The 228,287-nt window shown below is 68.2% G+C and carries 202 protein-coding genes and 1 riboswitch (2 of these 203 cut by a window edge); of the genes, 119 read left to right on the forward strand and 83 right to left on the reverse strand.

Features of this window, described 5'->3' with window-relative positions; genetic code table 11:
- On the reverse strand, positions 1-465 hold the beginning of the coding sequence (locus tag MRBLWO12_RS01125) for a zinc-dependent alcohol dehydrogenase family protein (protein ID WP_363551864.1). The gene continues 561 nt to the left of window position 1, outside the view; only the first 465 of its 1,026 coding nucleotides appear in the window; the start codon lies at positions 463-465; its stop codon lies off the left edge, out of view.
- A gap of 12 nt (positions 466-477) precedes the next feature.
- Entirely contained in the window at positions 478-1,725 is a 1,248-nt protein-coding gene (locus tag MRBLWO12_RS01130) for a multidrug effflux MFS transporter (protein WP_363551866.1), read from the reverse strand.
- A gap of 102 nt (positions 1,726-1,827) precedes the next feature.
- On the opposite strand from MRBLWO12_RS01130, the gene MRBLWO12_RS01135 reads away from it, so the two are divergent.
- From MRBLWO12_RS01135 to MRBLWO12_RS01170, 8 genes are all read left to right on the forward strand, one after another.
- The gene (locus tag MRBLWO12_RS01135) at positions 1,828-2,751 is read left to right on the forward strand and encodes a helix-turn-helix transcriptional regulator (RefSeq protein ID WP_363551868.1); all 924 of its coding nucleotides are present in this window, start codon (positions 1,828-1,830) and stop codon (positions 2,749-2,751) included.
- A 232-nt stretch (positions 2,752-2,983) separates the two neighbouring features.
- Positions 2,984-3,337 (forward strand): hypothetical protein, encoded by a 354-nt coding sequence (locus MRBLWO12_RS01140; RefSeq protein ID WP_363551870.1) that lies wholly within the window; start codon positions 2,984-2,986, stop codon positions 3,335-3,337.
- The gene (locus MRBLWO12_RS01145; protein WP_363551872.1) at positions 3,334-3,651 is read left to right on the forward strand and encodes a MarR family winged helix-turn-helix transcriptional regulator; all 318 of its coding nucleotides are present in this window, start codon (positions 3,334-3,336) and stop codon (positions 3,649-3,651) included. Before MRBLWO12_RS01140 ends, MRBLWO12_RS01145 begins: the two co-directional genes overlap by 4 nt.
- Before the next feature lie 172 nt (positions 3,652-3,823).
- On the forward strand, positions 3,824-4,354 hold the full coding sequence (locus tag MRBLWO12_RS01150; protein ID WP_363551874.1) for an Asp23/Gls24 family envelope stress response protein: 531 nt from the start codon (positions 3,824-3,826) through the stop codon (positions 4,352-4,354).
- Positions 4,351-4,539 (forward strand): DUF2273 domain-containing protein, encoded by a 189-nt coding sequence (locus MRBLWO12_RS01155; protein WP_141872954.1) that lies wholly within the window; start codon positions 4,351-4,353, stop codon positions 4,537-4,539. The genes MRBLWO12_RS01150 and MRBLWO12_RS01155 overlap by 4 nt, the downstream gene beginning before the upstream one ends.
- A complete protein-coding gene (locus tag MRBLWO12_RS01160; RefSeq protein WP_363551876.1) occupies positions 4,539-4,934 on the forward strand; it encodes a hypothetical protein in 396 nt (131 codons plus the stop codon). The genes MRBLWO12_RS01155 and MRBLWO12_RS01160 overlap by 1 nt, the downstream gene beginning before the upstream one ends.
- Positions 4,931-5,515, forward strand: a complete 585-nt coding sequence (locus tag MRBLWO12_RS01165; protein ID WP_363551878.1) for a DUF6286 domain-containing protein — start codon at positions 4,931-4,933, stop codon at positions 5,513-5,515. The genes MRBLWO12_RS01160 and MRBLWO12_RS01165 overlap by 4 nt, the downstream gene beginning before the upstream one ends.
- Positions 5,512-6,126 carry a hypothetical protein gene (locus tag MRBLWO12_RS01170; protein WP_363551880.1) on the forward strand — a complete coding sequence of 205 codons (615 nt, stop codon included), beginning with the start codon at positions 5,512-5,514 and terminating at the stop codon, positions 6,124-6,126. Before MRBLWO12_RS01165 ends, MRBLWO12_RS01170 begins: the two co-directional genes overlap by 4 nt.
- Positions 6,127-6,189: 63 nt before the next feature.
- Here the strand turns inward: MRBLWO12_RS01170 and MRBLWO12_RS01175 are convergent, their stop codons facing one another.
- Both MRBLWO12_RS01175 and MRBLWO12_RS01180 read right to left on the reverse strand, forming a co-directional pair.
- A complete protein-coding gene (locus tag MRBLWO12_RS01175; protein ID WP_363551882.1) occupies positions 6,190-7,866 on the reverse strand; it encodes an MDR family MFS transporter in 1,677 nt (558 codons plus the stop codon).
- Positions 7,867-8,478 (reverse strand): TetR/AcrR family transcriptional regulator, encoded by a 612-nt coding sequence (locus MRBLWO12_RS01180; RefSeq protein ID WP_363551884.1) that lies wholly within the window; start codon positions 8,476-8,478, stop codon positions 7,867-7,869.
- 176 nt (positions 8,479-8,654) lie between these two features.
- On the opposite strand from MRBLWO12_RS01180, the gene MRBLWO12_RS01185 reads away from it, so the two are divergent.
- The 5 genes from MRBLWO12_RS01185 (at position 8,655) to MRBLWO12_RS01205 (ending at position 11,158) form a co-directional block, all read left to right on the forward strand.
- Entirely contained in the window at positions 8,655-9,077 is a 423-nt protein-coding gene (locus MRBLWO12_RS01185) for an Asp23/Gls24 family envelope stress response protein (RefSeq protein WP_363551886.1), read from the forward strand.
- Between the two features lie 103 nt (positions 9,078-9,180).
- A complete protein-coding gene (locus tag MRBLWO12_RS01190) occupies positions 9,181-9,354 on the forward strand; it encodes a CsbD family protein (protein WP_247629287.1) in 174 nt (57 codons plus the stop codon).
- 276 nt (positions 9,355-9,630) lie between these two features.
- The gene (locus MRBLWO12_RS01195; protein WP_363551888.1) at positions 9,631-10,197 is read left to right on the forward strand and encodes an RNA polymerase sigma factor; all 567 of its coding nucleotides are present in this window, start codon (positions 9,631-9,633) and stop codon (positions 10,195-10,197) included.
- Positions 10,194-10,817, forward strand: coding sequence for a hypothetical protein (locus MRBLWO12_RS01200; RefSeq protein WP_363551890.1), 624 nt, complete (start codon positions 10,194-10,196; stop codon positions 10,815-10,817). Before MRBLWO12_RS01195 ends, MRBLWO12_RS01200 begins: the two co-directional genes overlap by 4 nt.
- On the forward strand, positions 10,817-11,158 hold the full coding sequence (locus MRBLWO12_RS01205) for a hypothetical protein (protein WP_363551892.1): 342 nt from the start codon (positions 10,817-10,819) through the stop codon (positions 11,156-11,158). Before MRBLWO12_RS01200 ends, MRBLWO12_RS01205 begins: the two co-directional genes overlap by 1 nt.
- Positions 11,159-11,240: 82 nt before the next feature.
- Here the strand turns inward: MRBLWO12_RS01205 and MRBLWO12_RS01210 are convergent, their stop codons facing one another.
- On the reverse strand, positions 11,241-12,095 hold the full coding sequence (locus MRBLWO12_RS01210) for an SDR family oxidoreductase (RefSeq protein ID WP_363551894.1): 855 nt from the start codon (positions 12,093-12,095) through the stop codon (positions 11,241-11,243).
- A 92-nt stretch (positions 12,096-12,187) separates the two neighbouring features.
- Between MRBLWO12_RS01210 and MRBLWO12_RS01215 the strand changes: the two genes are divergently transcribed.
- The 3 genes from MRBLWO12_RS01215 to truA are packed head-to-tail and all read left to right on the forward strand — an operon-like array spanning position 12,188 to position 15,008.
- On the forward strand, positions 12,188-12,556 hold the full coding sequence (locus MRBLWO12_RS01215; protein ID WP_363551896.1) for a winged helix-turn-helix transcriptional regulator: 369 nt from the start codon (positions 12,188-12,190) through the stop codon (positions 12,554-12,556).
- Between the two features lie 39 nt (positions 12,557-12,595).
- The gene (locus MRBLWO12_RS01220) at positions 12,596-14,134 is read left to right on the forward strand and encodes an APC family permease (RefSeq protein ID WP_363551898.1); all 1,539 of its coding nucleotides are present in this window, start codon (positions 12,596-12,598) and stop codon (positions 14,132-14,134) included.
- Between the two features lie 31 nt (positions 14,135-14,165).
- Positions 14,166-15,008 (forward strand): tRNA pseudouridine(38-40) synthase TruA, encoded by an 843-nt coding sequence (gene truA, locus MRBLWO12_RS01225; protein WP_363551900.1) that lies wholly within the window; start codon positions 14,166-14,168, stop codon positions 15,006-15,008.
- Between the two features lie 141 nt (positions 15,009-15,149).
- Here the strand turns inward: truA and MRBLWO12_RS01230 are convergent, their stop codons facing one another.
- On the reverse strand, positions 15,150-15,437 hold the full coding sequence (locus MRBLWO12_RS01230) for a WXG100 family type VII secretion target (RefSeq protein ID WP_052678951.1): 288 nt from the start codon (positions 15,435-15,437) through the stop codon (positions 15,150-15,152).
- Between the two features lie 323 nt (positions 15,438-15,760).
- Here MRBLWO12_RS01230 and MRBLWO12_RS01235 point away from each other — a divergent pair, with 323 nt between their 5' ends.
- The 5 genes from MRBLWO12_RS01235 to glmM all read left to right on the forward strand — a co-directional run bounded on the left by MRBLWO12_RS01235 (position 15,761) and on the right by glmM (position 19,964).
- The gene (locus tag MRBLWO12_RS01235) at positions 15,761-16,654 is read left to right on the forward strand and encodes a hypothetical protein (protein WP_363551902.1); all 894 of its coding nucleotides are present in this window, start codon (positions 15,761-15,763) and stop codon (positions 16,652-16,654) included.
- 111 nt (positions 16,655-16,765) lie between these two features.
- A complete protein-coding gene (locus tag MRBLWO12_RS01240) occupies positions 16,766-17,434 on the forward strand; it encodes an endonuclease/exonuclease/phosphatase family protein (RefSeq protein WP_363551904.1) in 669 nt (222 codons plus the stop codon).
- 200 nt (positions 17,435-17,634) lie between these two features.
- Complete coding sequence (rplM, locus tag MRBLWO12_RS01245) at positions 17,635-18,081, forward strand: 50S ribosomal protein L13 (RefSeq protein WP_047520838.1); 447 nt, start codon at positions 17,635-17,637, stop codon at positions 18,079-18,081.
- A 27-nt stretch (positions 18,082-18,108) separates the two neighbouring features.
- Positions 18,109-18,591 carry a 30S ribosomal protein S9 gene (rpsI, locus tag MRBLWO12_RS01250; RefSeq protein ID WP_363551907.1) on the forward strand — a complete coding sequence of 161 codons (483 nt, stop codon included), beginning with the start codon at positions 18,109-18,111 and terminating at the stop codon, positions 18,589-18,591.
- A gap of 14 nt (positions 18,592-18,605) precedes the next feature.
- Complete coding sequence (glmM, locus tag MRBLWO12_RS01255) at positions 18,606-19,964, forward strand: phosphoglucosamine mutase (RefSeq protein ID WP_363551909.1); 1,359 nt, start codon at positions 18,606-18,608, stop codon at positions 19,962-19,964.
- Between the two features lie 92 nt (positions 19,965-20,056).
- On the opposite strand, the gene MRBLWO12_RS01260 is transcribed toward glmM, so the two are convergent.
- Entirely contained in the window at positions 20,057-21,502 is a 1,446-nt protein-coding gene (locus MRBLWO12_RS01260) for a hypothetical protein (protein WP_363551911.1), read from the reverse strand.
- Positions 21,499-22,284 carry a glycosyltransferase family 2 protein gene (locus tag MRBLWO12_RS01265; RefSeq protein WP_363551913.1) on the reverse strand — a complete coding sequence of 262 codons (786 nt, stop codon included), beginning with the start codon at positions 22,282-22,284 and terminating at the stop codon, positions 21,499-21,501. Before MRBLWO12_RS01265 ends, MRBLWO12_RS01260 begins: the two co-directional genes overlap by 4 nt.
- 60 nt (positions 22,285-22,344) lie before the next feature.
- Here MRBLWO12_RS01265 and MRBLWO12_RS01270 point away from each other — a divergent pair, with 60 nt between their 5' ends.
- Positions 22,345-22,788 (forward strand): GtrA family protein, encoded by a 444-nt coding sequence (locus MRBLWO12_RS01270; protein WP_363551915.1) that lies wholly within the window; start codon positions 22,345-22,347, stop codon positions 22,786-22,788.
- A 13-nt stretch (positions 22,789-22,801) separates the two neighbouring features.
- On the opposite strand, the gene MRBLWO12_RS01275 is transcribed toward MRBLWO12_RS01270, so the two are convergent.
- Complete coding sequence (locus tag MRBLWO12_RS01275) at positions 22,802-24,235, reverse strand: polysaccharide biosynthesis tyrosine autokinase (RefSeq protein ID WP_363551917.1); 1,434 nt, start codon at positions 24,233-24,235, stop codon at positions 22,802-22,804.
- A 73-nt stretch (positions 24,236-24,308) separates the two neighbouring features.
- The gene (locus MRBLWO12_RS01280) at positions 24,309-25,688 is read right to left on the reverse strand and encodes a polysaccharide biosynthesis tyrosine autokinase (protein WP_363551919.1); all 1,380 of its coding nucleotides are present in this window, start codon (positions 25,686-25,688) and stop codon (positions 24,309-24,311) included.
- Between the two features lie 119 nt (positions 25,689-25,807).
- On the opposite strand from MRBLWO12_RS01280, the gene MRBLWO12_RS01285 reads away from it, so the two are divergent.
- From MRBLWO12_RS01285 to wecB, 8 genes are all read left to right on the forward strand, one after another.
- Complete coding sequence (locus tag MRBLWO12_RS01285; protein WP_363551921.1) at positions 25,808-26,959, forward strand: hypothetical protein; 1,152 nt, start codon at positions 25,808-25,810, stop codon at positions 26,957-26,959.
- 228 nt (positions 26,960-27,187) lie between these two features.
- Positions 27,188-29,044, forward strand: coding sequence for a polysaccharide biosynthesis protein (locus tag MRBLWO12_RS01290; RefSeq protein ID WP_363551923.1), 1,857 nt, complete (start codon positions 27,188-27,190; stop codon positions 29,042-29,044).
- The gene (locus tag MRBLWO12_RS01295; RefSeq protein ID WP_363551925.1) at positions 29,041-31,032 is read left to right on the forward strand and encodes an NAD-dependent epimerase/dehydratase family protein; all 1,992 of its coding nucleotides are present in this window, start codon (positions 29,041-29,043) and stop codon (positions 31,030-31,032) included. The genes MRBLWO12_RS01290 and MRBLWO12_RS01295 overlap by 4 nt, the downstream gene beginning before the upstream one ends.
- Complete coding sequence (locus tag MRBLWO12_RS01300) at positions 31,029-32,285, forward strand: glycosyltransferase family 4 protein (protein WP_363551927.1); 1,257 nt, start codon at positions 31,029-31,031, stop codon at positions 32,283-32,285. The genes MRBLWO12_RS01295 and MRBLWO12_RS01300 overlap by 4 nt, the downstream gene beginning before the upstream one ends.
- A gap of 218 nt (positions 32,286-32,503) precedes the next feature.
- The gene (locus MRBLWO12_RS01305; protein ID WP_363551929.1) at positions 32,504-33,169 is read left to right on the forward strand and encodes an acetyltransferase; all 666 of its coding nucleotides are present in this window, start codon (positions 32,504-32,506) and stop codon (positions 33,167-33,169) included.
- Positions 33,170-33,263: 94 nt separating this feature from the next.
- Complete coding sequence (locus MRBLWO12_RS01310; RefSeq protein WP_363551931.1) at positions 33,264-34,316, forward strand: polysaccharide biosynthesis protein; 1,053 nt, start codon at positions 33,264-33,266, stop codon at positions 34,314-34,316.
- Positions 34,313-35,407 carry an NAD-dependent epimerase/dehydratase family protein gene (locus MRBLWO12_RS01315; RefSeq protein WP_363551933.1) on the forward strand — a complete coding sequence of 365 codons (1,095 nt, stop codon included), beginning with the start codon at positions 34,313-34,315 and terminating at the stop codon, positions 35,405-35,407. Before MRBLWO12_RS01310 ends, MRBLWO12_RS01315 begins: the two co-directional genes overlap by 4 nt.
- Positions 35,408-35,409: 2 nt before the next feature.
- Positions 35,410-36,540: a non-hydrolyzing UDP-N-acetylglucosamine 2-epimerase gene (gene wecB, locus MRBLWO12_RS01320; RefSeq protein WP_363551935.1), complete on the forward strand. Its 1,131-nt coding sequence runs from the start codon at positions 35,410-35,412 to the stop codon at positions 36,538-36,540.
- Positions 36,541-36,575: 35 nt separating this feature from the next.
- Here wecB and MRBLWO12_RS01325 read toward each other — a convergent pair whose 3' ends face one another.
- The 4 genes from MRBLWO12_RS01325 to gmd are packed head-to-tail and all read right to left on the reverse strand — an operon-like array spanning position 36,576 to position 41,147.
- The gene (locus tag MRBLWO12_RS01325; RefSeq protein ID WP_363551937.1) at positions 36,576-37,802 is read right to left on the reverse strand and encodes a hypothetical protein; all 1,227 of its coding nucleotides are present in this window, start codon (positions 37,800-37,802) and stop codon (positions 36,576-36,578) included.
- Between the two features lie 8 nt (positions 37,803-37,810).
- A complete protein-coding gene (locus MRBLWO12_RS01330) occupies positions 37,811-38,926 on the reverse strand; it encodes a DegT/DnrJ/EryC1/StrS family aminotransferase (protein ID WP_363551939.1) in 1,116 nt (371 codons plus the stop codon).
- Positions 38,923-40,134, reverse strand: a complete 1,212-nt coding sequence (locus tag MRBLWO12_RS01335; RefSeq protein WP_363551941.1) for a glycosyltransferase — start codon at positions 40,132-40,134, stop codon at positions 38,923-38,925. Before MRBLWO12_RS01335 ends, MRBLWO12_RS01330 begins: the two co-directional genes overlap by 4 nt.
- Positions 40,135-40,136: 2 nt before the next feature.
- Positions 40,137-41,147, reverse strand: coding sequence for a GDP-mannose 4,6-dehydratase (gmd, locus tag MRBLWO12_RS01340; RefSeq protein ID WP_363551943.1), 1,011 nt, complete (start codon positions 41,145-41,147; stop codon positions 40,137-40,139).
- A gap of 322 nt (positions 41,148-41,469) precedes the next feature.
- Between gmd and MRBLWO12_RS01345 the strand changes: the two genes are divergently transcribed.
- A complete protein-coding gene (locus MRBLWO12_RS01345) occupies positions 41,470-42,660 on the forward strand; it encodes a hypothetical protein (protein WP_363551945.1) in 1,191 nt (396 codons plus the stop codon).
- Entirely contained in the window at positions 42,657-43,826 is a 1,170-nt protein-coding gene (locus MRBLWO12_RS01350) for a glycosyltransferase (RefSeq protein ID WP_363551947.1), read from the forward strand. Before MRBLWO12_RS01345 ends, MRBLWO12_RS01350 begins: the two co-directional genes overlap by 4 nt.
- A 27-nt stretch (positions 43,827-43,853) precedes the next feature.
- Here the strand turns inward: MRBLWO12_RS01350 and MRBLWO12_RS01355 are convergent, their stop codons facing one another.
- The gene (locus MRBLWO12_RS01355; protein ID WP_363551949.1) at positions 43,854-45,137 is read right to left on the reverse strand and encodes a nucleotide sugar dehydrogenase; all 1,284 of its coding nucleotides are present in this window, start codon (positions 45,135-45,137) and stop codon (positions 43,854-43,856) included.
- Between the two features lie 258 nt (positions 45,138-45,395).
- On the opposite strand from MRBLWO12_RS01355, the gene MRBLWO12_RS01360 reads away from it, so the two are divergent.
- A complete protein-coding gene (locus tag MRBLWO12_RS01360; protein ID WP_363551951.1) occupies positions 45,396-46,499 on the forward strand; it encodes a hypothetical protein in 1,104 nt (367 codons plus the stop codon).
- 199 nt (positions 46,500-46,698) lie between these two features.
- Positions 46,699-48,474 (forward strand): DUF4012 domain-containing protein, encoded by a 1,776-nt coding sequence (locus MRBLWO12_RS01365; RefSeq protein WP_363551953.1) that lies wholly within the window; start codon positions 46,699-46,701, stop codon positions 48,472-48,474.
- A 33-nt stretch (positions 48,475-48,507) separates the two neighbouring features.
- On the opposite strand, the gene MRBLWO12_RS01370 is transcribed toward MRBLWO12_RS01365, so the two are convergent.
- From MRBLWO12_RS01370 to MRBLWO12_RS01380, 3 genes are read right to left on the reverse strand one after another with little or no spacing between them, the layout of a single operon-like run.
- Positions 48,508-49,500 (reverse strand): glycosyltransferase, encoded by a 993-nt coding sequence (locus MRBLWO12_RS01370; RefSeq protein ID WP_363551955.1) that lies wholly within the window; start codon positions 49,498-49,500, stop codon positions 48,508-48,510.
- Positions 49,497-50,561, reverse strand: a complete 1,065-nt coding sequence (locus MRBLWO12_RS01375; protein WP_363551957.1) for a DegT/DnrJ/EryC1/StrS family aminotransferase — start codon at positions 50,559-50,561, stop codon at positions 49,497-49,499. Before MRBLWO12_RS01375 ends, MRBLWO12_RS01370 begins: the two co-directional genes overlap by 4 nt.
- Entirely contained in the window at positions 50,558-51,163 is a 606-nt protein-coding gene (locus tag MRBLWO12_RS01380; protein ID WP_363551959.1) for a hypothetical protein, read from the reverse strand. Before MRBLWO12_RS01380 ends, MRBLWO12_RS01375 begins: the two co-directional genes overlap by 4 nt.
- A 159-nt stretch (positions 51,164-51,322) precedes the next feature.
- Here MRBLWO12_RS01380 and MRBLWO12_RS01385 point away from each other — a divergent pair, with 159 nt between their 5' ends.
- Positions 51,323-54,085, forward strand: coding sequence for a rhamnan synthesis F family protein (locus MRBLWO12_RS01385; protein WP_363551961.1), 2,763 nt, complete (start codon positions 51,323-51,325; stop codon positions 54,083-54,085).
- On the opposite strand, the gene lepB is transcribed toward MRBLWO12_RS01385, so the two are convergent.
- Positions 54,082-54,768, reverse strand: coding sequence for a signal peptidase I (gene lepB / locus MRBLWO12_RS01390; protein WP_363551963.1), 687 nt, complete (start codon positions 54,766-54,768; stop codon positions 54,082-54,084). The genes MRBLWO12_RS01385 and lepB overlap by 4 nt on opposite strands.
- Positions 54,769-54,816: 48 nt before the next feature.
- On the opposite strand from lepB, the gene MRBLWO12_RS01395 reads away from it, so the two are divergent.
- Positions 54,817-55,890 (forward strand): acyltransferase family protein, encoded by a 1,074-nt coding sequence (locus MRBLWO12_RS01395; RefSeq protein ID WP_363551965.1) that lies wholly within the window; start codon positions 54,817-54,819, stop codon positions 55,888-55,890.
- Positions 55,891-55,901: 11 nt separating this feature from the next.
- Here the strand turns inward: MRBLWO12_RS01395 and MRBLWO12_RS01400 are convergent, their stop codons facing one another.
- From MRBLWO12_RS01400 to MRBLWO12_RS01410, 3 genes are all read right to left on the reverse strand, one after another.
- Complete coding sequence (locus MRBLWO12_RS01400) at positions 55,902-56,894, reverse strand: MauE/DoxX family redox-associated membrane protein (protein ID WP_363551967.1); 993 nt, start codon at positions 56,892-56,894, stop codon at positions 55,902-55,904.
- Positions 56,895-56,983: 89 nt separating this feature from the next.
- The gene (locus MRBLWO12_RS01405) at positions 56,984-57,493 is read right to left on the reverse strand and encodes a hypothetical protein (RefSeq protein ID WP_363551969.1); all 510 of its coding nucleotides are present in this window, start codon (positions 57,491-57,493) and stop codon (positions 56,984-56,986) included.
- Between the two features lie 194 nt (positions 57,494-57,687).
- Positions 57,688-58,584 carry a helix-turn-helix domain-containing protein gene (locus tag MRBLWO12_RS01410; protein WP_363551971.1) on the reverse strand — a complete coding sequence of 299 codons (897 nt, stop codon included), beginning with the start codon at positions 58,582-58,584 and terminating at the stop codon, positions 57,688-57,690.
- Between the two features lie 591 nt (positions 58,585-59,175).
- Here MRBLWO12_RS01410 and MRBLWO12_RS01415 point away from each other — a divergent pair.
- Entirely contained in the window at positions 59,176-60,273 is a 1,098-nt protein-coding gene (locus tag MRBLWO12_RS01415; protein ID WP_363551973.1) for a hypothetical protein, read from the forward strand.
- Here MRBLWO12_RS01415 and MRBLWO12_RS01420 read toward each other — a convergent pair.
- From MRBLWO12_RS01420 to MRBLWO12_RS01435, 4 genes are all read right to left on the reverse strand, one after another.
- On the reverse strand, positions 60,264-61,724 hold the full coding sequence (locus tag MRBLWO12_RS01420) for a polysaccharide biosynthesis tyrosine autokinase (RefSeq protein ID WP_363551975.1): 1,461 nt from the start codon (positions 61,722-61,724) through the stop codon (positions 60,264-60,266). The genes MRBLWO12_RS01415 and MRBLWO12_RS01420 overlap by 10 nt on opposite strands.
- 104 nt (positions 61,725-61,828) lie before the next feature.
- The gene (locus MRBLWO12_RS01425; protein ID WP_363551977.1) at positions 61,829-62,575 is read right to left on the reverse strand and encodes a low molecular weight phosphatase family protein; all 747 of its coding nucleotides are present in this window, start codon (positions 62,573-62,575) and stop codon (positions 61,829-61,831) included.
- Positions 62,572-63,036 carry a VanZ family protein gene (locus tag MRBLWO12_RS01430; RefSeq protein WP_363551979.1) on the reverse strand — a complete coding sequence of 155 codons (465 nt, stop codon included), beginning with the start codon at positions 63,034-63,036 and terminating at the stop codon, positions 62,572-62,574. The genes MRBLWO12_RS01425 and MRBLWO12_RS01430 overlap by 4 nt, the downstream gene beginning before the upstream one ends.
- 59 nt (positions 63,037-63,095) lie before the next feature.
- Positions 63,096-64,043, reverse strand: coding sequence for a Ppx/GppA phosphatase family protein (locus MRBLWO12_RS01435; RefSeq protein ID WP_363551981.1), 948 nt, complete (start codon positions 64,041-64,043; stop codon positions 63,096-63,098).
- 35 nt (positions 64,044-64,078) lie between these two features.
- Between MRBLWO12_RS01435 and coaA the strand changes: the two genes are divergently transcribed.
- The 11 genes from coaA (at position 64,079) to MRBLWO12_RS01490 (ending at position 74,177) form a co-directional block, all read left to right on the forward strand.
- On the forward strand, positions 64,079-65,023 hold the full coding sequence (coaA, locus tag MRBLWO12_RS01440; RefSeq protein WP_363551983.1) for a type I pantothenate kinase: 945 nt from the start codon (positions 64,079-64,081) through the stop codon (positions 65,021-65,023).
- Positions 65,024-65,086: 63 nt separating this feature from the next.
- A complete protein-coding gene (glmS, locus tag MRBLWO12_RS01445) occupies positions 65,087-66,934 on the forward strand; it encodes a glutamine--fructose-6-phosphate transaminase (isomerizing) (RefSeq protein ID WP_363551985.1) in 1,848 nt (615 codons plus the stop codon).
- Positions 66,935-67,080: 146 nt separating this feature from the next.
- Positions 67,081-67,440 (forward strand): holo-ACP synthase, encoded by a 360-nt coding sequence (locus MRBLWO12_RS01450; protein WP_247629330.1) that lies wholly within the window; start codon positions 67,081-67,083, stop codon positions 67,438-67,440.
- On the forward strand, positions 67,437-68,543 hold the full coding sequence (gene alr / locus MRBLWO12_RS01455; protein WP_363551987.1) for an alanine racemase: 1,107 nt from the start codon (positions 67,437-67,439) through the stop codon (positions 68,541-68,543). Before MRBLWO12_RS01450 ends, alr begins: the two co-directional genes overlap by 4 nt.
- The gene (gene tsaE, locus MRBLWO12_RS01460; protein WP_414685432.1) at positions 68,540-69,025 is read left to right on the forward strand and encodes a tRNA (adenosine(37)-N6)-threonylcarbamoyltransferase complex ATPase subunit type 1 TsaE; all 486 of its coding nucleotides are present in this window, start codon (positions 68,540-68,542) and stop codon (positions 69,023-69,025) included. The genes alr and tsaE overlap by 4 nt, the downstream gene beginning before the upstream one ends.
- 122 nt (positions 69,026-69,147) lie before the next feature.
- Complete coding sequence (gene tsaB, locus MRBLWO12_RS01465) at positions 69,148-69,771, forward strand: tRNA (adenosine(37)-N6)-threonylcarbamoyltransferase complex dimerization subunit type 1 TsaB (protein ID WP_363551989.1); 624 nt, start codon at positions 69,148-69,150, stop codon at positions 69,769-69,771.
- On the forward strand, positions 69,768-70,259 hold the full coding sequence (gene rimI, locus MRBLWO12_RS01470; protein WP_363551991.1) for a ribosomal protein S18-alanine N-acetyltransferase: 492 nt from the start codon (positions 69,768-69,770) through the stop codon (positions 70,257-70,259). Before tsaB ends, rimI begins: the two co-directional genes overlap by 4 nt.
- Complete coding sequence (gene tsaD / locus MRBLWO12_RS01475; protein ID WP_363551993.1) at positions 70,256-71,323, forward strand: tRNA (adenosine(37)-N6)-threonylcarbamoyltransferase complex transferase subunit TsaD; 1,068 nt, start codon at positions 70,256-70,258, stop codon at positions 71,321-71,323. Before rimI ends, tsaD begins: the two co-directional genes overlap by 4 nt.
- A complete protein-coding gene (locus MRBLWO12_RS01480) occupies positions 71,320-71,814 on the forward strand; it encodes a hypothetical protein (protein WP_363551995.1) in 495 nt (164 codons plus the stop codon). The genes tsaD and MRBLWO12_RS01480 overlap by 4 nt, the downstream gene beginning before the upstream one ends.
- Positions 71,815-71,818: 4 nt before the next feature.
- Positions 71,819-72,928 (forward strand): hypothetical protein, encoded by a 1,110-nt coding sequence (locus tag MRBLWO12_RS01485; RefSeq protein WP_363551997.1) that lies wholly within the window; start codon positions 71,819-71,821, stop codon positions 72,926-72,928.
- Positions 72,909-74,177, forward strand: a complete 1,269-nt coding sequence (locus MRBLWO12_RS01490) for a hypothetical protein (protein ID WP_363551999.1) — start codon at positions 72,909-72,911, stop codon at positions 74,175-74,177. The genes MRBLWO12_RS01485 and MRBLWO12_RS01490 overlap by 20 nt, the downstream gene beginning before the upstream one ends.
- Before the next feature lie 8 nt (positions 74,178-74,185).
- On the opposite strand, the gene MRBLWO12_RS01495 is transcribed toward MRBLWO12_RS01490, so the two are convergent.
- Positions 74,186-75,403 carry a class I SAM-dependent methyltransferase gene (locus MRBLWO12_RS01495; protein ID WP_363552001.1) on the reverse strand — a complete coding sequence of 406 codons (1,218 nt, stop codon included), beginning with the start codon at positions 75,401-75,403 and terminating at the stop codon, positions 74,186-74,188.
- A 165-nt stretch (positions 75,404-75,568) separates the two neighbouring features.
- Between MRBLWO12_RS01495 and groES the strand changes: the two genes are divergently transcribed.
- From groES to MRBLWO12_RS01510, 3 genes are all read left to right on the forward strand, one after another.
- Complete coding sequence (gene groES / locus MRBLWO12_RS01500) at positions 75,569-75,865, forward strand: co-chaperone GroES (protein ID WP_017203655.1); 297 nt, start codon at positions 75,569-75,571, stop codon at positions 75,863-75,865.
- Positions 75,866-76,032: 167 nt separating this feature from the next.
- Positions 76,033-76,968, forward strand: a complete 936-nt coding sequence (rarD, locus tag MRBLWO12_RS01505; protein WP_363552003.1) for an EamA family transporter RarD — start codon at positions 76,033-76,035, stop codon at positions 76,966-76,968.
- A gap of 145 nt (positions 76,969-77,113) precedes the next feature.
- Positions 77,114-78,370 carry an ABC transporter substrate-binding protein gene (locus tag MRBLWO12_RS01510; RefSeq protein ID WP_363552005.1) on the forward strand — a complete coding sequence of 419 codons (1,257 nt, stop codon included), beginning with the start codon at positions 77,114-77,116 and terminating at the stop codon, positions 78,368-78,370.
- Positions 78,371-78,591: 221 nt separating this feature from the next.
- Here the strand turns inward: MRBLWO12_RS01510 and MRBLWO12_RS01515 are convergent, their stop codons facing one another.
- From MRBLWO12_RS01515 to MRBLWO12_RS01530, 4 genes are all read right to left on the reverse strand, one after another.
- A complete protein-coding gene (locus tag MRBLWO12_RS01515; RefSeq protein WP_363552007.1) occupies positions 78,592-79,347 on the reverse strand; it encodes an ABC transporter ATP-binding protein in 756 nt (251 codons plus the stop codon).
- The gene (locus MRBLWO12_RS01520; RefSeq protein WP_363558483.1) at positions 79,344-80,309 is read right to left on the reverse strand and encodes an ABC transporter ATP-binding protein; all 966 of its coding nucleotides are present in this window, start codon (positions 80,307-80,309) and stop codon (positions 79,344-79,346) included. Before MRBLWO12_RS01520 ends, MRBLWO12_RS01515 begins: the two co-directional genes overlap by 4 nt.
- A 67-nt stretch (positions 80,310-80,376) precedes the next feature.
- Complete coding sequence (locus MRBLWO12_RS01525) at positions 80,377-81,354, reverse strand: branched-chain amino acid ABC transporter permease (protein ID WP_363552009.1); 978 nt, start codon at positions 81,352-81,354, stop codon at positions 80,377-80,379.
- 5 nt (positions 81,355-81,359) lie between these two features.
- Positions 81,360-82,709, reverse strand: coding sequence for a branched-chain amino acid ABC transporter permease (locus tag MRBLWO12_RS01530; RefSeq protein ID WP_363552011.1), 1,350 nt, complete (start codon positions 82,707-82,709; stop codon positions 81,360-81,362).
- 275 nt (positions 82,710-82,984) lie between these two features.
- Here MRBLWO12_RS01530 and guaB point away from each other — a divergent pair, with 275 nt between their 5' ends.
- From guaB to MRBLWO12_RS01580, 10 genes are all read left to right on the forward strand, one after another.
- Positions 82,985-84,487, forward strand: a complete 1,503-nt coding sequence (guaB, locus tag MRBLWO12_RS01535) for an IMP dehydrogenase (RefSeq protein WP_363552013.1) — start codon at positions 82,985-82,987, stop codon at positions 84,485-84,487.
- A 75-nt stretch (positions 84,488-84,562) separates the two neighbouring features.
- Positions 84,563-84,877 carry a DUF2277 domain-containing protein gene (locus MRBLWO12_RS01540; protein WP_363552015.1) on the forward strand — a complete coding sequence of 105 codons (315 nt, stop codon included), beginning with the start codon at positions 84,563-84,565 and terminating at the stop codon, positions 84,875-84,877.
- 226 nt (positions 84,878-85,103) lie between these two features.
- Positions 85,104-86,147 carry a response regulator gene (locus MRBLWO12_RS01545; RefSeq protein ID WP_363552017.1) on the forward strand — a complete coding sequence of 348 codons (1,044 nt, stop codon included), beginning with the start codon at positions 85,104-85,106 and terminating at the stop codon, positions 86,145-86,147.
- Complete coding sequence (locus MRBLWO12_RS01550) at positions 86,147-87,136, forward strand: ATP-grasp domain-containing protein (protein ID WP_363552019.1); 990 nt, start codon at positions 86,147-86,149, stop codon at positions 87,134-87,136. The genes MRBLWO12_RS01545 and MRBLWO12_RS01550 overlap by 1 nt, the downstream gene beginning before the upstream one ends.
- Positions 87,133-87,846 (forward strand): PHP domain-containing protein, encoded by a 714-nt coding sequence (locus MRBLWO12_RS01555; protein WP_363552021.1) that lies wholly within the window; start codon positions 87,133-87,135, stop codon positions 87,844-87,846. Before MRBLWO12_RS01550 ends, MRBLWO12_RS01555 begins: the two co-directional genes overlap by 4 nt.
- Positions 87,846-89,333: a glycosyltransferase family 2 protein gene (locus tag MRBLWO12_RS01560; RefSeq protein ID WP_363552023.1), complete on the forward strand. Its 1,488-nt coding sequence runs from the start codon at positions 87,846-87,848 to the stop codon at positions 89,331-89,333. The genes MRBLWO12_RS01555 and MRBLWO12_RS01560 overlap by 1 nt, the downstream gene beginning before the upstream one ends.
- Complete coding sequence (locus MRBLWO12_RS01565) at positions 89,330-89,473, forward strand: hypothetical protein (protein WP_363552025.1); 144 nt, start codon at positions 89,330-89,332, stop codon at positions 89,471-89,473. Before MRBLWO12_RS01560 ends, MRBLWO12_RS01565 begins: the two co-directional genes overlap by 4 nt.
- Positions 89,470-89,817 (forward strand): response regulator, encoded by a 348-nt coding sequence (locus MRBLWO12_RS01570; RefSeq protein WP_363552027.1) that lies wholly within the window; start codon positions 89,470-89,472, stop codon positions 89,815-89,817. Before MRBLWO12_RS01565 ends, MRBLWO12_RS01570 begins: the two co-directional genes overlap by 4 nt.
- Positions 89,814-91,607, forward strand: a complete 1,794-nt coding sequence (locus MRBLWO12_RS01575; protein WP_363552029.1) for a PAS domain-containing sensor histidine kinase — start codon at positions 89,814-89,816, stop codon at positions 91,605-91,607. The genes MRBLWO12_RS01570 and MRBLWO12_RS01575 overlap by 4 nt, the downstream gene beginning before the upstream one ends.
- Positions 91,608-91,692: 85 nt before the next feature.
- The gene (locus MRBLWO12_RS01580) at positions 91,693-93,381 is read left to right on the forward strand and encodes an ABC-F family ATP-binding cassette domain-containing protein (RefSeq protein ID WP_363552031.1); all 1,689 of its coding nucleotides are present in this window, start codon (positions 91,693-91,695) and stop codon (positions 93,379-93,381) included.
- An 80-nt stretch (positions 93,382-93,461) separates the two neighbouring features.
- Here MRBLWO12_RS01580 and MRBLWO12_RS01585 read toward each other — a convergent pair whose 3' ends face one another.
- A complete protein-coding gene (locus MRBLWO12_RS01585; protein WP_363552033.1) occupies positions 93,462-94,550 on the reverse strand; it encodes an FAD-dependent oxidoreductase in 1,089 nt (362 codons plus the stop codon).
- A 75-nt stretch (positions 94,551-94,625) separates the two neighbouring features.
- On the opposite strand from MRBLWO12_RS01585, the gene MRBLWO12_RS01590 reads away from it, so the two are divergent.
- The 3 genes from MRBLWO12_RS01590 (at position 94,626) to MRBLWO12_RS01600 (ending at position 101,037) form a co-directional block, all read left to right on the forward strand.
- Positions 94,626-95,741, forward strand: coding sequence for a GuaB3 family IMP dehydrogenase-related protein (locus tag MRBLWO12_RS01590; RefSeq protein WP_363558485.1), 1,116 nt, complete (start codon positions 94,626-94,628; stop codon positions 95,739-95,741).
- 59 nt (positions 95,742-95,800) lie between these two features.
- Positions 95,801-96,556, forward strand: coding sequence for an SURF1 family protein (locus MRBLWO12_RS01595; protein WP_363558487.1), 756 nt, complete (start codon positions 95,801-95,803; stop codon positions 96,554-96,556).
- A 230-nt stretch (positions 96,557-96,786) separates the two neighbouring features.
- Complete coding sequence (locus tag MRBLWO12_RS01600) at positions 96,787-101,037, forward strand: ExeM/NucH family extracellular endonuclease (RefSeq protein ID WP_363552035.1); 4,251 nt, start codon at positions 96,787-96,789, stop codon at positions 101,035-101,037.
- A 147-nt stretch (positions 101,038-101,184) separates the two neighbouring features.
- Here MRBLWO12_RS01600 and MRBLWO12_RS01605 read toward each other — a convergent pair whose 3' ends face one another.
- Positions 101,185-101,991: a DeoR/GlpR family DNA-binding transcription regulator gene (locus MRBLWO12_RS01605; protein ID WP_141872877.1), complete on the reverse strand. Its 807-nt coding sequence runs from the start codon at positions 101,989-101,991 to the stop codon at positions 101,185-101,187.
- A gap of 234 nt (positions 101,992-102,225) precedes the next feature.
- Here MRBLWO12_RS01605 and MRBLWO12_RS01610 point away from each other — a divergent pair, with 234 nt between their 5' ends.
- From MRBLWO12_RS01610 to MRBLWO12_RS01650, 9 genes are all read left to right on the forward strand, one after another.
- On the forward strand, positions 102,226-103,521 hold the full coding sequence (locus MRBLWO12_RS01610) for an ABC transporter substrate-binding protein (RefSeq protein ID WP_363552037.1): 1,296 nt from the start codon (positions 102,226-102,228) through the stop codon (positions 103,519-103,521).
- An 83-nt stretch (positions 103,522-103,604) separates the two neighbouring features.
- Positions 103,605-104,528, forward strand: a complete 924-nt coding sequence (locus MRBLWO12_RS01615; RefSeq protein ID WP_247629356.1) for a carbohydrate ABC transporter permease — start codon at positions 103,605-103,607, stop codon at positions 104,526-104,528.
- Between the two features lie 2 nt (positions 104,529-104,530).
- On the forward strand, positions 104,531-105,376 hold the full coding sequence (locus MRBLWO12_RS01620; RefSeq protein WP_363552039.1) for a carbohydrate ABC transporter permease: 846 nt from the start codon (positions 104,531-104,533) through the stop codon (positions 105,374-105,376).
- 47 nt (positions 105,377-105,423) lie between these two features.
- Positions 105,424-106,287: a ketose-bisphosphate aldolase gene (locus MRBLWO12_RS01625; protein WP_363552041.1), complete on the forward strand. Its 864-nt coding sequence runs from the start codon at positions 105,424-105,426 to the stop codon at positions 106,285-106,287.
- Between the two features lie 37 nt (positions 106,288-106,324).
- Complete coding sequence (locus MRBLWO12_RS01630; RefSeq protein ID WP_363552043.1) at positions 106,325-107,533, forward strand: ADP-dependent glucokinase/phosphofructokinase; 1,209 nt, start codon at positions 106,325-106,327, stop codon at positions 107,531-107,533.
- Positions 107,530-108,507, forward strand: a complete 978-nt coding sequence (locus MRBLWO12_RS01635; protein WP_363552045.1) for a class I mannose-6-phosphate isomerase — start codon at positions 107,530-107,532, stop codon at positions 108,505-108,507. The genes MRBLWO12_RS01630 and MRBLWO12_RS01635 overlap by 4 nt, the downstream gene beginning before the upstream one ends.
- Before the next feature lie 52 nt (positions 108,508-108,559).
- On the forward strand, positions 108,560-109,051 hold the full coding sequence (locus MRBLWO12_RS01640; RefSeq protein WP_363552047.1) for a DUF3817 domain-containing protein: 492 nt from the start codon (positions 108,560-108,562) through the stop codon (positions 109,049-109,051).
- Entirely contained in the window at positions 109,048-110,634 is a 1,587-nt protein-coding gene (gene guaA / locus MRBLWO12_RS01645; RefSeq protein ID WP_363552049.1) for a glutamine-hydrolyzing GMP synthase, read from the forward strand. The genes MRBLWO12_RS01640 and guaA overlap by 4 nt, the downstream gene beginning before the upstream one ends.
- A gap of 8 nt (positions 110,635-110,642) precedes the next feature.
- Complete coding sequence (locus MRBLWO12_RS01650) at positions 110,643-112,031, forward strand: glycosyltransferase (RefSeq protein ID WP_363552051.1); 1,389 nt, start codon at positions 110,643-110,645, stop codon at positions 112,029-112,031.
- 82 nt (positions 112,032-112,113) lie between these two features.
- Here MRBLWO12_RS01650 and MRBLWO12_RS01655 read toward each other — a convergent pair whose 3' ends face one another.
- Complete coding sequence (locus MRBLWO12_RS01655) at positions 112,114-112,779, reverse strand: DNA alkylation repair protein (protein ID WP_363552053.1); 666 nt, start codon at positions 112,777-112,779, stop codon at positions 112,114-112,116.
- A gap of 131 nt (positions 112,780-112,910) precedes the next feature.
- Between MRBLWO12_RS01655 and MRBLWO12_RS01660 the strand changes: the two genes are divergently transcribed.
- Together MRBLWO12_RS01660 and MRBLWO12_RS01665 are read left to right on the forward strand one after the other, a co-directional pair.
- The gene (locus MRBLWO12_RS01660; RefSeq protein WP_363552055.1) at positions 112,911-113,336 is read left to right on the forward strand and encodes a YciI family protein; all 426 of its coding nucleotides are present in this window, start codon (positions 112,911-112,913) and stop codon (positions 113,334-113,336) included.
- Between the two features lies 1 nt (position 113,337).
- Positions 113,338-114,630, forward strand: coding sequence for an RNA polymerase sigma factor (locus MRBLWO12_RS01665; protein WP_363552057.1), 1,293 nt, complete (start codon positions 113,338-113,340; stop codon positions 114,628-114,630).
- Between the two features lie 75 nt (positions 114,631-114,705).
- On the opposite strand, the gene MRBLWO12_RS01670 is transcribed toward MRBLWO12_RS01665, so the two are convergent.
- Entirely contained in the window at positions 114,706-114,978 is a 273-nt protein-coding gene (locus tag MRBLWO12_RS01670) for a GlsB/YeaQ/YmgE family stress response membrane protein (protein WP_363552059.1), read from the reverse strand.
- 157 nt (positions 114,979-115,135) lie between these two features.
- Positions 115,136-116,056: a Bax inhibitor-1/YccA family protein gene (locus MRBLWO12_RS01675; protein WP_363552061.1), complete on the reverse strand. Its 921-nt coding sequence runs from the start codon at positions 116,054-116,056 to the stop codon at positions 115,136-115,138.
- Positions 116,057-116,146: 90 nt separating this feature from the next.
- Between MRBLWO12_RS01675 and MRBLWO12_RS01680 the strand changes: the two genes are divergently transcribed.
- Entirely contained in the window at positions 116,147-117,133 is a 987-nt protein-coding gene (locus tag MRBLWO12_RS01680; protein WP_363552063.1) for a glycerophosphodiester phosphodiesterase family protein, read from the forward strand.
- 46 nt (positions 117,134-117,179) lie between these two features.
- On the opposite strand, the gene MRBLWO12_RS01685 is transcribed toward MRBLWO12_RS01680, so the two are convergent.
- Positions 117,180-117,578, reverse strand: coding sequence for a YccF domain-containing protein (locus MRBLWO12_RS01685; protein ID WP_363552065.1), 399 nt, complete (start codon positions 117,576-117,578; stop codon positions 117,180-117,182).
- An 89-nt stretch (positions 117,579-117,667) separates the two neighbouring features.
- Here MRBLWO12_RS01685 and MRBLWO12_RS01690 point away from each other — a divergent pair, with 89 nt between their 5' ends.
- The 6 genes from MRBLWO12_RS01690 (at position 117,668) to ligD (ending at position 127,773) form a co-directional block, all read left to right on the forward strand.
- Positions 117,668-118,663 carry an ABC transporter ATP-binding protein gene (locus MRBLWO12_RS01690; RefSeq protein WP_363552067.1) on the forward strand — a complete coding sequence of 332 codons (996 nt, stop codon included), beginning with the start codon at positions 117,668-117,670 and terminating at the stop codon, positions 118,661-118,663.
- Complete coding sequence (locus MRBLWO12_RS01695; protein WP_363552069.1) at positions 118,660-119,676, forward strand: ABC transporter permease; 1,017 nt, start codon at positions 118,660-118,662, stop codon at positions 119,674-119,676. Before MRBLWO12_RS01690 ends, MRBLWO12_RS01695 begins: the two co-directional genes overlap by 4 nt.
- 128 nt (positions 119,677-119,804) lie before the next feature.
- Positions 119,805-122,906 (forward strand): lamin tail domain-containing protein, encoded by a 3,102-nt coding sequence (locus MRBLWO12_RS01700; protein ID WP_363552071.1) that lies wholly within the window; start codon positions 119,805-119,807, stop codon positions 122,904-122,906.
- Between the two features lie 94 nt (positions 122,907-123,000).
- On the forward strand, positions 123,001-125,466 hold the full coding sequence (locus MRBLWO12_RS01705; RefSeq protein ID WP_363552073.1) for an ATP-dependent helicase: 2,466 nt from the start codon (positions 123,001-123,003) through the stop codon (positions 125,464-125,466).
- Between the two features lie 41 nt (positions 125,467-125,507).
- Entirely contained in the window at positions 125,508-126,653 is a 1,146-nt protein-coding gene (locus MRBLWO12_RS01710; RefSeq protein WP_363552075.1) for an SseB family protein, read from the forward strand.
- Positions 126,654-126,717: 64 nt separating this feature from the next.
- On the forward strand, positions 126,718-127,773 hold the full coding sequence (ligD, locus tag MRBLWO12_RS01715) for a non-homologous end-joining DNA ligase (RefSeq protein ID WP_363552077.1): 1,056 nt from the start codon (positions 126,718-126,720) through the stop codon (positions 127,771-127,773).
- Between the two features lie 6 nt (positions 127,774-127,779).
- Here ligD and MRBLWO12_RS01720 read toward each other — a convergent pair whose 3' ends face one another.
- Together MRBLWO12_RS01720 and MRBLWO12_RS01725 are read right to left on the reverse strand one after the other, a co-directional pair.
- Positions 127,780-128,823 (reverse strand): ATP-dependent DNA ligase, encoded by a 1,044-nt coding sequence (locus MRBLWO12_RS01720; RefSeq protein ID WP_363552079.1) that lies wholly within the window; start codon positions 128,821-128,823, stop codon positions 127,780-127,782.
- 151 nt (positions 128,824-128,974) lie between these two features.
- Complete coding sequence (locus tag MRBLWO12_RS01725) at positions 128,975-130,426, reverse strand: phytoene desaturase family protein (protein ID WP_363552081.1); 1,452 nt, start codon at positions 130,424-130,426, stop codon at positions 128,975-128,977.
- A 95-nt stretch (positions 130,427-130,521) separates the two neighbouring features.
- On the opposite strand from MRBLWO12_RS01725, the gene MRBLWO12_RS01730 reads away from it, so the two are divergent.
- A complete protein-coding gene (locus MRBLWO12_RS01730) occupies positions 130,522-131,007 on the forward strand; it encodes a hypothetical protein (protein ID WP_363552083.1) in 486 nt (161 codons plus the stop codon).
- Positions 131,008-131,032: 25 nt separating this feature from the next.
- On the opposite strand, the gene MRBLWO12_RS01735 is transcribed toward MRBLWO12_RS01730, so the two are convergent.
- Both MRBLWO12_RS01735 and MRBLWO12_RS01740 read right to left on the reverse strand, forming a co-directional pair.
- Entirely contained in the window at positions 131,033-132,268 is a 1,236-nt protein-coding gene (locus tag MRBLWO12_RS01735) for an acyl-CoA dehydrogenase family protein (protein ID WP_363552085.1), read from the reverse strand.
- 82 nt (positions 132,269-132,350) lie between these two features.
- On the reverse strand, positions 132,351-133,022 hold the full coding sequence (locus tag MRBLWO12_RS01740) for a TetR family transcriptional regulator (protein ID WP_363552087.1): 672 nt from the start codon (positions 133,020-133,022) through the stop codon (positions 132,351-132,353).
- A 147-nt stretch (positions 133,023-133,169) separates the two neighbouring features.
- Here MRBLWO12_RS01740 and sucC point away from each other — a divergent pair, with 147 nt between their 5' ends.
- Both sucC and sucD read left to right on the forward strand, forming a co-directional pair.
- Positions 133,170-134,360, forward strand: a complete 1,191-nt coding sequence (sucC, locus tag MRBLWO12_RS01745; protein ID WP_363552089.1) for an ADP-forming succinate--CoA ligase subunit beta — start codon at positions 133,170-133,172, stop codon at positions 134,358-134,360.
- A 15-nt stretch (positions 134,361-134,375) separates the two neighbouring features.
- On the forward strand, positions 134,376-135,278 hold the full coding sequence (gene sucD / locus MRBLWO12_RS01750; protein WP_363552091.1) for a succinate--CoA ligase subunit alpha: 903 nt from the start codon (positions 134,376-134,378) through the stop codon (positions 135,276-135,278).
- A 249-nt stretch (positions 135,279-135,527) separates the two neighbouring features.
- Here sucD and MRBLWO12_RS01755 read toward each other — a convergent pair whose 3' ends face one another.
- Entirely contained in the window at positions 135,528-137,000 is a 1,473-nt protein-coding gene (locus MRBLWO12_RS01755) for an NCS2 family permease (protein ID WP_247629385.1), read from the reverse strand.
- 93 nt (positions 137,001-137,093) lie between these two features.
- Between MRBLWO12_RS01755 and MRBLWO12_RS01760 the strand changes: the two genes are divergently transcribed.
- The 3 genes from MRBLWO12_RS01760 to purH all read left to right on the forward strand — a co-directional run bounded on the left by MRBLWO12_RS01760 (position 137,094) and on the right by purH (position 140,795).
- Positions 137,094-138,488 (forward strand): DUF6350 family protein, encoded by a 1,395-nt coding sequence (locus MRBLWO12_RS01760; RefSeq protein ID WP_363552093.1) that lies wholly within the window; start codon positions 137,094-137,096, stop codon positions 138,486-138,488.
- A 61-nt stretch (positions 138,489-138,549) separates the two neighbouring features.
- Complete coding sequence (gene purN / locus MRBLWO12_RS01765; protein WP_363552095.1) at positions 138,550-139,137, forward strand: phosphoribosylglycinamide formyltransferase; 588 nt, start codon at positions 138,550-138,552, stop codon at positions 139,135-139,137.
- A gap of 50 nt (positions 139,138-139,187) precedes the next feature.
- Positions 139,188-140,795 (forward strand): bifunctional phosphoribosylaminoimidazolecarboxamide formyltransferase/IMP cyclohydrolase, encoded by a 1,608-nt coding sequence (purH, locus tag MRBLWO12_RS01770; protein WP_363552097.1) that lies wholly within the window; start codon positions 139,188-139,190, stop codon positions 140,793-140,795.
- A gap of 141 nt (positions 140,796-140,936) precedes the next feature.
- Here purH and MRBLWO12_RS01775 read toward each other — a convergent pair whose 3' ends face one another.
- Genes MRBLWO12_RS01775 through MRBLWO12_RS01820 form a run of 10 tightly spaced genes read right to left on the reverse strand, consistent with a single transcriptional unit; the run spans position 140,937 to position 151,536 of the window.
- Positions 140,937-141,485 (reverse strand): hypothetical protein, encoded by a 549-nt coding sequence (locus MRBLWO12_RS01775; protein WP_363552099.1) that lies wholly within the window; start codon positions 141,483-141,485, stop codon positions 140,937-140,939.
- A complete protein-coding gene (locus tag MRBLWO12_RS01780) occupies positions 141,482-142,579 on the reverse strand; it encodes a C45 family peptidase (protein WP_363552101.1) in 1,098 nt (365 codons plus the stop codon). The genes MRBLWO12_RS01775 and MRBLWO12_RS01780 overlap by 4 nt, the downstream gene beginning before the upstream one ends.
- The gene (locus MRBLWO12_RS01785) at positions 142,576-143,253 is read right to left on the reverse strand and encodes an FMN-binding negative transcriptional regulator (RefSeq protein WP_363552103.1); all 678 of its coding nucleotides are present in this window, start codon (positions 143,251-143,253) and stop codon (positions 142,576-142,578) included. Before MRBLWO12_RS01785 ends, MRBLWO12_RS01780 begins: the two co-directional genes overlap by 4 nt.
- Complete coding sequence (locus MRBLWO12_RS01790) at positions 143,223-144,242, reverse strand: P1 family peptidase (RefSeq protein ID WP_363552105.1); 1,020 nt, start codon at positions 144,240-144,242, stop codon at positions 143,223-143,225. Before MRBLWO12_RS01790 ends, MRBLWO12_RS01785 begins: the two co-directional genes overlap by 31 nt.
- Complete coding sequence (locus tag MRBLWO12_RS01795) at positions 144,239-145,024, reverse strand: ATP-binding cassette domain-containing protein (protein WP_363552107.1); 786 nt, start codon at positions 145,022-145,024, stop codon at positions 144,239-144,241. Before MRBLWO12_RS01795 ends, MRBLWO12_RS01790 begins: the two co-directional genes overlap by 4 nt.
- The gene (locus tag MRBLWO12_RS01800; protein ID WP_363552109.1) at positions 145,021-146,016 is read right to left on the reverse strand and encodes an ABC transporter ATP-binding protein; all 996 of its coding nucleotides are present in this window, start codon (positions 146,014-146,016) and stop codon (positions 145,021-145,023) included. Before MRBLWO12_RS01800 ends, MRBLWO12_RS01795 begins: the two co-directional genes overlap by 4 nt.
- Positions 146,013-146,897, reverse strand: a complete 885-nt coding sequence (locus MRBLWO12_RS01805) for an ABC transporter permease (RefSeq protein WP_363552111.1) — start codon at positions 146,895-146,897, stop codon at positions 146,013-146,015. The genes MRBLWO12_RS01800 and MRBLWO12_RS01805 overlap by 4 nt, the downstream gene beginning before the upstream one ends.
- The gene (locus MRBLWO12_RS01810; RefSeq protein ID WP_363552113.1) at positions 146,894-147,859 is read right to left on the reverse strand and encodes an ABC transporter permease; all 966 of its coding nucleotides are present in this window, start codon (positions 147,857-147,859) and stop codon (positions 146,894-146,896) included. The genes MRBLWO12_RS01805 and MRBLWO12_RS01810 overlap by 4 nt, the downstream gene beginning before the upstream one ends.
- Before the next feature lies 1 nt (position 147,860).
- On the reverse strand, positions 147,861-149,471 hold the full coding sequence (locus MRBLWO12_RS01815) for an ABC transporter substrate-binding protein (protein ID WP_363552115.1): 1,611 nt from the start codon (positions 149,469-149,471) through the stop codon (positions 147,861-147,863).
- A 37-nt stretch (positions 149,472-149,508) separates the two neighbouring features.
- A complete protein-coding gene (locus tag MRBLWO12_RS01820; RefSeq protein ID WP_363552117.1) occupies positions 149,509-151,536 on the reverse strand; it encodes a primary-amine oxidase in 2,028 nt (675 codons plus the stop codon).
- Between the two features lie 141 nt (positions 151,537-151,677).
- Between MRBLWO12_RS01820 and MRBLWO12_RS01825 the strand changes: the two genes are divergently transcribed.
- Entirely contained in the window at positions 151,678-152,697 is a 1,020-nt protein-coding gene (locus MRBLWO12_RS01825) for a LacI family DNA-binding transcriptional regulator (protein WP_363552119.1), read from the forward strand.
- Complete coding sequence (locus MRBLWO12_RS01830) at positions 152,694-153,845, forward strand: CaiB/BaiF CoA transferase family protein (RefSeq protein ID WP_363552121.1); 1,152 nt, start codon at positions 152,694-152,696, stop codon at positions 153,843-153,845. The genes MRBLWO12_RS01825 and MRBLWO12_RS01830 overlap by 4 nt, the downstream gene beginning before the upstream one ends.
- Here the strand turns inward: MRBLWO12_RS01830 and MRBLWO12_RS01835 are convergent.
- The gene (locus MRBLWO12_RS01835) at positions 153,842-155,191 is read right to left on the reverse strand and encodes a PucR family transcriptional regulator (RefSeq protein ID WP_363552123.1); all 1,350 of its coding nucleotides are present in this window, start codon (positions 155,189-155,191) and stop codon (positions 153,842-153,844) included. The two genes, MRBLWO12_RS01830 and MRBLWO12_RS01835, sit on opposite strands and share 4 nt — an antisense overlap.
- Before the next feature lie 89 nt (positions 155,192-155,280).
- Here MRBLWO12_RS01835 and gabT point away from each other — a divergent pair, with 89 nt between their 5' ends.
- The 8 genes from gabT (at position 155,281) to MRBLWO12_RS01875 (ending at position 167,293) form a co-directional block, all read left to right on the forward strand.
- On the forward strand, positions 155,281-156,606 hold the full coding sequence (gene gabT / locus MRBLWO12_RS01840) for a 4-aminobutyrate--2-oxoglutarate transaminase (RefSeq protein WP_363552125.1): 1,326 nt from the start codon (positions 155,281-155,283) through the stop codon (positions 156,604-156,606).
- Positions 156,603-157,787 (forward strand): acyl-CoA dehydrogenase family protein, encoded by a 1,185-nt coding sequence (locus MRBLWO12_RS01845; RefSeq protein ID WP_363552127.1) that lies wholly within the window; start codon positions 156,603-156,605, stop codon positions 157,785-157,787. Before gabT ends, MRBLWO12_RS01845 begins: the two co-directional genes overlap by 4 nt.
- Positions 157,784-159,232 carry an aldehyde dehydrogenase family protein gene (locus tag MRBLWO12_RS01850; protein ID WP_363552129.1) on the forward strand — a complete coding sequence of 483 codons (1,449 nt, stop codon included), beginning with the start codon at positions 157,784-157,786 and terminating at the stop codon, positions 159,230-159,232. Before MRBLWO12_RS01845 ends, MRBLWO12_RS01850 begins: the two co-directional genes overlap by 4 nt.
- Before the next feature lie 80 nt (positions 159,233-159,312).
- Positions 159,313-160,833 carry a DNA-3-methyladenine glycosylase 2 family protein gene (locus MRBLWO12_RS01855; RefSeq protein WP_363552131.1) on the forward strand — a complete coding sequence of 507 codons (1,521 nt, stop codon included), beginning with the start codon at positions 159,313-159,315 and terminating at the stop codon, positions 160,831-160,833.
- Positions 160,830-161,327, forward strand: coding sequence for a methylated-DNA--[protein]-cysteine S-methyltransferase (locus MRBLWO12_RS01860; protein WP_363552133.1), 498 nt, complete (start codon positions 160,830-160,832; stop codon positions 161,325-161,327). The genes MRBLWO12_RS01855 and MRBLWO12_RS01860 overlap by 4 nt, the downstream gene beginning before the upstream one ends.
- A 296-nt stretch (positions 161,328-161,623) precedes the next feature.
- A complete protein-coding gene (locus tag MRBLWO12_RS01865) occupies positions 161,624-163,549 on the forward strand; it encodes an ABC transporter ATP-binding protein (RefSeq protein WP_363552135.1) in 1,926 nt (641 codons plus the stop codon).
- A complete protein-coding gene (locus MRBLWO12_RS01870) occupies positions 163,546-165,360 on the forward strand; it encodes an ABC transporter ATP-binding protein (RefSeq protein ID WP_363552137.1) in 1,815 nt (604 codons plus the stop codon). Before MRBLWO12_RS01865 ends, MRBLWO12_RS01870 begins: the two co-directional genes overlap by 4 nt.
- 1,105 nt (positions 165,361-166,465) lie before the next feature.
- Positions 166,466-167,293 (forward strand): hypothetical protein, encoded by an 828-nt coding sequence (locus MRBLWO12_RS01875; protein ID WP_363552139.1) that lies wholly within the window; start codon positions 166,466-166,468, stop codon positions 167,291-167,293.
- A 5-nt stretch (positions 167,294-167,298) separates the two neighbouring features.
- Here the strand turns inward: MRBLWO12_RS01875 and MRBLWO12_RS01880 are convergent, their stop codons facing one another.
- The 7 genes from MRBLWO12_RS01880 to MRBLWO12_RS01910 form a co-directional block, all read right to left on the reverse strand.
- Complete coding sequence (locus tag MRBLWO12_RS01880; RefSeq protein WP_363552141.1) at positions 167,299-168,738, reverse strand: GH1 family beta-glucosidase; 1,440 nt, start codon at positions 168,736-168,738, stop codon at positions 167,299-167,301.
- Positions 168,735-170,975, reverse strand: a complete 2,241-nt coding sequence (yicI, locus tag MRBLWO12_RS01885; RefSeq protein WP_363552143.1) for an alpha-xylosidase — start codon at positions 170,973-170,975, stop codon at positions 168,735-168,737. The genes MRBLWO12_RS01880 and yicI overlap by 4 nt, the downstream gene beginning before the upstream one ends.
- Positions 170,975-171,862, reverse strand: coding sequence for a carbohydrate ABC transporter permease (locus MRBLWO12_RS01890; protein WP_363558489.1), 888 nt, complete (start codon positions 171,860-171,862; stop codon positions 170,975-170,977). Before MRBLWO12_RS01890 ends, yicI begins: the two co-directional genes overlap by 1 nt.
- A complete protein-coding gene (locus MRBLWO12_RS01895; RefSeq protein ID WP_363552145.1) occupies positions 171,862-172,824 on the reverse strand; it encodes a carbohydrate ABC transporter permease in 963 nt (320 codons plus the stop codon). Before MRBLWO12_RS01895 ends, MRBLWO12_RS01890 begins: the two co-directional genes overlap by 1 nt.
- A 60-nt stretch (positions 172,825-172,884) precedes the next feature.
- A complete protein-coding gene (locus MRBLWO12_RS01900) occupies positions 172,885-174,189 on the reverse strand; it encodes an ABC transporter substrate-binding protein (RefSeq protein ID WP_363552147.1) in 1,305 nt (434 codons plus the stop codon).
- A 128-nt stretch (positions 174,190-174,317) separates the two neighbouring features.
- Complete coding sequence (locus tag MRBLWO12_RS01905) at positions 174,318-175,331, reverse strand: LacI family DNA-binding transcriptional regulator (protein WP_363552149.1); 1,014 nt, start codon at positions 175,329-175,331, stop codon at positions 174,318-174,320.
- A 209-nt stretch (positions 175,332-175,540) separates the two neighbouring features.
- Positions 175,541-175,999, reverse strand: a complete 459-nt coding sequence (locus tag MRBLWO12_RS01910) for a GNAT family N-acetyltransferase (RefSeq protein WP_363552151.1) — start codon at positions 175,997-175,999, stop codon at positions 175,541-175,543.
- A gap of 175 nt (positions 176,000-176,174) precedes the next feature.
- Between MRBLWO12_RS01910 and MRBLWO12_RS01915 the strand changes: the two genes are divergently transcribed.
- On the forward strand, positions 176,175-178,394 hold the full coding sequence (locus tag MRBLWO12_RS01915) for an NADP-dependent isocitrate dehydrogenase (protein WP_363552153.1): 2,220 nt from the start codon (positions 176,175-176,177) through the stop codon (positions 178,392-178,394).
- A 197-nt stretch (positions 178,395-178,591) separates the two neighbouring features.
- On the opposite strand, the gene MRBLWO12_RS01920 is transcribed toward MRBLWO12_RS01915, so the two are convergent.
- Positions 178,592-180,082, reverse strand: a complete 1,491-nt coding sequence (locus MRBLWO12_RS01920; RefSeq protein WP_363552155.1) for a L,D-transpeptidase family protein — start codon at positions 180,080-180,082, stop codon at positions 178,592-178,594.
- Positions 180,083-180,201: 119 nt separating this feature from the next.
- A complete protein-coding gene (locus MRBLWO12_RS01925; RefSeq protein ID WP_363552157.1) occupies positions 180,202-180,606 on the reverse strand; it encodes a RidA family protein in 405 nt (134 codons plus the stop codon).
- A 25-nt stretch (positions 180,607-180,631) separates the two neighbouring features.
- Here MRBLWO12_RS01925 and MRBLWO12_RS01930 point away from each other — a divergent pair, with 25 nt between their 5' ends.
- The 5 genes from MRBLWO12_RS01930 to nagB all read left to right on the forward strand — a co-directional run bounded on the left by MRBLWO12_RS01930 (position 180,632) and on the right by nagB (position 188,158).
- Positions 180,632-181,849, forward strand: a complete 1,218-nt coding sequence (locus MRBLWO12_RS01930) for an alanine racemase (RefSeq protein ID WP_363552159.1) — start codon at positions 180,632-180,634, stop codon at positions 181,847-181,849.
- Complete coding sequence (locus MRBLWO12_RS01935) at positions 181,840-185,124, forward strand: family 20 glycosylhydrolase (protein ID WP_363552161.1); 3,285 nt, start codon at positions 181,840-181,842, stop codon at positions 185,122-185,124. The genes MRBLWO12_RS01930 and MRBLWO12_RS01935 overlap by 10 nt, the downstream gene beginning before the upstream one ends.
- 74 nt (positions 185,125-185,198) lie before the next feature.
- Entirely contained in the window at positions 185,199-186,386 is a 1,188-nt protein-coding gene (locus MRBLWO12_RS01940) for an ROK family transcriptional regulator (RefSeq protein ID WP_363552163.1), read from the forward strand.
- A 34-nt stretch (positions 186,387-186,420) separates the two neighbouring features.
- Positions 186,421-187,386 (forward strand): ROK family protein, encoded by a 966-nt coding sequence (locus MRBLWO12_RS01945; RefSeq protein ID WP_363552165.1) that lies wholly within the window; start codon positions 186,421-186,423, stop codon positions 187,384-187,386.
- On the forward strand, positions 187,379-188,158 hold the full coding sequence (gene nagB, locus MRBLWO12_RS01950; protein WP_363552167.1) for a glucosamine-6-phosphate deaminase: 780 nt from the start codon (positions 187,379-187,381) through the stop codon (positions 188,156-188,158). The genes MRBLWO12_RS01945 and nagB overlap by 8 nt, the downstream gene beginning before the upstream one ends.
- Before the next feature lie 6 nt (positions 188,159-188,164).
- On the opposite strand, the gene MRBLWO12_RS01955 is transcribed toward nagB, so the two are convergent.
- The 6 genes from MRBLWO12_RS01955 to MRBLWO12_RS01980 form a co-directional block, all read right to left on the reverse strand.
- Positions 188,165-188,572: an NUDIX hydrolase gene (locus tag MRBLWO12_RS01955; RefSeq protein ID WP_363552169.1), complete on the reverse strand. Its 408-nt coding sequence runs from the start codon at positions 188,570-188,572 to the stop codon at positions 188,165-188,167.
- The gene (locus MRBLWO12_RS01960) at positions 188,565-189,929 is read right to left on the reverse strand and encodes an FAD-binding oxidoreductase (RefSeq protein WP_363552171.1); all 1,365 of its coding nucleotides are present in this window, start codon (positions 189,927-189,929) and stop codon (positions 188,565-188,567) included. The genes MRBLWO12_RS01955 and MRBLWO12_RS01960 overlap by 8 nt, the downstream gene beginning before the upstream one ends.
- A gap of 65 nt (positions 189,930-189,994) precedes the next feature.
- Positions 189,995-190,366, reverse strand: coding sequence for a YrdB family protein (locus MRBLWO12_RS01965; RefSeq protein WP_363552173.1), 372 nt, complete (start codon positions 190,364-190,366; stop codon positions 189,995-189,997).
- Positions 190,367-190,375: 9 nt separating this feature from the next.
- Complete coding sequence (locus MRBLWO12_RS01970; RefSeq protein WP_363552175.1) at positions 190,376-192,475, reverse strand: sigma-70 family RNA polymerase sigma factor; 2,100 nt, start codon at positions 192,473-192,475, stop codon at positions 190,376-190,378.
- Between the two features lie 471 nt (positions 192,476-192,946).
- On the reverse strand, positions 192,947-194,119 hold the full coding sequence (locus MRBLWO12_RS01975) for an N-acetylglucosamine-6-phosphate deacetylase (RefSeq protein ID WP_363552177.1): 1,173 nt from the start codon (positions 194,117-194,119) through the stop codon (positions 192,947-192,949).
- Positions 194,116-195,627: a family 20 glycosylhydrolase gene (locus MRBLWO12_RS01980; RefSeq protein WP_363552179.1), complete on the reverse strand. Its 1,512-nt coding sequence runs from the start codon at positions 195,625-195,627 to the stop codon at positions 194,116-194,118. Before MRBLWO12_RS01980 ends, MRBLWO12_RS01975 begins: the two co-directional genes overlap by 4 nt.
- Positions 195,628-195,738: 111 nt before the next feature.
- A riboswitch (ZMP/ZTP riboswitch) is annotated at positions 195,739-195,823 on the forward strand.
- Positions 195,824-195,861: 38 nt separating this feature from the next.
- Between MRBLWO12_RS01980 and glyA the strand changes: the two genes are divergently transcribed.
- Together glyA and MRBLWO12_RS01990 are read left to right on the forward strand one after the other, a co-directional pair.
- Complete coding sequence (gene glyA / locus MRBLWO12_RS01985) at positions 195,862-197,136, forward strand: serine hydroxymethyltransferase (protein WP_363552181.1); 1,275 nt, start codon at positions 195,862-195,864, stop codon at positions 197,134-197,136.
- A gap of 130 nt (positions 197,137-197,266) precedes the next feature.
- Positions 197,267-198,145: a bifunctional methylenetetrahydrofolate dehydrogenase/methenyltetrahydrofolate cyclohydrolase gene (locus tag MRBLWO12_RS01990; RefSeq protein WP_363552183.1), complete on the forward strand. Its 879-nt coding sequence runs from the start codon at positions 197,267-197,269 to the stop codon at positions 198,143-198,145.
- Positions 198,146-198,218: 73 nt separating this feature from the next.
- Here the strand turns inward: MRBLWO12_RS01990 and MRBLWO12_RS01995 are convergent, their stop codons facing one another.
- A complete protein-coding gene (locus tag MRBLWO12_RS01995; protein ID WP_363552184.1) occupies positions 198,219-198,788 on the reverse strand; it encodes a hypothetical protein in 570 nt (189 codons plus the stop codon).
- A 166-nt stretch (positions 198,789-198,954) separates the two neighbouring features.
- On the opposite strand from MRBLWO12_RS01995, the gene MRBLWO12_RS02000 reads away from it, so the two are divergent.
- The 6 genes from MRBLWO12_RS02000 to MRBLWO12_RS02025 all read left to right on the forward strand — a co-directional run bounded on the left by MRBLWO12_RS02000 (position 198,955) and on the right by MRBLWO12_RS02025 (position 204,462).
- Positions 198,955-199,719, forward strand: a complete 765-nt coding sequence (locus MRBLWO12_RS02000; RefSeq protein ID WP_363552186.1) for a helix-turn-helix domain-containing protein — start codon at positions 198,955-198,957, stop codon at positions 199,717-199,719.
- An 85-nt stretch (positions 199,720-199,804) separates the two neighbouring features.
- Positions 199,805-200,800 carry an ABC transporter substrate-binding protein gene (locus MRBLWO12_RS02005; RefSeq protein ID WP_363552188.1) on the forward strand — a complete coding sequence of 332 codons (996 nt, stop codon included), beginning with the start codon at positions 199,805-199,807 and terminating at the stop codon, positions 200,798-200,800.
- The gene (locus MRBLWO12_RS02010) at positions 200,797-201,837 is read left to right on the forward strand and encodes a FecCD family ABC transporter permease (RefSeq protein WP_363552190.1); all 1,041 of its coding nucleotides are present in this window, start codon (positions 200,797-200,799) and stop codon (positions 201,835-201,837) included. Before MRBLWO12_RS02005 ends, MRBLWO12_RS02010 begins: the two co-directional genes overlap by 4 nt.
- Positions 201,834-202,856, forward strand: a complete 1,023-nt coding sequence (locus tag MRBLWO12_RS02015; RefSeq protein WP_363552192.1) for a FecCD family ABC transporter permease — start codon at positions 201,834-201,836, stop codon at positions 202,854-202,856. The genes MRBLWO12_RS02010 and MRBLWO12_RS02015 overlap by 4 nt, the downstream gene beginning before the upstream one ends.
- Positions 202,856-203,677 carry a siderophore-interacting protein gene (locus MRBLWO12_RS02020; protein ID WP_363552194.1) on the forward strand — a complete coding sequence of 274 codons (822 nt, stop codon included), beginning with the start codon at positions 202,856-202,858 and terminating at the stop codon, positions 203,675-203,677. The genes MRBLWO12_RS02015 and MRBLWO12_RS02020 overlap by 1 nt, the downstream gene beginning before the upstream one ends.
- Positions 203,674-204,462, forward strand: a complete 789-nt coding sequence (locus MRBLWO12_RS02025; protein ID WP_363552196.1) for an ABC transporter ATP-binding protein — start codon at positions 203,674-203,676, stop codon at positions 204,460-204,462. Before MRBLWO12_RS02020 ends, MRBLWO12_RS02025 begins: the two co-directional genes overlap by 4 nt.
- Before the next feature lie 17 nt (positions 204,463-204,479).
- Here the strand turns inward: MRBLWO12_RS02025 and MRBLWO12_RS02030 are convergent, their stop codons facing one another.
- The 8 genes from MRBLWO12_RS02030 to MRBLWO12_RS02065 all read right to left on the reverse strand — a co-directional run bounded on the left by MRBLWO12_RS02030 (position 204,480) and on the right by MRBLWO12_RS02065 (position 213,178).
- The gene (locus MRBLWO12_RS02030) at positions 204,480-205,199 is read right to left on the reverse strand and encodes a DUF6882 domain-containing protein (protein ID WP_363552198.1); all 720 of its coding nucleotides are present in this window, start codon (positions 205,197-205,199) and stop codon (positions 204,480-204,482) included.
- Between the two features lie 39 nt (positions 205,200-205,238).
- Entirely contained in the window at positions 205,239-206,471 is a 1,233-nt protein-coding gene (locus MRBLWO12_RS02035) for an MFS transporter (RefSeq protein WP_363552200.1), read from the reverse strand.
- Positions 206,472-206,549: 78 nt separating this feature from the next.
- The gene (locus MRBLWO12_RS02040; protein WP_363552202.1) at positions 206,550-207,350 is read right to left on the reverse strand and encodes an HpcH/HpaI aldolase family protein; all 801 of its coding nucleotides are present in this window, start codon (positions 207,348-207,350) and stop codon (positions 206,550-206,552) included.
- Positions 207,335-208,120: a 2-keto-4-pentenoate hydratase gene (locus MRBLWO12_RS02045; protein WP_363552203.1), complete on the reverse strand. Its 786-nt coding sequence runs from the start codon at positions 208,118-208,120 to the stop codon at positions 207,335-207,337. Before MRBLWO12_RS02045 ends, MRBLWO12_RS02040 begins: the two co-directional genes overlap by 16 nt.
- An 83-nt stretch (positions 208,121-208,203) precedes the next feature.
- Entirely contained in the window at positions 208,204-209,340 is a 1,137-nt protein-coding gene (gene hpaD, locus MRBLWO12_RS02050) for a 3,4-dihydroxyphenylacetate 2,3-dioxygenase (RefSeq protein WP_363552205.1), read from the reverse strand.
- 33 nt (positions 209,341-209,373) lie between these two features.
- Positions 209,374-210,870, reverse strand: a complete 1,497-nt coding sequence (gene hpaE / locus MRBLWO12_RS02055; protein ID WP_363552207.1) for a 5-carboxymethyl-2-hydroxymuconate semialdehyde dehydrogenase — start codon at positions 210,868-210,870, stop codon at positions 209,374-209,376.
- On the reverse strand, positions 210,867-211,553 hold the full coding sequence (locus MRBLWO12_RS02060; protein ID WP_363552209.1) for a GntR family transcriptional regulator: 687 nt from the start codon (positions 211,551-211,553) through the stop codon (positions 210,867-210,869). Before MRBLWO12_RS02060 ends, hpaE begins: the two co-directional genes overlap by 4 nt.
- Positions 211,550-213,178 (reverse strand): fumarylacetoacetate hydrolase family protein, encoded by a 1,629-nt coding sequence (locus tag MRBLWO12_RS02065; RefSeq protein WP_363552211.1) that lies wholly within the window; start codon positions 213,176-213,178, stop codon positions 211,550-211,552. Before MRBLWO12_RS02065 ends, MRBLWO12_RS02060 begins: the two co-directional genes overlap by 4 nt.
- A gap of 141 nt (positions 213,179-213,319) precedes the next feature.
- Here MRBLWO12_RS02065 and MRBLWO12_RS02070 point away from each other — a divergent pair, with 141 nt between their 5' ends.
- On the forward strand, positions 213,320-214,699 hold the full coding sequence (locus tag MRBLWO12_RS02070; protein ID WP_363552213.1) for an MFS transporter: 1,380 nt from the start codon (positions 213,320-213,322) through the stop codon (positions 214,697-214,699).
- A 109-nt stretch (positions 214,700-214,808) separates the two neighbouring features.
- Here MRBLWO12_RS02070 and MRBLWO12_RS02075 read toward each other — a convergent pair whose 3' ends face one another.
- Positions 214,809-215,516 (reverse strand): IclR family transcriptional regulator, encoded by a 708-nt coding sequence (locus MRBLWO12_RS02075; RefSeq protein WP_363552215.1) that lies wholly within the window; start codon positions 215,514-215,516, stop codon positions 214,809-214,811.
- A 158-nt stretch (positions 215,517-215,674) separates the two neighbouring features.
- On the opposite strand from MRBLWO12_RS02075, the gene MRBLWO12_RS02080 reads away from it, so the two are divergent.
- Positions 215,675-217,546, forward strand: a complete 1,872-nt coding sequence (locus MRBLWO12_RS02080; RefSeq protein WP_363552217.1) for an FAD-dependent monooxygenase — start codon at positions 215,675-215,677, stop codon at positions 217,544-217,546.
- Between the two features lie 91 nt (positions 217,547-217,637).
- Positions 217,638-218,012 carry a VOC family protein gene (locus tag MRBLWO12_RS02085; protein ID WP_141872774.1) on the forward strand — a complete coding sequence of 125 codons (375 nt, stop codon included), beginning with the start codon at positions 217,638-217,640 and terminating at the stop codon, positions 218,010-218,012.
- Between the two features lie 33 nt (positions 218,013-218,045).
- Here the strand turns inward: MRBLWO12_RS02085 and MRBLWO12_RS02090 are convergent, their stop codons facing one another.
- The 4 genes from MRBLWO12_RS02090 to MRBLWO12_RS02105 form a co-directional block, all read right to left on the reverse strand.
- A complete protein-coding gene (locus tag MRBLWO12_RS02090) occupies positions 218,046-218,585 on the reverse strand; it encodes a hypothetical protein (protein ID WP_363552218.1) in 540 nt (179 codons plus the stop codon).
- Complete coding sequence (locus tag MRBLWO12_RS02095; RefSeq protein WP_363552220.1) at positions 218,582-220,186, reverse strand: HNH endonuclease signature motif containing protein; 1,605 nt, start codon at positions 220,184-220,186, stop codon at positions 218,582-218,584. The genes MRBLWO12_RS02090 and MRBLWO12_RS02095 overlap by 4 nt, the downstream gene beginning before the upstream one ends.
- Before the next feature lie 380 nt (positions 220,187-220,566).
- Positions 220,567-221,421 carry a PhzF family phenazine biosynthesis protein gene (locus MRBLWO12_RS02100; protein ID WP_363552222.1) on the reverse strand — a complete coding sequence of 285 codons (855 nt, stop codon included), beginning with the start codon at positions 221,419-221,421 and terminating at the stop codon, positions 220,567-220,569.
- 25 nt (positions 221,422-221,446) lie between these two features.
- Positions 221,447-223,096: a thiamine pyrophosphate-binding protein gene (locus tag MRBLWO12_RS02105; protein WP_363552224.1), complete on the reverse strand. Its 1,650-nt coding sequence runs from the start codon at positions 223,094-223,096 to the stop codon at positions 221,447-221,449.
- 206 nt (positions 223,097-223,302) lie between these two features.
- Between MRBLWO12_RS02105 and MRBLWO12_RS02110 the strand changes: the two genes are divergently transcribed.
- From MRBLWO12_RS02110 to MRBLWO12_RS02125, 4 genes are all read left to right on the forward strand, one after another.
- Positions 223,303-224,994 carry a circularly permuted type 2 ATP-grasp protein gene (locus MRBLWO12_RS02110; protein ID WP_363552226.1) on the forward strand — a complete coding sequence of 564 codons (1,692 nt, stop codon included), beginning with the start codon at positions 223,303-223,305 and terminating at the stop codon, positions 224,992-224,994.
- The gene (locus tag MRBLWO12_RS02115; RefSeq protein WP_363552228.1) at positions 224,988-225,914 is read left to right on the forward strand and encodes an alpha-E domain-containing protein; all 927 of its coding nucleotides are present in this window, start codon (positions 224,988-224,990) and stop codon (positions 225,912-225,914) included. The genes MRBLWO12_RS02110 and MRBLWO12_RS02115 overlap by 7 nt, the downstream gene beginning before the upstream one ends.
- Complete coding sequence (locus MRBLWO12_RS02120; RefSeq protein ID WP_363552230.1) at positions 225,911-226,756, forward strand: transglutaminase family protein; 846 nt, start codon at positions 225,911-225,913, stop codon at positions 226,754-226,756. Before MRBLWO12_RS02115 ends, MRBLWO12_RS02120 begins: the two co-directional genes overlap by 4 nt.
- A gap of 90 nt (positions 226,757-226,846) precedes the next feature.
- Entirely contained in the window at positions 226,847-227,374 is a 528-nt protein-coding gene (locus tag MRBLWO12_RS02125) for a phosphoribosyltransferase (protein WP_363558491.1), read from the forward strand.
- 26 nt (positions 227,375-227,400) lie between these two features.
- Here MRBLWO12_RS02125 and MRBLWO12_RS02130 read toward each other — a convergent pair whose 3' ends face one another.
- A protein-coding gene (locus MRBLWO12_RS02130; protein ID WP_363552232.1) for an ATP-dependent DNA ligase crosses the window boundary here: on the reverse strand, positions 227,401-228,287 show its 3' portion. It continues 637 nt past the right edge of the window; the window shows 887 of its 1,524 coding nt (coding positions 638-1,524); the start codon falls outside the window, past its right edge; it ends in the stop codon at positions 227,401-227,403.

The raw sequence follows: 228,287 nt of genomic DNA on the forward strand, positions 1-228,287 counted from the left end.
GAACCATCCGGTGCCGAGCACATCAGAGGCGGCCAGGAGGCTGCGCCTCTGCGCCTCGGTCGGCTCGCCCTTCACCACGACCAGGGTGCCGTCGGCGAGGGGGATGCGCGCGTAGTCGGACTGGGTGCCCACCGAGCCCATCATGACCTGGTGGATGCAGCGGGACTGGAACCCCGCCTGGCAGATCTCGCAGGTGTTGTCGGACGCGACGAACGACCCGACGACGAGATCGCCGATGCGGATGTCGCGCACGTCGTCGCCGATCTCCTCGACGATGCCGATGTACTCGTGACCCATCGGTGTCGGCGCGTGCACCGGCTCGATGCCGCGATACGGCCACAGATCCGATCCGCAGATGCAGGCGGCGGTGACGCGGATGATCGCGTCGGTGGCGGCGACGATCACGGGCTTGTCGATCTCATCGACACGGACGTCGCCGGGGGCGTGCATGATGACTCCACGCATGGTGGTTCTCCTTCAATGGGTGAGAGTGGCGGATGCCGCCGGATGCGAGCCGTCGGGCAGGCTGCGGCGACGGAAGGGAGAGGTGAGGAGCAGCGCGACGGCGGCGAGCACGGTCGTTGCGACTGTGACGACGCCGAGCGGGAGGATGCTCGTCGCTCCGGCGATGCCGACCAGGGGAGCGGCGATGCCGCCGAACCCGAAGCGCACCATCCCGAGCAGCGATGACGCGGTGCCCGCGATCTGCGGGTAGCCGACGAGCGCGAGGGTCGTCGCGGGAGGGGACGAGATCGCGACGCCGCTGGACAGCAGGAACAGCGATACCAGTACCACGGCCAACGGCATCGTCGTGATGCCGGCGGCCAGCAGTCCTGCGGCGCCGAGCAGCGAGGTCGCGATGCCGACGGCCAGAGTGCCGCGCACGCTCACGCGCTCGGAGACGCGTCCGGCGAGATACCCGCACACCATGAAGCCGGCGGAGTTCGCGCCGAAGGCGAGAGCGTACCCCAGCGGAGAGAGACCGTAGATGTCCTGCAGCACGAAGGTCGCCCCGGCCAGGTATGCGAACAGCGCGGCATACAGGAACCCCTGGTTGAGGATCGCTCCCAGGAACACCCGGTCGGACAACAGCGTGCGGAAGTCCTGCACGGTGCGACCGAAGCCACCTGCGGCCCGATCGCCCGCGGGCAAGGTCTCGCGGAACACGAGGAGCGTCACGGTGAGGATGAGGGCCCCGATCGCGGCGAGGAAGACGAACAGCCCGCGCCAATCCGTGACACTGCTGAGCAGACCCCCGAGGAGCGGTCCGACGATCGCAGCGAAGCCGCCGATCACGGTGAGGCGTCCGTAGAAGCGGATGAGCGCGGTTCCGGTGTAGACGTCACGGCCGGCGGCCTGCGCGATCACGATGCCGACGCCTCCCGCCAGCCCCTGAACGAACCTCGCGAGGATGAGCAGTTCCACCGTGGGGCTGATCGCGCACAGCAGTGATGTCGCGATGTAGGCGACGATGCCGAACAGGAGGACGCCACGGCGCCCGTGGCGGTCCGAGACCGGGCCCGCGACCAGCTGCCCGACGGCGAGGCCGATGAGGCACGCGGTGACCGTGAGCTGCGCGATCGACGTGGATGCCCCGAGCTCGCCCGTCAGCGCGGGGAGTGCAGGGAGGTACAGGTCCATCGAGATCGGTCCGAACACCGTCAGCAGGAGAAGCAGCCCAGGGAGCAGGCTGCTCGCCGCAGCGCGGGTGTGTGTCGTGGTCATGTCATCCAGACTCCTTCCGATCTCCCGCGTGGGGGAGTCCCTGATGAGACGTGTACTGCGAGGGCCTCCCTCCGAACACCGCTGGCGGGTAACGTCCTGCACATGGACAATCGAGCCGAGGTGCGTGAGTTCCTGATGAGCCGCCGCGCGCATGTCACCCCGCACGCGGCAGGGCTCACGGCCGGATCGAACCGGCGGGTCGAGGGTCTGCGTCGCAGCGAGGTCGCCGCGCTCGCCGGAGTCAGCGTGGAGTACTACGCCAAGCTCGAGCGCGGTGCGATCGCCGGCGCATCTTCCTCGGTGCTCGATGCCATCTCAACGGCGCTGCAGCTCGATGATGCCGAGCGCGCTCATCTCCTCGACCTCGCGCGTGCGGCGGACGGCATCCCGTCGAGCGGTCGCTCGCGCCGGCGCACCACGAAGCCGGGGGCTCCGCGGGCGAGCCTGCAGCGGGCGCTGTCGTCGATCACCGACGCCGTCGCGTTCGTGCGGGACCCCCGCCAGAACCTGCTGGCGACGAACGACCTCGGCCGCGCGTTCTACTCGCCCGTGATCGGTGACGGCGGTCGCACGCCGAACCTCGCCCGGTTCCAGTTCCTCGACCCGGCCGCGCACGACTTCTATCCCGACTGGGACCTGTTCGCGGAGATGTGCGTCGCGATCATGCGCGCCGAAGCGGGGCGGGACCCGCATGACAAGGGCCTCCAGGATCTGGTCGGCGAGCTCTCCACGCGCAGTGAGACGTTCCGCCGGTTGTGGGCGGCGCATGACGTGCGCACGCACGGCGCGGGCACGAAGCGCTTCCATCACCCGGTCGTGGGCGAGCTGATTCTCGCCTACGAAGAGCTCGCGATCACGGCGGAACCAGGCAACGTGCTCATGATCTACACCGCAGAACCGGGCTCGCCTTCTGCAGAGCGCCTCGCGCTCCTGGCGTCGTGGGCGGCAGAGCAACCGCCGGCACTCCCTGCCGACGACGGCTCGAGCGGTGCGAAGGCGCCCGACTCGGGCGCCCGGTCTGTGTGAGTGGTGGGTGGGGTCCTGGACGGTTGAGGGCGAACTCTTCGCGATCGCCAGCCTGCACCGCTTCGAGGCTGGACGAGTTCCTTCCCTCATGTAGTTGCCGATGAGGAAACTACATGTTAGTTTCTTGAAAGGAAACTACTGAGGGGGAATGATGGATAGCGACGAAGCAGCGCACCGCCTTGCAGAGGTGCATCGGGTGAAGCGCCTGTCGGTTCGACGGGGAGTGTGGGTCATGTCTCTCGTCATCTCTGCCGCGGCGCTGGCAAACGGAGTGGTTCTCGACTTGGGCATGGTGTATCTCTCCGGGCTCATCGTGCTGGGCGTGGTGGGGCTGTTGTCGATCCGATCGATCCGGCCGCGGTTGACGTGGTCCGACCGGATCGGCGCGTGGCTGGTCGGCGGCGGCGCAGTTCTGGCGCTCGCGGCATACGTCGCCGTGCAGTTTCCCGCGCGTGCGGCCGGATGGATCGCCCCCAACACGATCGGGGCGTTGGCTGCCATCGTCGTGATCCTCATCTTCTGCCGGGCCGGCCTGCAGCGCCTGGCGAACGCCTCAACGGCTGTGGAATCCCGGAAGGCAGCATGAGCGAGACGCCCGGGGAGGAGACAGCGGCTGTGCATCTCGACCCGCTGCTGCATGAGCCGGTGCGGTTGGCCGTCCTAGCGGCGCTTGCTCCGGCCGACTTCATCGAGTTCTCGGCACTACTCGGCCTTGTCGGCGTGAGCAAGTCGGCGTTGTCCAAGCACGTCTCCGCGCTGACCGATGCCGGGGTCGTCGAGGTCTCGAACAGCCCGGCCGACAAGAGGGCGCGTCGCATCGCGCTTACTGACGCCGGGAGGGAGTCCTTCGACGCCTACCTTCGACGGCTCGAAGCGATCGTCCGAGCCGCACGAGGGTGACGGGGCCCAACTCACCGTTGGTGTGCGCCCGGGAAGACGCAGCAATCTCAGCGACAGCGAGAACTGATTTGTGACGAATCACCCGCTCCGCACGTCTTAGTGACGAGCGAGGAGATCGCTCCTGACCGACGCTCACGGGCTCGGTCGGACACTCATCGAGACAGGACTCGTCATGGCAAACCAGGACCAGAACACCCCCACCACTCCCGCAGAGTCGGAGCTCGCTCAGGCCATGCCGAAGACGGCAGCGCCGAAGGCCGCTGCGGCGTCGCGCGTCGACCGCTCGACTGCGTTCTCCACGTCGCGGGTTCCCGCTGACGAGAACGCCGCCGGAAAGACGGTCATCGCTGACGGGGTGGTCGCCAAGATCGCCGGTATCGCCGCCCGTGAGGTTCCGGGCGTCTACGCGCTCGGCGGTGGCGGAGCGCGCGCCTTCGGTGCGATCCGCGATGTCATCAACGCCACCGACCTCGCGCAGGGCGTCAAGGTCGAGGTCGGCGAGACCCAGGCCGCGGCAGACCTGACCATCGTGGTCGAGTACCCGGCCCCCGTGCAGGAAGTCGCCGGCAACGTGCGTGCCGCAGTCGCGGGCGCCATCAGTCGTCTGGTCGGACTCGAGGTCGTCGAGGTCAACGTCGAGGTCAACGATGTGCATGTCCCCGGCGATGACAGCGACACCGAAGAGGAGTCGCGAGTCTCATGAGCCCCACCACCACCGGCGCCCTGATCGGCGCCCTCCTCGCTCTGGCGGCACTGCTGTTCGGGTTCTGGGGATTCCTCCTCATGGCCCTGTTCGCCGGCATCGGAGCGCTCGTCGGTCGCATCGCCTCGGGCAAGATCGACGTGCGCGGTCTCGCTGATGCCTTCACCGGGCGGCGTACCTCCTGATGCGCGCCGACCAGCACCTCATCTCCGGTGGTGGCCCTTCCGCGGCCACCACCGGAGAGGTCCCCGTTCCCGGCCGCATCGACGTGAAAGAGCGCGTGTACCGTACGGTCACCGAACAGGCGTCAGCGACGTTGATCGGTGTGCCTCGTGGTGACGTGAAGGTCGATGTCACCGAGCATCCGGGCGGCATCGCCGTCCGCATCGCCACCCCCCTTCCCATCCCCGATCTGGACGACACCGCCGCGATCGCGCAGACCGTGCCGGTGCTCGATCAGGCCCGCGATCTGCAGGAGCAGTTGCAGCAGCGCCTGACGACTCTCCTCGGCAGAGACGTCAACCGGATCAACCTGACCATCACCGGTGCCACGACACCCGTGAGGAGACGAGTGCTATGAGTACGCCCGTGCTGCGCCGCGTCGTGCGACGCGAGACGCACTCACCTCGGACCGTCGCGGTCTTCGTCGCCGTGATCCTGCTGATCCTCGCACTCGCCTATATCGGGCTTGAGATCGTGCTGTACCTGGCCGCGCAGCCTGCGCTCCTGGCGGGTCCCGTCGCCGGATGGGGATGGCTGGTCGGCCTGCCGACAGCCCAGCCTGCGGGGCTCGTGATCGCCGGCAGCGTGGTTCTGGCCCTGATCGGGCTGGTCTTCATCTGGCTCGCGGTCATGCCCGGAAGGCTCTCCAAGCACACGCTCGAAGTCGGAGGTCGTGCTGTCGTCGTCGACAACGGCGTCATCGCGAGTGCGCTCGCCCAGCACCTCTCCGAGGAGATCGGCATCGCGCGCGAGAACATCACCGTCGGCGTCGGTCACCGCAGCGTCGATGTCACCGTGCGGCCCGGTGCCGGCATCCCGCTGGACAAGAACGAGGTGCAGGCGGCGGCGGAGGCCGAACTCGGTAGCTATCGCCTGACCCGCACGGTTCGCACCCGCGCGCGCATCGAGCGCCCCACCGAGAAGGAAGACGAGCTGTGAACAACACGAACCGTGCGCTGAACCGCACCCTGCTGCTGATCATCGGACTGCTGTTCCTCGGTCTGGGCGCGATCGGAATCGCGATCATGACGTGGCCCACCGTCGCCGACGTGTGGAAGGCCGGCGGCAAGGGTGCCCAATCCTGGCTCGACCAGGCGTTCGCGTCGACCCAGATCGCCGGCACTCAGATCACCTGGATCGCCGTGGGCGGTGTCGCGGCGATCGTCGTGGTCATCATCCTGCTGATCCTCGCGCTCACGAGCGTGGCCGGTCATCGCTCGAAGACCGTCTTCCGCTCCTCGGGCGCGCAGAACCCGCTCGGTCGGGTCACGGTGACGGAGTCGTTCGTGTCGGATGCCGTGAAGAACTCGCTCAGTGCTCGGGACGAGATCCTCTCGACCCAGGTGACGGCGAACGACATCCGCCGAGAGCCGGTGCTGCATGTCTCGGTGACTCCGAGGCAGAACACCGACCCGCGGCTGCTCGTCGACCACGTGGATCGCCTGCTCGCCAACCTCGCCACCCTGACCGGTCGCGAGACTGAGACCTACATCTCGATCCACACGGGTCTGCGGGCACGCCTCGCGCACGATCAGCGACGGCTGTCCTGACCGCGAGCTTCCCCTTCGACGGACGCAGAAAGCCCCGGCCTCATCGGCCGGGGCTTCGTGCGTTCAGCGTGATGTCGGGACGCTCCCTGTGTCGAGCTTCTCGCCGCCCGGATCGGCAGAGCCGACAGCGGCACTCGCGCTGTGGCCGCGCAACTCGGCTTCCAGGCGCTCCGCCTCTTCGCCGCTGATGGCCTCGCCGCGGGCGACGAGCCCTGCCTGATCCGACAGCGGGATCTGCTTGAGGAACAGCGACAGCACGAACGCGAGCACGATGAACGGCACCAGGTACCAGAACACCGGCGCGAGGGCGTCGGCGTAGGCGGTCACGATGCCATCGCGCACCTCGTCGGGAAGCGAGCTGAGCGTCGAGGGGTCGATCGTGGATGCGGCTTGGGAAGCCGCATCCGGAGAAGCTCCGGCATCCGCGAATACGCCGAGCAGATTCTCCGTGAGCCGGGTCGTGAAGATCGTGCCGAACACGGCCGTACCGAGAGAGGCGCCCACCTCGCGGAAGTAGTTGTTCGTGCTGGTGGCGGTGCCGATCTCGTTCGAGGGCACGGCGTTCTGTACGACCAGGACCACGACCTGCATGATCAGGCCGAGACCGGCGCCGAACACGAACAGGAAGACGCAGATCAGCCAGATCGGCGTCGCCGCCGAGAGCGTGGTCATCGAGACCATCGCGATACCCGTGAGGATCGTGCCGACGATCGGGTAGATCTTGTACTTCCCGGTCTTCGAGATCGCGATGCCCGAGAAGATCGAGGTGCCGATCAGACCCACCATCATCGGGATCATCAGCAGGCCGGACTCCGCGGCAGAGGTGCCGGAGGACATCTGCAGGAACGTGGGCACGAAGCCGATCGCTGCGAACATGCCGATGCCGAGCACGAGGCCGATCGCGGTGGCGTTGATGAAGATCGGGTTGCGGAACAGGCTGAGCGGGATGATCGGGTCCTGCACCCGAGACTCGGTGATGACGAAGGCCGTCGCGGCGACGACCAGCCCGGCGCCCCAAGCCCAGGTGGCGAGGGACCCCCACCCGAATTCCTTGTCGCCACCGAAGTCGGTGAAGAAGATCAGGCACGTGGTCGCGATGGAGAGGAAGATCACACCGAAGATGTCGATCGGCTTCTGAGCTTTCTTCGTCGGCAGCTTGAGGGCGACCAGCGCGATGATGAAGGCCGCGATTCCGACCGGGATGTTGATGTAGAACGCCCACTGCCACGTCAGGTGGTCGACGAAGTAGCCGCCCAGGAGCGGACCGGCGACGGCGGAGAGGCCGAACACGGCGCCGAGCGGGCCCATGTACTTGCCGCGCTCGTTGGCGGGGACGATGTCGGCGATGATCGCCTGCGACAGGATCATGAGCCCGCCGCCACCCAGACCCTGCAGTGCGCGGAACACCACGAACATCCAGAAGTCGGTCGCGAAAGCGCAGCCCACGGAGGCCAGCGTGAACAGCGCGATCGCGATCAGGAAGAGGTTGCGCCGTCCCAGCACGTCGCCGAACTTGCCGTAGATGGGCATCACGATCGTGGTGGCGAGCAGATAGGCCGTGGTGATCCACACCTGGTGATCGACGCCGCCGAGCTGGCCGACGATCGTGGGCATGGCCGTCGAGACGATGGTCTGGTCGAGGCTGGAGAGCAGCATGCCCGCGATGAGGGCGCTGAAGATGATCCAGATGCGGCGCTTGGTGAGCAGGAAGGGCGCATCCTTGGTGGCGGTGGCGGACATTCAGTGGTCTTTCTGTGACAGCGCGTAGGCGGAGCGGGCGACGTCGAGTCGTCGGGTGAGGAGATCTGCGAACGGCTCGGTGGACTGGTGGTGCAGGAGCTGATCCATGCACAGGCGCACGAGGGCGCCGACGGTGTGGACGATGACCTCGGCGCGCAGCGCCGCATCGGTCCCGCTTCCCGTCCGTCGGACGATGAGGGCCATGTCGCGTCGCTCGTTCTTGGACAGCTGCTCGAAGACCGCCTTCAGCAGGCGCGGTTCCTGCTCGATCACGGCGAAGAGGGCCGGAGCATCGTCGAGCGGATTGAAGAGGTCGAATCGGCGGATCGTGAGATCGATGAAGTCGTCGAGCAGGTCTCCATCCTGGGACAGGAAGTCCGCTTCGAGCTGCTCCTGGCGGGAATCGATCACGGCGAAGCCGAAGACCGCGTTCTCCTTGCTCTCGAAGTAGTTGAAGAAGGTGCGGCGGGAGACTCCGACCTCGGCGCAGAGCTCCTCGATCGTGAATCCGGCGAAGCCGTGGTCGGCTGTCAGCGCGCGAGCGGCTTCGGTAAGCGCACGGGACGTCTCGCGCTTGCGCTGCTCACGCAATGAATCTGCACTCTCATTCATAGAGTGCAATTGTGCACTCTGAACCTAAGAGTGCACTGTGAGTCGTGGGCAGCGGCGCGCTCAGAAGAAGTTCGAACGAATCTGTGACGAATCCGTCCCTCGATACGTCTTAGGGGTGTCGATCGAAAACGACCCGCACTCGGCACCGGATGCGGAGCACACACGAGGAGATCAGCATGGCGAACGCAGCAGGCGGCATTCAGGTCCAGGCGACGCAGGTTCCCGCGACCGGGAAGACGACGATTGAAGACGGCGTCGTCGCCAAGATCGCCGGCATCGCTGCGCGCGAGGTCCCGGGCGTCTACGCGCTCGGCGGCGGGGCAGCACGGGTCGTGGGAGCCATCCGCGATGCCCTCAACACCACCGATCTCTCGCAGGGGATCACGGTCGAGGTCGGAGAGACGCAGGTCGCGGTCGACGTGACCATCGTCGCCGAATACCCGGTGTCCCTTCAGAAGGTGGCCGACGACGTCAGGGCGGCCATCCACACCGTGATGGTGGACCTCGTCGGCATGGATGTGGTCGAGATCAACGTGACGATCAACGATGTCCACATCCCCGCGGACGACGATGACGTTGCAGCGGATTCGCGCGTCTGACGCACTCCCGACACGCAGGTGCGACAACAGACTTCCCGCGGCACCGTTCGCGGGAGAGTATTCGGAACCGAGATCCGGGACCGAACGGAGGAAGGAAGAAACCATGAGCGCTGAAGACAAGATCAAGGCCGCTGCAGAGAAGATCTCCGGTAAGGCGAAGGAGGTCGTCGGGAACGTCACCAACGACGACAAGCTCGTCGCTGAGGGCAAGGCCGAGCAGACCAAGGGCAACGTCCGCGATGCTGCCGAGAACGTGAAGGATGCGTTCAAGAAGTAAGCGGACCTCAGGGGAGGGGAGCTGTGCGCCCCTCCCCATCCACACTCGAAAGGACATCTCATGGGCTTCTTCGACTTCCCCCTGTGGGCCTGGGCGCTGGCCATCGGCGGCTCGCTCGTGGTACTGCTCATGTGTGGCCCGATCACCGGCCGTCGCTCTCGAGCGTGAGAGAGCACGCGCAATGGAGTGGCAGACACGCGACAAGGGGTCGAGAACCCGATCCGATGTCGCCGCCGCTCCGAATCTCCTCAGGGATCCGAACGAGGGAGTGAGTAGATGGTTGGGGAACGCTTTCACAGCGCAATGGAGGAGGCGGACGACGGGATCGTCGCCGGCCGTGCCATCGACGGTGATGTCGCGGCCTTCGCGGTACTCGTCCGTCGGTACACGCCGATGATGCGGGCCTACACCCAGCGGATGCTCAACGCCTCGTCAGACGTCGATGACATCGTGCAAGAGGCTTTCGTGACCGCCTGGCAGCGCTTCTCCGAGCTCGAGGATCCGGCGAAGGTCAAGACCTGGCTGATGCGGATCGTGAGTCGGAAGGCCGTCGATCGCATTCGCAGTCTGCGTCCCGTCGTCGATGTCGTCGATGTCGACCAGGAGGCACCGTCGCACGCGTCGCCTCCTCGTGTCGCAGAGGCCCGGGCGGGAGTCGCGGCCCTCGGAGCGGCGCTCCGCGAGCTCCCCGATGCGCAACGAGAGTGCTGGATCCTGCGCGAGATCGGCGGGTACTCGTACGACGAGATCTCCGATGAGCTCGGCATCTCCACGAGCACGGCGCGCGGCCTGCTGGCACGCGCCAGGAAATACATGATCGTACGGATGGAGGAGTGGCGATGACTGACGACCACGATATCCCCGAACTGCGTCAGTTCGGCCTGGAGCCGACCGACCTCGACGGCCACACGCTCGAGGAGCTCTCCGATTACCTCGATGCGGGCAGGCAGCCGGCTGACCCCTCGATCGACGGGTCCCCAGGATGCCAGTTGGCGCTGGACGCCCTCGAACGACTGCAGGGACTCGGCGGACAGCTGATCGACGCCGATGCCGCTGAATCGCCGGACGTCGACCCCCGCTGGGTCGACCGTATTCTGAGCGGTATCGCGTTGGACGCGCGTGCCGGTCGCCGGATTCCTTTCGAGGCGCCGGAGCCCTCCGTCGATCTCGGGATCACGGAAGGCGCCGTGCGCGGACTGATCCGCTCAGCGGAGAACGCGGTTCCCGGCGTGCTCGTCGGTCGCTGCCGACTGGACGGTGACGTGACGGTGCCGGGCGCGCCGATCCGTATCGACATCGAGGCCAGCGCGCGATTCGGAGAGTCGATCCCCCGCATGGTCGAGCGGCTGCGGGCGGAGGCGGAGCAACGTCTGCGTGCGCACACCGAACTCAACATCGTCGCGATCGATGTGAGGATCCGCGACGTCTACGACGTGTCGGCCTGGGCGGAGAGGAGCCGATGATGACAGGGCAGATGGAGCTGGCCGCCGCGATCGATGCGGCGGTGCGGGCGACCCCGGGCGTGGACGACATCTACCGCTCCGGATCGCTGATCTCGAATCTGGTGGAGGCCGGCGCGGCCGCGCTCGGTGTGCGCGGCGCGGACGAACCGCTCGTGGCCGTGGTCGAGGGTGACGACGGGGTGCGGGTCGAGGCGTCGGTCGGCGTGGACTTCGCGGTCAGCGCCCCGGCGACTCTCGCGGCGGTCGGGAACGCCATCACGGCTCTGCTGGATGCGCGAGGCCTGCGCACCGCAGCCATCACACTCACGGTCGTCTACGTGCATTCGCGCGAGGCGTCCTGAGCTACGGCCGGCCCCGGCCGTAGGAGAAGCGCCGCTCGCCCCTCCGTGAGCGGCGCTTCTCGAACTTTCCGTACCGGTGGGGTCAGGCGATCGCGCGCAGCCCGTCGACGAGCGGCGTCGTCGGACGACCGATCAGGCGTGCCAGCGTGCCGTCGGTGTCGCCGAGGGCACCACCGCGGATGCCGGCGTCGAGCGCGACGACGAAGCCGACGGTTCCGGCGTCGAGTCCCGCCGCTTCGAGAGCAGCGGACTGCTCCTCCGCGGTGAGCGAGCGATACTCGACCGGGCGACCGGTGACTTCGGCGATGGCGGCGGCAAGATCGTCGTAGTTCCACGCGACGTCTCCACCGAGCTCGTAGGCCTGGCCGATGTGGCCGTCTTCGAGCAGCACGACCGCCACGGCCTCGGCGAAGTCCTTGCGGCTGGCGGAAGCCACTCGGCCTTCTCCGACACCTGCCGCGAGCACACCCGTCTCGGCGGCGCGCGCGAGGTCGGCGGCGTAGTTCTCGGTGTACCAGTTGTTGCGCAGGATCACGGCGGGCAGCCCCGCGGCGGCGATGAGCTCCTCGGTCGCCTTGTGCTCGGGTGCGAGCACCAGGTCACTGGTCGGAGCCTTCGGGGCGCTCGTGTAGACGAACTTCGTCACGCCGGCCGCCTTTGCCGCATCGATGACAGCCTGGTGCTGGGCCACGCGGCGCCCGACCTCGGAACCGGAGACCAGGGCGACGGCATCCACACCGTCGAGAGCGGCGGCGACGGTCGCGGGCTGGTCGTAGTCGACGACGGCGACAGCCACGCCGAGAGCGCTCAGATCAGCGGCCTTGGCGACGTCGCGCACGCCGGCGACGATCGACTGCGGTGCGGCCCCGCGCTCCAGGAGGCTGTCGATGATGAGGCGGCCGAGGTTGCCGGTCGCGCCGGTGACGAGAATGGTCATGGGAGTCCTTTCGTAAGTGACACCACCGACAACCGGGAGACGACGACAAACCTTCCAATCCGCAGGTACCCACTTTGAAGTAAGGTACCTACATGACGGTGAGTTTTGCGCAGATAAAGGAAACAGCACCCATGCTCTTCGAGCAGGGGTGCGGCACGCGCGTCATCCTCGATCACATCATGAGCAAGTGGGGAGTGCTGGTGCTGTCGTCGCTCTCCGAGGGCACCCGTCGCTGGGGAGAGCTGCGCCGCGAGGTCGACGGCATCAGCGAGAAGATGCTGGCCTCGACGCTGCGCACGCTCACCGATGACGGTCTCGTGCACAGGGAGTCGTTCCCCACGGTGCCACCTCACGTGGAGTACAGCCTCACCCCGCTGGGTCGGGACCTGATGGAGCGTATGCTCCCTCTCGTCGAATGGGTCGCCGACAATGCCGACGGGATGCTCCGCCGCACGGCCTGACCCTTGACCGGGCCTCTCCCGCGGCCCTATGTTCACACCATGTCGACAACGCCAATCCGCCTGGAACGACCCGACGGCAAAGGACTGGCCACCGGCACACTGGGGCTCTGGGGATCCACCGTCATCGGACTGGCTTCCACGGCTCCCGTGTACTCGCTGGTCGCCTCGCTCGGGTTCGTGGTCATCGCCGTCGGCGCGCAGGCGCCGATCGCCTTCGTCATCGCCTTCGTGCCGATGCTGCTCATCGCCTTCGCCTACCGAGAGCTCAACAACGCCGTTCCCGATTGCGGGACCACCTTCACCTGGGGGACCAAGGCGTTCGGGCCGTGGGTCGGCTGGATGGGCGGATGGGGTGTCGCAGTCGCCGGAATGGTCGTGCTGGCGAACCTGGCGCAGATCGCCTCTGTCTACTTCTGGTCGCTGATCGGACAGGAGCTGGAGAACAACGACTGGCGCGTGGTCGTCCTCGCCGTCCTCTTCATCGCCGCGATGACCTGGGTCAGCTGGCGAGGGGTGGAGATCGGCGAGCGCATCCAGAACGTCCTCCTCGGCATCCAGTACCTCGCCCTCGCGATCTTCGTGGTGACCGCACTCTGGCAGTTCTTCGCCGGCACGGCTCCGGGCGCGACCGCGTTCGACTGGGAGTGGATGAACCCGTTCGCCTTCACCGACTGGTCCGGTTTCACCGAGGCCATCCTGCTCGCCCTCTTCATCTACTGGGGGTGGGACACCTGCCTGGCGTTGAACGAGGAGACCAAGGACCCCAAGCGCATCCCCGGCCGTGCGGCGCTGCTCACCACCGTCATCCTGCTGTTCACCTATGTCACGGTCACGATCGCGGCGATGATGTACGCGGGTCTCGGCGAGACCGGAACCGGCCTGGGCAATGAAGCCAACGCCGACGACTTCTTCCTCGCGATCAAGGACGGTCTGCTCGGTCCGTTCGGCTGGGTGCTCGTGGTCGCGGTGATCATCTCGGCGATCTCCTCGACGCAGACCACGATCCTGCCGACCGCCCGTGGCACTCTCGCGATGGGCGTGTATCGCGCGCTCCCCGCGAAGTTCAAGGACGTGCACCCGACGTACAAGACCCCGTCGTTCTCGACCATCGTCATGGGCGTCGTCGCTTCGGTCTACTACGTCGGGATGACGCTGATCAGCGACAACATCCTGCAGGACTCGATCCTGTCTCTGGGCCTCGCGATCGCCTTCTACTACGCCATCACCGGTTTCGCCTGCGTCTGGTACTTCCGTGCCGACGTGTTCCGCTCGCCGAGAGAGTTCTTCTTCAAGGGACTGTTCCCGCTGCTGGGCGGGCTCATGCTGACCGCGGCATTCGTGCAGTCCGCGATCGACATGTGGGACGTCGACTACGGCTACACCGTGCTGTTCGGCATCGGTGGAACGTTCGTGATCGGTATCGGCTCTCTGGCCTTCGGGCTCGTGCTGATGTTCGCCTGGTACGCCTTCCCGCGGTCCAAGCGGTTCTTCCGCGGCGAGAGCCTCAACCGCGACACCGAGGTCATGGTGCCCGACGAGCCTGGCGACTTCATCCGGTCGATCGACGGCGGAATCTGACCGAGGGGTGCCGTCGACCTAAGCTTGCTTCGTGCGCATCCGGCTCGACATCGCTTACGACGGCACCCACTTCCGCGGGTGGGCACGGCAGCCGACTCTCCGCACCGTGCAGGGTACTCTCGAGGCGGCATTGGCCCGGATCGTCGGCTCCGACGTGCGGTTCGTCGTTGCCGGCCGCACGGACGCCGGTGTGCACGCGCAGGGTCAGGTCGCGCATGTCGACCTCGACGACACGCAGTGGTCGCGCATCGAGGCGCGCCAAGGTCGTTCTCCCCAGGACCCGGCCGGATCGATCGCCGGACGCATGCGCGGCGTACTCGGCGCGTACTCCGATGTCACGGTCACGCGATCCGCTGAGGCTCCGGAAGGATTCGATGCCCGCTTCTCGGCCGTGTGGCGCCGGTATCGGTACCGTCTGGCCGACCAGCTGGCCGGGTTCGATCCGCTGCGTCGGCACGACACCACGACCGTGCGCGGGCGATTGGACGAGAAGGCCATGGATGCCGCGGCCCAGAGCCTCATCGGACTCCACGACTTCGCGTCGTACTGCAAGCCTCGCGATGAGGCGACCACCATCCGCACGCTGCTCGACTACCGCTGGTCCCGCGACGCCGACGGTGTGCTGATCGCCGAGGTCAAGGCGGACGCCTTCTGCCACAGCATGGTGCGGGCACTGGTCGGCGGCTGTGTGGCTGTGGGGGAGGGGCGCCTCGACGTCACCGACCTGGTCGTGCTCAGAGACGCGGTGACGCGCACGAGCGAGTTCAAGGTGCTGGCGGCGCGCGGTCTCACCCTCATGGAGGTCGGGTATCCGGCCGACGACCTGCTCTCAGCGCGTGCCGAACAGACGCGCGCTCGCCGCGACAGCGAGTAGCGGCCGTCTGGGACCGAGACTCGGCTCCCGAGAGAAGGGCTGTCCTGCGCGGGAGTCAAGAAGATGCCCGAGCCCGAGCCCGGGCAGAGCGGGAGGGTCGGTGCATGTCACCGACCCTCCCGCTCGAAACGCTGTCGTGGTTCAGCTGCCGGCGAGCTGCTGGTCCAGGTCCTGGATCGCGCGCATCATGCCCAGCAGCGACTCGGACATGTCGTTGATACCGTCGACCGCGGTCTTCAGACCCGTGGTCAGCTCCGTGTATCCCTCACCGAACTTGCCCGACGCGTGCTGCGTCTTGAAGTCATCACCCAGAAGAGTGTCGACCTGACCCTTCAGCGTGTCCAACTGCCCCTGAATGTCATCACGAGCCTGCGACAGCGACGACGCCACCTGCTCCATCTCTGCATAAGACGCACCGAAATCGGCCATCGTCCACACCTCCGGAAATCGTTTGGATCGGACCACTCCGGCCCTGATAACTCCACCCTAAGGACAAACCATCAGGGCCGTCGATGGGGACAACTCCCCATGCGGCCTTCCCCTGCCGGCATATCGGCGCGGCGGCATCCGTCTCGGCTGATCGCGGTCCGCTCTGCGGCCGCCTCCCCACAAGGCGACCGCAGCGGCGGGAACGCCACCGCGGGGTCCCAGACGCATCCGCGGTGGCGGCGGTCCTGCGAGCCGAGGGAGAGTCGCACCGGAACCGTATGCTGAACCTACGTGAACGGCCTTCACGGGATGCCGGGGGAACTGTGACGGAAGCGAACGGCGATCCCCGCGGTGCTTTCGCCGCAGGATTGCGCGCCGCGATCTCGGATCGTGGCATCACACTCGCACGGCTGCAGTCGCTCCTCGCGGACGACGGGAACCGGGTATCGATGGCGACGCTGAGCTACTGGCGCTCAGGCGCTCGGCAGCCGGAGGGCGCGCAATCACTGGCGGCGGTCGAAGGCATCGAGGACCGACTCGGCCTGCACCGCGGACACCTCACCAGTCTGTTGGGGCCCTCGACCCGGCTCGGTCCGGTGGTACCGCCTCGGCTGCCGTTCGACGAGGAGCGCGAGCAGCGCGAGACCGCGGAGACGTTCGCCGCGTTGCGATCCGTGCCGCAGGAGACGCTGCGCGATCTCTCGACCCAGGTCACGGTGTACGTCGGTGCACGCGGCGCGGTCGAGAAGATCGTCATGCGGTCGCTCGTGCAGGCGGTCAGAGGCGTGATCACCGAGATACCGCTGATCGACGTGGCGCCGGAGGAGACCGAGATGATGTCCGTGATCTCCGACGTCGTCGGCGGACGCATCGACCGCGAGTATCTGCATCCCGGCCGCCTGCTCTCAGGCGTGGTGATCGCGCTCGACGAGCCGATCACGATGGGTGGCACCACGCTCATCGAGTTCACCGAGACTTTCCCTCCCGGGTATCCGGCGCGCCAATCCGCGTGGCATGCGACCGCGCGACCGGCTCGCGAGTCGCTGATCTGGGTGCACTTCTCACCCGCGGCGCTGCCCAGCTGGTGTGAGGAGTACATCGAGACGGAGGACGAGTACTCCGCGACGATGCGCTCGCTGCAGGGAGGGTCGGTGCACCTCGTGCGGCACGGTTTCGGGCCCGGCGTCCTCGGGCTGCGCTGGGGGTACGACCGCTGAGGTTCGGTCTGATCAGGTGGAGGAGCGTCGGCGGTGAATCGGTGAGCTTTCCACCGATCGGATACGTGTTTGCCACCCGACTCCAAGCCGGACGGGCTAGCGTGAGAAGCGATGAAGGTCATCTCCTACAACCTGCGCAAGCACCGTGCCGCCACCGAGCTCGTGGCGCTGGTCAGCCAGCACGAACCCGACATCCTCTGTCTGCAGGAATGCGATGTGCAGGGGCTGCCTGAGCGCATCGGCGACCTGGTGCTCGCCGACGCGACCCAGGGCAATCGTCTCGGCCTTGCGCTGTACTACCGGACGAACACCTTCCGTCTGCAGCGGATCCGCGCGATCGAGCTGAAGAAGTCCTTGCACGACCGCATGCTCAAGCCTGCCCACGAACGCGTGCTCGGTGCCCGGCTGCTCGACATCGACAACGGGCGCGAGCTGATCGTCGCCTCGTTCCACGCCGCACCGCTCACGGCGCTCAACTCCCTGCGGCGTCATCAGATCCGTGCGGCGCTCTCCGCCCTCGCCGAGCTCGGTGAGGGACTCCCGCAGTTGATGGTCGGGGACTACAACTATCCGGTCTTCAAGGAGAACCTCGGCCAGGCCGTGCGCAACCACGGCTACGCTCTCACCCTCAGCGACGACCACACGTACACGCGATATCGCGTGTTCCGTGGCCACTACGACTTCGCGACATCCGTCGGATTCGAGGTCGACGCGATCACCACGCTCCCGCAGGGATCGAGCGATCACCGCCCGATCCTGGTGACGGTGCATCCGGATTAGTCGCAGCGCCCGGTTTGAGGTAACACGCCCGGGTGGCGTATGCTGTCTCTTTGGTGCCGTTCCCCGTGCTCGGAGGACGGCGACCATCCGAACGTGAGCCCTCCACTGGCGTGTTCCCCTCTCGATGAGATCGCGAGGAAGAACCACCCCGGAGTGGGATTCACGAACTTCTCCGTTCGACACAAGAAAGCAGCACTATCGTGACGCGCACTTACACCCCGAAGGCCGGCGAGGTCCAGCGTGACTGGGTCGTCATCGACGCCACCGACGTCGTTCTCGGCCGCCTGGCTTCGCACGCCGCTACGCTCCTGCGTGGCAAGCACAAGCCCACCTTCGCCAACCACATCGACTCGGGTGACTTCGTCATCATCGTGAACGCCGAAAAGGTGGCGCTCACCGGTCAGAAGCTCCAGAAGAAGCTGGCCTACCGCCACTCCGGTTACCCGGGCGGCCTGAAGTCGGTCACCTACGCCGAGCTCCTCGAGAAGAACCCGGTCCGCGCTGTGGAGAAGGCCATCCGTGGCATGCTCCCCAAGAACAGCATCGGCCGCCAGCAGCTGTCGAAGCTCAAGGTGTACGTCGGTGCTGAGCACCCGCACGCCGCGCAGCAGCCGACGCCGTACACCCTCGACCAGGTCGCCCAGTAAGCGCCGTAAAGACTTAAGGACATACTCGTGGCTGACATCCAGGACACCACCGAAGCTCAGAACTACTCGACGTCGACTCCCGAGACCGAAGCAGTCGAGGCGGCTCCCCGCCCCGTGCTCAGCGTCCCGGGTGCCGCTGTCGGCCGTCGCAAGCAGGCCATCGCCCGCGTGCGCATCGTCCCCGGCTCCGGCACGATCACGGTCAACGGCCGTACGATCGAGGACTACTTCCCGAACAAGCTGCACCAGCAGCTGATCAACGACCCGTTCACCGTGCTGAACCTCACCGGTGCATACGACGTCATCGCTCGCATCTCCGGTGGTGGCCCCTCGGGCCAGGCCGGCGCGCTGCGCCTCGGCATCGCCCGTTCGCTGAACGGTATCGACGAGGAGAACAACCGTCCGACCCTGAAGAAGGCCGGCTTCCTCTCGCGCGACGCTCGCGTCAAGGAGCGCAAGAAGGCTGGACTCAAGAAGGCCCGCAAGGCGCCTCAGTACTCGAAGCGTTAAGGTCCACTGCTCCGATGCCGATCTTTGGCACGGACGGTGTGCGAGGACTTGCCAATGGCATCCTCACCGCCGACCTGGCGCTCACCCTGGCCCAGGCGACAGCTGTCGTCCTGGGCCAGGGCCGTACTGCGGAGGCTCGCAAGGCCGAAGGCAAGCGACTCACCGCAGTGGTCGCCCGGGATCCTCGGGTCTCCGGACACTTCCTGACTGCCGCGGTCTCCGCGGGACTCGCCTCATCGGGCGTCGATGTGCTCGAGGCCGGGGTCATCCCCACGCCCGCACTGGCGTTCCTCGTCGCTGACCGCGATGCCGACTTCGGCGTCATGATCTCGGCGTCGCACAACGCCGCGCCCGACAACGGCATCAAGATCTTCGCTCGCGGTGGCGTGAAGCTCCCGGACGAGGTCGAACTGCGCATCGAAGAAGCGATGTCCGGAGAGATGCTGCGCCCCACCGGCGCCGGCGTCGGACGGATCGACCGCTTCGCCGACGCGGAGGACCGCTACGTCGTGCACCTGCTCGGCTCGCTCCCGAACCGTCTCGACGGCATCCACGTCGTGCTCGACTGCGCGCACGGCGCGGCCTCCGGAGTCTCGCCCGAGACCTTCCGTGATGCCGGTGCCGAGGTGACGGTGATCGGTGCGGATCCCGACGGTCTCAACATCAACGACGGCGTGGGCTCGACCCACCTCGACAACCTCGCAGAGGCCGTCGTGCGCCTGGGCGCCGACATCGGCATCGCCCACGACGGCGACGCGGATCGCTGCCTGGCTGTCGACGCGCAGGGCGCTCACATCGATGGCGACCAGATCATGGCGATCCTCGCGGTCGCGATGAAGCAGCGCGGACATCTCACGGACAACACCCTCGTGGCGACCGTGATGAGCAACCTCGGCCTGCACGTGGCGATGCGCGAGAACGGCATCACGGTGCGCCAGACGGCAGTCGGCGACCGCTACGTGCTCGAAGACATGAACCGCGGAGGCTACGCCCTCGGTGGCGAACAGTCCGGTCACGTGATCATGAGCGAGTTCGCGACGACCGGCGACGGTCTCCTCACCGGCCTGCACCTGGTCGCGGAGATGGCCCGCCAGAAGAAGTCGATCGCCGAGCTTGCCGCAGTTATGACCGTGTACCCGCAGGTGCTCATCAACGTCCGCGATGTCGACAAGGATCGCGTCGTCGACGATGAGGGCGTGCAGCACGCGGTGCGCGCTGTCGAGACGGAACTCGGTGACAGCGGCCGAGTGCTGCTGCGCAAGTCCGGCACAGAGCCGCTGGTGCGGGTCATGGTCGAGGCGGCGGATGCCGAATCGGTGCAGACCTACGCAGAGCGCCTCGCCGACGTCGTCCGCGAGCGCCTCGCGCTCTGACGAGTCTTCGCTTCACGAAGCCGGCCGACCGCTGATCACAGCGGTCGGCCGGCTTTCTTCGTCACGCGACCTGGGCACCCTGCCCACCCTGATCAGGGGGCGGCGCAGATGCGGTACGGGCTGCCATCGATGATCGTCTCCGTGGCGCACGTGAGACCCGTCAGACGGGGAACCTCCGCCATCGCGGTCGCGTCGAACAGGCCCACGTGTGCTCCTGTGAGCACGATCGCAGGGATTGCGGCGCCCCAGGGCTCGGCAGCGAGCCACTCCGTGCCGGTATCGGAGACCCATTCGGTGAGCGGGGCCACAGCAGCCCGTTGATGCGCCAGAGTCTGGTCTCGTGGGGTGAAGCTCGACGCAGTGTGAGCGGTGGCGCCGACGCCGACGACGAGGGCGAATGCGGTCGCGGTCACGGCGGCGAACCGCGCGGCGTTCCCGCGCGGGAGGCGTCGAGCCGACCAGACAGCGGTGGCGGCGAGTACCGGGACGAACGCGAAGATGCCGACGCTCGGATGCCGCACCCAGAGTGGCAGGTGCGAGGCCGTGGCCCACCAGAGGATGAAGGTGAGCGTTCCCAGCGCGGCGGCCGAGCCGTAGGCGAGCACGAGACGATCCGCAGACAGGGGAGCCCGGTGTGCGATGACCACTGCGGTGATGATCGCGGCGACCAGCAGCAGGGCGGCGAGGGCTGCGACCGGAGCAGGCACTGACCAGGAATCGGCGAGCGTCATCAGCTTCTGCAGCACTGTCGTGGACGCGCCCTGGCCTCCGCTGCGGACGAAATGCACCAGATCTCGGAGGTGCTGCACGTATCCCGATCCGCCGAGCGACAGCAGCGCAGACAGCTCGACCAGCAGCGTGGGCGTGCCGACGAGCACCAGCGGCAACCAGGAGCGGCGCAGGAAGTCGCGCAACCGCGCCCACCCTTGCCCGTCGGACAGAATCCACAGCGCGAGGGCGAAGGCAGGCAGGGCCAGCAGCGCGATGAGCTTCGCCTGCACGGCGAGACCGACCAGCAGCCCGGCGAGCCAGGCGCGCCGCGGCAGTGCGACGAGCGCCCAGACCAGGAGGGCGGCCGCGGGTATCTCGCCGAGCAGGTCGGCAGGCCCCTGGATCGGCGAGACACCTGCCGAGGTCGTGAAGGCGAGCGGTACCGCGAGCGCGAGCAGAGCGGCCCAGCGCCCGCCGATCCGGCGGCCGATGATCGCGAGCCCGACGAGCAGCAGCAGCCAATAGGTGAGAGGAATCAGCCGCGCGCCGATCACCATGTCGACGCCGGTCGTGAGCACGGCGGCGACGGGGAGAAGTACAGCGGGCCCGGTGGAGATGCGCGGATCGAAGGGGGTGATGGTCGAACCGGACAGCGCGCCGTCGCTGGAGTATCCCAGCCCGGCGAGCAGATTGCGCGGGACGGTCAGGTTGAACGCCTCGTCTTCCCAGAAGCGCCACACCACCAGGCTGTGCCACGACACGATGGCATGACCGATCACGAGGGCTGCCGCCAGCGCCCAGAAGAGCACGGTGCGACCCCGGATCATCGGAGGACGCGCTCCGGGCGGCGGATGGCGCGGAGCGGCGCCTGGGGTCGCAGCGAAAGTGTCCACGCCTCGAGCAACGCGACCCTGACGAACTGTCGGAGTCGTTTGGGCGGTAGCGTGACGCCGGCCCCGCGGCCCCACATGGTCCCGGTCGTCGATGAACCGCGCCGGGGGATGCTGGCCACGCGCAGGTAGCGCACCGTGAACCCCGCCCGCGCCTCCGCGAGCGAGAAGTGCACGTGCGGTACCGACGCATCGGCGGGGATCGCATCGACCAGAACCTGAAGCGCTTCCGGCCGGTAGGCGCGCAGCGGGGTGTTGACGTCGGGGACGCGACGCCCGGCTGCGCCGGCCACCAGGACCCCGACCGCCGAGGTGAGCACTTTGCGGTACCACGGGTCGGTGCGTCCGTCGCGCACGCCGTGCACGACATCCGCGTTCTCGCGGAGCAGTGCCGAGATCAGTCGGGGGAAGTCGGTTCCGTAGAACTGCCCGTCGCCGTCGACGTGCACCAGCACATCCGGTGCAGCGGCCAGGCCGGCACGGTATGCGGCGAGTGCGGTCGGGCCGTGCCCGCGGTTCGTGGGCTGCACCTCGACGGTCACATCGTCGACGCCGTCGAATACTGTCGCCGTGGCATCCGTCGAGCGGTCGTCGGCGATGTGGAAGCTGACCTGGTCTGCCAGGGGGGAGACGGCGCCTCTGATCTCATCGATGAACTCGCCGATGCCCTCCGACTCGTTGTACGCCGGCATCACGATGGCGAGATGGGCGATGGTCACGGGTTCCTCCGAACTGCCGCGTTCGGAGAGGGCGCGCGCAGCAAGTAGCCTAGTCGAGTCATGAAACCAACCTCCCGATTGCGGCGTCTCGCCGGCCTGGGCAGTCGCTTCCTCATCGTCGGCGGGTTGAGCACGCTGATCGAGATCGGTGTCTTCAACCTTCTCGTCTACGTGTGGGGGTGGGACGTCGTCTCCGCGAAGATCGTCGCCTCGCTGGTCGCGCTCGTCAACGCCTACTTCGGCAACCGCGAGTGGACCTTCCGGCACCGTGACCGACGCGGACGGATCAGTGAGCTCGTGCTCTTCATCCTGACCAACGTCGCCTGCACGGCGATCGGTGCGGGACTGGTCTGGCTCGGCGTCGAGTTGGCGGCGGGAATCCTGGGCCGAACGCCCGGGCCGATCGCTGTGAACGGCGTCAACCTCGTGAGCATCGTGATCGTCGTGGCGCTGAGGTTCGTGCTCTACCACTCGATCGTCTTCCGCTCGCCGACTCCCCGCTGACTCACTGTCGGCATCACTGCGCCGACTCCGCACGCCTCGCTGCCTTTCGCGCGGCCCTCGTTCCGGCGGCACCACCGAGCTCGTGGGTCGACCCGTAGGTGTACGCACCGTAGCCGTAGCTGTCGGGACCCTTCGTGGGCAGCATCGTGATCACGACGCCGAGGAGGTCGACACCCGCGGTCTGCAGGGTGCGGAGCGCGCCCTGCAGCTCGGGCTTGCGGGTCTTTCCCGATGCCGCGGCGAGGATGATTCCGCGGGTCTTCTTGCCGATCACGGCGGCATCCGTCACGAGCAGGAGCGGGGGAGCATCGATCAGGATGTAGTCGAAGTACTCTTCGAGCGTCGAGAGCACGGTGTCCATCGCACTGGAGCCGAGCAGCTCGCTCGGGTTGGGTGGGACCGGTCCGCTGGGCAGGACGTAGAGCTCATGCGTTCCCCACTTGCGCAGTGCCTCGGACAACGGCACCTGGCCGATCAGCACGTTGGTGAGTCCGACCCCGCCCTCCATCGCCATGTAGTCGGCGATGCGGGGCAGGCGCAGATCGCCATCGATCAGGGCGACGCGAGCACCGGTCTCGGCGAGTGCGATGGCGAGGTTCGCCGTCGTCGTCGACTTCCCCTCGCCGGGACCTGAGCTCGAGACGACGAAGGTGCGGGAGTCGGCATCGACGTCGAGGAACTGCAGGTTGGTGCGCAGCGTGCGGAACGACTCGGCCCGGGGGCTTCGCGGATCGGCGTGCACGATCAGCGGTCGCTTGGGTGCGTCAGGGTCGAAGGCGATACCACCGAGAAGCGGTCGGTCGGTGAGCGCTTCGAGGTCGTGGAGAGTGTGGATGCGGGTGTCGAGGACCGTCCGCAGGACTGCGAAGCCGATACCCGCGGCGAGTCCGAGGAATCCGCCGATGATGATCAGCAGCGGGATGTTCGGGCTGGAGGGGGTCGTGGGTACCGCCGCCGGGTTGGTCACCGTCACGTGCACGGGACTCACGCCACCCTCGACGGCCGGTCGCTCGAGGGTGTTCTGCACGGCATCGGTGAAGCTGATCGCCGTCTGGTCGGCGATGGCGGCGGCGCGCTTCGGATCGGTGTCGGTGACCGAAATGTTGATCATCACCGTGTTCAGCGGCGTGCTCGCCGAGATCTTTCCCGCGAGCTGACGCGCGGTCATGTCGAGGCCGAGCTCCTCGATCACCGGGTCGAGCACGAGCGCCGTGCCGATCGTGTCGACGTAGCTGGTGACCATCTGGCGGGCGAAGGTGGTTCCCTGCACGAGGTCGCCGGTTGCGGCGCCTTCCGTGCGCACCGAAACGTAGAGCTGGGTGGACGTGACGTACTTCGGCGCCTGCAGATACGCGTATGCACCGCCGCCTGCGAGGCCGACCACGAGCAGGACGAGGATCGCTATCCAGTTCTTCTGCAGGATGCGGATGTAGTCGCGGAGTTCCACGTGGTCTTTCCTTCGTTCTTCTTCTCGCTCGTGGCGATGGTCAATAGGTTCTCGGGGCGGCAGCGGCTGCTGTTCAGCGTGCGCCGTCGCCGTACCCGTAAGCGCCGACCAGCGTCTTGTCGGGTCCGCGGGCGGGCATCATGGTGACGACGGTCCCGAGGACCTTGGCGCCGACGTTCTCGATATTGGTGACGGCGTCGCGAACCCGGGGGATCACGGACTTGCCGGCGGCTGTGACGAGGATCGCGCCGGACGTGCGCCGGGCGACCACCGCAGCATCCGTCACGAGCACGACAGGCGGGGCGTCGATGAGGATGATGTCGAACGCCTCGCGGAGGTCGGCGAGGAGGCCGGCCATCTCGGATGATCCGAGGAGCTCTGCCGGGTTGGGCGGCACGGTTCCGGAGGGCAGCACGAAGAGCGTGCCGCGTCCCCACCGCTGCAGCGCATCGGTGACGGCGAGACGACCCGCCAGCACCTCGGTCAGGCCGACGCCTCCCTCGATGCCGAAGTAGTCCGCGATGCGGGGCAGGCGCAGATCGGCATCGATGAGGGCGACCGTGGCGCCTGTCTCGGCGAAGGCCAGGGCGAGGTTGGCGACCGTGGTCGATTTGCCCTCGCCGGGGCCTGCGCTCGTGACCACGTACGACGGCGTCTCGCCGGCCGGTGAGAGGAATTGCACACTGGTGCGGAGCGACCGGTAGGACTCGGGGCGCGAACCGGTCGCTCCGCCCGACACGACCAGCGGCTGTGTACCTGCGGATGCGTCGAACGTCGTCGTGCCGAGGACCGGCGCACCCGTCGCCTCCGCCGCATCCTCGATCGTGCGCACGCGCGCATCGAGGACGGTGCGGAGCACGATGATGACGATTCCGGCCGCCAAGCCGAGCAGACCGCCGCCGATCAGGGCGACCGTGCGGTTCGGGGCGGAGGGGGCCGTGGGGACGACAGCCGGCTGGATCATGTCGATCCGCACGATGCTCCTACGGGTGTCGGACGGACGTTCGAGCTGCTCGGCGACAACCGTGGCGAAGCTGTCGGCCACGGCGTTGGCGATGCGCGCGGCGCGGCCCGGCTTGCCATCGGTGACGCTGATCGAGATCGTGGTCGACCCCGGCGCTGCCGACACCGACACGAGGTCGGCGAGGGCGGCGGTCGTCTCTGGCAGCCCGAGCTCGTCGATCACGGGCTGCAGGACGATCGAGCTGGGGATGATCGCCACGTAGCTGCCGACGGCCTGGAGAGCGTAGCTGCGTGCGAGGTTCAGCTCGGCGGTCGTGGCGGCGCCCTCGACGCTCTGAGCCTGGCCGATCACGAGAACTTCAGCGGTCGTCGAGTAGCGCACAGGAGCAGTGAGGCCGTAGAGCACGCCGGCGGACAGCCCGATCAGAGTGAGGGACACGAGCAGCACGATGTACTGTCGCAGTGCGCGCAACGACGACTGGACGTTCATGGCCCCCCACGAGTTCAGATACTCCGGCGATCGCCGTATCCTCGTTAGACAATACCTGTCACTTCTGCGGCGGCCTGTCGCGAAACGTCTCTCGATGCGGCGGGGAGAGGGGCTCACGCATGGCGTTCGACGAGATCTTCGACCTCGACAAGACGCGCGACCGTTCGCTGTTGCGCGAGCCGGATGCGAAGTCGCTCGCCGGAGAGCTCGATGCGGTGGTCGGACGCCGACGGGGCACGCGGATCAGTGCCGGTGCCGGGCACGATGTGCCGCGACTGGTGGCGATGGTCGAGGCCGCAGCGGCCGACCGGGTGCCGGCGACCGTGTCGCCCGAACCGCGGACGACCCGGCGATCGCCTCGGCGTCTCGATTGGATGACGGTGGTCGCCGGGGGACTGGCGGTGGTCGCGGTCGCGATCGCCTCGACGCTCACGGCTGTGCAGATCGCGACAGCGAGTCCGGTCGGCGATGCCCTGGTGCTGCTCGAGTCGGATGAGGATGGGCTGGCCGCGGCGGAGCAGGCGCTCTCCTTCTCGCGCAGCCGCATCGAGCAGCAGATCGAGACCGGGCAGGCACGAGCGGCGGCTCTGCAGACGAACCTGGCGTCGCTCACTCCGGACCCCGATGAGAGGCCGTTCGTCGGGGAGGATGCGCTCATCGCGATGGCGACAGCCGCAGCCGCGTACCAGGCGGCGCTCGACGCCGCGACGTTGCCGGCGGCGCTTCCGGCGTGGACTCCCGCGAAAGTCGACGAAGGCTCGCTCGCGAGTGTCGCCTCAGCGCTCGATGAGGTGCAGGAGCGCTCGGCGCTCGTCGACGCGGCGACGACGGAACTGCGCGGGGTGCGCACGGCCGTCGAGGGCGCCGACGCGGCGTTCGCTGCGGCCCTTGACGTCTTCGCGACAGCGCTCGCCAGCGGGGTCGAGGCGGAGCTCGATGCGTCGCCCGATCCGGATCAGGCTCTGCGCGATGCGGTGCAGGCGGCGAGCGCCCGCGCGGCCGCGACCGATCTCACCACCCCGGAAGGGGCAGTGGCGCTGCGCGCTTACGCCGACAGCGTGAGGGCGTTGCGCGCGGATCAGCTGCGTATCGCCATCGAGCTCGAGGAACGGTCTCGCCAGAACCAGACATGGAACCCGGGGACAGGGAACGAGCCGACCGCGCCGACGAACCCGGGGACGGGCAATCCGGGAACAGGGAACCCGGGCCCGACCGACCCCGGTCCGACGGATCCGGAGCCGACTGATCCGGAGCCCGATCCCGCCGGTTGAACGCTGCGGCACGCGCGTTCTGTTGCGTTTTCTGACGTAAGTTGATGCGTTGTTCAGCCAATATCTCGATCGGGCCGCGTAATCGCGGCGCTTCGGCGTTTTCGTGGCGCGCTCCTGTGTCACGATGGAACCGATACATCGGTCACCATGTAGGAACCAACCCTCTCGTCGGGCCCCAGACCTGGGCGAGAGGATCGGCGCGTTCACGCGCTCGCGGGGGGAATAGCAGTGCCATCGGGTTCTGATCTGAAAGAAGCGGTCTCAGTCGAGCAGAAGCGACGACGTCTCGCCGCGGCGATCGTCGACAGCGCCGCCTGGGCCGTCGGCATCGTGGTCGCCGTGATGGTCCGGTTCGAGTTCGACGCGTCGATCAACGGATGGATATCGATGGTCGTGCTGGCGGTGGTCGCCGCTGCGGGGCAGATCATCATCGGCTATTACCTCGCGTTCTACCGTGGCCGCTTCTCTTACGGGTCGTTCGATGAGGTGCGGGCGCTCGGGCTGGCAGTCACGGCGCAGGCGACCGTGCTGGCGGTGATCGTCATCGTCCTCGGACCGGTGATAGGCCTGCCTCGAGGTACGGTCATCGTCGCGTTCCCGTTCGTGCTGCTCCTGATGTTCGGCGTGCGCTACAGCGCCAGGCTCGTCATAGAACGGAGCCGGAAGCCACGTGACGAGGCGGAGCCTGCGTTGATCATCGGCGCCGGCCATGTCGGCGACATCCTGCTCCACAACATGACGACCGATCCTGCGTCGCCGCTGCGTCCGGTCGGCATCCTCGACGATGACCCGTCGAAGAAGAACCTGCGTCTGCGTGGCGTTCCGGTTATCGGCCGCACCACCGAGATCGTCGCGGCGGCGGAGGACACCGGCGCGACGACCGTCGTCATCGCCATTGGCCAGGCGGACAGCACTCTGCTGCGACGACTCACCGACGATGCGGAACGTGCCGGTCTACGGGTGACGATCACTCCCACGCTGACGAACATGATCACGGGCGAGGAGTCAGCGCAGGATCTGCGCGACATCAGCATCGAGGACCTCATCGGCCGCCATCCGGTCGACACCAATGTCGAGCTGATCGCGGGATACATCACCGGTCGCCGGGTGCTGGTGACCGGCGCCGGAGGGTCGATCGGCTCAGAGCTCTGCAGGCAGCTGGCGAAGTACGGCCCCAGTGAGCTCATCATGCTCGACCGCGACGAGACCGGGCTGCAGATGGCGCAACTGGTCACATCGGGGAACGGCCTTCTCGACTCTCGCGATGTGGTCCTCGCCGACATCCGTGAGGAGACGAATCTGGTCGCGATATTCGAGGACCGTCGCCCGGAGGTCGTGTTCCATGCGGCCGCGCTGAAGCACCTCCCGATGCTGGAGCAGTACCCCGACGAAGCCTGGAAGACGAACGTCCTCGGCACGCTGAACGTGCTCACTGCCGCACGTTCGGTGGGCGTCGACACCTTCGTCAACATCTCGACCGACAAGGCCGCGAACCCCACCAGCGTGCTGGGGCACTCCAAACGTGTGGCGGAGAAGCTCACTGCCTGGGCCGGCGAAGAGACCGGCATGCGCTACCTGTCGGTGCGCTTCGGCAACGTGATCGGCAGCCGCGGGTCGATGCTGCCCACGTTCCAGACGCTGATCGAGGCAGGCGGGCCGATCACGGTCACGCACCCCGATGTCACCCGCTACTTCATGACCATCCCAGAGGCGTGCCAGCTCGTCATCCAGGCCGGTGGGATCGGTCGCACCGGCGAGGTGCTCATCCTCGACATGGGGGAGCCGGTGTCGATCCTCGAAGTCGCTAAGCGGATGATCGCGATGTCAGGCAAGAAGATCGAGATCGTGTTCACCGGGCTCCGCCACGGAGAGAAGCTGCATGAGGTGCTGGTGGGCACGCAGGAGAATCTCGAGCGTCCGTTCCACCCGAAGGTCTCGCATACCCGTGCCGACTCGATCTCGCCTGAGCGTCTCGACAAAGCGGGGTGGGAAGCACGGATGTCGGCCGTTCCTCGGAACAACGACACCGCCATTCTCAACGCGGAGGAGCTCCGCGCCACAACACTCGCTAAGGGCTCGGAGTGACTGCACCCCTGTGGCTGGCCCTTCTGCTCGGTCTGGCGGTCACATCTCTGGCACTGCCTGCGGTGAGACCGATGCTGACTCGATACGGTGTGATCGATGAGCCGAACCAGCGTTCCTCCCATGTGCGCGCCACACTGCGCGGGGGTGGCGTCGCGATTCTGCCGGCGTTCATCTGCGGCGGTCTCGTCCTCACGTTCGTCTTCCCCGCGGCGGCAGTACCGGTAGCCGTCATCATCCTGGCGGCGGTCTCCGCCGGCGTGCTTGGGCTCATCGAGGACGTGCGAGGCGTCTCTGTGCCCGTCCGTGCAGTCCTGCAACTCGTGATCGGGCTCGGCGTAGCGGTGCCGCTCGTGATCGTCACCGGTAACAGTTGGGTGTGGGCCGCAGTCGCCGCTTTCTTCGTCATGGGCTACATCAACGTCGCCAACTTCATGGACGGCGTCAACGGCATCTCCGGCATGCATGGAGTCGTCGCAGGGGGTATGTACGCGGTCGTGGCCATGATCTACGGACTCGACTGGACCGCGGCGATCGGCTTGATGGTGGCGGGTGCCTACCTGGCCTTCCTCCCCTGGAATCTCAGCAGACCCGGTCTCTTCCTCGGCGACGTCGGAAGCTACCTGCTCGGTGCGAGCGTGGCCGCGCTCGGCGTCTGCTTGACACTCTTCGGTGTCTCGCCGTTGCTGACCATCGCCCCGGTAGCGATCTACCTGACCGACACAGGTGCGACCTTGGTGCGGCGGGCAGCCCGCGGCGAACCTGTCTTGCGCCCTCACCGCACTCACGTCTACCAACGGATGCTGGACACCGGGATGGGACATGTCGGTTCCGCCGCCCTGGTATCGCTCTTCACCGTCGGCGTGTTCGCGATCGCGCTTCTTCCGCAGCTCTCCGGGGTGGCCCCGGGGGTATCGCTCGTGGGAATGGTCGCGCTGTGCGCTGTCTACCTGGCGTTGCCGCGCCTACGCGGCCACAAGCTCGCCCCAGTGCCCGCGTTGACGCTCGAGCCTTTCCACGCGCCGGCTCCGACGCGGACTCCGGAGGGTTTCTCTCCAGCGAGGTGGGCCGTGTTCGGCGCCAGCGGGTTCGTCGGCAGCGCTGTCGCTGACCGGCTCTTGGCGGAGGGGTTTGACGTGCTCCGCGTCCCTGGCCCACGGGTGACCCTCGCGCCGGATGTGGCCTCGCCTCAGACGATCGCGGAGCTCGCCCGAGAGGATGTCGCGGTGGCGTCGCTCGCCGATCGATTGGAAGGCATCGATGTCGTGATCAACGCAGCCGGACTGGCGAGTCCGGATGCCGCCGCCGACGACGTCCTCTACGGGGCGAACGCTCTTCTCCCAGCGATCATCCGCAGCGCTTCGTCTCGTGCCGGAGTCCAGAGAGTTGTGCACATCAGCTCGGCCGCTGTGCAAGGTCGTCGTGCAGTGCTCGATGAGACTGCCGACGCAGCGCCGTTCTCTCCGTACTCGCGATCCAAGGCGCTCGGTGAACGGGCGTTTCTCGCGTCAGTGGACGACGTTCAGGCCATCGTCGTCAGGGCGACCAGCGTCCAGGGAACGGGACGGGGGACGACCCGGAGCTTCCGACGGATCGCTGCTTCTTCGCTCGCAAGCGTGGCGGGCGACGGATCGCAGCCGACGGTCGTGAGCAGCATCGACGGTCTGTCTGACTACATCAAGCACGTGGGGTCCGCTTCGACGGGAATCAGGTCCATCATGCTCCAGCCGTGGGAAGGATGCTCGGCTGAGGAGGTCCTTCGTGCGGCGGGGGGGAAGGCACCGTTGCGGCTGCCTCGCTGGCTGTGTCAAACCGCACTGGCTCTTGCACGAGGGGTAGGGCGAGTCGTCCCCGAGATCGCCGGGGCTGGACGCAGGCTGGAGTTGATGTGGCTCGGACAGGCGCAGATCGACGCCCCCGACGGGTACCGCCCGATCCCGAGATCTCATCTCATCGCGATACTCCAGGCAGACGGCGAGGGTCGCGCATGAGAATCGGTATCCTCTCGCAGTGGTACGACCCGGAACCGGGACCCGCAGCGCTTCCCGCCATCTACGGGCGGGAGATGATCCGCCAAGGCCATTCGGTTCGCGCCCTCACGGGATTTCCGAACTACCCCGACGGCAAGGTTCATGACGGCTACCGCATCCGTCGCAAGACCGTCGAGAGACGCGATGGAGTCGACGTGCATCGCGTCGCCCTGTACCCGCAGCACAGCCGCTCCGCAGTGGGACGGGTGCTCAACTATGCCTCGTTCGCGGCATCCGCAGCGCTCTCCGGCGGGGCTGCGTTGAAGAATGCGGATGGGGTGTGGGTGTATAACTCGCCCGTGACGGTGAGCCTGCCGCTGCTCATGCACACCCGGCGTGGCGCAATCCCCTACTTCCTTCATGTGCAGGATCTCTGGCCGGATTCCCTTATCGCAAGCGGCATGGTCCCGGAAGGATGGATCGGCGACCGCGCGGCCGCGATGATCCGCCGCATCGTGAAGGTCACCGAGCGGAAGGCGACGACGGTGGGAGTGATCTCGCCCGGCGTCCGGGAGCTCATTCTCGAGCGGCACACGCAATTGGATCCAGCCAAGATCGTCTATGCTCCGAACCCGACGAACGAGCAGCTCTTTCGACCGGTCGGGGAGATCCGTCAGGAGCTCGGCGTCGAGCCGTCCTCCGATCAGACGATCGACTTCATGTATGCCGGGGCGATCGGAGATGTTCAAGGGCTCGACACCGTTCTGGATGCCGCCGCGCTGCTGCGCGATATCCCGGCCATCAGACTGACCATCTACGGAGACGGGATCAGCCGTGAGCGACTCGAGCGACGCACAGCAGATGAACGTCTGGACAACGTGCGATTCATGGGACGTGTCGACCAAGATGAGATCCCGGAACTGATCGCCAGGTCCCACATCCAGCTGGTGAGTCTCGCTTCGAGCCCATTCCTTCGTTTCACGACTCCCAGCAAGATTCCGAGTCTGCTGGCGTCGGGAGTGCCGATCGTCGGCCAGATCGGCGGAGACGGCGCCGACCTGATCCGAGCTGCGGGCGCGGGCCTGGTCGTGGAACCCGGCGACGCCGCAGCGCTGGCCGGTGCGATCGCGCGGATGGCGGAGAGCGGGCCGGAGCAATGGCATGCTTTTGGGGAAAGCGGTCGACGCTACTACTCCTCACATCTCTCGGTCGCCTCCACCACGAGCATCATCCTGGACTCCCTCGGAGCCCCACAGCCGCACATTCAGGACTGAGGTATTACCTGTGTCAAACAACTACGACGGTGCACGTGTGCTGGTGGCGGACGGGTCCGTTCTGGTTCGTCGCACCGTCACAAGGAGGCAGGTCCGATCGAGCGAGACCGCGCCCGGCAGCGGGAACGCGGTGCGCGCAGCCGAACGCGACGGGGTCAGGCCCGTCGTCGCGCTCAGCGCAGGCAGGCCTGTCACGATGAGAAGGTTCGGTGAGGGCAATGACTGAGCGTGTCGTGGTCGTCGGGGGCGGCGGTTTCGGGCGTGAGACGCTCGATGTGCTCGAGGCGCTCATCGCCGCAGGAGAGCCGTTCGAGGCACTGGGTGTCCTCGATGCCGCTCCCAGGGACGCCGATCTCGATCAGCTGAGGGCGCGAAGGATTCCTTACCTCGGCACCGACGCGGAGTGGCTCTCGGGAGCTGCGAAAGACGAGCTGTACGTCGTCGCAATCGGCGATCCTGCCATTCGTCGAAGTGTCGCTGACAGGTTCGCCGATGCTGGACTACGTGCGGCGACTCTGATCCACCCGAGAGCCACCATCGGATCCCAGGCCCGGATCGGGCAGGGTGTTGTCGTCACTGCTGGGGTGCAGATCTCGACGAACGTCACGATCGGTGATCACGTGCATCTGAACCCCGCGAGTGTCATCGGGCATGATGCCGTGCTGTCGGACTTCGTGTCGGTGAACCCCGGGGCGATTGTGTCAGGCAACGTCACGGTCGAGGTCGGTGTTCTTCTCGGTGCCGGTTCAGTGGTGTTGCAGGGGCTCGCTGTGGGCGCCGGGGCCACGGTGGGGGCGTCGGCTTGTGTCACCAGAGATGTCTCACCTCGCCGAGTCGTGGTGGGAGTCCCCGCTCGCGAGATCACTCGTGGAGAAGCATCATGAGAGCGCACATCGTGACCTTCGCGTCGCACGAATCGGGCATCTCCAGCATCGAAGAGCGGCTGACGGCAGCTGCACAGGAAGCGAGTAGTTCACTATGAGCAAGTCATATGACGGAGCGAGGGTCTTGGTGACAGGGGGGACCGGTTCATTCGGTCATACCGTCGCGAAGAAGCTGCTTGAGCGCGATGTCTCCGAGATCCGGATCTTCAGCCGAGACGAGGCCAAGCAGGATCTGATGCGTCATGAGATCCCCGACGCGCGTCTGCGGTTCTACGTCGGAGACGTGCGCGACTACGACAGCGTGGAACGGGCGACGCGCGACGTCGATTTCGTCTTCCACGCCGCAGCGCTCAAGCAGGTTCCATCGTGCGAGTTCTTCCCGATGGAAGCCGTGCGCACCAACGTGCACGGCAGCGAGAACGTCGTGCGTGCCGCCGACCGCAACGGCGTCAAATCCGTCGTCGCGCTCAGCACCGACAAAGCCGTGTACCCAGTGAACGCGATGGGAATGTCGAAGGCGCTCATGGAGAAGGTCGCGCAATCCCACGGCCTCAACAACCCGAACACCGACACCACCGTCTCGTGCGTCCGCTACGGCAACGTGATGTACTCGCGGGGCTCGGTCATTCCCCTGTTCATCCGCCAGATCAAGGCTGGCAACAACATCACCGTGACCAATCCCGAGATGACGCGCTTCATGATGTCTCTCGCGCACTCGGTCGACCTCGTGGAGTTCGCATTCCGCAACGCGGAGCAGGGCGATCTCTTCGTGCGCAAGGCGAAAGCGACATCGATCGGTACGTTGGCCCAGGCGACGATCAACCTGTTCCACTCCGACGCGAAGGTGGACGTGATTGGCACCCGCCACGCGGAGAAGCTCTCCGAGGCGCTCGCCACTCGTGAGGAGCTGGCTCGCGCGCGCGACATGGGTGAGTACTTCCGGGTCGTTGCCGATAACCGCGATCTGAACTACAGCGTCTACTTCGAGGAGGGCAACGTCGGCCAGAGCCGCTTCGAGGACTACGACTCGCACACCGTGCAGCAGATGTCGGTGGGTGAGGTGGAGGAGTTGCTGCTGACTCTGCCCGAGGTGCGTGCCGAGCTGCGGCAGGCGGGTCTCCCCGAAACGGCGGTCTCGGGATCGTGACCCGCTTCGCTGTCACCGGTGCCCGAGGGTTCCTCGGATGGCACCTGCGCGGTGCCGCACAGGAATCAGGCATCGTCGTCGATCCGATCGCGGTCGGTGCGGGTTTCGACCTTGCACAGGCGACGGCCGATGTGGATGGCGCGGCGCGCGCCATCCACATCGCTGGCATGAATCGCGGGAGCGACGAGGAGGTCACGGCGGGGAACATCGGGTTCGCCGAACAGCTGGCGTCCGCGCTGCGCGCCGCGGTGACGCCGCCACCCGTGGTCGTCTATGCGAACTCGACGCAATCCACAAACGGGTCCGTGTACGGCGAGTCCAAGGCGCGTGGCGCTGAAATCCTCGCTTCCGCCGCTTCGGACATCGGCGCCGATTTCATCGATGTCCAGTTGCCGAATCTCTTCGGGGAGCATGGTCGTCCGTTCTACAACTCGGTCACCGCGACATTCAGCCACCTCGTCGCCGCAGGCGAGACCCCGACCGTCGAGAACGACAAGGAACTCACGCTCCTGCATGCGCAGAACGCCGTCGACCTGCTCACAGGGTTTGCGCCTCAGGACTCCCTCGGCCGTCTGCAGCGGGCCGAGACGGTGTCGGGCGTGCTCTCACGTCTCCAGGGATATGCCGAGCTCTACCGTCGCGGCGAGATACCGAGCGTCGCTGACACGTTCGACCGTGACCTCTTCAACACGTATCGTTCATACACTTTCCCGGCTCAGGCCCCCGTCGATCTGGCTCGTCACGCCGATCCTCGCGGATCATTCTTCGAGATCATCCGCTCGCACGGCGGTCCGGGGCAGTCCTCGTTCTCTACGACGGTTCCCGGCGTCACTCGTGGGGATCACTATCACCGGCGCAAGATCGAGCGATTCACCGTACTCCAAGGCCGAGCCCGTATCGCGTTGCGGCGCCTGTACTCTGAGGACGTCGTGTCCTTCGAGGTCTCCGGTGACGCGCCAGGCGCTGTCGACATGCCGACGATGTGGGCCCACAACATCACGAACATCGGTGACGACGTGCTCTACACCTCGTTCTGGACCAATGACATCTTCGATCCTGTGAACCCCGACACGATTGCCGAGGCAGTGTGACTATGGCCGACAAGCTTAAAGTGATGACGGTCGTCGGAACCAGGCCGGAGATCATCCGCCTCTCCGCGACGATCAAGCTGCTCGATGAGCACACCGAGCAGGTTCTGGTGCACACGGGCCAGAACTATGACTACGAGCTCAATGAGGTGTTCTTCGAAGATCTGGGGCTTCGCCGTCCCGACTACTTCCTCAATGCCGACACGTCATCGCTGGGCACCGCGTTGGGCTCCATCCTCGCGAAGACAGAAGAGGTTCTTCTCGCCGAGCGGCCCGACGCATTCCTCATTCTTGGCGACACCAACAGCTGTATCTCGGCTGTCATTGCCAAGCGCATGAAGATCCCCGTCTTCCATATGGAGGCCGGCAACCGCTCGTTCGATGAGAACGTCCCGGAGGAGACCAATCGGCGCTTGGTCGACCACGTCGCCGACTACAACCTCGTCTATACCGAGCACGCGCGTCGCAACCTCCTTGCGGAGGGGCTTCACCCTTCCAGAATCCTGCTCACGGGCTCGCCGATGCGCGAGGTGCTGGAGCAGAACCGCGAGCAGATCGAGGCGAGCTCGGCCGTCGAGCGCGTCGGTCTCACGCCGGGGGAGTACTTCCTGGTCAGCTTGCACCGCGAGGAGAACGTCGACAACCCGGGGCGGTTGCGGTCGGCCGTGAATGCGCTGCAGGCGCTAGGCGAGGAATACGGTCTTCCCGTTCTGGTCTCGACACACCCGCGCACTCGTAAGCGTCTCGAGGGTCTCGGCATCGCGGAGAGCGAAAACGTCCGGTTCCACCCTCCGTTCGGATTCCATGACTACTGTAAGTTGCAGTTGGAGTCGAAGCTCGTCCTCTCGGACAGCGGCACCATAAGTGAGGAGTCGAGTCTGCTCGGGTTCCCTGCGGTGACCCTACGCGACTTCATCGAGCGCCCCGAATCGGTCGACACCGGCGCGATCATCACCGCCGGGATTGAACCTGCGCGAGTGCTCGCGGCTGTCCGAGTCGTGCTCGAGCAAAAGCGTCCTTCCTACACGCCTGCGGATTACCAGATTGACGACACCGCGCAGCGAGTCGTGAACTTCGTGCACGGCACCGTTCCCTCACACCGCCGGCGGCTGGGGCTGATCGGCCCGGAGAGCTGAGGGGAGTTCCGCAGCCAGGTGGCCTTGCAGACGCCTCACCCTACGTCGGGGGAGGATTCCGTGCGCGCTCGCCGGGACAGATCGTAGTAGCTTCCCCACCAGAGAAGAGCATTCAGCGCTGCGAGGGCTGCCATCGACCACGCGGCGCCTTGAATCCCCCAGACCTGTGCGCAGAGGAGTACCACGAATGGTCTCGGTAGGCCGACTGACAGTCGAAGGGTGAGGCTTCTCGCGCCGGCGAAAGCGACTCGATGTCCAGAGTTTGCAACCGCGCTGATGAGCGCGAGCACCGCTTCGAGGCTGAGCGGCAGCAACGCGAGACTGGCGAGGTCCCAGGTCTCTCCGAGGATCTGCCGCCCCCACGAAGCCGGGAGGAGCTGAAGCCCGACCAAGAAGGGCAGCAGGAACACCACTTGGAGTACGGCAACACGCAGAGCGGCTCGGATCTGTCCGCCCGAGGAGTTGTTCCGTCGGGAGAGGAACGGCAGCAGGAGCGATCGAACGGTTGTCGATACCAGATTGAGGGGACCGAGTAGCGTGCCGGCACCGCGTACGGCACCGAGGATACGCGCATTGTCGAGAAGTCCCAACAGGCCCGTGGTAAGGAGCGAACCGCCCGAACCCACAGCGAAATCGAGCGCGAAGAGTCCCGCGACTCGAGTGTCCTCGCGGTGCCGAGTCCACTTCGGGACCAGCGGAGTCCGTGCAGCCAGCATGAGAGCGTAGCCGCTGAGCGCTCCGGTCGCCGCCCAGACGACAAAGACCATGCGGGCATCGAGGACACCCGCGATCGACATGATCGATGCGCCGACCGTCAGCATCGACCAGATCGTCGTGGATGTCATCGCGCGACCCGCCACTCCAGCAGCTGAATCGAATGTTCTGATGAAATCGAAGCTCAAGAGGCCGTGGAAAGCGATGCCGAGCACGATGAGGAAGGCGTTATCTGCAAGGATTCCCCAGGCGATCAGAACGGCAGCGCCGAACAGGGAAACAAGCGAAGCTCTCTGGAAGCTCCGAACATATGTGTCGCGATCGGTCGGGCGCGAGAGTGCGGAGTCGGTCAACGCAGAACGAATCAGTCCTGACCCGAAGAGGTAGGCGACCATCGCGATCGAGAACGCAGCGAACACGGCGACGGACGATGCGCGCGCGATGGCGACCGAGAGCGCGAGACTTGCCAGGCTCGCGAATCCGTTGCCGACGACAGCGAAGGAAAGCCGCTTGCTTCGAGCGAGCGCGGAAACCAGTCCTTTGCGCACCACGGCCCCTACCCGACGAGCGAGGTTGGCGGTACCGCTCCTCTGAGTGCCACGCACACTGTCGCGATGTCGTCCCCGGAGAGTCGCGGGTAGGTCGGCAGGCTGATTCCCTCCCTTGAGATCTTCTCCGCGATCGGAGTGGAAGCGCGCTGGTTCGCCGGGACGAACGGCATGTCTTGGACCAGGGGGAAGACGGGCCGAGATTCGATCCCTTGAGAGGCCAGAGCATCGATGACCCGGTCGCGTTCCGCGCCGGATGCGCCCGTGATGCGCACGGAATAGATCCAGGGCGTCGGCACAGCGCCCGTCGCGATCTGTTGAGGCTGCAGGCGTGGGTCGGGCCCGAGAAGTCGTTCGTAGTCGTCTACGACTCGTCGGCGCTGAGTGATCAGTTCACCCGCACGCTCGAGCTGAGCGGTGAGGATCGCCGCAGCGATGTTCGTCATTCGGTAATTGAAGCCCACGACCTCGTGGAAGTAGCGCTGAGTCGCGTGATTGCCCTGATTGCGCAACTGCTGAACACGCGTGTGGAAGTCCTCACGGTTGGTGGTGACTGCGCCGCCTTCGCCGCTGGTGATGACTTTGTTCCCGAAGAAGGAGAAAGTGCTGATGTCGGCGAGTGATCCGGCTGCAGCGCTGTGCAATGTGGCGCCGAGAGACTCGGCTGCGTCAGCGATCAGGAGGAGGCCGTGCTCATCCGCGATCCGACGAAGGGCGACGTAGTCCGCCGTCTGGCCATACAGATCGACAGCGAGGATCGCTGTCGTCCGGGAGGTGATCGCCGCTTCGACTGCGGCCGGGTCGATGCACCAGGTGCTGTCCAGAACGTCGACGATCACAGGAACCGCATCGACGTAGTAGACCGCGTTGAGGGTCGCGACGTAGGTCAGGCTCGGAATGATCACTTCGTCTCCGCGGGATACGCCAGCGGCGAGGAGCGCGAGATGCAAAGCGGTTGTCCCGTTGTTGCACACAGCGGCGTACGGTGCGCCGGTCAGCGATCCGAGTTGCCTTTCGGCTCGCTCAACGTATTCTCCGCGTGATGAGATCCACCCGCTGTCAAAGGCATCGAGGAGGTATTCTCGCTCGAGGGGGCCGAGGTCTGGCTCCGATACGGGAATCATGCGTGGTTGCCTCTCATGAGATGCTCTGGCTTGTCGCCCCGTCCGAGGGACCAGGCAAACACGCTGTTGTACTCCTGGGCCATCTGCTTCCAGGTGCGGTCGCGAAGCTCTGCGCTCAGGGGGCGAAGCGAATCCACGAAGGTGTCGAAGCCGTCGACGGCGGCCCGAATCGCGGCGACCAGTTCGTCCGGAGAATCGCAATCGAACGTCGGAGAATCGAGGCCGAGCGTGTCGAGCTGAGCAGTGATCGGAGGGATCCTGCTGGCGACGAAAGGCAGCCCCCGGACAATCGCCTCGAAGACGGGGCCGCTCGCTGCTTCCCACCTTGTCGGCATCACGAGCAAGTCCGCCGCTGCGTACTCGAGCTCCAATCGCGTTGTGTCGACGAAGCCGAGCCACTCGATCCGGTCGCCGACCTTGAGCTCGTCGGCAAGCGACCGGAGGTAGTCGCCGTGCTTCCCATCCTCTGAACCAGTGAAGACCGCGCGGGCAACGGGCAGCTGGGGAAGGGCTCGGATGAGAAGCTCATGGTTCTTGTGTGGGGTGACGAAGCCCGGCAGCAACAGTCGGAGCGCGCGATCGTTCGGCGCAGCCCGATCGGTCCATTCGCCGGTGTTGAGCACGGGGAGCGGGATCAGGAACGTCTTGCTCGCCGCTTCTGGGAAGCGTTGCAGCAGGCTGTCGTGCGGATGCGCCCAGCTGCAGATGACCGCGCCAGCTTTGCGGACGTTCTCGGTGATGATGTCCTGATCCATCGGGGATGCAAGCTCGGGCTCGAAGACACGAAGATCGTGCACGGTCACGACGCTGTTCGCGCCGGTGATCGGCACACGGTGAAAGGGCTGCCAGACGACGCCGTGCCCGACAGCATGAGAGGTCGAGCGCGCTCTGATCGTCCGAACACGTCCGATCAGATGCTGTATTGAACGCGACGATCGGGGAACCAATCGGCGGAGGGCCTGCTGCCAGGCGCTGGTCGCGCTCAGACGCACGCTGATCGGTACAAGCTTGTCTGCCAATTCTGGGAGCTGCAACGACCATGCCGGGTAGGCATCCTCATTGACGAGACAACGCATCGGCACGCCTGAAGCGGCGAGGCCTTCGGCGACGCCAGCCGCGACGACTCCGACACCGCCCGATGTCGGACTGACCGAGGTGAAGTCAAGCGTGACAGCTTCCGTCAGCGGGTCCATCTGCGTGGAGGGCACGCTCAGATGTCCACCCGCACATGCTTGCCGGCCTTCTCATCGCGTACCTGCTGCAGATCGGCATCAACCATCCGATGAACGAGCCCGGAGAAGGTGGTGCTGGGTGTCCATCCGAGCTGACGCTCAGCCTTCGAATAGTCGCCGATCAACGCGTCCACCTCAGAAGGACGTTCGTACCGGGGATCTGTACTGACGTAGTCTTCCCAGTTCAGGTTCACCCGACCGAACGCCGCCTCCACGAACTCGCGAACCGTGTGCGCCTCGCCGGTCGCGATCACATAGTCGTCCGCGGTGTCCTGCTGCAGCATGCGCCACATGGCTTCGACATACTCGGGCGCGAATCCCCAGTCGCGGACCGCGTCGAGGTTGCCGAGCACGAGGCGATCCTGGACTCCCTCGACGATACGCGCCACCGCCCGCGTGATCTTGCGAGTCACGAACGTCTCGCCGCGGCGAGGGCTTTCGTGGTTGAACAGGATGCCGTTCGAGGCATGGATGCCGTAGGCCTCGCGATAGTTCACGGTCGCCCAGTAGCTGAACACCTTTGCGCACCCGTAGGGGCTACGCGGGTGGAACGGAGTGTCTTCGTTCTGCGGAGGGGGTGTCGAGCCGAACATCTCAGACGACGAGGCTTGATAGAAACGCGTGTCGACACCACTTGCCCGAATCGCCTCGAGCAGGCGGATCGTCGATACGCCGGTGACATCGGCCGTGTACTCAGGAATCTCGAAAGAGACGGCGACGTGGCTCTGGGCTCCGAGGTTGTAGATCTCGTCGGGCTGCACATCTCGGATGAGGTTCGTCAGAGAACCGGAATCAGAAAGGTCTGCATAGTGCAGAACGAGATCCGAGGGGCGGTGCCCGTCGGTCCGAGCAACGTCTTCGAGTCGTGAGGTGTTGAAAGAGGACGAGCGACGCTTCGTGCCGTGAACCTCATAGCCCTTCTGGAGAAGGAGCTCAACCAGGTAGCTGCCATCTTGTCCGGTCGTGCCTGTGACGAGCGCCTTCTTCATTCCAGTCCTCGATCAATAGTCGTGGTGGTGTCCGCGGTGGGGAGAGCGCGGATCTTGACTATCCTAGAGCGTGACAGAAAATTCGAGTCGCCAGGGACGCCATCGGTCGGCTGAGCTTCACAGTCGGATGACGATGTATGACACATCCTGTGGCAGATGAAATCTCCTGCACGATAAACGACAGGTTTCGTTGATGAAGACAACTTCTGGGCTGCGCGGATCGGGTCCGCGACGCTCGGACCGTTCGACGCCGTCCTCATCGGACTCGGCTGTTCGGCCCGCGGGTGCCTTCGAGCGACTTTTTCGTCGCTATCCGGTATCCGTGGCTCTCGCAATGCCCTATCTGGTTCTGATCCTCCCGCAGGCGTTGTGGAATGAAAACGAGCACACCGGCTTCATTTTCGGAGTCTTCGCGATCGCCATCTGCGCCAGCCTCTTCGTTGAGATCTTCATCGATCTCATCCGAGCATCGAAGCGCGGACACACACGGGGAGCGGGAGATGTCGCCGCAGAGGGCGCGAGATCACGGCTCAACGAGTACGGGCCCGGCCTTCGGCGGTCGGCCTATTTCGTCTCCACTGTGGGAGCGGTAGTCGGGGTCTTGTCGGCAGCTGTCGGTATCGGATCGATTCAGTCTCAGGTCGGCCTGCTCGTCGTGTCGGCCCCGCTCTCGATGGCGACGGCCCTCGTGGGTGGCTGGCCGGTCATCGGCGTTGCACTCCTGCTGGCAGCACGGCTCGCCGGACAGATCACCGGCCGACGATTTTGGCTGTGGATCGCTGCGATCACTTTCGGCCAGCTCATCGAGTCGTATCTCACTGCGATCACGGCGACTCTGATGGCTTTCGCGACCAGCCTGATGATGGTGTTGTTGCTCTTCGGCATGATCCGGATCCGGTCTGCGATCGTCGCAGTCATCGCGGTGCTTCTCGTGTGGCCGCTCGTATATGACATACGTAACGATGCTCGGCAATCGAGCGGTGTCTCGGTCAGCGCTGACGTGGGTGCCTTCGATCGACTTCGCCTTGACCAACAGGTTGCGCGTGCCGCCGAGATTCAGGAGGTGCCACTCGATCTTGGACAACCGGGACCGGCTGAGATGGTCCGATTCGGTCTGATACCTCGATTCCTGGACCCGGACAGGCCAACGATCTCTACGGGTATCAAGATCAATGTCTATCTCGGAGGAAGCTCCACATCCGGCTATTCCTTCCTGCCCGTGACGACTGCCTATGTTCTTGGGGGACCGCTGTATGTCGTCTTCTGGTACGCATTCTGGGCGTTGTTCCTGTCGATCACGCTACGGGGTGGCAATAGGCTCACGGTGACGCGCATCGTGTTGGTCGCGCTTGTGCTGACTGGGCCGTTGGGATGGTTCTCCACTTTCCCGGACCGGACCATCAGCGTGATCCAGTTCTTCGTCTCCTTCCTCCCGATACTGCTCTTCCTCACCGTGGAACGAGCTTTGCGGCGTCGTCGTCTGCCCGCGACTGAACGAGCAGCGCAACGATGACCTTGGCAGACAAGGCGCGAAGGGCCGTTGCGGTATTCGCCCCGCTGTACCCACCGGCCTTCATGGGTGGCGGGCCGATCCGATCCATTGCCGCGCTCGTCGCGACTGCACCTGCGTCGGCTCGAGCGGTCGTTCTCACGAAGGATACAGACCTCGGCGCGACGGAGCCGATGCCGGTCGTCCGCAACAGCTGGAGCCGTCGAGATGGCGACGACGTCTATTACGCGAGTATGCGATCGCCTCTCGCGTATTGGCGTTCACTCGTCTCGCTGCGGCGGACGAAACCATCACTGCTGCATTTCAACAGCTTCCTGAACCCGCAGCTGACGATCTTCCCGCTCATCTTGTGGCGCCTCGGGTTCTGGGGTGAAGCAAGAATTCTGCTGTCTCCCCGGGGCGAGTTCGGCGAGGGGGCTCTTCAGCGACGCTCAGCGAAGAAGCGCATCTATATGCGGTTCTTTCGGGCGCTCCGGCTGCACAACGCCGTCATCTGGCATTCGACCGCTGCGCACGAGACGAGCGACCTCCGTCAGATCTGGGGGGATACCGCCGTCATCATCGAACGTGAGAACGACACGTTGCTCGCCGAATCGTCATCCCGACCGCGTCGCTTCAACGGACCTCTTCGCGCGGTTTTCCTCGGCAGAATCGTCGAGCACAAAGGTTTGCACGTCGCTCTGGAAGCTCTAGCTGACGTCACCGAACATGTCCGGCTCGATGTATACGGTTCGCGAGAAGATGCCGCATACGGGCTTCGGTGTGATTCGCTCGTCGCGACGCTTCCTCCCCACGTCTCCGTAGAGTTCCACGGTCCTGTTCGACCAGATCTCGTGGTCGATGTATTGAAAGAGCATGAGCTCCTTCTGATGCCGACGGCCGGGGAGAACTTCGGTCATGTCATTGCGGAAGCGTTGTCGGCTTCGTGTGTCGTCGCGGTCACACCGTTCACGCCGTGGACGGAGGATCTGTCCGCGGGGGGCGGTTTCGTGCTGGACAGGGATGCCGAGTCGTGGTCGGGATGCATTGATCAGTTCGCCGCGGCGACAGGCGACGTGCGAATGTCGCACCGTGTGGCGGCCGGTGCGGCATACGACCGGTGGCTCTCTCGTCCGCGCCCACCACACCTCTGGGCCTCGGCTTTCGAGCTCATCGAACCGCCCAGGTGATGCCCGAGGGCTCAGAGGCGGTGGACGTCAGAGGCGGTGGACGCTTGCGTGCGGAATCCGGTTGCGAGTGTCGAACACGATGACGTCGCCGGCGGCTGCCTGCTGCTCGAGCAACGCGTAGTCGAAATCATCGTGGTCGGTGACCACGATGACGAGGTCCGCCTCTGACACTGCTGTCGCTGTGAAATCGCGGCGTTCGACGTTGCGGGGCCATCGGGCATCGACGACGAACGGGTCCGCTGCCTGAACGATTGCACCGTATCCGTTGAGGAGCTCGATGATTCGCAGTGCTGGTGACTCGCGACTATCGCCCGAGTTCTTCTTGTATGCGATTCCCGCGAGGAGAACGGTAGACCCGTTGAGCGACTTGCGCTCGTTGTTCAGCAACTCGATGACTCTCTGAACGACATACGCAGGCATGTTCTCGTTGACGTCGTTTGCGAGTTCGACGAATCGGAAGCTCTTCCCCAGGGTGCGGCGAACTTGCCATGACAGGTAGCTCGGGTCCACCGGAAGACAGTGACCGCCCACTCCAGGCCCCGGGGTGAACTTCATGAACCCGAACGGCTTGGTTGCGGCGGCGTCGATCGACTCCCACACGTTGACATCGAGCTCGTCGGCGAAGACCGCGAGTTCGTTCACAAGGGCGATGTTGACGTGCCGAAACGTGTTCTCGAGCAGCTTCGTGAGTTCCGCCTCTTTCGGGCTGGATACCGGCACCGTTCGCTCGACCAAGGAGGAATAGAACTCGTCGATTCGCTCGAGCGAGTTCGGGTCGATCCCAGACACAACCTTCGGGGTGTTGACGAAGTTCCACCGGGGATTGCCCGGATCGATGCGCTCGGGGCTGTACCCGACAAAGAAATCGCTCCCAGCGCTGAGGCCCGATCCTTCTTCCAGCAGAGGCACGAGCAACTCTTCGGTCGTTCCCGGGTAAGTCGTCGACTCGAGGATCACCGTCGCGCCCGCCGTCAGAAGGGGAGCGAGAGATCGTGCAGCCGATTCGATGAAGGAGAGGTCCGGAAGGGTCTCCTTCAGCGGAGTGGGGACAGTGATGACCGCCACTCCGAAGTTATGGGCGAGCTCATACTCAGTGCTGGCTCGGTACTTGCCTGAGTCCAATGCTGCGTGAACCGTTGACCCCGCGATGTCCTCCACGAAGGAGCGGCCTGCGTTCAGGGCTTCGACTCGAACACCGTCGAGGTCGAGGCCCAAGACCTCGTAGCCCACTTCAACGGCGCGCATCGCGAGTGGAAGGCCTACGTAGCCCTGCCCGACAACGACGACGGTGCGTGAACGGTCAGACGACATCGGGGCTCCATTCGAAGGGCATAGCGACATATGCTTCGCATCGTCACGACATAGTCTTTCACGTGGCGGTCGGTTGGACGCTCAGCGTGGGCGAAGTGAGCTTGTCTCGTGCGTCTTCCAGGCTGGGCCGGCTTGGCCGATTAGGCTGAACTGCCATGGCGCTTGGTGGCCAGGGCGGGGTTTCACTGGGCTCGGCTACGGCGGTTTACACCGACAGGAACAGGTGAGGGAATCGTGCCCGTGCATAGGTGGATCGCGGTGAGCAACGGCGCGGTCGACGTGCGCGGGCTCGGACAGATGGTGGGTGAGTCCGAAAGCGAGATCGCCATCACCCCCACGATTCCCGGACAGCCACTCGCCATCGCGGGTGAGGTTGCGGTTCTCTGGCGCTCACTGTTTGGACCAGGTGTGCACGATGATCGTCTCTCGGACGAGGGACGTGAGCTGGTGCGAGAGTTTGCGAGCGCCGGAATCGCGGTTGCCGCGGAGGCGGATGAGCGGGGCATCGAGGGCATCGAACCCCTTTGGTTCGAGTCGCTTCTCCACGAGCTGGTCAGTGCGTTGGTCTGCCGGATCGCGCAGATCCACGAAATACGTTGCCTGGTCATCAAGGGCCCGACACTTCACGAACAGGGCCTTCGGAGCCGCATCCATTCCGGCGATGTAGATGTCTTGGTGGATCCGGCGCGAGCAGCGGAATTGATCGATGCGATCGAGCAGTGGGGGTGGACCGCACGCCGGAATCCGATGAGCGGCACACCGCTTCCGCACTCGACCACCATGGCACCCGAGTCGTGGGGCTGTGAGATCGATGTGCACTTCCGCTACCCGGGAATCGGTGTCGACCCACAGGCATCTTTCGACAGGCTCTGGAGCTGCGCGGAGCAGCGTTCGTTCGCGGGCGTCGTCGGCTTTACGCTCGCCACTCATGCGCATGCCCTCATCCAGGCGCTGACTCTCGCCCGACCGGCAGCAGGGCACGTGCAGACGGCTCGCTACAGCGAGTCAGCCGCCGTATTGAAGAAGGGCGGGCCCGAGACGCTGCGTCTTGCAGACGAGCTCGGCGCGGTCGGAGCGCTTCGCCAGGAACTTGTCTCTGCCTTTCCCGAGGAGAACGTCTCCTCGGCCCGCCCTCCAGACGAGTGGATCTGGCTGTCGCAGCCGAACCCCGCGCTCACCTACCTGTACATGCTGAAGTCGGTTCCTGTTCGGCGCAAGCCCGCTGTGTTGTGGAAGATTCTCATCAGCCGACGACTGATGAGCGAAGATCGGCAAGAATCGCTGATCCGGCGATGGAATCGGGGGATCAGGCAATTGATCAGCAGGCCGTCCGCTTCCGTGCGGGGGTCCAGGCCGAGATGACGGACGGGATGGCAGCGAGTGCTTTCGCTCCCATCCGAGTCGTCGTCTGGCCCCGATCGGCATCACGCCCGGTGGTGGACGCGCACAGCGCTCAGGGAACTGAGGTTGAATAGGACCGATGCCTACCACACACCACAGCCGCGCCAGTCTGCGCGCAGAAGCCGAACGGAACGGCATGCGGCGACCGAATCGTCGTCGTGTGACGTGGATCATCGTCGGGGCACTTGCGCTGATCGTCGCAGCGCTCGTCGTCCTCTGCGCGGTCGTGGCGTCGAAAGCGCTGACGGTTCGAGATACGCTTGCGCCTGCGGTCCCGGTAGCGAGCGGCTTGCCCGCGAAGGTGGTGGCGGGTGACCTCGATGGCGCTGCAGAGGACGCTGCGCTCCTTCAGGAACTTGCCGCCAGAGCCGCAGATCAGACCGTCGGCCTGGACTGGCGCTTGGCCGAGTGGGTTCCGTTCATCGGACAGAACCTGTCGGCCATCCGTGCCGCAGCGGAGAGCGTGGACGAGGTTGCCGATTTTGCTGTGGTCTCCCTCCCACACCTCAATTTGACGGCGTTCCGTCCGAACGCAGGCGCCATCGATCTGGCCGCGGTGCACAACCTCGAAACCGTCGCCTCGGAGGGCGCAACGCTGTTCGCCGAAGTCAACCGGCGAATCGACGCGACGGATCGTACTTTCCTCCTGCCTCAGGTCGATACCGCGCTCTCGTCGCTCGACGACGCCGTCAACGGAGTGGACGACGCGCTCGGCACGCTCGCCCCGATCCTCAAGGTGCTTCCGGCTGCACTGGGCGAGGGTGCGCCTCGAACGTATCTCTTGATGTTCCAAGGAAACTCTGAGTTGAGGGCATCAGGCGGCAATCCGGCGGCTCTGGCCCTCGTCACGGCCACTGACGGACGAGTTGAACTCACTGCGCAGGCGACGAGTGTCCAATTCGACAATGCGCGCCCCGAGAGCATCGCTCCTTTGGATCCGGAAACGGAGCATCTTTACTCCGACACGATTGGTCGCTGGATTCCGAATATGACGGCGACTCCCGACTTCCCGACCACGGTCGAGATAGTGCGCGCATGGTGGGCGGACGAGGGCCTCCCGCCGTTCGACGATGTGATCTCCACCGATCCGGTGGCTCTCAGCTACATCTTGCGGGCCACCGGGCCCATTCCGCTTGACACCGGAGAGACGCTGACAAGCGACAACGTCGTTTCCCTTCTCCTCAACGAGGTCTACTTCAACTACGGTGAGATCATCCCCGGTCGTCCCGCTGACGGCTCGCAGCAAGATCTCTTCTTCGCGTCGGCCGCGGCGAAGATCTTCTCCACTCTCACAGCAGGTATCGACAGCCCCGGGGAGTTCCTGGAGGCGCTTCGCCAATCATCGATTGAGGGGCGGATGAAGGTCTGGTCGTCTAACCCTGACATTGAGGCACTGGTCGCGGGAACGAAGATAGCGGGAACCCTTCCCGCTACAAACGAGGAACGAACGGTCGCGGGCGTCTTCTTCAACGACACCACCGCAGCCAAGACTGACTATTACGCGGACGCGAGCATAACGTCCAGCACGGACCAGTGCACGGCCTCGGGCCCGCCGACCTTCCGACAGACCATCAAGTTCGCGAACAACATCACTCCTGAGCAGGCGGGAGCGTTGCCCTACTTCATCACGGGGCCGCACTACGCGCCGGGGTACATTGCCACCGATGTCGTGATATACACCCCCGTCGGCGCGACGATCGAGTCTTGGTCGGTAGAGGGCGCTGAGAGCAATTACCTGATGGCTGAGGGAACCCACCTTGGGCGGAACGTGGTGCGGATCAGCGTGATAACCCCGCCGCAGACGACGGCCACCATCACGGTGGAAATGCAAGGCGGTGAAGGTTCCGTTGGGGCTGACTACGGGCCCTATGAGGTGTGGACAACACCCATGGTGCGCGCGACGCCGGTGACGCTTGACGCACCGGGCTGCGGATGATCGAGAGGCCGCGGCGAGAGCAAGTAGTGCCTCTCAGGTCTCTCGGCTCAGTCGATTCCGGCGCAGTCGGCGCGCGGTCTCGATCTTCCTGATCAGATTGAACAACGGCCGTGAGCCGGGGATGCGCCAGAACGCGGATGGCGTGTAGTTCGGGTCGATATCCTCGCGTGGAAGGACCGTGGTCCCGGCCAGGTATAGCCTGCGTGCGTATCGGAACTCGCGAACATAGTGCGGATACATGATCCAGAGTCGAGCGAGATCAAGGATGCTGCGTATCCGTTCTCTGAGATATCTCGTGCCAGAGACCGTGCGGCTGAACGCGAGCTCGAGATCGAAATCTGCTTCGTACCGTTCAGGGCGTACGCGCACCCCCCGGACCGAGTTCGCAATATTGGATCCATGGATGATCTGCATCCATCTGGGCGCTCCCACGACGTTGAGAACGTCAGCGTTAGCGCGGCTCATGACGTGTCGCAGGCTGTAGAAGACGGTACGCGGCAGTCCGTGCTCCACTCGCTTCTCGACATAGGAGATGAACGGGTTCGAGGGCTCGTCGTACCGGTACACCTCGCCTGTGCGCTCCACCTGGATCCCGCAGAGCAGGTTGATGTAGAGCGACTCCTGGTGATCGAAGTGCGACTGCACGTCGGCGACGAACTGACGGGCGATCGCATCGTCACTGTCGATCCGTGTGGTGATGAGATACGGCGCGGAGGCGACCTCCGCGACGGCCTGCTGAGCGATGAGGCTCGACCAGGAAGACACATACACGGGGGTGAAGAGCCCCGGACTCAAGGCATCGATCTCCTCCCTCAGCCAGGCGGGGGTCTCCACGTCGAAGAACACCAGCCACTGGAAAGTGCGCACCGTCTGGCGAGCGACCGACGATGCGAGCGCATCGCAGAAGAACGCCCAGCGGTAGAAGAGCCAGTCGTCGTCGACGACCGGAGGTGATCCCGGGAATCGCACGCTGAACCGAGTCAGGATGACGTGGTCGAAATCCGCTGCTGCGGGCGGATGAGTCATGACGCGAGAACTTCGGTGATCGCATCGACATGCGCGGGCCGGACCCTGCCGTGGAGGGGCAGGGCGATGACGCTGCGTGAGAGTTGATCGGCGTCGTGGGCGGTCGAACCCGCCACCGGCTGATCCGCATACCGTTCACCGTCGCCGCACAGCGCTGGGAATCTCCGTGCGATTACGTCGCGCGCGGCGAGCTCCTCGATGATGCGGGCCTGGTCTCGCGGGTCGCAGCGCACGACCTCCATGACGAGCGCGCGGGCGGTTCCGGGTGAGTGGGGCCGCACCCGAGATCCTCGCTCTGCTGCCGCGGTGTACGCCGCGCGCAGCGCTTCCCGCGCGGCCACCTCTGCGGCGACCTTCGGGAAGGTGGCCAGACCGACCGCTGCCGCCAGCTCGGACATCTTGCCGTTGATGCCGGCGTGCACGTCATGGGCTCGGTCGATGCCGAAGTTCACCGCATACCGCAGGCGCTGGTCGAGTTGTCCGTCGTCCGTCGCGACGAACCCGCCTTCCCCCGTGTGCAGCAGTTTGGTCGCGTGCAACGAGTAGGCCGTCGCCGTGCCGCGACCGACGATGTCGGCGAATCCGTAAGCATGTGCGGCGTCGTACACGACGGGCAGTGCGTGTGCCTCGCCCAGGGCGTCCAACGCCGGGTCGGCGGCTACCCCGAACAGGTGCACCGGAAGGATCGCGACGGTGCGCGCGCGTATCGCCTGCTCGACGGCGGAGGTGTCGAGCGTCAACGTCTCACGGTCTGAGGCGACGAACACCGGCGTCAGACCGGCCGCTTCGATCGCGAGGGGGGTCGCGCGGAATGTGAGGGCGGACGTGATGACCTCTCCTCCCCGGGGCAGCCCGAGCGCGAGCAGCGCGGTCGTCAGCGCGGACGTGCCAGAGGCGGTGGCCAGGACGTGCCCCCATCCCTCGGCCTGCGCGAGTCGTTGCTCCAGCTCTGCGACGAGTGGCCCGCCGTTCGACCACCGAGCGCGTTCCCAGATGCCCTGGGCGAGGGTGCCGAACAGTGCCGCGTCCGGCGCGAGCGGCTGGCCCAGCGTGACCGTCATCGGGCTTCCGTGCCGCGCGGCTTCGCCGCCGCCCGCATCGCCTGCCACTCCGCGATGCTGACCGCTCGCGGACTGACCACGGTTTCCCCTGGGGCGACGTCGCGGTCGACGACGGCACCCACGCCGATGATCGCGCCGTCGCCGATCACGATCGGCCGACGTGACGTACCGTTCTTGATCACCGCTCCGGCACCGACGAAGACATCGCGCCCGATGTTCACATGACCGAGAACCACGCTGCTGACCGCGAGGGTGCAGAACTCGCCGATGTTCACATCGTGCGCAACGATGTCCGACAGGACGATCGTGCCGCGTGCGATGGAGGTTCCGAAGCCGACACGAGCGGTGCACGTGACGATCACTCCCTCACCGAGCTGTGCGCGCGGATCGGAGAGGTGGGGGGAACCAGCCGCTCCCAGGATCGGCACACCAGCGGAGGTCAATCGATCGAAGACCGCTCGGCGTCCGGCAGGGTCGTGGATCGGCACGAAGACGGCCGTGTCGTCGAGCGCAGCGAGCTGATCGAAGTCGAGGATCGGAGTGCCGTCGGGATGCAGGTCGCGCGGATCATCATCCGCGACATATGCCACGAACTCGCTCACACCGCGCGCTTGAAACGCAAGGTCGAGAGCCACCTGCACACACGTGCCGCTCGCGCCGAAACATGCCATCTTCGGCGGGACGGCAGACCTCCCCAGGACATACACTCTTGCAGTGTAGCGAGCAGTCCGTGGGGACATCGCGCAGGGAGAAATCTGGGGATGATCGTTCGTCGTGAACAGCGAGCGCGCGCGCTCGACGCGATACGCCCCGACGCGCTGTTCGATCCGCAGTGGTACCTCTCCGCGTATCCCGATGTCGCGGCGGTCACGCAGAACGGCTGGGGGCATTTCGTCGCTCACGGAGAGCGCGAGGGGCGGGCGCCCGGCCCCTCATTCGATCCGGAGTTCTACCGACGCACGCACCTCCCGTTGGAGGGCGAGCACCCGTTCACGCACTATGTGACACAGGGGCGTCTGCGCGGGCACGCGCCCCGGGCCGTGGCCGTCACTGCTGCACAATCGGCCTTCGCGATGCGGGCGGCGCTGCAGGGCCGCGTGAACCCCGTGCTCCTGGTCGGGAACGATGCACGATCAGCCGGCGGCCCCCTGCTGCTGCTCGAGGTCGCGCGCAGGCTCCGCGCCCGCGGGCGCTCGCCGGTGTTCCTGCTCAAACAGGGCGGCCCGTTGTTCGATCGGTTCGCCGCGCTCGGACCGACCATGATCGCCGACGAAGGGTGGGATCTCGCGGCTCTCGGCGCAGCGCTGCCTGTCGATCTGCCGATCCTCGCCAACACCGCCTGGGGAGCACTCCTGGTCGAGCGGCTCGGAGTCGCCGAGCGGTCGACGGTGCTCGTGCACGAGATGCCCGACTACCTGGTCGCCCAGGATCTGCTTGTGCCCGTGTCGCGGGCCCGGGTCGTGGTCGCCTCGATGCCCGTGATCGAGGCGGAACTGGCGCGGCTGCTCGCGCCGGCGCCACGGCTGGAGACGATCATCCCCGGTGTGCGCGCGCCCACTCCGTCGAAGCGTGGCGAGCGACGGGTACGTCGGCGACTCGCGGCAGAGTTCGGGCCGCCCTCTCGAGTGTTCCTGGGTGCCGGCTACGCCGATGAGCGCAAGGGTTTCGACCTCTTCCTCGACGCGGCGCAGAAGATCGCCGCGGGGGACCGGCACGCGACATTCGTCTGGTTGGGGGAGTTGAGCGGGTGGGCGCGCTCGCTGGCAGATGAGGCCCTCTCCGAGGGGTTGCGTCTCGCTCTTCCTGGTTTTCGCACCGATGCCGACGATTGGTATGCCGCGACCGACGTCTACCTGCTCACGTCGCGCCAGGACCCGGGCCCGACCACCGTCATGAATGCCGCCAGCGTCGGGGTGCCGTTCGTCGGACTTGACGCCGACATCGGACTTCGCGCGCTCGCCGACGTCATCGCGGCGACAGGCGAGTTCGTCGCCGACACCGACGCGCTGGCGGCACGCGCGCAGGACGTGGCGCGCGCGTCGTCGGTCGAATCGCGTGCCCGTCGTGCGTCTTTCGTCCGCTCCTACCAATCGCTCGACCGCTACGTCGATTCCCTGGAGGACGTCGTCGCTGACGGAGGTTCCGCGGACACGCGCATCGGCTTCGCCGGACGATTGCGCGTACACGTGCGACTCGCCTCGCTCCGTGTTCTGCACAGCAACGTGCTTCCACGCCTGGTGCATCGCGCAGGCTCTGCTGCCCTGCAAGCGATCCGGCTCGTCCGCCGACGTGTGCCGGTGGTCGCCGCGCATGCCGCCGCGCTGATCAAGCGCACGCTGGTCTCGGTGGCGGTCGTTCAGGCTCCCGGCCTGCGCGGAACGCTCGTGCAGCCTCCCGAGCTGGTGTGCGGCGATGCGAACACGATCGTGAGGCTGGTTCCTGGCGATCGCATCTGGGTGGAGAACTCCCGGCTCCTCGCGGTGATGCCGGAGCAGGCCGACCTGCACATCGTCCGCCGCGCGGGGGAGCCACCGTGGCCGCTGGTGCGGGAGCTCGAGTCATCGGCTCGCAGGATCGCACGTGTCACGCAGTACGACGCGGACGCTCCTCCGCGCTGGGCCCGCACCGGTGGCCGTCCCCCGCGTCCTCGGCGCGGCAGCGGAGTCGGAGGCGTGCCGCACCCCAGCGTGACACTCGCACCTCACGGGAGCATCCGTCTCTCCCGCAGCATCGGTGTGTTCGTGCATGCGTACTACGTCGAGCTCGCTGTGCAGATCGCCGAGCGGCTCGCCGTCATCGACCACCCGTTCTCGCTGTATGTGTCGACGACGGACGAGAGCAGAGCAGAGCAGATCAGGAGCCTGCTACCTGCTGCGACCGTGCGGGTCTTCCCGAACCAGGGCCGAGACATCGCGCCGAAGGTGTTCGGCTTCGCGCCCGAGCATGCGGCCCATGACGTCGTGCTGCACCTGCATACCAAGAGGTCACCGCACCGCAGCGACCTCAGTGGATGGCTGTCGCACATCCTCGACTGCCTGCTTCCGTCCCCGGAGGGCGTCGCGGCGATCCTCGCGCTGCTCACAGAGACCGATCGGGTCGGCATGGTCAGCCCGGCGCTGCACCCGTCCCTCGGAGAGACGGTGCAGTGGGGGCCCAACCGTGCCATCGCCGAAGTCGTCACCTGGGGAAAGGGGTGGCCGGCGCTGCCGGAGAGCGACCGCCTGGCCTTTGCGGCCGGTTCGATGTTCTGGGCGCGGTCGAGCGCACTCATCCCGGTACAACAGCTCGAGGTCCCGACATCGGCGTTCAGCGATTCGCCGGAGACCGACGGCACGCTGGCGCACGCGGTGGAGCGGCTGATCGGAGTCTCGTGCGGCGTCGCGGGCTACGACCAGGTCTTCGTCAACCCGGTCGCGGCGTCCGCGGGCGAGACCGCCGCGTCACGACCTCTGACGCCCGCCGAGGTCGAGCGCGTCCTGCGGCGGAGTCGCGGGTTCCGTCACGACGGGCGGCGGAACGTCTAGGGACCGCCCCAGCGGCTGACCGGCCACAGGATCGCCCCGGCCTTGCCGAACACATCGTCGCGGGTCATCCAACGGAAGCAGCCGTCGTCGGCGGCCGTATTCCCTCGGCACGGGAAGACGGAGTCCGCCGAGTTCGCCCGATTGTCGCCGAGTACCAGATACGAGTCCTCCGGCACGGTCACTGTCGGGAAGCACCGGGTCGACACCGGAGTCGTGTCGCAGTCCAGCTGACCGGGGACGTAGGGTAGATTCTCGTCGACGTACGGCTCGTCGAGCGGTTCGCCGTCCACCACGACCGCTCCGTCGGCGTCGCAGCACTCGACCGTCTGCCCCGGACCCGCGATCACACGCTTGACGAGTACGTAAGGGCGGATGCCGGTGGTCTCGCCGGCCCAGTGCAGCGCCTCCGAGATCCAGTTGCTGCTCGGTGCCGGTCTCTCGCCCCAGTTCTCGTCAGGGCGGAACACGACGATGTCTCCCGGCTCCGGATCGGCGGCGACGTAGGCGAGGCGGTTCACGATCAACCGGTCTCCCGGCTGCAGCGTCGGTGCCATGGAGCCGGAAGAGGGCTGGCCGATGAAGGCGACGACGAGCAGAGTGAGCGCGAGGGCGAGCGCGACATGGAACCACACGCTGCGGAACGGAGTACGGCGCCGTCGAGGTTCCTCGGTGGTGGTCATCATGACGTTCTCCGGTCGCGCAGTCGGGGGCACACCCAATAGTGTCAAAGAATGGGTCGAGAAGCCGATGTCGACGTGAAGCATGCCGACTCCGACGTGAAGCCGGCGCCGACTGCGGGCAGACTCGTCGTCCCGGACGTGCTCCGCGGGATCGCGATCGTGGCGATGCTCATCGCACACGCGGCGCCGTTCGTGCCCTCGCGTCCGGGTGCGGTGTCGTTCGTCACCTCGATGTTCAGCGAGATGGCATCGCCGCTGTTCGCACTGGTCATGGGCCTGTCGGCACAGCTCGTCTGGAACCGTCGCCCCCGTATCGGAGTGACACTGCTGCAACAGACCCTGCGAGGACTGTTCCTGATCGCTCTCGGCGTGTGGATGGCGACCTGGGGTTCCTGGGTGGCGATCATCCTCGCGTACCTCGGGGTGCTGATCATCATCGGTGCTCCGATCCTGCTCGCGCGGACCCCGGTGGTGATCGCGATCGCCGCGGTGGTGCTCCTCATCAGCCAGCCGCTGCTCGCGGTGGCCCGCACCTGGGTCTGGATCTACACGGCCCCCGAGCCGGTCCGCGAAGTGATGACCTGGATCTTTTTGGGGCCGCAATATCGGGTGGTGAACCTGCTGCCGTTCTTCCTGCTCGGCGCCCTGCTGGTGCGGCACGGCTTCCGTAGGGACGCACTGCTGTGGACGCTGGCGGGGATCGCGCCCGTCGCATACCTGACGTGGGGTATCACCGCCTTCACCGACCTGGTACCAACGCAATCCGGCAACTACACCGACACCGCGCGCGACATCGGCCTGGTGCTCGCGACATACGTGCTCGTCGTCGTCGCCGCGACGACGAAGCCGGGCGGCGCTCGCCGGGTCTGGGATGCCGTATTCATGCCGCTCCGCGCCTGCGGCCAGGTGGCGCTCTCGCTCTATCTGCTGCATGTCGGACTGATCGCGCTCTGGAACAACGCGTACGGACGCCCGGCGGAGAACCTCTACGTGGGATGGCTGGTGATCGTCCCCGGGGTGATGCTCGTGGGATGGCTCTGGTGGCGCTTCGTCGGCACAGGACCGGTCGAGTGGGTCATGGGCTGGATCACCGGGCGTCCGAAGCCGGTGCGTCGCCCCGCGTAGAGGACGGCCCCTCAGGCCGTCGCCTCGTCTGCGACGGCGACGATGCTGCCGACCAGCTGAGCGATCTCCTCGGAGCCCAGCGCGAGAGGACCCGCCTGCGAACCGTCTGTGCCGATCAGCGCGGCGACCGGCCGCGCGGGCCCGATCTCCAGTGCTCCGCCCAGCGAACCTCCGATGTCGAGCGCGAAGCGGGCCCCCGCTGGCAGTTCGTGGGTGGGAAGTGCAGTCGTGGAGCCGCTGGAGGCGCGCTGGAGGACGTAGATCTCGACGAGCGAGCCGAGGGCGCTCTGCGCGTGGATGAGGGTGTCGAGGGCCGTGGCGCACGCGTGACAGCCTGCCGACACGAACAGGAGCAACCGTGCGCGGGAGCCCGGTGCGAGAACGTCGACGACCTCAGAGGTCGCAGGGATGAGCACAGCACCATCGCCGCGCGCGATCGAGGAGGTGGCCGCCGGAGCGGTCGACGACGCGCGTGCGATCGACCAGACGCCGAGCGCGATCAGGATCGACGCCGCGAGCGCGCCGAAGGATCCGCTCGCCGCTGACTCCGAGCCCAGCAGCAGGGGCACACCCGTGGATCGGCCGGTGATGGCGAGGAAGAGCACGGCGGGAGTGAAGAGGAGGAAGGCCACGGACGTCAGAACGGCGTTGCGGACGATCAGGCGGGGGCCGATCGCTGCGGGAAGCCACTCGCCGAAGCATCCGCAATCCGCCGTGGCACCTATGCGGTGGGCGCGGATCACGGCGATCAGGAGACCGCTCGTGAGGAGGAGGGCCGCGCCGGACGCGGCGACGAAGAGCCACCCGGTCGTCACGACGAGCGCGATCGCCACGATCGCCTCGAGAAGGATGAGCGCGGTGGCCGCGGCCTGTGTGCGGGCGATGGGGATCCGCAGCGCGTCGAAGGCGGCAGCCCCTCGGTCGGGAGCGCGGAGCTTGCCGATCGCGCTCGCGGCGAAGACCGCTGCGAGGAACACCGCCGCAGGGAGGAGGAACGCGCTCATGTGATCATCATCCTGGATTGCGAGAGCGGCCGGCCCCCGAGGGGCGCGGCCGCTCCGTTGGCCCGAAGGCTCAGGTCGTGCGGGGTGGGTCAGGATGCGGAGCAGAGGATCAGCGTCGAGCTGACGGAGCCCGTGGTCTTCGCGCCGGTGGCGACGTAGCCGGCCGGCAGGCTGACGACCTCGTTGAGCGTGAACGCGACGGAGATCGACAGCGTGGTGCGGAAGTCGATCGTCGCTCCGGCCGGAAGCTCAGACGTCAGGGTGATCTGACGGCTGGTCGGCGACAGAACGGAGACGTTGGCGGTGCCGCCGGTGACGCTGAACACACCGATGTTGGCGATGCCACTACCGGTGATAATGACGGTGGTGCCGACGGGCAGCGGCGCCGTGGCGCTCGCGGTGAGCGTGAAGCCCGGGCCGATGAGGCCGAGGACGCCACAGGTACCCGCGGTGGTGAACGCGCCGAGCTCCACGTCGCCACCAGAAGCGGCAGCGAGCGGCGTCGCGACGGCGGCGGCGATGACGGGGACGGACCAGGCTGCGCCCTTGACGATGGTGCGGCGCGAGAAGCCCTTGTCCTTCTGGATTTCTTCGGTCATTCGAGTGTTCTCCCTCTAGATGCAGATGCGGTTTCCCGCTGTGTCGTGAAGAGGCGACACGTTCGTCTGCATCCCCCAGGAGCCTCTCCGTGACCTCAAGTTAGGTCGGGGAGAAGGGGCGAGAACATCGTTTTGAGGAACTCAGCGCAGTGTGCGCTCAACCTGCGCGCACTGTGCTTTTCGGCGACGATCCGTCAGGCGCGACGAGCGGCGCGAAGAGCGCGCGGAGTCGTCTCGTAGGCCTCATCGAGGGCTCGGCGCAGACTCATCGGAGAGTTGAATCCGGCACGCTGCGCGATCTGATCGATGCTGAGCACGTCGTAGCGGCTGTCGACGAGAAGGGAATGGGCGAGACGCGCCCGTTGCCGCCGGATCTCACCGGCGACGCTGTTCCCCGACTCTGAGAAGACCAGTTGCAGCTGGCGGAGAGAAGACTGCACCTCGTGTGCCACGCGGGACGGGTTGAGGCGAGGGTCGCCGCACTGCTGGGCGATCACGGCGATGGCGCGCTCCCGCAGCACGGTGCGCGGTGAGCCCTGTCCCGTGACGGCACCGATACGGTCGAGCAGCACGGCGCCACTCATCTCCATCACGAGCTGTTCGATCGCGTACTGCTCGATGGCGGATGCGCGGTTCTCGGTGTCGAGCAGGCTGCCGATGAACCTCTGCATCGACGAGTCGAGAAGTCGTCGATCGGCGTAGGTGCTCGCCTCGGCAGGCAGCGCGGGAACGAACGACGCGATCGCCGCCCGGGGGACGAGTGCGGCGATGAACCGCCACGTGCCCGACCAGCGCAGGCGACGGGTGATGCCCTGCGGGGCGATGACCAGACCGCTCTCGGACTCGACCCAGGGCTCGTCGCCGAGCTTGGACCACAGGGCCTGCGCTTCGACGAACGCGAAGACCGCATGGTCGGGGTACGCCGAGGCGGTGTCGACATGGAGTTCCGCCGTGGAGCCGTTGAGTCCGAGGAGCAGGACTCCGCCCGATGTGCGTTCTCGCGAGCGGAGCCCGGGGCGGTCTCCGATCCGACGGATGCCGTGGCGGGACAGCTCCCGATCGTCGATCAGTCGAGCGTCTGAGTGATCCACGGGACCCCGTTCCTCAAGGTATCGGCGTACGGTAGCGGCGTCCGGTGCCGGCGGCGGATACCTGGTCTCCGATCCCCAGTGCCCATGACCTCGCGTGAGCGCTCCCATGGCAATTCTGCTGGATTGAATGTCGGTTCAGTTCTGATTCTGAGGTGCGAGGCAGGGGCTGTCAACGCCCGGGCCTCCGTGCGTCGCATGAGTGCGTAGTCAACGAAACCCGCCGCCGGAGCCGCTGCGGTACGCGCGGCGGAGGTGTGTCGAGCATTGAGCCTGATCGGGAAGGAAAAGCGCGTATCGGCACTGGTACGGCGCGAGCTGCTCTTCGGCGTCGAGGCCTTTTCATTCATGCCGCGCTTCTCCGGGTCGGTATGCTCGCAGGTTCGAGATGTCGTGGTGAAACGACACGATTCCGTCTGCATCCCCCAGGAGCTTCACCTGCCGCTCACGTTAGAGGCGACGTCGGGGCAATGTGTATCGAACCACGATTTCGCGCGCTGTGTGCGTCAAATCTGCGCGGATTGTGCGGAGCGCCATGCGTGCGACGCGGACGGGTGACGGGGAGTTCGGCGGTTGCTGGCTAGGCTGAGAGCCATGTCTGATCGCTTCCTCGTCAGCGCGGTCGGCGCGGTGGTCGCCGTCGATACCGCCTCACGCGACGGATCCTTCCAGCGTCGCGCGCGTGCGGCCTGGCGCGATGCGCTGATCACCGGGGACGCCACCCCGGATGCGACGGTCGCGGTGCGCGACGCGGTCAGCGACGATGAAGCACTGTCGTTGCTCTCGACCGACGTCACCCTGGCCGCGCTCTCGCACCGACAGGGAGAACAGGTCTGGATGCTGCACGCCGCGGGCCTCGCCGACGACTCCGGTCGGGTCGTCGTGCTGAGCGCGGCTTCCGGTACCGGAAAGACCACCGCGGCTCGCCACCTCTCGCGGCACTATGCGTACGTGAGCGACGAGACGGTCGCGATCGAGAGCTCCGGCGCGGTGGTGCCGTACCGCAAGCCCTTGTCGATAATCGAGCCGGATGCGGTGCACAAGGTGCAGACGGCGCTGTCGAGCATCGACGGCGGACGCGCGCTTCCCGATCGACTCAGAGTGGCGAAGATCGTGGTGCTCGATCGGACCGCCGATGGCCCCCTCGAACCGGTGGTCGATGAACTGGATGTCGCGACAGCGCTCGAATTGCTGGCGCCGCAGAGCAGCTACCTCGGCCTTGTTCCCGCACCGCTGCAGCTCATCGACGCGCTTCTCACCGCGACGGGGGGAGCCGTGCGGCTGCGCTACCGGGAGGTGTCCACCCTGGACACCGTCATCGGCACACTGATCGCGGCCGAACCCGCAGCCGTTCCGCCGATCCCCTCGTCAGGCACCGAGATCGACCAGTCCGCGATCGACGCTCCGGGAGGGACATATGCGCGGGCGGCTGCCGTCGATGCGCTGGATCTGGGCGACGGCCTTCTCGCGGTGCTCCAGCAGTCCAGCGGGGGAGGGCGCGTCAACATCCTCGACGGCATCGGTCCCGCGATCTGGGCTGCGGCGAACGCCTCCGAACTCGACGAGATCGTGCGGGCCGTCATCGACGCGCACGGTGCACCCGAGGGGCTCGATGCGGCGCAGATGGTCGCCTCGGCCGCGCAACAGCTCGTCGACGACGGACTGCTGCGGCAGACGCCGGCTCAGGCCTGAGTGCCGCGGCGGCGCACCCCGGGCTCGGGGGTGGCGGTGGCCGACGCGCCCTTGTCGGGATCCTGGCCGTAGCGCTCGTACGCGCCGTAGTACTCACGGCCGTAGTAGGCGGATTCGGCGCCCTTACGGGGGACCTTGTTGAGCACGACGCCCAAGACGCGGCCGGTGGTGCGGGTGATGCTGTCGATCGCGCGCTGCAGCATGTCGAACGTGGTCTTGCCGGAGGACACGACGATCAACACGCCGTCCGCGCCGGCGGCCAGCACAGCGGCATCCGTCACCGGCAGCACGGGTGGCGAATCCAGGATCACGATCGCCGACTTGCTGATGTCGGCCAGGAAATCGCGCATGCGGTGCGAGCCGAGCAGTTCGCTCGGGTTCGGCGGAATGCGTCCGGCTCCGAGCACGGCCAGCGGCACATCGCCGCTGGGGCGGTGCGCGACATCCTGAAGCTCGGCCCGTCCGGCGAGGATGTCGGTCAGACCGACATCGCGGGAGATGCCGAAGATGTCGGCGATCACGGGGCGCCGGAGGTCGCAGTCGATCAGGATCGCCCACTGGCCGGCAGCGGCGAGGCTCGAGGCGAGGTTGACGGCCACGGTCGACTTTCCGTCACCGGGGACAGAGCTGGTCACGACGATGACGCGCGGCGGGTTGTCGACGTCGATGAACTGCAGGTTCGTGCGCAGTTCGCGCATCGACTCGATCGTGTGATGCGAGACGCCGTGCTGCGTGTCCAGCGAGAAGTCGATCACCTGACGCTCGCCGTCCATCGTCTTCTCCAGAGGGAGGGTTCCGATGACAGAGACACCGGTCTCGCGCTCGATGTCGCGCGGGTGGCGGATGCGTCGATCCACCGTGTGCCGCACGAACGCGTAGATCAGGCCCAGAGCGAGACCGACGAGCGCGCCGATGATGAGGTTCAGTCGTGTGTTGGGGGAGGACGGACTGGTGGGGAGCCTGGCCGAATCGCCCACGATCAGGCTCACGGCCGCCGGTGTCGATGCGGTGCCGCCCTCGAGCTTCTCGATCTCGACGGCCATTCCGCGCATCCACGCTTCGGCGAGATCCTGGGCGGACTGCGGCGTCGCGCCGGTCGCTGTGACTTTCAGTGCCGTCGTGTCAGCGGGGTTGGTCACCGTGACCCGAGCCACCAGGGACTCGGGGGTGGCGTCGAGGTCGAGGTCATCGATCGCGTGCTCGGCGACGGCGCGCCAGGAGCCGAGGTTGAGGTACGACTTCACCCGGCTCTGCGCGAGCTGGTTGCCGACGAGTGCGCTGCCGGACGTGCCGTCACCGCCGACCGCCGTCACGATACCGGTCGTGTCGGCCGCATAGACGCGCGGCTGCAGCGCGCTCCATCCGAACGCGACGCCCGCGCCGAGCACGGTCGCTACCAGGATCACGACCCAGTGCGCACGAAGTATCCGGAAGTAGTCGCTCAGTTCCACCTGTGATTCCCCTCACATCTCCCGAGGACTCACTCACGGGAAGGCATTGAGAAAGAGCATACGGGGCTGGGCTCGCAGCCGAGTGCGCGAAGTGCCGTGCGTCGTCAGGCGAGTGCGGCCCTGACGACGCGTTCCACCTCATCGATAGCCGGGAGCAGCTGTGCCGCTGAGGCTTCGTACGTCGCCTGTGACCGTCGATAGGGGTCGACCACATCGTCGTCCTCGGCCGCCGCGAGAGTGAGGCCGCGCTGGTCGCCGAGCACCCGCAATGCGGCCCCGAGCCGTGCGCGCGGGTCGGAACCGGCGGCGTCGGCCACCGTGCGCACCACGTCGTCGGTCAGAGTCGCAGCCAGGCGTGCGAACTCACGGGCGGTGAAGGTCTGGCGCAGCCGGCTCGGCATCATCTGCACCGCGTGTGAACGGTGCTCTCGTGCCATCGTGAGCACCAGATCCGACTCCGCGAGCATCGGCTCGACCAGGTACCGTGCGGCGTGACCGGCCGCAGTCGACGGGGCTGCCCCGGACCGCACCGCGATCTCCTGCGCCTGCTCCGTCATCCCATGTCCGACCATCGCGTGCGTGCCCGCGCTGTGCACACGCACGCCGAGCGGCTCGAGGCGCGCGCGCAGCAGCACCTCGGCCAGAGGAGAGCGACAGATGTTCCCCGTGCACACCGTGAGGATCGTGGGTGGCGTGTGGGAGACAGGGGCGGGTGCGGCGCTGCCGAGAAGGTCAGCGAGCGACTCCGGGGCGGCGGTGCGCGACGCCGGAGACGACGCGGCGGTGGTCCGAGCCCGCCATTCACGGCGGCTCACGCCGGGAGGTGGTCCGTCGTCGAAGGGGAAGCTCATGCCTCCACCGTAGAGGCTCGGAGTCGTCGGCCTGCGTGACTCATCTGCAGCACGGCATGCAGGGCGAGACAGCCGATGACGGTTCCCAGCGTGTTCGCGACGACATCCGAGATCGTGGGCACACGACTGGGAAGCAGCGTCTGGACGAGTTCGATCGTGGCGCTGGTCGCATAGCCGATGAGGATGATGAGCCACGGGCTCGTGCGGGGCCACGCCGCGGCGAGCAGGAGTCCGAACGGCACGAACAGGGCGATGTTGGCGAGGAACTCGAACACCGTGTAGCTGGTCGACAGTGCGATCCCGAAGTTCTCCGACACGAAGCGGGCGATGCGGAAGGCGAGTCCGGTCACTCGCCCGGCGATGGACGCGGGCAGCCACACGATCAGGGCGACACCGAGCACGTACGGAACGAGGAGCGTGCGAGCGAGCATCGCGACGGTCGGGGTGCGAGGCGCGGGCATGGTCCGAGCCTAGGGCGCGAGCCTGAGCATCCGATCAAGGCCCGACGCCCTCGTCGCGGTCAGCTTCCCTGCGAGCCGCTCCAGTTCAGCTGCTCGATGTAACGCAGCAGCACGCCTTCGCGCAGAGCCCACGGCGACACTTCGAGCTCCTCCACTCGCAGTGCGGTCATCGCCGCGTGCAACGACACGGCCGCAGCGACGATCTGGAACGTGCGGTCGGGCGTGATGCCGGGGAGTTCCTGGCGGGCAGAGGCGGGTAGCCGTGCCAGGCGGGGGATCCATGACCCGAGCGATGCCCGGGGAAGGAGCATCCGCTCGGTGCCTGACCACCCCGGGGCCGGATAGCCCACGAGCCTCGCGAGCGAGCGGATCGCCTTCGACGAACCCACGACATGATCGGGGCGGGGGAGAGCGGTGAACTGCGGCAGCACCTCGGCGAGCGTCGCGGCGGCGTGCGCACGCAGGCGCTCGACGTCGTCCTCTCCCGGCGGGTCATGGGGGAGGAACTGCACGGTCATCCGGCCGGCGCCCAGGGGGACCGAGGCGGCGGCGTCCGGCATCTCCTCGCCACCGGCGGCGATCTCCAGCGAGCCGCCGCCGATGTCGAGAAGCAGCAGGCGACCGGCCGACCAGCCGAACCAGCGCCGCACGGCGAGGAACGTCAACTCCGCCTCGGTCTCGCCGTCGAGCACCTGCAGCGGCTGCCCCAGCGCGGCCTCGATACGGGCGATCACCTCTATGCCGTTTCGGGCGTCACGCACGGCACTCGTGGCGGTCGCGAGGAGAGCATCGACCCGCTCCTCGTCTGCCACGCGACGGGCCTGCGCGACGGCGGCCTCGAGGGCACGCACGCCCTCTTCCGAGATCGCGCCGTCGGGTGTCAGATAGCGCATCAGGCGCAGCACCGTCCGATCACTCGTCGTCGCCAGCGGCCGACCCCCTGGACGGACGTCGGCGGCAAGCATATGGACGGTGTTCGATCCGATGTCGAGGACTCCCAAGCGCACGGGACGACACTACTCGTCCCCGATACGATGGACCCGTGACCACTGTCGACCCCACGCTGCCGCTGTCTCCCTACCGGGAGATCGGCCGAGCGGAGTGGGCGCGCCTCGCGGCGGACCTCGATCAGCCCCTGAGCGAGACCGAGGTCGTCGAGGTCCGAGGCATCGGCGATCGACTGAGCATGACCGAGGTCCGCGAGGTCTACCTGCCGCTGAGCCGGCTGCTGAGCCTCTACGCGACCTCGACCAAGCGGCTGGGTGCGGCCACCAGCGCCTTCCTCCAGGAAGACGACACGACGACCCCGTTCGTCGTCGGCGTCGCCGGCTCCGTCGCCGTGGGCAAGTCCACCATCGCCCGCCTGCTGCGTGAGCTGATGAGCCGGTGGCCCGGCACGCCCCGCGTCGAGCTCGTCACGACCGACGGCTTCCTGTACTCCAACGCCGAGCTCGAGCGCCGAGGGCTCATGGAGCGCAAGGGCTTCCCGGAGTCCTACGATCGCCGTGCGCTGCTCGAGTTCCTGACCGAGGTGAAGAGCGGTGCCGCAGAGGTGCGCGCTCCCTTCTACTCCCACATGCGGTACGACATCGTGCCCGATGCCCACGTCGTCGTCCGCCGCCCCGACGTGGTGATCGTCGAGGGACTGAACGTGCTGCAGCCCCCGCCGGCGCCGAACGATGTCGCCGTGAGCGACCTCTTCGACTTCTCGATCTTCGTCGACGCCGACACCGCGCACATCGAGAAGTGGTACGTCGACCGTTTCCTCGCGCTGCGTCAGGGGGCGTTCAGCAATCCTTCCTCGTATTTCAACGTCTTCGCGCACCTCACGGACGAGGAGGCGATCACGACGGCACTCGGGTACTGGAACGAGATCAACATGCCCAACCTGATCGAGAACGTGATGCCGACCAAGCATCGCGCGCGGTTGGTGCTCCGCAAGGGGATCGATCACAACGTCGAGAGCGTGCTGCTGCGCAAGCTCTGATGCCCCCGGCATCCGCCATATTGTTCGGACGACTCGCAAAAAACGCGCCGTACCCTTGATCTCATGTGTGGAATCGTCGGATACGTGGGCCCGCGCCCCAGCCAGGACATCCTTCTCGCCGGGCTCGCCCGCCTCGAGTACCGCGGGTATGACTCCGCAGGCGTCGCCGTCATCGACGGCGACGGAGCGCTGGGGATGCGCAAGAAGGCAGGCAAGCTCGCCGTGCTGCGCGACTCGCTCGCCGACGCCCCCCTCGCAGACGGCTCGACCGGCATCGGCCACACCCGGTGGGCCACGCATGGCGGTCCCACCGACGTCAACGCCCACCCGCACCTCGCCGATGACGACAAGCTGGCCGTCATCCACAACGGCATCATCGAGAACTTCTCCGCGCTGCGCGCCGAACTCCTCGCCGACGGCGTCGTGTTCCGCAGCGAGACCGACACCGAGGTCGCCGCGGCACTGCTCGGCCGCGCCTACGCCGAGAACGGCGGAGACCTGCAGCTCGCGTTCCGCAGCATCGTGAACCAGCTCGAGGGCGCGTTCACCCTTCTCGCGATGCACCAGGACCACCCGGGCCTCGTGGTCGGCGCTCGCCGCAACTCCCCTCTGGTCATCGGCCTGGGCGAGGGCGAGAACTTCCTCGGCTCCGACGTCGCCGCGTTCGTCGAGCACACGCGCAAGGCGCTCGCCATCGGCCAGGACCAGATCGTCTCGATCACCCCCGACGCCGTCACGGTCACCGATTTCGCCGGCAGCCCGGTCGAGCCGGAGCCCTTCGAGGTCTCGTGGGACGCCGCCGCTGCCGAGAAGGGCGGATGGTCGAGCTTCATGGCCAAGGAGGTCGCCGAGCAGCCCGAGGCCGTCGCGAACACCATCCGCGGCCGCATCCAGGACGGCCAGGTCGTCATCCCGGAGCTCGAAGGCCTCGACGAGCTCTTCGTCGGCATCAACCGTGTCATCATCACCGCGTGCGGCACGGCCTCATACGCCGCTCTCGTCGGCAAGTACGCGATCGAGCAGTGGGCACGCGTCGCGGTCGACGTCGAGCTCGCGCACGAGTTCCGCTACCGCGACCCGGTGATCGGTGCCGACACGCTCGTCGTCTCGATCAGCCAGTCCGGCGAGACCATGGACACGCTCATGGCCGTCAAGTACGCCCGCGAGCGCGGTGCACGCACCCTTTCGGTGTGCAACACGCAGGGCGCCACCATTCCGCGCGAGTCGGATGCCGTCGTCTACACGCACGCCGGTCCCGAGGTCGCCGTGGCATCGACCAAGGCGTTCTCGGCACAGATCACGGCGCTGCTGCTCCTCGGCCTGCACATGGGGCGTGTGCGCGGTGCGATCGCCGACGCATCGGTCGACGTCGCCGAGCTCGCGGCACTCCCGGAGAAGATCGCCAAGGTGCTCGAGAGCGAGCAGGAGCACGTCACGCAGCTCGCCGGCTGGATGGCCGACACCCGCTCCGTGCTGTTCCTCGGTCGCCACGTGGGCTACCCGATCGCGCTCGAGGGTGCGCTCAAGCTCAAGGAGATCTCCTACATCCACGCCGAGGGCTTCGCCGCCGGTGAGCTCAAGCACGGCCCGATCGCGCTCATCGAGCCCGGACAGCCGGTCTTCGTGCTCGTGCCGTCCCCGCGCCACTCCGCGCTGGTCCACTCGAAGGTCGTCTCGAACATCCAGGAGATCCGCGCACGCGGCGCCCGGGTGATCGTGATCGCCGAAGAGGGCGACGCCGCCGTGCTGCCCTTCGCCGACGAGGTCATCCACATCCCGCTCGCCGGCGCGATGTTCGAGCCGCTCCTGGCGGTCGTCCCGCTGCAGATCTTCGCGATGGCGCTCGCCACCGCCAAGGGCCTCGACGTCGACCAGCCGCGCAACCTCGCGAAGTCCGTCACGGTCGAGTAAGGCTCTCCGCTCGGTCGCCGAGTGCACGACAACGTGCCGAGTGCACGGCATCCTCCCGCGAGGATGCCGTGCACTCGTCGGTTTCCGGTGCACTCGGTGCGGGCGTCCGCCGCAGTCGGGTCTCAGCGCGCGGGTAGGCTGAACGGGTGATCATCGGGACCGGCATCGACCTCGTGGACATCCCGCGGTTCGAGCGGACGCTGGAGCGGACCCCGCGCCTCCTGGAGCGGCTCTTCGCACCGTCGGAGCGTGGTCTGCGTCTCCCGTCGCTCGCTGCCCGTTATGCCGCGAAAGAGGCGCTGATCAAGACTCTCGGCGGCTCGGACGGCGTGCACTGGACCGAGATCGAGATCGCCTCCGAACCGTCTGGGCGTCCTCACTTCGTGCTCTCCGGATCGACCGCGCAGGTGATCGAGGAGCGGGGGATCACTCGGCTCCACCTGACCATGTCCCACGATGCGGGGCTCGCCACCGCGTTCGTCGTCGCCGAAGGAGCACCGCTGTGACCGTCCCGTTCCGTGAGGCGACCATCGATCTCGATGCGATCGCCGACAACGTGCGCCATTTCCGCCGACTCACCGGCGTCGAGGTGATCGCTGTCGTCAAGGCCAACGCCTATGGCCACGGAGCGGCGGCATCGGCCGTCGCTGCTCTCTCCGGGGGAGCGACACGGCTCGGTGTGGCGGAGATCCCCGAAGCGCTCGATCTGCGTCGACAGGGGATCACCGCACCGATCATGGCCTGGCTGCACGCGCCGGGGGAGACGTTCGCGCAGGCGGCCGCGGAGAACATCGAGCTCGGTATCTCCTCTTTCGACCAGTTGGAGGCCGCCGCTCGTGTGGCCAGCGTCGATCGTCCGGTCGGAGTGCATCTGAAGTTCGAGACCGGCCTCTCGCGCAACGGCATCGCTCCGGCGGACTGGCGCCGGGTGCTGGCGGAGGCGGCGCGCCTGGAGCGGATCGGAAGACTTCGCGTCATCGGGCTCTTCAGTCACCTCTCCAACACCTCGCTCGATGACGACCGTGCGGCGCTCGAGAAGTTCGAGGAGGGTGTGGCCGTCGCGGCCTCGTTCGATATCCGACCCGAGATCCGCCACATCGCCGCGACCGCTGCCGCGATCGAGCGGCCGGAGATGAGGCTCGACGCGGTCCGCGTCGGCGTCGGGATCTACGGCCTGTCGCCCTTCGATGACCGCAGTTCCGCCGAGCTGGGGCTGCGCCCGGCGATGACACTGCGTGCGGCGGTCGCCGCTGTGCGTCGAGTTCCTGCCGGTACCGGAGTCTCCTACGGCTACGACCACCGCACCGACCGCGACACGACGCTCGTTCTCGTGCCACTGGGATATGCGGACGGCGTTCCCCGTCACGCTTCGGGGAAGCTGCCGGTGAGCATCGCCGGCCGCCGCTTCACCAATGTCGGACGCATCGCGATGGATCAGTTCGTGGTCGACGTCGGCGACACTCCGGTCTCGATCGGTGATGAAGTCGTGCTGTTCGGCGATCCCACGCTCGGAGTGCCGTCGGCCGCCGACTGGGCCGAGGCGGCGAGCACGATCAACTACGAGATCGTCACGCGCATCGGTGCTCGGGTCCCGCGGAGATCGTCGTGAGCCTCGATCCCGCGTTCCTCGGGCGCTCGGAGGTCGCGACCGCCGAGGCGATGGAAGAGCTCGGTCTGCGCATCGGCGAGCAGCTCGAGGCCGGCGACCTGCTGATCCTGACCGGACCACTCGGCGCCGGCAAGACCACGTTCACGCGCGGCCTGGCAGAAGGACTCGGCGTGCGCGGTCCGGTGCAGAGCCCGACCTTCGTGATCGCGCGTACGCATCCGTCGTTGGTCGGCCGGGCGCCGCTGGTTCATGTCGACGCCTATCGGCTGGGCACCGGCGCAGAGCTCGACGACCTCGACCTCGATCTCACGCGATCGGTCGTGGTGATCGAGTGGGGCCGCGGCATGGCCGAGGACCTCGCGGACTCCTGGTGGGACATCGAGTTGGAGCGTCCGGTCGGAGCGACCGGCGACGACATCGACCCCTCCGAGCTGGATTCCGATGCCCCGCGCATCGTGACCATCACGCGCGGCGTGCGCTGAGCAGCGCGTCCACAACTCAGGAGCAGTTCCCTGCACGCCTCGCGTGCGCCACTGATTCCGGCGAGCCGGACAGCCGCGCGACACAGACGTCCTGAGTTGTGAACGCCGACTACCCTGGAGAGGTGATCCTCGCCGTCGACACTTCTCTGGGAACAGCTGTCGCTGTCGTCGATCCCGACGGCTCTTCATGGTCCGAAGCCGCGGCGGTCGACCCGCTCGGCCATGCCGAGGTCATCGGCGACCTGCTCGTGCAGGTGCTCGACGACACGGGCGACGCGGCGATCGGCCAGGTCGTCGCCGGCATGGGGCCAGGCCCTTTCACCGGACTTCGCATCGGCATCGCCGCCGCCCGCGCGTTCGCTCTGGGACGTGGCATCCCGGTCGTCCCTGTCCCCAGCCATTACGCGGCCGCGCTCACCGCGATCGAGACAGACGGCGTCGAGGGCCCGTTCGCGGTCGTGACAGATGCACGCCGCCGCGAGGTCGCGATCACGGTCTTCGACGGGACGGATGCCGACGGCATCCCGAAGGTCGTCGCCGAGACGCAGCTCGTGCCGCAGGCCGAATCCGATGCGCAGCTCGGTGGCATCCGCCGGCTCGACGTCGCGTCGCTCTCGGCGGTCGACCTCGCGAAGGTCGGCGCCAGGGCCGTGGCTGCGGGGCGCGGGCTCGGGGATTCCGAACCGTTGTATCTGCGTCAGCCGGACGTGCGCGTCCCCGGGGTGCCCAAGCGGGTGGGTTCATGACCCTCCGCTCGGCGACGCCGGCCGACCTCGACGCGATCATGCTCATCGAGAACCGCTCGTTCCCGAGCGATGCATGGAGCGCCGAGAGCATGGCGGCCGAGCTTGTCAGCCCGCACGGACGCTATCTCGTCGACGAGCACGACGGAGTCATCATCGGCTACGGCGGGGTGCGAGCCCTGCAGGGGAGCGCGGATGCCGACATCCAGACCATCGCGCTGGATGCGGACCACCGCGGCACCGGCCGGGGGCGTGCCCTCCTGCGCGCACTGCTGGATGCGGCTGCGGAGCGGGGCGCGCGTGAGGTGTTCCTCGAGGTCCGTGCCGACAACCCGTCAGCGGAGGGTCTCTATGTCTCGGAGGGATTCGAGGAGATCGGACGCCGCCCGCACTACTATCAGCCGGACGATGTCGACGCTGTCGTGATGCGCGTCGATCTGCGGCGCCGCGCGATGCGGCCGTCCGAGCCGGCCAAGGAGGCGAACGCATGAGCGAGCCGCTGGTGCTCGGAATCGAGACGAGCTGCGACGAGACCGGTATCGGCATCGTCCGCGGCCGTACGCTGCTGTCCAACACGATCGCCTCGAGCATGGACGAGCACGCCCGTTACGGCGGCGTCGTTCCGGAGGTCGCTGCTCGCGCGCACCTGGAGGCGCTGCAGCCGTCGATCGAGGCCGCGCTCGCCGAGGCGGGTGTCGGGCTCGACGATCTCGACGCCGTGGCCGTGACCAGCGGCCCGGGTCTTGCCGGCGCGCTCATGGTCGGGGTGGGGGCGGCGAAGGGCCTCGCCGTCTCGCTCGGCAAGCCGCTCTACGCCGTCAACCATCTGGTGGGGCACATCGCGGCCGACATCCTGACGGCCGATTCCGATCCTCTCGAGTACCCGACGATCGCGCTGCTCGTGTCGGGCGGACACACGTCGTTGCTGCACGTGCGGGACCTGACCACCGACGTCGAGCTGCTCGGCGAGACGATGGATGACGCGGCAGGCGAGGCGTTCGACAAGGTCGCACGCCTGCTCTCCCTCCCGTACCCCGGGGGGCCCGAGATCGATCGCGCCGCGCTCGACGGAGACCCGAACGCCATCCGGTTCCCCCGTGGGCTCTCGCGCGCGTCCGACCTGGCCGCGCATCGCTACGACTTCTCGTTCTCCGGACTCAAGACGGCCGTCGCGCGGTGGGTCGAGCGATGCGAAGCCGACGGAATCGAGGTCCCTGTCGCCGACGTCGCCGCCAGCTTCCGTGAAGCGGTCGTCGACGTGCTCGTGACGAAGGCTCTCGCCGCCTGCGCCGATCTGGGAGTGCCCCGGTTGCTTCTCGGTGGTGGCGTCATCGCCAACCGTCGCCTGCGCGATGTCGCCCTGGAGCGAGCCGAAGCCGCCGGAGTGACCGTACGCATTCCGCCGCTCTCGCTCTGCACCGACAACGGTGCGATGATCGCGGCGCTCGCCGCGGAGTTGATCTCGGCGGGTCGGCAGCCGTCCACGCTCGCCTTCGGTGCGGATTCGACGCTGCCGGTGACCGAGATCCAGGTCGGAGAAGCGGTGCGGGCATGAGCGATCCGCACGCCGACGCGCGGAGGGATCCCACGGCGGATGCCTCGCCCACTCCCACGAGCATCGATCGACCGAGCGATGAGGTGGAGCGCCCCGTGGGCGATGCACGGCTGCCCGGCGCGCGGCGTGACGGCTACACGAAGCTCCCGACGGGTCCCGTCGGGATCGAGCCTGTCGTGGCCACCGGTCCGGTGATCGACGCCGACTCGGAGACCGGGTGGGAGCCGTCGACGGGGGCGACCGGCGTCGATGACGCCCGGTTGGCGCCCTGGGCGCTGCTCGCCGCGATCGTCGCCCTTGTGGCGTCGTTCTTCGTCGGCTGGGGCGTGCCGCTCGCGATCGTCGCGGTGATCGCGTCGATCATGTCTCTGCGTCGTCCGGTCGAGAGCCGCGCGATCGCGCGATGGGCGCTCGTGCTGAGTCTCTGCGCCACGGTCTACAGCCTGGGCTGGCTGGTCTGGGCCGGCATGCAATTCGAGAGGCTGGGATAGGTGGATGCCGGATGACGACGAGGTCATCGAACTGCGGGCCCTGCAGGCGCGTGCCTATGGGCGCGGCGGTGGACTGACCGCGGCGGATGCCGCGCGATTGGATCAGCTGGCGCGGCGCCGGGCCGAGCGGGCCGCGCAGGAGGTCGTCGCGGACTTCGCGGCTCCGGAGCCGGTGATCTCCGAAGTGCCGGACGACGGCGGGCATCACATCGGCGCTGCGCGACGCGACTCCGAACCGATGGATGTCGTGTCACCGGCTGCCGCGTCGCCCACCGACCCGCCGCACGACGATGACCACTCTCTACGCTCGCCGGGCACCAGGGCTCTCCTGCGCGAGCGCTGGCGTCCGATGCTGATCGGGGTAGCCGCCGTGCTCGCCATGGGCATCGGCCTCGGGTGGTTCCTGTTCGGGCGAGGAGGAGCCGAAGCGGTGGCGCTCACGCCCGCGCAGCAGGAATGGCAGCGCGAGATCATCGGCGAGGCGATCTACGACCAGGGTTCGCTGCGCGCGGTCGCCGTCGAGGCGGGCATCGTGCTGTGGATCGCGACGAAGAACGACGGTGACCTGACGTGCCTCGTGCTGGGGGACGGGGCGCACACGACCTCGGAATGCGACACCACCGACGCCGTGCGGGACAGTGGGCTGTACGGCAACCTGATGGTCGAGCGGGGTGAGAACCAGACGGAGGTCACAGCACAGGTGATCCTCACCGCAGCCGGCGAACCGGCGGTGGTCTCGGACAGCTACGAGCACGGCCCTGACGCGCTGATGAGCTCGTATGCGAACGAGGAGGAGAAGCGCTTCGCCGAGACGCTCGTCGAGCAAGGGTTCGATCCCAGAGCTGTCTGGGTCGTCGGATACGACGACGAGATCCCGATCTGGACGGCTGTGCGCACGGGCGAAGCGGCGCAGTGCCTGATCTACGGCGCGACCGAGGGCACGGCCGACATCCGCTGTGAGGACCCCGTTGCGGGGGAGGGGCTCTGGGTCGAGCACGTCGATCCGGTGTCGGCGCAGAAGACGCGAGTCGAATGGGGATTCACCTCGAACCACGGCACCAACCTGGTGATCACTCGGGAGGGTGGGCTCGATCGTGGCGCCGTCGAAGAGTGAGCGGGTCGAGCTGCGCGAACTGCAGCGGAAGGCCTATGGCCGCGACGGCGGGCTGACGGATGCGGAGGCGCGACGGCTGCGGGAGCTGGAGCACGTAGCAGCACCAGCGGCAGTGGCGGCACCAGCGGCAGTGGCGGCACCGGCGGCACCGGCGGAGACGAGCACTGATGCCCCGCTTGCGGCGAAGCGTTCGCTTGCGGACGGTGCAACGGTCACGGAGGAGCTCGGACTCCCCGACGTGGACACCGCCGCGGGATCTGCAGTGCCGTCCGTGGAGGGTGTCTCGGTGTCGCGCGAGCGCGTCGAGGACGCGCGAGGCGGCGCGGGCCACGTCCGCGCGATCCTGAGGACGCAGTGGCGCCTCCTCACCGCGGCCGCTGTCGTGCTCCTCGCGATCGGTGTCGGCGCCGGGTGGGCGCTGTTCGGAAACCGGAGCGACGACATCCCTTTGAACGAGGCCCAGCAGCAGCGCAAGCTGGAGCTCTACGAGAAAGGCGGGTACGACGAGGGCTCGGTGCGTGCCATCGGCCAGGACGACGACGCACTGGTCTGGTACGGCACCAGGAACGACGGCGAGAACGTGTGTCTCGTGCTCGATGTCGGCGCAGAGACCGGCCAGAACTGTCAGCGCAGTGACGACCTGGGCGCGAACACCTTCGGGCTCTCGGCCATGACGATGATTCCCGGAGAGGGGGATTCCCCCGCGGCCAGCGTCCTGGCCTACCTGATGTATTCGACCGCGGGCGTGCCGCTCGTCAGCATCCAACGCTGGGATCAGTCCAACGGCGTCGTCGAGCAGTTCGCCGGCGAGGATCGCGCGAGGGCCGAGGAACTGATGGATGGTGCCGAAGTCATGAACCTCACGATCGTGGGGTACTTCCGCGACCAGCCGGTCTGGCTCCTGGATCGGTGGAACGGCGACGGCGCGGAGACCTGCCTCATCGTCGACGGCGCGGCGGGGCAGTCGACGTGCCGCCCGAATGATGATGCACTCTCCGATGGCATCGCCGTGTACGTGTCGGATGACGAGGTCGTGCCGGGCGAGGAGATCGATGCGCTCACCATCTGGAGCCTGGAGGTCGGGTACACGCCGAGCCAGACGCCCTATCTGACGATCATCCGCGATCCCGAATCGGTGTCGGTGACAACGGACGGCGACATGTGGATCGACGGCTCGAAGATCGAGCTCGGAGGCGAGTACGGCGACCCGATCGAGGTCGTCCCGCCCACCACCGACTCGACGGGCTGAGTGCGGCTCTACGCGGCGGGCGGCACCCGGTCGGCGAGGATGGCGCGGCGTTGGTCGCCGATCCTGGCGAGGATCAGGGTGGCACTGCGGTCCCCGCGTAGCGTGAGCTTCTTGCGGAACGCCGCCGGGTCGATGTCGACTCCGCGCTTCTTGATCTCCAGAGTGCCGATGCCCTCAGCCTTCAGCACCGCGCTGATCGCCTTGGGGTTCGCGGCCATGGTCTCGCGCACCCGGAACGTCTGCACGAACGGACTGGTGACCGCGGCGTCCGAGGTGAGATAGGCGATCCGCGGGTCGAGCATCCCGGCATCCAGACTCCGTGCCACGTCGCCGATCAGGCGAGCGCGGATCACGGCGCCGTCGGGCTCGTGCAGGAAAGCGCCCAGCTCGCGAGCCGGCTCGTCCTCCGCGTCTGCGCTCGCCGTCAGCTCGTGCGACCGGTCGCCTCGCATCACCAGCGCCGCGCGTCTGACGCCGGTGCGGGCCAGCGCTCCTGTCCAGACCACGAGCTCCACGACGCTCCCGTCGGCACTCACCCACTGTGCTTCTGCGTCGCCGGGGAGGGCATCGCGGTCGTGCGCCGGACCGAGTTTGATGCCGGTCGGGACGCGGGAGGCGAGGTCGAATGCCCAGTCCAGCGAGGGGGAGTAGTCGTCGGCGGAGACGCGCCTGGTCTCGCTGTGTCCGGAGGTGCGGCGTGCGGGGTCCATCCACACTGCGCCGCTGGTCGACAGGTCGGCCTCTTCGGCGGTGCCGTGCCGCACGACGGCTCCCGAGCCTTCGCCCTCGACGGGACCGAAGGGCGCGAGGTTGTACGCGGCGATGGCGGCCGTGACCTCGTCCGCGTCGACCGCGAGCACGTCGAGGCCCGCCCCGGCGAAGGCGAGCGCATCGCCGCCGATGCCGCAGCCGAGATCAGCGACGTTCGTGATACCGGCCCGGCGGATGCGCTGGGCGTGACGCACCGCGACCGGCAGACGGGTGGCCTGTTCGAGCCCGGCGCGGGTGAACAGCATCCGCGCGGCGAACGCGCCGAACTTCGCGGATGCCTTCGCACGCAGATGCGCTTGGCCGACGACCGCGGAGACCAGATCGGGAGAGTGGCCTGCGGCGCGCAGCCGCGACACGGCACGGGTGACCTCGGCGGTGGAGTCGATCGGTCCGAGGCCGTCGAGCAGCTCCAGACCGTCGGGGGTCAACAGGGCCTGCAGTTCGGACATCTCCACGTGCCCAGCCTAGGCTGCCGGCGCCGCGGCGGAGGTGCTCCGCACGACCCGGATTGGCACTCGCATTGCATGAGTGCCAGCGGAACGCATAGACTGGATTAGCACTCTCGGGTTGAGAGTGCGAACAAGTCTTTCGTGTCAGCGTCAAGAAAGAAGAGGTAGACCGTGTCGGTTTCCATCAAGCCGCTCGAGGACCGCATCGTCATCAAGCAGGTCGAGGCCGAGCAGACCACCGCCAGTGGCCTGGTCATCCCCGACACCGCCAAGGAGAAGCCCCAGGAGGGTGAGGTCGTGGCGGTCGGCCCCGGTCGCATCGACGACAACGGCAACCGTGTTCCGCTCGACGTCGCCGTGGGCGACCGCGTGCTCTACAGCAAGTACGGCGGCACCGAGGTGAAGTTCGGCGCAGACGAGTTCCTCGTCCTGTCGGCCCGCGACGTCCTCGCGGTCGTCGTTCGCTGAACCAGCGTTCCTCGAAGGGGCTCGGGTGCTACGGCACTCGGGCCCCTTCTGCGTTCCCGGGGATGCCCGGTAGCGCGCACGGCCAGGCGGCATCCGTTTCCTGCCAAACTCGGCGCCCTCGCTGACACCCGCCCCAGAGAGGCTCAGCGCGGGCATAGGGTTGTGCGGTGACCCCCGATACGACCAACCGCGCGACGCAGACGGCCGGGGTCGGATTCGCCGGTGCCGCCTACCTCCTCTGGGGTGTCCTTCCCCTCTACTTCCTCCTTCTCGCGCCCACCGGGCCGTGGGAGGTCGTCGCCTGGCGCGTGCTGCTCTCCTTCGTGTTCTGCCTGCTGCTGCTCACGGCGATGCGCGGATGGGCGGCCTTCCACGCGATCATCCGTCAGCCGAAGCTGCTCGGATGGACCGCACTGGCCGGGCTCCTGATCTACGTCAACTGGCAGGTCTTCCTCATCGGCACGCTGAACAACAACGTCGTCGAGACCAGCCTCGGCTACTTCATCAACCCGATCACCACGGTGCTGCTCGGAGTCTTCGTGCTGAAGGAGCGCATCCGCCGCCTCCAGTGGGCTGCCATCGCCATCGCGGCGATCGCCGTCATCGTGATCGTGGTCGCCCACCGCTCGTTCCCGTGGATCGCGCTCTCACTGACGGCATCCTTCGGCATCTACGGCCTCATCAAGAAGAAGATCGGCCCCGCGGTCGATGCCGTCAGCGGACTGACGCTCGAGTCCTTCTGGCTGATCCCGATCGCGATCGTGCAGCTGATCATCGTCGCGCAGACCCCCGCCGGCCTGACGATGGGAACCCAGGGTGGATGGCACGCGACCCTGCTCGCCCTGGCCGGCGTCGCCACTGCGGTGCCGCTGCTGCTCTTCGCGGCGGGCACGCGACGTGTGAACCTGACCGTGATCGGGATGATCCAGTTCATCACCCCGGTGATGCAGTTCATCATCGGGGTCGCGGTGCTGAACGAACCGATGCCGCCGGAGCGCTGGGCAGGGTTCATCATCGTCTGGATCGCCATCACGGTCTTCCTCGTCGACCTGGTTCTCGCCACCCGCCGCGGCCGTCTGATCGCGCAGGCCGAGTTCATCTGATTCCGAGGTCCAGAGCGGCAGGAACCCGGTGTCGGATCGTTAACGCACCGAGATACTTGCGACCCCTCAGCGCGCGTCTCACGCCCTAGGGTTAGAGCACCCGACCGTGGTCTCGATCCACGTTCAGTTACGCAAGGGAGCACCAATGAACGCATTGAAGGGTTCGCGTACCGCGAAGGTCTTCGCAGGGATCGCGCTGCTCAGCGCGTCCGCCGTCGTCGTCGCTGGTTGTAGCAGCACACCCTCCGACGAGGGGACGGGTGGCGAGAAGCCGGCCGCCGACCTCACACTCAAGCTCGGCTCGCTGCTGCCCCAGACGGGTTCGCTGGCGTTCCTCGGACCGCCCATGGAGTCCGGCGTCGGCCTGGCCGTGCAGGAGGTCAACGATGCGAAGGCCGGCGTCACGATCGAGCTGACCGCCGAAGACGAGGGCGACACCGACACGAAGGCGTACGAGACGTCGATCACCAAGCTCCAGGGCGCTGGCGTCTCCGCGATCGTCGGCGCTGCCGCATCCGGTGTCTCCAAGCTGATCCTCGACGGCAACGTGAGCGCGGGGATCCTCCAGATCTCGGCGTCGAACACGTCGCCGGACTTCACCACGTGGGACGATGACGGACTCTACTTCCGCACCGCGCCCAGCGACCTGCTGCAGGGCGAGGTGCTCGGCAACCTGATCGCCGAGGACGGCGCCAAGACGCTCGGCATCATCTACCAGAACGACGCCTACGGCACCGGTCTGTTCGACGCCATCAAGACCACGTTCGAAGGTACCGGCGGCGAGGTCGTCGCAGATGCATCGTTCAACGTCGGTGACGCGCAGTTCGACGCACAGGTCGAGACCATCAAGGCGCAGAACCCTGACGCCGTCGCGATCGTCTCGTTCGACCAGTTCAAGACCATCGCGCCGCTGCTGGTGAACGCCGGCATCTCGGCCGACAAGTTCTACATGGTCGACGGCAACCTGTCCGACTACGGTGACGAGATCCCGGTCTCGCTCGAGGGCGCACAGGGAACCAAGGCAGGTCCCGTGCTCGAGGACGACTTCACCGATCGTCTCCAGACGTACTGGACGGGTGAGGGCAACCCCGAGGTCAAGGACTTCACGTACGCGGCTGAGGCGTACGACGCCGTTGTGCTGGTCGCCCTGGCTTCGCTTGCTGCCGGCTCCACGGAGGGCGCGGACATCGCGGCCAAGATGCAGGAGATCTCGGGTGGTTCCGGCGAAGGTGAGAAGTGCACGAGCTTCACCGACTGCGCCAAGATCATCAACGACGGTGGTACGGCCGACTACGACGGCTACTCCGGCGAGGTCACGTTCGACGAGAACGGCGACCCGCAGGGTGCCACGATCGGTATCTACAAGTACGGCGCGGACAACATGATCGCCCGTACCAACTGATCACAAGATCCGATCGCATGATCTGATCCCCACGAAGGCCCCGGATGCTGCATCCGGGGCCTTCGTCATGCCCGTGGGCCCTTCGACAAGCTCAGGGGCTGAGGGTGGTCGGGACCGACAGCCCTGCGGCTCCACCCTGATGGGTCGCTGAGTCTGTCGAAGCGCCAGCGAACGCCAGAGGGGCGGATGCCGCAGCATCCGCCCCTCTGGCGAAGACGTCCTCAGGCCGCGTCCGTGCCCAGTGTGCCGAGGTACAGGCCGATGACCTTGGGATCGTTCAGCAGATCGCGTCCCGTGCCCTCGTAGGCGTCCTTGCCCTGGTCGAGCACGTAGCCGCGGTCGCAGATCTGCAGGCAGCGCCGTGCGTTCTGCTCGACCATGATGGTCGTGACGCCGGCCTTGTTGATGTCCGAGACGCGGATGAACGCGTCGTCCTGCCGCACAGGGGAGAGGCCTGCGGACGGCTCGTCCAGGAGCAGGACGGACGGGTCCATCATGAGCGCTCGTGACATCGCGACCATCTGCCGCTCGCCACCCGACAACGAGCCTGCGCGCTGCTTGAGACGCTTGCCGAGTTCGGCGAAGATCCCCGTCACGAACTCGAGACGCTCCGTGTAGATCTTGGGGTTCTGGTAGAGCCCCATCTGCAGGTTCTCCTCGATGGAGAGCGACGGGAAGACGTTGTTCGTCTGAGGGACGAAGGCGACACCGCGCTTGACGAGCTTGTCGGCCTTGAGCCCGACGATGCTCTCGCCCTTCACGGTGATGTCGCCGCTGCGCACGTTCACGAGTCCGAAGATCGATTTCAGCAGCGTCGACTTGCCTGCGCCGTTGGGGCCGATGATGCCGATCAGTTCGCCCTGGCGGGCGACCAGATTCGCGCCGTTGAGGATGTTGACCCCGGGGAGGTACCCGGCGTGGACGTCCTTCAGCTCGACGACGATGTCATCGGCTGCGGGGGCCGTTTCCGCACTCATGCGTTGCCCTTCTCGTCGGGGCCGGGGGTGCTCGTCGCTTCGAGTTCTGCCTCGGCCTCTGCTTCGATCTTCTCGCGGAGTCGTCGGGCGGCGTCGTTCTCGATCACGGGGATGCGACCGGTCACGGCGCCGAGGTCGACGTCCTGGTGGGCGCCGAGATAGGCGTCGATGACCGCGGGGTCCTCCATGACCTCGTCGGGCGGACCTTCCGCGACGACGCGGCCTTCTGCCATCACCACGACCCAGTCCGCGATATGACGGACCATGTGCATGTCGTGCTCGACGAACAGGACCGTCATGCCCAGGCCCTTGAGGTCGAGGATGTGGTCGAGGAGCGACTGGGTGAGAGCCGGGTTGACGCCGGCCATCGGCTCATCGAGCATCACGAGGGTCGGATCGCTCATGAGCGCTCGCGCCATCTCGAGCAGCTTGCGCTGGCCACCGGACAGCGAGGCGGCGAAGTCCTTCTCCTTCGCATCGAGCTTGAAGCGCGCGAGCAGTTCGCGTGCCTTCCCCTCGATTTCGGTGTCCTGGGTGCGCCACAGGAAGGGGAAGAGGCTCGACCAGAACTTCTCGCCCCGCTGGTGAGGAGCGCCGAGCTTCATGTTCTCGAGCACGGTGAGCAGTGACAGCGACTTGGTCAACTGGAACGTGCGCACCTGGCCCATGCGGGCGACCTTGAAGGAGGGAACACCGGAGAGGCTGTTGCCGTCGAACGACCAGGTGCCGCTGTTGGGCTTGTCGAACCCGCAGAGCAGGTTGAACAGGGTCGTCTTGCCGGCGCCGTTCGGGCCGATCAGTGCGGTGATCGCGCCGCGCGGGATCTCGAGGTGATCGACGTCGACGGCGGTGAGACCGCCGAAGCGTCGCTGTACGGCGTCGACGACCAGGATCGGATCGACCTTGGCGACGCCTGGCTTCACGTCGCCCTTCGTCAGACCGGTGGTCTTCGGGCGTCGGATGCTCCCTGTCGTGGGGGCGGCGGGCGCCGCTCCCTCTGCGGAGGCGGGGACCGGTTCGGGATTCAGTTCATTTGACAAAGGTCATCTCCCTCTTGTCTCCGAGGATGCCCTGAGGGCGGAAGATCACGAGCAGCATGAGCGCGACGCCGACGAAGATGAACACCAGCGTCGACGCCTGGCTGTCGGACATCGGCAGGATGCCCGCCTTGGCCATCGACGGGAGCAGGTTCGCCATGAACGCGAACACGACCCAGAAGAGGATCGCGCCCAGCGTCGGACCGAATACCGTGGCGGCGCCGCCGAGGAGCAGAACAGTCCACAGGAAGAAGGTCAGCGAGGTCGAGTAGCTGCCGGGGACGACGGCAGAGGGGAGCACGAAGATGATCCCACCGGCCGCTCCGATCACACCACCGACGACGAGAGCCTGCATCTTGTAGGCGAAGACGTTCTTGCCGAGCGAACGCACGGCGTCCTCATCCTCGCGGATGCCCTTGAGCACGCGGCCCCAGGGGCTGCGCATCAACGACCACACCAGGAGGATGGCGACGAGCAGCACGATCAGGCCGAACACGCGGTTCCACAGGTCGTTGGCGCTGTACGTCCACGGGCCGAAGCCGTAGGTGCCAGGGGGGAACGGGTTCGCGTCGCGGAAGCCGCCGTTGTACTGGGCGAGACCGTCGGCGGAGTTGGTGAACTCGTCGAAGACCTGGGTCGTGAACAGCAGGCGCACGATCTCGCCTGCGGCGATGGTCGCGATGGCGAGATAGTCGGCGCGCAATCGCAGCGTGGGGATACCCAGCAGCACGGCGAAGAGTGCTCCGCCGAGCAGGCCGATCAACATGCCGACCCACCAGGGCAGGCCGAAGCTCAGCACGGAGATGGCATAGCCGTAGCCGCCGATGGCCATGAAGGCCGCCATACCGAAGTTGAGCAGTCCGGCATAGCCGAAGTGCACAGCGAGTCCGGTGGCCGCCAGCGCGTAGGCCAGCGTGACCGGGCTGAAGAGGTAGACGGCGGTGTTGGAGAAGATGCTTCCGAAGTCCATGGTGATCAGCCCAACCTTTCCCTGCGTCCCAAAAGCCCTTGTGGTCTGACGAGAAGGATCACGATGAGGACGACCAGCGCGCTCGCGTACTTCAGGTCGGACGGGATCCACAGCGTCGAGACCTCGACCGCGATCCCGACGATGAGCGAACCGACGAGTGCGCCGAACGCCGTGCCGAGACCGCCGAGGGTGATCGCGGCGAAGATCAGCAGCAGCATCTGCATGCCCATGTCCCACTTCACACCGGGGCGGAAGTACGCCCACAGGATGCCGGAGATCGCGGCCAGCGTGCCGGAGAGGATCCAGACGTACCGGACGACCTTGTCGACGTCGATGCCGGATGCCGCGGCGAGCTGCGGGTTGTCGGAGATGGCGCGTGTGGCCTTGCCGATGCGGGTGCGGGTGAGGAAGAAGGCCACCCCGAGGATCACGATGATGCTCACTCCCATCGCGATCAGGTCGATGTAGGAGAGGGAGATCGGCCCGAACTGGATCGGTGCGGGGCTGGCTCCGGGAAGCTGCCGGGTGCCGCCGCCGATCAGGTACTGGAATGCGTAGCGCAGTGCGAGCGAGAGACCGATGCTGACGATCATCAGCTGGACGACGCCGAGTCCTCGCCGTCGCAGGGGGCGCCAGAGCCCCGCGTCCAGTGCCCAGCCGAAGAGTCCGCCGCCGATCACGGCCGCGGCGATGCCGAGCCAGAGCGGAAGATGCCAGAAGGTCGTCGTGACCAGAGCCACCAGGCCGCCCCAGGTCACCATCTCGGCGTGCGCGAAGTTCGACAGCCGCGTCGTGCCGTAGATCAGCGCGGCGCCCATCGAGGCGAGCGCGAGAAGAAGCCCGAAGTTCAGGCCGCCCACCAGACGGGACAGCAGCTGGTCGATGAAAGAGACCGTGATCCGCTCGCCCTCGCCGAGGAACAGGTTCATGATCTTCGTGCCGGTGAGACCGAACTCGACCTCGAACGAGGCCGTCGTTCCGGCGATGGGCTGCGTACCCGGGGGCAGCAGGCTCGCATCGACGATCACCCCGTCGGGAAGAGTCGACTCGTCGACCGTCAGGGTGTACTTGTCTTTCTCGGGGACGTACAGACGCCACTTGCCCTCGGCGTCCGTCTCGGTCTCGCCCTTGAAGCCGTTGCCCTCGATCGTCATGACGACGCCTTCGACGGGATCGTCATCGAAGGTGATGACACCGGCGAAGTAGAAGTCGGTGACCTCCTGGCCGTCATCCGTCGTCTCGGCAGACGCCGAGGCGGGAGGTTGCAACAGGAAAGCGGATAGAGCGATCAGGATGCCGAGGAAAGCGACGACCCAGGGGCGCCTTCTCTGCACGGCGAGTGTTGTGGGTCCCACGCAACCTCCACTGTGAGTGCTGTGTCTGCGGCATCGGGTGTGAACCGCAGACCTGGACGGTGCATTTGAGCGTAGTGGGCGATCCCCGATTCACCTACACCTCCGCCTGGACCGAGTACAGATATCCCCGCAACGGGTGTCTGGCCCCTCGGCATCGGGAATGTTCTCGGGCGCGTCTCGCTTAGAATCTTCATACGGGTTCGCACCCGTGACGGACGACGTCGACCGACCCGCACGCACTCGGATTCGCGCGACCAGCGCAGGAGGAGCCCCCCATGGAACAGCACGATCCCTTCGGTTTCGTCGGACTGACGTACGACGACGTGCTGCTGCTGCCCGGGCACACCGACGTGATCCCCAGCGAGGCGGACACCTCCTCGCGGATCACGCGCCGCATCTCTGTCGCCACCCCGCTGCTCTCGAGCGCCATGGACACGGTCACCGAGTCGCGCATGGCGATCGCGATGGCGCGCGAGGGCGGCATCGGCATCCTGCACCGGAACCTCTCCATCGCCGACCAGGCCGCACACGTCGACCGTGTCAAGCGCAGCGAGTCCGGCATGATCACCGACCCGATCACGACGACCGAGGATGCGACGGTCGAAGAGGTCGACGCCCTGTGCGCCAAGTACCGCATCTCCGGCCTGCCCGTCGTCAACGCCGATGGCACGCTGGTCGGCATCATCACGAACCGTGACATGCGTTTCGTCTCCGGCTTCGAGCGTCAGACGACGTTCGTCAAGGACGTCATGACCTCCGAGGGACTCGTCACGGCTCCGGTCGGCGTCGCCGCCGGCGAGGTCATCGCACTGTTCGCGAAGCACCGTGTCGAGAAGCTTCCCCTGATCGACGACGAGGGCAAGCTCGCCGGCCTCATCACGATCAAGGACTTCGACAAGAGCGAGAAGTACCCGCTCGCCACCAAGGACGACCAGGGACGTCTGCGCGTCGGCGCGGCCATCGGCTTCTTCGGAGATGCCTGGGAGCGCGCGGAGGCGCTGCGTGATGCAGGAGTGGACGTGCTCGTGGTCGACACGGCCAACGGCCAGTCCCAGGGAGTCATCGACCTCGTCCGCCGCTTGAAGGCAGACGAGTCGTTCGCCCACATCGACGTCATCGGCGGCAACGTCGCCACACGTGAGGGCGCGCAGGCGCTCATCGACGCGGGGGTGGACGCCGTGAAGGTCGGTGTCGGACCCGGATCGATCTGCACCACGCGCGTCGTCGCGGGTGTCGGCGTTCCCCAGGTCACGGCGGTCTACGAGGCCTCACTCGCGGCGCGACCCGCAGGCGTTCCGGTGATCGCCGACGGCGGCCTGCAGTACTCCGGTGACATCGCCAAGGCCCTCGTGGCCGGCGCCGATGCGGTCATGCTCGGTTCCCTCCTCGCCGGTACCGACGAGTCGCCGGGCGAGATCGTCTTCCAGTCGGGCAAGCAGTTCAAGCAGTACCGCGGCATGGGGTCGCTCGGAGCGATGCAGACGCGCGGCAAGCAGACCTCGTACTCGAAGGACCGCTATTTCCAGGCCGACGTGCCCAGTGACGACAAGCTCATCCCCGAGGGCATCGAGGGCCAGGTGCCGTACCGCGGTCCGCTCGGCGCCGTCGCCTACCAGCTCGTCGGCGGCCTGCGTCAGTCGATGTTCTACGTGGGAGCTCGCACGATCGAGGAGCTCAAGCAGCGCGGCAAGTTCGTGCGCATCACCTCGGCGGGGCTCAAGGAGTCCCACCCGCACGACGTGCAGATCGTCGTCGAGGCGCCGAACTACAAGAAGTAGCAGCAGGCCGACGGATCACGGCTCGCACCCGAAGCACTCTTGGGCTCGAGCCGTGATCGGCCTACCCTGGCAGGCATGTGCCGCAACATCGTTCCGCTGAACAACTTCGAGCCCGCCGCGACCGACGACGAGTGCCACGACGCCGCGCTGCAGTTCGTGCGCAAGATCTCGGGGACCACGAAGCCCTCGAAAGCGAATCAGGCCGCATTCGACGAGGCGGTCGAGCAGATCGCGCGCGCCACGCGTCAGCTGGTGGACAGCCTCGTCACCACGGCTCCGCCGAAGAAGCGCGAAGACGAGGCGGCCAAGCGCCGGGCGCGCTCGGCGGAGCGGTACGAGGCCATCCGGGTCTACCAGCAGGAGAAGCGCGCTGCGCGTACGGCGTCCTGAGACGGAATGCCCCGTGCGCCGCTCCGGCACGGCACGCGTTCTCACCGTTGCGCGCACACGCGGAAGAGTCGCGATGGAGCACTGCGCCGCGCGGGATCATGCCTATGCCAGAATCGACTCACAACCCCGCTCGACTTTCCCTCTGAGCTCCCGATGTTGAAGGGCACCGTGAGCTCGACGTCGGCTTCACCGCCGACAGGGAATTTCCCCAAGGAGAGCTGAACATATGCCTGAGGATGCACCCCGCGTTCTCGTCGTCGACGACGACCCGGATGTCGCCCTGCTCGTGAAGACCGTGCTGGAGAGGCGCGCCGGCTGCGTCGTCGACCTCGCAGCCGACGGCCGAGCAGCGATCGAACGGGTCACTGCCGTGCGCCCGGATCTCGTGATCACCGATATCGAGATGCCGGGACTGAGCGGGCTCGAACTGCTCGCCGAGCTGCGTCGACTGATCCCCGCTGTGCCTGTGGTGGTGATGACGGCGCACGTCTCCGTCGACTACGCGGTCTCCGCTCTGCGGGCGCAGGCCGACGAGTTCCTCACCAAGCCGCTCGACAACGTGCGCCTCGTGGAGACGGTCGGACGCCTGATAGAAGAGGGGCGACTCCGCAAGGAAGCGAGCCGGCCGAGGGATGTCGTCCTCGCGATTGGCGCGCACCCCGACGACGTCGAGATCGGTGTCGGCGGTCTCCTCGCGGCGCATGCGCAGGCCGGTGACGACGTCACGATCCTCACCCTCTCGCGCGGGGCGCGCGGAGGGGACGCGGACAGCAGGCAGAACGAGTCCCTCGCCGCCGCGGAGATCCTCGGAGCGCGGCTCTTCCTCAAGGACCTGATCGACACCGAGATCTCCGGGGGCGGTGCGACCGTCCGCCTGATCGAGGATGTCGTGCGCGAGATCCAGCCGACCATCGTCTACACGCACTCGCAGAACGACCGCCATCAGGATCACCGCGCGGTGAGCGAGGCCACGATCGTCGCGACCCGTCGCGTCGGCACGGTCGCGTGCTACCAGAGCCCGTCTTCGACCATCGACTTCCGGCCGACGCGGTTCGTGCGGATCGACAAGTACCTTCCGCAGAAGCTGCGACTGCTGGAGTGCTTCCAGTCGCAGACGGCGAGCCGTGACTACCTCGACCCCGACTTCGTCAGTGCCACCGCACGCTACTGGTCCCGCTTCGGCGGGGGCATCGCCGTGGAACCCCTCGAGGTCATCCGCGAGACGGCCGAGTTCGTCGGCGCGCACGAACTTTCACGACGGGAGAGCTGATGACCACGCGCGTTCTGGTGACGGGAGCCGGGGGACCGGCAGGAGTCGCGGTCATCAGGTCTCTGCTGCGTCGTTCCGACCTCACGGTGTTCGCGGCCGACATGGACGGCTGGGCGAGTGGCCTGTACCTGGTACCGGCAGAACAGCGGCGGCTGGTGCCGCCCGGACGAGACGAGGACTTTGTGCCCGCGCTCGTGCGCCTCGTGGCGGAGGACGCGCTCGACCTCGTGATCTCCACCGTCGACGTCGAACTCGTAGCCGTCGCCGGACGTCGCGAGGAGCTGGCTCCGGCCGTGTTGGCGGCGCCGTCCGCCGAGACGCTGCACACCGCGCTCGACAAGCTGTCTCTCGCCGAGCGCTGCGCGCCGACAGGGTTCGCTCCGCGCACTGTCCTCGCAGGGCCCGATGCGCAGAACGTGGACTGGGAGTTCCCTGTCTTCGCCAAGCCTCGTCAGGGTGCGGGCAGTCGCGGGGTGCGCCTGGTCCCTGATCGCGCCGCGCTCGACGCACTGCCGTTGGACGAGGGCCTCATCGTGCAGGACTTCCTCCCCGGTGAGGAGTACTCGGTCGACGTGATCGCCGATGCCGAGGGCAACATCGTCGCCGCGGTGCCTCGCACGCGGGCCCGAGTGGACTCGGGTGTCGCGATCGCCGGACGTACCGTGCGCGACCCCGAGCTCGAAGGCACTGCTGCGGCGCTCGCACGCGCCATCGGTCTCGTCGGCGTCGCCAACGTCCAGCTGCGACGGGATCGCTCGGGCCGTGCGGTGCTGCTCGAGATCAACCCGCGGTTCCCGGGTGCGCTGCCGCTGACCATCGCCGCCGGTGTCGACATCCCGTCCCTGGTGGTCGACCTGTTCCTCGGGCGCGAGCTTCCCGCTCTGGTGCCGTTCCGCGAGGTCGCCTCGGTGCGCTTCTTGGAGGACATCATCGTCGAGGTGGAGGACGTGCTTGTCTCGGCGCATGCCGGGCATCAGGAGGAGTCGTGAGCCACGAGGCGCTGCGCGGTGACCACCACGTGCACTCCACGTTCTCCGACGACGCCGTCTCCACCCTGGTCGAGAACGTCGCTGCGGCTGCGGCGATCGGGTTGACCACGCTCAGGCTCGTGGACCACGTGCGCCAGAGCACGACCTGGGTGCCCGAGTATCTCGAGGCCGTGCGCGCCCTCGAGATCCCGGAGGGGCTCACGGTGCTCACGGGCGTGGAGGCCAAGATCCTGAATGCGGCGGGCGACCTCGACATCCCGGCCCTGCCTGCGGGGATCGACCGCATCCTGATCGCCGATCACCAGTTCCCCGGGATCGATGGTCCCCTCGGTCCCACCGCGGTGCGCGAGCGCATCGCGGACGGATGGGGGAAGGCCGACGTGCTCGATCAGTTCGTCTCGGCGCTCATCGCCGTGATGAGGCGGTATCCGGGCAACCAGCTCGCGCACTGCTTCTCGCTCCTCCCCAAGATCGGGCTCGCCGAGAGCGAGCTCGGCGCCGAGCGGGTGGAGGCGTGGGCACGCGCTGCAGCCGAGAGCGGAACCCTGGTCGAGGTGAACGAGAAGTGGGGATGCCCCGAGGCCCCGACGCTTGCGGCGCTGCGCTCCGCAGGGGTCGAGATCGTCGCCTCCACCGACAGCCACGTGGCCTCGGATGTCGGACGCTACCGCCGCGTCACCGCACTGTTGGCGGGGGAATCCGGATCCTGATGGCAGACCTCACCTGGCTCGAGACCGCCTTCGTCGTCTTCCTGCTGATCTGCGTGTTCGTGGGCACCCTGCCCGTGATCAACACCGGTCTGCAGTTCCTGTCGCTGCCGCTGCACGCGTTCCGCAACCACTACGCCAAGGCCGCGCCGTACCACCCGCGCGTGGCGGTGCTGATCCCGGCGTGGAACGAGGGCCTGGTCATCGGGCCTGCGATCGAGCGGCTGCTCCAGCTGGAGTACCCCGCAGATCGTCTGCGCGTCTTCGTCGTCGATGACGCCTCGACCGACGACACACCGGACATCGTCACCGCGAAGGCGGCCGCCTATCCTGGCCGAGTCGTGCATCTGCGGCGCGAAGTCGGCGGCGAGGGCAAGGCGCACACGCTGAACCACGGGCTCGACATCGTGCTCGCGGATGAGTGGACCGAAGCCGTCCTCATCATGGACGCAGATGTCATCTTCGCCAGGGACTCCCTGCGCAAGCTCACCAGGCACCTCGCCGACGAGAAGGTCGGCGCCGTCACCGCCTACATCGCCGAGGGCAGCCGGGACCGCAACTACCTCACCCGCTTCATCGCGATCGAGTACGTCATCGGACAGCTCTCGGCCCGACGCACCCAGAACGTCGGGGGTGCGATCGCCTGTCTCGCCGGAGGGGCGCAACTCCACGCACGGGCCAACCTCGAGGCGATCGGCGGGCGGATCCCCACCGGAACGCTCGCGGAAGACACCATGACGACGTTCGAGGGCCAGCTCAAGGGGCGCCGGATGGTCTTCGAGCCGCACGCCGTCGTCTACGCGGAGGAGCCGCGCACGGTCGACAGCCTGTGGAAGCAGCGTCTGCGCTGGGCGCGTGGCAACGTGCAGCTCACCTCGATCTACCGCAAGCTGTGGTTCCGTCCCAGCCGCGTGCACAACCTCGGGAGCATCCCGTTCGGACTCGCATGGTTCACGATCCTGCTCTTGCCCGCGTTCATGATCCTGGCAGCGGCGGCCATGCTCACGCTGCTCATCCTGCACAGCTCGATCGCCGACTTCGTCTTCCGCTTCATGTGGATCTCGGCTGCCTGCATCTACCTCTTCTCGATGCTGTACTCCGTGCAGCTCGATCCGCGGATCGGCCGGCAGTCATGGCGGGAAGCGCTGATGTTCCCCGGCCTCGGCGCGCTGATCCTCATGGCGATCGCGCTGTTCCCCTGGTTGTTCGAGCGGGTGCTGTCGGAACTCGGCATGGCGCTGACCGATCAGACCCGGTTCACCTGGGCTGTGATCTTCTACCTGTGGGGCCCGATCTCGATGCTGGGGATCTGGCTCGCGCGCGCCGTCGAGCGACTGCCGGGCGGACGCTTCTTCGCCGGACTGCTGCTCTACGTCTGCGGCTACGGCTCACTGCTGTGCGCCATCACGGTGGACTCGTACATCAAGGAGTGGCGTCATGCCGACGCCTCATGGATCAAGACCGAGAAGATCGGAAGGGTCGACTCATGACCGAGACACCCTCACACGACGCAGAAGTGGAGGAGATCGCCGCGGACCGCCGCCGCGAGTTGCGCCTCGTTCCACAGGGCCTGCTCGCCCTGGCGATCGTCGTCGTCGTCGTGATCATCCGAGAGCTGTTCCTCCGGTGACCGGGCGGCCTCTCGCCCTCGTCGTCGAGGACAGTCCAGATCAGACAGCGCTGTTGCGCCGCTACCTCGACCGCGAGGGCTTCGACATCTTCGCCGCGGCCGATGCCGAGGCGGCGATCGCCGCGTTCTCCGACATCGTTCCGGTCGTTGCCGTGCTCGATCTCGTCCTGCCGGGGATGTCCGGGCAGGAGTGCGCAGCGCTGGTGCGGGAGCGCTTCCCCGACTGCTTCCTCGTGATCAGCTCCGTCCTCGACGCCACGGACTACCCGCCCGCGGATGCGGCGTTGCCCAAACCGATCATCGGAGCCGACCTGCACGAGATCCTGCAGCGGGTGCAGCGGTGAACGCTGCGACACCTCTGGACCGCGCCGAGAACCGCTGGTACCGGCTCTTCGACAACCCGAGTCCGCTGCTGAAGCAGGCGCCGACGGCGATCGCGATCGCCGTCGCCGCGATCGTGGCCTGGCTCAATCCCGACCTCGCCTTCACCCAGGGATTGGCGGCGCTCGGGGGAATATCGCTCGTCCTCATCGCGACGCTGCACGCCGCTGTCCTGAGCGCGCTGCGCGTGTACGACGGCTGGGTCGTGCTGATCATCCCGATGGTCGACATCCTCGGGGTCGGGATGTTCCGCGCGGGCACGGGCGGGGCGGGATCGCTGTTCTCGTCGCTGGTGCTGCTCCCGGTGGTGTGGCTGGCGGCCGCGCCGGGAATCCGCTATGTCTTCGTCGTGGCCGGATTCACCGCCGTCGCACTCCTGATGCCGTACTTCACCAGCCCACCCGACACGACCGTCGAATGGCTGCGCGGCGTGATCGCCCCTCTCGTCTTCGCCGCGATGGCCGCGGTGATCAACGAGCTCTCGCGTCAGCAGCGCATCCGCGCCGAGCAGGCAGAGCGACTCGTGGCGGATCGGACGGCGGCGCTGAGCGACAACGTCGCGATGCTGGTGCAGCTGCGCGAGAAAGAGCTGCAGAATCAGGCCCTCGTCGACTCCTATGAGGGCCTGTGGTCATCGATCACCGCGCAGGCGGTGATCGGAACCGATCGCGCGGGGAGGATCACGGCGTGGAACCCGGGCGCGGAGCGGCTGCTCGGCATCACCTACGCCGAGGCCGTGCAAGCCGTGCGCGTCGACCGCTTCTTCCCGGATTCCGTGCTCACGGTGCTGGCTCAGGACTGCCCGGGGGGCGCGGACCCGCGGGAGTCCCCCGAGCTCGCCCAGGGGGTGAAGGCGCTGTTCGCTCGCGTCGATGCCGAGCAGATGTTCGACGGCGATCTCTCTGTCACCACGGCCGGGGGGACGACGGTTCCCGCCCGCGTGACCATCACCCCGCACAATGATGCCGACGGGGCGCAGCAGGGGTACCTGTTCGTCGTGACGGACGAGAGCAGGGCCGTCGAGGTCGCACGTATGAAGGACGAGTTCGTCGGGATGATCTCCCATGAGCTGCGCACACCGTTGAGCGCGATCATCGGGTTCCTCGACCTGCTGCAGAACGATCCAGGGCAGCCCCTCACCGATGAGCAGGAGGAGTTCGTCGGCATCATCGAGCGCAACGCGCAGCGCCTGCTCAATCTCGTCGGCGACCTGCTCTTCAGCGCGCAGGTCGAGTCTGGTCGGTTCCCACTCGACCGCGCCGATACCGACGTCGCCGAGCTCGTGCGCTCCGCCGTCGTCTCCGCGGGGCCGCACGCCCTGCGCGAGGGTATCGCCCTCACGGCCGATGTACCGATCGGGCCGGTGCGAGCGCTCGTCGATCCAGGGAGGATCGGTCAGGCGCTCGACAACCTGCTCTCCAACGCGATCAAGTTCACCTCGACCGGCGGCAGCGTGACGGCACGTCTCGTTCTGGTCGACGGAGGTGTGCAGATCTCGGTGCGCGACACCGGCGTCGGCATTCCCAAGGACGAGCAGGGGATGCTGTTCACCCGCTTCTTCCGCGCGTCGACGGCCACGCAGAACGCCGTGCCAGGGGTAGGACTGGGACTCACGATCACCCGAGCGATCGTGATCGCACACGGGGGAGCGATGGATGTGGAGAGCGAGGAGGGAGTCGGGACGGAGTTCCGGTTCACGCTCCCGGCGGCCCCGCGCACCGAGGTGCTGACCACGCTCAGCATCCCGAAGTGAGCGGCCTGCCAGCGCCTGTCGCCTCGCCCGGAAGCTGATAGCCTGGTCGGCTCGACAGTTGCGGGCGGAAGGACGGCCACGCACGGTGGGCTACATCGATGTCTCAGGAATCTCACTCACGCTGCCCGACGGTAGACCACTTCTCGACGAGGCGACCTTCCGCGTCGGTCAGGGCTCGACCAGCGCTCTGATCGGGCCGAACGGCGCGGGCAAGACCACGCTGCTGCGCATCATCCGCGGGGATCAGGCCGCCGACGACGGCGTCGTCACGATCGACGGCGGACTCGGTGTCATGGATCAGTTCGTCGGCCACGGCGAGCCGGGGCAGACCGTGCACGAGCTCCTCGTCCGCGTCGCCCCTCGGCGCATCCGAGCGGCGGCCGAAGCGCTCGAGGCGGCCGAGAACGCCTTGATCGAGCGCGATGAGCACGACACCCAGATGTCCTACGCGTCGGCCATCGCGGAGTATGCGGATGCCGGGGGCTACGAGCACGAGACCGTGTGGGATCAGTGCACGGTGGCCGCCCTCGGCGTGCCGTTCGAGCGAGCGCGCTACCGCGAGTTGACCACGCTCTCGGGCGGCGAGCAGAAGCGGCTGGCGCTCGAGGCGCTGCTGCGGGGTCCGGATCAGGTGCTGCTGCTCGACGAGCCCGACAACTACCTCGATGTGCCGGCGAAGCGCTGGCTCGAGGAGCAGCTGCGGCAGACCGCCAAGACCGTGCTCCTGGTCTCGCACGACCGCGAGCTGCTGGCCCGCGCGGCGGATCGGCTCATCACCCTCGAGCCCGGCGGCGCCGGTGCCACCGCGTGGGTGCACGGCGGCGGCTTCGGGACGTACCACCAGGCACGGAGCGACCGGATGGACCGGCTCGACGAACTGCGCCGACGCTGGGACGAGCAGCACGAGAAGCTGCTGATCCTGGTCGCGAACCTCAAGGTCAAGGCATCCGCGAACGACGGCTTCGCCTCGCGCTACCAGGCGGCTCAGACGCGGCTGCGGAAGTTCGAGGAAGCGGGCCCGCCCGAAGAACGTCCACCGGCGCAGGACTTCGACATGCGCCTGCGCGGAGCGCGCACGGGCAAGCGCGCGGTGGTAGCGCATCAGCTGGAGTTGAGCGGCCTCATGAAGCCGTTCGACGCCGAGGTCTGGTACGGCGATCGCGTGGCGGTGCTCGGCTCGAACGGCTCGGGCAAGTCGCACTTCCTGCGGCTGCTCGCCCGTGGCGGCACCGACCCGGATCCCTCGCTCGGGCATGTGACGTCGACGGGGGAGCAGCTGAGCGAGGTCGCGCACACCGGGCGCGCGGTGCTCGGCGCGCGTGTGGTGCCGGGACTGTTCGCCCAGACGCATACGCATCCGGAGTTCGTGGGTCGCACACTGTTGGAGATCCTGCACCGCGGCGACGACCGCCGTGCTGGGATGCCCCGCGACGCCGCGAGCTCCGCTCTCGACCGGTACGGACTCGTGCGCCAGGCGCAGCAGACGTTCGAGTCGTTGTCGGGCGGTCAGCAGGCCCGGTTCCAGGTGCTGCTGCTCGAGCTCTCCGGCGCCACGTTGCTCCTGCTCGACGAGCCGACGGACAACCTCGATATCGAGTCGGCTGAAGCGCTCGAACAGGCGCTGGAGCGCTTCGAGGGCACGGTGCTCGCGGTCACGCACGACCGGTGGTTCGCGCGCTCCTTCGACCGGTTCCTGGTGTTCGGTTCTGACGGGACGGTCTACGAGTCCACCGAACCGGTCTGGGACGAGCGCCGCGTCACGCGGTCGCGCTGACGCGCACGCTCCCTGCTGAGTGAGGGGTCAAGACACGCCGCGCGCCGATCGCGCGGCGCGGCGTGTCGTGACCCCTCACATCAGGGAGTGAGGCGGAAAGGCTCGGCGGCGCGGGCGGAGGGGTCGAGTGCGAGGTCAGCCAGCACGGCGCCGATTCCGGTGGCGAACTTGAACCCGTGCCCCGAGAACCCGGCGCCGACCACGACGTGGCCCCGGCGATCGAGTACGAAGGTCCCGTCGGCGGTCGAGGTGTACGTGCAGCTGAGGGGTACCGCGCCGGCGGGGTCCAGGCCCGGCATCCACTCGCGCACGTAGGCGGCGAGCGTCTCCTGGTGCGTCGGGAGGTGCGGGCGCGCGTCCGGGTCGACCTCGTCGCCGACCAGGTGGAAACCGACCTTCACCCCCTCGCCGGGCGTCGGCATCCCGTACACGGTCGCCGGGTAGACGGCCGGGTCTGTGTAGTGGTTGAACGATGGCCAGGCGTGATCGGTGCGCGGCACGAAGTGTGCGGGGGTCTCTTCCGTGACCGTGAGCGCGGGCAGACCGATCCGCGACAGGAGCTTTCCCGTCCAGGCGCCGGCCGTCACGACCACCGTGTCGGCCTGGAGACGCGTGCCGTCCCCGAGTTCGAGCACAGCGCCGTCCGGCGTCTCGCCGATGTGGGCGACGGGAGTGCTCCACCGCACCTCGCCCCCGGCGGCGAGGATCCGCCGCTCCAGCTCGCGCAGGGCATCCGCCGCCCGCACCACGCCGGCGTCAGCGGACCACAGCACGTCACCGTCGAAGCGCATCCCCGGCCAGCGCCTTGTCGCGTCGGCGGCGGAGATCAGCTCGGCGGGGATGCCCCGGGCGGCGAGGCTCTGATGCACCGCCATGATGTCGACATCTCCGTGCGTGACGAGCCCGTGCAGCCGCAGCAGCGGTGCCCCATCGACATCGCCGAGCGCATCCCATCCGGCCCGTGCGCGCATCAGAAGATCGAGGTAGTGGTCCTGGTCGTAGGCGTTGTTGAAGTTGCGGGTCGCCCCGTGCGATGCCCCTTCGCGGTGGCCGCGCGCGAAGCGCTCCAGCACCACGGGCCGATGCCCGCGCCGGGTCAGCTCCCATGCCGTCGCGAGACCCATCACACCGCCGCCGACCACGGCGACGTCCACAGCATCCGTCCTCATGCCTGCCTCCCGGTATCGGATACAGTCTCCCAGCCATCGCACCGCTCGCCTCCCGGGTAGGCTGGACGGGTGACCATGGAGATCGAGCTCGGCCGAGGAAAGCGCGCACGTCGTGCGTACACGTTCGACGACATCGCGGTGGTGCCTTCACGGCGCACCCGCAACCCGGAGGACGTGTCGACCGCATGGACGATCGACGCCTTCGGCTTCGGCATCCCCGTGCTGGGCGCGCCGATGGACTCCGTCGTGAGCCCGCAGACGGCGATCATGCTGGGGCAGCTCGGCGGTCTCGGCGTCCTCGACCTCGAGGGACTGTGGACGCGCTACGAGAACCCGGAGCCGCTGCTGGCGGAGATCGCGGGACTCGACGACGCGCAGGCGACCGTGCGCATGCAGGAGCTGTACTCGGAGCCGATCAAGCCCGAGCTCATCACGCGTCGTCTCGCCGAGATCCGTGAGGCCGGCGTCACGGTTGCCGGCTCGCTCACGCCGCAGCGCACGCAGGAGTACTACGACACCGTCGCCGCCGCGGGGGTCGACCTGTTCGTCATCCGCGGCACCACGGTGTCGGCCGAGCACGTGTCCAGCGTCGCCGAGCCCCTCAACCTGAAGAAGTTCATCTACGACCTCGACGTGCCCGTCATCGTGGGCGGAGCGGCGACCTACACCGCAGCCCTGCACCTGATGCGCACGGGAGCGGCCGGCGTGCTCGTCGGCTTCGGCGGTGGCGCGGCGTCGACCACGCGCGCGACCCTCGGCATCCACGCACCGATGGCCACGGCCGTCTCCGACGTCGCCGCCGCGCGCCGCGACTACCTCGACGAGTCCGGCGGACGCTACGTGCACGTGATCGCCGACGGCGGTGTCGGCACATCCGGCGACATCGTCAAGGCGCTCGCCATGGGCGCGGACGCCGTCATGCTCGGCGTCGCGCTCGCCCGCGCCACGGACGCTCCCGGCCGCGGCTTCCACTGGGGCCCCGAGGCGCACCACCCCAAGCTGCCCCGCGGCCACCGCGTGCACGTCGGCGGCATCGGCACGCTCGAAGAGATCCTCTACGGTCCCGCGCCCGTCGCGGACGGCACGGCGAACCTGATCGGCGCGTTGCGCAAGTCCATGGCGACCACCGGCTACTCCGACCTCAAGGAGTTCCAGCGGGTCGAGGTCGTGCTGGCCCCGTACGAGGCCTGAAGGCCGCGCTCGACACCGTGACATCCCCTTCGCTGTTCCCGCCCACCCTGCGTGAGGTGATGCTGCGCAGCCGCTGGATCGGGATGCTGCTGCTGTGCCTGGTGGTGGCTGGCGTCTTCGCGTGGCTGGGACAGTGGCAGCTCGAGCGGGCGATCGAGACCGATCCTCCGCCGGCCGGCGTGACCGAGCAGGTGCAGCCGCTCACCGATGTGCTCGAACCGGGGGAGTACCTGCCGGAGCCGTTGGTCGGACAGCGCGTCGAGACCGCGGGCACGTGGGTCGCGGATGACTTCCTCGTGGTGTCGCATCGGTTCAACGACGGCGTCGAAGGCTACTGGGTCACCGGTCAGCTGCGGGTCGCTGAGCGCACGTCGATCGCCGTCGCCATCGGCTGGGCACCCGACCGCGCCGCGGCGGATGCGGCCGCCGCCGCACTGAACGACGAGGCCGACGGCGCAGAGGTGAGCATCAGCGGTCGCATCATCTCGGATGAAGGCCCGGGAGTCCCCCCGCAGGCGGAGCCCGAGCGCATGGACCGGATGTCGACCGCGGCGCTCCTCAGCCGGTGGCACGTCATCGAGGAGCTCGACGTCTACCGGCCGTACCTCGCCTCGTCGACCGCGCTCGCGGGTCTCGACGACATCGACTCTCCCGCCCCCGAGGAGCTGTCGCCGGTCAACTGGCTGAACATCTTCTACGCCGCCGAGTGGGCGATCTTCGCCGGCTTCGCGTTCTATCTCTGGTATCGCCTCGCCAAGGACGCCTGGGAGCGCGAGGTCGAGGAGTTCGACGACGCTCAGGCGGCATCCGCCTGACGGATTCCCTCGCTGATCTGCGCTGATGCGGGCGGCGTCTCGACAGCGTGCTGCGGCCGCGACACCGGTGAGCAGCCGGTGACCAATCGGCAAACACCATTGAGGATGTCGCAGCAGATCCATAGGCTCGGAGCAATGCGTGCTCCCCGGCCGGTCCTGGGGGTACCGCGCGACACGCCCCACGAAGGCACGTCGTCACCGAAATCCACGATGTCGAGGAGACCGCCCGCATGATGCACGCCCCCGACGAAGACGCCCGTGAGGGCCTCGCTTCGTCCGCACACCGGAAGCGGGGGCGCATCGGCGCACTCGCGTTGACCACCGCCGCCGCACTCACCTTCGGCACGCTCGGCGCCATGCCCGCGCTCGCCGCGGAGGAGCCCGTCGACGGATCGAGCGCCACCGCGACGGAGACGCCGGCGCCCGAGACGCCCGCTCCCGAGACGCCCGCTCCCGAGACGCCTGCGCCCGAGGAGGAAGCCCCCGCGGCTCCCGTCGAGGAGGCGCCTGCAGAGGAAGCTCCTGCGGAAGAGGCCCCTGCGGCCCCGGCTGAGGACGCCGCCGTCGCCGCGACGCCCGCCACCCACACGATCGCCGAGGTGCAGGGCACCGGAGCCACCTCGCCTGTCAACGGCCAGACCGTCACGGTCGAGGGCGTCGTCACCGCGGACTACCGCACGGGCGGCTACAAGGGCATCGTCATCCAGACGCAGGGATCCGGCGGCGCGACCGACGCGACGCCCGGCGCATCCGACGGCATCTTCGTGTTCCTGAACGCACTCGCTCCGACGCTCGAGATCGGTGATCTGATCTCCGTCACCGGCAAGGTCAGCGAGTACTTCGGCCAGACGCAGGTCGGTCCCACCGCGCTGGCGGGCATCGAGGTTCTCACCGCCGGCGCCGGCGTGCCGGAGCCGACTCCGCTTCCCGCCACCGTGGTCGGTGTCGACCGGGAGCAGTACGAGAACATGCTCGTGGCTCCGAGCGGCACGTACCGGCTCGCCTCCAGCCACCAGCTCTACAACTTCGGCACGCTCTGGCTGAACGCCGGCGACGACCTCAACGTCAAGAGCACCGAGACCACGCGCCCCGGCGACGACGCCGCGGCGATCGCTGCGGCCAACCGCGCCAACCGCATCTTCCTGGATGACGGGTGGTCGCTGCAGGTCAACAACAACGCCCACACCGGCGAGCAGCCGTACTTCACGAAGGGCGCGGTGGTCCGTAACGGCGACGTCGTCGACTTCAGCGACAGCGGCTACATCCTGCAGTGGGGCTTCGACGACTGGCGGCTGCAGCCGATCGTGCCGATCGATGACTCGTCTTCGGCGGATCTGAAGGCCGGATTCGAGGCGACCAACCCTCGCACCGAGTCCGCACCGGAGGTCGGCGGCGACGCGCAGGTCGCGTCGTTCAACGTCTACAACTACTTCACGACCCTGAAGTCCGAGAACTCGGACGCTCGTGGCGCGGCGAACGCAGCGCAGTTCGCGATCCAGAAGTCGAAGATCGTCGCGGCGATCAACGGGCTGGACGCCGAGATCGTCTCCCTCATGGAGATCGAGAATTCGGTGAAACTCGGAAAGCCGATCGACACCGCACTCGCGGACCTGGTCGACGGACTGAACGATGCGGCCGGCAGCGAGGTCTGGGCCTATGTCCCCACTCCGGATGCGCTGAACGACGCGGCGACGACCGACTACATCACCAACGCGATCATCTACAAGAAGGACGCGGTCTCGCCGGTCGGTGAGAGCGCGACGGTCACTGATGAGACCGTCTGGGGCAACGCCCGCGAGCCGATCGCTCAGGCGTTCGACATCGACGGTCGCATCGTGAACGTGGTCGCGAACCACCTGAAGTCGAAGTCGCCGCCCACCGGTGCGGGGGCTGAGCCCGCTGACGGACAGGGCTTCTTCAACGCCGACCGCGTGGCGCAGGCCGAGGCCATCCTCGCGTTCACCGAAGAGCTGGAAGACACCTCCGGGTCCAGCGACACCCTGCTCATCGGCGACTTCAACGCCTATGGCAAGGAAGACCCGATCGACGTCTTCACCTCGAACGGCTGGAGCGACCTCGTCGCGGACAAGACCGACGGGCAGTACACCTACTCGTTCGACGGTGAGCTCGGCTCGCTCGACCACGTGATCGCCTCGCCCTCGCTGGCGTCGTCCATCACCGGAGCGGGCGTGTGGACCATCAACTCGCCCGAGTGGAGCGACCGCGGCTACGCGTTCGGCGCCACGGAGGCCGGTACGCCGTTCCGCTCGAGCGACCACGACCCGATCATCGTCGGCGTCTCCTCGGAGATCCCTCCGGTGAGCATCGACGTCGTCACGATCAACGACTTCCACGGTCGGATCGAGGCGGATGGCGCGGCGGCAGGTGCAGCGGTCGTCGCCGGAGCGGTCAAGCAGTTCCGTGAGGAGAACCCGAACACGATCTTCGCCGGAGCCGGCGACCTGATCGGCGCCTCGACGTTCACCTCGTTCATCAACGATGACAACCCCACGATCGACGCGCTGAACGCCGCAGGGCTCGATGTGAGCGCAGCGGGCAACCACGAGTTCGACCAGGGCTGGGAGGACCTGCGCGACCGCGTGCAGGACCGCGCGGACTGGGAGTACATCTCCTCGAACGTGTTCCTCACCGAGACCGGAGAGCCTGCGCTCGCGCCGGCCTGGGTCAAGGAGCTCGACGGTGTGAAGGTCGGCTTCATCGGGGCCGTCACGGAAGACCTCGATTCGCTGGTCTCTCCGGAGGGCATCGCCGACCTCGAGGTGCGCAGCATCGTCGACTCCGTGAATGCGGTGGCCGATGACCTGCGCGACGGCGACCAGTCCAACGGCGAGGCGGATGTCATCATCCTGCTGGTGCATGAGGGCGCGTCGAGCGTCGAGCTGTCGAGCATCACGGAGGACTCCCCGCTGGGCGAGATCGTGTACGGCGTCGACCAGGACGTCGATGCGATCGTGTCGGCGCACACCCACCTCGCCTACAACCACGTCATCGACGGCCGACCGGTCGTCTCGGCGGGCCAGTACGGCGAGAACCTGGGCCTGATGAACCTCCAGGTCGACCCGAAGACGAAGGATCTGATCTCGATCACCAACGAGATCAAGCCCCTCACGGCTGCCGGCAAGCCCCTGTACCCGGCAGTGCCGGAGGTCGCGGAGATCGTCGCGAAGGCGAAGGCCGAGGCCGACGTGCTCGGTGCGATCAAGGTCGGAGACATCTCGGCCGACTTCAACCGCGCTCGTCAGAGCGACGGCAAGACGGAGAACCGCGGTGGCGAGTCCACGATCGGGAACTTCGTGGCTGACGTGCAGCAGTGGTCCACCGGGGCGGACATCGCCCTGATGAACCCGGGTGGCATCCGCGCGAACCTCACGTACGCCTCGGCCGGAGCATCCGACCCCGATGGCAACGTGACCTACCGCGAGGCCGCCACGGTGCAGCCGTTCGCCAACACGCTCGTCACACTCACGCTCACGGGCGCGCAGCTGAAGAGCGTGCTGGAGGAGCAGTGGCAACCGGCGGGTTCGGCGCGTCCGTTCCTCAAGCTCGGCGTCTCGGAGGGTCTGGTGTACACCTACGACCCCGCGGCGGCGCAGGGTTCGCGCATCACATCGATCACACTGAACGGCACCGCGATCGACCCGGCGGCGAACTACACGGTCGCCGCCAACTCGTTCCTCGCGGCGGGTGGAGACAACTTCTTCACCTTCAAGGAGGGTGCGGGCAAGCGCGACACCGGAAAGATCGATCTGCAGTCGATGGTCGACTGGTTCGACGCGAACAAGACCGCTGCTCCCGACTACGCCCAGCGCGCGGTCGGCGTGACGGTCAGCCCGGCGGATGCCGACGGCTACAGCGCCGGTGACCAGGTGACTGTCGCGCTCTCGTCGCTGGCGTTCAGCGCGGGTGAGCCGGCTCCGGGGGTGGTGACGCTCTCTCTGGGCGACACGCAGCTCGCCACAGGAACGGTCGACCCCGCCGTGGTCGACACCACGGATGAAGGCGGACGCGCGAGCCTGACATTCACGGTGCCTTCGGGGGTCTTCGGTGAGCAGCAGCTCACCGTCGCGGTCGCCGGTACCGGGACCACGGTCGAGGTGCCCTTCACGGTCGCCGGCGAAGAGGCCTTCGCAGGAACGATCACGCTCGGATCCACGAAGGTGACGGCAGGCAAGAAGCTGCAGGTCACCGGCGAAGGTTACGTGCCGGGCGAGACCGTGACGATCGAGCTGCAGCCCAAGAAGGGCAAGCCGGTCGAGGTCGGCACCGTGCAGGTGGGTGCGGACGGGAAGTTCTCGACCTCGGTCACCGTGCCGAAGAGCGCTCCCTCTGGCAAGTACACCGTCTCGGTGGCCCAGGCCGATGGGGATGCGGCGACCGCCACGGTCACCGTGAACCGCGCCGGCGGCATCATCGGTGCGATCCTCGACTGGCTCTGGGATCTGCTCACCCGATGGTTCTGATGCTGTAGCCAGGTGACACAGGAGGCCGCCGGGAGTGATCCCGGCGGCCTCTGCCGTGTGCGAGAGTGCGGAGATCGGCGAGATCTCTGACCGGATTCGAGCATTCTGTCCTGGATGCTGCAGATCTCCGAGATACTGCGGGCCCCGCTAGGGCGTGAGCACCTGCACGTCGGCTTGCGCGAGCGCGGCGGCGATGCGCGGGGGCGGGGGAGCGTCGGTGATCAGGTAGTCCGCACGGTCCAGGTGCGCGATCTGGGCGAAGAAGCGCCGCCCGAGCTTCGAGGAGTCGGCGAGGATCGCGGTGCGCTCCGCACGCTGCATCATCTCCGACATCATGGCGGCATCGCCGAGGTTCGACGCCGAGTACCCGGCCTCGTCGACCGCGCCGACCGCGATCAGGGCGAGGTCGCAGCGGATGTCGACCTCCGGGCCGCCGGGCGTCATGGTGAACGTCACGGGTCCGGTCGTGGCCTGAGTTATGGAGCGCACGGCGCCGCCGAACACATAGAGGTCGCGGAATGCCGAGGGGGCGATCTCCGCCGGGATGCGGAGGTTGTTGGTCGCGATCGTCAGGTCCTGGTGGTTGCGCAGAGCGCGGGTCACGGCGAGAGTCGTGGTCCCCGCGTTCATCATGATGACGGAGCCGTCTTCGACGAGGCCGGCCGCGATGCGGGCGATCCGTTCCTTCTCCTCGGTCTGCACGCGCATGCGCACGTCGAGGCCGCGGTCCTTGAGGGGGCCGCTCGCCGCACTGACCGCCCCACCGTGGGTGCGCACCAGCACGCCCTCGCGGTCGAGCTGATCGAGGTCCCTGCGGATCGTGTCGATCGAGACCCCGAAGTGCTCGGCGAGGTCGCTGACGGTCACCTGTCCCGTCTGTTCGACGTAGGTGGCGAGATCCGCCTTCCTCCCGGCAGGGAGGCGACGTCGTTGTGCCGGTCCTGATGCGTCCATGCAGTCATATTTAGCACATCATCGAGACAAACGCTGCATACTTGCGCAGAAAACCGCATCTTGGTCACGGTTCGGCCACAACCGCATGAGTTCCCCGTCTTTTCGGGCCTGGCGCAACGAACAACGACCCAAGACGCACTTGACGTTTCCGCAGATGTCGGCATAACATGGCTCAAAACCGCATGAACAAGCATTGAAGCGCGTGATGCGGCACGATCTCGAAGAGGAGAAGTGATGATCACAGTGGGGCGAGGGCGACGCATTCTGAAGCTCGCCGGCGCAGCGACAGCAGCCGTGACAGTCCTGGCAGTGGCGGGGTGCTCGGCAGGCGGCAGCGGAACCGATGGATCCGATGGCGGAGACGTCACCATCGAGTTCGCACAGTGGTGGGAGCCCGAGCTGCCTGACGGCGAGTTCCGTGCGCTCATCGACGAGTTCGAGGATGCCAACCCGGGCATCACCGTCAAGCTGGTCAGCGGTCCGTACGCATCGACCAAGGAACAGCTCTTCGCCGGCGCAGCGTCCGGCACCATGCCGGACGTCGTCGGCCTCGACGGCGCGTGGGTGAACGACTTCGCGTCGCAGGGCACGATCGCCGACCTGAGTGCGCTCATGAAGGAGTACGACTACGACGACAGCGAGCTGGCCAGCCAGATCCAGGTCGACGGCAGCACGTACATGATCCCGGTCGTGAACTTCGTCTACCCGATGTTCACGAACGACGACCTGCTCGCTCAGGCGGGCGTCGACGCACCTCCGGCCACCCGCAGCGAATTCGCGGACGCCGCGGCGAAGGTCACCGCGCTCGGCGGCGACGTCTCCGGCTGGGTGCTCCCGCTGTCGCTCGAGGCGCCGAACGGCGTGCAGAACGACGTCATGTCGTGGGTCTGGGCCTCCGGCGGTTCGATGCTCAAGGACGGCAAGCCCGACCTCACCAACGACGACGTCACCTCGGCGGTCGAGTACATCGGCGGTCTGTGGGATGACGGCGTCATCGCCTCCGGTTCCTTCACGATGAAGGAGCAGGACAAGGTCGAGGAATTCACCAACGGCCGTGCCGGCATGATGATCGACTCGCTCGCGCACATCAACCTGATCCGCGAGACGAACCCCGACCTGAACTTCTCGATCTCGGCGATCCCCGCCGAGGACGGATATGACGGCGAACGCGGCATCCCTTACGCCTCCTGGGGCATCGGCGTCGCCGAGAACTCCGAGCACAAGGAAGCCGCCTTCAAGCTGGTGTCGTTCCTGATGAGCGAGAAGACGAACTCCGAGCTCTCCCAGATGGCCAAGGCCTTCCCGGGGAACTCGAAGTCGGTGCCGGACTTCGTGAACGACGACGAGCTGTTCAAGACGGCGTTCGACATCTACCAGGCGGGATACCCGGCGAATGAGTTCACCGGTCTCCCCGTCGCCGAGGAGCTCATGCGTCAGCTCGGAGAGCAGCTGCAGTCCGCATTCGACGGCCAGCAGACGATCCCCGACGCCCTCAAGAAGGCGCAAGCGTCCTGGGAAGCGGAATTCTGAGCTAACTCCCGTTCCCCCGCATGAACCGGGTGCCGCATCGCCAGCGCGGTGCGGCACCCACCAACCAAGGAGCCCGAGTTCCCATGACCATGAGAACGACCGACGACACCGAGGTGATCGTCACCGGAGTGGCACCGTCGCGCCGACGCCGGCAGCTGCGCAAGACCGCGGAGTCGTACGCCTTCCTCTCGCCCACGATGATCCTGCTCTTCGTGCTGATGATCGTGCCGATCGTCATGGTGATCGGATACTCGTTCCAGGACAACGTCATCCTGAACAAGTCGCCCGAGTTCGTCGGCATCGCGAACTACGTCGAGATCCTCTCCGACCCGCGCTTCTGGAAGGCGACCGGCAACACGATCCTCTTCACGGTGGCGAGCGTGGTCGCGCACCTGATCCTCGGTCTCGGCTTCGCGATGATGCTCAACAGCCCGCTGCTCGGGCGCTTCTCGCGGTCGATCTTCCGGGCCCTCTACATTCTTCCGTGGCTGTTCACGGTCGCGGTCATCGCCGTCCTGTGGCGCATGCTCCTCGCCCCGAACGGCGTCGTCAACTTCCTGCTCAACACCGACATCGAATGGCTGGCCTCCCCGCAGCTCGCGCTGGGGACCATCATCTTCATCAACATCTGGGCGGGCTACCCGTTCTTCATGGTGAGCCTCCTCGCCGGTCTGCAGGGTGTCCCCGCCGAGCTGCATGAGGCGGCGACGGTCGACGGCGCCGGCAGCGTTCAGCGCTTCTGGAACGTCACGATCCCGCAGCTGCGTCCCATCATCGTCAGTCTCGTACTGCTCGACCTGATCTGGACCTCGCAGCAGTTCGCCCTCATCTGGATGACGACGGGCGGTGGCCCGATCGACGTCACCGAGGTGCTCAGCACGTTCACCTACAAGCTGGCCTTCGCCAAGTACGACTTCTCGCTCGCCGCGACCTCGGCCGTCCTCGTGCTGCTGATGTCGATGGTGCTCGCCGTGTTCTACGTCCGTCACCAGAAAGCGAGGGACTGATCATGGCTCTCACCGTCAAGAATCAGCAGCGGGCGTCCAAGGCCGCGCTCACCATCGGCCTCATCATCGGCGCGGTCTTCGCCGCCGGTCCCGTGCTGTGGATGCTCTCGAGCTCGTTCAAGTCGAACACGCAGATCTTCGAGCTCCCGCCGCGCCTGCTGACCGACACGTTCTCGTTCGACGCCTACATCGCGATCTTCACGAACCCCGAGACGATGCGGTTCTTCCTGAACAGCTACATCGTCGCCGGATCGGTCACGATCCTCACCCTGATCGTCGCGATCCAGGCGGCCTACGCCTTCAGCCGGTTCGAGTTCCGGGGCAAGCGCATCCTGAACGTGGTGATCGTCAGCGTGCAGGCCGTGCCGCCCATCACGCTGCTGATCCCGTACTTCGGGCTCATGGTCGCGCTGGGTCTCTACAACTCCTACGCCGGGCTGATCCTCACCTACATGGTGTTCACGCTGCCCTACGCGATCATCATGATGACCGGCTACTTCAACACCCTTCCGAAGGAGCTCGACGAGGCCGTCCGGGTGGACGGCGCGGGTTCCATGACGGCGCTCTGGCGGATCCTCGTGCCGATCTCGGTGCCCGGCATCGTCTCGGTCGGCATCTACACGTTCATGATCGCGTGGAACGAGTACCTGTTCGCGCTGACGCTGACGCGCACGATCGACATGCGCACGGTGCCGATCGGCATCCAGCTCCTCATGGGGCAGCACTCCTACGAGTGGAACCAGATCATGGCCATGAGCGTGCTCGGCTCGATCCCCGTGCTCATCCTCTTCCTCTTCTTCCAGCGGTACTTCATCAGCGGTCTCACCGCCGGGTCCGTGAAGAGCTGACAACGTCCCGTCCCACGCTCCGACCACCACGAAACAGGAGAAATCAAGTGCTCTACACCGGCAAATCCATCCTCGACGTCGCGAATGAGAACAACTTCGCCATCCCGGCGTTCAACATCAGCGACTGGGCGATGTTCAACGGCATCATCGACATCAGCGAGGAACTGTCCGCACCGGTCATCATCGCGATCCACCCGGACGAGGTCTCGCACATCACGACCGACCTGATCGCCGCCATGCACTCCCGTGCGCACCGCGCCAGTGTCCCCGTCGCGATCCACTGGGATCACGGTGGCACGTACGAGCAGATGATCACGGCGATCAAGGCCGGCTTCACGTCCGTGATGATCGACGCCTCGCTGCTTCCCTTCGATGAGAACGTCGCCCTCACGCGCAAGGTCGTCGAGGCTGCACACGCCGTGGGCATCCAGGTCGAGGGCGAGCTCGGAACGATCGGCGCGAACGACAGCTACGGCGAATCCGGCGCGGCCGAGATCATCTACACGAACCCGGAGGACGCGGTCCGTTTCGTGCAGGAGACCGGCGTCGACAGCCTGGCCATCGCGATCGGGACCTCGCACGGCCTGTACCCCGCGGAGAAGAACCCCGAGCTGCGTCATGACCTGCTCGAGCAGATCAAGGCCGCGGTCGGCATCCCGCTCGTCCTGCACGGAGGGTCGTCGAACCCGGATTCCGAGCTGCGTCGTGCGGTCGAGCTCGGTGTGAACAAGATCAACATCTCGAGCGACATCAAGGTCTCGTACCACAACCGCATGCGCGAGATCCTCGGCACCGACGAGCGTCTGCGTGAGCCGAACGCGATCCAGCCCGAGCCGATCGCCGCCATGAAGGTGACTGCGGCTGAGAAGATCAGACTGTTCGGCGCCGACGGCAAGGCCGACCTGTACTGACCGGCACGCACGTTTCGAGGGTGAGGGCGATCGAGCGATGATCGAAGTCGTGGACAGGCAGCTCGTGCTCGGGCTCGGCGGAACGGTCGACTACGAACTGCGGTGGGATTCCGCAGTGCTCGATCGGCTGGCGTTCGAGCACCGCGTGCGGCGGCACGAGCTGACTGCCTCGGCGCCGATCGTCCATGAGCGTTCGCTCCTGGTCGCCGTCCTCGCCCTCGTCGCGGCGGGGACAGGGGCGGAGAGGTTCGTCGCGTCGTCGGAGGTGGTCGAGGCGTTCTCCTCCCACTTCGACTACGCGGTGACCCTGGGTGGGACCGGCGTGCGGGCCGGTCTCGTGCTCGACAGCCTCGGCATCCCCAGCGTGCAGCATCTGGTGAGCATCGACGACAACGTGCGCCGGCTGCTGCCGCCGGGGGTGTCCTTCGTCTCATCCGCCACGGAGGACACCCTCGACCCGCACCTGATCGTGCAGTACCCCGTCGGCGCCCATGTGCGGTTGCTGGACGGCGACATCATCTCGCCCAGCGCGAATCGGCTGATCTTCGCGAACGACCCCCCGAATCGCGAGATGCGCCTGGCTCCCGCGCTGGGCGAGGTGCTCGCGACGGCCGGAGTGTTCCTGGTGTCGGGTTTCAACACCATGCAGGACCACGCGCTGCTCGCGCAGCGACTGGATGAGCTGCAGCAGGCCATGCGCGCGCTGCCGGCCGAAGCGCTCGTCTACTACGAGGACGCCGGCTTCTACACCCGCGCCTTCTCCGAGACCGTCCGGGCGCAGCTGCTGCCGCGCATCGACGTGTACGGCATGAACGAGGACGAGCTGCAGGAGTACCTGGGCCGCGCGGTCGACCTGCTCGATCCGGAGGACGTGACCCGTGCGCTCGGTGAGATCCGTGCGCTCATCCCCGTCCCTGCTCTCGTCGTGCACACCCGTCACTGGGCGCTCGCGGTGGGCCCCGACGCCGCCAGGCACCGTGCCGCGCTGGAGAGCGCGGTGCGGGTTTCTGCGACGCGCTACCGGCTCGGTGACGGGTTCACGGCAGCGGACGCCGAGCAGACGGCGACCATGGATCGGCATCGCGGAGGAGTGGCGCTCGTCGCCGCGGTCGAGGGTGCGGTGGCGGATGCCGTCGGTGTGCCCGCCTTCTCGCTCGATGTCGAGACGCCCACGACGATCGGCCTCGGCGACACCTTCGTCGGAGGTTTCCTCGCCGCGCACGCTCAGCATGGAGAACGCCCATGAAGCCGATCGTCCTCTCGTCGAACCGCCCTCCGGAGCGCTTCTACCGCGGGGGAGCGGCGCTGTGCGCCTTCCGCGGCGAGTCCGTCACTGCCGAGCGCGAGCCGGAGGACTGGGTCGCATCGACCACGACCATCCGTGGGGAGCAGTCGCTCGGTCTGAGCACGCTCCCGGACGGACGCGTGCTGCGCGATGCGATCGACGAGGATCCGATCGGCTGGCTCGGAGACGCCCATGCCCGGCGCTGGGGTGCGGACGCCCGGCTGCTCGTGAAGCTCTTGGACGCCGGTCAGCGGCTGCCGGTGCACGCGCACCCGCACGACGACTTCGCCGCATCGCACCTCGGGCGTGCGCACGGCAAGGCCGAGGCCTGGTACATCCTCGAGGGTGGCCCTGTGCACATCGGCCTGCGCGAGGAGGTCTCGCAGGAGACCCTCGCCGACCTCGTCTCCCGTCAGGACGTCGACGCGCTCCTCGGGCTCCTGCACGAGATCCCGGTGCAGCCGGGCGACGTGGTGTGGGTTCCCGCCGGTGAGCTGCACGCCATCGGCGCCGGCGTGCTGCTGCTCGAGCTGCAGCAGCCGGAGGACCTGTCGATCCTGCTCGAGTGGGACGGCTTCGCGATCGACGGACCGGGGGAGGGACACCTCGGATTGGGCTTCGACCTCGCGCTCACCGCCGTGACGACCACCGCGCGCAGCGCCGTCGACATGGGGGCGCTCGTGCACGCCGCGCCCCCATCCGGATCGGTGCTCCCTCGAGCCGCAGACGAGTATTTCCGCCTCGAGCGGCTGCCCCTGCACGGTGCCGCCGTGATCGACCCCGGATTCTCGGTCGTGGTCGTGGTCAGGGGCGTCGCCGACCTCGACGGCCTCGTGCTCACGACGGGAGCGACGGTGCTGGTGCCCGCCGCAACGGGGCGCGTGCAGGTCAGTGGCGATGCTGAACTGCTGATCGCCCGTCCACCGGCCCCCTGAGCGCGGTCGGAGCACGGATCGAGCCGTGATCAGCGGCGGCTAGACTGGACGCATGCCCGAACCGAAAGTCGCCAGCTTTCCGGCGATCCGCGGTGCGCTGAAGTTCTACCAGATCGCGTCGATCATCACCGGAGTCATGCTGCTCCTGCTGGTCGCCGAGATGGTGCTGAAGTACACGCCGATCCACCTCGAGCTCTTCGCCGGAGGATCCGGCGGACCGCTCTGGTTCGCCCCGGTCGTCGAAGGCCCCGAAGGACTCGAGTCGACGGGTGACGGGCTCAACCTGTCGCTGTTCATCCTCGTGGCCCACGGCTGGTTCTACGTCGTGTACCTGTTCGCGTGCTTCCGGATGTGGAGCCTGATGCGCTGGCCGTTCCTGCGCTTCATCCTGCTCGCACTCGGCGGTGTCATCCCGCTGCTGTCCTTCATCATGGAGGCGACCGTCGCTCGCGACGTCAAGTCCTACCTCGCCACCAGGGAGGCTGCAGACGCTGCGACCAGCGCTGCGACCGACCCGAGAACCGCCCCGGAAGGTGTCCGTTGACCGAGCAGTCCGAGACCCAGCAGCGCCCTGCGCTCGTCGTCGACTTCGGCGCGCAGTACGCGCAGCTGATCGCCCGTCGTGTCCGCGAGGCGGGCGTCTACAGCGAGATCGTCCCGCACACCGCCACGGCGGCGGAGATCGCGGCGAAGAACCCGGTGGCCATCATCCTCTCCGGCGGACCGTCGTCGGTGTACGAAGAGGGCGCTCCGCGCCTCGACCCTGCGGTCTTCGAGCTCGGCGTTCCCACGCTCGGCATCTGCTACGGATTCCAGTACATGGCCCAGACCCTCGGCGGCGAGGTCGCGAACACCGGTCTGCGCGAGTACGGCGCGACGGACGCTGTGATCACGGGTGACGGCGGAACCCTGCTGGGTGGTCAGCCCCTCGAGCAGAACGTCTGGATGAGCCACGGCGACCAGGTCGCCACGGCCCCGGAGGGCTTCGACGTGCTCGCCACGACGGATGCGACCAAGGTCGCGGCCTTCGCGAACGAGGAGCGTGGCTTCTACGGTGTGCAGTGGCACCCCGAGGTCAAGCACTCCGACCACGGCCAGCGCGTGATCGAGAACTTCCTGCACAAGGGTGCGGGCCTCGCCTCCGCCTGGAACAGCGGCAACGTGATCGCCGAGCAGATCGAGCGCATCCGCGAGCAGGTCGGCGACGCACGCGTGATCTCGGCTCTCTCCGGTGGCGTCGACTCCGCCGTCTCCACGGCCCTCGTCCACAAGGCGATCGGCGACCAGCTCACCGCGGTCTTCGTCGACCACGGCCTTCTCCGCAAGGGCGAGCGCGAGCAGGTCGAGAAGGACTACGTCGAGTCCACCGGTGTGCGTCTGATCACGGTCGATGCGGCCGACACCTTCCTCGGTCACCTCCAGGGCGTGACCGACCCGGAGGAGAAGCGCAAGATCATCGGCCGCGAGTTCATCCGCGCGTTCGAGAAGGTGCAGCTCGACCTCGTCGCCGAAGCGAAGGCTTCAGGCGGCGCCCCCGTGAAGTTCCTCGTGCAGGGCACGCTGTACCCCGACGTCGTCGAGTCCGGCGGTGGCGCGGGCACCGCGAACATCAAGTCGCACCACAACGTGGGCGGACTGCCCGACGACCTCGACTTCGAGCTGATCGAACCGCTGCGCGCCCTGTTCAAGGACGAGGTCCGCGCGATCGGCCGCGAGCTCGGCATTCCCGAGGCCATCGTCGGACGCCAGCCGTTCCCCGGCCCCGGCCTCGGCATCCGCATCATCGGCGAGGTCACGCAGGACCGTCTCGACATCCTGCGCGAAGCCGACGCGATCGCCCGCGAAGAGCTGACCAAGGCCGGCCTCGACCAGGAGATCTGGCAGTGCCCCGTCGTGCTCCTCGCCGACGTGCGCTCGGTGGGCGTGCAGGGCGACGGCCGCACCTACGGCCACCCGATCGTGCTGCGCCCGGTGTCGAGCGAAGACGCCATGACCGCCGACTGGACGCGTCTGCCGTACGACGTGCTCTCGAAGATCTCCAACCGCATCACCAACGGGGTGCGCGACGTCAACCGCGTCGTGCTCGACGTCACGTCGAAGCCGCCGGGAACGATCGAGTGGGAGTAGGGAGCGCGATGCTCCCCGATGCGGCGCCGGTTCTCCCCGACGCCGAGTACCTCGTCCTGTCGAGCCGTCTGATCCCGGGGCTCGACGGCGGGTACACGATCGCGACGCTTGCGCGTACCCGGCAGCTCGCCGGTGCCGGTGTCGCCGAGGGTGCCGGTCCGCAACTGCTGACGTTCGACCCGGGAACGCTCGAGGCTCATGCCGAGCACCGGGAGACCTTCCGGCAGCGCGGCGCGCTCACCGACACCTCGCGGATGCGCAACCTGTTCGACGAGGCACGGGACGACGGCGGCGGCGCGGCCGAGTGGCTGCGCGCCGCGGCGGACCCGACGCTCACTGCGCGAGGTGGCGTCGAGTACCGCACGATCGCCGACACGGCAGGGCGCCCGTTCGTCGCTCTTCCTGTCATCTCCGGCGACCCCGACTGGCACCTGAGCCGTGAAGCCGTGCAGGTCTACGACGCCGACGGCGCTGTGGTCGGGGGAGTCGCCGGGTTCGGCGGGCTCTACCTGGCGTGGTTGGAGCACATCGCGGCCGGCCTGGGCGAGCGGCCGATCGTCGTGATCTGCGAGTCGCGCCAGCTCGGAGAGCTCATCGCCTCGTGGGCGGATCCGCGCGTGCGCATCGTCCACACCATCCACACGATCCATCTGGAAGCGCCGTACACGGCAGACGCCCCGATGAACACCCTCTGGACGCGCTGGTTGGGCCTCGCCGATCGTTTCGACGGGGTGATCTGGCCGACAGCGACCCAGCGCGACGACGTGGTGGCTCGCTTCGGCGCGAGCGCGCACCACGCGGTCGTCCCGAATCCGATCCCCGCCGTCACGCGGCGTGATGACCTGCGCGAGGACGGCCTCGTCGTCGTGCTCGGTCGCCTGGCACCGGGCAAGCGGGTGGATCACGCGATCCGTGCCTTCCTGGCCGCCGACGTGCCGGGGGCCCGGATGGAGATCTGGGGCGGCGGTCCCGAGCAGGAACGCCTTGCCGCGTTGATCGAGGAGCTCGGAGCGAGCGACCGGGTTGTGCTCTCCGGATACACCGACGACCCCGGTCGTGTGCTCGATCGTGCCGCGCTGGTGGTGACGGCGACGGCCTTCGAAGGGCAGCCGCTGTCGATCGTCGAGGCACTGCTGCACGGGGCGCCCGTCGTGTCCTACGACGCGCGCTACGGCATCCGTGACGTGCTGCAGCAGGGTGGTGGCGTGCTGGTGCCCGGCGGCGACGTCGACGCGCTGGGCGCGGCCGTGCGGCGCGTGCTCACGGATGACGCGCTGCGCACCCGGTTGGGCGAGGAAGGTCCAGCGGTCGCGGCCGCTTGGAGCCCCGAGCGCTCGCTCGCCGCCCTCACCGATGTGATCGCCGACGTCGTGCAGCGCCCCTCGCGTCGCGCCTGATCGGTTCCTGCTGGTCCACGGCGGTCGCGTTGATGGTCGCTCCTGGAGGAGCGACGCGCATGCTCTGCGACCGGAGGACCGCTCAGAGGTGCTTCAGCGCCTCGCGGCGAGACAGCGGCGAGAGGTCGCGGGCGTCGACGAAGGCGCGCACCCAGTCGGGGTCGATCCGCGCCATCTCGCGCAGAGCCCAGCCGATCGCCTTGCGGATGAAGAACTCGCGGTCGGCGGCGTTCGCGTCGATCACGGTGGTGAGCAGGTCACGGTCGGTCTCGCCGCGGCGTCCGAGCTGCGCGATGATGCTGGCGCGGCGGATCCACATGTCCACATCACCGGACCAGTCCCGCAGCAGCGGAGTCATCTCGCCGGGGTGGGCAGCCAGCGTCTCCGCGAGTCGGTGCGCGATCTCGTCGACGTGATCCCACCAGGCACCGGTGCGGATCATCTCCTCGTGCACCGGGAGCATGTCGAGCCGCGCACGCAGCGGACGCAGCGCGGTCAGCGTGGTCGCGGCGTAGCGCTCCTCGCGATGGGTGGCGTCGCGCCAGAGGAGCAGGGCGGCGCCCCGCAGCAGCTCTGGATCGGTCAGCCCCTTGGCCTGCGCGGAGACCAGCCGGCGCACGAGCGGCATCCGCACCCCGTAGAACGGCATCGACGACTTCATGTACGACTGCTGCGCGGGCGCGAGTGCCGGATCTGCGGCGTCGAGAAGGGCGAGGCGTATCCGTGTCGCGAGCTCTGCAGAAGGCACGAGGGCGAGTCTAGGAGGACGAGGAGAAGAATCTTCAGAAAAAGTTCTGAGGGATGTCGATCCCGGTCGTTTCCGTTCGACGTCTTTAGTGAGAGGGTCGACAGACGGCCCACCGACCAAGGAGAAACCTCATGAAGTACATGCTGATCATGCGCTCGACCGACGAAGCCGTCGCCGCATACAAGGAGCTCCCGTTCGAGCAGGTCATCGAGGCCATGGGCAGGTACAACGAGTCCATGATCAAAGCCGGTGTCCTCGCCGCTGGTGAAGGTCTGACCGACGCTGCCGAGGGCTTCGTCGTCGACTTCAGCGCCGAGACGCCCCTGATCACGGATGGCCCCTACGGCGAGACCAAGGAGCTGTTCAACGGCTTCTGGATCCTCGAGGTCTCGAGCCGCGAGGAGGCCGCGGAGTGGGCGAGTCGTGCGCCGCTCGGACCTGGATCGTTCCTCGAGGTGCGTCGCGTGACCGACATGTCGGATTTCCCGGCGGACAACGAGTGGATCGAGAAGGAAGCGGGCTGGCGCGAAGAAGAGGCGCGTCGCGCCCAGCAGTGAGATGAGCGACACCTCTGCCGACAGCGCGACGGCGCGCTCCGCACCCGGGTCAGGGTCGACGGAGCGCGCCGTCGCCGCGGTCTGGCGCATCGAATCCGCCCGCATCGTCGGAACACTCACGAGGCTCGTCGGCGACTTCGGGCTCGCCGAGGATCTCGCGCAGGAGGCGCTGCTCGACGCTCTCCGGCAGTGGCCGCTCGAGGGAGCGCCCCGCAATCCTGCCGCCTGGCTGACGGCGGTCGCGAAACGCAAGGCGATCGACGGATGGCGCCGCCAGGAACGGCTTGACGACCGCATGGCCGCGCTCGCCCACGATCTGGAGCGCGAACAGGCGGAGGCGCCGGACGCGCCCTGGGACCCGGATGCGGTCGATGACGACGTTCTGCGGCTGATCTTCATCTCGTGCCACCCCGTGCTGTCGCGCGAGGCGCAGGTGGCGCTCACGCTGCGCGTGGTGGCCGGTCTGTCGAGCGAGCAGATCGCACGGGCGTTCCTGGTGCCGACGGCCACTGTGCAGCAGCGGATCGTGCGGGCGAAGAAGACACTCGCCGCAGCACACGTGCCGTTCGAGATGCCGCCCCGCGAGGAGCAGCCTGCCCGGCTCGGAGCGATCCTCGGCGTGCTGTACCTGATCTTCAACGAAGGCCATTCCGCGAGCAGTGGCTCCGATTGGATGCGCCCCGAGCTGAGTGACGAGGCCATCCGCCTGGCGCGGGTGCTCGCCGCGCTGATGCCGCGGGAGCGGGACGTGCACAGCCTCGTCGCGCTCATGGAGCTGACGGCCGCGCGTTTCCCCGCACGTGTCGACGCGCACGGCGACCCGGTGCTGCTCGCAGACCAGGACCGCCGACGCTGGGACCGGGGGAGGATCGCCCGCGGTCGTGCCGCACTCGCCACAGCGGATGCGTTCGGATCGGGACGGGGCCCCTACGGTCTGCAAGCTGCGATCGCCGAATGCCACGCCGTCGCCGCCTCGGTCGAGGAGACCGACTGGGATCGCATCGTGCTGCTGTACGAGGCGCTCGGCCGCATCGCGCCGTCGCCCGTCGTCGAGCTCAACCGCGCAGCGGCCGTGGCCATGGCGACCGGCCCGGCATCCGCACTGCGGATCATCGACCAGCTCGCAGCCTCCGGTGTCCTTTCCGGGTATCACCTGCTCCCGGCCACCAGGGCTGAACTGCTGCTGAGTCTCGGGCGGGATCAGGAGGCCCGGGGCGAATTCGCCGTTGCTGCGGCTCTCGCCGGCAACGATCGTGAGCGGGCGCTGCTCGAGGCCAAGGCCGCAGGGCGCTGACGCCGCGCGCACGAAGAACCGCCCCGGTCGTCAGCGATGCCGACGACCGGGGCGGTTCCTGTCACCGCTGTGCGATCAGTCGCGAACCTTCTGACCGCGGCCGGCGATCAGGCCGTAGATCAGCAGCACGATGATCGAGCCGCCGATGGCGAGGAGCCAGGTGCCCAGGTCCCAGAACTCCGTGAGGGGCCGGTTCAGGATCAGGCTGCCGAGCCATCCGCCGAGGAAGGCGCCGACGACGCCGAGCAGCAGGGTGATGAACCATCCGCCGCCCTGCTTGCCGGGCAGGATCAGCTTCGCGATGGCTCCGGCGATGAGGCCGAGAAGAAGAAATCCGAGAAAGCTCATGGTCAGCTCCTATGTTTCGTGAGCCCCGGGGTGCCAGGGCTCGTGCAGCTCACTCTGGCGGGACATCGAGCGCTGAGCCATCCCCTTGCGCTGCACCGTCCGGATATGCGAAGAGGCCCGCCTCCTTGCGGAGACGGGCCTCTTCGATGTGTCGAAGTCAGTTGCTTCGGGCGATCGCGATGATCCGCAGGATCTCGATGTAGAGCCAGACCACCGTGACCATGATGCCGAAGGCACCGAGCCAGCCGTACTGGCGCGGAGCGCCGTTGCGGACGCCCTGCTGGATCTGGTCGAAGTCGAGCACCAGCGAGTACGCGGCCATGATCACGACGAGGACGCCGATGATCAGACCCAGCGGGATGCCGAGGAACGGCTTGGCGCTGAGGAGTCCGAAGGCGTTGTCGTTGATGCCGGTCCACATGAGCACGACGTTCAGGAGCGAGAAGACGAGGTAGCCCATCATCGCGATCATGAAGATCTTGGTGGCCTTCTTCGACGCGCGGATCTTGCCGCTCGCGAAGAGGGCCAGGGTCACACCGACGACCGAGACGGTCGCGAGCGTGGCCTGGACGACGATGCCCGGGTACAGGACCTCGAAGAACGCCGAGATTCCACCGATGAAGAGACCCTCGAACGCGGCGTAGGCGAAGATCAGCGCCGGACGCACCTTCTTGCGCGAGGTGAAGGTGATGACCATCGCGAGGACGAAGCCGGCGAGCGCGCCCACGATCCACGGCAGCATGTTCGGCTGGAAGTCGCTGTACGGGTTGTACGCGGGAGCGGCGACGCCGCCGAGCGTCCAGACCCAGCCGACCGCGGCGGTGACCAGGAGGATGGCGAACAGGCCGGCGGTCTTCCACACCGTGTCCTCGACCGACATGCGGTCGGTCTCGATGGCGCCTGCCGGAGGAGCGGCGTACATGCCCTCGAGCTGCGCGTTGGTCGCCGCGTCGATTCCGGCGTGCTGGAAGGAGGCGTTCTGTGCACCCTGAGCAGCCTGCGGTCCGCCCGGGTAGGTCGCGACGTTGCGCGGATCCTGCTGCTTGAACGCAGGGTTGTTGAATGCGAAGTTGCTCATTGGTGGGCCTCACTCCAAAAGGGTGTCGTAGGTCGCTTCCTTCTAAGATACCCGGGAGGTGCCACAGGTGGGGTGTTCTACGCTGAGAGCGTGCCCAGGAAATCTCCTCTCGTCATCGGGCACCGCGGTGCGCCCGGCTACCGCCCGGAACACAGTCGCTCCTCCTATGAGCTCGCGCTCGCGATGGGCGTCGATGCCGTGGAACCCGATGTGGTCGCCACCAAGGACGGCGTGCTGGTGGTGCGTCATGAGAACGAGATCTCCGGCACCACGGATGTCGCCGATCACCCGGAGTTCGCGGACCGGAAGACCACGAAGCGCGTCGACGGTCAGGCGTTGACGGGCTGGTTCACCGAGGACTTCACGTGGGCCGAGCTGTCGACGCTGCGCGGGCGCGAGAGGCTGCCGGAGGTGCGGCTCTCGAGCGCGAGCTTCGACGGTTCGCAGGCCATCCTGCGACTGGTGGACGTGCTGGACATCGTGCGCGAAGGCTCTGTGGAGCATGGACGTGAGATCGGCGTCGTCCTGGAGGTCAAGCACGCGACGTACTTCGCGAGCATCGGCATCGAGCTTGCTCCGTTGATCGAGCGAGACCTGCGCGCAGCCGGATGGGCCGACGGCGAGCTCCCGCTGATCATCGAGTGCTTCGAATCGACCGTGCTCGGGCAGCTCCGAGAGCGCGGCATCCCCGCCTCCTACATCTACCTGATCGAGGCAGCGGGTCGGCCCTACGACCTCCTGGTCGCACAGGGCATGCACGCGACGACCTACAAGGCCACGGTGACGCCTCGGGGGCTGGACGACCTTGTCGGTCGCGTCGACGGCATCAGCGTCAACAAGAAGATGCTGCTCGCGCGCGGCAACACGATCGTCCCGGATGCGCATGCCAGAGGCCTCAAGGTCTTCACCTGGACCTGCCGCCCTGAGAACGGATTCCTGTCACCGGAGTTTCGCGGACCGGGAGGACGCGCGGCCTATGGCGACTACGAGGCCGAGTGGGGCGTGATCGCCCGCACCGGAGTCGACGGCGTCTTCGTCGACCATCCGGATCTCGGAGTGGGATTCTTCCGCAGCTGAGGCGGCGTCAGAGCGGACACCCGGTCCGGACGCGAAGGCAGCCGGATCACAGGGTGCGGTCGAATGCACCCTTGCGTGTGGAGACGATCTCCTTGCCGAGCGGCATGAGAGAGACCGGCACCATCTTGAAGTCGGCGATGCCCATCGGGATGCCGATGATCGTGATGCAGAGTGCGAGACCCGAGACGATGTGGCCGATCGCGAGCCACCAGCCGGCCAGGATCACCCAGAGCACATTGCCGAGGAAGGATCCGACGCCGGCGGTGGGCCTGCTCACGACCTCTCGTCCGAATGGCCAGATCGCGTAGCGCGCGATGCGGAACGAGGCGATCGCCCACGGGATCGTGATGATCGGGATGCACAGCAGAACACCGGCCAGCACGTACCCGAGGAACAGGGCCCAGCCGGCCAGGATGACCCAGATGATGTTGAGGATCGTGCGCATCCTCTGATCATGTCACCTGCGATCAGGCGCTCCTGAGCATCCGCCCCGAGCTCCCAGGGTGTGCGGGGTCCGGATGCCAGACTGACCGGATGAGTGGAATCGTCGTCGACGCCGTCAGCAGATCATTCGGATCGGTCCACGCCGTGCGCGGCGCGACCCTCCGTGCCGAGGAAGGGCGGGTGACCGGACTGGTCGGCCCCAACGGCGCCGGCAAGACCACGCTGCTGCTGATGCTCGCGTCGCTGCTCGCTCCCGACTCCGGCAGCATCCGGATCGGGGGAGTGGATCCGGCAGCCGACCCGCTGGCCGCTCGACGTCTGCTGGGATGGATGCCCGATGCGCTGGGAGCGTGGCCCTCGCTCACCGCGCGGGAGACGATCGTCACGACGGCCCGGCTCTACGGCATCTCCCGGTCCGATGCGGCCCCCCGTGCTGAACAGCTCCTGGACCTCGTCGGCCTCGGTGAGCTCGCCGACTCTCCAGCGAAGGTGCTCTCCCGCGGGCAGAAGCAGAAGCTCGGACTCGCGCGCGCACTGGTGCACGATCCGCAGGTGCTGTTGCTCGACGAACCGGCGTCGGGTCTGGACCCCGAGGCCCGCGTGCAGCTGCGCGTGCTGCTGCGCCGCTTCGCCGCTGAAGGCCGCACGGTGCTGATCTCCAGCCACGTGCTCTCCGAACTCGAAGAGGTCGTCGACGATGCGGTGTTCCTCGTCGCGGGTGCCGTGGTGGACGCCGCACCCGCACAGGCGAGCGCGCGGGCATGGCGGATCAGGCTCTCCGGTGCATCGACCGAACGGCTGAAGGCGGACTCCTGGCAGGTCGCATCGACGCTCGGGGTGGCACCGGAGTCGCTCGGTGCCGACCGAGGCGCGGTGCTGCTCGGCCTTCCGAGCGAAGAGGCCGCCGCCGACGCGCTGCGGCGTTTGGTGGAGGCGGGACTCCCGGTGTCGGAGTTCGCCCCGGCCCAGAGCGCACTGGAGCACACGTTCCTCGCTCTCCGTGAGCAGGAGGCGCATCCCGCCCCGGCTTCACCGCCCCCACCCGCCCCGCCCGCACACCCCACCCCGACGGAGGACGGCGCATGAGCATCTCGCACATCACCACCATCGCCCGGCTCGAGCTGACGCAACGGCTGCGCAGCGTGGGCTGGTACGTGCTGCTCGGCGTGTACGCGGCTGTGCTGCTCGGAGTCACCGTGCTCGCCTATGCGGTGTACTCCTGGGACGACGCCGACGGCGCCGGGGTCTTCTCGATCGTCGTCAACATGGTGCTGCTGCTGGTCGTGCTGGTCTCTCCGACTCTGAGCGGCAACACGATCAACGGCGACCGCGACGCGGCCACGCTCGCCGCCATCCAGGTGACGGCGGCGTCCACGGGCGACATCATGATCGGCAAGCTCCTCGCCGCGGTGGCCACGGGCGGCGCGTTCCTGATCGTGGCCATCCCGTTCCTCGCCGGGTCGCTCGTCGGGAGCGACGCCGACGTGAGCGTGCTGTTGGTGTCGCTGCTCGTGCTGATCGTCGAGATCATCATCGTCGCCGCCATCGGGGTGGGGCTGAGCGGTCTGATCGCGCGGCCGCTGTTCTCGGTCGCCACCACCTACCTGGTCGTGTCGGGTCTCGTGCTCGGCACCCTGATCGCCTTCGTCCTCGGAGGGCTCGCGGTGCGCAGCGAGGCGACGACCTACTCTCGGCCATGGGACTCGGCGGGCAACGTCGACTGCGAGCGATGGGACAGCTACACGTATGAGGTGCCGCGGTTCGACCTCGTGTGGTGGACCCTCGCCGCGAACCCCTTCGTGGTGCTCGCCGACGCGACGCCGACCGAGTTCTCGAAGGGCGGGAACCCGGTCGACCTGTTCGGCCAGATCAAGCTGGGTGTGCGCACGGTGCAGCTCTCGCCGCTCGAGCAGCGCTGGGACGAGTGCGCGCAGGAGAACACCTCACAGACCGGGCGGGAGATCATCGATTCGACCGTTCCGAGCTGGTTCGTCGGTCTCGGGGTGCAGGTCGTGATCGCCGGTTCGCTGTTCGCCGGGGCCTGGGTGCGCACGCGGACTCCCGCGCGCCGGCTTCCCCCGGGGACACGCATAGCCTGACGGTCGGACGGTAGAGCGGCGAACAGCAACCGCGCGTTCACGCGGCGTACATCTGCGGGTCGCGCGGCGGCCATGCGACATCGGTGGGGTGGTCGGGTACCCGTTCGCGCACCCGACACAGGAGTCCCATGTCCCGCCTGCTTCGCGGGGTCGCAGTCTCGGTGGTCGGCGCTCTCAGCGCTGCCGCCCTGCTCGCCGCCCCCGCCGCCGCCATCGGCGCCACGTCCGACACCACCGCCATCGCGAGCCAGGAGGCGGAAGCGGCACCCGGCCTGGTGCTGAACGAGATCGTCTACGACGCGGCCCAGACAGGGCTCGCCGATCAGGTTGAGATCTACAACGCCGGCGACACGGCCATCTCCCTCGACGGCTGGAAGATCTCGGATGAGAAGCGCGACGCCTTCGGGCAGGCGCCGGCCGGGGCCACCCTGGCGCCGGGAGAGTTCCTGGTGCTCGTGAAGGACGTCGACTTCCCGTTCGGGCTCGGCAAGGGTGATGAGGTCGTGCTGTACGACCCGAGCGGCGCCGAGGTCGATGCCTACGCCTACGCCAACACGGCGCCGATCTCGGTCTGGGCGCGCTGCCCTGATGGTACGGGGGAGTGGGCGCACGCGACCGCGGCGACGCCCGGTGCCGCGAACGACTGCTCCGTCGCCCCGGTCGACGGTTCGATCGTGATCAACGAGGTGGACTCGCAGCCTGCGGACTGGGTGGAGTTCCACAACCCCGGCACGGCGGCGCTCGACATCTCGGGCTACGAGATCCGTGACAACTCCGACGACCACCGCTGGCAGTTCCTGCCGGGAACGACGATCGGCGCCGGCGCCTATCTGGTGGTCGAGGAGGGCACCACCGGCCTGGTGTCCGGTACCGAGACCGCGTTCCGCGATCCGATCGGCATCGGCAGCGCCGACCGCATCCGCCTCTTCGATGCGGCCGGGACACTGATCGACGACACCCTGCCCTGGAGCGGTCACGCCGCGATCGATGGCGACGCCGCGGCGGCCACGCTCGCCCGCTGCCCTGACGGCGTGGGCGCATTCCTGCTCGCGCACCCGACGCCCGGAGCCACGAACTCCTGCGTCATGCCGGATGTGGTGATCAACGAGATCGAGTCCAACGGCGACACCACCGACTGGGTCGAGGTGCGCAACACCGGCAGCACCGCGGTCGACCTGTCCGGGTGGACCGTGATGGACAACGACCCGAACGGCCATGCCGGCCAGGTCACGCCGCTCCCGGCGGGCACGATGCTCGAGCCCGGTGCCTACTTCGTCTTCGACCAGCCCGCGAACTTCGTCTTCGGGCTCGGCAACGGCGACACGGTCACGCTCCGCGATGCCACCGGCAACACGGTGGACGAGCACGTCTACACCGCGCACGCCGCAGGTGTGCTGGCCCGCTGCGCCGATGGAACCGGCGATCTCGTCGACATCGCGGTGTCGACCAAGGGCCTGCGCAACGCGTGCGGCAACCCGGTGCGCATCAACGAGGTCGAGTCCGATGGCGGATCGCCGGATGACTGGATCGAGCTGGTCAATCCGACGGACACCGCGCTCGACGTCGCCGGCGTGGTCGTGAAGGACGACGACGATGCGCACACCTACGCGATCCCGGCCGACACCACGATCGCCGCGGGCGGCTACCTGGTGATCGAACGCGAAGCCCTCGGATTCGGGCTCGGCGGCGGCGACGCCGTGCGCCTGTTCGACGGCGACCTGCTCATCGACAGCACGACCTGGGGCGAGGGGCATGCCGCCACCACCTGGGGACGCTGCCCCGACACCACCGGCGCGTTCGGCGTGACGGAGAAGTCGACCAAGGGCGCCACGAACGTGTGCGCGGGCGAGATCGCGGTGACGCCGTGGCCGGGTTCCGCAGAGGTGCAGGTGCTCGACGACGTGCCGACCTTCCTGGAGGACTCCTCGGGCCTCGACGTGCAGGAGACCGCCGACGGTGCGTTCCTGTGGGCAGTGGACAACGGTGAAGGACGGATCTGGAAGCTCGAGGCGCACGCCGACGGCTCGGTGCAGAAGGTCGACGGTTGGACCGACGGCAAGCGCGTGCGGTTCCAGAAGGATGCGGCGAGCCCCGGTGCTGCCGGCCCCGACACCGAGGGAATCACGGTGGACGGCGACGGCTTCGTCTACGTCGCCTCGGAGCGCGACAACAGCGCGAAGGGCGTCAACCAGAACGTCCTGCTGAAGGTCGATCCCGATGCGGCAGCCGGTGACCTGGTGGCGCAGCAGGAGTGGGACCTCACGGCTCTGCTCCCCGCGGTCGGCGCGAACCTCGGCATGGAGGCCGTGCAGTGGGTGCCGGATGCGGCGCTCGCCGGAAAGCTGTTCGACGACAACACCGCTGCGGCCTATGACCCCGCGGACTACGCGGGACACGGCGCCGGACTCTTCTTCGTCGCCGTCGAGGACAACGGGCACGTCTACGCCTTCGCGCTCGCCGCGGACGGAAGCGCGACCCTCGTCTCCGAGATCGCTCCCGGCCTGACCGGTGTCATGGCGCTGGACTACGACAGCGTCCGTGACGTGCTGTGGGCGGTGTGCGATGACGGATGCCAGGGACGCTCGGCCGAGATCACGCTGAACGGCACCGCGAAGCCGGGCCTCGCGCACCACGCGCGGCCGGCCGGGATGCCCGACATCAACAACGAGGGGTTCGCGACGGCTCCGGCCTCGCTGTCGGTCGATGGTGAGCGACCGGTCTGGTGGTTCGCAGACGGCTTCGCCTCGCAGTCGCTGCGCACCGGCACCCTGCCGGGCGTCGACGACGAGACACCGGGGACGAAGCCGCCGCTCCCGGGCTCCGCGCTGAACGACGACAACCGCAACGGCGTCACGATCAACCCCTCAGCGGCCGCGGCAGGACAGCGCGTCGTGGTGACGGTCGGCGGCGCGCAGGCCGGTGCCCAGGTCGCCGTCTGGATGTATTCAGACCCGCAGCGTCTGACCTCCGGAGCGCTGGATTCGTCCGGACGCATCGCGGTCACGGTTCCCGCGGACACGGTGGCAGGTGCGCACCGGATCGCGGTGTACGCTGCCGACGGCGATCTGATCGGCTGGGGCGACCTGCGGGTCACCGCCGCATCGGGCGGGGCCACGGAAGGCGGCCTGGCGAACACCGGCGGCGAGCTCCCGGTGGCGGCAGCGGCACTCGCCCTGCTGTTCCTGCTCGCAGGCGGTGTCATCGCGACGCGGCGTCGGCGCACGGTCTGACGACCGAAGGGGTGGCGGGGACGCCTCCGTCACCCCTTCGGCGTCTCCGGCCGCGTGCCGCCGTGTCGGTGCCGCGGCCTAGACTCATAAGGCCATGACCGAAGCTCCTCTCATCGTTTCCGGAACCGCCGGCCCGCAGGGTCAGGACGACCTCCTCGCCGGCCTCAACCCGCAGCAGCTCGAAGCGGTGACCTACCGCGGCCCCGCGCTGCTCATCGTCGCGGGTGCCGGTTCCGGGAAGACCAGCGTGCTCACGCGGCGCATCGCGTCACTGCTGCGCAGTCGTGAGGCGTGGCCGAGCCAGATCCTCGCGATCACCTTCACCAACAAGGCGGCCGGGGAGATGCGCGAGCGCGTCGCGGGGCTGGTCGGCGACGTGGCCCGCGGCATGTGGATCTCGACCTTCCACTCGGCGTGCGTGCGCATCCTTCGCCGTGAAGCCGAGCAGTTCGGATTCACCAAGACCTTCACGATCTACGACTCGGGCGACTCCCGCGCTCTCATCAAGCGCCTGGTCAAGGAGCACGAGGCCGACGCCTACGGGTTGACTCCGGCATCCGTGCAGTCGCGCATCTCCAAGCTCAAGAACGAGCTGTCAGACGCCGAGTCCTACGCGCGCGACGCGAACATGTCCGACCCGGCGGAGCGCATCTTCGTCGAACTGTTCGCGGACTACCAGCGCCAGCTCCGCAAGGCCAACGCCTTCGACTTCGACGACCTCATCGGCCAGACGGTGTATCTGTTCCGTGCCTTCCCGCAGGTCGCCGACACCTACCGTCGACGCTTCCGGCACATCCTGGTGGACGAGTACCAGGACACCAACCACGCGCAGTACGCGTTGATCCACGAGCTCACCCGACCGGTCTCCGCGTCAGCGGCGCCCGACCCGTATGCCTCGAACGGCATGATGATCTTCGAGCCGGAGCCCGCAGCGAGCCAGGATGCTCCGGAGGGTGGCGCATCGCTCACGGTCGTCGGCGACTCCGACCAGTCGATCTACGCGTTCCGCGGTGCCGACATCCGCAACATCAGCGAGTTCGAGCGGGACTTTCCCGGTGCGCAGGTGGTGCTGCTCGAACAGAACTACCGCTCGACCCAGAACATCCTGTCGGCCGCCAACGCGGTCATCGGCAACAACTTCGATCGCAAGGACAAGAAGCTCTGGAGCGACAAGGGTGACGGTGACGCGATCATCGGCTTCACCGGGTACTCGCAGCACGACGAGGCCCAGTTCGTCGCCGACGAGGTCGAGTCGCTGCACCGTGCCGGCATGCCCTACTCCGAGATGGCGGTCTTCTACCGCACGAACTCGCAGTCGCGCGCGCTGGAGGAGATCTTCATCCGTTCGGCCGTTCCGTACAAGGTCATGGGTGGCACCAAGTTCTACGATCGCGCCGAGATCAAGGACGCGCTCGCCTATCTGGTGGCGGTCGCGAACCCGGCCGACGACATGTCGGTCCGCCGCATCCTGAACAAGCCGCGCCGTGGCATCGGCGACGTCACCGAGACGGCGATCGCCCGGTTCGCCGAAGAGCACGACATGAGCTTCCGCGATGCGCTGGCGCACCCGACGCAGCTCGGTTTCGGACCGAAGATCCAGGCCGCAATCGCCCAGCTCGATGCCGTGCTCGCCGAAGCCACCGCGATCATGCTCCCCGCCTCGGGAGAGCTCCCGCCGCCCACGACGGTGGCCGAGGGGCTCAGCCTGCTGCTCTCGAAGAGCGGCTACCTCGACGCGCTGCGGGCCAGTCGCGACCCGCAGGATGAGGCGCGTGTCGAGAACCTCGACGAGTTCGTCGCCGTCACCCGCGACTTCGCCCGCAACAATCCCGAGGGCACCATCGTCGACTTCCTGACCGAGGTCGCGCTGGTCTCCGACGCCGACGATCTCGAAGACGAGTCCGGCACGGTGTCGCTCATGACCATGCACACCGCCAAGGGCCTCGAGTACGACGCCGTCTTCGTGACCGGAGTCGAGGAGGACCTCATCCCGCACCGCATCTCCGCGGGGGAGCCGGGTGGCCCCCAGGAGGAGCGTCGGCTGTTCTACGTCGGCATCACCCGTGCGCGTAAGCGCCTGCACCTCTCGCTCGCGATGACCCGTGCGCAGTTCGGTGAGGTGACGGTCGCGATGCCCAGCCGCTTCCTGCAGGAGATCCCGGCCGCGCTGATCGACTGGCGTCAGTCTCCGGGCGATGTGAACTCGCGCGGCGGCATGCAGTCCCGCGCCCTCAACGCGCGTCGCTCCGGAGGGTTCGGTTCCTCCGGCTCCGGCTCCGGCTCCGGCGACCGTTTCGGGGTCAAGGCGCTCCCGGGCAGAGACTCACTCAAGCCGCTGTCGACCGCGATGGATCGGTTCCCGAACCGCGTCACCGCCAAGGTGCGCGACAACGGCGATCTGGAGCTCACCGCTGGCGACCGCATCAGGCACACCGACTTCGGCGAGGGGCGTGTCGACGCCGTGACCGGAGAGGGCGCCAAGCGCATCGCGCATGTGCGGTTCGACACATCCGGTCAGAAGAAGCTGCTGATCAAGGTCGCGCCGATCGAGAAGATCTAGTCCGCATCGCGGGTCGCTCGTGGCGGGTTAGGCTGACAGATATGGCCCTGTTCTCTCGCCGCAAGAAGACCGGTGACGATGTCGTCGCCCCCGCATCCGACGTCTCCGAGACCGAGGGCGCTGCCCCGGTCGATGCGGAGGTGACCGCCCCGGCTGCAGAGCCCGAGGTCGCAGCCCCCAGCATCGGTATCTCGGTGCAGGCGTTCCGCGGTGTCGGAGAAGCGGCCGGACCCGCGGTGTCATTGCCCGACCAGAACGAGCAGCCGGGTTCTCCGGCCGACGCCGCGCCCCGTGCACCCCAGACGACGGCGACCGCGAACCCGCCGAGGCCCGCCGAGCCTGTCGAGCGCCGACTGCCCCTCGCGGCGGCACTGCCGCCCGAGCAGACCGAGACCGTCGCGGGCATGAAGGACAACGTGCTGCTGCGCGAGGCCCTGAAGGAGATCGAAGCAGGCGCGACCAACGAGCAGTTGCTCGGCGTCATGCGCCAGGCGCTGCAGGGGCACCTCTACATCCGCGTGAACGGCGACGCCCGCGCGCAGATCGCCGAGGGCAAGCCGCTGGCCGTCGCCGTCGTGCGCGATGAAGAGCGTCAGTTCATGCTCGCGTTCAGCTCCGCCGCCGCCGTGCGGGACTCCGTGCAGCTCGAACAGGACCCCGCTGCGACCTCCGCCGTCGCCCAGCCGGTCACCTCGGTGCTGCAGCAGGTCGTCGCCGGCGACTTCGCCGGCCTCATCGTCGACAACGCCTCGGCACCGCATCGCGTCGTCTTCCCCACTGAGCTGCTGCAGAAGACCCTCGAGCAGGCCGATGTCGATATGAAGGTCAAGACGATCCTCGCGACTCCGCGGGCCCAGGACTCGGCGACCAAGGTCGGGGAGGCGCTGGCGACCACGCGAATGTGGGTGGCCGTGAACGACGGCACCGGCAGCGGACAGGTCGGCATCGCCGAGGCGCAGACCACCGACGGCAAGCGGTTCCTGCAGCTCTTCACGCACCCGCTCGAGGTGATCGCCCTCGGCCGCGGTGACCGGCCGCTGCCCTTCACTCCGGATCAGCTTGCGAAGGTGCTCTCCAGCCACACCGAGATGGCCGGCGTCATCATCGACTCGGCCGGACCGTCGATGATCGTCGAGCGTGACGCACTCGCTCCGGTGCTCGTGCTCGCGGTGGACCTCGGCGACTGACCTCGCCCGACTACCGTCTCCTCCGGGGGTTCCGCCGCGCACGCCCGCGTCCTAGTGTCGGAGCATGGCCTCCGAACGCGTGACCGTTACCGTCGCCGACACCGACGGGGAGCGCGACGTCGTGCTCTCCAGTCCGAACCGGGTCGTCTGGCCCGACCTCGGCATCACCAAGGCGGAGCTCGCGGAGTACGTGCAGCGAGTCTCGGTGCCTTTCCTCGCGGCGAACGGTGGGCGGCCGGTCTCGCTCGAGCGGTTCCGTGACGGGATCGGCAGTGACGGGTTCTTCTCGAAGAACCCCCCGAAGGGCACTCCTGACTACGTCGACGCCGTCACGGTGACGTACAACAGCGGGAGACAGCATCCGCAGATCGTGCTCAACCGCGCGAGCGCGATCGTCTGGGCGGTGCAGATGAACACGATCGTGTTCCACCCGTGGGCGTCGCTCGCGTCGGATGCCGACAATCCCATCGAGCTGCGGATCGACCTGGACCCGCAACCAGGCACGGACTTCGGCGACGCCGTGCGCGCCGCCCACGTGCTGCGCGAGGTGCTGCAGGAAGCGGGCCTGGAGGCATTCGCGAAGACCAGCGGCAACCGCGGACTGCACGTCTTCGCGCCCATCGAACCGACTCACGAGTTCCTCGACGTGCGTCACGCGGTGATCGCTGCGGGACGCGAGCTGGAGCGGCGGATGCCCGAGCGGGTGACGATGAACTGGTGGAAGGAGGAGCGCGGAGAGCGGATCTTCGTCGACTTCAACCAGGCCAACCGCGACCGCACCATGGCCGGCGCCTACAGCCCGCGTGCCCTCTCCGCGGCGACCGTGTCGACCCCCGTGCACTGGGGGGAGCTGGATGGCCTCGATCCGACGCGGTTCACGGTGCGTAGCATCCCGGCGCGACTCGACGACGTGGGCGACCCCTGGGCGTCGATGCAGGACGCTCCTGGACGCATCGACACTCTGCTGGAGTGGTGGGCACGCGACGTCGAGAACGGGCTGGGGGAGCTGTCGTTCCCTCCGGAGTTCCCCAAGATGCCGGGCGAGCCGCCCCGCGTGCAGCCGAGCAAGAAGGTCGCGGCGAACTGGGACGACGACGGTAGTCCCGCCGAGAAGAGCTGACCGCGCTCAGGCCAGCACGTCGGCGAGGTCGTAGCCGGCGACCGTGTCGAGCTGATCGTAGGTGCACGACCGCGCCTCGCGATCGGGCCGCCACCGCTCGAACTGCACGGTGTGCCGGAAGCGGGCGCCCTCGAGCTGGTCGTAGCGCACCTCGAGCACCCGCTCGGGGCGCAGCCGCACGAATGACACATCCTTCGCGCCGCTGAAGCGCGAACGCTCGCCCTCCCCGGTGACTGCATCGCCCGCCTCGTCGCGCTCCACGAACGGCGCCAATTCCGTCACGAGCTCCTGACGGCGCACGTCGCTCCATGCCGCCACTCCGCCGACCTGGCGCAGAGTGCCGTCGTCGCCGTAGAGCCCGACCAGCAGCGAACCCACACCGGAACCCGACTTGTGGATGCGATACCCGAGCGCGACGACATCCGCCGTGCGCGCGTGCTTGATCTTGATCAGCGTGCGCTTGCCAGGAGCGTAGGGGTGGGCGAGGGGTTTGGCGACGACGCCGTCGAGTCCCGCTCCTTCGAACTCGGCGAGCCAACTCACCGCGGCATCGCGATCGCGGGTGGTGCGAGTGAGGTGCAGCGGGTGCGGCACGTCGGCCAGGAGCCGCTCCAGACGCTCCCGACGTTCCTCGAAGGGCGTCGCGAGCAGATCGTCTTCACCTTCGGCGAGCAGGTCGAACGCGATGAACATGGCCGGAGTCTCGGCGGCCAGCCGGGCGACGCGGGACGCCGCGGGATGGATGCGCTGGCTGAGGGCCTCCCAGTCCAGGCGCTGCGCGCCCTCGGGACCGGTGGCGACCACGATCTCGCCGTCGAGCAGGCACGGACCGGGCAGCAGCGTCGGGATGGCCTCGACCAGCTCGGGGAAGTACCGGGTCAGCGGCTTCGCTCCGCGCGAGCCGATCTCGACGCTCTCGCCGTCCCATGAGATGAGTCCGCGGAAGCCGTCCCACTTGGGCTCGTACAGCAACCCGCCGGGCGTCTTCATCGGGTCGGGGACGACCGCTGCGGCCTTGGCGAGCATCGGCGCGGGGATCTCGTAGCGCATGGCTCCATCCTGGCCCTGCCATCGCCGCGGCGGAAGGGCGCGCGAGGCCGCGTCATGACTCAGGATGAACGTCGCCGTCGATCCGCGCAGCGTGCGGCTTTCCGGCGGAGCGTCGGCCCGAGGCGCGAGGCGTCCTGAGTTGTGGATGGGGTCAGTCGAACAGGTCGGACAGTGCGTGGGGGAGTCCCGCGTCGGCGAGGGCCGTGCGGGCGGCGTGCCAGCCGGCCATGCCGTTGACCCCCGGACCCGGTGGGGTGGCGGACGAGGCGAGGTAGACGCCGCGCATCGGTGCGCGCCAGGGGGTGGGCGACAAGGTAGGGCGCCGCAGGGCCTGGGTGAGGCTGAAGACGCCACCGGAGATGTCGCCACCGATCTCAGCCGGATTGACTGCTTCGCGCGACGACGCCGGTACGGCGTGGTGTGCGAGGATGCGATCGCGGAAGCCCGGAGCGAAACGCTCGACCTGCGCCGTGATGAGCGCTGTCGGGTCGAGATCCGAGCCGGCGGGCACGTGGATGTACGCCCAGAACACGGCATGGCCGGCGGGAGCCCGCGACGGGTCGAACACCGAAGGCTGCACCGCGAGCACGTACGGCCGGTCGCTCACCCGGCCACGTGCCACCGCGTTCTCGCTCGCCCAGACTTCGTCGCGCGTGCCGCCGATGTGCACGGTCGGCGCCTGTGCCACGTCGGTATTCGCCCAGGGGACGGGGCCATCCAGGGCGAAGTCGACCTTCGCGGCTCCGGGGCCGTAGCGGTAGGACGTGATCGCCCGCGCGTAGCGCGCGGGGATGTCGGGGTGGGTCAGGGCCAGACGCGGCGAGCTGTTCAGCAGCAGCAGATCTCCACGGGCCGGGTCGCCCCAGTCGAGCGTGCCCAGGTCGGTGATGTGCGCTCCGGTCTCGACCGCTCCACCGTGCGACTCGATGTCGGCGACCAGGGCATCGGCGATGCGTTGTGCTCCGCCGCGGGGGTACATCCACCCGCCGGCGTGCGCGTGGGCGGCGAGCAGCAGTCCGGCTGCGGCGCCGGCGAGCGACGGCAACCGCGTGTTCGCGTGGGCGACGACGCCCGCCATGAGTGCGGCGGCCTCGTCCGTGCGGAACGCGTGGCGGGCGAACGGCCCGCTCTGGTCGAGCATCCGCACGGCGTAGCGCGCTGCGGTGAGCGGGTCATGGGGGACACGGAGCATCGCGTTGCCGGTGAAGTCCGCGAGGCCGTCGATGTGCTGGGCGAGGGGGTGCAGACGGTTCTGCCAGGCCTCACCGTCGACTCCCAGCTCGCGTGCGGTGCGGTCGATGTCGCGCCAGGCGACGCCCGCTCGTGCGTCGTCGAGGGGGTGCGCATAGGAGATCTCCGGACGGATCCAGTCGACCCGCTCGGCCAGTCCGAATGCCCGGAAGAAGGGGGAGGCCAGGGCCGCGGGGTGCACCGCGGAGCAGACGTCATGCCGGAACCCGGGGAGCGTCGACTCGAGCGTGCGCACGCCGCCGCCGAACGTCTCGGCCGCTTCCAGCACCCGCACCTCGTAGCCGGCGCGTGCGAGCGCGACCGCGGCGGCGAGACCGTTCGGTCCGGACCCGATGATGGTTGCCCGTGACATCACGCCAGTCTCGCACGCGGACACGCCCAGGGTGTGGAGCGATCAGTTCGAGAATCGGTCGGCGGCCGCGCTCAGACGTGCGATCCTGGAGAGTGATGAAAGAAGTTCAGGGGCCGACCCCCGCAGGCACCTCCCGTCCATATCGCTCGCTGCCCGAAGCACTGCGCGCGCACCGCATCGACCCGTCGAACCACGAGTTCATCACCGGCATCATGGATGCCGTCGGTATCAGCTCGTTCATCGACCGCGGCCGCTACATCGAGGCCATCCGTCTCGGTGAGGGTGCCGCGCTCCACATCGGCAAGACCTACACCAACGGCTTCACCGAGGACGAGCGCATCGTCGTCGGCTCGACCCCGCTGCGGCTGCAGCCGAGCGAGGGACGCGCGCCGCTGTTCTACGTCAGCCACCCGAGCGAGTTCATCCCGCTGACGCCGCCGCGCGCGGTGAAGCGCGCGACGACCCCGCGGGTGACCGCTCCCCGCGAGCGCGCGTCGAAGCCGGTCGAAGAGCGCGACTACGGCGTGTGCGACGTCTGCTTCATGGTGAAGACGCCGGCGGGCGGCTGCGGCTGCAACTGACGGGTTCGCTGCGGAGCGCTGCTGCTCAGACGAAGGCGCTCATCCCGGTGATGTCGCGGCCGAGCAGCAGTGCCTGCACGCTCTCGGTGCCTTCGTAGGTGTGGATCGCCTCGATGTCGGCCATGTGCTGCATGACGCCGTTCTCGAGCAGGATGCCGTTGCCGCCGAGCAGATCGCGGGCGACGGCGGCCACACGTCGGGCGGCACGGGTGTTGTGGAACTTCGCGAGCGAGGCCTGCGTCGGACGCAGCTCTCCCGCGGTCTCCAGATCGGCGAGCCGACGGCAGTAGAGCTGCATCGCGGTGACGTCCTCGAGCATGTGGGTCAGGCGTTCCTGCACCATCTGGAACTTCGCCAGCGGCTTGCCGAACTGCACGCGCTGCGTCGCATAGGTGAGCGCCGCCTCGTAGCAGGCCGTCGCGTGACCGAGGGCCGACCAGGCGACGCCGGAGCGCGTGGCGTACAGCACGATCGACGCGTCCTTGAAGCTCTTCGTGCCGGGGAGCACGGCGTCGAGCGGCACGCGCACGTCATCGAGTTCGATGTGCGCCTGGTGGATCGCGCGCAACGAGGCTTTGCCGCGGATGACCGATCCCGTGTAGCCGGGGGTGTCCTGCTCGACCAGGAAGCAGCGCACAGCGCCGTGCTCTGGTGCGGTCTCGTCGTCGACCCGGGCCCAGACGAAGGTGATGCCGCCGGAAGCTCCGTTGCCGATCCACTTCTTCGTGCCACGGAGCACCCAGGCGTCGCCGTCACGTCGCGCCACGGTTTCGAGGGAGACGGAGTCGGAGCCGTGGTCGGGTTCGGTGAGTGCGAAGGAGCCGAGCACGGAGCCGTCGGCCAGCGCGGTGAGCCACTTCTCCTGCTGCGTCTCGGAGCCGAACAAGGCCAGGGTGCGCAGTGCGAGCCCACCCTGCACCGCGAGGATCGTGCCGAGTGAGCCGTCGCCCCGCGAGATCTCCATGTTCACGAGCCCGGCCGCCAGCGGCGAGAGCCGCGTCAGCAACGGATGCTCGATGCCGTCGACCACGAGGTCCATCTCGCCCATCCGGCGGGCGGCATCGAGCGGGTACTCCGCGCGATCCCAGGCGTCGGCCATCTGCGGGGCGACCTCGTCGATGTACGCCTTGGCGCGGTCCCACGCGGCGCGGTCTGCGGCGGGGATGTCGGAGAACACGGCGTAGTAGTCGCTGTCCTGGCGTCCGGTGACGTCGTACGACGAGACGCGCTCGCCGGGGAACGGGGAAGCTTCGGTGCTCATGATGACTCCTTCGTGGCACCAAGTATCGTACTCGCCGAAACTCGGTTTCACGACAGGATGTCGTTCGGAGGGTGCTGCGCGCTCAGCTCAGCTCGGCGCGCACCCGCCGGGTGACCTCGGCGATCGGCATCGACCGCGGGAACACCGCGACGACCAGATCATCGGCCGACGGTTCTGCGACAGCATCCTGCTGCACACCGAAACGCCGCATCGCGACGTCGAGCGCCTGGCGCAGCGCCGACGCCGGCACCCGCTTGCCGCGCAGCATCTGGCGCAGCACGTGGTTGTGCACGGCGGTGATGACCGCGGCGTAGCTGACGGCGTCGAGGGGGTCGAGGTCGGGAAGCGACTCGCGCAGGTATTCGTCGAACAGGCGTTCATAGCGGAACACGGCCACGATCTCCCGTTCGCGCAGAGCGGGGATCTGCCGCACGAGCTCATAGCGGCGGCGGGCCACATCGGGCTCTGCGGCGAAGTGGCGGAAGACGAGCATCGCGCCGTCGGCGACGGTCGACCACGGGTCGCCCTCGGAGACGGCGAAGTGCTCGCGCAGCACATCGAGCAGCAGCTCGTGATCGGCGAAGACGACGTCATCCTTGCCTCCGAACTGTCGGAAGAAGGTCGAGCGTGACACTCCAGCGGCCTTGGCGATCTGCTCGACCGAGGTCTGGTCGAAACCGTGTTCGGCGAACAGGTCGAGTGCGGCGGCGACGACGCGCGTCGCGCTCGCGGCGGCGGAGGAGGTTTCGCTCATCCTCTGATGCTAGGTCACCGCCCCGGGATGCGTGCGGAAGTGCCGCCGCGGGCAGGGGGCGCTCAGGGCGAGGTAGTAGGCTGGGGGACTGGTCGATGTCTCGACATCGAGAGAATTACCAGACAGCAGCCCAGTGAAGGAACCACAGTGGATCTGTACGAGTACCAGGCACGAGACGTTTTCGAAAAGTACGGAGTGCCGGTTCTCGCCGGCATCGTCGCGGACACCCCTGAAGAGGTGAGGGCGGCTGCCGAGAAGATCGGTGGAGTTGTCGTCGTCAAGGCTCAGGTGAAGACCGGCGGCCGTGGAAAGGCGGGCGGCGTCAAGGTCGCCAAGACCCCCGACGAGGCGTACGAGGCGGCCAAGGCCATCCTCGGACTCGACATCAAGGGCCACGTCGTCAAGCGCGTCATGGTCGCCCAGGGCGCCCGCATCGCCGAGGAGTTCTACTTCTCCGTGCTGCTCGACCGCGCCAACCGTTCCTACCTGAGCCTCTGCTCGGTCGAGGGCGGCATGGAGATCGAGGAGCTCGCCGTCGAGCGCCCGGAGGCGCTCGCGCGCGTCGAGGTCAACCCGCTCACGGGTATCGACAAGGCGAAGGCCGTCGAGATCGCCCGCGCGGCGAACTTCCCCGAGGACCTCATCGAGAAGGTCTCCGACGTGTTCGTCAAGCTCTTCGACGTCTACAAGGGCGAGGATGCGACGCTCGTCGAGGTCAACCCGCTGGTCCGCACGGAAGAGGGCGACATCATCGCGCTCGACGGCAAGGTCACGCTCGATGACAACGCCTCCGAGATCCGTCACCCCGAGCACGAGGCGCTCGAGGACAAGGATGCCGCAGACCCGCTCGAGGCCAAGGCCAAGAAGAGCGGCCTCAACTACGTGAAGCTCGACGGCGAGGTCGGCATCATCGGCAACGGCGCAGGGCTCGTCATGTCGACGCTCGACGTGGTCGCCTACGCGGGCGAGAACCACAACGGCGTCAAGCCGGCCAACTTCCTCGACATCGGCGGCGGCGCCTCGGCTGAGGTCATGGCCGCCGGCCTCGACGTCATCCTCGGCGACCCGCAGGTCAAGAGCGTGTTCGTCAACGTCTTCGGCGGCATCACGGCGTGCGACGCCGTCGCCAACGGCATCAAGGGTGCACTCGAGACGCTGGGCGCCACGGCTTCCAAGCCGCTCGTCGTGCGCCTCGACGGCAACCGCGTCGACGAGGGTCGCGCGATCCTCGCCGAGTACGCGCACCCGCTCGTCACCCTGGCCGCCACGATGGACGAGGGCGCCGACAAGGCCGCCGAGCTCGCCAACGCTTCGACAAGCTCAGCGCAAGCGCTCTGATTAAGGACTAGAAGAATGTCGATCTACCTCAACAAGGACTCCAAGGTCATCGTCCAGGGCATCACCGGCGGCGAGGGCACCAAGCACACGGCGCTGATGCTGAAGGCCGGCACCCAGGTCGTCGGTGGCGTGAACGCCCGCAAGGCCGGCACCACGGTCGCGCACACCGATAAGGACGGCAACCCCGTCGAGCTGCCCGTCTTCGCCTCGGTCGCCGAGGCGATCAAGGAGACCGGCGCCGACGTGTCGATCGCCTTCGTCCCCGGTGCCTTCACGAAGGACGCGATGGTCGAGGCCATCGACGCCGAGATCCCGCTGCTCGTCGTCATCACCGAGGGCGTGCCCGTCGGCGACGCCGCCGAGGCATGGGCCTACGCGCAGAGCAAGGGCAACAAGACCCGCATCATCGGCCCGAACTGCCCCGGCATCATCACGCCGGGCGAGGCGCTCGTCGGCATCACGCCGGCGAACATCACGGGCAAGGGACCGATCGGCCTCGTGTCGAAGTCGGGCACCCTGACGTACCAGATGATGTTCGAGCTGCGCGACCTCGGCTTCTCGACCGCCATCGGCATCGGCGGAGACCCGGTCATCGGCACCACGCACATCGACGCGCTGGCCGCGTTCGAGGCGGACCCCGAGACCAAGGCGATCGTCATGATCGGCGAGATCGGCGGCGACGCGGAAGAGCGCGCAGCCGACTACATCAAGGCGCACGTCACGAAGCCGGTCGTCGGCTACGTCGCGGGCTTCACCGCGCCCGAGGGCAAGACGATGGGCCACGCCGGCGCGATCGTCTCGGGCTCGGCCGGTACCGCTCAGGCCAAGAAGGAGGCCCTCGAGGCCGCCGGGGTCAAGGTCGGCAAGACGCCGTCCGAGACCGCAGACCTGATGCGCGCGATTGTCGAAGCGCTCTGATCTGAGTTACGCTTGAAAGGAAGGCCCCGGACTCCACTCTGGGGCCTTCTTTCATGCCCGGGAGCAGCCCCGGTATTGCGGCCGTTCCGAACTTCTGCGGCCCATGCGTGCGTGGCTGGCCGCCGAAGTTCGCATTGGCCGCCGAAGTTCGCATCGGCCGCAGAAGCTGACGGCGTCGGGCATCAGACGCTTGTCGAGAGCGCGAAAAGGGGCGGATGCCGCAGCATCCGCCCCTTTCGTGGCGTGTGGTCAGATCCCGACGCCGAAGAGCGACTCGATCGGACCGCGCGCGAAGAACAGGACGAACCCGGCGGCGACGGCCCAGAGCAGCGGGCTGATCTTCTTGGCCTTGCCCGACAGCGACTGCACGAGCACCCAGCTCACGAAGCCGGCGCCGATGCCGTTGGCGATCGAGTAGGTCAGCGGCATCACGGTCACGGTGAGGAACACCGGCAGCAGCACGCTGAAGTCGCTCAAATCGATGTACTTGATCTGCGCCATCATCATGGCACCGACGATGATGAGCGCGGCGGCGGCGATCTCGGTCGGGACGATCGAGGTGAGCGGCGTGAGGAACATCGCCAGGAGGAAGATCCCACCCGTCACCACGTTCGCCAGACCCGTGCGGGCGCCCTCGCCGATGCCGGCGCCGGACTCGATGAACACGGTGCTCGATGACGAGGAGGTGGCTCCACCGGCGATGGCACCGACACCCTCGACGATCAGCGCCGACTTGATGCGGGGGAAGTCGCCCTTCTCATCGGCCAGACCGGCTTCCTTCGCGAGACCGGTCATGGTGCCCATGGCATCGAAGAAGTTCGAGAACACCAGGGTGAACACGATCATCACGAGGGCCACGAGGCTGACCTTGTTGAAGTCGAAACCGAAGTCGACCGCGCCGATCAGGCTCAGGTCGGGGAGGCTGACGGGCGAGCCGGTGAGCGCGGGGACCGTGAGGCTCCAGCCGCCGGGGTTGACCGCGCCATCAGCGCCGATCTGCGGGCCGAGGTGCCAGATCGCCTCGACGATCACGGCGAGCACGGTGCCGGAGACGAGTCCGATCAGCAGGCCGCCCTTGACCTTGCGGGCGACGAGGATGCCGGTGAGGATCAGCGTCGCCACGAACAGCACGGTCGGCACGGTCGCGATCGAGCCGCCGATGCCGAGCCCGACGGGCGGGGATGCGGCGCCGGTCGCGGTGACGAAGCCCGAGTTCACGAAGCCGATGAAGGCGATGAAGAAGCCGATACCGACCGTGATGGCGATCTTGAGCTGGAAGGGCACGGCGTCGAAGATCAGCTTCCGCAGACCGGTCGCGGCCAGCAGGACGATCACGATGCCGTTGATCATCACGAGCGCCATGGCCTCGGCCCAGGTGACCTGGCCGACGACGGAGAACGCGACGAACGCGTTGATGCCGAGACCGGCGGCGAAGCCGAACGGCAGGCGCGTGACGAGACCGAACAGGATCGTCATGATGCCGGCGGTCAGCGCGGTGGCGGCGCCGACGGCGCTGAAGTTCAGCGTCGTCCCGTCGACATCGGCGGCGCCGGTGAGGATGATCGGGTTGAGGATCACGATGTACGCCATCGTGACGAACGTCACCAGGCCACCTCGGATCTCGGTGCCGACGGTGGAGCCGCGCTTGCTGATCTCGAAGAAGCGGTCGAGCGCGTTCTTCGGTTCGGCAGTCGCGGGGGCAGGGGACGGGGCAGTTGTCATCGGGGGAACCTCCGCAGGAGACGATATCGTGTCGCCCGCACCCGCGCGCGCCCCCAGGGGGCTGCGGGGTTCTCGTCGTAGTCTCGAATCGCTATGCAACGCCTCCTCGTCGCGCTCCTCGCCGCCTTCGACGCCGTCATCGCCGCTGCGGTCGGCCTCGTCGTGCTGCTCGCGCCGCTGACCCTGTTGTGGACCCTCGCGTTCGGCGCGACGGCGGACTGGGGCGCGCTCTGGCCGCTCACCGGAACCCTGTGGGCGTTCGGGCACGGTGTGCCGCTCGACGTGACGATCGCCTCGGAGATGCTGGTCGCCCTCGCGATCCCCTCGGCCGCGGCGAGCTTCGTCGTGTCGGTCACGCCCCTCGCGTTCCTCCTGTTCACCTTGCTGTTCGCCGCCCGTTCCGGTGCGCGGGCCGCCAAGGCCGGTGCCTGGCTCCTCGGCGCACTCTCGGGCGCTGCCGTCTTCGCGGTCATCGCTGCGAGCGTCGCCCTCTCCTCCCGGGTGGAGGCGGCGCAGACCTCCCTGCCTCTCGCGATCATCCTGCCGAGTGCCGTCTACCTGGTGGGCGCGGTGTGCGGCGGGGTGCGCATCGCCTGGGAGGACGGCGATGGCGGCCTGCTCGATCGCCTGCACGACGTCGTGGACACCTGGGGCGACTGGACGCCCGTGCCCGCCTCGGTCGTGCGAGGTGCCGCCTTCGCGGTGATGGGAGTGACCGCTGCTGCCGCTGCCGCTGTCGCGCTCATGACGCTGTTCCGCGGTGGTGAGGTGGTCGCGCTGTTCCAGGCGTCGCATGTGGATGCTCTCGGGGCGACCGTGATGACCCTCGGTCAGTTCGCCTATCTTCCGACGCTCATCGTGTGGGCCGCGTCGTGGATCGCGGGGCCCGGATTCGCTGTCGGCGTCGGCACTGCGGTCTCTCCCGCCGGCACCCAGCTCGGCGTCGTGCCCGGGATCCCGATCCTGGGGCTGCTCCCCGAGAACAGCTCGATCTGGATGCTCATCGTCGTACTGATCCCGATCGCAGCCGGCGCCGTCGCCGGCTGGGCCGTCCGCTCGCGCCTGGTGTGGGAGGGCACGCCGCTGGGCATGCCCCCACGCGCCGCGATCGCCGTCGGCATCGGTGTCGTCGCCGCCGGAGTCGCGGCGGTCGCCGCAGCGCTCGCGCACGGCTCGATGGGACCCGGCCGCCTGGTGGAGATCGGTCCCGCCCCTGTACCGTTCGCGCTCGCTCTCGGGGGAGAGGTGCTGCTCGGCGCCGCGATCCTGCTGCTCTCGCCCCGGCATCGGGATGAGCTGGCCGAGGAGCGCACCGACCGCTGGAACGCCGAGATGGCGGGCGTTCCGCCGACCGACTGGGCCACGATCGATGGGGCGCCGGCGGCCCCGGTGTCGTGGGCAGGAGGCTCGGCCGACGACACAGCACCCCTCGACGACCTCGGGCGTTTCACGCGGCCCGCGGCGGACCCCACGGAGCGACGTGACTGATCTCGCCGGAGGGCAGCGCAACCCGGCGAGAGCGGTGCGCGCGCCCCGGTAGACTGGGCGCGTGCTCACGGTCGCCGTTCTCATCTCGGGCACCGGCTCGAATCTTCGCGCCCTCCTCGAGGCCGCTCGTCATCCCGACTTCCCTGCTCGGGTGGTCGTCGTCGGCGCCGACCGCGAAGCCGACGGTCTGGCCCATGCCGAGGAGTTCGGCATCCCCAGCTTCACCGTCCCGTGGCACGAGCACGACAGCCGTGAGGCCTGGGGCGAGGAACTCGCCAGGCAGCTGCGTGTCTGGACACCCGATCTGGTCGTGCTCTCTGGCCTCATGCGGCTGCTGCCGCCGGCTCTGGTGGCGGAGTTCTCACCGGCCCTGATCAACACCCATCCGGCGTTCCTGCCCGAGTTCCCCGGCGCGCACGGCGTACGCGACGCGCTCGCGGCCGGCGCCGCGCAGACGGGCGCGAGCGTGATCGTCGTCGATGACGGCGTCGACACCGGTCCCATCCTGGCGCAGGAGCGCGTGCCGATCCTCGACGGCGACACCGAGCACACCCTGCACGAGCGCATCAAGCCGGTCGAACGACGGCTCCTGATCGAGGTCGTCCGCGGCATCGCCACCGGCGAGATCACGCTGACCTCCCCCTCCTGAACTTCCCTCATCCCACCGACGCACGTCCCTCACGCACGAAGGAGCCCTTCATGGCCGGCCCCCGCCACGACCCCTCGCTCTACCGCGATCGCGACACGGTGCCGATCCGGCGCGCTCTCATCTCGGTCAGCGACAAGAGCGGCCTGCTGACGCTCGCCGCCGCGCTCGCCGAGGTCGGTGCCGAGATCGTCTCGACCGGCTCCACCGCCGCCACGATCCGGGAGGCCGGGTTCGAGGTCACCGACGTCGCCGCCGTGACCGGCGTCGCCGAGATGCTGGACGGACGGGTGAAGACCCTGCACCCGAAGATCCATGGCGGTCTGCTGGCCGACCTGCGCCTGGAGGACCACGAGCGCCAGCTCGATGAGTTGGACATCAACCCGTTCGACCTCGTCGTGGTGAACCTGTACCCGTTCGTCGAGACCGTCGCCTCTGGCGCGGTCGGCGACGACGTGGTCGAGCAGATCGACATCGGCGGCCCCGCCATGGTGCGCGCCGCCGCGAAGAACCACGCGAACGTCGCGATCGTCGTCTCGCCGCAGTCGTACCCTGCCGTCGTCGCCGCGATCGCCGAGGGCGGCACCTCGCTGTCGCAGCGCCGCGAACTCGCCGCCCGCGCCTTCGCGCACACCGCGGCGTACGACACAGCCGTCGCCTCCTGGTTCGCCGAGGGCACGCTGAACGCCGAGGGCGACCTCCCCGCGCACCTCACGATCCAGGCGGAGCGCCTGGCCACGCTCCGCTACGGCGAGAACTCGCACCAGCGCGGCGCGATCTACACGCGCTCCGGCGGCCACGGCATCGCTCAGGCCACGCAGCTGCAGGGCAAGGAGATGTCGTACAACAACTACGTCGACGCCGACGCCGCACTGCGCGCCGCCTACGACATGATCAAGCCGGCCGTGGCGATCATCAAGCACGCCAACCCGTGCGGCATCGCGACCACGGCACCGAACGCCCTCGACCCGATCGCCAGCGCACACCTGCGCGCGCACGAGTGCGACCCGGTCTCGGCCTATGGCGGAGTGATCGCGGCGAACGGCACCGTCACCCTGAAGATGGCGGAGAACCTGAAGGACATCTTCACCGAGGTCATCGTCGCCCCGTCGTTCGAGCCGGCCGCGCTCGAGGTCTTCAAGGCCAAGAAGAACCTGCGTCTGCTGCAGCTGCCGGAGGACTGGCAGCAGGAGCGCATGGACGTGCGGCTCGTCTCCGGCGGACTGCTGCTGCAGGACGCCGACCGCTTCCCCGACGACATCGTCTCGGTCGCGAAGAACTGGGAGCTCGTCTCCGGTGAGCGTCCGAGCGACGAGGAGATGGAGAACCTCATCTTCGCGTGGAAGGCGTGCCGTGCGGTGAAGTCCAACGCGATCGTGCTCGCCAAGGACAACGCCACGGTCGGTGTCGGCATGGGCCAGGTCAACCGCGTCGACTCGTGCCGCCTCGCGGTGGAGCGTGCGGGCGACCGTGCTGCCGGATCCGTCGCGGCATCCGATGCGTTCTTCCCCTTCGCGGATGGCGCGCAGGTGCTGATCGACGCCGGAGTCACGGCGATCGTGCAGCCGGGCGGTTCGGTGCGCGACGAGGAGGTCGTCGACGCCGCGCGCAAGGCCGGCGTCACGATGTTCTTCACCGGAGAGCGCCACTTCTTCCACTGAGTCGGTGGCTCGGGGGCAGCTGCTTCCTCGCTCCACCGAGACCCATCACCGTCATCGAAACCCCCTCCTGCAGACGTCTGCACGAGGGGGTTTCGGCGTCGACGGTGGGTCTCGGCATTCTCCAGTGTCGAGACCGACCGATCAGAGGATCACGATCGCGGACATTGCGACGGTGGAGGACGCCATCGTGGCGTGGTGCAGGCGATGCCCCCAGGAACGCTCCGTGCGCAGTGCGATCGCGCCGAGAAGGATGGCGCCCAGGCCGAACGCGCCGGCCATCACCTGCGGCATCATCGCGCCCCCGCCGTGCGCGTGCGCGTCCGGCGCGGCCACGGTGCCGGGCGCTGACACGGCGTCCGGCGCAATCGTCGTCATGAGGAGGATCAGCGCGGCGGTGGAGACGAGTCCGAGCGCGAGATGACCGGTCAGCACGGCTGACCCGGCGCCCGCGGACGCCTCGCTCCCGCGCGGGGACCGGCAGCGCGCGGCGAGAGCGAGGGCGGCGGGGAGCATCACTGCGAACCAGACCACCGGGGGCAGCAGCGAGAGCGTCATCGCGTCGGCCATGCCGATGAACATGAGCGCGCCGGCGGCGACTTCGGGAAGCCCGACGCCTCGCGGGATCAGGATGAGCGATCCCGCACCGACCAGCGCCGTTGCCAGGGCGAAGACGTGCAGGAGCTCGCTCACCGTGACGACGCGGTCGAGGCGTCCCGCACCGACACCCGGCGCCATGCAGCGTGCGCGACATCGGCAGGAGACGCAGCCGCGAAGGAGATCGCGCCGGCTGCGACGTCCAGCGCGACCGTGAGTTTCGTCTCCCAGCGCAGGTGCTCAGGCTGGTCGGCCCGCGCACGCACCGAGATCGGCGCATCGGGGATCGCCCCGAACGCGAGCGCCCTCTCCCGATCGTCGACGATGGCCGCGAGATCGGCGGCGTCCGTCAGACACCGGTACCGGGGGATGCTCGTGGTCTCGTACGGCGAGTACTCGCCCGCGGCGAGCTCAGCATCGAGGAAGTGGTTCGTGTGCGCCAAGGTCTGTCCACGCGGGGCGGGCAGCACCGCGACTCCGGCAGGGGAGACCTCCACGGCCGCGGCGGAGGGCGTCTCGCCGTCGAACGCGACGACCGTGAGCACGCTCGACGCGGCGAGGGGGACGGAGCGGGCCAGCGCGACGGCCTCGGCCAGCGTGCTCGCGCGGTCCAGGATCATCCTGGCGAGCACGTGCACGGGCACTCCGGCCTGCGAGCCGTCCGACCTGTGATGCAGGATGTTGAAGTGCACACCGACGCCGCGGTCGTTCACCCCGATCTTGGCCGGCTGCCCGAACTCGCAGAAGGTCACGACCCGCGCCCCTGAGGCCGACCGGAGCCGTCGCACCACGGTCTCGTTCGAGAGCGTCTCGTGCCAGTCCCAGGTCTGCAGCGTGCGCGGCGGTGTCGCATCGTCGGGCACGTACACGACGGTCGAGCACTCCATCGACGGGGTCATCCGCGCGAGGATCTCGGTGCGCGCCGTGAGCAGATGCACGTCGGTGAGTGGCAGCCCGCTCCCTTCGGCGATGCCGGCGAACTCGGCGGCGATCTCGGGCGCGTGGGTATCGATGGCTGCGCGGCATTCGTCCGCGACAGCTCTGGCGTTGTCAGCGCCGACGCCGGACTGCGCGAACAGTCGCAGATAGGAGTCGCGCGCACTGTGCAGCTGCGGCGTCCAGTGCGCGCCGAACCGGACGCCCTCGTGGTGCGGGCCGTCGACATCCGAAGACCACTCGTGCACGATCATTCGTCGCCTCCGATGCGTTCGACCAGTTCGGCGACGTCGCCGTAGGGGCATCCTCTGGCGCGCGAGGCGGCGGCCACCCGCTGTCGCACCTCGAGCGGCTTGTCCTGGCTGACCTTGAACACGGCGCGCTGCTCGATGATCTCGAACCGGAACGACACGATCCCGCCGACGATCCGCTCGAAGGTGGGCAGCGAGCTCGTCATGTCCCAGGCCGTCGGTTCCAGCGCTTCGAGCTCCTCGACCGTGCGCGTCACGACGTGCATGCCGTCGGCGGCATCCTCGAGCACCGTCACCCTGGCCGTGAGGTGCACGGCCGCGTAGTCCCAGGTGGGCACGTTCGGGTCGTCGGCGTAGGTGGTGGGGGAGACGTAGTCGTGGGGACCGGAGAACACCAGGAGCACGGAATCGCCGTCCGCGATCTGTTGCCACTGCGGATTCTTCCGCGCGATGTGTCCCAGGAGCTCCCCGCCGACGAAGCCGCCGTCCTGCGCCATCCGCTCGATGATGACGGGCGTGTGCGTGACGGTGGGCGCGCCCTCCGCTCCGCCGCCGTTCGAGACGACGAGGGCGAACGGGTGACGACGTACGAGCTCGTTCACCTCGTGCTGCGAGGGGGCGGGGTACTTCTCGAACTCGTACACGGTCAGCCCGCCGCGCAGAGGATGGCGTCCCACGCGGTCTCACCGGCGAGGGTGGCCACGGCGGTGGAGTTCAGCGACAACCTGCCGCGCGAGGTGCCCGGATCCTCGGGCAGCGCGACCTCGTCGGTCGTGAGGGCGAACAGGGTGTCGCCGTCGAGCGGGGTGTGGAACGGCTGGATGCCGCGGTGCATGGAGCTGTGCACCTGCAGGCCGAACTGCTTCAGCTCGACGTCGGACAGCTGCACGTTGGTGATCACCGCGGTGATCGTGGTATTGCCCGACATGGACTCGACCAGCCGCGACTCCCCGATCGCCTCTTCGTAGTCGAGCGCGGGGTGGCGGCGCTCCCCGGTGGTCGCATCGAAGTTGCCGCGGATGATCCGGCCCGCGCGGTCGAGGATCACGCCGTAGGGGTTGAGCACCGTGACCACGAGCACCTTCACATCTCCCACCTGCCGGAAGGCGGCGCCCTGCCCCGTGAACTCCACGCGAGCGGGATCGACCTTGCCGGACGACGCCGAGGCGCCGCCGCCGACGCGTCCGACCTCGATGACGCCCTCGCGTGCGGCCAGCAGCGCGGCTTTGCCCAGAGCGGTGTCGGGGAAGACCGAGTTGTCGCGCACCGAGTAGTCGTAGATGATCGCTCCGGAGACGAGCTGGAGCTGATCGAACCCGGAGCGGTGCTCCGCCCGTTCGAACAGCGCCTCGGACACACCGGCGACGGCGGACAGCCCGTACACGGATCCGCCGGCGAGGCAGATCGCGTGGTTGTAGCCGTAGAGTCCACTCGCACCGACCGCCCCGCCGCGTCGGTCGGTGAAGGTCCTGGCGCCGGCGGGGATCGACAGCACCGTCGCCCCGGTCGGACCCTCGGCGTACTCGGCGGTGCCCAGGAGCACGCCGGGGAAGTCGTACTCGACCTGTCCGCGATCCGTGCCGTGCACGGGGGCGAGGGCGTAGTCGCTGTTGGAGCGGCGGGGGCCTGCGGGGAGGACGGGGGCGAGGCAGTGGATGTCGGTCACGATGAGAGCTCCTGGAACAGTTGACGCGAATAGGGATGGCTGGGCAGGTCGTAGAAGACCTCAGCGGGGGCGTGCTCGACGATCTCGCCGGCACGCATCACCGCCAGGTGATGGGAGATGTAGCGCACGGCGGCGAGATCGTGGGAGATGAACAGGGCGGCGAAGCCGTGCTCGGCCTGCAGGTCCCGGATGAGGTTGAGGATCTGCGCCTGCACTGAGACGTCGAGGGCGCTCACGGCCTCGTCGAAGACGATGAAGGCCGGATGCGTGACGAGGGCACGCGCGACGCTCACACGCTGGAGCTGCCCGCCGGAGAGCTGGTGCGGACGGCGGGCGGCGAAGGAGGCGGGCAGCCCGACCCGCTCCAGCATGGCCACCGCGCGCTCCTCGGCCGCGGGGCTGCGTCGCTCATGCACGAGTACGGGCTCCAGCACCGACGAGAGCACGGTCGAGCGCGGATCGAGCGCCCACCGCGGATGCTGCAGCACAGCCTGCATCCGACCGGCACGGGACCGGAGGCTGCGTGCGAGCGGAGCACCCTGGAAGCGTACGGCTCCGGAGTCGGGACGTTGCAGGCCGAGCACGACGGAGCCGGTCGTGGTCTTGCCCGACCCTGACTCACCCACGAGACCGAGCGTCTCGCCGGGCGCGACCGCGAACGACACGTGCGACATGGCCCTGACCTTCCGCCGATGGGCACCGAAGCCCGACGTGAAGGCGACGCAGACGTCGTCGAGCTCGATGGTGGGCGCGGACGTCGACGTCGAAGACGAGGTGCTCATGCGGACACCCCCTCTCCGGGCCGGAGCCCCGTTCGATGATCGGCGTCGACGAGTTCCGCCGCACGGATGCAGAGGCTGTGGCGGGCACCGAGCGGTTCGGGCCGGACCACTTCGCAGGCGTCGATACGGTGGGCGCAGCGTGCGGCGAACGCGCATCCTTCCGCTTCGCCGTGCAGCACCGGCGGCGAACCCGGGATGCTCGACAGCCGCTCGCCGCGCTTCGCCCGCGACGGATCGGTCGCCGCGAGTGCCCGTGCGTACGGGTGCACGGGGCTGCCGAGCACGGCGGACGCGGGGCCGCGCTCCACGACGCGTCCGGCGTACATGACGGCCACTTCGTCGCACCACCGCGCGACGGCGGGCAGATCGTGGCTGAGCCAGAGGATGGTCGTGCCCTGCTCGCGGGCCTGCGCGAACAGCAGCCGCATGACCTCCTCGCGCACCTGGCTGTCGAGCGCCGCTGTGGGCTCGTCGGCGATGAGGAGCTTCGGACGACGACACATCGCCATGGCGATCGCCACGCGCTGGGCCATGCCCCCGGAGATCTGATGCGGGAACAGGCGCACGACGCGGGCGGGGTCGGTGATCTGCATCGACTCCAGCAACTCCACCTGGCGGCGGAGCGAGCCGTCGTCGCCGACGGCCCGGAGCACCAGCTTCAGCTGTGCGCCGATGCGCATCGTCGGATCGAGCGAGCCGATCGGGTCCTGCGCGATGTACGCGAGGGTGTCCCTGCGGTAGGCCCGGAGCGCATGATCGTCGAGGCCGAGCACGTCGTTGCCATCGATCTCGAGGACGCCGCGGACGATCCGCGCCGACCGCGGCTGCAAGCGTCCGATGACCGCGGCGAGTGTGGACTTTCCCGAGCCGGACTCTCCGACGATCGCGACGGAGCTGCCGTCGGCGACGTCGAGGTCCACTCCGTCGAGCGCGCGGACCGTGGTGGCGCCCGTGAAGTCCAGGGCCAGATCGCTGATATGCACGGCGGTCATCGGAGGGACCTCGTCTCTCGCGGTTCGAATCGGTCGCGGAGGCCGTCGCCGATGATGTTGATGCACAGGATCGAGATCACGAGCACGACGCCGGGGATGATGACGAGCTGAGGGGCCTGGGTCATGTACAGCATCCCCTGCTGGATGAGGAGTCCGAGAGATGCCTCGGGCACCTGCACCCCGAAGCCGAGGAAGCTCAGCCCGCCCTCGACCAGGATCGCGACGGACAGCGCGTAGCTCGCCTGCACGGCGATGGTGCCCGAGATGTTCGGCAGCAGGCGGCGGGCGAAGATCACCGGGGTGCGCACGCCGCTGATGCGGGCGGAGATGATGAAGTCGCGTTCGGCGACCGCGCGGGTGGCGATGCGCACCACCCTGGTCATGAGGGGGATCGTGATCACGACGATGCTGATGATCGCCGCAGGGCGTCCCGGTCCCAGCAGCGCGGAGACCAGGATCGCCAGCACCAGCGCGGGGAACGCGTAGAGCACGTCCGCGACACGCATGACCGCCTCGTTCACCGCACCGCCGTAGTAGCCGGCCAGCATGCCGAGCAGGGTGCTCACGACGGCGGAGCATACGACGGCGACGATCGACACGACGAGGGTCGTCGCCGTGCCCTGGAACAGTCGGGGGAGGAGCGAACGGCCCAGGTTGTCGGTGCCGATCGGGGCGAGAGCGGACGGGCCGTCGAGGCGCCCGCCGACGGTGGCGCTCGTCGATCCGGTGACGCCGGTGAGTACCGCGATCACCGTCACGATGACGATCACGCCGAGCACGATGATCGCGGTGCGCAGCACGGCATCGCTGCGACGCCAGGCACCGCGCGTGGCCTGGCTCGCCGCACGGACGCGGTAGGTGGCTGTGGGTGCGACGCTCATCGGCGGCTCCCTCCGGTCAGGCGCAGGCGCGGATCCAGCGCGTTGGCGATGAGGTCGACCAGCAGGCTCGCGACGATGAAGACGATCGCGGCGAGCAGCACGGCGCTCTGAACGATCGCATAGTCGCGGCGTCCGAGTGCCGTCTGCAGGTACGACCCCATGCCGGGGATGTTGAACACGAACTCGACGATCACGGTGCCGCCGAGCAGCACGGCGACCAGTGCGCCGACGATCGTGAGGATCGGGGCGGCGGCGTTGCGCAGCACGTGATGCCGCACGATGAACCAGGGCGTCTCGCCTCGTGCCACCGCCGCCTGCACGTGCGGTTCGACGAGCACGTTCATCACCGCATCGCGGGTGTTCCTGGCGACCACGGCGACGCAGCCCACGGCCAGGACCGTCACGGGGAGCACGAGGGATCCGAAGAACCGACCGGGGTCGACGGAGAACGGGGCGAACCGCCCGACCGAGACGCCGAGTCCGAGTGTGGAGACCGTGAAGACCACGACCCCGGCGAGCAGGAACTCGGGGATGCTGATGCCGAGGGCGCTGATGATACGTCCGACCGCCCCGGCCGACCCCTCTGAGCGGAGCGCGGCGACGAAGCCGAGCGGGATTCCGACCAGGAGGGTCACGACGATGGTGAGCAGAGCGATCGTCGCCGTGACAGGGAGACGGGCCGCGAACTCGTCCGATACCGAGACGTTGGAGACGAACGAATAGCCGAGGTCACCGGTGAGGACCCCGAAGATCCAGTGGAAGTACTGGGTGACCACCGGATCGTCGAGCCCGGACTCGGCCACCGCCTGGGCCCGCTGCGCCTCGGTGGCGAGCGGACCCAGGACGAGGTCGATGTAGTCGCCCGGCATGAGGCGCACGGATGTGAAGATCAGCACCGAGACGACGACCAGCGTCAGCAGTGCGGCGCCGATGCGCCGGAGCGACCACAGAGCGACGGCCATGTCAGCTCGCGCGGAACTGGGTGATGTAGCGGAGGAAGTTGCCATAGCCCTCGTCGCTGCTCAGCGTCGGCGACAGCGATGCCGTGTTCCATCCGATGGTGGACGGGCGCAGCACCAGCGGCACCATCTCGCTCTGCTCGTCGGCGACGGCGCACAGCTTCTCGAACACGGCGGCGCGGTCGGCGCCGGGTTCGGTCGAATATCCGTCGGCGATGAGCCCGTCGAGCTCGTCGGAGCCCTTCATGAAGACGGCGGAGAAGCCGGCGACCTCGGGGTTCCACCAGGTCGTGACCATGGCCGGGTCCGCGTAGCCGGCGAACCAGCTCAGCGCCAGGTCGAAGTCGGCAGGGCTGCCGTAGACGGCGGCGGAATAGGTGGCGTAGTCGACCTGCTGGATCTCGACGGTCACGCCGATCTCCGCGAGGTTCTGCTGCATGACCTGTGCGATCTGGGCGAGCACGGGTTCGTCGGTGTACACGACCAGGTCGAGCTCGAGGCCGCCGATCTCGTCGATCACGGCCTTCGCCGCCGCCACGTCCCGTGCGGCGGAGGGAAGGTCCTCGGCGACGCAGGCGTCGGGGAGGCCAGCGGGGGTGACGCCGGTCGCCGCCGTCGAGCCGCCGAACGCGAGCTCGTTGATGGCGTCCCGGTCGATCGCGCTGTTGATCGCGAACCGCACGTCCTGATCCTGCAGAGCCTCATCGCCGGTGAGCGAGTTGATCATCAGGTAGTGGAAGTCGGTGTTGCGCTGGCCGACGACCGTCACGTCCTTCGCATTCGCGAGGAGTTCGGCGGAGTCGATCGAGTTGAGCACTGCGAAGTCCGCCGAGCCGTCCCTGAGCGCTGCCGCCCTGGTGGCCTCATCGCCCACGATGTCGATCGTCAGCGTCGAGAACCCGAGGGATGCGGCGTCGGGGTGGTGCTCGTTCGGCGCGAAGGTCCACTCCTCGTCCTGCCGGTGCGCGGTCGCCACGAGCGGGCCGGTGCCGACCATCTCGGTCGTGATGTCGACCTCACCCGATTCGATCTCGGCCATCGGCAGCACGGCGGCCGGTGTGTTGGCGAGTGCGGCGAGGAAGGGGGCGTACGGCTCGGAGAGCGTGACGGTGACCTCGAGGTCGCCGGTCTCCTCGATCGACGCGATGGGGCCGAGCTGGCCGGTCCAGGTCGTCGGAGTGTCGAGGAGGCGCTGGAGGCTGCCGACCACGTCTGCCGCCGTCATCGCGCGTCCGTTCGAGAACACGGCGTCGTCGGCGAGCGTGAAGACGTACTCGGTGGCGCTCGGCGTCTCCCAGGAGGTGGCGAGCGAGGGTGCGACGTCGAGGTTCTCGTCGATGGTGGTGAGCGTCTCGTACGAGAGCCCCTCCAGCATCCAGGAGCGAGCCGTCGCCGCGCCCTGCGGGTCCAGGCCGCTGGCTTCGGCGGTGTCGTAGTCCACCTGGACGACGAGATCACCGCCGCCGTCGAAGGCATCGTCGGAGACGGCGAGGAACCCGGGTGCGACCTCGTCCTGCGTGGGTTCGGTATCGGGTGAGGCGCCGGCGGCGCATCCGGTGAGGGCGAGGACGGCGACGGCGGTGAACGCCACCCCCGCGCGAGCTGCAGTGTGCATGTCGGTGTTTCCCTTCGGGATGTCGGACGACGGCGGATCAGCCGTGGTGCGACGACGGGCGGACAGAGAGGTGATGCAGGTGGTGCTCGGTGCGTGCAGCGCCGGTGTCCTCGTGAGCACAGGCGCATGCGGTGGGGGAGGCCGGGACGTCGAGGGTCGGGTTCCGGTCGAAGAAGTCGTGGGGTTTCAGGGTGAAGCCGCAGGTGTCGACGGGCATGATCGGCCAGTCCTCCGTGCGGGGGAAGTGCGTGAGGCCGAACGTGTGCCAGAGCACCAGGTCGGCGCCGTCGAGTGAGGCGTCGTCGGCCACGAAGGCGGGCAGGCCCTGCTCCGGGGCGCTCTGGTTAACCACGTCGCCCGCCGGGTAGCGCTCGTCGGGGTCGTATGCGGTGACCCAGAGGTCGGAGGTCGCGAAGCGGGCACGGGAGGCGATCACCGATTCCGGCTGCGCGAGCAGCACCGGCTTACCCTCCGGCGTCAGGACGTAGGAGGTCGGTCGGCCGAGGCGGTTCTTCGCGGTCGCGCTGCTGATGCGCCACGTCCGATCGACGGTCGCGTTGGCCCGGCGCCGACCCTCCTGCTCGCTGCGCAGACGCGTCTTCGTGAAGCCGATCGCGCTGCCGTGCAGGTTGTCGTCGTCGATCGGCAGAGCCCCGACATCGACCTCGTCGATCACGGCGGGCCCGTCGTCAACGGCCATGTCGAGCCGTGCGCAGAACAGGTGCTGGTGATACGGGGCGGCGAGCCCCGGCGCGAGCTCGCTGGCGAAGCGGCTGGTGCGCTCGTCATAGGCCGCGGTGAACACGAGCCCTGTCGCCTTGGCCTCGAACTCGATCTTGCCGTCGAGATAGAGGTACCAGTAGAACCCGTAGTCGTAGTTGCCGACCGTGACGAAGAACGAGATCACCAGCCGCCGCTGGCGCCGGACGTCGCTCGTGCCGGTGAACTGCTCGGTGTGCTTCCAGAGCACCCCGGCGTCCTCCTCGTGGATGCAGATCGCGTTCGGCAGCACCTTCACGTCGCCGCGCGCATCGGCGATCGGCACGTCGAGGTACGTGATGTCGCCGACGCAGTCGCAGCCGAGCTCGAGGGAGTTCACGAGACGGCCGAGCAGGTACTCGCCGGTGTCGAAGTAGTTCTGCCAGAAACGCACGGGCCCGGGGTCGCCGTAGGGGACCAGCATCTCGGCGATCGAGGCGCGGTGCACGATCGGCCGCACGCGTCCGTCGTCCTCGAAGCCGATGCCGTGCAGCACCAGCCCCTCCCGCATGTCATAGCCGATGCGCAGCGACCACTTCTCCCACGAGATGACGTCGCCGTCGAACGAGAAGCTGGGGCCTTCGGGCTGCTGGATCACGATCGGCTTCTGCGTCGTGCGCTCGGGGCCGAACATGCCGGGCACGTGGTAGTCGCCGGTCTCCTGCGGGATCGGCATCACACCGGTATCGATGACGTCGACGACCGTGCGGCTCGCGAGGTCCACATAGGCGACGAGGCCGTCGATCGGATGCGCCCACGGCATGGTCTGCGGCGTCGGCTGGTGGTGGCCGAGCACGCGGGCCAGCCGTCGGCCTCGCTCGCCCTCGATCGGGTAGCGGCCCGCGCTGAGACCTGCCAGGGCGACGGTGCTGGGGTCGTCGATGCCGCGCGCAGCCAGCGCGGTCGCCCAGCGCTCGTCGGCGCCGATCAGCTCGCGGATGATCCCGTGCTCCTCCTGCAGCAGCGGCACCTGTCCGTCGCGATCGGGATCGATGTCGACGTCCTTCGCGAGCGTGCCGGTGCCGAGATCGACCGAGAGCGCCCGTGCGCGTCCGCTGTCGACGTCGAGGAGCTGCACGCGAGCGCGGCGGGGGACGCTGCGGCCTGCGGTGACCTCGGTGCGGTCGGGCTCGTCGAGTCCGATGTAGGCGATGCGGTGTGCGTCGTCGAGCGCGTCGTTCGCCCGGAGGATCTCGGCGACGCGCTGCAGTTCGTCCGCGGAGAGCGTCGCGTAGGGCGCCCCGGATTCGTCGCCGAGGCGGCGCGAGCGCTGGACGTGGTCGGACTGGGAACAGCTGCAGTTCATGGAGTCTCCGTCGGAAGTCGGTGCCGGAACGTCTGCGTGCCGGAACGTTCCGGCAAAAGTATGCGAAAAGCGTGTTACAGCGCAAGCCCCGATGTGTTTCGAGTGGATTACGACTGCTCCGGTGTGGTTAGACTCGGCCGCATGCAAGAGCCACGGCGCGCCCGATTGATCGATGTCGCACGGCGCGCAGGTGTCGGAAAGACCACCGCGTCCGACGCACTCAGCGGCGGCGGTCGCGTCTCGCAGGCCACGCGCGAAGCGGTGCTGGCTGCCGCCGCCGAACTCGGCTACTCCGTGAACACGGCGGCACGACACCTCCGCGGCGGCGCGATCGGCACGATCGGGATCGTCCTTCCCGAGGTCGTGTCGAGGTCGTCGTACTACATGGCCTTCACGTTCGGCATCGTGACCAGCGCGGCCGCGCACGACATCGACGTCACCATCGTCAGTCCCTCCATGTCATCAGGCCGCTCGCGGCCGATCCGCGCCGACGGACTCATCATCGGCGACCCGCTCTCCGGCGATGCGGCGCTGCCCGCGCTCATGTCGTCCGGGATCCCGATCGTCACTCAGGAGCATCTCCCCGACGACATCGCCGGCACTCCGGACGGCGTGCTCTGGTCGTCGCACGAAGCGGCGATGTTGCGGCTCTTCGACGAGATCGACGTCACCGGAGCTCGCCATCCTGCCCTCCTGGTGGCGCCCGATGCGACGGACTGGTCGCGCCAGCTGGTCTCCGGCTATCGCCAGGGCTGCGCGGCGCGCGACCTCGCCCCGGTGATCGCCCCGATCTCGTTCGAGGCGCCGTGGCACGCTGTCCGCGAAGCGACGGAGAAGCTGCTGCAGGCGCATCCTGAGACGGATGTGATCATCTGCGGCCCTGACTCCAGCGCGATCGAGGTCGTGGCTGTGCTCGGGCGGCTGGGGCGCACGATCGGCGAGGACATCACGGTCGTCTCGTGCGTCGACCATCCGTCGCTCCCGTTCCTGACACCGTCGATCACCTCGATCGACCTGCGACCGCGCGACTCGGGCGTCGCCTGTGCGGAGCTTCTCATCGACCTGCTCGACGGACGCGTGGCATCCGGCACTGATGTGGAGTTCCCGATCGCCGTGGTGGCGAGGGAATCCACCGCCCAGGCGCTGCGGGTGCGCCAGTGAGCGCGCCTCTCGACGGCATCGTCGTCGCGGACTTCTCGCGCGTGCTCGCCGGCCCCCTCGCCACAATGACGCTCGCCGATCTCGGTGCGCGGGTGATCAAGGTCGAACGACCGGGGACCGGCGACGACACGCGGGCCTGGGGTCCGCCCTACGCCGAGTCCGGCATCACGACGTACTTCGAGTCCGCGAACCGCGGCAAGGAGTCGGTGACCCTGGATCTCACCGACCCTGCCGACGTCGCTCGTGCGCACGAGCTCATCGCCCGCAGCGATGTCGTGATCGAGAACTTCCGTCCCGGCCTGTTCGCGAAGCTCGGTTTCGAGTGGGAGGCTCTTTCCGCCGCCAACCCGGGCCTCGTCTCCGTGTCGGTCAGCGGCTTCGGCCTCGGACCCGGTGCCGAGCTGCCGGGGTACGACTTCGTCGCGCAGGCGGTGGGCGGTCTGATGCACATCACGGGCGACGCCGACGGCGATGCGATGAAGGCCGGCGTCGCGCTGGTCGACGTGCTCACGGGTAAGGACGCGGTGATCGGCATCCTCGCCGCTCTGCGTCGACGCGAGCGCACGGGGCGCGGTTCCCGCATCGAGGTCAACCTGCTGTCGAGCCTGCAGGCGGCACTGGTGAATCAGGTGTCGGCGCATCTGGGAGCCGGTTCGGAGCCGGGCCGTCTCGGCAACCGCCACCCCTCCATCGCGCCGTACGAGTCTCTGCGCTGCGCGGATGCCCCGATCGCGGTGGCGTGCGGGAATGATGCTCAGTTCGCCCGGATGGTGCGCGAGCTGGGACGACCGGAACTCGCGGCCGACGATCGCTTCCTGAGCAATCCGGATCGGGTCGCGCATCGGGACGCCCTCGTCGTCGAGCTCGAGTCCGCTCTCGCCCATGACACCGCCGCAGCCTGGGCAGACCGCTTGAACCGGATCGGTGTCGCGGCGGGTGTCGTCAACTCGATCGGCGACGGCATCGCTCTCGCCGACCGGCTCGGCCTCGACCCCGTGTGGGAGGCCGTGGGCGTCGACGGGCGACGCTCGCGGCAGATCCGGTCCCCGCTGACCTGGACGCCCGGCATCCCGGTGTCCGTGTCGGCGCCACCGCTGCTCGGCGAGCACGACGAGCAGGTACGCGCCTGGCTCGACGCGGGCGGCTAGAGCGGAAGGTCGCGGAGCGCGATCCAGAGCTCGGCAGCAACATCCGGATCGTCGAGCGAGACGGCGAGCAGCTTCTCCGCCGCCAGAATGCGCGGACGGATGGTGTTCCGATGCACGCCCAGTGCGCGGGCGGTGCGTTCTGCCTGCTGCCGGTTGCCCAGATACGCCACCACGGTTCGGTGCAGGTCCGGATCGGCCGCGGCGAGTGCGGCCGCCCAGCCGCGGGCCCGCCCGTTCGGGTCGATCCGGAGGCCGTCGTCCCCCGATGAGCGGTGCCATGCGGCGACGCGAGCGGCGGTGGCGGCGACGTCCTCCAGCGCGATCTCACCGCTGAGGATGCCGGAGCCCGAGGTCGGGGCGGAGTCGGCGTGCCAGAGCGTGACGTGCAGGCCGTCGACGTCGACTCCACGCCCAAGAGCGCCGATGGCAGGCTCCCCGCTCGCCAGCACACGGAAGAGCATCGGCAGCTGCACGTCGGATGCGGCGGCGAGCGCCCGCGCGGCCGCAGCCTCGCCGCGGAGGGCGAGCACGGTGATCCAGTCTTCGGGAGGCGTCGACCCTCCCGCCTCGCGGGCGATCAGCAGTCGCAGGAGCGCGGTGGCGGTGAGCGCGAGCTGGCGGTCGGAGCTGCCGAACGGTCTGCCCGCGCCGAGGGCGAGTGCGCCGCGGGTGCGCTCGCCGTCGGTGACCGCATGCGCGACCACGGTCGAGCCGTGCGACACGAAGGACGCCGCTTCCACGCCCGAGCGCAGCAGCGACCGCTCGACATCGGCCCGCACCGAGGGCAGCATCCCTTCCAGCGATCTCGGATGCAGCAGGGCCGGGGAGGTGGTGCGACCGAGCGGCAGCCAGGCCACCCATCCGCCGATCGCCTGCGCCATCACCCGGACCACGGCCGCCACAGGGTCCGGTCCCGCCGCGGCCTGGACCAGTCGAGTGTGGGCGTGCGCCGTGCGCATCGCCTCCTCCTGGCCGCCGCGTCCGGCGATCGACCAGAACGCCCGGGAGACGTCGAGGAAGGGAGCCCCGTCCGGGACCTCGAAGACCGGGATCCCCGCCGAGCGACAGTGTTCGACGAGGGCCGACGGTGCGTGCTCCCAGCCCTCGCCGAGACCGATGCCGATCGCGCCGATCCCCTGTGCGGCGAGGCGGTCGACGTACGCGTCCGCCGTCGCTGAGCGCAACGGAATGCCGGTCGTGAGCAGGAGCTCGCCGCCCTCGAGATAGCGGCCGGGGTCCTCGAGTTCCGAGACGTGGACTCCGGTGATCGCGCGGGCGGCGTCGAACGGCGCGAGCGGGCGCAGGGAACTTCCGGCCAGACTGACGAGCTCTCCGAGAGACACCATGCCCTCATTGTGCGGGATGCACAGTATTGGCGCAAAGACTGGGCGAAGTGTGCCCATGGGCGGAGGTGCTTCGCCCTAGCGTCGACCTCATGACCTCCGTTCCCCACCTGCTCACCGAGATCCCCGGCCCGCGATCGCGTGCACTCCATGCGCAGCGCGATGCCGCCGTCGCCTCCGGATTCGGCGTCACGCTGCCCGTGTTCATCGCCAGCGCCGGAACCTCGACCCTTCAGGACGTCGACGGCAACACGCTCATCGACCTCGCATCCGGTATCGCCGTCACCAGCGTCGGTGCCGCCAACCCCCGCGTGCGGCAGAACGTTGCGGAGCAACTCGACCTCTTCACCCACACCTGCTTCATGGTGACCGAGTACGAGGGCTTCGTCCGTGTCGCCGAATGGCTCAACGACCACGTGCCTGGCGACTTCGAGAAGAAGACCGGCCTGTTCAGCACCGGCGCGGAGGCCGTCGAGAACGCGGTGAAGATCGCCCGCGCCCACTCCGGTCGACCGGGGATCCTGGTGATCGACGAGGCGTACCACGGCAGATCGCTGCTGACGATGGCCATGACGGCCAAGGAGCACCCCTACAAGACCTCGTTCGGCCCGTTCCCCGGCGACGTCGTGCGCGGGCCCAACGCGAATCCCCTCCGCGGTGCCGGGGCGGATGAGGCGCTCGCCGAGATCGAGCGCATCATCCTCGCGCACGGCGCCGAGCACTTCGCAGCCCTCGTCGTCGAGCCGATCCAGGGCGAGGGCGGGTTCATCGTTCCCGCTGAGGGCTTCCTCGCCGGCCTCCGTCGCATCGCAGACGCCCACGGCATCATCCTGGTCATCGATGAGATCCAGACCGGCCTCGGCCGCACAGGCCGTCTTTTCGCGAGCGAGCACGAGGGGATCGCGGGGGACATCATCCTCACCGCGAAGGCGCTCGGCGGCGGGCTGCCCCTGAGCGCCGTCACCGGCCGTGCCGACATCATGGACGCCGCACACGCGGGCGGCCTCGGCGGCACCTACGCGGGCAACCCGCTGGCCTGCGCGGCCGCGCTGGCCGTGTTCGAGGTGCTCGAGGAGCCGGACCTGCTCCCACGCGTCGCCGGCATCGAACAGCGCATCCGCCGCCACCTCGAACCGCTCCTGATCGAGCTCGACCAGGTGGCAGAGGTGCGGGGGTGCGGCGCGATGATGGCGATCGAGTTCGCCGACCCCGGAACGCTCGCTCCGCGGCCCGACCTCGCCCAGCGGATCTCGGCAGCGTGCCACGCAGCCGGCGTGATCACGCTGACGTGCGGCACCTTCGGCAACGTCATCCGGCTGCTCCCGCCGCTGGTCATCGAAGAGGCCGTGCTCGAAGCGGGGCTCGAGATCCTCGTCGCATCCATCCGCTCCATCGCCGCCGAGGAGGCAGCCGCATGACCACCGTTCCCGACCTGCTCGACTTCGACGAGATGCTCTCCGCAGACGAGCGCGCGACGCGCGACCGCGTGCGGACCTTCGTCGACGCGCGCGTGCGCCCGCACATCGCCCGCTGGTATGACGAGGCGATCTTCCCCACCGAGCTCGTGCCGGAGCTCGCCGACCTCGGACTGCTCGGCATGCACCTCAAGGGCTACGGCTGCGCCGGCCGCAGCGCCGTGGAGTACGGCCTGGCGGCGATGGAGCTCGAGGCGGGCGACTCAGGGCTGCGCACCTTCGTGTCGGTGCAGGGATCCCTCGCGATGAGCGCCATCCACAAGCACGGCAGTGAGGAGCAGAAGCAGGAGTGGCTCCCTCGCATGGCGCGGGGCGAGGTCATCGGCTGCTTCGGGCTCACCGAACCGAACTCCGGATCGGACCCGTCGAGCATGACGACCTTCGCGCGCCGCGACGGCGACGGATGGGTGATCAACGGAGCCAAGCGCTGGATCGGTCTCGCCTCGATCGCCCAGGTCGCGATCATCTGGGCGCAGACCGATGACGGCATCCGGGGCTTCATCGTGCCGACGGACTCCGACGGTTTCGTCGCGACGCCGATCACCCCGAAGCTGTCGATGCGCGCATCGATCCAGTGCGACATCACGCTCACCGACGTGCGGCTGCCCGCCGAGGCGCAGCTCCCGGAGGCGCGGGGACTGCGTGCCCCGTTCTCCTGTCTGAACGAAGCCCGCTACGGCATCGGGTGGGGCGTCATCGGCGCCGCACGCGACAGCTATGCCACGGCGTTGTCGTACTCGCGCACCCGCATGCAGTTCAACCAGCCCATCGCCTCGTTCCAGCTCACGCAGCAGAAGCTCGTCGACATGGCCGTCGAGATCGAGAAGGCGCAGCTGCTCGCGCTGCGGCTCGGGCGTCTCAAGGACGCCGGCTCTCTCGCACCGCACCAGATCTCGGTCGCGAAGCTCAGCAACACGCGGGCCGCGATCGCGATCGCGCGAGAGGCGAGGACGATCCTCGGCGGCAACGGCGTCTCGGGCGACTACTCGCCGCTGCGTCACGCCGCGAACCTGGAATCCGTGCGCACCTACGAGGGGACCGACGAGATCCACACGCTCGTGCTCGGCGCGCACATCACCGGCATCCCGGCGTTCCGCAACACCACCATCGAGGGAGCATCATGACCGTCATCGCCCTGCGCCACTTCATCGACGGCGCCTGGATCGAGGGGACCGGCGAGGCTCTCGTCGATGTGAACCCGAGCCGTCCGAGCGACATCGTCGCGGAAGGGCCGGGAGCTTCGGAGGCGGATGTCGACCGTGCCTACCTCGCGGCCAGGGCCGCGTTCGACGGCTGGCGGCGGACCCCGGCGCGTGCGCGAGCGGCGATCCTGCTCCGTGCCGCCGACATCATCGACGCGCACCGGGACGAATGGGGGCGCGAGCTCGCCCGCGAGGAGGGGAAGACGCTCGCGGAGGCGATCGCTGAGACCGGCCACTCTGCGAACATCCTCCGCTTCCATGCGCAGGAGGTCGAGCGGCCGAGCGGTGGCGTCTTCGAGTCTCCGACTCCGGGGGAGCGGATCCTCGTGATCCGCCGGCCGGTGGGAGTGATCGGGGCGATCACCCCGTTCAACTTCCCGATCTCGATCCCGGCGTGGAAGCTCGCGCCGGCACTCGTCTGGGGTAACACGGTGGTCTGGAAGCCCGCGACGTTCGTCCCCGTGCTCGCGATGCGCTTCGCCGAGGCGCTCGAGCAGGCGGGGCTGCCGCGCGGGGTGCTGAACCTGGTCAACGGCACCGCAGCCGTCGGCGAGGCGATCGTGTCGCATCCGGATGTGGACGCCGTGACCTTCACCGGCTCGACGAAGGTCGGACGGATCGTCGCTGCCCAGCTGGCCGCCCGCGGTGTGCCGTTCCAGGGTGAGATGGGCGGCAAGAACGCTGCTCTGGTGCTCGCGGACGCCGACCTCGACGTCGCGGTGGAGCAGGTGGCGATCGGCGCGTTCCGCGCGGCAGGGCAGAAGTGCACGGCGACCTCGCGCGTGATCGTGCACGAGGCCGTGGCCGACGAGTTCCTCCGTCGACTCGCGATCCGCACCGAGCGGATGGTCGTGGGCGATGCGCAGGACGAGGGCGTCGAGGTCGGACCGGTCGTCGACCTCGCGGCACGCGATCGTGTCGCTGCTGCCCTCGTGCGGGCCCGCACCGCGGCGACCGCTGTCGTCGCCCCGGAGCCGTACTCGTCCGGTGCGCTCGCCGAGGGGTACTTCATCCCGCCGTCCATCTTCGAGCTGCACGAGGACGCCCCGGGGGAGCTGTGGACCGAGGAGCTCTTCGGCCCCGTCGTCGGTGTGCGCAGGGTCCCCAGCACGGCGGCCGGCATCGCCCTCGTGAACGACAGCGAGTACGGTCTCTCCACCGCGGTCTTCACGACCGGGCTCGCGGACGCGCTCAGCGCGATCGAGGACATCAGGGTCGGGGTCGTGCACATCAACTCCGCATCGGCCGGTGCCGACCTGCACGTGCCGTTCGGCGGCAGCGGGGCGAGTGCGCTCGGCCCGAAGGAGCAGGGAGCGGCAGCCAGGGAGTTCTTCACCGAGACGGCGACGGTCTACCTGCGCGGCTGAGACATCGGAGTCGGATCGACCCCCACCGTCGTGTCCGATTTCCGCTAGTGGGTGTCGGGGGCGCGTGACAGAGTGGTGGCATGAGCCTTCCTCTGACCGACTTCGACGAGCGGTACCGTGCGATCAGCGCACGCGACACCCGCTTCGACGGACAGTTCGTGACGGCCGTGAGCTCGACCGGGATCTACTGCCGTCCGAGCTGCCCCGCCCGCACCCCGAAGCCGCAGAACGTGACGTTCTATCCGACCAGCGCGGCCGCGCACGAAGCGGGCTACCGGGCGTGCAAGCGGTGTCTGCCCGAGGCGGCGCCCGGGTCTCCGGCGTGGGACATCCGCGGCGACACGGCGGCGCGCGCGATGCGCCTGATCTCCTCCGGTGTGGTCGAGCGCGAGGGTGTTCCCGGTCTGGCCGCGCGTCTCGGATACTCGAGCAGGCACCTCACGCGGCTCCTCACGACCGAGCTCGGCGCCGGGCCTCTGGCGCTCGCGCGGGCGCATCGGGCGCACACGGCGCGGATGCTGTTGGTCGGCACCGACATGCCCATCTCCGACGTCGCCTTCTCGGCGGGATTCGCCAGCATCCGGCAGTGCAACGACACGATCCGCGAGGTCTTCGGTCTCACCCCTGGTGAGCTCAGGGCGCGACGGCGGATGCCGGCCTCCGCCGTCCCCGGAGCCATCGATCTCGTGCTGCCCTTCCGTGGCCCGCTCGACGCGAGCGGCATCGTCGCCTGGATGTCGGCGCGTGCGGTCACCGGAGTGGAGGAGGCAGGAGCGAACTCGTTCTCCCGACACCTGCGCATGGACGGAGGTCCTGCGTGGTTCGAGGTGCGCCAAGATGAAGCGGCGCGTCTCCACCTGCGCGCCCGTGTGGCCCGCCTGGGCGATCTCGCACCGCTCGTCGCGACCGTGCGACGCATCTTCGACCTCGATGCCGATCCGCTCGCGATCGACGAGGCGCTCTCCGCGCACGCCGAGCTCGCTCCGCTGGTGGCCCGCACCCCGGGTATCCGGGTTCCCGGTTCCGCCGACCCGCACGAGATGCTCATCAGGGCGATGATCGGCCAGCAGATCACGGTCGTCGCCGCGCGCACCGCGCTCACCGCACTCACCGAGGCACTGGGGGAGCGCACCGAGAACGGGCTGCTGTTCCCGACCATGCCGGCGATCGCCGAGCACGGCGCCGAGGTGCTGCGCGGCCCCGCCGCCCGCATCCGTGCCATCACCGGAGCCGCCGCCGCGCTCGCCGACGGGTCGCTCACACTCACCGTGGGTGACGACGGGCCCGCGCAGCGCGCGGCACTGCTGGCGATGCCCGGCATCGGACCCTGGACGGCCGACTACGTGCGCATGCGCGTGCTCGGCGATCCCGATGTCCTCCTCCCCGGCGACGTGGCGCTGCGAGCAGGGGCCGCGGCCTCTGGGCTCCCCGGAGAGCCACGCCCCCTCACCGCGTGGGCCGAGCGCACGGCTCCCTGGCGCAGCTATCTCAGCGCACACCTGTGGCGTGCCGCCCCGGTAAGGCAACCGGCAGCCCGGCGCACCGCATCGGTCCGCTCGGCGGTCCGCTCAGAAGACACGACCTCGAAGGAGACATCATGACCGCGATCATCCAGACCATCGACACCCCCGACGGTGCCTTCACGATCCTCGCCGACGATCATCAGCACGTGCTCTCCTCCGGGTGGACCACCGACGTGGAGGCCATCCTCGGCCGTCTGCCCGTCGCCGCCAGGCCCGCCGAGATCCGCGAGGGCGAGACGGAGGCGGCCGCGGCCGCGCTGGCCTATTACGCGGGCGAGCTCTCGGCCATCGACTCCGTGGCCGTGAAGCAGTCGGGCACCGTGCTGCAGCTCACCGGCTGGTCGCAGCTCCGCACCATCGAGCCGGGCGACCCGCTGACCTACACGGGCTTCGCTGCACGGCTCGACAACCCGCGGGCGGTGCGCGCGGCCGCGTCCATCTGCGCCCGCAACGCGCCGGCGCTGTTCGTCCCCTGCCACCGGGTGCTGCGCACGGACGGCACGCTCGGCGGCTTCGCCTGGGGGATCGGCGTCAAGGAGAGTCTGCTGGCGCGCGAGTCTGCGGGGCGTTGAGCGGGGAGTTCCGCCGACGCGGGAATGTCTCTTGCGCTCAGCTGGTTCACAGCAATAGGCTGGTGGGCTGTCGCGCCGACCGGACGACATCGCCGAGCCCCTGAGGAGGACACCATGACCACGATCTTCGTCACGCAGATCGCAGCTCTCGGCTCGACCCCGGTGCGTCCGCTCGGTTAGAGCCGCATCGCGCGCCCGATCAGGGCCAGCCGTCTCGGATGCCCGACCTCCAGGGTCCGCTCCCGCATCCGCCTCTCCTTCCTGAACCGCTCTTCGCTCGAAACTCTCTGAGAGACATGTCTTCCTCGCCTTCTTCGCAGAACACCGCGTCCTCCCTGTCCACCCCTGCCGCGCTGTGGCGGCTGAAGCCCTTCGTCAAGCCCGTCATTTGGCGGCTCGCCGGGGGTGCTGCCAGCGCCCTGATCGCGGCCATCATCGCCCTCATGATCCCGATCGTGCTCGAGCAGATCATCAGCGGACCCGTCCGCGACGGTGAGATCAGCGCGATCGTCTGGGGAGCTCTCGCGGTCTTCGCCCTCGCTCTCGGCGAGGCGCTCATGGTCTGGCTGCGACGCCAGTTCGTGCTCAACCCGGCCACCGAGGTCGAGTACAAGATGCGCACCGAGCTCTACTCGCGCCTGCAGACTCTGCCGGTGTCCTTCCACGACCGGTGGGGCTCCGGCCAGCTGCTCAGCCGCATGATGCAGGACATCGGTCTCATCCGCCGGTGGCTCGCGTTCGGACTCGTGCTGCTCGTGGTGAACATCCTCACCATCATCATCGGCTCTGTGCTGCTGTTCCGCTGGCACTGGCTGCTCGGCACGATCTTCCTGGTGACCGCGATCCCGCTGTGGATCCGTGGCTATCTGTTCGAGAAGCGCTACGGGGCGCTCACGCGGCGCAGCCAGGACCAGGCCGGCGACCTCGCCACCAGCGTCGAGGAGAGCGTGCACGGCATCCGCGTGCTGAAGGCGTTCGGTCGCGGCAAGCACGCGCTCAGCCGCTTCAGCCGCCAGGCGGAGACCCTGCGCGAGACCGAGATGAGCAAGGCCCGCGCGATCGCATCGATCTGGTTCTGGCTCGACCTCATGCCGCAGATCGCGTTCGGTCTCAGCCTGATGTCCGGCATCTGGCTGATCTCGCAGGGGCAGATCGACGAGGCACAGCTGTTCGCGTTCTTCGCGATGGCCGTGGTGCTGCGCTGGCCCATCGAGTCGATCGGCTTCCTGTTCTCGTTCATGCTCGACGCCCGTACGGCGACCGACCGTGTGTTCGACATCTTCTCCGAGACGAACACCATCACCGACCCGGAGAACCCCGTGCACATCGCGAACCCGCGCGGAGAGCTCGCGTTCGAGAACGCGCATTTCCGGTACCAGGACGCCGGTGCGCATGAGCGTGATCTTCTCGACGGCATCGACCTTGTGCTGCGCCCCGGCGAGACCATGGCGCTGGTGGGTCTCACCGGCAGCGGCAAGACGACGCTCACGACCCTGCCCACGCGTCTGTACGACGTGACCGGCGGCAGGGTCACGCTCGACGGCGTCGACGTGCGTGACCTCCCACTGTCGGAGCTCCGACAGCACATCGCCATGGCCTTCGAGGACGCGACGCTGTTCTCGGCGACCGTTCGCGAGAACGTGCTGCTCGGACGTGCCGAGCTCGACGTGCACAGCGAAGAGGGCGAACGGGTGCTGCGTGAAGCGCTGCAGGTCGCACAGGCCGGCTTCGTGGACTCGCTGCCCGACGGCGTCGAGACCGTGATCGGCGAGGAGGGTCTCAGCCTCTCGGGCGGTCAGCGTCAGCGACTCGCCCTCGCCCGTGCGGTGGCGGCGAACCCGAAGGTCCTCGTGCTCGACGACCCGCTGTCGGCGCTCGACGTCGACACCGAGGCTCTGGTGGAGGAGGCCCTTCGCCACGTGCTCGCCGACACCACAGCCATGATCGTGGCGCACCGTCCGTCGACCGTCGCGCTCGCCGACCGCGTCGCACTGCTCGAAGCAGGTCGCGTGACGGCGGTGGGCACCCACTCCGAGCTGCTGAAGACGAGTCGTCACTACCGTCACGTCATCTCCAGCCTGGAGGCCGAGGAAGCGGCACGCACCGGGGCGATCCCGGTGATCCGCGATGAACAGGCCGAGATCGACGAAGAGGTCCAGGAGGGCCTCGGGATGCGAGCCGCCGACGAAGACCCGATCACCGAGAAGGAGGTGCAGCGATGAGCTCCGCCATCACCGGAACCCAGAACGAGGATCGTTCCGAGTACACCCGTGACGAGAGCAGGGAGATCCGTCGTCGGTCCCTCCGGTTGCTCGGATCCCTGGTCAGCCCGCTGAAGCCGCGGATCGTGCTGGCCGCCGCGGTGCTGGTCGTGTCGACTGCTCTGCAGGTCGCCGGCCCCATCCTCATCAGCATCGGCCTCGACCGCGCGCTGCCTGCGGCCATCGAACAGGCCGACTGGATGCCGACCTTCATGATCGGCGGCATCTACCTGTTGGCTGGTGCCCTCGCCGCTGTCCTGATCGCCTGGTACGTCATCATCGCCGCCAAGCTCACCCAGGCGGTGCTGCTCGATCTGCGCAAGCGGATCTTCCTGCACACCCAGCGCCTGAGCCTCGAGTTCCACGAGTCGTACACGTCTGGCCGCATCATCTCGCGGCAGACCAGCGACCTCGACTCGATCAAGGAGCTCCTCGACGGCGGCCTGAACGAGCTCGTCTCCGGTGTGCTGTTCGGCCTCTTCACGTTCATCGCCCTGTGCTTCTGGGACTGGCAGTCCGGACTGATCCTCGCGATCGGCGGCGTGCCGCTGTTCTTCCTGATGCGCTGGTTCTACTCGCGCTCGCAGCTCGTGTACCGCGAGTCGCGCGTGATCAGCGCCAAGGTGATCGTGCAGTTCGTGGAGACCATGACCGGTATCCGCGCTGTGAAGGCGTTCCGCAAGGAGCCGCGCAACGATGTGGCATTCCAGGAGGTCGCGGGGGACTACCGCGATGTCAACCGTCGCTCGATGCTGCTGTTCGGCACGTTCGAGCCGGGGCTCATGGGCGTGGCCGCGCTGGTGCTCGGCATCGTCGTGCTCTGGGGCGGCATCCGGGTCTCCGAGGGTGCGCTCACGGTCGGCGTGCTGCTGTCGGCTGTGCTGTACGTGCGTAACTTCTTCGCGCCCATGCAGGAGATCGCGATGTTCCTGAACTCCTACCAGTCCGCCACTGCGGCGCTGGAGAAGGTGTCGGGAGTGCTCGAAGAGGTGCCGACCGTTCCGGACCCCGAGAAGCCGGTCGACCTGTGGGAGTCGCGCGGTCACATCGAGTTCGACGAGGTGACCTTCGGCTACAACGGCGAGAAGACGATCCTCCCGAACTTCTCGCTCGACATCCCGGCGGGCCAGACGATCGCCCTGGTGGGAACGACCGGTGCGGGCAAGTCCACGCTGGCGAAGCTCATCTCGCGGTTCTATGACCCCTCGCTCGGTCGGGTGACCCTCGACGGGATCGACCTGCGTTCGCTGCATCCGAAGGACCTGCGCCGTGCCATCGTGATGGTGACGCAGGAGGCCTACCTGTTCAGCGGCACCGTGGCAGACAACATCGCGCTCGGCAAGCCCGACGCGACGATCGATGAGATCAGGGCGGCGGCCCGCGCAGTCGGCGCCGACGAGTTCATCTCGTCACTGCCTGACGGCTACGGCACCGACGTGAACAAGCGCGGCGGCCGGGTGTCGGCGGGCCAGCGTCAGCTGATTTCGTTCGCCAGGGCCTTCCTCGCCGACCCGGCGGTGCTGATCCTCGACGAAGCCACGGCATCACTCGATATCCCGTCGGAGCGGCTGATCCAGGATGCCCTGCAGACCCTGCTGAAGGACCGTACCGCGATCATCATCGCGCACCGTCTGTCGACGGTCGCGATCGCCGACCGCGTGCTGGTGATGGAGCACGGCGAGATCATCGAGGATGACACCCCCGCAGCGCTGATCGGTGGCACCGGGAAGTTCGCGCAGCTGCACGCGGCATGGCAGGAGACGCTGGTCTAGGTTGACCGCGCAGTTTCCGCGGCCTTTGTGAAGTTCGGCGGCCACATCTTGCGGATGTGGCCGCCGAACGTGCATCCGGCCGCAGAAGTGTCGACGCGTGTCACCGCGCGCGCGACGCCGGAGGTAGATGCAGGCCGCGCGCGATGGCCGCAGCGACCGTGCGTTCGACGTATGCCCAGTCGTGCAGGATCTGCGCGTAGGTGAATCGGATCACGGTGTACCCGCGCAACCGGAGTTCGGCATCGTGCGCGACATCCCGGCCGCGGTCGGCAGAGCGCGAATGATGGGCGAAACAGGCCCGAATCCGACATCCCGCGGACGGCATGGGCGAGTTCGCGTGACGCGCGATCACGCCAGCGCACCGCCCGCAGGGATGCGACGTCGAGGGACTCCCGCCTCATCGCCGACTCCCAGATCGTCATCGCATCCTCGAAATCGAAGCATCGCGCGACGTGGGCCAGAGCATCCTCGATGGATGCCACCAGAGCTCTGGGTCCGACATCGACCAGAGGTTCGGACCAGTGCAGCACCGCGTCACCGGCGTGGCGATGCGCGTTCGTCCCGACGTGCAGGTGGGCTCCGGCCGGCGCTTTCTCTGGAATCCACCATTCCCTTCGTCGGGCGAGCGATATGCACGTGAGTCTGGCGGATGCGGCGGCGGACGTGCGGAGATCCTGTGGTGCAGCCGCGGTGCTGATCCATTTCGCACGGATGCGCTCCACCTCACCGCCGCGGATCGCCGCTCTGATCAGGGACGGTGGATACCCGCGCTCGCGCGCATCCTCACGGTGCACGATGCCGCCTCGAGTCGTCACCCAGGTCTTCAGGTCCATTCCGACAGGATCGTGTCCCGAGGGTCGCTTCGATGATGGTCTGCGCGGTGTCTGTGCACAAGTAGGCGCCGCACGCAGATGTGCAGAGCCAGTGGGTGCCGGTGTGATCGACCTCGCGCCGACCGGAGTTTCGGACGGATGCAGGTTCTGCGGCCAGGGGTGTGGCATACGGCCGCAGAACCTGCGCGACGCCGCAGAACCTCCGCTGCGCTGACACTGGACCCTCAGCAGCTTCGAGGCAGACGACACCCGGGGCTGGGTAGCATCGAGGCATGGACCCGTTGATGCTCGTCGCCGAGTGGTGGTGGATCGCGCCCGTCGCGGCCGGCGGGGTCACCGCGGGGGCGATCGGCGTCCGCCGCCGTTCCCGCTCGAGCGGCCGCCGGCTCGCGGTCGACGCGGCGCGGCATGATCTGAAGGCCGCGCAGATCGCGATCGTCGAGAAGAAGGCCGCCGTCAAGGTCGCCAGAGCCGACGTGGCGCACGTGTCCGCCGAGCGTGCTGCACGCCGCGCGACGCCGGAGCAGGTCGCCAGCGCGAAGCGGATGCTGCGCGACAGCGAGCGCGACGTGAAAGCTGCAGCGGCCGACATCAAAGCCCGGCAGGCGCGGCTGCAGGCGGCGCGTGCGGCCATCCCCGCGGCATCCGCGCCCCGACCGCTCGACCGGCTGCGATCCGAGCACGACGCCATCGTGGTGCAGTGGATGCAGTACGAGACCGACCCGGCGCGCCAGATCGCCTACCCCGCCATGACCGACGTCAAACAGCCGGCGACGGCCGCGTATCTGCGGGCGGCCGGCCGCGCGACCGATCTGCGTCGCGAGGCGGGCGACCGGCCGACGCCTGCCGAGTTCGCGGCCTACCGCGACGGTGTGGCGCAGCTCGCGCGAGCGTTCGAGATCGCCGAGCACGCCGCTCGTGTCGCGGCAGGGGAGCGCCCCGCGACCCCCGGGTGGCAGGACGCGGCGCAGGATGCGATCAGCCGTTCCGCCGAGGCCATCGACCGTGCCGCCGAAGCCGCCGCGACGGCCTTCACCGCGTGGACGACGCGGGGGCGCAAACCCCCGCAACCCCCGCACCCGCCGCGCGACGACCGCTGATCCCGCTACGCCCCCACCGTCCTGGTGCGCACGAGTTCGCGGTACCAGAGTCCGGAGTCCTTGACCGTGCGTTCGAGCGAGTCGAAGTCGACCCGTACGATGCCGAACCGCTTGGCGTAGCCGTAGCCCCACTCGAAGTTGTCCAGCAGCGACCACACGAAGTAGCCGCGCAGATCGACCCCGCGCTCGAGCGCACGGTGCGCTGCCGTGAAGTGGCGCCGCAGGTAGTCGGTGCGCTCGGGGTCGGGCACGGAGCCGTCGTCGGCGACCACGTCATCGAATGCGGCACCATTCTCGGTGACCATGAGGGGCTGCGCGGGGAACTGCTCCGACAGCGATACCAGCAGCTCTTCCAGGCCCTCCGGTGCGATGTTCCAGCCCATCGCCGTGTACGGCCCCGGCTGCTCGACGAACTCCACGATCCGGTCGCTGCCCGGCCAGGCGGTGCCGCCGGTGGTGCCTTTGTGCCCGTCGTTCTGCTGCTGCTCCGAGACGCCGTCCCACAGCCGCACGGTCGCGGTGGAGTAGTAGTTCACGCCCAGCACGTCGATCGGCTGGTTGATCGTCGCGAGATCGCCGTCCGCCACGAAGCCCCAGTCGGTGACCTCCGCGGTGTCGGCGAGCAGGTCGGCCGGGTACTCGCCGCGCAGCATCGGGCCGGTGAACGCCCGATTCGCGAGGGCGTCGATGCGGCGGACGGCCTCGGCGGATCCCTCGCCCTGCCCTCGGAGCACGTGGAAGTTCAGGGTCACGGAGTAGTCGGGGTCGCCGGTCGATGTCGCGCGCAGCGCCTGCACCGCGCGTCCGTGCGCGAGGTTCAGATGGTGCACGGCGGAGAGCGCGGATGCCGGTTCGTGACGCCCCGGCGCGTGGCCGCCCTGGCCGTAGCCGAGGTAGGCGGAGCACCAGGGCTCGTTGAGCGTGGTCCAGGTGTGCACGCGGTCGCCCAGCGCGGTGCCCATGATCTCGGCGTAGCGCTCGAAGGCGTCGGTGGTGGCGCGAGACGTCCAGCCGCCGGCATCCTCGAGGTACTGGGGGAGGTCCCAGTGGTACAGCGTCGCGACCGGGCGGATGCCGCGTGCGAGCAGTCCGTCGACCAGGCGCGAGTAGAAGTCGATACCCGCCTGGTTCACGTCGCCTGCAGCAGTGGGGACGATACGCGGCCACGCGATCGAGAAACGGTACGCCTGCAGACCGAGGTCCGACATCAGGTCGAGGTCTTCCTCGACGCGGTGGTAGTGGTCGCACGCCACGTCGCCCGTGTCGCCGTTCCAGACCTTCCCCGGGGTTCTGCTGAAAGTGTCCCAGATCGACGGCGTGCGGCCGTCCTCGGACGCGGCACCTTCGATCTGGTAGGAGGCGGTAGCCGAGCCGAACGTGAAGCCCTCGGGGAACACGAGTCCGGATCCGCGGTAGTCGTCGCGCGGGGTGAGCGGCGTGGTCATTCGGTGATCTCCTCCAGGTCGACGGTGTAGGTCTCGGCGCGACCCGAGGGATCGGTCACGGTCACCGACGTGGTTCCCGTGCCGCCCGCGAAGACACGCAGCTGCAGTCCGTCATGGTAGTCGTACTCCGGGCCGTCCACACGGGCGCCCCAGGGCAGCACCGTCCCGGGGCGCACGTACAGCGGAAGGGAGTCGAAGCCATGCGTCTCCCGTCTCCACGTGCCACCGGTCACCCGCTCTCCCGTCAACAGCGACGTCCACTCCCCGGCGGGCAGGTAGAACTCCACCTCGCCGTCGGCAGAGAACACCGGAGCGACGAGCAGGCTCGATCCGAGCATGTACTGCCGATCCAGGTAACCGGCTGCGGGATCGTCGGGGAACTCGAGCGCCATCGGCCGCATCAGCGGGACGCCCGTGCGCGCGGCGTCGAGCCCGTGCTGGTACAGGTATGGCATCAGCCGCATCTTCAGGTGCGTGAAGCGGCGAGTGACCTCCACAGCCTCGTCGTCGAAGGCCCACGGCACGCGGTAGGAGCTCGAGCCGTGGAACCGGGAGTGCGAGCCGAGCAGCCCGAACGCCGTCCAGCGCTTGAAGACACCCGCATCCGGGGTGCCCTCGAAGCCGCCGATGTCGTGGCTCCAGAACGCGAAGCCGCTCAGGGCGAGCGAGAGTCCGCCGCGCAGGGTCTCCGCCATCGAGGTGTACGTCGATGTGGAGTCGCCGCCCCAGTGCACCGGCATGCTCTGTCCGCCTGCCGTCGCCGACCGGGCGAACAGCACGGCCTCACCCTCGCCGCGCGCATCCGTGAGCACATCGAACACCGCGCGGTTGTACAGGTCCGTGTAGCGGTTGTGCATCCGTTCGGGGTCAGCGCCGTCCGCCCAGACGACATCGGTGGGGATACGCTCGCCGAAGTCCGTCTTGAAGCAGTCCACGCCCTGAGCGACCAGGCGCCGCAGATGCCCCTGGTACCACGCGGTCGCGTCGGGGTTCGTGAAGTCGACCAGACCCATGCCGGCCTGCCACAGGTCCCACTGCCACACCGAGCCGTCGGCGCGCCGCACCAGGAAGCCCTGATCCGCGGCCTCCCGGAACAGCGGGGAGCGCTGTGCGATGTACGGGTTGATCCAGACGCAGACGCGCAGATCCTTCTCGTGCAGACGCGACAGCATCCCGTCGGGATCGGGGAAGACGCGCGGATCCCACTCGAAGTCGCACCAGTTGAACTCGCGCATCCAGAAGCAGTCGAAGTGGAACACCGACACCGGCAGTTCACGTGCCGCCATCTCGTCGATGAACGAGTTCACGGTCTGCTCGTCGTAGTCCGTGGTGAAGCTCGTCGACAGCCACAGCCCGTACGACCAGGCGGGTACGACGGGCGGCCGACCGGTGAGAGCGGTGTAGCGCCCGAGCACGTCCTTCGGTGTGGGGCCAGCGATCACGAAGTACTCGAGCTGTTCGCCCGACACCGAGAACTGCACGCGCTCGACGGCTTCGGAACCGATCTCGTAGGAGACGTGCCCCGGGTCGTTGACCAGCACGCCATATCCGCGGTTGGACAGATGGAACGGCACGTTCTTGTACGCCTGCTCCGATGATGTGCCGCCGTCGGCGTTCCACACCTCCACCGACTGGCCGTTCTTGACCAGGGGGCCGAAGCGCTCGCCGAGTCCGTAGATCAGCTCGCCGACGCCGAGGTCGAGCTGTTCGTGCACGAAGGTGGAGGCGGCGGGTGTTCCGCCACCCTGTCGGGCGTTGCTGACGATGCCGGGGTCGACCTGCGCGTCCGCGGTCAGCTGCACGAAGCCCTGTGCCTTGCTGCCGCTACCGGTGACCCGTCGCCCGTCGACCGCGAAGGAGAGATCCCAGGGAGCCCCGGGGGAGATCTTCGCCACGAGACTGCCGGCATCGAGCACTCCGCCGGTCTCCGTCGACGACGCCTTCGCGGTACCGGCGCCTGCGCCTGCGCCGGGAAGGGGGAACCCGCCATGCCAGCTCCCGCCGGTGTGGTGGGCGATGCGCACGCGGATCACGCCCTCGGCGGGGGAGGAGAGCGTGGTCGTCAGCACAGGCCGGTTGAGCACGTCTCCGCGTTTGGCGATCGCCAGGGTGGGGGCGGTGATGACGATGCCGGGGCCGTCGGGGGTGTCCGTGGTCTCGGCGATGTCATAGGCCTCCTGCGCGTACAGCGCCGTGACGCCGGGACGCAGCTGCCAGAACCCGTCGGTGAACTTCATTACTTGACTGCTCCTGCCGTGATGCCACGCGTCAGCGTGCGCTGGAAGATGAGGAAGAAGATGAGGGTGGGGATGATGCCCAGCAGTGCCGAGGCGCTCGTGGTCGTGACGTCCATGAGCCGGTCTCCCTGCAGCACGCTGATCGCGACCGGAACCGTCTGGTTCGCGTTCGAGGCGAGGAAGGTCAACGGGATCAGGAACTCGTTCCACGTCCAGATGAAGAAGAAGATGAGCAGCACCGAGAGGGTCGGACGGCTGATCGGGAAGACGACGCGCCACAGGATCTGCCAGCGGCTCGCGCCGTCGAGCGATGCCGCCTCGAGGATCTCCTTGGGGAAGGTGCCGTAGACCGAGGAGAGCAGGTAGGTGCCGAACGCGGCCTGGATCACCGTGAACACGATGATCACCGCCCACACGTTGTCGTAGAGCCCCACGGACTTGAACATGTAGTACAGCGGGTAGAGCAGCGCCTCCTGCGGAAGCAGGTTCGCGAGCAGGAAGAGCAGCACGATCCACGAACGGCCGCGGACACGTCCGATGCCGATCGCGAAGGCGTTGAGCATGGAGATGACGACGGCGAGCACGGCGACGATCCCGGAGATGAAGATCGAGTTCCACACCTTCTCGGGGAAGTTGACGCGCTCCCAGAACTTGATGATGCCGCCGAAGTCGAGCGTCTCGGGGAAGGCGAGCGGCCCGGAGGTCGCGTAGTCGACGGGCGACTTGAACGAGTTCACGAGAACGAGGTAGAACGGCGCGATCACCAGGAGGGCGCCGACGACCACGAGCGCCAGGAGCAGCCAGTCGATCGGCCGTTTCTTGGTCATGCCCCCGCGGGGACGGGTCTTGCCCGGCTTTCCGGTCACGATGGCGGTGGTGGCGTGCATCACAGGCCCGCCCTTTCCTTGCGTTCGAGGGAGTTCTGTACACGGATGAAGATGATCGACACGATGACCACGACGATCGTGAGCACGGTGGCGATCGTCGCGCCGTAGCCGACGTTCCGCTTCGTGAAGAACTCCTGGTAGGCGTAGTAGGCGGGCACCAGGGTGGCGCCTGCAGGTCCGCCGCGAGTGATGATGTAGACCGGGCCGAAGACCTTGAGCGCCGCGATCGTGCAGGTGAGGGTGACCACGAAGATCTCCGGGCGGATGATGCTCATGGTGATCGCCGTGAAGCGCTGCAGCCAGTTGGCGCCGTCGAGCTCGGCCGCCTCGTAGAGTTCGGGGTCGACGCGCTGGAGTGCCGCCATGAAGACCACGACCGGATAGCCCAGCTGCACCCACACCATGACCAGCATCAGCACGATCAGGGCGGACGGCATCTGTCCCAGCCAGTCGTAGGCGGGGATGCCGAACGCACCGAGGATCTGGTTGAGCGCGCCATCTCCGCCCGGGCGCACGATCCACCCGATCACGATGCCGGCGACGGCGATCGGCAGGATCTGCGGGAGGTAGTAGGTCGCCCGCAGGAAGGCGCCGACCTTGCCGCCGAACTTTCGCCCGACGACGTCGAACAGGAGAGCGGCGACGATGAGTCCGACGATCGTCGGCACGACCACCATCGCGAGGATCATCCACACGGAGTTCGTGAACGATGTCCAGAAGTCGCTGTCAGTGAGGATCTTCTGCCAGTTCTCGAGGCCGATGAACTCGGGGGCGCGCACGCCCTTCCACTTCGTGAAGGTCAGGTACACGTTCCAGATGAGCGGCACGATGACGATGACCAGCAGCAGGACGAAGCCGGGGAGCAGGTAGAGCCAGTAGCCGCCGGTACCACCGCTGCGCTGCGGGATGGACGGTTCTTCCGGGGGGAGCGCCGTGCGGCGCTCACGGGTGGCGAGAGACATGTTCAACTCCAGGAGGATGCGGGGGCGGCGCCGTCGTGGCCGCCGCCCCCGCGTATGGGATCAACGGAATTCCGCGGTGCCTTCGTCGTACTGTTCGCCGAGGTTGGCGTTGGTGGTCTTCACGTCCTGCACACCCGTGACCAGTCCCTGCAGCTCCTGCACGATCACGTCGTAGAAACCGGGGGCGGGCCAGTCCGGGTAGAACGAGAGGCCGTCGGCGTCGAGGACACCGTTGAACGTCGCGATGAGCTCTGCACTCTTCTCGTCCGTGATGTCTGCCGAGTCCGCGGCGACGGGGAGCCCGCCGTTGTTGCCGATGATCGCCTGGATCTCCGGACGCATCGTGATATCGATGAACTGGTAGGCGAGATCCTTGTTGGCAGCGTTCTCCGGAACGACCCAGAGGTTGCCGGAGGAGCCGAGCGAGAGGTCGGCGCCGGGGAACGCGGTCATGGTCCAGTCGAAGCCGGTCGCCTCTGCGACGAAGCGTCCGAACCACCAGGAGCCCGACACGAAGATCGGCGAGGTGCCGTTGATGAACGAGACACCGGCGTCCTCGGCCTTGACCGATGAGACGTCGGAGGCGATGTAGCCCTTGTCGACGTAGTCCTTCAGCGTCTCGGTCGCGGAGGTGACCTCGGGCCCCTGCCAGTCGACCGGGTTCTTGTAGAGCTGGTAGTCGTCGACGAAGCCGCGGTCTCCCTCGAGCAGGGCGAGCTGGTACCAGAGCTGGCCGAGCGGGTACTCCGCGCCGGCCTCGGCGAGCGGAGTGACACCCTGGGCCACGAAGGCGTCGAGCACATCGACGAACTCGTCGTAGGTGGTGGGGATCTCGAGCCCGGCTGCGGCGAAGGCGTCCTTGTTGTAGTACACGCCGACGAACTCGCCGTAGTTCGGGATGCCGAACCAGGTGTCGCCGCCCATGACGCCGTCTTCCGTGTACTTCGCGGTCGTCTGCAGCGACGGTGCGAGCTTGTCGTCCCAGCCGTACTCGTCCACGGCGTCCGAGATGTCGCTGATGAGTCCGGTGGAGGCCAGGAAACCAGCCGTGGCGTTGCCCTTGTTGAACTCCATCAGATCGGGAGCCGCGTCGGTGTCGAGCACCTGGCTGGCGGTCTTCTGGATCTGCTCGAAGGACTTCTCCTCGAACTCGACCGTGGCGCCGGTCTCCTCTTCGAAGATCTTGATCGCCTCTGCCCAGGCCTTGCCCATCGCGCTGTCCGCACCCTCGTAGTGCCAGAGCTTGAGGGTGTCGCCGCCGCCGCTGTCGCCGCCGCCCGCGGTGCAGCCGCTCAGGACCACTCCTGTCGCGGTGAGGGCGGCCAGCATGGCCAAGGTCTTCGTCCTGCGGATGTTCCGTGCCATCGTCGGCACTCCTTTCTCGGTGGCCACGTGGGCCGGACACTTCACTGGGTCGGGATGTTCAGTTGTGGTGATCACATTTGTCGAAGCGTTTCGACAATGGCGATAGGAGAGCGCGTGTGCGTCGGCGATCATTCCCGCGGAGGCGGGACGGAGCCGACGGAGCGGTAGGTGGGCGGGATGAGGTGGATGCGCGGGGGGAGCCGCGGATCCTCGAGTCTCTGTACGGCGATCTCGACGGCGAGCTCGCAGGAGTCCTGCGGGACGAGCGGAATGGTGTCGACGGGGATCGGGAGCAACGCGGTGTCGAACGAGGCGGCAGCCGAGACGATCGCGACATCCGTGCCGACCTGGAGCCCGCGTTCCTTCAGGGTCGCGAGGAGGACCTCGTGCACATCGTTCACTGCGTGCACGATGAACGCGCGGATGCCGTCATCGAGTGCCGACTCCGCGGACGCGCGGACGGCACCCGTGTCGGTGGCGAGGGCTCCGGTCGCGGTCCAGGTGAGATCGACGCCGCGGGATGCGCTGCGCTCCTGCACGCCGCGGAGCAGGCGGCGCGGGAAGTTCGACTTGCGGTACGAGACCTCGGTCTGTCCCAGTAGTTGGATGCGCTCGTATCCGGCGTCGGCGAGACGATCGACGGCCAGGTGTCCTGCGGCCTCGAAGTCGAGGTCGACGCAGGTGAGGTCGCGCTGATCGTCGGGGAGGCCGATGAAGATCGTCGGCGTGCGCACGGCGCGCGCGATGTCGACACGCTCATCGTCCGGTGCGACGTCCAGGACCAGGATCGCGTCGACGAGGTTGCTCGCCGCGACCCGATTCATCCCCTCGGATGTCTGCTCATCCGTGAGGAGCAGGATGTCGTAGCCGCGACGCCGCGCGGCCACGGCGGTGGCGAGCACGAAGGCCATGTGCGTCGGCGCATGGGTGTCGGCGCGCAGAGGTTCGGTGAGGGCGAAGATGTTGGTGCGCCGTCCGGCGAGCATCCGTGCTCCGGCGTCGGGCTGATAGCCGAGCGCAAGGGCGGCGTCCTCGATGCGGCGCCGGGTCTTCTCCGAGACAGGGCGTTTGCCGCTGAGCGCATAGGAGACGGTGCTGATCGATACGCCGGCGGCTGCTGCCACCTCGTGGATCGTCGTCATCGTGACTCCATCGTCGCTTCGTTGAATCGTCGAAGCGCTTCGCCTGCGCCTCTCCAGCGATGATAGACACCCTCAGCGGGTCAATGCAAGGATTTTGTGGTTCCTGGCAACAAATCGATCACCGTGAGCGTGGGAGCGCTCCCGCGGCACAGCGCAGAGAGGGCGACGGAGCCTCGATGGGGGAGGGGATTCGAGACCCCGCCGCCGGTCTAGGAGGCGACTCTGATCTGTGCGATGACCTCGGAGTACTCGGTCTCGCCGACCGGCGTGAAGCCGACGCGCAGGAAGAAGGCCTCAGGGCCGTCATCGCCCGCCTCGTAGATGACGTTGACGTGATCCATGCCGCGCCTGCGCGCCTCCTCGACGAGGCTCTCGACGGCGAAGCGTCCGACACCGCGGCCCTGGCCCTCGGCGTCGACGTTGATGCGCCACAGCACGGAGCGGAAGTGCTCCTCCGGTGCGTCGTCGTCGAAGTTCGCGCTGACGAAGCCGACGACCTGGTCGCCGTCGAGCACGACGCGCTGCCAAGAGGTCTGGGGGTTGATGACGGTGGCCGCGATCCCGTAGGACACCGGAGCGAGGAACTGCTCCTGTCCGGGCTTGAGCGACAGGTTGTTCACGGCGACGATCGTCGCAGCGGAGAGTTCGACCATGCGCAGTTCGGACATGACCCCAGGCTAACCCCTCCCGCGCGACCGCACACGCTTCGTGGCGAACATTCCTGTTCCGACTCGCCGTCAGCCCGCTCCAGGGCGCTCGGATCGGCGCTCGGAACACAGCGCGAGAGCCGCTCAGGTATCTTGGTATCGAGACAAATTGACCTCAAGAGCGGAGAACCTCCCGGTGACCGACGACGCCATCATCTACACCCACACAGACGAGGCGCCAGCCCTCGCCACCGCCTCCTTCCTGCCGATCGTCCAGGCCTTCAGCGGCCAGGCGGGCATCGAGTTCGAGACCCGTGACATCTCGCTGGCCGGCCGCATCCTCGCAGCCTTCCCGCAGAAGCTCGCGCCGGAGCAGCAGGTGGGCGACGCGCTCGCCGAGCTGGGCGGCCTCGCCACGCTCCCGGAGGCGAACATCATCAAGCTGCCGAACATCTCGGCATCCATCCCGCAGCTCAAGGGTGCGATCGCCGAGCTCCAGCAGCAGGGCTACGACATCCCGTCCTTCCCCGACGACCCCGCGTCGCTCGAGGAGAAGGACATCCGCGCCCGCTACGACCGCATCAAGGGCTCCGCAGTGAACCCGGTGCTCCGCGAGGGCAACAGCGACCGTCGGGCGCCGCTCGCCGTCAAGAACTACGCGAAGAAGCACCCGCACCGCAACAAGCCGTTCGCCGAGGGGTCGAAGACCCGCGTCGCGACGCTCGGCCACGACGACTTCAAGTCGAACGAGAAGTCGTGGGTCGCCGCCCATGACGACGTTCTCACCATCCGCCACACGGCCACCGACGGCACCGTGACGGTGCTCAAGGAGGGCCTCAAGGTCCTGCCGCGCGAGATCATCGACGCGACCTTCCTGTCTGCCTCCGCCCTCGACGCGTTCCTCGCCGAGACGTTGGAGCAGGCGAAGTCCGAGGACGTGCTGTACTCGGTGCACCTGAAGGCCACGATGATGAAGGTCAGCGACCCGATCATCTTCGGTCACGTGGTGCGGGCGTTCTTCGCCGACGTCTTCGCGCAGTACGGCGACCAGCTCGCCGCGGCCGGTCTCAAGCCGAACGACGGACTCGGGTCGATCCTGGCAGGCCTCGATGGCGTCGCAGCCGGTGCGGAGATCGCGGCGGCGTTCGACAAGGCGCTCGCCGAGGGCCCTCGTCTCTCGTACGTGAACTCCGACAAGGGCATCACGAACCTGCACGTGCCGAGCGACGTGATCGTGGACGCGTCCATGCCCGCGCTCATCCGCAACGGCGGCAAGCTCTGGGGCAAGGACGGCGGTGAGGACGACACGATCGCCGTCATCCCCGACTCCTCCTACGCCGGTGTCTACCAGGCGGTGCTGGACGATGTGATCGCGAACGGTCCGCTCGATCCCGCGACGATCGGCACGGTGCCCAACGTCGGCCTCATGGCCCAGGCAGCCGAGGAGTACGGCAGCCACGACAAGACGTTCGAGATCGCCTCGGCGGGTGTCGTGCAGGTGCTCGACAGCGACGGCAACGCGCTCATCGAGCACGAGGTCGGCGCCGGCGACATCTGGCGCGCGACGCAGACGAAGCACATCGCGGTCATGGACTGGGTCAAGCTCGCGGTCACGCGTGCCCGCGCCACGGGTGACCCCGCCGTGTTCTGGCTCGACGCGAACCGCTCGCACGACGCGCAGATCATCGCGAAGGTGCACCAGGGCCTGGCACTGCTCGACACGCACGGCCTGACCCTCACGATCCTCGCGCCCGAGGAGGCCACCCGCTACACGCTCGCGCGTATGCGTCACGGCCTCGACACCATCTCGGTCACCGGCAACGTGCTCCGCGATTACCTCACGGACCTGTTCCCGATCCTCGAGGTCGGCACGAGCGCCAAGATGCTCTCGATCGTCCCGCTGCTCGCCGGTGGCGGACTGTTCGAGACCGGCGCAGGCGGATCCGCTCCGAAGCACGTGCAGCAGCTGGTCGAGGAGAACTACCTGCGCTGGGACTCGCTGGGCGAGTTCTTCGCGCTGGCGGCCTCCCTCGAGCACTTCGCAGATCGCACGGGCAACGAGAAGGCGCGGGTCCTCGCGCAGACACTCGATGCGGCGACGGGTACCTTCCTCGAGCACGACCGTTCGCCCGGCCGTGCCCTCGGCACGATCGACAATCGCGGCAGCCACTTCTACCTGGGCCTGTACTGGGCGCAGGAGCTGGCGGCCCAGTCGAAGGATGCCGATCTGGCAGCCGCCTTCGCTCCGATCGCCGCCACGCTCGCGGAGAACGAGGAGACGATCGTCTCCGAGCTCAACGCGGTGCAGGGCAAGCCGGTCGAGATTGGCGGCTACTACCGTCCGGATGACGCGCTGGTCGAGGCTGTCATGCGTCCGTCCACGACCCTGAACGGGATCGTCGACGCGCTGCGCTGACCTGAACGCACGAGAAGGGGGCGGATGCTGCGGCATCCGCCCCCTCCTTCGTGTCCGCGACCGTCTGGACGCGACGGAAGGTAGGCGATGGCGCGGACGTAGGACGGTACCGCCCGAATCCGCCTACGCTCGCGACTTCGCCTACGCTCAGTGCGCCGACCGTCGTGCGCAGACGGCCTGACGGCCCCGGCCCGGCGTCAGTTGTAGACGGAGACCTCGACACCGACCGGCGACCAGTCGTAGACGAACTTCGCGAGGTCGATCGGGAGGTTCACGCAGCCGTGGCTCATCCGCTGACCGTAGTTGTTGTGCCAGTAGGTCCCGTGGAAGCCGATGTTGGTGGTGAACCAGGTGATCCACGGGACGTTTTCGGTGCAGTAGGGCGCGCCTTCGTAGCAGCCCATGTCCTGCATCGCGGTGTGTGCGAACACCTTGAAGTTGCCGGTCGGGGTCGGTGTGCCAGGAAGCCCGGTGGACACTGCCCAGGACCGCACGACCTCGTTGTTCTCGAACAGGAAGGCGCGCTGTGAGCTGAGGTTGATCTCGATGCGACGGAACAGACTCACGGTTTCGAACGGGGTCTCGGTGACGGAGAGGGCGAAGACGCCGTCACCGGCTTCGAGCTGCTGTGCGAACTCGTCGGCGACGCCGGAGGTGTCGCCGAGTGCGCGTCCGTTCGCCCCCGTCTGCTCCTCGCGGAGCACGGTACCGGCGGAGTCGACGATGTTCGTCGCGTTCACCGGCGCGCGGTCGACCGCTGCGGCGAGAGTGTCGACGGTCGTCTGGATCGCCTGCGGGTCGGCCGTGATGCGTAGAGCGCCGTCGTCGTCGACCACTGTCAACCACGTGGCTGCGACGGCCGGTGCGACCGGAACGGTCCGCTCCTCGCCGACGTAGAAGCCGATCGTGCCGAGCATGGTGTTGAGCGATGCCGCGGTGGCCGCCGCATCGTCATCCGAGACGGCGGGGAGCGCGGTGGCTGGACCTCCGGGGTACTCGAGTGAAGTGCCGCCGGCAGCGACTGCTGTCGTGATCGCCGCGGTGAGGTCGGCGACGTCGATCCCCGTGCCCTCCGCTGCGGGCGTCGTGAGGTAGGTACCGGTCGCGGTGTCGAACACCACTCCGGCGTCGATGGCATCGTCGAAGCTCGACGGCACCGCTGCACGCAGCGCGCTGGTGGCCGTCTCTGGGTCGAGGGTGATGTCGGCGGGGATGGGGTCGCCCATCCATGCGCCGAGGTTCCAGAGCGGGTGCTCGGCGAACGCCTGGTCAGCGAGATCGGTGGCCGCGATGCTGATGCCCAGGTCGGAGCCGCTGACCACCGCGCCGTCCCCGGGGCCGGTCAGGGTGACCTCGGTCTGCGCGAGGTGCGAGGAGATCGCCTCTGCGGCAGCGCCGGGTGTCATGAACCCGACGGGGATGCCGGCGACCGTGGTGCCCGGTGCGATCAGGATCATCGATGCGGCGCCGGCTCCGAGAGCGACGACGCCCAATCCGAGACCGATCCACAGACCCAGGCGGCGCTTCTTGGGGCGCGGCTCGATCGGCGCCCACTCCACGGGCGTCTCGCCCGTGATCGGCGGCACCGTGTCTGTGGGCGCGTCAGTGGGCGCCAGGACGGACGTCGGCGTCTTGTCATCGCCGAGCCCGTCGGTTGCAGCGCCCGGCGCTGAGATCAGATCGGTCACGCACACACCCCCCGGTAATCACACGTTTCCTGTTTGACAATGGTACGGGATGCGAGGTAACGGGGAGGCAACGGTCGTTCGAGCGACTGTCGCTCCCTCGAGAGCATGTCGCCGGCGGCTCAGTCGACGACGGCGAGACCGTCGATCTCCACCAGCATCTCCTCGCGCGGGAGACCGGTGAAGACGGTCGTGCGTGAGGGCAGCACGCCGTTCGTGGTGTGCGCGGTGACGAAGGCGCCGTAGGCCTCGTTCATGATCGGGAAGTCCTCGCGCTTGGTGAGGTACACGCGTAGCATCACCACGTCGTCGAAGGTCGCGCCGGATGCCTCGACGATCGCCTTCACGTTCTCGAGCGTGCGGGTGGTCTGAGCGGCGACATCGCCGGGGAACAGGTACTCGTTGGTCACCGGGTCGACGGGGCCCTGGCCGGAGACCTGCACGATGGGTCCCTTGCGGATACCCTGCGAGAAGGTGTGGGCGGGGGCGGGGGCGGCGTCGGTCGAAACGCGGGTCTTCGCAGTCATGAGGTCAGCCTAGTAGCCTTGTTAGATGCCTCTACAAATTCCGGATCCCGTACTCGGTACCTGGGCGAAGGGATTCCCGGCGCGCGCCGCCGGCCTGCGCCTGTCGGAGGTCGCGGAGGCGGATCTGCGGCTCTCCGACCTGGTCACACCGGTGCTCACGGTGCACGAGGCAGCCCTCGCGCACAACGAGTCGACCGCGTTCGCATGGGCTGCGGCGCAGGGAGTGCTCCTCGCCCCGCATGGGAAGACCACCATGGCGCCCGCGCTGTGGCAGCGGCTTCTCGACGCCGGTGCCTGGGGCATCTCGGTGGCGACGCCCTGGCAGGCCGAGGTCGCCATCGACGCCGGCGTTCCCACGGTGCTGATCGCCAACGCCGTGACCGATCGGGCGGCGGCCCGGAGGTTCGGCGAGCGGCTCGCTGCGGATCCCGCGCTGCGGGTCCTGTGCTGGGCGGACTCCGTCACGACGATCGAGATCCTCGCCGACGCCACCGCCGAAGCCCCTCGCCCGCTCGACGTGCTGGTCGAGCTCGGCGGCGCCGCCGGCCGCACCGGGGCCAGGACCGTCGCGGAGGGGGAGAGGATCGCCGCGGCCATCGCGGCAGCGCCGGGGCTCCGCCTCGCCGGAGTCGCCGGATATGAAGGGCCGTTCGGTCCCGATCGCGGCGCAGACTCGGTCGCCGCGGTCGACGCGTACCTGCAGACCCTCGTGGAACTGCACGGACGACTCGAGTACCCGTCCGGCATGCGTCCGGTGCTCAGCGCCGGCGGCAGCTCCTTCCCGGACCGCGCGGCTGCCGTGCTCGCCCCTCAGCGTGACACCGCAGACGTGGTGCTGCGGTCCGGAGCGTTCCAGATCCACGACGACGGCTTCTACGCGCGCATGTCGCCGTTCGGGCCTCTCACCGGCACCGCACCGCTGCGTTCCGCCATGCACGCCTGGTCCCGAGTGCTCTCGCAGCCCGAGGACGGGCTCGCCCTCCTCGACGCCGGGCGCCGCGACGTGCCGTTCGACCTCGACCTCCCCGTGCCGCAGTCGGTGACGGGGGAGATCACGGCGCTGAACGATCAGCACGCCTTCCTGCGCTTCGCCGACGGCGAGACCGCTCGTGTCGGGGAGGTGGTCCGGCTCGGGCTCTCGCACCCCTGCACGGCGTTCGACAAGTGGCGGGTCGTCGCGGTGATCGATGATCCCGACGCCGATGACCCTCGGGTGATCGGGGCGGTGGCGACGTGCTTCTGAGCGCCGAGAAGACGGCAGCCGGGCAGGTCAGGGTGTACCGCTCCGCGACGGTCGTCGACGGCAGCGGCGCCCCGCGCTACGTCGCCGATGTCGCAGTGGAGGGGCAGCGTATCGTCGCCGTCCTCCCTGCTGACGCCCCAGCCGACGAGAAGCTGGTGCTCGAGCTGCCGGATGGCGCGGTCGACGTCGACGCACACGGGCTGGTGCTCGCTCCCGGATTCATCGACATGCACGCGCACAGCGATCTCGCCGTGCTGGACGGGAGCGCGCACGACGCCAAGATCCGCCAGGGTGTCACGACCGAGGTCCTCGGACAGGACGGGCTGGGGTACGCACCGCTCGACGATGCCGCCGCCGCGGTCATCCCCGCGCAGATCGCCGGGTGGAACGGTCTTCCCGCCACCGCGCCGTGGCGTGGGATGAGTGAGCTGCTGCACGACATCGATACGGCCTCCGTCGGCAACGCCGCCGTTCTGGTGCCGCAGGGGAATCTGCGCATGATGGTCGTCGGACACGAGAACCGGCCGGCGACACCGGCGGAGATCGACGCGATGTCGGGGCTGCTGGGCGCGGCTCTCGACGCCGGGGCGTTCGGGATGTCGAGTGGTCTCACCTACACCCCGGGGATGTACGCCGACACCGCGGAGCTGGAAGCGCTCTGCCGCGTCGTCGCCGAGCGTGGCGGGTACTGGGCGCCGCACACCCGCAGTTACGGCGGCAGTGCCCTGGACGCGTACCGGGAGGTGCTCGACATCGGTCGACGCACCGGATGCGCCATCCATCTGACCCACGCGACGATGAACTTCGCTCCGAACCGTGGTCGGGCGCACGAGCTGCTCGCGCTGATAGACCAGGCCATCGTCGACGGTGTCGACGTCACCCTCGACACATACCCGTACCTCCCCGGCGCCACGACGCTGGCGGCACTCCTGCCGAGCAGGCTCGCGGAGGGCGGGGACCTGGTCCGTACCGTGGCCGCACTCGATGCCGCCGAGCGTGAGCGCGTGCGCGTCGAGCTCGAGGAGATCGGGTGTGACGGATTCCACGGCGAACGAGCGGATTGGACCCGGATCCAGATCTCCGGCACCGTCAACCCCGATCTCGCCGATCTCGTCGGCCGGACCGTGGCAGAGATCGCCGTGGGCTCTGGTCGTCGCGCCGTGGACGTGGTGCTCGACACCGTCGTCGCGGATGCAGGGGCGACCGGCATCCTGATGCACATCGGAGACGAGGAGAACGTCCGCGCGATCATGCGGCACCCGCGCCATACCGCGGGCAGCGACGGCATCCTGATCGGTACCCGTCCGCATCCCCGCGGGCGCGGAACGTTCCCGCGCTATCTCGGTCACTACGTGCGCGAGCTCGGCGTCCTCACGCTCGAAGAGGCTGTCCTGCACCTCTCCGGCACCCCGGCGATCCGTCTCGGGCTGGATCGATCCGACATGCCGCGCGGCGTGATCCGCGTGGGCGCGGCGGCGGATCTGGTGCTGTTCGACCCCCAGACGATCGCCGCGGGGGCGACCTTCGATCAGCCGCTCGATCCTCCCACCGGGATCGTCGAGGTGCTGATCGCCGGGGTGCCGGTGCTCACGGCGGGCGAGGTCACGGGTGCGACGCCCGGTCGAGCGCTGCGCATGCCGCCGCCGGCTCACCGGGCGACGGTGCCGCTGCTGGAATCCCGGATCGACCCTGCGGCACCGGGGTTCACCTGGCGAGCGGACACCCGCATCGTCGCGCCGCCCGAGCTCGCTGCATCCGTCGCCCGCCTCGGAGACGGGGACGGCTCAGCGGATGCCGCTCCCGCGATCCACCTGCTGCTCGATGCCGAGGTCGGTGTCGCTCCCGCCGCTGCGGGACGCATCGGTGCGGAGGCGTTCCGGATCGCCGTCACCGCCGACCGCATCGAGATCAGGGGAGCGACGACCGCCGGCGTCTTCCGTGGCGTGACGGCTCTGCGACAGCTCCGTGGCGCCGGAGCCGACGTCGCCGTGATCCCTGCCGGAGAGTGGGAGGGATCGCCGGCCTACGGCTGGCGCGGCGTGATGCTCGACGTCGCGCGGCACTTCCGCCCGGTGGAAGACGTCCGCAGGCTCATCGATCTGCTCGCGGACCATCAGCTGAACATCCTGCACCTGCATCTGTCCGATGACCAGGGGTGGCGCTTCGAGGTGCCAGGGTATCCGCGACTGACCGAGGTGGGCTCCCGCCGTGCCGCGACCCAACGGGGGCACGGCCCGCTCTCGACCGTCGAGCCGGGCGTCCACGAGGGGCACTACACGACAGAGGAGCTGCGGGCCCTGGTGGCGTACGCCGCCGACAGGTTCGTCACGCTCGTGCCGGAGGTGGAGCTCCCCGGGCACATCCAGGCGGCGCTCGCCGCCTATCCCGAGCTCGGCAATCTCGATGCCGGCGAGCCGGCATCCGGGCCCTGGGAGCGATTCGGCGTGAACCCGCGCACCCTCGCTCCCACAGAAGCCTCGCTGGCCTTCGGGCGTGCCGCGATCGACGCGCTGTGCGACGTCTTCGACTCCGAATGGATCGGGATCGGCGGCGACGAGGTGCCGGTCACGGAATGGGCGGCCAGCGCCGATGCGCGCGAGCGGATGCAGGAGCTCGGTCTGGCGACCGCGCACGATGTGCAGCCGTGGTTCACCGCTCATTTCGTCGCACACGTGCGCAGCCGTGGCCGTACCGCACTCGCCTGGGACGAGGTGCTCGAGGGCGACGTCCCCGAGGGCGTGAGCATCCTCGCCTGGCGCGGACCCGTCGCGATGCGCGAGGCGCTGCGGCGGGGGATCCCGGTGATCGCCTGTCCCGACCTCGAGGTGTACCTCGACTACCCCCAATCCGATTCCGCAGAGGAGCCGATCCGGGTCGGTCCTCCGCTCCCCATCGAGCGCGTGTACACGCTCCGGGTCGAGGAGGGCGCGGCGGGCGGTCAGGCGAACGTCTGGAGTGAGCATCTGCCGACCCGCGATCGTGTCGACTTCGCGATGTTCCCCCGGCTGGCCGCGGTCGCCGAACGGCTGTGGGACGGGGGCGCGCCGGGGGAGTACTCCGACTTCGCACGGCGACTTCCGACCCATCTGCTCCGCCTCAGCGCGGCGGGTGTGCGGTATCGTCCACTCGACGGCCCAACGCCTGATCAACGTCGTCCTGGAGTACCCGGCAAGCCGCTGACGATCCAGGCGCGCGAGGATATCGTCGCCGGGCTGGTCGAACGTCTCGTGGAGAGGGCGAAAGCAGCAGGCGATGAGGCGTCCGCGCCAATGTAACGTTTCGGTAACCCTCGCAGCGCGCCGCGAGGCTAGGGTTGCGTAATTTTTGTTCGTAAGGTCTACTAACAAACATGTCCGTTTCGGATGAACCGCGTTTGCCACCGTCGTCAGAGTACGCCGGTGGCAACACGCATGCCTTCGGCCCTGGGCGGCATCTGCGCTCCCGTTCGAAGGTGCTCCCCGAGCACGCGCGCGGGCACAATCGCGCACTGGTTCTGCAGACGCTCTACCACGCGGGAGCGATGAGTCGTGCTGACCTCTCGCGCGAGACCGGGCTGACGAGGGTCACCATCTCCGACCTCGTCGCCGAGTTCATCGCCGACGGCATCGTGATCGAGATGGGTGTCCGAGAGACGGTCGGCCCCGGCAAGCCTCCGATCCTGATCGACATCGACCGTGTGGGCCACCAGATCATCGGGTTGGACCTGTCCGGTCCGAATGCGTTCGTCGGCGCCGTGCTCAGCCTCGACGGCGACGTTCTGGAGCGGCGCGAGGTCGAGCGCCCCGAGTCCGCCGACGGCGACGCCGCCTACGCGGCACTCCTCGAACTGGCGCGGGTGCTGGTCGCCGCCTCCACGCAGCCGTTGCTCGGAGTCGGCATCGGCACGCCGGGCGTCGTGCGCCCGGACGGCGTCGTGCTGAGCTCCCCGAACCTGGGCTGGACGAACTTCCGGCTCGAGGCGAAGCTCGGAGCCGATCTCGACCTTCCCGTGCTCGCCCGAAACGATGCCAACGCCGCCGTGCTCGCGGAGTACACCTTCGGTGACGCCAAGGCCGACTTCATGCTGATCAAGATCGGGCGAGGAGTCGGCGCTGGGCTCATCACCGGCAGCCAGCCATTGCTCGGCAGCCGCTTCGCTGCGGGCGAGATCGGACACGTCGTCGTAGGAACGGACGGCGGTCCGCGCTGCGCGTGCGGCAAGGACGGGTGTCTGGAAGCCTGGCTCAGCGTCACGCGTCTGCGCGAAGCGCTCGCCGCCGATCCTGCCGCCCGCGACGAGATCCTGCGCGATGCCGGAACGCGCATGGCGATCGCGATCGCTCCCATCGTGGCTGCACTCGACCTCTCCGAGGTCGTGCTGTCCGGCCCCGCCGACCTGCTCGACGGCATCCTGATCGATGCCGCGATCGAGACCTTGCACGCGCGGACGCTGGAAGGCGTCTTCGAAGACGCGCTCATCCGTCTCACCCACCAGGACGACATCGTCCTGCGGGGAGCCGCCGTCATGGTCCTCTCCAGTCAGCTGGGTGTCTCATGATCGCGGTCTCGAAGGCGCACGGGAGCGACATCCGATGACGGGTGTCGACCTCGCCGACCGTGCCGGTCGGCAGATTCGTGTGGGCCTGGACGTCGGCGGCACCAAGATCGATGCGGTCGCAGTCGACCCCGACGGGGAGATCCTCGGCCGACTCCGACGCCCCACCGGGTGGGGAGAGGACGCGGTGCTCGAGAACATCGCGCTCGCGGTCGGCACTCTCGCCGAGCAGGTCGGATTCTCCGTCTCCGACGTCCGCTCGGTCGGCGTCGGCATCCCCGGGCTGGTCGATGCGGACTCCGGTCGCGTGCTGCATGCCGTGAACCTCGGTGTCGACTCGCTCGACCTCGCCGTGCGGGCGGAGCGCACTCTCGGGGTGCCCTTCCGTGTCGAGAACGACGTGAAGGCGGCCGCTCTCGGCGCCGCCGCACTTCGGGGCGTCACCGGCTCCATGGCGTACCTGAACCTCGGAACAGGCGTCGCGGCCGGCATCGTGATGGACGGCCGGATCTGGCGCGGTGCACGCGGCACGGCCGGCGAGGTCGGGCACATCTCGGTCGACCCGAACGGACGGCTCTGCGGCTGCGGTCAGCGGGGCTGCGTGGAGACGTTCTGCGGCGGGGGAGCGCTCGCCAAGGCCTGGGGACGCCCCGGCGCGCTTCCGGTGCGCGACATCCTCGACGCCGCCGACGCCGGCGACCGGGAGGCCGTAGCCCTGCGCGACGATCTCTACCGGGGAGCAGCAGCCGCCGTCCGGGTGCTGGTGCTCTCGGCCGACATCGAGACCGTCATCATCGGCGGAGGACTCACCTCGCTCGGCGAGCGGTTGGAGAACGGCGTCCGGCGTGCTCTGCTGGCCGATGCCGAAGCCTCGCCCTTCATGCGTTCCCTGCACCTCGATGAAAGAATCGAGATGCTGCCGGCGGGCTCTCCCGCCGCAGCCTTCGGCGCCGCACTCGTCGGCGCATCCCTATCTGAGAAGGAGCCCGTTCCCCATGGCTGAGGTCGTCATCGTCGAGAACGCAGAGGCCGCGGGAACGCTGGTCGCGACCGAGATCGTCGAGCTCATCGCACAGCGCGCCGACGCCGTGCTGGGACTCGCCACCGGGTCGACGCCGCTGCCGGTGTACCAGGCGCTGCGCACGCAGCTCGCCGGGCGCGACCTGTCGCAGGTCCGCGGCTTCGCGCTCGACGAGTACGTGGGGCTGGACCCCGCACACCCGGAGAGCTACCGATCCGTCATCACGCGTGAGGTGATCGAGCCGCTGGGCCTCGATCCGCAGCGCATCCATGTGCCCAACGGGGCCCACGCGACCATCCAGCACGCGGGCGACGACTACGAGACCGCGATCGAGGCCGCAGGCGGAGTGGACCTGCAGATTCTCGGCATCGGTACCGACGGCCACATCGGGTTCAACGAGCCCGGCTCGTCGTTCGCATCGCGCACCCGGGTGAAGACGCTCACCGAGCAGACCCGCGAGGACAACGCCCGCTTCTTCGACTCGATCGACGACGTGCCCAAGCACTGCATCACACAGGGGCTCGGAACCATCCTGAGGGCCCGCCACCTCGTGCTCCTCGCCTTCGGCGAGGGCAAGGCTCAGGCGGTCGCCGACGCGGTCGAGGGGCCGCTCACGGCGTTCCTGCCCGGCTCGGCGATCCAGCTGCACCCGCACGCGACCGTCGTCGTGGACGAGGCAGCCGCGTCACGCCTGAAGCTCGCGGACTACTACCGCTACACCTTCGCCAACAAGCCGGCCTGGCAGGGCATCTGAGCCGGCTCAGCGGGCGAGCGCCGGCCACGCGAGCGGCAGCAGGTGCTCCACGCTGAGAGGCGCGAGCGGGAGAGTGGCCACGTCGTCCGGCGTGATCCAGCGCAGCTCGGCGAGCTCGGCCTGCACCGATATGGCGCCGGGGTCGATCGAGGTGGCGAAGGCATCCGCGACCACACGGTGACCCGGCTCGTTGGCGGCTGCGGAGATGAACCTCCCCAACGGGCGAAGGTCGCTTTCGACGAGCAGCACCCCCAGCTCCTCGTGCAGCTCGCGGATCAGGGTCTCTGCGGCAGATTCCCCGGGCTCCGGCTTGCCGCCCGGCTGCATGAACCGGGTCGTGCCGTGCTTGCGGACGACGAGCACCCGGTCGGCGTCATCGACGATCACGGCGGCGCTCACATGGATGTCAGGCATCGGCGGAGAAGACCTTTCCCGGGTTGAGGATGCCGTGCGGATCGAAGACCCGCACGATCTGTCGCTGCAGCTCCCACTGATCGGCGCCGAGTTCGTCGACCAGCCAGCGCCGTTTGAGCACGCCGATGCCGTGCTCGCCGGTCAGCGTGCCGCCCAGACGGATGGCAGCGCGGAACAGCTCATCTGCGGCTGCCCAGATGTGCGCGGGCGTCTCGGGTCCATCGAAGATGAAGTTGGGGTGCAGATTCCCGTCGCCCGCATGCGCGACGGTGGGGATCGTCAGCCCGAACTCGCGTTCGATGCGGGCGATCTCATCGAACATCTCGGGCATGGCGCTGCGGGGCACCGACACATCTTCGATCAACGTGGTCCCTAGCGTGGTCATCGCCGCATGCATGGAACGCCGGATGGCCAGGAGCCGCTCGCCTTCGTCGCGGTCGTGCGACACCACAGGCTCGCCCTCCTGCGCGCGCAGGAGGGCGGCGATCGTGTCGGCCTCGGCGATCGCGGCAGGGCCATCGGTCTGGATCGTGAGCTGGGCGGCCCCGGGTGGAGGGGGCGGGAGCTCGAGCAGGGCGTGGACAGCGGCGAGGCTCGCGGCATCCATCAGCTCCATGATCGACGGCTGCACACCGGACGCGGTGACGGATGCCGATGCCGCCGCCGCCCGCCGCACGTCCGGGAAGATCGCGGTGACCGTGCAGGTCTCGCCCGCGACCAGGCGTCGCAGCTTGAGCGTGGCCCCGACGACCACGCCCAGGGTCCCCTCCGAACCGATCACGAGAGAGGTCAGGTCGAGCCCCGTGACGCCTTTGACACTGCGATGGCCGAGGTGCAGCAGGCGCCCGTCCGCGAGGACGATGTCGACGCCGAGCACTGCATCGCGCACGACGCCGTACTTCGCGCACAGGAGTCCGCCTGCGCCGGTGGCGATGTTGCCGCCGACCGTGGAGATCTCGCGGCTGGCAGGGTCCGGTGCCCACCACACGCCGTGCGCGGCGAGAAGACGGTTGAGGTCGGCGTTCAGGATGCCGGGCTCGACCACCGCGAGCAGGTCATCCGGGCGGATCTCCACGACGGCGTCCATCCGCAGCGTCGAGAGGACGATTTCTCCCGAGCCGGCGTTCGCAGCTCCGGCGAGGCCGGTGCCGGCGCCGCGAACGACCACGGGAGTGCGCGTCGCGGTGGCGATGCGCAGGGTCTGCTGCACGTGCGCGACGGTTTCAGCATGCACGATCGCGAGGGGGCGACCGGCGGCGGCATGACCCGAGCTGTCGGCGCGCGCGGCCTCCAGTGAGGCCTCGTTGAGCTCGACGAGATCTCCGAGCGCATCCCGCAGCTGCGTGACGACGTTCATGACTCGACGCTCATGCCGCAGCACTCACACCGTGATGGCCACGCAGGGTGCTCATGCCCGGGTGCTCATGACAGCGCGCGGCGTCCGCTGATCACTCCGGCGGCGATCGCGACCAGACCGAAAGCCGTCCCGATCAATGCCTGGTCCATCGACCACCAGGCGATCGTGACGCCGACGTAGATGAGCAGCTCGACGGCGGCGCGGAGGAACGGATGCACGCGCAGCACCGGACGAGGAGAGAGGAACAGCGCCCAGACGAGCAGGATGACGACCGGGGCACCGATGCCGAGGATGATGTTCCAGGGAAGCGGCCACGTCGCGAAGCCCCACAGGGCGAGCGAGGCAATGGCCAGGACCAGGACGATGGCGCGGACGACGTCGATGACGGTGATGACCGGACGCTCGACGCCAGGTACGGGAACAGAATCCTGGGGCATGGTCCCAGTCTATTCGGCGCTCGCGGGCTCCTCCGCCGCAGAGGGGGCGCTGTCTGCCGCGGTCTCGGCCTCGGTGGTGTCCTCGACGGGCGCAACGGCTGACGCCGACGCCGCCTCGACGGGGGCTGCCTCCTCGACAGGCGCTGCTTCCTCGACGGGCACGGCCTCCTCGACGGGCACGGCCTCTTCGACGGGGGCGGCCTCTTCGACAGGAGCGGTCGGCGTCGCCGGGGCGTCCTCGACCGGGGCCTCAGCGACCGGAGTCGTGGTGTCATCGGCGCCGGGCAGAGGCTCGTCCGCGACCAGCTCGTCGATCGTCGAGGCGTCGACGAGGGAGGGCTCCGCGCCGTCACCCGTGAGCGCGCACACCAGCAGCCACCACTCGGGGATGGGAGCGAGAGTCCACAGCGTCGTCGTGGTCGCGGTGCCGACCTTGTCGCCGTTGACGTAGGCGAAGTCGACCGTGGCGTTGCCGCACAGCTGGGCCAAGCTCGCGCTCAGTGCGATCGTCCCGTAGCCCACCGCGTCGCCGTCGACGACGGGCGTGAGGGTCGTCGTCGCGTCGCCGCTGCCGTCGATCTGGGCACGGACGGTGGCAGACGTGGCGCCCGACACCTGCACCACATAGTGCGTGACGAAGAGTTCCTCCTCGCCGACCCATTCGAACCAGGTCTCGGCCTGACCGACGGTCGGCGATCCCTCGGGAACAGCAGGATCGACGGGGTCCACCGGGTCCACCGGATCGACGGGATCCACCGGGTCGACCGGCGTGACCGGCTTCTCGGGGACGGCCGGAGTGGGCGGAGCGGAGACCGGACCGGAAGGTGCCACAGGGTCGGGCGGTGTCTGGTCGGTCGGGGGAGCAGCGTCTTCTTTCGGGTCCGTGGCCGGCTCGTCGATGATGACGGGCTCGTCGAGCGTCATCGAGGCATCGGGGCCGACATCTGACGCGATCGACGAGGGGTCGCTGTCTCCGGCGTTGGGCTGCGATGCGGCGGGCTGCGCGCCGGCCAGGCCGGGGATGATCGTCGCGGCGGCGACGACACCGGCGACCACGAGTGCCGCAGACCCCGCGCCCACGAGGGCGCCCATGCCGGTGAGCATGCCACCGGTCGCCGCACCGCCGCCTGCCGAACCTGCCGCGCCACCGCCTGCTGCGGTGTTGCCACCGGCCGCACCGCCTGATCCGCTTCCCGATCCTGCGCCCATCGCGGCGGTCGTGCCGGACACGGTCGTGCCGGGGTCACCCGCGACGACGACTCCCGCAATGCCGGACGGTGCTGCGGCGAGGGCGACGATCGGCGCGCCCCCACCCTGCAGCGTCGCCAGATACCCGGCGGAGCCGGTGATACCGAGGACGAGGGGGAGGAGCACCAGAGCGAGGCGCTTCGAGACGTCCTTCGCCTCTGCGGCGACGATCATGCAGCGCGCGCACTCATCGAGGTGCAGCTCGAGGCGCTTGTAGTCGCGAGCGCTGAGGTTGCCCCGTGAGTACGCACCCAGGTGCTCGATCGTCCACTGGCAGTCGGAGCCGGGCGCGGCACTTCGCAGATGCGCCTGGATCCACGCTTCGCGCAGACCCTCCCTGGCGCGGAAGGCGAGTTGGGAGACGGCGCCGGACTTCATGCCGAGGAGCGGCGCGACATCCTGCGGCTTCATCTGCTCGATCTCGGTGTACCAGAGCACTTCCTGCCACCGCGAAGGGAGGCTGCGGAAGGCCTGCGCAGTGAGGCTGCGATCCAGCGCCTCGTTCGCCGCCTGATCGGTGCTGTCGGGGTCGGCGACGGAGTCGAGCTCGTCGATCGTCGACTCGCGACGCGACCGGCCCCACGCGGCCGCGGTGTTGCGGATGCTCGTGAACAGATAGGCGCGGAAAGAACCGTTTGGACCGCCACCCTTGACGATCGCCTGGTAGATGCGGGTGTACGACTCCTGCACGAGGTCGTCGGGGTCGATGGACGAGGTGACGGACCGAGCGACCGCGATGCCGGACGGGTAGTGGCGTCGCCAGAGTTCTCCGAACGCCTCCGTGTCACCCGAGCGGGTGCGGAGGATCAGATCGGCGTCAGCGATCGGCTCTTCGTGCGGAACGTTCTCTTCTTCGTGCACTTTCATCCATCTGTCGCGGGGCACTCGTGCGCCCTCACAAGAAGAGACGCGGGAGGGCGGCCCTCATCACGCGTCTTCTTCATTCTCACCCGAAATTCCCAGCAAGGCCACCCCTTCACAGAATTCCCTGCAAATCTTCTGGCTCAGAGAACCCCAGTTGGGAGGCCGCTTCCGGAGGGGGAGTCCAAGAATCTCGAAAAAAGATCGCGAAGCCGCGTAATGAATCGGCTCGGCCTTCGTCTCATCCCATAGAGACAGCCATACGAACTCCTCCGGGGGGCGGGGTTCGGGCGCTGGTGCGAGGGGCAACTGCACCAGCAGGGCGGGTCGGGAGCCTCGGGGGAGGAGTTCCCGGCCCCCCTCTCTATGAAGCGGGAACGAGGCCACCGATCTGGGGACCGGTGGCCTCCCTCCCGCGAAGACGAACCGGAGAACGCAGAGTTGCGCGTCGTCACGCGTCGTGCGGACCTCTTACCCGAAGAGCAGGTCTCCCACCCAGACGCGGACGACGCGCAGCTCTGCATCCCACAGCACCGCATCTCCGACGCGGCCGGGGCGCAGATCGCCGATCTCGGCGTCGCGACCGATCGCTCGTGCCGGTGTCTCCGTGAGGGCCTGGACTGCCGCAGACAGACTCACGCCCGCGCTCACCGCCCTCTGCAGTGCGATGTCCTGCGTGAGCGTCGAGCCGGCGATCGAGCCCGTGTCGTCGGCGCGGGCGATGCCATCGGCCACCGTGACGCTGACGGCTCCGAGGTCGTAGTGCCCGTCAGCGCTGCCGGCGGCAGCCATGGCGTCGGTGATCAACGCGACACGGCCAGGCGCCGCGTCGAACAGGAGCTTGATCACGCGCGGATCGAGGTGCACATCGTCGGCGATGGCTTCGAGCACCACGCGATGGTCCGCCGCGGCGGCGAGCACAGGGCCGGGCGCACGGTGGTGGATGCCCGGCATGGCGTTGAACGCGTGCGTGAGGATCGATGCCCCCGCTTCGAAGGCGGCGACAGCGACGTCCGCGTCCGCGCTCGTATGCCCGACCGCGGCAGCCGCTCCTGCCTCGACGATCTGGCGGATCGCGTCGAATCCGCCCGGCAGCTCCGGCGCGATCGTGACCTGCCGCACGGTGCCGCGGCCCGCCTCCAGCAACCGGGCGACGTCGTGTGCGGCGGGGGCGCGCAGCAGAGTCGGCTCGTGTGCGCCGTGGTGTGCCGGATCCAGGAACGGGCCTTCGAGATGCGAGCCGAGGATGTCGCCGTCGGTGCGCATGAGGTCGGCGACCAGGGCGACGTTGCGAGCGAGGTCGTCGAGGGAAGCCGTGACCAGTGAGACGACGGCCCGCGTGGTGCCGTGCTCGCGGTGCAGAGCGCGCGCGGTGCGGATGGCGTCGACGCCGTCGTCGAACGATGCGCCGGCGCCGCCGTGACCGTGGATGTCGATCAGGCCAGGGGTGAGCAGCGCTCCCTCTCCTGCAGCCGCAACGGCATCCACGACCTCGTCGGCCGGCGTCCAGTCCGTGCCGGTGCCGTGCGCGACGACGCGCCCGTTCTCGATCCGGACCCAGGCGTTCTCCACGATCTCGCCGCGCTCGACGAGCCGGGCGGAGTGGATGAGCAGCGAACCGCTCGTCGAGGACTGCACACTCATCGTTCGCTCCAGGGAATCTCGGCTGCGGCGTGGAAATCGATCCCTTCAGCCTTCCACAGCGGCGCGAGTGTCCCGAGCCGCGCGCGGAACGACTCCCACGCGCGCTCAGGACCCACTTGCGGCGACCAGGCCACTTCGGCCTGGGCTGCGGCGCGAGGGAAGACCAGCTGCTCGACCTCGCCGAGCGTGCGGGTGGTCTCGGACCAGAGCGGCGCTTCGACGCCGAGGATCGCGGTGTCCGGCACGTCGAGCACGGCCGTGGGTTCCCACTCGTACGCGGATCGGACGTCGATGGTCCCCGCCCAGGTCAGCCCGAGCGGGAAGTCGGGGGAGTACTTCATGTCGAGATACGTCACGTCGGCCGCCGACATGATCAGCGCGCCTCCGCGCTCGACGAAGTGCGCGGCCTCCTCCGCATGAGTGCCCTCGGGTGAGGTCTTGCCCCAGTACTGTCCGACGGTTCCCTCGGCGATGTGCGCCGCGGAGCCCATCTCGTGCCAGGCCACGGGGATCTTGCCCGCTTCCACCACGATCGCGGTCGCGCGCTCGGCGAACAGGTCGAAGTCCTCCTGCGCGGTGCCGAGCGACTCGTCGCCGCCGATGTGGAGGTACGGACCTGGCGTCATCTCGGCCAGTTCGCGCACGACGTCGCGCACGAAGTCGTAAGTGCGCTCCTCGTGGATGCGGACGCTGGAGTGCCCGACACCCCACCCGAGATAGGTCTCTCCGGCGACGGGCAGGGGCTGGCCGAGCCGCGCAGACTCGGCGATGAGGTTGTCGTTCAGCACCGGCACCTCGACGAGCTCGGGGTAGGCGACGCCGATCGCATGGGTGTGACCGGGCAGGTCGATCTCGGGGATCACGATCATGTGGCGCGATGCGGCATATGCCACGATCTCGCGGTAGGCGTCCTTCGTGTAGAAGCCGCCGGGGTCGCCGTTCGCCGATGTGGCGGATGCCCTCTCGGTCAGCAGCGGCCACGAGTCGATGTGCACGCGCCAACCCTGGTCGTCACTGAGGTGCAGGTGCAGGTGGTTGAGCTTGAGGGCGCTGGTGCTGTCGATGAACTTCTTCACGTCGTCGACGCCGAAGAAATGCCGGGCCACGTCGAGCATGACGCCGCGTCGAGCGAAGCGCGGGGAGTCCGCGACGTCGGCGCCGAGCAGTGCCCAGCCGGAATCGTCCTGTCGCAGCAGCTGCAGCAGCGTCTGCACGCCGTAGAAGAGTCCGGCCTCGTCGGCGCCGACGAGGATCGCGCGATCGCCGACCTCGAGCGTGTAGCCCTCCGGCGCCGAGGAACCCGTGTCTACGCGCAGCACGATCTCGGCGGGAGCCTCATCGGTGAGGGCGATGCGGATGCCGGTGCGGCGCTCGACCGCGTCGATCAGCTGGGCGGCCGCGGGGGAGGATCCGCACACGCGCGTGGTCGCCGTGATCGGCATCCGTCCCTCCCGTGCGACGGCGGAGACGGGCGCGGGGACGAGCGGAAGGGGGTGAGGAAGGACCATGAACAAAACCTACCCGTCGGTGTCGCCCAGTGGAATGGCGGACGTCGAATCGATTCTGTGATGGTTTACCGGAATGGGTCAGTCTGCGCGGCCTCCCTCATCGGCTATGCTCGTAACCGTCGCGACTGGCGTCTGGGTGGACTACCACCGGGGAGCGACTGACCACGGAATTCGACCGCGCGCCTGGGCCGATTGATACACCCTTCGAATCCGTTGTCAGAGGAGCATGTCATCATGACCGACCGTTACTTCAACGCCCCCCTCTCCGAGGTCGACCCGGAGATCGCCCAGGTTCTGGATCGTGAGCTGAAGCGTCAGCAGACGTTCCTCGAGATGATCGCCTCCGAGAACTTCGTGCCGGTCTCGGTGCTGCAGTCGCAGGGATCCGTGCTCACCAACAAGTACGCCGAGGGCTACCCCGGTCGCCGCTACTACGGCGGCTGCGAAGAGGTCGACGTCGCCGAGGAACTCGCGATCGCGCGCGCCAAGAGCCTGTTCGGCGCGGAGTTCGCGAACGTGCAGCCCCACTCCGGTGCATCGGCCAACGCGGCCGTGCTGCACGCCATCGCCCGCCCTGGCGACACCCTGCTCGGCCTGTCCCTCGACCAGGGCGGCCACCTCACGCACGGAATGAAGATCAACTTCTCCGGCCGGCTGTACAACATCGTCGCTTACGGCGTGAACCCCGAGACCTCGACGATCGACATGGACGAGGTCCGTCGCCTGGCCATCGAGCACAAGCCGAAGGTCATCATCGCGGGCTGGTCGGCCTACCCGCGCACGCTCGACTTCGCCGCCTTCCGCGAGATCGCCGACGAGGTCGGCGCACTGCTCTGGGTCGACATGGCGCACTTCGCCGGACTCGTCGCCGCGGGCCTGCACCCGAACCCGGTGCCCTTCGCCGACGTGGTCTCCTCGACCGTGCACAAGACCATCGGCGGCCCGCGTTCCGGCTTCATCCTCACGAACGACGCCGACATCGCCAAGAAGATCAACACGGCCGTGTTCCCCGGACAGCAGGGCGGACCGCTCATGCACGTGATCGCCGCGAAGGCGACCGCGTTCAAGCTCGCCGGCACGCCGGAGTTCAAGGAGCGTCAGGAGCGCGTGCTCCGTGGCGCTGCTCTGCTCGCCGAGCGGCTCTCGCAGCAGGACGTGAAGGATGCCGGCATCGCCGTGCGTTCCGGTGGCACCGACGTGCACCTCGTGCTGGTCGACCTGCGCGACGCCGAGGTCGACGGCAAGCAGGCCGAAGACCTGTTGCACGACATCCACATCACCGTGAACCGCAACGCGGTGCCGAACGACCCGCGCCCGCCGATGGTCACCTCCGGTCTGCGCATCGGCACCCCGGCGCTCGCCACGCGCGGATTCGGCGATGCCGAGTTCACCGAGGTCGCCGACATCATCGCCCTCGCGCTGCTCCCCGGCGCCGATGTCGAGGCTCTGCGCGCTCGCGTCGACGCCCTGGCTGCCGCCTTCCCGCTCTACCCGGACCTGCAGCAGTAGGCACTCCCACTCCCACGCCCTCCTCACGCGAGTGCACGGGTTCCTGCCGAGTGCACGGCTCGTCGACGTGACGAAGCCGTGCACTCGAGCGGAAGCCGTGCACTCGGCGAAGACCTAAGGACCAACACACATGACCGCGAAGATCCTTGATGGGAAGGCGGCATCCGCCGCGATCCGCGCAGAGCTGACCGAGCGCGTCGCGGCGCTGAAGGCGAAGGGGATCACCCCGGGCATCGCCACGGTGCTCGTGGGCGCCGACCCTGCCTCGCAGCTCTACGTCGGCATGAAGCATCGGCAGTCCGAGGCGATCGGGATGAACTCGATCCAGCGCGAGCTGCCGGCGGATGCCACACAGGCCGATGTCGAGGCGCTGATCGACGAACTCAACGCCGACTCGGCCTGCCACGGCTACATCGTGCAGCTGCCGCTGCCGAAGCACATCGACACCGACGCGATCCTCGAGCGCATCGATCCGGCGAAGGATGCCGACGGCCTGCACCCGACCAACCTCGGCCGGCTCGTGCTGAACGTCAACAGCCCGATCCATACCCCGCTGCCGTGCACGCCGCGCGGCGTCATCGAGCTGTTGCTGCGAAACGACTACGACCTCAAGGGCAAGCACGTGGTCGTGGTTGGCCGCGGTGTCACGATCGGACGCTCGATCGGCCTGCTGCTCACGCGCCGTGACCTGAACGCCACCGTCACCCTCACCCACACCGGCACGGTCGACATGCCGCGCTACCTGCGTGAGGCCGATGTGATCGTCGCAGCGGCGGGAGTGAAGCACCTGATCCGCGCCGAAGACGTGAAGCCCGGCGCTGCCGTGCTCGACGTCGGCGTGACGCGCGAGACCGACCCCGAGAGCGGCAAGAGCCTCGTGTTCGGCGATGTCCACCCCGATGTGGCCGAGGTCGCCGGCTTCCTCTCTCCGAACCCCGGCGGCGTGGGGCCGATGACCGTCGCCCTGCTCATGACCAACGTCGTCGAGGCCGCCGAGCGCGCCGCCTGACCACTTCGGTCGCAGAAAGGCACCCATTCCATCGCGGAGGGGTGCCTTTCTGCGACCAGCGGGTGCGGCGGCGTCAGCCCAGCTCGTCGAGCATGCGGCGCTGCTCGGGCGTCAGGCCATCCTTCAGCTCTGCGCGGGCCGCGGCCGTCTCCGGGGCCTCAGCCGCAGGAGCAGCGGAGGCGGACGGCGATGCGGCGTCGGACCCACGTCTTGCCTGCACCTTGCCCTGCACGGCGTCATACAGCTGTGCGGCCTTGGCGCGCAGCTTGTCGTCGACCTGGTCATAGATCATCCAGCCGAAGAGCAGGAACAGGGGCGGGAGCGCGAACCCCCAGAATCCGGATGCGCGCACGCCGCTCAACCAGACCGTGAGCACCCACACGATGAGCTCGACGACGTAGACCAGCACGTACTGCACGACCTTCTCGCCGGCCTTCGTGCGCTCGGCCGCCGACTTCGCGGCGGACTTGCGGAATGCCGCGGCGAGAGTCGGTTTCACGAAGAGCGCGGCGAGCGTGAGGATCACGGCGGCCCACAGGGCGTGCAGGCCGACCGAGACACCGGGGAACAGCAGGCCGATGAGCAGCAGGACGGCCACATTGAACACGTAGAGCGCGGCGAACCGGATGATTCCGTTCTTCATGCGACCAGAATCCCACACCCTCCCGGTGGGTGGCAGCACCGTGACGGCGCGGGAGTCGTCGTCGACGGAGCCGGCGCCCACGGCCCGGCCGTACACTGAGGGCGCTGCGTCCACATCCACATCCGCTCGCCCGCCCGACGATCCGCCTCCGCCCCGGGAGCCCACGATGACGATCGATCTCGACCCGCTCCTGGATTCGGTCGATATCCTCACCACCTCCGAGGGGGCGCACTGGCCGGCCCACCAGCACGATGATCACGAGCTGCTGTCGGCGATCACCCGCACCGTGACCGTCGTCACCCCGGATGCCGTCTACATCGCGCCCCGGGGAACGAGCATCTGGATCCCCGCCGGCGTCGTGCACGAGGTCACCGCAGCACCGGGCAACAGCATGCGATGCACCTGGTTCGAGCCGGACGCGGGTGCGGAGCTGAGCACCCGCGTCGTCGTGACCACCGTGCCGCCGCTGCTGGACGATGTGCTCGCGCAGCTCTCGCGCTACACCGATCCCGTGCGTCGCGCGCGGGCCGAGGCCTTCGCTCTGGATCTGCTCGGTGATTCCGGCGACGCGGAGGTCGGACTGCCGACGCCGTCGACCTCGTGGTTGCGCGCTGTCACCGATGCGCTGGTCGCCGCCCCCGCCGACCGGCGCACGGTGGATGCGTGGGCCGCGCAGTCGTCCGTGAGCGTGCGCACGTTCACCCGGCAGTTCGCTGCGGAGACGGGCATGGCGTTCTCGCGCTGGCGGGCGGAGCTGCGCCTGCGGGTGGCGATGTCGATGCTCGCGAATGGGACCGAGGTCGGTCGTACCGCGCGCGCCGTGGGCTTCGAATCGCTCGCCGCGTTCTCTGCAGCGTTCCGGCGGCGCACAGGGGTGTCGCCGCGCGCCTTCGCACGCAGCCACGGTTCGGTGACCGATTCGCGCGCATAGTCGACCGATCAGCGCAACTGAGGCCATCGAACCGGCAGGCGAGGGGCGACATAATTAGGTAACCCTTGCCTAATTGGAGATTCCCTTGCGCCCTTCCCCGCGCCTGCGAGCCGCGCTCGCCGCAGCAGTCATCGCCCCCCTCGTCCTCGCCGCCACCGCGTGCGCTCCCGACGCCGATTCCACCTCGGACGGCGGCGCCGCGGGAGCCGACACGATCATCGTCGACTCCGTGTACGGCGAGGTGACCGTCCCCGCCGCCCCGGAGCGGGTCGCGGCGATCTCGTACGACACCCCGTGGCAGGTCATGTCGCTCGATCTGCCCGTGGTGGCCGCGATCGACTACACCCAGTGGATCGACGGATACACCGAGGACCAGCAGGCGTACATCGCCGACGCCGCGAAGGTCGGCAGCTATGGCGAGGTGAACTTCGAGGCACTCGCCGGCGCCGCACCCGATGTCATCGTGGGCGACGCCTACGAGGTCGACGAGGCGACGTTCACACGCCTCAGCGAGATCGCGCCGACCGTCATCGTCGGCGGTGACGAACGCGGCGACTGGCAGTCCATCACCGAGGATCTCGCGACCGCGCTCGGTGCGCACGACACCTGGGAAGAGGCGAAGGCCTCCTATGAGGCGCGTCGTGACGAGGTCAAGGAGCAGTACGCCGACGTCATCGCGGCGAACACCTGGGCGAACTTCTCACTCGGCAACGAGGCCGGACAGTTCTCGATCCAGCTTCCCAGCGGGTCGACGGGCAACCTGATCGTGAACGAGATGGGACTCGCCTACGGCGACGGCATCCCGCTGGACACCGATGATGGCGCCGGTTACGTCTCGCTGCCCCTCGAGCAGATCGGCACGGTCCTCGACGGCGTCACGGTCGGACTCACCTATGAGAACCCGGACGGCACCAAGATGCCGGCGATCCAGGACGTGATCGACAGCAGCCTGTTCCAGCAGCTGGAGATCGCGAAGACCGAGCGGGTGTACGGACTGGTCTCGAACGTGACCGACTACCGCACCGCAGAGGAGTGGATCGACGAGCTCACCGCCAAGGTGCTCGAACCGCTCTCGCAGTGACGACTCTCGCCACGGGCGGGCGGTGGAAGCTCCGTCGCCCGCCTGACGCGGTCGTGCTGCCGATCGTGGTGCTCCTTCTGCTCACAGCCGTCGCGGCGAGCATCGCCGTCGGTTCGCGGGCTCTGACCTTCGACGAGCTGTTCGCCGCGCTGACCGCGCCGACCGGCACGGAGACGGATCTGATCGTGCGCGATGTGCGGCTGCCGCGCACGTTCATCGGCATCGCCGCAGGGAGCGCCCTCGCGGTCGCCGGTGTGATCATGCAGACGCTCACCCGCAACCCGCTCGCGGAGCCCGGGCTGCTGGGCGTCAACGCCGGTGCCTCGTTCGCCGTGGCGATCGCGATCGTGGTGCTCCGCGTCGGGGACTTCGGTGCGACGATGTGGTTCGCGTTCCTCGGTGCGGCGCTCGCGAGCGCCCTCGTCGCTGTGATCGGCGGAGTCGGACGCGGCGCCTCCATCGGGCGGCTCACCCTCACGGGCGTGGCGATCGGCGCGGTGCTCTCGGCTGCGACCGCCGCCCTCAGCCTGATCGACCCGCACGCCTACCAGTCCCTGCGGCTCTGGGGCGCCGGTGCGCTCGGTGGTCGTTCGTTCGATGCCGCCGTGCTCACGCTCCTGGTCGTCGCCGTCGGGCTCGTCCTCGTGGTGCTGATCGCGCCAGGGCTGGGCCTGCTCGCGCTGGGGGAGGACACGGCCCGTGCTCTGGGCGGCCAGGTCGGCGCCGCGCGTCTGGGCGGGTTCCTCGCGATCGTGGTGCTCTGCGGCGCGGCGACCGCGGCGGCAGGGCCGATCGCTTTCGTCGGACTCCTGGTGCCGCATGCGCTGCGCGCGGTCTTCGGCCCCGACACCCGCAGGCTGCTGATCTACAGTGCGCTAGCCGGTCCGATCCTGCTGCTGGGCGCCGATGTGCTCTGCGGCGTGCTGATCGCCCCGCGTTCGATCCCGGTCGGGGTGATGACCGCGTTCCTCGGTGCGCCCGTGCTGGTCGCCCTGGTGCTCTCGCGCCGGGTGCAGGCGGAGGGGGCGCCCTCGTGAGCGCCGCCTCCCTCATCGCCGTCCCGTGGAAGACCAGACGCCGTCGCCGGATCATCTGGATCTCGTCTGCCTTCGTGCTCGTGGCGTTGGCGATGGCCGGTCTGAGCCTCGGAGATGCCGCCATCCCGATCCCTGAGGTGTTCGCCGCCCTGTTCGGCAAGGGGGATTCAGGCACCCGGCTGATCGTGGTCGGGTGGAGGCTGCCGCGTGTGGTGCTCGGCGCCGCGATCGGCGCGATGCTCGCGCTGTCCGGAGCACTGTTCCAGGTCATCACCCGCAACCCGCTCGGCAGTCCCGACATCCTCGGCTTCTCGGCCGGCGCGTATACCGGCGCGCTCCTGGTCATCGTCGGAGGCTCGGTGAGCACGGCTGCCCTCACCATGGGGGCGGTCGGCGGAGGCATCGCCTCGGCAGCGCTGGTGTTCGCGCTCGTCGCGTGGCGCGGTGCCGGCGGCACCCGGCTGATCATCGTCGGCATCGCCCTGACCGCGATGCTCGGCGCAGTGAACACCATGATCGAGCTCGCCGCCGACGATGTCGTGGCGCACACCGCGGCGATCTGGGGCGCCGGATCCCTCAACGGCATCGACGGTCGATGGATCCCGGTCATCCTCGTCACGCTGCTGTCGGGCGGGCTGGTGATCGCGGCGCTCGCGCCAGGGCTCACGCTCTACGAACTCGGAGAGGACCGCGCGATGTCGCTCGGGGTACGGCCGGTGCGCCTGCGCATCTCGGCCATGCTGATCGGCGTGGTGCTGCTGGCGGTCACGATCGCCGCCGCCGGTCCGATCGCGTTCGTCGCGTTGGCTGCCCCGCAGATCGCACGCCGTGTCTGGCGCAGCGGACCGATGCCCTTCGCGGCGTCCGCCATGACCGGCGCGCTGCTGCTCATGTTCAGCGATCTGCTCGCGGCGCGGCTGTTCGCGCCGACCATGCTCCCCACCGGTCTCGTCACGATCGCGATCGGCGGACTCTACCTCGCCTGGATGCTCTCCGGAGCGAATCGAAGGAGGCGCTGATGCGCACCGACATCCCTGTGTACACCGCCGAGGTGGCGGCTCGTCGCACGATCACCCCGCACATGATGCGCATCACACTGCGCGGCGCACGTACCGCCGCTGGCGAGCGTTTCGCCTCCTGCGGCAGGCCGGACGAGTTCTTCGGTCTGTGGCTGACGACGGCAGACGGAGAGCAGGCCAAGCGGTACTATTCGGTGCGCGCGTGGCGCCCGGAGGCCGATGAGCTCGACATCGACTTCGTCGTGCACGCCGAAGGTCCGGCGACGCAGTGGGCCCGCGACGCGCGCCTCGGCGACACTGTGGCGTTCGACCTTCCCCGCGGACACTTCCAGGTTCCGGAGGGGACGGCGCGTGTGCTCCTGATCGGCGACGCCACCGCTCTGCCCGCGATCGGACGCATCCTCGACGAGCGCGCGGCGTCGGCTCCTCCCGTGCGGGCGATCCTGTCCGTCGACGATCCGCGCGATCAGCAGGATCTCCGTCTCCGCGACGGCGACAGGGCCACCTGGGTCGCGGCGGAGGACATCGTCGCCGAGACCTTCGCCGCCACCGCCGAAGGGCCGGATGCGACCTACCTCTGGTTCTCGGGAGAGGCGACGACGATGCGGGAGATCCGCCGTCACGTGCGGCACGAACTCCGTTGGCCGACGACCCGCTACATGACGATGGGGTACTGGCGCCGTGACGCCGAGCGGTGGGGGAAGAGGTTCGAGCAGCAGACCGAGCTGCCCGCACAGCTGGCCGCGATCTGGGAGAACGGCGACGACGACGAGACGCAGCGGGACCTCGCCGACGAGCTGCTGACGAGGTACGGACTGTGACCGAGACGACATTCGACATCCGCGGCCTGTCGGCGGGCTACCCGCACGGACGGCCCGTCTCCACCGGACTCGACCTCACGATCGCTCGGGGCTCCTTCGTCGCGATCATCGGGCCGAACGCCTGCGGCAAGTCGACGCTGCTGCGCACGATCGCGCGACTGCTGCCAGCGCTCGCCGGCTCCGTGCTGCTCGACGGCCGCGACATCCGTGAGCGCGGGGCGAAGGAGCTCGCCAGGGAGCTGGGCCTGCTGAGCCAGTCGGCTGAGGCCCCGGACGGCATGCGGGTGGCCGACCTGATCGCCCGAGGCCGGTACCCGCACCGACGGGCGTTCTCGGCGTGGAGCGACGCCGACGAGCAGGCGGTGCAGCGGGCGATGGAGAAGACCTCGGTGCTCGAACTCGCTGACCGCCCGATCGATGAGCTCTCGGGCGGGCAGAGGCAGCGCGTCTGGCTCGCGATGGCCCTCGCTCAGGAGACCGACGCGCTGCTGTTGGACGAGCCGACGACCTTCCTCGACATCACCCACCAGCTCGACATGCTGGACCTGTTCCGTGCGATCAACCACGAGCACGGGACGACGGTCGTCGCCGTGCTGCACGACCTGAATCAGGCCGCTCGGTATGCGGATCGCATCGTCGCGATGCGCGACGGCGCCATCGTGCGCACCGGTACCCCGGAGGAGGTGCTCACTCCCGAGGTGATGTCGCGCGTGTTCGACCTGGACTGCACGGTGATCGCCGACCCCGAGACCGGCACGCCGATGGTGGTGCCGCGGCGGCGGTGACGGCCCGGCGGGGCAGGTCAGGAACCCGCGAGCGTGCTCTCGATGCCGGTGATGCGCGCCTGCTCGTCGAAGCGGAAGGTGGCGGAGCCGGAGGCATCGACGACGGTGGCGCCGCTGAACGACTCGTCGGTCCAGGTGAGGGTCCAGTTCGCGAGACGAGCGAGATCCCACACTGCGGTGCGGGCGTCGGTGAGCGCGGTGCCAGACAGGACGCGGGGGAGCGCGATGACCGCGTCGGCCACGGTGAGCGGAGCGAGCGGGGCATCGAGCAGGAACACGGCGCGCGTGCCGCCGCCGACCGGCGCCGAGTAGTACGGCGCGCGCCCGGTGAGTTCGACGGCGACGCCGCCGACGACGTGGGCTGCCTGCGCGATCCACTCCTCGTCCGCCGTGGCATCGGCGGGGAAGGGCACCTCAGGGCTGGTGAGCTCGACGATGCCGTGCTCGGCGCCGTAGATCTGCAGCTGTGCCGCGACACCCTGCGGGTCGCCCTGCGGGTGGGCCCAGGCCCACAGCATCGAGCGGGGTCCCGGCGCGATCGTCGCGATCAGGTGTGCGCGCGTCACGAGCTGGCGCGAAGGGTCGGCGTTCGCCATGAAGGTGAGGGTGCCCGCGGCCATGTCCGCATCCCAGCGGTGCTCGCCGAGCGCATCGGCGGCAGCGGAGAGGGCATCCTGACGGAGCGCGGTGAACAGGGCGGCACGGTCGGCGAGGGGCTGGAGCGCGGCGAAGGTCATGAGGACAGTCTCGCCCGCGTAGCTATGAATACGCCAGAGCTAGCTCCGGGCGGTCAGGGTCCCGGCCGGCCTGCCCATCCGCCACACACTCGGGACGAACAGCGTTGTCAACGCGACGACGGCGTAGATGATCCCTGAGGAGATCAGCACGGTCGCGGGATCGGCGTGCGTGATCAGCCAGCCGTAGATCAGCGTGCCGATCGGCATCACCACGAAGCTGCCCAGCATGTCGTAGCTGGCGACCCGGGAGAGCTTCTCGCCCGGGATGTTCTCCATCATCGCGAGGTTCCACCCCGTGTTGAAGATCTCGACACCGGCGCCGGCGATGAACGCGGCGATCGCGAGCAGGACGACCGCCGGATGAGCACCCAGCACGGTCAACGGGATGGCGAACGCGGCCATGCCGATCATCCCGAAGCGCAGCGGACGCCGGAGGGGGAACCACAGCAGCAGCAGCGTCATGAGCAGTACGCCGACGCCCTCGGCGCTGACCACCCATCCCCAGCCGGCGATCCCGAGCAGATCGTTGTTCTTCGCGATGTAGGGGCCGACGACGCCCCAGGCGCCGACGTGGATCGCGTTCATGATCATGAACGCGATCACGACGGTCCACAGCCAGGAGCGGCTCCAGAACTCGTGCCAGCCGATCCTGAGGTCGTGGAACATCGTGGTCCCTCCGCCGTGCGCGGGCGGAGGAAGCTTCACGAGCGCGAGGATGGGGATCGCGATCAGCCAGCCGAGCGCCTGCACGACCATGGCCCAGGCCGGTCCCGCGGTGGCGACCAGGATGCCGGCGATGATCGGACCGCCGATCGTGACGGCGGAGCGCACGAACGAGAGCATCGCGTTCGCCTGCTGCAGGTGCTCCGGCGTCGTCAGCTGCGGGATGATGCCCTGCATGGCGGGCATCACGAAGGCGGTGGAGGCGCCGTTGACCACCGAGAGGACCACGAGCGCGGGGATCGTGGCTGTTCCGGTGAACAGGAGAGCGGCGATCGAGCCGATCGAGAGGATGTCGACCACGTAACAGGACTGGATGATCAGTGCGCGGGGCAGCCGGTCGGCGACCACGCCGCCGAACAGCACGAACACGATGTTGCTGATCGTGAACGCCGCGAGCACGAACGACAGGGAGAGGGCGTCGTTGTCGATCTCGAGCACGGCGAATGCCAGAGCGATCGACGACATCGATCCGGCGATCATCGTGATCGCACGCGCGAGGAAGAACCAGCGGAAGTTGCGGTCCTGCATCGCTGCGAGCCCGCGGCTCACGTCAGCATTCCGCGTCTGTGCATCCGTCCATCCTGGCACGGTCCCCGCCGGCAGCGGGGCAGGGAGGGGGGACCTCGGTCAGTAGCTTGCGCGCTCGGGTGCCTCGGTGGTGATGAAACGCGCGGCGAGGGCTTCGGAGGCTCGGGCGAGCAGCGCGACATCCGCCCCGACCGCGACGAAGTCGGCGCCGGCCGCGATGTAGGCGTCGGCGGCAGCCGGATCGAAGGCGTTGACCCCGACCGGCTTGCCCGCGGCCTGCACGGCGGAGAAGACGTGCTCCACGGCGGCCACGACGCGCGGGTGCGTCTGCTGCCCGAGCAGTCCCATCGAGGCCGAGAGGTCGGACGGACCGACGAACACCGCGTCGATGCCGTCGATCTCGGCGATCTCGGCTGCTGCCTCGACGCCCGCAGCGGTCTCGATCTGCACCGTGAGCGAGGTGTGTTCTGCCGATTCCTGAAGGTAGCGGTCAACACGGTTCCAGCGGGCGCTGCGTGCCAGTGCGCTGCCGACTCCGCGCACGCCCTCCGGCGGATAGCGGGTGGCGGCGACCGCGGCCTTCGCCTCCTCCGCCGTCGACACCATCGGGACGATGATGTTCTGCGCCCCGAGATCGAGCACCTGCTTGATCGCGACCGTGTCGTTCGCAGCCACCCGCACGAGCGGGGCGATCGGGTAGGCGGCGGCCGCCTGCAGCTGCAGCACGACCGACTCGAGGGTGTTCGCCGAGTGCTCCATGTCGATGAGCAGCCAGTCGAGACCAGATCCCGCAGCGACCTCCGTGACGAGCGGGCTCCCCGAGCACGCCCACATGCCGATCAGGGCACGATCGGACGACGCGAGGCGCGCGCGGAAGGAGGGCGCTAGATGAAGCGGCATGTGATTGTTCCCATCGGTCCGTAGTCGCACAGCACCTCGTCGCCGCGCGACACCCACATCGGGCGTGTGAACGATCCTGCCAGGATGATCTCCCCGGCCTCGAGACGCGCGCCGTGCTGGTGGAACTTGTTGGCGAGCCAGGCCACGCCGGTGGCCGGGTGCCCGAGCACACCCGCGGCGACGCCGGTCTCCTCGATCTCCCCGTTGCGGGAGAGCACGCCGGGCACCCAGCGCAGATCGATCTCGTCCGGGCGCTTGTGCACGTCGCCCAGGACCATGGCGCCGTAGGCGGCGTTGTCGCTGATGGTGTCGACGATCGTGCGGCCCTCGAGCTCGATGTGTGAGTTCAGCACCTCGAGGGCGGGCACGGCGTAGTCGATCGCCGCCAGGGCATCCTCAAGGGTGCAGTCCGGGCCCTCCAGCGGGGTCTTCAGCACGAAGGCGAGCTCCACCTCGATGCGCACGTTCGAGAAGTGGTCGACGGGAATCTCGGCGCCCGTCGGGTGCACGGTGTCGTCGAACATCACGCCGTAGTCCGGCTCGGTGATGCCGGTCGCCTGCTGCATGGCCTTCGACGTCAGCCCGATCTTGCGGCCGACGAGTCGGCGACCCGCCGCCAGGTTCTGGTCGCGCCAGACACCCTGGATGGCGTAGGAGTCCTCCACCGTCGCCTCCGGGTACCGGGCGGTGATCCGCGGGATCACGGCATGGGTACGGTCGGCCTCCGCGAGCTCGGCCGCGATCTGGGCGATCGTCTCTTCTGACAGCATCCGTCTTCCTCCTTCGTCGGGCCCTTCGACAAGCTCAGGGATCCAAGGTCTGGGTCGCTGAGCCTGTCGAAGCGCCACAGTGTCTAGAGCTGGTTGCCCAGCTTCTTCTCGCCGTCCTCCGCGCGGGTGTAGGAGAACCCGTCGGCGCCGATCGTGACGGCCATCTCGGAGCTGTCGGTGCGTGCGACGACCGGCTGCGGGTTGCCGTCGAGGTCGAGCACGAGCGAGGCATCCGTGTACCAGGAGGGGACGACGGGGTTGCCCCACCAGTCGCGACGCTGGTTGTCGTGCACATCCCAGGTGACCACCGGGTTGTCGGGGTCGCCCGTGTAGTAGTCCTGCGTGTACACCTCGACGCGGTGCCCGTCTGGATCCCGCAGGTAGAGGTAGAAGGCGTTGGAGACACCGTGGCGTCCGGGGCCGCGCTCGATCGAGTCGGAGCGGCGCAGGGCTCCGAGCTTGTCGCAGATGGCGAGGATGTTGTGCTTCTCGTGCGTCGCGAAGCACACGTGGTGCATGCGCGGACCGTCGCCGCCGGTCATGGCGGTGTCGTGCACGGTGGGCTTGCGGCGCATCCACGCGGCGTAGACGGTGCCCTCGTCGTCCTGGATGTCCTCCGTGACGCGGAAGCCGAGGTCCTGCATGAATCCGACGGCGCGCGGCACATCGGGGGTGACCTGGTTGAAGTGATCCAGGCGCACCAGCTCGCCGGGGATGTGCAGGTCGTAGCGCCAGGACATGCGCTCGACGTGGTCGGACTGGTGGAAGTACTCGTAGGGGAAGCCGAGCGGGTCGATCACGCGCACCGAGTCTCCGACGCCCTTCACGAAGCCCTCGGGGTTGCGACGCACATCGCAGCCGAGCTCGGTGTAGAACTCGACGGCGCGGTCGAGATCCTCGGGGGTGCGCACACGGTACGAGAACGCGGCGACCGCGGCGATCGGGCCCTTGCGCAGCACCAGATTGTGGTGGATGAATTCCTCGGTCGATCGCAGGTAGATCGCCTCGTCATCCTCTTCGGTCACGTAGAGGCCGAGGATGTCGACGTAGAACTGACGGGATGCCGCCAGGTCGGTGACGATGAGCTCCATGTACGCGCAGCGCAGGATGTCGGGCGGCGTGCTCTTCGGCGTCGCGACGGGGTTGTCGGAGCGGATCGGCGCCTCCTGGGAGACGTAGTATCCGGCGGAGGTCAGGGTCATGTCTTCGCGGTGTGTCATGTCAGCGTCCTTGCGTGATCAGGCAGAGCGGATTCAGTTCTTGCCGAAGGTCGGGTTGTGTGCGCCACCGAGCGTGATGTGCACGCTCTGCTGGTCGGTGTAGAAGTCGATCGAGCGGTAACCGCCTTCGTGGCCGAGGCCTGAAGCCTTCACGCCGCCGAACGGGGTACGCAGGTCGCGCACGTTGTTGCTGTTGAGCCACACCATGCCGGCCTCGACGGACTGCGCGAAGTTGTGCGCGCGCTTCAGGTCGTTGGTCCAGATGTAGGCGGCGAGGCCGTACTTGGTGTTGTTCGCGAGAGACAGCGCCTCCTCGTCGGAGTCGAACGGCGTGATCGCGACCACCGGTCCGAAGATCTCCTCCTGGAAGATGCGAGCGTCGGGGGAGACGTCGGCGAACACGGTCGGTGCGACGAAGTTGCCCTCCTCGAAGCCCTCCGGACGACCGCCACCGGCGACCAGGCGTCCCTCGGTCTTGCCGATCTCGACATAGCTCATGACCTTGTCGTAGTGCTCGGGGTGCACGAGCGCTCCGACCTCGGTGGCCGGATCGTGCGGGTACCCGACCTTGACGCGCTTCGCCTGTGCGGCGTAGCGCTCGACGAACTCCTCGTAGATGGAACGCTCGACGAGGATGCGGGAACCGGCGGTGCAGCGCTCGCCGTTGAGGGAGAACACTCCGAAGATCGTCGCGTCCACCGCGGCCTCGAGATCGGCGTCGGCGAACACGACGGCGGGGGACTTGCCGCCGAGCTCCATCGACAGGCCCTTCAGGAAGGGGGCGGCGTTGCCGAAGATCAGCTGTCCGGTCGAGCTCTCGCCCGTGAATGAGATGAGCGGCACATCGGGGTGCTTCACGAGCGCGTCGCCGGCGTCCTCGCCGAGGCCGTTCACGAGGTTGAAGACGCCCTTCGGCAGGCCGGCCTCCTCGAAGATGCCTGCCCAGAGGGATGCCGACAGCGGCGTGAACTCGGCGGGCTTGAGCACGACCGTGTTGCCGGTCGCGAGCGCGGGACCGAGCTTCCACGACTCGAGCATGAACGGCGTGTTCCAGGGCGTGATGAGCCCGGCGACGCCGATCGGCTTGCGGTTGACGTAGTTCATCTGCCGGCCCGGCACCTTGAAGGCGTCGTCGGACTGGGCGACGATCAGGTCGGCGAAGAAGCGGAAGTTCTCGGCCGCGCGACGCGCCTGGCCCAGCGCCTGCGTGATCGGCAGACCGGAGTCGTAGGACTCGAGCTCGGCGAGACGCGCGTCGCGGGACTCCACCAGGTCGGCGATGCGGTGCAGCACCCGGGAGCGCTCGCGCGGCAGCATCCGCGGCCAGGGGCCTTCATCGAAGGCGCGCTTGGCAGCGGCGACCGCGAGCTCGATGTCGGCCTTCTTGCCGGCGGCGGCGGTCGTGTAGGTCTGGTTCGTCACCGGATCGAGCACGTCGAAGGTGTCGCCGTCGACCGAGTCGACGAAGGCGCCGTCGATGTAGTGCTGGATGTGGTCAGGAAGGTCGGCGGGGATGCGCGAGTCGGTCATGAGACTTCTCCAAGTGTCTGGTGGGAACGGTTGTGCAGGGCGTCGAGGAACGCGTCCCTCGTGCGCCAGCGATGGTTGCGGGCGGCGAGCTCGATCTCGAGGGGCTCTGCGCCCGATCTGATCAGCTCGAGGATCTGGGTGTGCTCCTCGACCGAATGCTGCGCGCGGCCGGGCACGTAGGCGAAGGTGGAGTCGCGGATGCCGGACAGCCGCGCCCATCCGCGGTGCACGAGGTCGAGCAGGTGCGGGTTCGGGCACGGCTCGAACAGCACCGAGTGGAACTGCCGGTTCAGCTCTGTGAAGGCGTGCGCGTCGAGGTGTCCGAGCATGCGAGACATCTGCTCGTTGACCTCGGCGGCCGTATCGAGCGCCGCAGCGTCGAGCAGGGGAGCGGACAGCGCGGTCGCCGCCCCCTCGACCAGGCCGAGCGTCTGCATCGTGTGGGCGTACTCGCTCTCGTCGACCAGCGTGACGCGGGCGCCGACGTTGCGTTCGAACGTGACGAGTCCTTCGGCCTCGAGCCGGCGGATCGCTTCCCGCACAGGCACCACGCTCATGCCGAGTTCCTCGGCGATCGAGCCGAGCACCAGACGGTAGCCGGGCCCGAAGGCATGACCCGAGATCCGCGAGCGGATCCAGGCGTACGCCTGCTCCGACTTGCTCGCGCTGCCGACGGAGGTCATCGCCCTGCCTCTGAGTCGTCCTGGATCCCTGAGCCGTCGTGGGTCCCTGAGTCGTCCTGGGTCCCTGAGCTTTCCTGGGTCCCTGAGTCGTCCTGGGTCCCTGAGTCGTCCTGGATCCCTGAGCCGTCGTGGGTCCCTGAGCCTGTCGAAGGGCCGGTGGCCGCGACGTAGCGCGCGCGCCACTCGGCGTTCAACGGGAACAGTCCGTCGACGGGGTGACCGGCGGCGACCTGCTCGGCGATCCAGGCGTCCTCGATCTCCTGCGCGATGGCGTCGTCGGCGATCTGCTCGGCCAGGGACGGTGGGATGACGATCACGCCGTCGCCGTCGCCGACGATGATGTCGCCCGGCTGCACGGTCGCACCGCCGCAGGAGATCGTGATGTCGACGTCCCACGGCACATGCTTGCGGCCGAGGACCGAGGGGTGCGCGCCCTGCGAGAACACCGGCAGACCGATCTCGGCCACGGCGTCGAAGTCGCGGATGCCGCCATCGGTGACGACGCCCGCCGCGCCGCGCGCACGGGCGCGGAGGGCGAGGATGTCGCCCAGGGTGCCGGTTGTCGCGTCGCCGCGGGCTTCGATCACGATGATCTCGCCCCCGTCCACGGCATCGAAGGCGCGCTTCTGGGCGTTGTACCCGCCGCCGTGCGAGGCGAACAGGTCTTCGCGGAACGGCACGAACCGCAGCGTCTTGGCCGTGCCGACGATCTTGCTGCCGGGGATGTTGGCGTGCACGCCGTCGATGAAGCAGGAGTGGTGACCGCGTTTGCGCAGCTGCGCCGAGAGGCCGGCGGTCGGGGCCTCCAGGAGCTTGGCGCGGAGCGCGGGGGAGATTCCTGCGTTCGCCTGGGTCTCTGAGCTTGTCGAAGCGACGGGCGGGAGCCCGGCCTCTTCCCGAGAGCCCCAGGCCTCGGTGCGCTGCAGGTCGTCGACGGCGGGGAGCGAACCGATCTCCCCATCGAAGGGGACGTCGCCCTGCGTGACCGTCGTGACGAGCCGACCGGAGGACGGTGCTCCTTCGGCATCGGGCGCGTCGACCTCGACCTCGACGACGTCGCCGGGGACGATCACGGAGGACCCGGCGGGGGTGCCAGTGAGGATCACGTCGCCCGGCTCGAGCGTGAAGTGCTGCGAGAGGTCGGCGACCAGCTGCGCGAGCGGGAAGATCAGCCCGGCCGTGGTGTCGTCCTGGCGGAGTTCGCCGTTGACCCAGGTGCGCACGCGCAGGGCTGCGGGGTCGACCTTGCGCGCGTCGATCAGCTGCGGTCCGAGCGGGGTGTAGCCGTCTCCACCCTTGGAGCGGACGTTCGAGCCCTTGTCGTTCGCACGCAGGTCGTACAGGCCGAGGTCGTTCGACGCGGTGACGGCGCCCACGTGCGCCCAGGCCTCGCTGACCGGCACCCGGCGGGCGGCGGTGCCCATGATCAGGGCGATCTCGCCCTCGAACGCGAGCAGCTCGGTGCCGGCCGGACGTTCGACAGTGCCACCGGAGGAGGCGACGGAGCTCGCCGGCTTGAAGAAGTAGGAGGGGGCTGCCGGGCGTCGGCCCCGCTGATCCGCCCGTGAGGCATAGCTCAGGTGGATCGCGATGATCTTGCCGGGGCGGTCGATGGGATCCGTCACGGGGCGCCTCCTCGCGCTCGTCTGCAACGCCTTGTGCGTCGTATTCGAAATCATATATCATCGGTTCACCCCTCGGCAAGCATCCGGATTCACGTCCTTCGCACGCCGTGACAGTGCAGTCACAATCAAAGGAGACACCCCATGAGCGGGCAGTCACAGGTTGGGTTCACGCCCACCGGAACCATCGCGACGGCGGCCGATCGGCGTCGCGTCGTGTTCGCCACCGTCGTCGGAACCACCGTGGAGTGGTACGACTTCTTCATCTACGCCACCGCGGTGGGGCTCGTCTTCGGACAGCTCTTCTTCGAGCCGCTGGGGGCGAACAGCGCCCTGATCGCGTTCGCGACCGTCGGTGTGAGCTTCCTCTTCCGTCCCCTCGGAGCGTTCCTCGCCGGGCACTACGGAGACAAGTTCGGACGCAAGACCGTATTGATGTGGACGCTGATCCTGATGGGCGCCGCGACCGCGCTGATCGGTATCCTGCCCACCTATGAGGCCATCGGAATCGCCGCTCCGATCCTCCTCGTGCTCCTGCGCATCCTCCAGGGCATCTCGGCCGGTGGCGAGTGGGGTGGCGCCGTGCTGATGGCTGTCGAGCACGCTCCGCGCGCGAAGCGCGGCATCTTCGGCGCCTCGCCGCAGATCGGCGTGCCACTGGGTCTGCTGCTCGCCTCGGGCGTCATGGCGCTGATGACGGCGATCGCGCCAGGAGAGCAGTTCGCGATCTGGGGCTGGCGGGTCCCGTTCCTGCTCAGCGTCGTGCTGATCCTGGTCGGCTACTACGTGCGCCGCAAGGTCGAGGAGAGCCCGGTGTTCACCGAGCTCGCCGCCCGCAAGGAGAAGGCGCGCATGCCGATCGTGCAGCTGTTCCGCAAGCACGCCCTGCTCGTGGTGATCGCCGCATTCGTCTTCGCGGGCAACAACGCGGTCGGCTACATGACCACCGGCGGCTACATCCAGGGCTACGCCACGAACCCCGAAGGACCGATCGGCCTCGATCGCGGCCCGGTGCTGTGGGCCGTCGCCGGCTCCGCCGTCACCTGGCTGCTCACGACGCTCCTGGCCGGATGGGTGTCCGACCGCATCGGTCGCCGCTCGACGTACGTCATCGGCTGGGTGCTGCAGCTGGTGGGTGTCTTCACCCTGTTCCCGCTCGTGAACACCGGTGACATCGGTCTGCTGTTCGCCGGACTCGCGATCCTCACGATCGGCCTCGGCTTCACCTACGGGCCGCAGGCGGCGCTGTACACCGAGCTGTTCCCCGCCAGCATCCGCTTCTCGGGAGTCTCGATCTCGTACGCGATCGGCGCCATCGCCGGCGGCGCATTCGCTCCGACCATCGCCACGGCGATCGTGCAGGCGACCGGCTCGACGCAGGCGGTCACCTGGTACCTCGCCGGGATGACGGTGCTCGGCCTGATCGCGACGCTGTTGCTGCGCGACCGCTCCGGCATCCCGCTCGGACCCGACCATGAGGATGAGCAGTCCGTGAGCCCGATCCGCGGGCTCGCGAAGGTCTGACCGAACCCTGACGTCCACAACTCAGGCGCGATCGGGCGATGTCCCGGCGGATCGGCCGTGGTCCGCGGATCGACTCCGATTCCGCCTGAGTTGTGGACGGCCACTGACCTCAGCCGTCGAGGGCGTCGCGGATGACGGATGCTGAGTGCTGCAGACGTGCGGCGATCGCGGCATCATTCAGGTCGGTGGCCACATGCACCACGGCGATCGCGGCCGGACGCTGGCCACGGAGGACGAGCGGGACGGCGACGGACTGCACGGTCGGGATCACCTCGTCGTGGCTGGTCGCATATCCGCGGTGCTCCGTCAGGGTGATCGCCTCACGGAGGGCGGGGGAGACGTCGGCGGGCCAGTCAATCGACCGCAGCTGCGCCAGGATCGCCTTGCCGGGCGCGCCGACGGTCACCGGATGCCGCGCGCCGGGGCGCTGGGCCACGCTCGCGACCGCATGTCGCGGCTCGACACTCGCCAGCGTGATGCACTCCGCCCCGTCGAGCACAGCGAGGAAGCAGGTCATCCCGAGCTCGTTCGCGATCGCCGTCAGCTCGGGGAGGGCCTCGGCCTGCAGATCGTGCGCCACACCTGCCGCGAGAGCTGCCATGCGGGCGCCGAGGCTCACGGCGCCGGCTGCGTCTCGGGAGACGAGCCCGTGGTCTTCGAGCGTGCGCAGCAGGCGATAGGCGATCGAGCGGTGCACGCCGAGGCGGAGGGCGATCTCATCGATCGTAAGCGGGGTGCGCGCGTCGGCCAGCACCTCGAGGATGCGGATGCCGCGGCTCAGGGTCTGCGAGGCGGGCGAAGTCGTGGTCTCTGCCATGCGGGCGCTCCTCTGCGTCGCTCGCGCCGGTTCTTCCTTGCGTTCTCAGAGGGGCGCGAATATGCTGTGTTCAATAGTAGAACGTCGTGTTCGAATATAGAACACGCCCAAGCGCAACGCAACACCCAGACAGTGCAGTCCGGAAGGAATCGACGACGATGCAGTTCCACCACCACGGTTACGTGTCCGGCAATCCTCGCGTGCAGGATGCGGCAGGCGTCGGCATCGACCGTCCCGCCGAACTGCCGGAGCATGTCGACGTGCTCATCGTCGGATCCGGCCCCGCCGGCATGCTGCTCGCCGCGCAGATGTCGCAGTACCCCGGCGTGACCACCCGCATCATCGAGAAGCGCGAAGGGCGACTGGTGCTCGGTCAGGCTGACGGTATCCAGCCCCGCAGCGTCGAGACGTTCCAGGCGTTCGGGTTCGCGGAGCGGATCGTCGCCGAGGCGTACAACATCGGTTGGATGAACTTCTGGGGTCCGAACCCGGAGAACCCGCGCGAGATCGTCCGTACCTCGCGCACCGCCGACTACGCCTACGACATCTGCGAGTTCCCGCATCTGATCGTGAACCAGGCGCGCGTGCTCGACTACTTCGCCGAAGCCGCTGTCAACGGTCCCGGCCGCATCGTCCCGGACTACGGCGTGGAGTTCCTCGGCCTCACCGTGCACGACGACGGCGAGTACCCGGTCGAAGTGCGCGTGCGGCATGTCGCCGGCGAGCAGGCCGGGGAGGAGCGCGTGATCCACGCGAAGTACGTCGCCGGCTGCGACGGTGCGCGCAGTGGTGTGCGCGAGGCCATCGGTCGCACGCATGTCGGCGGCAGCGCGGCGCACGCCTGGGGTGTCATGGACGTGCTCGTGAACACGGACTTCCCGGACTGGCGCACCAAGTGCGCGATCAACTCCGAGGCGGGGAACATCCTGCACATCCCCCGCGAGGGCGGCTACCTCTCGCGCATGTACATCGATCTCGGCGAGGTCGCGGCGGACGACGACCATCGCGTGCGCAAGACGCCGGTCGAGGAGATCATCCGCAAGGCGAACGACATCCTGCACCCGTACTCGATCGACGTGCAGCAGGTCGCGTGGCACAGCGTGTACGAGGTCGGGCACCGGGTCACGGACGGCTTCGACGACGTGATCGACGAGTCGGGGCGCACGCCGCGCGTGTTCCTCACCGGTGACGCCTGCCACACGCACAGCGCAAAGGCCGGACAGGGCATGAACGTCTCGATGCAGGACGGGTTCAACCTCGGGTGGAAGCTCGGCTCGGTGCTCACCGGCCGGGCGGGCGAGGCGCTGCTGTCGACCTACGGCGCCGAGCGGCGTCCGGTGGCTCAGCAGCTCATCGACTTCGATCGCGAGTGGTCGACTCTGATGGCGCGCAAGCCGGAGGAGATCTCCGACCCGAACGAGCTCGCGACGTACTACCTGGCGACAGCGGAGTTCCCCTCCGGGTTCATGACGCAGTACACCGCGTCGATGATCACGGGATCCGACGCGCATCAGGCGCTCGCCGGGGGCTACCCGTTGGGGAAGAGGTTCAAGTCCGCCGAGGTGATCCGGGTCGGCGACGGGAACGTCGTGCACCTCGGGCACCACGCGAAGGCGGATGGACGGTGGCGCGTGTACGCGTTCGGCGACCGCACCGGTGAGACCCTCGCCGCGTGGGCCGCCCAGGCCGAGCCGCTGTTCGCGCGCTTCACCCCGGCCGATGCCGATGTCGACGCCGTATTCGATGTCAAGGCGGTCTACCAGCAGCCGTTCGAAGAGGTCGAGGTGACGTCGGCGCCGGCGCTGTTCCAGCCGAAGACCGGTCCGCTCGGGCTGACGGACTGGGAGAAGGTGTACGCGGCAGGGCCGAGCAAGTGGACGGAGACCGACATCTTCGCCGCCCGCGAGCTCTCGCGCGATGGCGTCGTGATCGTCGTGCGGCCTGACCAGTATGTCGCCGCGATCCTGCCCCTGGACGACACGTCGGAGCTCGCTGAGTTCCTGGAAGGTGCGCTCCTGCCCGCCCGCTGATCGTTCGTGGTGGACGAGTCCTGGAGGATGTCGGTGCCGCGGCGTACCGTGGACGCCGACGGGCGACGACGCCCGACAGGAGGAGCGTGTGATGACCTGGAAGATCGAACTCATCTTCATGCCGGTGAGCGATGTCGACCGTTCGAAGGAGTTCTACACGAAGATCGGATTCAACCCCGACCACGATCAGACGCCGACCGAGGGCTTGCGGTTCGTGCAGATGACGCCGCCGGGCTCGGCCTGCTCGATCGCGTTCGGCACCGGGCTCGACATCCCGCTCGAGCCCGGGCAGCAGAAGACGATCCAGGTGGTCGTGCCGAACGCCGACGAGGCGAAGGCGCAGCTCGAGGCGGTCGGCGTCGCGACCAAGGGCGTCGAGGATCTCGGATGGGGGCGGTTCGTCTGGTTCGACGACCCGGACGGCAACACTTGGACGCTGCAGGAGCTTCCGGACTACGCGGCCTGAGACCCGGGGGAGTGCGCGCGGCGTCGACTCGCGTCAGCCCGCGCACTCCGTCGACTGGTCGGTGATGATCCACTCGGTCGCCGGGCGGGTCATCACCACGGTGCCGCAGTCGCCTGAGGCGAGGTAGGTCACGAAGAGGGTGGCATCGGTGTCGGTCTCGTCCTGCACGGCGATGTCGACGTCAGCGCTCTGATCGAGTGAGCGATAGAGCTCGGCGGTGGTCGTGATCATCTGCTCGCAGCTGTCGATCCCGGCGACTCCGTTGGCCTCGAGCTCGGCGATCATGCGGGTCACGAGCTCCGGGGTGAGACGTGCGCAGGCGGTGTCGACATCGGGAAGTCGCGACGCCTCCAGCCATTCGCGGAATCCGTCGGTGGCGCTCTGGGGCGATTCGGTCTCCGCTGGTTCGGGAACCTCGGTTGCCACCGGGGTGGGGGAAGCCGCGGCCGGTGTCGCGGTCGCCGAGCCTGCAGTGTCCGTGCCCGGAGCGCACGATGCCAGAGCCATCATGACGACGAAGACCGCCGCAGTGATCGCCGTCTTGCCGTATCCACTCGCGCGCCACGTAGTCACCCGTTGATTCTGGCAGATCGTCGCCCGGTAGCCGTGCTTGTGCTTGTGCTTGTGCTTGTGCTCCTGCCTGTGCTCTCGGACCGGGGTCGTGGTGTGCGCCATCGTCGGTGTGGGTCCCACCAGGCGGGTCCGCGGACGGTGGGGAGACCGTTGTCCATGCGGATCTCCCACCCGGAGGTCTCCAGAGTGCGGTGGTGGTGCCAGCACAGTGCGACACCGTTGTCGGTATGGGTCGGCCCGCCGCGGGCATGTTCCTGGACGTGGTGGATCTCGCACCAGGACGCGGGGACGTGACATCCGGGGATCAGGCACTCGGTGTCGCGGAGGGTGATCGCGCGGCGTTGGTGGGTGGTGAAGATGCGGTCCGTGCTCCCGATGCCGACGATGCGGCCTTCGGGGTCGAACAGCACCCGTTGGATGGTGCCGCCGCAGGCGGTGTGGCGGGCTGCGGCGATCGTGGTCGGGGTGTCGATCCCGTCGATGTGCGCCCACCCGTGGCCGGTCGCATACTCTTCCGCGGTCACGGACACGATCAGCGTCGCCGCCGCCCCACCCAGCTTCGGCATCTCGTCATGCCGGGCAGCGATCCCCAGCATCGCCGTGAACGCGTCGTGCTGCTTCTGCGCCCGCGAGCGGGTGTCGACCTGCCCGCCCGGATCCCCGGATGGCAACACGTCACCATCCCGATCCGCACGATCCCGCGCATCCCGCGCATCCCGCCCGTCCCGCGCATCCTGCCCGTCCCGCGCATCACCGTCGTCAGAGGGTACGAACTGCACACCCGGCAGGGGTGGCCCGTCGACTTTCGGGTTCAGATACGCGTCCCAGATCCGTTGCAACTGCCCCGCGGTCTCCGGCAACAGGTCCCCGTGGATCGGAATCAGCCCGTTCTTGACCCGGCCAAGGATCATGCCGCGGCCCCGCATCGCCGCTTCTTCGGCGGGTTCGGCGCCGTCGGGGTCGAGGAACATCACGATCCGTTGCGCGAGGATCCGCAGATCCTCCGGCGTCGCCGCAGGGCCGGGTTCCGGTTCATCCACATCAATACCGGGATCGGCATCCGCATCCGCATCCGCATCCATCTCGACGACGACGGTCCCGCGCGCCCATGCCGCCAGTTCCGCGTCCGCCCGCAGCCGGTCCACCGCACCGACGCGCCCGCGCGCCTGTTCGATCGGCCCGGTCGCCGCCAACAACCCGGTGATCCCGACCGCCCCGTCCACCAACGCCGCCCGCAACTGCGGCCACAACGCCGGCAGCCAGCCTCCGGAACTGATGTCCACCTCCCGCCGCACCAGCCGTGCGGCCTTGATCACCCGCCCCGCCCCCGCCGCGTCCGTACGCAGCACCCGTTGCAGCAACTCGCTCATGCTGCGGCACCCGAACTGTCCACAGAACGCCGCATCCCCCGACCCCGCCGATCGTGCCGGCACCGAGGCCACCGTCTCCACGATCAACGCTTCCGCCCGCCGCACCACCTCACCCGCCGCGCGCAGCAGATCCAGCTTCTCGGCATCCGACAACCCCGCCACCGACCCCGCACACACCACCCCGTCGAGGTCTCTCACGACCTGATCGAGCACATCCACGGGGTGGTTCATACCCCCAAGTCAACCCGAGACCACCGACATTCCCACCCAAAAACTCCCAGATCAGAGCAATATTCCGGAACGCGATCCGCACCCACTCGTCCTCCACAGGCGCACCCGTGAAGCGATCTCTCTACAGCTGCCGTCGAGACGCCGTAGCCCCCTCGCATCGCCGTGCCCGTGGCACCTACCGAGTGCACGAGCTCCCATCGAGCGCACGACTTACCCGCGCGAACATCCCGTGCACTCGGCAACACCCCGTGTGCTCGTCGCCCCGAGCGCCCGCAGCGTCAGTACGCGTCGAGGGTGAGCAACAGGTCCGTCGCCCCGTCGGGGAAGAGCAGCCGCGTGCCGTCGCGCACCTCGGCGATCGGCACCCACCGCACCTGACTTCAGGAGATGCGGAAAGCCCCGCCCGAGACCACGATCCCACCATGCGGGGGGATCGTCACGGTGAGCAGGCTCGGACGCCGCACATGAGCGCCCTGATGGATGCGGATCGTCCGGCCTGCCGCGCCCAGATCGCGCAGGAAGGCGCCGGTGGATGCCGCCGCGGAACCCGTCGCTGGATCCTCGGTGATGCGGCCGACCGGGAAGAGATTCCGTGCATCGAAGTCGGACTCGCCCGCCGCATACAGCACCGTGATGGTACCGAGCCACCCCTGCTCGCGCATCAGCGCCGCGACGGGTGCGGGGGAGAAGCGGAACTGATCGAACAGCTCGCGATCCCGGATGACGATAGTCGGATGCCAGTTCCCGGCGAACGCCTCCTTCGGCGGGAAGCGCGGATCGAGATCGGACAGCTCGAGACCGAGCAGCCCGAGCAGTCGTGCGAGCACCCTCTGGTCGAGGTCCCGCACTTCCGGTTCGACACTCGTGAACGACACGGTGACCGTGCCCTCGTCGTCCGACGCGGAACGCAGCGACACCGCGCCGGCGCCGGTCTCGAACACCACCTCGCCGGTCCCGGTCCGCTCCGCCAGGGCCACCGCCGTCGCGACCGTCGCGTGGCCGCAGAACGGCACCTCCGCTGCCGGCGACCAGAACCGCACGTGATACCGAGGCGTGGCGGCGTCGTCGCGGCGGGAGGTGACGAACGCGGTCTCGGAGTATCCGACCTCCGCGGCGATCTGCAGCATCCGCTCGTCGCTCAGGTCGGCAGCGTCGAGCACGACACCGGCGGGGTTGCCTCCGCTCGGATCGGCCGCGAAGGCGCTGTAGCGAAGGACTTCGGGATCTCGGGCCATGACGAGGAGCCTAGCCACTTCCACATCAGGAGTTCACGCGGATGATCTCCTGCTGGTACGGCGCGATCACGTCTCCGGAGATGCGCAGGTCGAGCAGGAGGAAGCGGCGGGTGGCGGCATCCTCCTCGGTCCACGTGGCCAGGCGATCGAGGTCGGCGAGCGTGCGCACCACGACGCCCTCGGCGCCGACCGCCGCACCGAATGCGGCGAAGTCGACCTCGGGGATACGCATCGGTCCTTCGGCGAGCCCCTTCAGCCCGTAGAGGTTCACCTCGGCGCCGTAGGCCGCGTCGTTCCAGATGACGGCGATACCGCGACCACCCGCAGCGCGGACCGCGGACTCGAGGTCGGCGATGGCCATCAGCCCACCGCCGTCTCCCGAGGTCAGCACCACAGTCGATTCGCGCCGGGCAAGGGTGGCGCCGACGACGCTGGGCCATCCCTGGCCGATGGACTGGAACGCGGTGCCGATCATCATCATGCGATCAGGAGCCGCGACGGGCCAGTACATGTTCGCCCAGCCGATGAAGTGTCCGCCGTCGGAGACCACGACGCGGTCTTCCGGCAGCAGCTCGGCGATGCGGCGGGCGGCGGAACGGGGGTCGAGGCGTCCGTCCGGCGCGAGGTCGTCTCCCGCGTCATAGCTGCGGGCGGCGGCGACATCGACGCTCTCGCGCCACGGTGCTGCGGCGCCGGCGGCGGTCAGGCGCGACACCAGGGCCTCGGCGGCCACGCGCGCGTCGGCCCGCACGAAGCCGCCGATGTGCGCATGGGTCGCCGCCGGGGCGATGTCGACCTGGAAGACGCGGGTTCCAGGGGCGAAGAGCTCGCCGAAGCGCATCGTGAACTGGTTCAGGGACGCGCCGAAGACCACTGCGACGTCGGCGGAGCGGATGAGCTCCATGGCCCCGTCCGCTCCGAAGCCGCCGGTGACGCCGAGGTCGTAGCGGCTGTCCGGGAAGACGCCGCGTCCGAGAGCCGAGGACGCGGTGAGGGCACCCGTCGCGTCTGCGAGCTCACCCAGCGCGGTGCTCGCCCCCGCGAGCCAGGCCCCGCGACCGGCGAGGAGGAACGGACGCTCGGCGGTGCGGAGCGCGTCGGCGATCTCGTCGAGCATCCCTTCGGCGAACTCGCCCTTCGGCGCCAGCGGAGCGGGCACACGCGGCGATGGCGCGTTGGCCACCGGCCCGGCCTCCAGAGCGGCGACGTCGTAGGGGATCGCGAGCACCACGGGCACCCGGTACGTGAGCGCGTGCTCGATCGCGATCACGGTGGTGGCGGCGGCATCCGCTCGTCCGACCGTATAGGTACGCGCTCCCACGGCAGAAGCGAGCGCGATCTGGTCGACGTCCCACGGACGCGGCCCCGAGGTCGGCTCGTCGCCCACCACGAGGACGAGTGGCACGTGCGCCTGCACGGCCTCGGCGAGTGCTGTGAGGGTGTTCGTGAATCCGGCGCCGTAGGTCGACGTGCCGGCGGCGATGCGTCCGGAAGCCCGGAAGTGCGCGTCCGCGGCCACCACGGCGCCCTGCTCGTGCCGGACGGCCGTGAACACTGCGGAGGTCTGGGTCTCGATCGCGTCGAGGAAGTAGGCGTTGCCGTTGCCCATCACGCCGAAGACGGCATCGATGTGCTGTGCGAGGGTGAGCGCGACGTGCGCAGAGACAGTGGGCATGCGAAAGCCTTTCGAGACAGTGACGGAGAACGGGGTATCCGTATGTGTCTCGCCTCCGCGGCTGTGCGGAGTGCTTCGTGCCCCTTTTTCGGGCACCGGCCGCCGAACGGCCGGACAGATGAATTCTACCGCTCTCGCCCGGCGCTGTCGCCGCGCCGACTTCCTTCGGAAACATCGTCGAAACCGCCCCACGGAAGTATTCCGACATGGAGTCGCTGTTCAACGGATACACCTCACGACGGTCCCCGGTACGGAGCGGACCACAACCCTGGGACGAGATGTTCCCCTCAGAGGTGCCGCCGGGTGGCAGCGAGGTACGTCTGCCGTACCAGGAGATGTACCCCGCGCTGGCCGGGATGGATGACGCGGAGCTGCGGGCGCGGACGGATGCGCTGGCCAGCTCCTACCTCGCGCAGGGAGTGACGTTCGACTTCGCCGGGGAGGAGCGGCCGTTCCCGCTCGACGTGGTGCCGCGCGTGCTCGCGGCGGATGATTGGACCTACGTCGAATCCGGGGTGAAGCAGCGGGTGCGCGCGCTGGAGGCGTTCCTGGCAGACGTGTACGGCCCGCAGCTCGCGGTGCACGACGGCGTGATCCCGGCGTCGCTGATCAGCTCGTCGTCGCACTTCCACCGCCAGGCTGCGGGCATCGTCGGGGCGAACGGTGTGCGCATCCATGTCGCCGGGATCGATGTCATCCGCGATGAGAAAGGTGCCTGGCGGGTGCTGGAGGACAACGTCCGGGTGCCCAGCGGCGTGAGTTACGTGCTCGCCAACAGGCGGGTGATGGCGCAGACGCTCCCCGAGCTGTTCACCAGTCTGCGGGTCCGTCCCGTCGTCGACTATCCGGGGCGGCTGCTGCAGGCACTGCGCGCCGCGGCTCCCGCGGGGGTCGAGGATCCGACTGTCGTCGTGCTCACCCCCGGCGTCTACAACTCCGCGTACTACGAGCACACCCTGCTGGCGCGCATGATGGGCATCGAACTCGTCGAAGGCCGCGACCTGTTCTGCTCGGGCGGCCGGGTGTGGATGCATACGACAGCCGGACCGACGCGGGTGGACGTCATCTATCGCCGTGTCGACGACGAGTTCCTCGACCCGCAGCACTTCCGGCCGGACTCGGTGCTGGGCGCACCGGGGCTGATGCTCGCGGCGCGCTTGGGCAACGTCACGCTGGCCAACGCGATCGGCAACGGCGTCGCCGACGACAAGCTCGTCTACACGTATGTGCCCGAGCTCATCCGCTACTACCTGGGCGAGGACCCGATCATCCCCAACGTCGACACCTGGCGTCTGGAGGAGCCGGATGCGTTGGCAGAGGTGCTGGACCGGCTGGACGAACTGGTCGTGAAGCCGGTCGACGGCTCCGGCGGGAAGGGACTCGTGGTCGGCCCCGACGCCTCGCGCGCGACGCTCGAGGCGCTGAGGGCGACTCTGCTGGCGGATCCGCGCGGATGGATCGCGCAGCCCGTGGTGCAGCTGTCGACGATCCCCACGCTGGTCGAAGACGGATTCCGGCCGCGGCACGTCGATCTGCGTCCGTTCGCCGTGAACGACGGGAACGACATCTGGGTGCTGCCCGGAGGGCTCACCCGTGTCGCGTTGCCCGAGGGACAGCTCGTCGTGAACTCCAGCCAGGGCGGAGGGTCGAAAGACACCTGGGTGCTGGATCCCTCCCTGTTCACCGGCCCGACGACCACGGTCGCCGGCCGCTCCGATCCCGCCTCCGACGAGGTCTCGATCGCCACCGGAGCGATCGCGGTCGTGACCTCGCCGCCGCGGGAAGAGCCGCATCCGCCGTTCCTCTCCTCGCCCCAGGACGAAGATCTCGAGGTGCGCCACCACCAGCAACAACAGCAACAGCAGCAGCAACGGACGGAGGGGGACCTCACATGCTGAGTCGCATCGCCGAAGCCCTCTTCTGGATCGGTCGTTACGTCGAGCGTGCCGATGGAACCGCGCGCATCCTCGACGTGCACCTGCAGCTGCTCCTGGAAGACCCGTGGGTCGACGAGGACACCGCGTGCCGTGCCCTGCTCTCGGTCATGGGTACGACGGTCGACGGTGACGCGGCGCTCGGACGCGATGACGTGGTGCGGCTGCTCGCACTGGATAGAGAGCATTCGGCGTCGATCGCGCACTCGATCGCCGCCGCCCGCGAGAACGCCCGTCGCGCACGCGAGATCATCTCGACCGACCTGTGGGAGACCCTCAACGAGTCCAACGCGCGGATGCCGCGGTGGATCGCCTCCGACAAGACGCACCCCTTCTTCCGCTGGGTCCGCGATCGGTCGGCGCTGGCTTTCGGCGTGGTCGACTCCTCGACGAGTCGCGACGAGGCCTGGCAGTTCTTCGTGCTCGGACGGTCGATCGAACGGGCGGACATGACCGCGCGGCTGCTCGCGACGCGGTCTCTCACGGAGGCCGGCGGCCCGAGCTGGACGACCCTGCTGCGCAGTTGCGGCGCGTACGAGGCCCACCTGCGCAGTCATCGCGCCGTGCCGACGGCCGCATCGGCCGTGGAGTTCCTGCTCGTGGATCGACTGTTCCCGCGGTCCGTGCTCTCCAGCATCCTGCAGGCGGAGGAGTGCCTGCGCGGTATCGATCCGGCAGGAGCGTTCGGCGCCCCCGACCGCGCCCATCGGGTGCTCGGGCGGATGCGTTCGGAGCTGGAGTACCGACCGGTCGGCGACATCGTGCACCGGCTCTCGGAGAGCATGGAAGAGGTGCAGGTGGGGATGTCGGAGGCGAGCGATGCGATCAGAGAGCGGTACTTCCCCTCGATAGCGATGCCGGTGTGGATCGGAGAAGCGCTGTGAGCCGTCTGCGCATCGTTCATCGGACCGGGTTCCGCTACGAGAAGCCGGCGACCGCGTCGTACAACGAGGCGCGGATGCTGCCGCATTCGCGCGAGGGCCAGTTCGTGCTGCAGGCGACACTCGACATCTCCCCGGCCGCGACACAGCACTCGTACGCCGACTACTGGGACACCCGGGTGTCGACCTTCGAGGTGCTCACCCCGCATCAGCTGCTCTCGGTCACGGCGACGAGCATCGTCGACGTGCGAGCGACGCCCCCGGCGACCGGTGTCATCGACTGGGATGAACTCGCCGCGCGCATCCCTCTGTCGCTCTCGCTGGCCGAGGGCGTCACGCAGACAGCCGCAACTGCACCGGATGCCGAGATGATCGCGCTCGCCCAGCGGATCAGAGCCGAAGGCCGCGATGTCGACGCCACCGCGTTCGAGATCTGCCGCACGGTCGGCGAGGCCATGGAGTACCGGAGCGGGGTCACCGGGGTGAACTCCACCGCACGCGACGCCTGGCCCGCGCGCTCGGGCGTCTGCCAGGACATCGCCCATGTCGCACTCGGTGTGCTGCGCGCGATCGGCATCCCGGCGCGCTATGTCTCGGGCTACCTGCATCCTGATCCGACCGCGCCGATCGGGCAGCCCGTGATCGGGGAATCGCACGCCTGGGTCGAGTGGTACTCGGGGGAGTGGCGAGGGTACGACCCGACCAACCTCGCTGAGATCGGGGAGTCGCACGTGTATGTCGGCCATGGTCGCGACTACGGCGACGTGCCGCCGCTGCGGGGCGTGTATGCCGGGCCGAGCGCCTCGGAGCTGTTCGTGTCCGTCGAGGTCACGCGGCTGGAGTGACCAAGCCCCTGAGGGGTCAAGACACGCCGCGCCACGGACGGGCTGTGCGGCGTGTCTTGACCCCTCGACGTGGAACGGGCCACCGCCCGCATGCAGGAGAATGAATCGGTGACTGATGCAACGATCGAGCGCGAGACGCTCACCTGGGACGGATTCGGCGCGGCGACCCGCGAGCTCGCACGCACCATCGTCGACAGCGGGTTCGCGCCCGAGGTCGTCGTGGCGATCGCGCGAGGCGGTCTGCTGCCGGCGGGCGCCATCGCCTACGGCCTGGGTGCGAAGAACTGCGGCGCGATCAACGTCGAGTTCTACACCGGCATCGGCACCGTGCTCGATGCGCCGGAGGTGCTGCCTCCCGAGCTCGACATGGCCTACCTCGACGGTCGCCGCGTGCTGCTGGTCGACGATGTCGCAGACTCCGGCCGCACCCTCGCCCTCGCAGTGCAGCTGCTGAAGGACAAGGGCGCCGACGTGCGTTCGGTCACCATCTACACGAAGCCGACGACGATCATCCAGCCCGACTATGCCTGGAAGGACACCGACCTCTGGATCAACTTCCCGTGGTCGTTCCAGGGCACCGTGGTCGAAGAGGACCAAGGGCTCGCTCCTTCGGCCTGAGCGCCAGAGCCTGCGGGCTCCGCGGGTCAGCTCGGCAGGAGTGCGCGCAGCGTCTGGATCGTGTCGGCCTCGGCGGCGGTCTTGTCGGTGCGGTAGCCCTTGACCCGGGCGAAGCGCAGCGCGATTCCGCCGGGATAGCGGGGCGAGCGCTGCACGCCGTCGATCGCGATCTCGACGACGATCTCCGGCCGGAGGAAGACGGTGCCGGCCGAGCGACGCGTCTCGAACTCGGGGAACGTCTGGGTCTGCCAGTTCAGCAGCTCGTCGGTGAGGCCTTTGAAGGTCTTGCCGACCATGACGAAGGCGCCGGGCTCTCCGAACTCGCCTTCCGGATCGAGCGCGCCCAGATGCAGGTTCGACAGCCAGCCCTGTCGGCGACCGGATCCCCACTCCGCCCCGAGCACCACGAGGTCGTAGGTCAGCACGGGTTTGACCTTGATCCAGGACTTGCCGCGCCTGCCCGCGGTGTACGGCGAGTCGATCGCTTTGATGACGACGCCCTCATGGCCGGCGGCGAGTGCCTCTCGGGAGAGCGCTTCGGCCGCGGCGGCATCGGTTGTCACTATGCCCGGGATGCGCCAGTCCGCCGCGATGCGCTCGAGCTCGGCGAGACGAGTGGAGAGCGGCTCGTCGATCAAGTCGCGCCCGTCGACGTGCAGCAGGTCGAAGAACCAGGGGCGCAGCAGGAGCTCGCGGGAGACATCGGCACCGAAGCGCGACATCGTCTCCTGGAACGGACGCGGCCCGCCGTCTTCATCGAGCGACAGCGTCTCTCCGTCGAGTATCAGGTCGTGCGCCGGGAGCGATCGCACGATCTCGACCAGCTCGGGCACGCGATGGGTGATATCGGCCAGGCTGCGTGTGTATACGCCGACCTCCTCGCCGTGTCGATGCACCTGGATGCGCGCACCGT

The sequence above is a fragment of the Microbacterium sp. LWO12-1.2 genome (assembly GCF_040675875.1).
GTDB lineage: Bacteria > Actinomycetota > Actinomycetes > Actinomycetales > Microbacteriaceae > Microbacterium.

What these genes read in the sequence shown, in the direction of transcription:
- MRBLWO12_RS01755 (WP_247629385.1), bottom strand. Translation starts at nt 137,000, where the DNA reads ATGACAACTGCCCCGTCCCCTGCCCCCGCGACTGCCGAACCGAAGAAC.
- MRBLWO12_RS01175 (WP_363551882.1), bottom strand. Translation starts at nt 7,866, where the DNA reads ATGTCCGCCACCGCCACCAAGGATGCGCCCTTCCTGCTCACCAAGCGC.
- MRBLWO12_RS01870 (WP_363552137.1), top strand. Translation starts at nt 163,546, where the DNA reads ATGAGCTCCGCCATCACCGGAACCCAGAACGAGGATCGTTCCGAGTAC.
- glmS (WP_363551985.1), top strand. Translation starts at nt 65,087, where the DNA reads ATGTGTGGAATCGTCGGATACGTGGGCCCGCGCCCCAGCCAGGACATC.
- MRBLWO12_RS01940 (WP_363552163.1), top strand. Translation starts at nt 185,199, where the DNA reads ATGTCCGTTTCGGATGAACCGCGTTTGCCACCGTCGTCAGAGTACGCC.
- MRBLWO12_RS01880 (WP_363552141.1), bottom strand. Translation starts at nt 168,738, where the DNA reads ATGACCACGCCGCTCACCCCGCGCGACGACTACCGCGGATCCGGACTC.
- MRBLWO12_RS01850 (WP_363552129.1), top strand. Translation starts at nt 157,784, where the DNA reads ATGACCGTCATCGCCCTGCGCCACTTCATCGACGGCGCCTGGATCGAG.
- MRBLWO12_RS01855 (WP_363552131.1), top strand. Translation starts at nt 159,313, where the DNA reads ATGAGCCTTCCTCTGACCGACTTCGACGAGCGGTACCGTGCGATCAGC.
- MRBLWO12_RS01700 (WP_363552071.1), top strand. Translation starts at nt 119,805, where the DNA reads ATGTCCCGCCTGCTTCGCGGGGTCGCAGTCTCGGTGGTCGGCGCTCTC.
- MRBLWO12_RS01280 (WP_363551919.1), bottom strand. Translation starts at nt 25,688, where the DNA reads ATGAACGTCCAGTCGTCGTTGCGCGCACTGCGACAGTACATCGTGCTG.
- MRBLWO12_RS01405 (WP_363551969.1), bottom strand. Translation starts at nt 57,493, where the DNA reads ATGACCGAAGAAATCCAGAAGGACAAGGGCTTCTCGCGCCGCACCATC.
- MRBLWO12_RS01480 (WP_363551995.1), top strand. Translation starts at nt 71,320, where the DNA reads ATGAGCGATCCGCACGCCGACGCGCGGAGGGATCCCACGGCGGATGCC.
- MRBLWO12_RS01185 (WP_363551886.1), top strand. Translation starts at nt 8,655, where the DNA reads ATGGCGAACGCAGCAGGCGGCATTCAGGTCCAGGCGACGCAGGTTCCC.
- MRBLWO12_RS01725 (WP_363552081.1), bottom strand. Translation starts at nt 130,426, where the DNA reads ATGTCACGGGCAACCATCATCGGGTCCGGACCGAACGGTCTCGCCGCC.
- MRBLWO12_RS01355 (WP_363551949.1), bottom strand. Translation starts at nt 45,137, where the DNA reads ATGTCGTCTGACCGTTCACGCACCGTCGTCGTTGTCGGGCAGGGCTAC.
- MRBLWO12_RS01375 (WP_363551957.1), bottom strand. Translation starts at nt 50,561, where the DNA reads ATGACGGTCACGCTGGGCCAGCCGCTCGCGCCGGACGCGGCACTGTTC.
- MRBLWO12_RS01995 (WP_363552184.1), bottom strand. Translation starts at nt 198,788, where the DNA reads ATGAAGAACGGAATCATCCGGTTCGCCGCGCTCTACGTGTTCAATGTG.
- MRBLWO12_RS01565 (WP_363552025.1), top strand. Translation starts at nt 89,330, where the DNA reads ATGACCGAGACACCCTCACACGACGCAGAAGTGGAGGAGATCGCCGCG.
- MRBLWO12_RS02030 (WP_363552198.1), bottom strand. Translation starts at nt 205,199, where the DNA reads ATGACCTTCGCCGCGCTCCAGCCCCTCGCCGACCGTGCCGCCCTGTTC.
- MRBLWO12_RS01615 (WP_247629356.1), top strand. Translation starts at nt 103,605, where the DNA reads ATGACCATGAGAACGACCGACGACACCGAGGTGATCGTCACCGGAGTG.
- MRBLWO12_RS01795 (WP_363552107.1), bottom strand. Translation starts at nt 145,024, where the DNA reads ATGAGCACCTCGTCTTCGACGTCGACGTCCGCGCCCACCATCGAGCTC.
- glmM (WP_363551909.1), top strand. Translation starts at nt 18,606, where the DNA reads ATGCCGATCTTTGGCACGGACGGTGTGCGAGGACTTGCCAATGGCATC.
- MRBLWO12_RS02095 (WP_363552220.1), bottom strand. Translation starts at nt 220,186, where the DNA reads ATGAACCACCCCGTGGATGTGCTCGATCAGGTCGTGAGAGACCTCGAC.
- MRBLWO12_RS01670 (WP_363552059.1), bottom strand. Translation starts at nt 114,978, where the DNA reads ATGAGCTTTCTCGGATTTCTTCTTCTCGGCCTCATCGCCGGAGCCATC.
- MRBLWO12_RS01305 (WP_363551929.1), top strand. Translation starts at nt 32,504, where the DNA reads ATGACTGAGCGTGTCGTGGTCGTCGGGGGCGGCGGTTTCGGGCGTGAG.
- guaB (WP_363552013.1), top strand. Translation starts at nt 82,985, where the DNA reads ATGGAACAGCACGATCCCTTCGGTTTCGTCGGACTGACGTACGACGAC.
- MRBLWO12_RS01385 (WP_363551961.1), top strand. Translation starts at nt 51,323, where the DNA reads ATGATCGTTCGTCGTGAACAGCGAGCGCGCGCGCTCGACGCGATACGC.
- MRBLWO12_RS01205 (WP_363551892.1), top strand. Translation starts at nt 10,817, where the DNA reads ATGACAGGGCAGATGGAGCTGGCCGCCGCGATCGATGCGGCGGTGCGG.
- MRBLWO12_RS01150 (WP_363551874.1), top strand. Translation starts at nt 3,824, where the DNA reads ATGGCAAACCAGGACCAGAACACCCCCACCACTCCCGCAGAGTCGGAG.
- MRBLWO12_RS01820 (WP_363552117.1), bottom strand. Translation starts at nt 151,536, where the DNA reads ATGAACTGCAGCTGTTCCCAGTCCGACCACGTCCAGCGCTCGCGCCGC.
- MRBLWO12_RS01945 (WP_363552165.1), top strand. Translation starts at nt 186,421, where the DNA reads ATGACGGGTGTCGACCTCGCCGACCGTGCCGGTCGGCAGATTCGTGTG.
- gabT (WP_363552125.1), top strand. Translation starts at nt 155,281, where the DNA reads ATGACCTCCGTTCCCCACCTGCTCACCGAGATCCCCGGCCCGCGATCG.
- MRBLWO12_RS01140 (WP_363551870.1), top strand. Translation starts at nt 2,984, where the DNA reads ATGTCTCTCGTCATCTCTGCCGCGGCGCTGGCAAACGGAGTGGTTCTC.
- MRBLWO12_RS02125 (WP_363558491.1), top strand. Translation starts at nt 226,847, where the DNA reads ATGCAGGAGAATGAATCGGTGACTGATGCAACGATCGAGCGCGAGACG.
- MRBLWO12_RS01730 (WP_363552083.1), top strand. Translation starts at nt 130,522, where the DNA reads ATGAAAGAAGTTCAGGGGCCGACCCCCGCAGGCACCTCCCGTCCATAT.
- MRBLWO12_RS01925 (WP_363552157.1), bottom strand. Translation starts at nt 180,606, where the DNA reads ATGACTGCGAAGACCCGCGTTTCGACCGACGCCGCCCCCGCCCCCGCC.
- MRBLWO12_RS01620 (WP_363552039.1), top strand. Translation starts at nt 104,531, where the DNA reads ATGGCTCTCACCGTCAAGAATCAGCAGCGGGCGTCCAAGGCCGCGCTC.
- MRBLWO12_RS01815 (WP_363552115.1), bottom strand. Translation starts at nt 149,471, where the DNA reads ATGCACACTGCAGCTCGCGCGGGGGTGGCGTTCACCGCCGTCGCCGTC.
- lepB (WP_363551963.1), bottom strand. Translation starts at nt 54,768, where the DNA reads ATGATGACCACCACCGAGGAACCTCGACGGCGCCGTACTCCGTTCCGC.
- MRBLWO12_RS01650 (WP_363552051.1), top strand. Translation starts at nt 110,643, where the DNA reads ATGCTCCCCGATGCGGCGCCGGTTCTCCCCGACGCCGAGTACCTCGTC.
- MRBLWO12_RS02045 (WP_363552203.1), bottom strand. Translation starts at nt 208,120, where the DNA reads ATGCTGTCAGAAGAGACGATCGCCCAGATCGCGGCCGAGCTCGCGGAG.
- MRBLWO12_RS01810 (WP_363552113.1), bottom strand. Translation starts at nt 147,859, where the DNA reads ATGGCCGTCGCTCTGTGGTCGCTCCGGCGCATCGGCGCCGCACTGCTG.
- MRBLWO12_RS01685 (WP_363552065.1), bottom strand. Translation starts at nt 117,578, where the DNA reads ATGCGCACGATCCTCAACATCATCTGGGTCATCCTGGCCGGCTGGGCC.
- MRBLWO12_RS01665 (WP_363552057.1), top strand. Translation starts at nt 113,338, where the DNA reads ATGAGCGACACCTCTGCCGACAGCGCGACGGCGCGCTCCGCACCCGGG.
- MRBLWO12_RS01720 (WP_363552079.1), bottom strand. Translation starts at nt 128,823, where the DNA reads ATGCGCTACGAGATCCCCGCGCCGATGCTCGCCAAGGCCGCAGCGGTC.
- MRBLWO12_RS01160 (WP_363551876.1), top strand. Translation starts at nt 4,539, where the DNA reads ATGCGCGCCGACCAGCACCTCATCTCCGGTGGTGGCCCTTCCGCGGCC.
- ligD (WP_363552077.1), top strand. Translation starts at nt 126,718, where the DNA reads ATGGCCTCCGAACGCGTGACCGTTACCGTCGCCGACACCGACGGGGAG.
- MRBLWO12_RS02060 (WP_363552209.1), bottom strand. Translation starts at nt 211,553, where the DNA reads ATGACCTCCGTCGGCAGCGCGAGCAAGTCGGAGCAGGCGTACGCCTGG.
- MRBLWO12_RS01710 (WP_363552075.1), top strand. Translation starts at nt 125,508, where the DNA reads ATGGCCCTGTTCTCTCGCCGCAAGAAGACCGGTGACGATGTCGTCGCC.
- MRBLWO12_RS01780 (WP_363552101.1), bottom strand. Translation starts at nt 142,579, where the DNA reads ATGATCGTGCACGAGTGGTCTTCGGATGTCGACGGCCCGCACCACGAG.
- MRBLWO12_RS01800 (WP_363552109.1), bottom strand. Translation starts at nt 146,016, where the DNA reads ATGACCGCCGTGCATATCAGCGATCTGGCCCTGGACTTCACGGGCGCC.
- MRBLWO12_RS01300 (WP_363551927.1), top strand. Translation starts at nt 31,029, where the DNA reads ATGAGAATCGGTATCCTCTCGCAGTGGTACGACCCGGAACCGGGACCC.
- MRBLWO12_RS02100 (WP_363552222.1), bottom strand. Translation starts at nt 221,421, where the DNA reads ATGGCCCGAGATCCCGAAGTCCTTCGCTACAGCGCCTTCGCGGCCGAT.
- MRBLWO12_RS01845 (WP_363552127.1), top strand. Translation starts at nt 156,603, where the DNA reads ATGACCACCGTTCCCGACCTGCTCGACTTCGACGAGATGCTCTCCGCA.
- MRBLWO12_RS01905 (WP_363552149.1), bottom strand. Translation starts at nt 175,331, where the DNA reads ATGACGACGATCCACGAGGTGGCAGCAGCCGCCGGCGTATCGATCAGC.
- MRBLWO12_RS01560 (WP_363552023.1), top strand. Translation starts at nt 87,846, where the DNA reads ATGGCAGACCTCACCTGGCTCGAGACCGCCTTCGTCGTCTTCCTGCTG.
- MRBLWO12_RS01550 (WP_363552019.1), top strand. Translation starts at nt 86,147, where the DNA reads ATGACCACGCGCGTTCTGGTGACGGGAGCCGGGGGACCGGCAGGAGTC.
- yicI (WP_363552143.1), bottom strand. Translation starts at nt 170,975, where the DNA reads ATGAAGTTCACCGACGGGTTCTGGCAGCTGCGTCCCGGCGTCACGGCG.
- MRBLWO12_RS02070 (WP_363552213.1), top strand. Translation starts at nt 213,320, where the DNA reads ATGAGCGGGCAGTCACAGGTTGGGTTCACGCCCACCGGAACCATCGCG.
- MRBLWO12_RS01215 (WP_363551896.1), top strand. Translation starts at nt 12,188, where the DNA reads ATGACGGTGAGTTTTGCGCAGATAAAGGAAACAGCACCCATGCTCTTC.
- MRBLWO12_RS01585 (WP_363552033.1), bottom strand. Translation starts at nt 94,550, where the DNA reads ATGAGGACGGATGCTGTGGACGTCGCCGTGGTCGGCGGCGGTGTGATG.
- MRBLWO12_RS01230 (WP_052678951.1), bottom strand. Translation starts at nt 15,437, where the DNA reads ATGGCCGATTTCGGTGCGTCTTATGCAGAGATGGAGCAGGTGGCGTCG.
- MRBLWO12_RS01860 (WP_363552133.1), top strand. Translation starts at nt 160,830, where the DNA reads ATGACCGCGATCATCCAGACCATCGACACCCCCGACGGTGCCTTCACG.
- MRBLWO12_RS01370 (WP_363551955.1), bottom strand. Translation starts at nt 49,500, where the DNA reads ATGACTCATCCGCCCGCAGCAGCGGATTTCGACCACGTCATCCTGACT.
- MRBLWO12_RS01285 (WP_363551921.1), top strand. Translation starts at nt 25,808, where the DNA reads ATGGCGTTCGACGAGATCTTCGACCTCGACAAGACGCGCGACCGTTCG.
- MRBLWO12_RS01735 (WP_363552085.1), bottom strand. Translation starts at nt 132,268, where the DNA reads ATGAGCACCGAAGCTTCCCCGTTCCCCGGCGAGCGCGTCTCGTCGTAC.
- MRBLWO12_RS01195 (WP_363551888.1), top strand. Translation starts at nt 9,631, where the DNA reads ATGGTTGGGGAACGCTTTCACAGCGCAATGGAGGAGGCGGACGACGGG.
- MRBLWO12_RS01930 (WP_363552159.1), top strand. Translation starts at nt 180,632, where the DNA reads ATGCCTCTACAAATTCCGGATCCCGTACTCGGTACCTGGGCGAAGGGA.
- MRBLWO12_RS01200 (WP_363551890.1), top strand. Translation starts at nt 10,194, where the DNA reads ATGACTGACGACCACGATATCCCCGAACTGCGTCAGTTCGGCCTGGAG.
- MRBLWO12_RS01135 (WP_363551868.1), top strand. Translation starts at nt 1,828, where the DNA reads ATGGACAATCGAGCCGAGGTGCGTGAGTTCCTGATGAGCCGCCGCGCG.
- gmd (WP_363551943.1), bottom strand. Translation starts at nt 41,147, where the DNA reads ATGAAGAAGGCGCTCGTCACAGGCACGACCGGACAAGATGGCAGCTAC.
- MRBLWO12_RS02080 (WP_363552217.1), top strand. Translation starts at nt 215,675, where the DNA reads ATGCAGTTCCACCACCACGGTTACGTGTCCGGCAATCCTCGCGTGCAG.
- MRBLWO12_RS01695 (WP_363552069.1), top strand. Translation starts at nt 118,660, where the DNA reads ATGAGCATCTCGCACATCACCACCATCGCCCGGCTCGAGCTGACGCAA.
- MRBLWO12_RS01965 (WP_363552173.1), bottom strand. Translation starts at nt 190,366, where the DNA reads ATGCCCCAGGATTCTGTTCCCGTACCTGGCGTCGAGCGTCCGGTCATC.
- wecB (WP_363551935.1), top strand. Translation starts at nt 35,410, where the DNA reads ATGGCCGACAAGCTTAAAGTGATGACGGTCGTCGGAACCAGGCCGGAG.
- MRBLWO12_RS01955 (WP_363552169.1), bottom strand. Translation starts at nt 188,572, where the DNA reads ATGCCTGACATCCATGTGAGCGCCGCCGTGATCGTCGATGACGCCGAC.
- MRBLWO12_RS01510 (WP_363552005.1), top strand. Translation starts at nt 77,114, where the DNA reads ATGAACGCATTGAAGGGTTCGCGTACCGCGAAGGTCTTCGCAGGGATC.
- MRBLWO12_RS01180 (WP_363551884.1), bottom strand. Translation starts at nt 8,478, where the DNA reads ATGAATGAGAGTGCAGATTCATTGCGTGAGCAGCGCAAGCGCGAGACG.
- MRBLWO12_RS01975 (WP_363552177.1), bottom strand. Translation starts at nt 194,119, where the DNA reads ATGAGTGTGCAGTCCTCGACGAGCGGTTCGCTGCTCATCCACTCCGCC.
- MRBLWO12_RS01910 (WP_363552151.1), bottom strand. Translation starts at nt 175,999, where the DNA reads ATGTCCGAACTGCGCATGGTCGAACTCTCCGCTGCGACGATCGTCGCC.
- MRBLWO12_RS01760 (WP_363552093.1), top strand. Translation starts at nt 137,094, where the DNA reads ATGCAACGCCTCCTCGTCGCGCTCCTCGCCGCCTTCGACGCCGTCATC.
- MRBLWO12_RS01240 (WP_363551904.1), top strand. Translation starts at nt 16,766, where the DNA reads ATGAAGGTCATCTCCTACAACCTGCGCAAGCACCGTGCCGCCACCGAG.
- MRBLWO12_RS01220 (WP_363551898.1), top strand. Translation starts at nt 12,596, where the DNA reads ATGTCGACAACGCCAATCCGCCTGGAACGACCCGACGGCAAAGGACTG.
- MRBLWO12_RS01675 (WP_363552061.1), bottom strand. Translation starts at nt 116,056, where the DNA reads ATGAGCAACTTCGCATTCAACAACCCTGCGTTCAAGCAGCAGGATCCG.
- MRBLWO12_RS01825 (WP_363552119.1), top strand. Translation starts at nt 151,678, where the DNA reads ATGCAAGAGCCACGGCGCGCCCGATTGATCGATGTCGCACGGCGCGCA.
- MRBLWO12_RS01515 (WP_363552007.1), bottom strand. Translation starts at nt 79,347, where the DNA reads ATGAGTGCGGAAACGGCCCCCGCAGCCGATGACATCGTCGTCGAGCTG.
- MRBLWO12_RS02000 (WP_363552186.1), top strand. Translation starts at nt 198,955, where the DNA reads ATGACGATCGATCTCGACCCGCTCCTGGATTCGGTCGATATCCTCACC.
- MRBLWO12_RS01990 (WP_363552183.1), top strand. Translation starts at nt 197,267, where the DNA reads ATGACCGCGAAGATCCTTGATGGGAAGGCGGCATCCGCCGCGATCCGC.
- MRBLWO12_RS01350 (WP_363551947.1), top strand. Translation starts at nt 42,657, where the DNA reads ATGACCTTGGCAGACAAGGCGCGAAGGGCCGTTGCGGTATTCGCCCCG.
- MRBLWO12_RS02105 (WP_363552224.1), bottom strand. Translation starts at nt 223,096, where the DNA reads ATGCCCACTGTCTCTGCGCACGTCGCGCTCACCCTCGCACAGCACATC.
- MRBLWO12_RS01165 (WP_363551878.1), top strand. Translation starts at nt 4,931, where the DNA reads ATGAGTACGCCCGTGCTGCGCCGCGTCGTGCGACGCGAGACGCACTCA.
- MRBLWO12_RS01900 (WP_363552147.1), bottom strand. Translation starts at nt 174,189, where the DNA reads ATGGCACGGAACATCCGCAGGACGAAGACCTTGGCCATGCTGGCCGCC.
- glyA (WP_363552181.1), top strand. Translation starts at nt 195,862, where the DNA reads ATGACCGACCGTTACTTCAACGCCCCCCTCTCCGAGGTCGACCCGGAG.
- MRBLWO12_RS01960 (WP_363552171.1), bottom strand. Translation starts at nt 189,929, where the DNA reads ATGAACGTCGTCACGCAGCTGCGGGATGCGCTCGGAGATCTCGTCGAG.
- MRBLWO12_RS01130 (WP_363551866.1), bottom strand. Translation starts at nt 1,725, where the DNA reads ATGACCACGACACACACCCGCGCTGCGGCGAGCAGCCTGCTCCCTGGG.
- MRBLWO12_RS02110 (WP_363552226.1), top strand. Translation starts at nt 223,303, where the DNA reads ATGGAGTCGCTGTTCAACGGATACACCTCACGACGGTCCCCGGTACGG.
- hpaE (WP_363552207.1), bottom strand. Translation starts at nt 210,870, where the DNA reads ATGACCGACTCGCGCATCCCCGCCGACCTTCCTGACCACATCCAGCAC.
- MRBLWO12_RS01890 (WP_363558489.1), bottom strand. Translation starts at nt 171,862, where the DNA reads ATGCACGCCACCACCGCCATCGTGACCGGAAAGCCGGGCAAGACCCGT.
- purH (WP_363552097.1), top strand. Translation starts at nt 139,188, where the DNA reads ATGGCCGGCCCCCGCCACGACCCCTCGCTCTACCGCGATCGCGACACG.
- sucD (WP_363552091.1), top strand. Translation starts at nt 134,376, where the DNA reads ATGTCGATCTACCTCAACAAGGACTCCAAGGTCATCGTCCAGGGCATC.
- MRBLWO12_RS01155 (WP_141872954.1), top strand. Translation starts at nt 4,351, where the DNA reads ATGAGCCCCACCACCACCGGCGCCCTGATCGGCGCCCTCCTCGCTCTG.
- MRBLWO12_RS01145 (WP_363551872.1), top strand. Translation starts at nt 3,334, where the DNA reads ATGAGCGAGACGCCCGGGGAGGAGACAGCGGCTGTGCATCTCGACCCG.
- nagB (WP_363552167.1), top strand. Translation starts at nt 187,379, where the DNA reads ATGGCTGAGGTCGTCATCGTCGAGAACGCAGAGGCCGCGGGAACGCTG.
- MRBLWO12_RS01980 (WP_363552179.1), bottom strand. Translation starts at nt 195,627, where the DNA reads ATGGTCCTTCCTCACCCCCTTCCGCTCGTCCCCGCGCCCGTCTCCGCC.
- MRBLWO12_RS01865 (WP_363552135.1), top strand. Translation starts at nt 161,624, where the DNA reads ATGTCTTCCTCGCCTTCTTCGCAGAACACCGCGTCCTCCCTGTCCACC.
- MRBLWO12_RS01595 (WP_363558487.1), top strand. Translation starts at nt 95,801, where the DNA reads ATGCTGCGCAGCCGCTGGATCGGGATGCTGCTGCTGTGCCTGGTGGTG.
- MRBLWO12_RS01805 (WP_363552111.1), bottom strand. Translation starts at nt 146,897, where the DNA reads ATGAGCGTCGCACCCACAGCCACCTACCGCGTCCGTGCGGCGAGCCAG.
- MRBLWO12_RS01400 (WP_363551967.1), bottom strand. Translation starts at nt 56,894, where the DNA reads ATGAGCGCGTTCCTCCTCCCTGCGGCGGTGTTCCTCGCAGCGGTCTTC.
- MRBLWO12_RS01210 (WP_363551894.1), bottom strand. Translation starts at nt 12,095, where the DNA reads ATGACCATTCTCGTCACCGGCGCGACCGGCAACCTCGGCCGCCTCATC.
- MRBLWO12_RS02115 (WP_363552228.1), top strand. Translation starts at nt 224,988, where the DNA reads ATGCTGAGTCGCATCGCCGAAGCCCTCTTCTGGATCGGTCGTTACGTC.
- MRBLWO12_RS01660 (WP_363552055.1), top strand. Translation starts at nt 112,911, where the DNA reads ATGAAGTACATGCTGATCATGCGCTCGACCGACGAAGCCGTCGCCGCA.
- MRBLWO12_RS01640 (WP_363552047.1), top strand. Translation starts at nt 108,560, where the DNA reads ATGCCCGAACCGAAAGTCGCCAGCTTTCCGGCGATCCGCGGTGCGCTG.
- MRBLWO12_RS02020 (WP_363552194.1), top strand. Translation starts at nt 202,856, where the DNA reads ATGCGCACCGACATCCCTGTGTACACCGCCGAGGTGGCGGCTCGTCGC.
- MRBLWO12_RS01415 (WP_363551973.1), top strand. Translation starts at nt 59,176, where the DNA reads ATGTCTGATCGCTTCCTCGTCAGCGCGGTCGGCGCGGTGGTCGCCGTC.
- MRBLWO12_RS01635 (WP_363552045.1), top strand. Translation starts at nt 107,530, where the DNA reads ATGAAGCCGATCGTCCTCTCGTCGAACCGCCCTCCGGAGCGCTTCTAC.
- MRBLWO12_RS01610 (WP_363552037.1), top strand. Translation starts at nt 102,226, where the DNA reads ATGATCACAGTGGGGCGAGGGCGACGCATTCTGAAGCTCGCCGGCGCA.
- MRBLWO12_RS01690 (WP_363552067.1), top strand. Translation starts at nt 117,668, where the DNA reads ATGAGTGGAATCGTCGTCGACGCCGTCAGCAGATCATTCGGATCGGTC.
- MRBLWO12_RS01600 (WP_363552035.1), top strand. Translation starts at nt 96,787, where the DNA reads ATGATGCACGCCCCCGACGAAGACGCCCGTGAGGGCCTCGCTTCGTCC.
- MRBLWO12_RS01270 (WP_363551915.1), top strand. Translation starts at nt 22,345, where the DNA reads ATGAAACCAACCTCCCGATTGCGGCGTCTCGCCGGCCTGGGCAGTCGC.
- MRBLWO12_RS01590 (WP_363558485.1), top strand. Translation starts at nt 94,626, where the DNA reads ATGGAGATCGAGCTCGGCCGAGGAAAGCGCGCACGTCGTGCGTACACG.
- MRBLWO12_RS01545 (WP_363552017.1), top strand. Translation starts at nt 85,104, where the DNA reads ATGCCTGAGGATGCACCCCGCGTTCTCGTCGTCGACGACGACCCGGAT.
- MRBLWO12_RS02075 (WP_363552215.1), bottom strand. Translation starts at nt 215,516, where the DNA reads ATGGCAGAGACCACGACTTCGCCCGCCTCGCAGACCCTGAGCCGCGGC.
- MRBLWO12_RS02085 (WP_141872774.1), top strand. Translation starts at nt 217,638, where the DNA reads ATGACCTGGAAGATCGAACTCATCTTCATGCCGGTGAGCGATGTCGAC.
- MRBLWO12_RS01540 (WP_363552015.1), top strand. Translation starts at nt 84,563, where the DNA reads ATGTGCCGCAACATCGTTCCGCTGAACAACTTCGAGCCCGCCGCGACC.
- MRBLWO12_RS01605 (WP_141872877.1), bottom strand. Translation starts at nt 101,991, where the DNA reads ATGGACGCATCAGGACCGGCACAACGACGTCGCCTCCCTGCCGGGAGG.
- MRBLWO12_RS01525 (WP_363552009.1), bottom strand. Translation starts at nt 81,354, where the DNA reads ATGGACTTCGGAAGCATCTTCTCCAACACCGCCGTCTACCTCTTCAGC.
- MRBLWO12_RS01485 (WP_363551997.1), top strand. Translation starts at nt 71,819, where the DNA reads ATGCCGGATGACGACGAGGTCATCGAACTGCGGGCCCTGCAGGCGCGT.
- MRBLWO12_RS01835 (WP_363552123.1), bottom strand. Translation starts at nt 155,191, where the DNA reads ATGGTGTCTCTCGGAGAGCTCGTCAGTCTGGCCGGAAGTTCCCTGCGC.
- MRBLWO12_RS01740 (WP_363552087.1), bottom strand. Translation starts at nt 133,022, where the DNA reads ATGAGCGAAACCTCCTCCGCCGCCGCGAGCGCGACGCGCGTCGTCGCC.
- MRBLWO12_RS01705 (WP_363552073.1), top strand. Translation starts at nt 123,001, where the DNA reads ATGACCGAAGCTCCTCTCATCGTTTCCGGAACCGCCGGCCCGCAGGGT.
- MRBLWO12_RS01260 (WP_363551911.1), bottom strand. Translation starts at nt 21,502, where the DNA reads ATGATCCGGGGTCGCACCGTGCTCTTCTGGGCGCTGGCGGCAGCCCTC.
- MRBLWO12_RS01895 (WP_363552145.1), bottom strand. Translation starts at nt 172,824, where the DNA reads ATGTCTCTCGCCACCCGTGAGCGCCGCACGGCGCTCCCCCCGGAAGAA.
- MRBLWO12_RS01190 (WP_247629287.1), top strand. Translation starts at nt 9,181, where the DNA reads ATGAGCGCTGAAGACAAGATCAAGGCCGCTGCAGAGAAGATCTCCGGT.
- MRBLWO12_RS01395 (WP_363551965.1), top strand. Translation starts at nt 54,817, where the DNA reads ATGGGTCGAGAAGCCGATGTCGACGTGAAGCATGCCGACTCCGACGTG.
- hpaD (WP_363552205.1), bottom strand. Translation starts at nt 209,340, where the DNA reads ATGACACACCGCGAAGACATGACCCTGACCTCCGCCGGATACTACGTC.
- tsaD (WP_363551993.1), top strand. Translation starts at nt 70,256, where the DNA reads ATGAGCGAGCCGCTGGTGCTCGGAATCGAGACGAGCTGCGACGAGACC.
- MRBLWO12_RS01330 (WP_363551939.1), bottom strand. Translation starts at nt 38,926, where the DNA reads ATGATTCCCGTATCGGAGCCAGACCTCGGCCCCCTCGAGCGAGAATAC.
- MRBLWO12_RS02040 (WP_363552202.1), bottom strand. Translation starts at nt 207,350, where the DNA reads ATGCCGCTTCATCTAGCGCCCTCCTTCCGCGCGCGCCTCGCGTCGTCC.
- MRBLWO12_RS01425 (WP_363551977.1), bottom strand. Translation starts at nt 62,575, where the DNA reads ATGAGCTTCCCCTTCGACGACGGACCACCTCCCGGCGTGAGCCGCCGT.
- rimI (WP_363551991.1), top strand. Translation starts at nt 69,768, where the DNA reads ATGACCCTCCGCTCGGCGACGCCGGCCGACCTCGACGCGATCATGCTC.
- MRBLWO12_RS01875 (WP_363552139.1), top strand. Translation starts at nt 166,466, where the DNA reads ATGGACCCGTTGATGCTCGTCGCCGAGTGGTGGTGGATCGCGCCCGTC.
- MRBLWO12_RS01310 (WP_363551931.1), top strand. Translation starts at nt 33,264, where the DNA reads ATGAGCAAGTCATATGACGGAGCGAGGGTCTTGGTGACAGGGGGGACC.
- MRBLWO12_RS01430 (WP_363551979.1), bottom strand. Translation starts at nt 63,036, where the DNA reads ATGCCCGCGCCTCGCACCCCGACCGTCGCGATGCTCGCTCGCACGCTC.
- MRBLWO12_RS01630 (WP_363552043.1), top strand. Translation starts at nt 106,325, where the DNA reads ATGATCGAAGTCGTGGACAGGCAGCTCGTGCTCGGGCTCGGCGGAACG.